Origin of the sequence: Citrobacter sp. RHB21-C05, assembly GCF_013889015.1 — a bacterium.
In the GTDB taxonomy this organism is placed as follows: domain Bacteria; phylum Pseudomonadota; class Gammaproteobacteria; order Enterobacterales; family Enterobacteriaceae; genus Citrobacter_A; species Citrobacter_A sedlakii.
Map to the genome: position 1 here is coordinate 4,248,764 of NZ_CP057611.1, position 230,686 is coordinate 4,479,449.

The following is a 230,686-nucleotide window of genomic DNA, read 5'->3' on the forward strand; positions in this document are numbered from 1 at the left end:
AAGCACCGTCGCCAGCGCGGCGTAAAGCTCGGCGTTCTCCCCGCGCAGTTGCAGCGCCTGACGATACGCCCGCTGCGCGTTAGCGTAGTCGTTACGCCAGAGGTAATACTCGCCGAGTAACGCCCACTTTTCGCTGTCCTGGGGATTCGCGCGAATCTGGTTCTGCAACGTTCGCAGTTGCGCTTGTGGGGTTTGCGCGTCGGTAAACGCATGCAGCGGATCTGCCAGACGCTGCTGTTCGCTGCGTACCGCCTGCCATTTCGGCGACAGCAGATAGCCGCTAAAGCAGATAATCACCATCAGCATGACGGCCGCCGCCAGACGTTTTACGGGCAGAGAACGGTGGGAGTCAGGCTGCATCATCGTTTGTCCTTTTGGGCTTTACCGCGCGCCACAGGATCCCCCCCACCACCAGCAGTAACAGACACGGCAGCGCCCAAAGCAGCAAAGTTTGTCCGTTCAGCGGTGGATTGTAGCGAACAAAGTCGCCGTAGCGTTCCGTCATCCAGACAGTAATTTCCGCTTCGCTTTTCCCCTCCGCCACCATTGTATAGACCTGATGGCGCATACTGACCGCCACCGGCGCGTTGGATTCCAGTAAGTTCTGGTTCTGGCACTGGGGACAACGCAACCGGCTGGCGACAGAAAGCGCTTTCTCCTGCTGCTGCGGGTTAGCGAAGGTCCAGGTATCGACGACCTGAGCGTGGACGATAAGCGTGAAAAAAAGTAGCGTAACCAGGATGAACAGCCTGTGAAATGGCGCCGTATTACGCATTTTCCCTCCTCCCGCACCAGCCGCTCAGTAGCGCGCCGACAATCATCAGCAGCCCACCGCCCCAGATCCAGCGCACGCCGCTTTGAACGTACAACCGCATGGCGTAACGTTCCGGACCGGTTTTCTCGCCCATTACCGCATACCAGTCGTGTATAAGGTTCCAGCGAATGTCCGGCTCCATCATCTGCTGGCGGCGCGCGGTATAAAACCGCCGCTCCGGTGTCAAATTGCCAATACGATTCTCCCCCTGCCACAGCGCAATCTGCGCTTTCTCGGTAGTGTAATTGCCCTTTGCTTCAAGCTCGAGCCGGTCGAAGCGGAAGGTGTATCCTGCCAGCGCCACCTGCTGCCCCGGACGTAAATTCAGGCTAATCTCCTGACGGCTGACGCTGGACACCACAATCCCCAGCGCCGCGATCAGCACGCCTGTATGGGCAATCAGCGCCGGAAGCTGTCGTCGCCAGGCAGATTTACGGTTTCTTATCGTCGCCACAACGATGACGACCAGCATCAGCAGGCCGAACGGCAGCGTAGCGCGATTGAAATAAGGTGCGCCTACGGAAAGACGTCCCCAGCCAAGCAGACCGTAAATCATCGGGTAAAGCGTCCCCACCAGCACGATCAGCAGTACCGCGCAAAAAAGCAGTAGCGTCGCGAGTATCAACGTTTCGCGCGACCCGATCCCCACACGCGCTGTCGGTTGACCATCACGCGCCCGCCAGGCGTACAGCGCAAGCGAAGCGAGACTCAGCACGGCGAACAGCGCAAACAGCGGCGCCGCGCGCACGTTATCCAGCGCAAAAGCATGCACAGAGACCAGAATGCCGGAGCGCACAATCAGCGTGCCCAGCAGTGAAAGAATCAGGGTGACGATCGCCAGCAGCAGTGACCAGTGGCGAAAAATCCCCTGTCTGCGCGAAAGCGACAGACTGTGCAGCAGCGCGCTGGCGGACAGCCAGGGCAACAGAGAGGCGTTTTCCACCGGGTCCCAGAACCACCATCCGCCCCACCCCAACTCGCAGTACGCCCACCAGGAGCCGAGGATGATGCCGAGGGTCAGCGCGCACCAGCCGGGCAGCGCCCAGCGCCAGCACACCCGGGCGGCCGCGGCAGTAAAATCGCCGTGAAGCAGCGAGGCGAGCGCCACGCCCGTAGCCACCATCAACCCGCCATAGCCCAGATACAGTAGCGGCGGATGCAGGATCAACCCCAGATGTTGCAGCATCGGGTTGAGATCGCGCCCTTCTATCGCGGGAGGGAAAATGCGTGCAAACGGATCAGACCACACCACCACAAACAGCAGCAGCAACGCGGTGATCAGAGAAAGAAGGCTGAGCGTCAGCGGAAACAGCGCATCCGATTGTTGACGGTAGCGCCAGGCAAACAGCGCGCTCCAGGCAGAAAGAAACAGCACCCATAGCAGTAAGGAACCTTCATGTCCGCCCCATACCGCCGCCAGCTTTAGCCCCCACGACAGCAAGCTGTGGCTGTGCTGCGCCACGTAGATGACCGAAAAGTCGCTGCTCAGAAAGGCGTTTATCAACAGCGTAAACGCCGCCAGCAAAAGCGCGAACTGCGTCCAGACGCCGACGCTCGCCAGGCGCATAACGCCCAGCCAGCGCCGCTGAATCCCGGTCAGCACGGCAAGCGGGGTCAACACGTTGACCCCAAGGCTTAACAACAGCGCCAGAAAACCGGCTTCAGGTAGGAACACGTCCAGGTTATGCAACCGTCAGTTGCCCCGCATACAGAATAAAGAAACGTAACAGCAGAACGCCGGTCAGGCTGGCGCCGCAGGCCGCCAGCACACCGTGGAAGGTGGATCCACGATTCGCCCACGGCTTCAACAGCATCGGCACAATCAGCCCCAGCCCCGCGACGCCGATCCAGAACCACCAGGTCCAGAATCCACCGCCTAACGCGGCGGAAAGCGCGCGCATTTTGCCGTCATCGCCCAACGCCAGGCCAATAAAAAAGGCCGCCAGCAGGAAGATTTCCAGCCACACCACTGGTGTTTCCATTCGGTGAACAAAGTGCGCTTCCGTACTGTGTGGGTTGCTGCGCTGGCGCAAGGCCATTGCAATGAGCGCCACCGCCGCGCCGGAAGAGATCCCCGAGAACAGGAACAACACCGGCAGGACCGGGTTATTCAGGAACGGGTAGGACTTGAGCGCGGAAAGCAAAAATCCGGTGTAGGCGCCAAGCAGTACCGCCAACACCAGCATCAGCGTTTCAAGCGGGCGATGAAACGGCGTGATGAGCGACAGCGCTTTTGGCAGCACGCTCAGACGCGGCAGCCAACGCTGTTGCAGAGCAATCAGCTCTTTTTCAAAGATTTTCGCCAGCCACAGTACCAGCACCACCATGTACAACTGGAACAGCATGACCCCCATCGACATCACTGACGTAAAACTGTAGTGAAACATCAGTTTCCAGAAGGTCCACGGACGCGTCAGATGGAAGATCAGAATCAGCAGGCCGAGAATTATCGCCCCCGGCCCGACCACCAGCGTTGTACGCAGCAGCGTACTGTCAGCGCCGCCCGCCTCCGGATGGAAACGACGCAGCAGAATCGCCAGCGTGACCAGCCCGGCGGAGATACCGATCAAAAACAGATAGATGGCGATGGGCCAGTCCCACACCAGCGATTCAAAGTGGAAAGCAGATGCGTTTGTCATTGGCTCACCTCCCCAAATTTAAAGGGAACGCGGTAGACCTTCGGTTTCGTGCCCAGCGCCAGCTTGTAACGGTAGGTGGGTTTCTGCTGTAACAGCCGCGAAATATCGCTGTTGGGATCGTCAAGATTACCAAAGGTCAGCGCCTTCGTCGGGCAGGCCTCAACGCAGGCTGGCAGCTTGCCCGCTTTCAGGTTGGTCTTACGGCAGAAATCGCACTTATCCGCCGTTTTCGTCACCGGATGAATAAAGCGCACCCGGTATGGACAAGCGGCGATACAGTACTGGCAACCGACACAGAGATCCGGGTTGACGTCCACAATACCGTTGGCGGCATCGCGATAGGACGCGCCGGTCGGACAGACGTCCACGCACGGCGCATGATCGCAATGCTGGCATGAATGGCGGAAAAAGCGGTACTTCACGTCCGGAAACGTCCCCTGCGGTTCGCTGCGAATAATCGTCAGCCGCGAGACGCCTTCCGGCACGTTGTTCACTTCCCGACAGGCATCCATACAGGCGGTACAGCCGATACATAACGATTCATCATGCACCATGCCGTAACGCACGCCGTTGATATTCAACGTTTTCGCTACCACGCGTCCTGCTGTGCCGCTAACCGCCACCAGCGCGCCGACGCGGGTGATAAACTGGCGACGGGAGCAGCTCATGGATGCTCCTTAAGCAAGGGAACCGACGCCGGATTAAAGTTCGGATTGTTGCGCTGATCGCTGTGGCAATCGACGCAGATTTTAATCCGCCCTTTATCGCTTAACGTCTGCATTGCGTCTTGCTTCGGATGCAGTGAGTGACAGCTGGCGCAGGCCACTTTCGTGACGTGAACATCGTGCGGCCAGAAAGCTTTTTGCAGTTGCTCGGGCAGGTGACAGGACATACAGACGCTGTTTTGCTGCTCGACGTTGTACATCGGCTCGTTAAAGCGCATCACATCCTTCACCCCTTCACGGTGCTGCGGCGACGGCTGGCCGTGGCAGTTAGTACAGGTGACCGGCAGTTTATTATTCGGATTGGTGGCGGACGCATGCTTGCCGTGCATCCCGTCGGTGTCCGGCTTATGACAGTCCAGGCAGGCGGCGTCCGGGCTACGCTGTGGCGTGACCTCCCAGCGATCAGACTCCTGCGGCGTTGGCGTGGCGGTTGCCCCACTCAGGCTCCATAACAGACCTGACGCCAGCACCCCAGCAGTTAATAACGAACGTAATACGCTCATATTCACTCCGTTGAGTAATCCGCCCCTGTGTGTGGGGCGGAAGGGGTTATTGGCTTAACAGACCGTTTTTACGCGCCTGGTCTTCCCACTGCGGAATCACCGTTTTGATGAAGTCCTGTTTTTCAGCGTTAATCTGCTGCATGTTCAGTCCAATCGCCGCCTGGGCTTTCTCTTTGGTGGAGATATCCGGCAGGGCGATCTCGTGGGTGATGCCTTTGGTCGCCAGCAGACGCGCCAGTTTGGTACGGGCATCAGCGGCTTTATCCATCGCGCCGCCCAGCATCCGCAGCCCTTCTTCCGGCGCATGCATATGAATGCCGTGAGAGGCGATCGACAGATCCCAGCGCCATTGCGCATGGCGAATGTTTTCCAGAATCGGCTTCATTTCCGCTTCCGTCGCGCCGGCATCCCAGGCCGCCTTCGCTTCGAAGTGGGCATGAACCAGTTGATCCTCGACGTTGATTTTCAGCTCGTTGATCGACTTTTTACGCTCGGCGACCACGTTTTGCAGCGCAGCCTTGTCCTGGGTATGGCAGTTCGCGCAGGTCTGGGCGAAGTTGTCGAATGGATTGCCAATCTTGTGGTCGGTGTAGAGTTTACCTTCCGCGTTCTGCACTTTTGGCATGTGACAGTCAATACAGGTCACGTTGTTTTTACCGTGAATACCCGCGCTCCAGGTCTCATATTCCGGGTGCTGCGCTTTTAACATGGGCGTTTTCGACAGCGAGTTGGTCCAGTCAGAGAACGCGATGGCGTCGTAGTATTTCTCCATGTTCTCGACCTTCATTCCCTCATCCCACGGGAACTTAACGGCTTTGTTTTTACCGTCGAAATAGTACTCCACATGGCACTGACCGCAGACCATTGACTGCTGGTCAAAGCGGCTGGCCTTATCGAACGGCTTGCCGATGGTTTCCATTGCGCGTTCCGCATAGGGGCGCGACAGGGTCAGTTCCGGCTTGCCTTTCGCGAAATCGGCGGATGCGGTGTTATGGCAGTCGGCGCAGCCTAAGTTATTGACGATCTCCGGTCCCCCACGCGCCCATTTGCCGTGGAAGTAGCCATCTTCCCCCTCTTTTTGGATCAAACGCGCCACGTCCGGGCTTTTGCAGCTCCAGCAGGCCATCGGCAGCGGACCGTCTTCGGCGTTTTTCGGCGCGCCCGTACGCAGGGTTTCCCGCACGTCGGTTACCGCATACGCGTGCCCGCGCGGTTTGTTGTAGTCACGAGAGAAGGGATAACCTGCCCACAGGATCACCAGCCGCGGATCTTCCGCCAGCGCGTCTTCCCGCGTGGACTGTTCCGACGTGGCTTTCCAGGAGAGGTATTGATCGGGATGTTGAGGCGCGAAGACGTCATTTTTCGCTTCAACGGTAACGGTTTTTGCGGGTGCGGCAGTTTGCTCAGCGTAAACAGCAGAAATGAAAAAAAGCGGTACTATCAGGCTGAAAAAACGGCGTGCACGATGTGTAATCCTTGTCATAGAGGTCTCATCCAGATTGCGCCATTGCTCTTAATGACGGTTCTTTTTTATTCTTTCCATGACGATAACCGCACATAACCGTCATGACATTGCCCTAATCTAGATGTAACAAAAAACCACACGGAAAATGTTGTCTTTAATCAATTGTAAGTGTATGTAAAATACCACTTTAGAGTTAGTCACCCCGTTTTATCGCTACTCCCTTTGTGCTTTTCCTCGTCGAAACACCTTCATAAAAAATTAACATAACCGTCTGTTGCGAAAAGAATTCCCCAACTTTTTTTGGCCTTCTTCAAAAAACGTATTGCCGATTATTTGCACAGTTCCGTTATTGCGTGATCTGCCGCGCAAATACTAAACAAAACTGACTAAACCCCTACATTTAACGTTTATGAGACATATTATTAACATCTTACAAGGAGAACAAAAGCCATGAGCCAAATACATAAACACGCCATTCCCGCCAATATTGCGGACCGTTGCCTGATAAACCCGGAGCAGTATGAGGCAAAATATCAACAATCAATTAACGAGCCGGATACCTTTTGGGGCGAGCAGGGCAAAATTCTCGACTGGATCAAACCGTATACACGCGTAAAGAACACCTCTTTCGCGCCGGGCAACGTCTCGATTAAATGGTACGAAGACGGCACGCTCAACCTGGCGGCGAACTGCCTTGACCGCCATCTGGCGGAAAATGGCGATCGCACCGCCATCATCTGGGAAGGCGACGACGCGTCGCAGAGTAAACACATTAGCTACCGCGAACTGCATCGTGACGTCTGCCGCTTTGCCAATGCCCTGCAGGCGTTAGGCATTAAGAAAGGCGACGTGGTGGCGATTTATATGCCGATGGTGCCGGAAGCCGCCGTCGCGATGCTGGCTTGCGCACGCATCGGCGCGGTGCATTCGGTGATCTTCGGCGGTTTTTCGCCGGAGGCGGTCGCCGGACGCATTATCGACTCCAGCTCGAAGCTGGTGATCACCGCCGATGAAGGGGTGCGCGCCGGGCGCAGCATTCCGTTGAAGAAAAACGTCGACGACGCGCTGAAAAATCCGAACGTAACAAGCATCGAACATGTGATTGTGCTCAAGCGCACCGGCGGCACTATCGACTGGACGGAAAACCGCGATTTGTGGTGGAGCGACGTCATTGAAAATGCCAGTGCTGAGCATCAGCCTGTTGAAATGAATGCGGAAGATCCGCTGTTTATTCTTTATACCTCCGGCTCTACCGGCAAGCCGAAAGGCGTGCTGCATACCACCGGCGGGTATCTGGTGTATGCCGCGAGCACCTTTAAATATGTGTTCGACTACCATCCGGACGACATCTACTGGTGCACCGCCGACGTGGGTTGGGTCACCGGACACAGCTACCTGCTGTACGGCCCGCTGGCCTGCGGCGCCACGACGCTGATGTTCGAAGGGGTGCCCAACTGGCCGACGCCAGCGCGTATGGCGCAGGTGGTCGATAAGCATCAGGTCACGATTTTGTATACTGCACCGACCGCGATCCGTGCGCTGATGGCGGAAGGCGACAAAGCGATCGAGGGCACCGACCGTTCCTCCCTGCGCATTCTCGGCTCCGTTGGCGAGCCGATCAACCCGGAAGCGTGGGAGTGGTACTGGAAAAAGATCGGCAATGAGAAATGCCCGGTGGTCGATACCTGGTGGCAGACCGAAACCGGCGGTTTCATGATCACCCCGCTGCCGGGGGCGACAGAGCTGAAAGCCGGTTCCGCCACCCGTCCGTTCTTTGGCGTGCAGCCTGCGCTGGTGGATAACGAAGGCAATCCGCAGGAAGGGGCGACCGAGGGCAACCTGGTGATCACCGACTCCTGGCCGGGTCAGGCGCGCACGCTGTTCGGCGATCATGAGCGTTTCGAGCAGACCTACTTTTCGACCTTTAAAAATATGTACTTCAGCGGCGACGGCGCGCGTCGTGACGAAGATGGCTATTACTGGATCACCGGTCGCGTGGACGACGTGCTGAACGTGTCCGGTCACCGTCTGGGCACCGCGGAGATTGAGTCCGCGCTGGTGGCGCATCCCAAAATCGCCGAAGCGGCGGTGGTGGGTATTCCGCACAGCATTAAAGGCCAGGCGATTTATGCCTACGTGACCCTGAACCACGGCGAAGAGCCTTCTCCGGAACTGTACGCGGAAGTGCGCAACTGGGTACGAAAAGAGATTGGTCCGCTGGCGACGCCGGACGTGCTGCACTGGACCGATTCCCTGCCGAAGACCCGTTCCGGCAAAATTATGCGCCGTATTTTGCGCAAGATCGCGGCAGGCGATACCAGCAATCTGGGCGATACCTCGACCCTTGCCGATCCTGGCGTGGTAGAGAAACTGCTCGAAGAGAAGCAGGCTATCGCGATGCCTTCATAATGAGAACAGGCCGGATGGCGCTGCGAAGCGTTTTATCCGGCCGACATTTCTGACCTTACCCCTCTCTTCATCGGGAGGGAAAATATAAAACCCCCCAAAGGATTTCGTGTTGCAGGAAGGCGGCAAACGAACACATCCCCAGTCGCAGAGTGAACCAGGCGACTGGGGTGGGTAAGTGCGGCCAACGCACCTGTGGCGCGAAAGACGCAGGGGCCTCTGGAGAGCTCTGTGATGAATGACACTATTTATCAGCGGATAGAAGACAGTGCGCGTTTCAGGGAGTTAGTCGAAAAAAGGCAACGGTTTGCCACCCTTCTGTCGGTCATCATGTTGGTGATTTATATCGGCTTTATTTTACTGATTGCTTTCGCGCCTGGCTGGCTGGGTACGCCGCTCCACGCGGGAACCAGCGTCACCCGGGGTATCCCCATTGGCGTCGGGGTCATTCTGATCTCCTTTATTCTGACCGGCATTTATATCTGGCGGGCGAACGGCGAATTCGACCGTCTTAATAATGCAGTACTGCACGAGGTTAACGCATCATGAAGAGAGTCCTGACGGCGCTTGCCGCCACACTACCCTTCGCGGCCAACGCGGCGGATGCCCTTAGCGGTACAGTAGAGCGCCAGCCAACCAACTGGCAGGCCATTATTATGTTTTTGATTTTTGTCGTATTTACGCTCGGAATTACCTACTGGGCCTCTAAACGCGTGCGTTCGCGCAACGACTACTACACGGCGGGCGGCAATATTACTGGTTTTCAGAACGGACTGGCGATTGCGGGCGACTACATGTCTGCCGCCTCTTTTCTGGGCATCTCCGCGCTGGTGTTCACTTCCGGCTACGACGGCCTGATTTACTCGCTGGGCTTCCTGGTGGGCTGGCCGATCATTCTGTTTCTGATCGCCGAGCGCCTGCGTAATCTGGGACGTTATACCTTTGCCGATGTAGCCTCCTACCGTCTCAAGCAAGGCCCGATCCGCATTCTTTCCGCCTGCGGTTCGCTGGTGGTGGTGGCGCTGTATCTGATCGCCCAGATGGTCGGCGCGGGCAAACTCATCGAACTGTTATTTGGTCTGAATTACCACATTGCGGTGGTGCTGGTCGGCGTGCTGATGATGATGTACGTGCTATTCGGCGGTATGCTGGCGACGACGTGGGTGCAGATCATCAAAGCGGTGCTGCTACTGTTCGGCGCCAGCTTCATGGCCTTTATGGTGATGAAGCACGTCGGTTTCAGCTTCAATAACCTGTTTACCGAAGCAATGGCGGTTCATCCGAAAGGCACCGCCATCATGAGCCCTGGGGGGCTGGTGAAAGATCCGATCTCCGCGCTGTCGCTGGGCCTTGGTCTGATGTTCGGGACCGCCGGTCTGCCGCATATCCTGATGCGCTTCTTCACGGTGTCAGACGCACGCGAAGCGCGTAAAAGCGTGTTCTACGCCACCGGCTTTATGGGTTACTTCTACATTCTGACCTTTATTATCGGCTTTGGCGCGATCATGCTGGTCGGGGCAAATCCGGCGTACAAAGACGCGGCGGGCGCACTGATTGGCGGCAACAATATGGCGGCGGTGCATCTGGCTAACGCGGTCGGCGGCAATCTGTTCCTCGGCTTTATCTCCGCGGTCGCTTTCGCCACTATTCTCGCGGTGGTGGCCGGACTGACGCTGGCGGGCGCGTCGGCGGTTTCACACGATCTCTACGCCAACGTGTTTCGTAAAGGCGCCACCGAGCGCGAAGAACTGCGGGTGTCGAAAATCACCGTACTGGTGCTGGGCGTCATCGCCATTATTCTTGGCGTACTGTTTGAAAACCAGAACATTGCCTTCATGGTCGGCCTGGCGTTTGCCATCGCGGCAAGCTGTAACTTCCCGATCATCCTGCTTTCCATGTACTGGTCGAAGCTGACCACCCGTGGCGCGATGATGGGCGGCTGGTTAGGGTTACTGACGGCAGTGGTGTTGATGGTGCTTGGCCCGACGATTTGGGTACAGATCCTCGGTCACGAAAAGGCGATCTTCCCCTACGAATACCCGGCGCTGTTCTCCATTACCGTGGCGTTCCTCGGTATCTGGTTCTTCTCGGCCACCGATAACTCAGCGGAAGGAAACCGCGAACGCGAGCAGTTCCGCGCCCAGTTTATCCGTTCCCAGACCGGATACGGCGTCGAACAAGGCCGCGCCCATTAATCACTCTCCCACTCCCCGGTCTTTATGGCCGGGGATCACATTTTTCTTCCTGCGTTCTACCCATCTCCCGCGATAGCGCTACAGTACCCAAACAAGAGTGAAACGCTGTTTTTATTACATCAACACGTTAATTCATTTTAAGAGAAGGGAATGCGATGAAGAAATATGCCCTGGTGGGAACCGGCGGTCGCGCTGGACTGTATATTTCGGCAATTGGCGGGCAATGGAAAGAGAACGCCCGGCTGGTTGCCTTCTGCGATACCAACCAGACCCGGATGAACTACGCCAACACATTACTGGAAAAAGAGGGCGCTGCGCCGGTATCGACCTGGAAAGCGCAGCAGTTTGAGGAGATGATCCGTGAAACGCGCCCGGACATTATCATCGTTACCACCATGGACCGCACCCACGATGATTACATCGTCCGGGCGCTGCATGCGGGCTGCGACGTGATCACCGAAAAACCGATGACTATCGACGAAAAGCGCGCCCTGCGCATTCTGGATGCCATTGAAGAAACAGGCCGCCAGGTGCGCGTCGCCTTCAACTATCGCTATGCCCCGCACCACAGCAAAGTGCGCGAACTGCTGATGAACGGCACGATCGGCGAGGTTTACTCCGTCCACTTCGAATGGCTGCTGAACACCGAGCATGGCGCAGACTATTTTCGTCGCTGGCACCGCGAAAAGCGCAATAGCGGCGGTCTGCTGGTGCATAAATCGACCCACCATTTCGACCTGATGAACTTCTGGTTGGCCAGCACGCCAGCGCGCGTTTACGCTGAAGGCGGCCTGCGTTTTTATGGCAGAGAGAACGCCGAACGACGCGGCGTCACGCAGTTTTATCCCCGCGCCCACGGCTACCCGCAGGCGAAAGACGACCCGTTTGCCCTGCAAATGGCAGAGAATCCGCAGTTGAAAGCGCTCTATCTGGATGCGGAACATGAGGATAGCTACTTCCGCGACCAGAGCGTGTTCAGCGACGGCATTACCATTGAAGATACGATGTCGGTGCTGGTGAAATATCAGAATGACGTACAGCTGACGTATTCACTGAACACTTATCTGCCCTGGGAAGGGCTGAACGTGGTCTTTAACGGCAGCAAAGGCCGTCTGGAGATGAAGATCGTCGAGAAATCGTACGTTAACGCTGGCGGCGAACGCGCCAACGAAGGCAGCCTCGAGACCTGCGATATCACCGTCTTCCCAATGTTTGCCGCGCCGTGGAAAGCTGACTTCACGCTGGGCGAAGGCGGACACGGCGGCGGCGACAACGCGATGCTCGCCGATCTGTTTGGCGAGGTGAAACACGACCCGCTTCAGCGCGCCGCCGACCACCGCGCCGGGGCGATGTCGATCCTCACCGGCATCGCCGGAAACCTCTCCATGCAGCAGCAGCGTCCGGTCCACTTTAACGAATTTGCGCTGGCGTCGCGTCTGACATAACCCAACCGCCGCTGGTCAGAACATCAGCTTCGCGACCAGCGGCGCAATGAGCACCATCACGACGCCGGAGAGCATCATCACCAGGCTGGCGACGACGCCCTCCTGCTGCCCCAGTTCGTAGGAGCGCGCCGTTCCTGCGCCGTGAGACGCCGCGCCGAATCCGGCGCCTTTCGCCATACCTTCGCGTATCGACAGCCGCAGAAACAGCGCATCGCCAACCGCCATGCCAAACACGCCGGTCACCACCACGAACAGCGCCACCAGATCCGGCTGTCCGCCGATAGGCTCCGCCGCCGCCAGCGCAAACGGGGTGGTCACCGAGCGAACGGCCAGGCTGCGCTGGATTTCATCGGAGAGCGTAAACAGCCGCGCCAGCCAGACCGAACTGGTGACCGCCACCACCGTTGCCGTCACCACGCCTGCGCTAAGGGACATCCAGTGACGTTTGATAATGGCAAAATTGTCGTAGACCGGCACGGCAAAGGCGATGGTCGCCGGACCAAGCAGCCACAATAACCAGTGCGACTCGCCAATATAGCTCTGCCAGGAGATATGCCCAAATACCAGCATCAACACCAGCAGCGCCGGGGTGAGCACCAGCGGCATCAGCGGCAGTCGGCGAAAGCGGCGATACAGGCGCTTGTTGAGAAAATAGATGACCAGTGTGATGACCAGACAGAGCGCGCTAAGCTGAAAATTACTCACGATTTAACCTGCGCAACTCATAGCGATACACCTTGTCCACCACCCACGCGGTCGCACCGAGTACCATCAGGGTGCTGAGCGCAATCACGGCAAAGATACGCCAGCCGTCGATCAACAGCAGCTGCGCATAGTTCACTACCGCCACCACCGCGGGCACAAAGAACAGCAGCATTTCCGCCAGCAGCCAGCGGGCCCCCGCCCGCACCCAGCGCAACGGCAGGATCCGACACACAATCAGCGCCAGCATTAGCACCATGCCCACCAGATTGGCCGGAAGCGGCAAATGCAGCCAGGAGACAAGGTTTTGCGCAACGATAAACAGACCAGCGTACAGCAGAACCTGAACCGGAACCTGAAGTCGCTGTACGACAACAGGCGTAATGCGGCGTATCGCCACAGCCATGAAGGGATGTCCTGAAAAATAATTCGGAGCGCCAGTATAGAGAGCGCCCGTCGATGAAAGAAATGAATTAAAATCATTGCGGGCATAGTCGTAAGGAATAGTCATGGACATCAGAACGCTGCGTTATTTTGTCGAGGTGGTGCGCCAGCAGAGTTTCACCCGCGCGGCGGAGAAGTTGTATGTCACGCAACCCACCATCAGCAAGATGTTAAAAAATCTTGAAGACGAGCTTAACTGCACGCTGCTGATCCGCGACGGGCGCAAGCTTTTGCTCACGGACACCGGACGGGTGGTGTTTGAGCGCGGGCTGGCGATTCTGGCGGAGTTTCGCCAACTGGAAGCGGAGCTGGGAGACATCAACCATCTCAACAAAGGCCTGCTACGGTTAGGCATTCCGCCCATGGTCGGCATGTTGATGGCGGGTCCTATCAGTCTGTTTCGCCAGCGCTATCCGGGCGTCGAGCTGAAGGTCGCGGAGTTTGGCGGCCTGACGGTGCAACAGGCGGTGATGAATGGCGAACTGGACGTGGCGATGACCGCGCTGCCGATAGAAGCAGAAAGCGGTCTGGCGACCCTGCCGCTGTTTAACCATCCGCTTTGCGTCCTGGCGCCCCGTGCCGGTCAGTGGACAACCTGTGAGTCCGTTTCCCCCGAAACGCTGGCGGAGCACCCGCTGCTGATTTACAACGAAGATTTCGCCCTGAGCCGTCAGTTGATGCAGCTTTTTAGCGAACGCAACGTCAAGCCGCGCATTGCGGTACGCAGCGGACAGTGGGATTTTCTTGCGGCGATGGTACAGGCAGGCGTCGGCATTGCTATTCTACCGGAGCCCATCTGTGAACGGCTGGATAAAAACACGCTGCGCTGGATCCCGCTGGAAAGCGAACTGCGCTGGCAGCTCGGGATGATTTGGCGCGAAGGGGTCTACCTTTCCCATAGCGCCAAAGCGTGGCTTTCATGTTGCGAAGGATTCTGGGCAGGGGCATCGCAAACCATCAACCCGGCAAAAAACTAAAGCGCCACAAGGGCGCTTTAGTTGTTTTCCGGTCTTTGTCTTTCTCTCTATCCCGCTGAGTTCACGGGAGGGTTTCCCCCGACGTCAACACCCCTCATTCGAGCACGTGGTGGAGGTTCCGGTTTGTGTTGATACTGTAAGTGTATGCCGAGGCCGCCTGTTTGCCAGCCGACGTGGTGATTTTTTAGCCGAATTTTTTTCGTCATCTTCCACAATTTTCTATAGTTAAGAAGATGAATTCACAGGAGCCTCACATGCTAACGGTACATCATTTAAACCAGTCTCGTTCCCAGCGCATTCTCTGGGCGCTGGAAGAACTATCGCTGCCCTACCAGATTGTCCGTTACCAGCGTGAAAAGACCCTGCTTGCCCCGCCGGCGTTGAAAAAAGTGCATCCGCTCGGCAAGTCGCCCGTGGTGGAGGATAACGGCGTCGTCATTGCGGAATCGGGTGCAATCCTTGAATATTTGCAGGAAACCTACGACAGCGAAGGCAAATTTAAACCCGCCGACGCGGAACAGAAGCGGCAGTACCGATTCTGGCTGCACTATGCGGAAGGTTCGCTCATGCCGTTACTGCTGATGAAACTGGTCTTTGTCAGTCTTGGCAAGCCGCCGGTTCCCTTTGGCTTGCGCACGCTGGGCGGTGCGCTGGGAAAAGGCGTGCAGAAAGCGTATCTCAATCCACAACTGGAAACCCACGCGCGTTTCATTGACGCTCACCTTGCCGAACATCTCTGGTTTGCCGGAGAACCGTTCAGCATGGCCGACATTCAGATGAGTTTCCCGCTGTTTGCTCTACTGGCGCGCGGCGGCATCGATAATCTCTCCCACATCGAGGCATGGAAAAAACGGGTGGAAATGCGTCCGGCCTGGCAGCGAGCGATTCAACAGGGCGGCCCCTTTGAGATCCCCGGCGGGTGAGGACGAAAATGTCTCCTGTGCCCCGCGCATGGGCGAAACGACACGGCAAATTATGTTGCCAGATTGCGCATCGACGGTAACGTTTGCGCATCAGTTGATGATTTCTTCGTCGTTAACGCAAGAAATGCATAAAAAGCGACAAAGTTCAGTTGAAAATCGCCATATGATCGCTGGATAATCGTTTGCTTTTTTTTACTACCCGTTTTTTTATGCGCGGAGCTAAACGTTTGCTTTTTGCGACTCCCCTTTTGTCGCGACAGAGCACAGGGAATTGACGTTTCGCTGGCAGTGGATTGTCCACCACGCATAAAGACGAAAAATAAACTCTCAGGGGATGTTTTCTATGTCTACGCCTTCAGCGCGTACCGGCGGTTCACTTGACGCCTGGTTTAAAATTTCACAACGTGGAAGCACTGTCCGTCAGGAAGTGGTTGCCGGGTTAACAACGTTTCTGGCGATGGTGTACTCGGTTATCGTGGTGCCGGGCATGCTGGGCAAAGCTGGCTTTCCGCCTGCTGCGGTATTTGTCGCGACCTGTCTGGTGGCGGGGTTAGGCTCCATCGTTATGGGGCTGTGGGCGAATCTGCCGCTGGCGATCGGTTGCGCCATTTCACTGACCGCATTTACCGCGTTCAGCCTGGTGCTCGGTCAGCAGATCAGCGTGCCGGTGGCGCTGGGTGCGGTATTCCTGATGGGGATTCTGTTTACCATTATCTCTGCGACCGGCATTCGTAGCTGGATTTTGCGCAATCTGCCGCAGGGCGTCGCGCATGGTACCGGTATTGGTATCGGCCTGTTTTTGCTGCTAATTGCGGCAAATGGCGTAGGCCTGGTAATCAAAAACCCACTGGATGGCCTGCCAGTGGCGCTGGGTGACTTCGCAACGTTCCCGGTGATCATGTCGCTGGTCGGACTGGCGGTAATCCTCGGCCTTGAAAAGCTGAAAGTGCCGGGCGGCATTTTGTTGACCATCATTGGTATTTCGATTGTCGGGCTGATCTGTGATCCGGCGGTGAAATTCTCCGGCATTTTCGCGATGCCATCGCTGAGCGATGAAAACGGCAAATCGCTGATTGGCAGCCTGGATATCATGGGCGCGCTGAATCCGGTGGTGCTGCCAAGCGTGCTGGCGCTGGTTATGACCGCAGTGTTTGACGCAACCGGCACCATCCGCGCCGTGGCGGGGCAGGCGAATCTGCTCGACAAAGACGGCCAGATCATCGACGGCGGCAAAGCGCTGACCACAGACTCCCTGAGCAGCGTGTTCTCCGGTCTGGTGGGCGCAGCGCCAGCAGCGGTGTATATCGAATCCGCGGCAGGGACGGCAGCGGGCGGTAAAACCGGCCTGACAGCGATCACCGTCGGCGTTCTGTTCCTGCTGATCCTGTTCCTCTCTCCGCTGTCCTATCTGGTGCCGGTATACGCGACGGCGCCTGCGCTAATGTACGTGGGCCTGTTAATGCTGAGCAACGTGGCGAAAATTGATTTCGCCGACTTCGTCGACGCGATGGCGGGTCTGGTCACAGCGGTGTTCATCGTGCTGACCTGTAATATCGTTACCGGCATCATGATAGGCTTTGCCACGCTGGTGATTGGTCGTCTGGTTTCCGGCGAATGGCGCAAGCTGAACGTGGGTACGGTGGTGATCGCCATCGCGCTGGTGACGTTCTACGCGGGCGGCTGGGCGATTTGATCGCGAAGTGATTCCGAAAACGGGTGGCTTTGGCCGCCCGTTTTTATTTTCACCGCACATTTCGTTGTCTTTTGCGATACTCTGAAAAAGGTAAAATCGAGGCACGAAGCCTCTCAGGCACATAAAAAACATCGCAAACAGGGAACGCATGGAAATTTTTTTCACAATACTCATCATGACCCTTGTGGTCTCGCTGTCCGGGGTATTTACGCGCGTATTGCCCTTCCAGCTCCCCTTACCCCTCATGCAGATTGCCATCGGCGCACTGCTGGCATGGCCCACATTTGGTCTGCATGTGGAATTTGATCCCGAACTGTTTTTAGTTCTGTTTATTCCGCCGCTGCTGTTCGCCGACGGCTGGAAGACGCCGACGCGCGAATTCCTTGAACACGGGCGAGAGATCTTCGGTCTGGCGCTGGCGCTGGTGATTGTCACCGTTGTCGGCATCGGTTTTCTGATTTACTGGCTGGTGCCGGGCATCCCGTTGATACCCGCTTTTGCGCTGGCGGCGGTGCTGTCGCCAACCGATGCGGTGGCGCTTTCCGGCATCGTCGGTGAAGGACGTATTCCGAAGAAGATCATGGGCATTTTACAAGGCGAAGCGTTAATGAATGACGCTTCTGGCCTGGTGTCGCTGAAGTTTGCCGTCGCGGTGGCGATGGGCACAATGATCTTTACCGTTGGCGGCGCAACCGTGGAATTTCTTAAGGTGGCGATTGGCGGTATCCTCGCGGGCTTTGTGGTCAGTTGGCTGTACGGGCGTTCGCTGCGTTTTCTTAGCCGCTGGGGCGGCGATGAACCCGCGACACAGATCGTGCTGCTGTTCCTGCTGCCGTTCGCCTCTTACCTGATTGCCGAACACATCGGCGTGTCGGGAATTCTGGCGGCAGTCGCCGCCGGGATGACCATCACCCGTTCTGGCGTCATGCGCCGCGCGCCGCTGGCCATGCGCCTGCGCGCCAACAGTACCTGGGCGATGCTGGAGTTTGTGTTTAACGGCATGGTCTTTTTACTGTTGGGCCTGCAACTGCCTGGTATTCTCGAGTCGTCGCTGGTGGCGGCGGAAGCCGATCCAAACGTCGAAATCTGGATGCTGTTTACCGACATCGTGCTGATTTACGTCGCGCTGATGCTGGTGCGCTTCGGCTGGCTGTGGACGATGAAAAAATTCAGCATGCGTTTTTTGAAAAAGAAACCGATGGAGTTTGGATCGTGGACCACGCGTGAAATTCTTATCGCCTCTTTCGCGGGGGTGCGCGGGGCGATCACGCTGGCGGGTGTGCTCTCCATTCCTCTGCTGCTGCCGGATGGCAACGTTTTCCCGGCGCGTTACGAACTGGTGTTCCTCGCCGCCTGGGTGATCCTGTTCTCGCTGTTCGTTGGCGTGATAATGCTGCCGATACTGCTGCAACATCTGGAAGTGGCTGACCATTCGCAGCAACTGAAAGAGGAACGCATCGCGCGCGCGGCAACGGCAGAAGTGGCGATAGTAGCGATTCAGAAAATGGAAGAGCGCCTGGCGGCGGATACCGAGGAGAACATCGACAACCAGCTGCTGACCGAAGTGAGTTCGCGGGTCATCGGTAACCTGCGTCGCCGCGCTGACGGACGCAACGATGTCGAAAGTTCGCTACAGGAAGAGAACCTCGAGCGTCGTTTCCGCCTTGCCGCGCTGCGTTCTGAACGCGCGGAGTTGTACCACCTGCGCGCCACGCGTGAGATCAGCAATGAGACCCTGCAAAAGCTGCTGCATGACCTTGATTTGCTGGAAGCGCTGTTGATTGAGAATCAGTAATCCTGTCGCCCGGATGCGCTTAGCGGTCCGGGCCGGCGAAAAACGTTAATCATCCTCCAGCAGCCGCGCGCCGGTACCCTGTTCACCAAGTCGGTCGCCAGGGTTCCGCAACGGGCAATCCTTACGCGATAAGCAGCCGCAGCCGATACAACCGTCCAGCTCATCGCGCAGCGCCACCAGCGTATGAATGCGACGGTCCAGTTCATCCCGCCATTGCGAAGAGAGCTGCTTCCACTCCTTCGCACTCAACGTATGGCCTTCCGGCAGTACCCCAAGCGCCTCGCTGATGGTCGCCAGCGGAATGCCGATCCGTTGGGCAATCTTAATGATCGCCACATAACGCAACACATCGCGCTTATACCGCCGCTGATTGCCGCTGTTACGAGTACTGCTAATCAACCCTTTACTTTCATAGAAGTGCAGCGCGGATACCGCCACACCGCTGCGTTTCGCCACTTCGCCCGGCGTCAGCAAGGCTTTTATGCGGGGTAATTTCTTTTCCATAAATCGCTTTACCTCAAGTTAACTTGAGGAATTATACTCGCCCGCAGACAAAAGACGAATCGAACCCTGAAAAAGAGGCAACGCTATGTCCCATCAGCAAATTATTCAGACCCTTGTTGAATGGATTGATGAACATATCGACCAACCACTGAACATTGATGTGGTCGCGAAAAAATCAGGCTATTCAAAATGGTATTTACAAAGGATGTTCCGCACCGTGATGCGCCAGACGCTCGGCGACTATATCCGCCAGCGCCGACTGCTGTTAGCCGCCGTGGAGTTGCGTAATACCGAGCGACCCATCTTCGATATCGCTATGGATTTAGGCTACGTATCACAACAGACCTTTTCCCGCGTTTTTCGCCGGGAGTTTGATCGTACCCCCAGCGACTACCGCCATCGTCTGTAAGTTTACTGCCCGCGCGACATCAGACGTGCGGGCGGCTGCTGTAGCCAGTCGATGAACGCCTGCGGCGGCAGCGCTTTTGCGAAGTGCCACCCCTGACAATACTGTACGCCGCGCTTAAGCAACCAGTTGACCTGATCCGCCGTTTCCACGCCTTCCGCGATGGTTTTCAGCCGCAGGCTTTGGGCCATCTCGATAATATGCTCCGCGATCAGGTGGCTGGTGCTGTTCGTGGTGAGTGTGTCGATAAACGATTTATCGATCTTCAGGATATCCACCTTCAGGGAATACAGGTTATGCAGGTTGGAATAGCCGGTGCCAAAGTCATCGATCGCCACTTCGTAGCCCGCCTGACGAAACGCCTGAATAACCGGCGTGGTTTTCGGCACGTCGATAAAGCCCCGCTCAGTGACTTCCACTTTGATCTGTTGCGCAAGCACGCCGTACTGACGCGCTTTGTTGGCGATCAGGGCAATCAGTCGGGAAGAATGGAAGTCTGACGCGGAGAGATTGATCGAAATATACAGCGACGGGTTTGCCGCCAGAAACGCCCCCATCTCCCGGAAAACGTTCTCCACCACATAATCGGTGATCTGCGCGATCATCCCCTCTTTTTCCGCCAGGGGGATAAATTCGGCGGGACTCATGACCTGTCCGTTGTATCCAGGCCAGCGCAGCAACGCTTCCGCGCCCACGCATTTCTCATTTTTGATGTCCATAATCGGCTGATAGTGTACGCACAGTTGGCGCTGTTTAAGCGCCCGCTGCAGCATCCGCGGCGGCGACCTGTATTGCCGACGCGCCCGCGACCAGAGCAGCAACAGCAGTATGCTGCAAAGCACGGCAAGCGGAAGGGTGAAAAGCAGTTGCTGGTACAGATTTTGATAAAATCGACCGGTCGTTGTCGAAACAATTACCGCGATGGGGCGTTTATCGGAATGAACGAGCGTGTAAAAACGGCCATCCTGCTGAAATACGGACTGACCGCGGCGCACCAGCGGCAGTAGCTCCGCAACCCACGCTTTTTCGCTGACGGAAAAGAACGTATCGGTAACCGTGTCGAAAACGCCCCAGGCAAGCGCCGGATCTTCTGTCATCACTTCGCTGAAGGATAAGGGATTGATCACTGCAACGTAATTGCCACGCTGCATATACGTCATTTTGTAGCCTGTAAAAAAGGGCGTGTCACGGAAGTAATAAACCGCGACATCAGGTTTTCGTTTATACTCAGCGTCCGGCATAATAAAGGGCGAGGTCGGCGCCATGACCGTTGAACATAAAAAGCGATTACCCTGAGCATAAATTAACTCATTGATATAAAAACGCCCACGAATAATATTTAACATTCTTTGCCGATGTGCAGGGTTACAGGCTTGTCCCTGATACTGTTCGGCGGCGTCGCGCGCTAAGTCAGCCTGTAAAATAACCAGTTCAGTTTTATCTAATGTCAGTTGTGCGAATATACGCAATTGATGACTGGTCTGGGATACGGCTCGCAATTGGGCAAACCATAGCGCTAACATCATGGGAAGCAACACCACCATGATTATCCCGAGAAACCTCAGCATCTTCCGTCGCGCCTGATGATTCATTTCAGCCCTATATCCCTGCATATTATACGCCTGTTATTATCGAGGCCGGATGCCATACCTGGATAATTGCCATTGCCGCCAACGCACGGGCACTCTGAAGCATGACAGGTATAAATCACACAGGGGTGTTACGTTGCATGAATCCTACAATATTAGCAACTGACTTTTATTAGTAAAAGTCTGATAATATCAGGGGTTATTAATATCATTTCGTGGATCATTCCTGGCAAGCCATCATTTCTATTAAGCAGTGGCGTTCAATTTCCCGGTATTATTTTGGACAAACCAAAAAAGGTCGACTTAATCGCGCGTTATTAACGGTCTATTCCGACAAGACGCCCCGATGCTTTTACTTCCGCTGAACACCTTTACCCACACGCAAAGCATGGTTAAAAAGCAAACAAAAAATCCTCGCCCTGGCTGGAAAATAAGCTCATTAACGTGATATAGTTCACAAAAATTATGAAACAGAAACAACGTTTCATTCGTGTTAATGTGAATGCCTGTCGATAGCCAGAGTGTTACACGCCCGTGAAAACGCCGCGCTGTCCGGGCACCTGCTTTTCAGAGGAAATGTTTCATGGCAACCCTAACCACTGGCGTGGTGCTTCTCCGCTGGCCACTGCTGAGCGCCGTGCTGATGTTTTTAGCCAGTACGCTGAATATCCGTTTTCGTAAATCCGACTATATTGGCCTGGCTGTTATCAGCAGCGGTCTGGGCGTTATCGCCGCCTGCTGGTTTGCCACCGGGCTGCTCGGCATCACCCTGATGGATATCTCCGCCATCTGGAAAAACATCGAATCCGTTATGGTCGAAGTGATGAGCCACACCCCGCCCGAATGGCCGATGGTATTGACCTGATTCCCGGCCCCGCGTTTGCAATCCCGACGGGGGCCTGGTCAGTCCATTACCGCCCCCGCATTCCGTATTCATGCCGCTGGCAAATGGGACACTGTGTGTCGTCTGCGACAAACGTGGCGAACACCCGGCGACAGTCCCGGCAGACCTTACGCGTAAACGGATAGTGCTGTGGCTGACTCTCGCCCACGCTGTGCCTGGTCGTAATCGCTTTTGTCGGGCAAACTACCGCGCAGTTATTGCACCCCGTACAACGTGACATCTCTGCGCGTAACGCCCGTTCGCCAATCTGAATCGCCTTCTCCTGACAAACCCGTTCACACGCTCCGCAGAGTACGCAACTGGCGATATCAAGCTGTAGCGCATAGTCCTGCATGTGCGACATACGGCTTCGGCGCAAACGCGGCGACGGGTTCACGCTCGCGGTCTGCACCTTCTCTTCGCTGACGTGCAGTAAATGACGTCGCGCCACGTTCACGCGCTTCGCGGACGGCGGAATCACTTGCCAGAGTGGTTCCCCCAGCGCCCTAAGGCGAATATTTAACGCCGCCACGGCAAGCGCCCACGTGGGATATGCATCGATGTCGATTTCCAGTCCGCGAATCTGATACTGAAGATGCCACATCAGCAGTTCTTCTACACTCGCCGCCTGGGCGGTAAACGGAGCCACCAGCGTTTGCTGACGGTAAGAACGCCGGGCGGTTGGCAGATCTTCCAGCGCATCGACAGGACAAACAAACGTACAATGACCGCATCGAATGCAGCGATCATTGTCCAGCGTAACCGTAGAGGCAGAAAACGAAATGGCCTGCGCCGGACAGGCTTGACGGCAGGCGTCACAGGTATGTTGAGGAAAACGCTTACGTACGCAGGAGGCGCCCACACCCGGCGGTGTGGGCGTTTTCATCAGGGTAAAAAGGGCCATTAAAGAATGCTGAAGAACATAAAGCGCAGCAGCGCCTCAGCCACAACCAGCCCCAACCCGCCCAGCAGCATCGCCGTGCGACACGAGCGCCATGCGCCAATGGCGAACAGCAAGGACCCCAGTACGGAAAGTCCCCAGGCAACGTTTCTTAGCCCTGTCAGTTGGTGAAACGCGACCAGCGGCTGATGCGGCAGCGTGACCACCTCGTTCAGGCTTGCGGATGCCAGAAAGTTGACATAGTCCGGCTGCACCAGCAGACGAATGGCGGTGATCGCCACCACCAGCACCGCGGCCATCCGCAGAAGCCGTGTGATACCCGGCAGCAGGCCGTTGCCGATCGCCGCACCCAGAATGCCCGCCGCGCCAAAGAACATGACCCAGGTATTGATATGCTGCCAGGTCACGACCGACGAATGGACATAAATTGCGCCCATGCAGTAGATATCCACCAGTCCGGCCAGGGTCGCTAGCGCCAGCAGGAGGCGCGAAGGCTGTTTTTTCAACATCACCAGCAGCGTTGCCAGGCCCAGAATCGCCAGATAGAGGCTGGCAAAGACGATCTCCCGGCTCAGCCATGAACTTTCCACATGGCGCAGCGCATTAAACGCATTCAGCGGGTAACCGAGGTGCAGCGTCGAGGCGATCAGCCCCAGTCCGCCCATCACGCAGGAAACCAGCATCGCCGGCAGCAGCGACCGCTTCTCGCCCGTCGCCAGGGCAATAAACAGCGTCAGCCCTACGGAGCCCTGCACCAGCAGGGTGAAAATCAGCAACGGTAACTCATGCATGGCGTTTACCTCCCTTCTCTGCGCCCTGGTGCGGTTTGATCACTAAATTCGGATGGGTAATGGAGGAGTCTGGCAGCCCCTGCACATCGCAAACATCGCCGTATTTAGCGCGCAGTTCGTCAATCGGACCGAACTTAATCGCCTCCAGAGGACAGGTCGCCACGCACACCGGCTGCTCGCCTTTTACCAGCAGGTCGATGCACATATCGCATTTCGACATCTGTCCGGCCTCGGTGTCCATCTGCGGCGCGCCGTAGGGACATGACCAGGCGCAATAGCCGCAGCCGACGCATTTATCGGTATTGACCCGCACAATGCCGTCGCCTGGACGTTTGTGCATCGCCGTGGTCGGGCAGTTCTTAGTGCAAATCGGGTCGGCACAGTGGTTGCACGAGATCGACATCGTGTACGCGTAAACGTTGTTCGCCACGCCGCCCTGTCCGGTGGCGATAAACCCTCCGCCATTGACTTCATACACCCGACGAAAACGGCGTCCCACTTCCAGATTATGGCGATCTTTGCATGCCACCTGACACGCCTTACAGCCGGAGCAGCGCGACGTATCGATAAAGAAACCAAGCTGTTTGTCGCTAACGGGCGGATACTCTTTAAATTGACTCATGCTTTAACGACCTCCACCAGCATGGTTTGATGTGAATTCCCTTTTGCAAGAGGCGTAATACGCGTTGAGCTCAGCACGTTCGGACAACCGCCATGATCGACGCCCTCTGCGTCAGGTTGCCACCACGCGCCGGCCTGCATCGCCACCACGCCGGGAATAATGCGCGGCGTGACCTCAGCGGGCACCTGGCAAATACCACGGTTGTTGTGGATGCGCACGGTGTCGCCGTGGGCAATGCCGCGTTTTTGTGCATCAACCGGGTTAATCCACAGCTTCTGTTCCTGCACTTCCTGCAGCCACGGGTTCGCGTACTGGGTAGAGTTCGCGCGGTTTTTGCCTTTCCAGGTGATCATCTGTAGAGGGAAGGATTTCGTTAGCGCGTCCTGTGGCCCCTCGTGTGCGGGCACGTAGTGCGAAAGCGCCGGAATTTCCGGATGCTGCATGTCGTAGAGACGCTTCGAGAAGATCTCAATTTTACCCGACGGCGTTGGGAACGGATGGTTTTGCGGATCGCGGATGTTGTCCTCGAAAGCCACATACGGCTTGCTCTTGAACAGATGGCGACGCTTCACCTGTAATTCAGCAAAGTCCGGCAACTGCTGTTCCGGCATTGACAGCCGCGTCTGTTCCCAGATGTGCTCAATCCACTCTTTCTCACTGCGCCCCTCGCTGAACGCGGGTTCCACGCCGAGCTTCGCCGCCACTTCGCGGATCCAGTCATAGTCGGAGCGACGCTCAAAGTCGGGTTCCACCAGTTTTTCCGACAGCACCAGGTAGTTTGCCGTTCCCCACGTTTCGCCAATGTTCCAGCGCTCCATAAAGCTGGTTTCCGGCAGCAGAACGTCGGCATATTTCGCGCTCGGCGTCATATACAAATCGCTGACCACGATGAACTCGATTTTCGACTCGTCGGCGAGGATCTTTGCCGCCTGATTAACGTCCGGGTTCTGGTTCACCAGATAGTTGCCCGCCAGCGAAAAGAGAATGCGGATGTTGCTCTTAAGCTGCTCTGCATCCTTCAGCCCTTGTTCCGGGGTCACCTTGCTGGCATCGTCCGCCGCCTGCACCCAGTTCATGATCGAGATTTTCTCTTTCACCGGGTTTTCCGGCATTTCCGGACCGGTGGTAAACAGGCGATTGCCGCAACCGCCGTAGCCCGCCGCCCAGCCACCTTTAACGCCAACGTTGCCGGTAATGGTCGCCAGCAGAGTGGAACCGCGCGCGGTACGTTCGCCGCAGATATGACGCTGTGGGCCCCAGCCCTGAATCAGCGCCGCCGGCTTGGTGGTGGCATAGTCGCGCGCCAACTGGCGGATGGTCTGCGCAGGCACATGGGTGATTTTTTCCGCCCACTCCGGCGTTTTAGGTACGCCGTCTTTATCGCCCATCAGGTAAGCGACCAGCGACTCGTTCGCCGGAACGCCTTCCGGCATGGACGCTTCATCAAAGCCGAGCGTATAGCGTTCAATAAACGCTTTATCATGCAGGTTTTCGCTGATGATGACGTACATCATCGCGTCCATCAGCGCGTTATCGGTGGTCGGAAGCAGGGGGACCCATTGATCGGCCAGCGATGAAACGGTGTCGGAATAACGCGGGTCCACGACAATAAAACGCGTGCCGTTCTGCTTCATCCGCTGGAAATAGTGGTTGGTATGACCAAAAATGGTTTCTGTCGGGTTATGCCCCCACAGTATCACCAGCGGTGTATTTTCCAGCGTATCCAGCGAGTTGCCGCTGGCGGCGACGCCGTAGGTATAGGGGGTGGCGGCAACCGTATTGCCAAGACTCACCGAATGGTAATATTCCAGATAGCCGCCGGTTTGATTTAACAAGCGACGAATCATTTTATCGCCGGAAAAAGTTCCGCCGCTGGTCGCGGTGTTATTATGAACAAAGCGAGAAGCCGGGCCATATTTTTCGGTAATACGTTGTAAATTATCCGCAATAAGTGTGACGGCTTCCGCCCAAGAAATACGTTCAAACTTTCCTTCACCGCGTTTTCCCACGCGTTTCATTGGGTATTTCAGACGGTCGGGATGATAAACAAATTTACGATAACCCCGTCCGCGCACGCAGGCGCGCATAATGGGCATATCCGGATCTAATTCATTATCGGGACGGGTGGTGATTTGCGTCACCACGCCATCGCTAACGTGGGCGCGGATATCGCACTTTCCGCCACAGTCGAAGGTGCTACAGGTAGGTACTACACGCTCTGTCGGGGTATCTACCGACGCGTCGGCGTGTCCGGTCTCTGCGGCTTTTGCCTGTTCCGACAAAATAAAAGGCAGCGTGACTAACGCTGCGCTCGCTTTTAACATGCCCCGCCGGGAGACATTCAGAGAGGGCGTATCCTCTCTTATTTCGTGATCTTGCATTTCATCCCCTCAAAAAGCGTATCATCAGGGGTAATTCATTTTGGGTATTTGATTTTTATCAACCGAAATAAATAGCCATGGTGTTTTTGAAGACTTTTTATAATAATAAGAAGCATTCCCAAATATTTTTACTTTCTCTTTAACTCATTATTCACGAAATAATTGCTTTCCCAACACTTACTCAAAAAAGGGAAAAAAAGCACAACCTCCCGGTGTGAAAAAAAATCGTCCACAAATTTGAAGTGAGAACTATTCTCATATTAATGGGCGCCAGGAAAAATTAACTGTCGAAACGATTGGCTAAGTCTACTCCTGTTCATTGCGCACCTTATGCGCCTGAGCACCACGACGGGTTAACGTCCGGGCGGGCGCGCAAAGTGCGGTTGGCCTTTGACACCAACGAGATGGCAGGTTACGTCGATTGTTCTGTGGGATGAACCCACAACCCGCCTCGACTCAATGAGCAGGTAGTATTGATGGACATTCAGGCAAGCGGGAAAAACGGTGGCGCAAGGAGACGCCGCCCACGTAATGCAACCTCGTGTTTTATAGCAAATATGTAATATTCATACTGAAATACCTCCTGAACCTGTTTTTGGAAAACCACTGTGTATTTTCCGTTAACGACACGTGGTCTGATTAATTACCAGACCGCGTATAGGATAATTATTAAAACTGCATAAGAATCTGCCTAATGTCATTATTATTCAGGTTTTAAAAGTTATGTAAGGAAGACTATTTTTATTCCTTTTAACCCAGATATTTTACGAAAGCATAGGTTGAAATACCGCTGACAACCGCAATTGCTATCGCAAAAATAATCAATACAATCAACCTCTTGCCATTATAAATATCAAAAATACACCCTCCTTTCTAAAATTTACAAAAGCCATTAAGACACTGAGCAACATGAATAATTCGCTAACAATGGCAACGATAAAATAATATTTAGCGAAACGCTATTGATTAATATCAAAAACCGGAACACATTATTCCAATAGCATGCTCTGGCTTTTTAAATATTATAATTTTTATACTTCGAGGAATTTTACATTGACCAGAATGCCGAACAGCAATCGTCTCCATTCTGCGCCATGCGCTGGAAAAAAACCGTACCAGCTTTCTGTGGATGAGGTCTTAAACAACCTGCAGAGCCAGTCAAGTGGACTGACTCAAAACGAAGCCAGCGCCCGTCTCGCCAGAGACGGCGCTAACGCCCTGCCGGAAAAAGCCGGTAAACCCGCCTGGCTGCGCTTTCTGACCCATTTTCATGATGTATTAATTTACGTGCTGATAGCCGCCGCGGCCCTGACGGCCATTATGGGTCATTGGGTCGATACCGCCGTCATTCTTGGCGTGGCGGTCATCAACGCCCTGATTGGGCACGTTCAGGAAAACAACGCCGAGAAATCGCTAAAAGGCATTCGCAATATGCTTTCCAGCGCCGCCGTGGTGATTCGCAACGGTCAGCATGAAACGGCGCCGACCACCGAACTGGTCGTCGGCGATATTGTGGTGTTACGCGCGGGGGATCGTATCCCCGCCGACCTGCGTGTCATGGAAGCGCATAATCTGCGGGTGGAAGAAGCCATCCTGACCGGTGAATCCACCGTGGTCGATAAGACGGCGGAAGCGCTGGAAGGGGAGCTGCCGCTCGGCGATCGTAAAAACCTGCTGTTTTCCGGCACCACCCTCAGCGCAGGCGCCGGACTTGGCGTGGTCATTGCCACCGGCGAAGCCACAGAGCTGGGCCACATCAATCAGATGATGACCGCCATCGAGAAGCATCGTACGCCGCTGCTGGTACAGATGGATAAGCTCGGCAAAGCGATCTTCTCTCTGATTCTTGCCATGATGGTTGGGCTGTTTATTTTCAGCCTGCTGCTGCGCGATATGCCAATGGGCGAACTGCTGCTGTCGCTCATTAGCCTTGCTGTCGCGGCGGTTCCGGAAGGCCTGCCCGCCATTATTTCTATCATCCTGTCGCTCGGCATCCAGACGATGGCCCGCAAACGCGCCATTATCCGTAAGCTGCCAACGGTCGAAACGCTGGGCGCCATGTCGGTGATTTGTTCCGATAAAACGGGCACCCTGACGATGAACGAGATGACGGTGAAAGCCATCATTACGGCAGATAAAAACTATCGCGTACAGGGTAACAGCTACGAACCCACGGGCGAGATCCTCGTTGAGAACGACGCCACGACGGCGGAAATGCGTCCGGGTAGTGTGCTGGAAACCTACCTGCGCACGATCGATCTGTGTAATGACAGCCAACTGATGCGGAACGAGCAGGGGCACTGGGGCATTACCGGCGGGCCAACCGAGGGCGCGCTAAAAGTGTTGGCCGCAAAAGCGAACCTGCCCGCCATCGATACAGAACTGCGCAGCAAGATTCCGTTCGACTCGCAGTACAAATATATGGCGACCCATTTCCGTATCGGCCAGGACGAGCGCGTGCTGGTGACCGGCGCGCCGGACGTTCTGTTTAAACTCTGTCAGCAGCAGCAAACCGCCACCGGAACAGAAGCTTTTACTCAGGCACACTGGGAAGCAGAAATCGCCCGCTATGCCAAAGAGGGGCTGCGCATGGTCGCCGCCGCCTGGAAACCCACGCGTGCCGATGCCGGTACGCTAACGCATGACTGCCTGAGCGATGGGCTGATCTTCCTCGGCATTGCCGGAATGATGGATCCACCGCGCCCGGAAGCGATTGATGCGATCGGCGCCTGCCAGCAGGCTGGGATCCGCGTCAAGATGATCACCGGCGATCATCCGCAAACGGCCATGAGCATTGGCGGTATGCTCGGGATTCATAACAGCGCCCACGCGGTGACTGGCTATGAGCTGGAGCAGATGGACGACACCGCGCTCGCTGAAGCCGCTGTGACGTACGATATTTTTGCCCGCACCAGTCCGGAACATAAGCTGCGCCTGGTGAAAGCGCTGCAAAATAAAGGCGAAATTGTTGGCATGACGGGCGATGGCGTGAACGATGCCCCAGCCCTTAAGCAGGCTGACGTTGGCATCGCGATGGGGATCAAAGGCACCGAAGTGACCAAAGAGGCCGCTGACATGGTGCTGACGGACGACAATTTCGCCACCATTGCCAGCGCGGTGCAGGAGGGGCGCCGCGTCTACGACAATCTGAAGAAAACGATCCTGTTTATTATGCCAACCAACCTCGCGCAGGGATTGTTGATTATTGTCGCGCTGCTGGCCGGAAACCTGATGCCCCTGACGCCGGTACTGATTCTGTGGATGAACATGGCGACGTCCGCTACGCTGTCGTTCGGCCTGGCGTTCGAAGCCGGAGAGCGCAATATTATGCGCCGCCCGCCACGCCGGCCCCACGAAAACGTGATGGATGGTTTTGCTATCTGGCGCGTCGGCTTTGTCGGCACGCTGATTGCCGCCAGCGCCTTTATGCTGGAAGCCTGGCTTCAGCCGCGCGGCCATAGCCCGGAGTTTATTCGAACCGTACTGCTGCAGACGCTGGTCACGGCGCAGTGGGTCTATATGCTGAACTGCCGCGTATCGGACGGTTTCTCGCTGGGGCGTGGGTTACTGATGAACAAAGGCATCTGGCTGGTGAGCGGCATTCTGCTTCTGCTACAGCTGGCTATTATCTATGTGCCTTTCCTGCAAATGATGTTTGGTACCGAAGCACTGCCGCTGCGCTACTGGGGTATCACGTTGGCCATTGGCGTCGCGCTGTTCCTGATTGTTGAAATCGAGAAACCGCTGACCCGCAAATTCCGCCGGACGGCGTAATCAGAATAACGTAAAGGCCTCCATTTTCGGAGGCCTTTACGCTGGAATGCCTGATGGCACGCTTAGAACGGAATGTCGTCGTCAAAGTCCATTGGCGGTTCGTTAGACGGTGCCGGTGCAGACTGCTGCTGCGGACGAGACTGTGCGCCGCCGCTGAACTGGTTGCCGCCCTGAGGCTGCTGCGGCTGACCCCAACCGCCCTGCTGCTGCTGACCGCCTGCCGGCGCGCCGCCGCCCTGACGGCCACCCAGCATTTGCATGGTGCCGCCCACGTTAACCACAACTTCCGTGGTGTATTTGTCCTGACCGGACTGATCGGTCCATTTACGGGTACGCAGTTGACCTTCGATGTATACCTGAGAGCCTTTACGCAGATATTCGCTGGCCACTTCCGCCAACTTACCGAACAGCACCACACGGTGCCATTCAGTCTGCTCTTTCATTTCACCGGTCTGTTTATCACGCCAGGATTCGGAAGTAGCCAGCGTAATGTTGGCAACTGCGCCACCATTCGGCATGTAGCGTACTTCCGGGTCCTGGCCCAGATTACCCACGAGAATAACCTTATTTACGCCTCTGCTGGCCATGATCGAGTCTCCTGAAAAACGTTTCTTAATAAGTGTAAACGCGCGATTGTAGCATTACCAATGGCGGTTTTACCACGTTGTGACGCTGATTCCGCGAAACAACCTTAGCCGGACATTGTTACACACTACACTGCGTTTTGCATTCCAATACTGTATATCCATTCAGGTTATATTGTGTCATAATTAACCGTTTGTGATCGCCGGTCGCACCATGCATGCAGCCGGGCAAAAAGCGTTTAATCCGGGAAAGGTGAATGGATAAGATCGAAGTTCGGGGCGCCCGCACCCATAATCTCAAAAACATCAACCTCGTTATCCCTCGCGACAAACTGATTGTCGTGACCGGGCTTTCGGGGTCTGGCAAATCCTCGCTTGCTTTCGACACGCTGTATGCCGAAGGGCAGCGTCGTTACGTAGAATCCCTTTCCGCCTATGCGCGTCAGTTTCTGTCGCTAATGGAAAAGCCGGATGTCGATCACATTGAGGGGCTGTCTCCGGCTATCTCAATTGAACAAAAATCGACGTCACATAACCCGCGTTCCACGGTCGGCACCATTACTGAGATCCACGACTACCTGCGTCTGCTGTTCGCCCGCGTCGGCGAACCGCGCTGTCCGGATCACGACGTGCCGCTGGCGGCGCAGACGGTGAGTCAGATGGTCGACAACGTGCTCTCACAGCCGGAAGGCAAGCGCCTGATGCTGCTGGCGCCGGTGATTAAAGAGCGTAAAGGCGAGCACACTAAAACGCTGGAAAACCTGGCAAGTCAGGGGTATATCCGTGCCCGTATCGACGGTGAAGTGTGCGATCTCTCCGATCCGCCGAAGCTGGAACTGCAAAAGAAACACACCATTGAGGTGGTGATTGATCGCTTCAAAGTGCGTGACGATCTCAGCACCCGTCTGGCGGAGTCGTTTGAAACCGCGCTGGAACTTTCCGGCGGTACGGCAGTGGTTGCCGATATGGACGACCCGAAAGCGGAAGAGCTGCTTTTCTCGGCGAACTTCGCCTGCCCGATCTGCGGCTACAGCATGCGCGAGCTGGAACCGCGCCTGTTTTCGTTCAACAACCCGGCGGGCGCGTGTCCGACCTGTGACGGCCTCGGCGTACAGCAATATTTCGACCCGGACCGCGTGATCCAGAATCCGGACCTGTCGCTGGCTGGCGGCGCAATCCGCGGCTGGGATCGCCGTAACTTCTACTACTTTCAGATGTTGAAATCGCTGGCGGAGCACTACAAGTTCGACGTAGACGCGCCGTGGGGAAGCCTCGACGCCAGCGTGCACAAAGTGGTGCTGTACGGTTCCGGCAAAGAGAACATTGAATTTAAATACATGAACGATCGCGGCGACACCTCGGTGCGTCGCCATCCGTTCGAAGGCGTGCTGCACAATATGGAGCGGCGTTATAAAGAGACGGAATCCAGCGCGGTACGCGAAGAGTTAGCCAAGTTTATCAGCAACCGTCCGTGCGCCAGCTGCGAAGGGACACGTCTGCGTCGCGAAGCGCGCCACGTCTTTGTTGAAAATACGCCGCTGCCGACCATTTCCGATATGAGCATCGGTCATGCGATGGACTTCTTTAATAATCTCAAACTGTCCGGCCAGCGAGCGAAAATCGCCGAGAAAGTACTGAAAGAGATTGGCGATCGCCTCAAATTCCTGGTGAACGTCGGTCTGAACTACCTCACGCTTTCCCGCTCAGCCGAAACGCTTTCCGGCGGCGAAGCGCAGCGCATTCGTCTGGCAAGCCAGATTGGCGCGGGGCTGGTCGGCGTCATGTATGTCCTTGATGAGCCGTCCATCGGTCTTCATCAGCGCGATAACGAGCGTCTGCTGGGCACACTGATTCATCTGCGTAATCTCGGGAATACGGTCATTGTGGTGGAGCACGACGAAGACGCGATTCGCGCCGCCGACCACGTGATCGACATCGGTCCGGGTGCGGGCGTCCATGGCGGTGAAGTAGTTGCCGAAGGTCCGCTGGAAGCGATTATGGCGGTGCCGGAATCGCTGACCGGGCAGTACATGAGCGGCAAACGGAAAATCGACGTGCCGAAACAGCGCGTTCCGGCGAATCCGGAAAAAGTGCTGAAGCTGACCGGCGCGCGCGGTAACAACCTGAAAGACGTGACGTTGACGTTGCCGGTGGGACTGTTCACCTGCATTACCGGGGTGTCCGGCTCCGGTAAGTCGACCCTGATCAACGATACCCTGTTCCCGATCGCCCAGCGTGCGCTGAACGGCGCGACGATCGCCGAACCTGCGCCCTTTCGCGACGTTCAGGGGCTGGAGCATTTTGACAAGGTTATCGACATCGACCAAAGCCCGATCGGGCGCACGCCGCGTTCTAACCCGGCGACCTATACTGGCGTGTTTACGCCGGTTCGCGAACTGTTTGCCGGTGTGCCGGAAGCGCGTTCTCGCGGCTATACGCCGGGACGTTTTAGCTTCAACGTTCGCGGCGGGCGCTGCGAAGCCTGTCAGGGCGACGGCGTCATTAAAGTTGAGATGCACTTTCTGCCGGATATTTATGTCCCGTGCGACCAGTGCAAAGGCAAGCGCTATAACCGCGAGACGCTGGAGATAAAGTACAAGGGCAAAACCATCCATGAAGTGTTGGACATGACCATTGAAGAAGCGCGCGAGTTCTTTGATGCCGTACCGGCGCTGGCGCGTAAGCTGCAAACCCTGATGGACGTGGGGTTGACCTACATCCGTCTCGGCCAGTCGGCGACCACCCTCTCCGGCGGCGAGGCCCAGCGCGTGAAGCTGGCGCGCGAACTGTCGAAGCGCGGCACCGGCCAGACGCTGTATATTCTGGATGAGCCGACCACCGGTCTGCACTTTGCCGATATCCAGCAACTGCTGGACGTACTGCACCAGTTACGCGATCAGGGCAACACCATCGTGGTGATTGAGCATAACCTCGACGTAATCAAAACCGCGGACTGGATTGTTGATCTCGGTCCTGAAGGCGGGAGCGGCGGCGGGGAAATCCTCGTCTCCGGTACGCCGGAAACGGTGGCGGAATGTCAAGCGTCCCACACCGCCCGCTTCCTCAAGCCGATGTTGTAAAACGAAAAACGCCGTTCATTGTCAGAAGAACGGCGTTTTTATTTATGACTGTACCAGCAGCTTACGTTTTTCTTCCGGCAGCGTGTTCACCGCCTGCTGATACGACGCATCCACCAGATAGTAAATCTGCGAGTCCGGCAGCGAACCGTCAAGGTATACGGTGCTCCAGTGCGCTTTGTTGAGATGCCGGCTCGGGCGCACATCGCTGTGCTGCTGGCGCAATAATTCCGCCAGTTCGGGGCTGGTTTTCAGAGATACTGCCGGGCGTTCTTCCACCTCTTTCACCATGGCAAACAGCACATCTTCAACTTTAATCTGGGTGGCTTTCCAGTCGCTGTGCACGCTCTGTTCTGCGCCAGGTTTTGCCATGCAGTATTGCAGTAACTCTGAGTTAGTCATCTTTATTCCCCTTGTAGTGTCGCGATTATCTGGCGCGAACCGCCGTGGATGCGATGCTCACCGAGCCAGATGCCCTGCCAGGTACCCAGCTTTATTCGCCCTTTATGAACCGGCAGCAGTAGCGATACGCCAAGCAGGGACGATTTGATATGCGCTGGCATATCGTCTGGCCCTTCGTAGTCATGTTCGTAGTTGCCATGATCGGGAACGGCTTGCAGAAAGAAGCGTTCCATATCGTGCCGAACGGTGGGATCACAATTCTCGTTAAGCGTCAGAGAAGCGGAGGTATGTTGCAGCAAAAGGTGCAGCAGCCCGGTCTCTACGCGCGGCATATCCGCCAGAAGCCCGAGGATCTCATCCGTGACGAGATGAAACCCGCGCGGCTTCGCGTGTAAAGTCAGGGTTTGCTGATACCACATAGGCTGCTCCTTGTTGAAACGTCTTTATTCAGTTTGCAGCAAGTCAGCGAAAGGTAAAAGCTACGCGCTCATTTTTGTTTAAAAAAACAGCGAATCGCCGGGCGTTTCTTAATATTCCGAATTGACGATCACCTCTTCGCCATACGCTCCTGCCTGCGGCAAGGGTTTATAGGTCGAGTTGGACGCGCGCAAAATGCGGATGCCGCGAATACCCATATCGCGCGCAGCGCTGATATCGTTATCCGAATCGCCGTAGAAGATGCGAATATTTTTCGCCTGTAGCCACTGGGTTTTGGTGTTCTGTCCCGGCTTATCGCCCGCGAAGATCACCGGATTCATATTTGCCGCCGGAATATGAAAGTCATCGGCCAGCGTTTTCGATACCGTTTCGGTTTTGGTCTGGCTTCGTCCGGTGACAAAGTAAATGTCGTCGCCACGACGCACATGCAAGGCGATCAGCTGGCGCGCCACCTCTTTGGGAATGCTGAACTCATCCCAGCCGTTATTCATCTTTTCCCAGAATGCCGGATTCGTCAGATACGCTTCGCTGTCCGGCGAGTACATTTTCTTTCCGCGCCAGAAGCCCGGGCTGGAAAATAATACGGTATCGTCGATATCAAACCCGACCGCCATCGGCGGACGCCCGGTGAGGCTGTTTTCGATCTGTGCGACCGACACCCAGTGGACCGGCGCTTGTTCAGCGAGTTTTGCAACGTTAGTGCCCGGGTTAAGCGGAGACGGCGGGGATGCCAGCGCGCTGGCGGAGTGATTTAACGTGAAAAGCAGACAGAGGGCGCTGAAGGCCAGTGTGATCTTACGCATATTTTTCCCTTCAAAGTCATTTAGTTATGATTTTTAGTGCGACTATTCAAAACGCTCTGACCTTAACCCCGACGACAAATGAAGGGAAGAAATTTCTACGGTTTTGTCATAGAAAAAGAGAATGATCACAGCTGAAGAAAGTAAGCCCATAAGCCGGATGAACAATGTGCCATCCGGCCTGCTGACGTAAAAATGTTACATAACGGCGGCAAAGGCTTTTGCCACGCGCTGAACGTTGCCGGTGTTTAGCCCGGCGACGCACATGCGTCCGCTGGCGATAAGGTAAACGCCGAACTCGTCGCGCAGGCGATCCACCTGGGCGGCGCTCAAGCCGGTATAGCTGAACATGCCGCGCTGTTTTAGCAGATAGTCAAAGTTTCGCCCAGGAATGGTCGCCGTCAGCACGTTCACCAGTTCCTGACGCATCGCCAGAATCCGGGTGCGCATCGTTTCCACTTCCGCCAGCCAGTTCGCTTTCAGCGTCTCATCGCCCAGCACTGTCGCAACCAGTTGCGCGCCAAAGTTTGGCGGGCTGGAGTAGTTACGCCGTACGGTGGCTTTAAGCTGTCCCAGTACGCGCCCGGCGGCTTCTGCATCGTCGCAGATCACGGAAAGACCGCCGACGCGCTCGCCGTAGAGAGAGAAAATTTTAGAAAAAGAGTTGCTGACCAGCGCGGGCAATCCGGCGCTGGCAATAGCGCGAATCGCCCAGGCGTCATCGTCCATCCCTGCGCCAAACCCCTGGTAGGCGATGTCGAGGAACGGGATCAGATCGCGCGCTTTCAGGATTTCGGTGACTTCGTCCCACTGGGCATGGCTTAAATCCGCCCCGGTGGGGTTATGACAGCAAGGATGCAACAGCACGATGCTACGTGCGGGCAGCGTTTTCAGGGTAGCCAACAGGTCGTCAAAACGCACGCCGTTAGTGGCGTCGTCATACCAGGGGTAAGTACTTACTTCGAATCCAGCCCCTTCAAATATGGCGATATGATTTTCCCAGGTCGGGTCGCTGACCCACACGCCGGAATCCGGGAAATAGCGCTTGAGAAAATCCGCGCCAACCTTCAGCGCCCCGGAGCCGCCCAGCGTCTGGATCGTGGCGACACGCTGCTGCTGGAGAACCGGATGATCGACGCCAAACAGCAGTGGCGCAATGGCGTGGCGATAGCTGTTCAGACCTTCCATTGGCAGATAAAGCGAGGCGCCATGCGGTTGCGCATTCAGGCGTGCTTCCGCTTCGGCTACCGCGTTGAGCTGTGGAATGATCCCGTCTTCGTTGTAATACAGGCCGATACTCAGGTTCACTTTGTCACTGCGCGGGTCGTCTTTAAACCGCTCCATGAGCGAAAGAATCGGGTCGCCAGCATAGGCGTCAACTTTTTGAAACACGCGATGGTTCTCCAGGTTTACAGGCAGGGGTTAAGACACAATAAACCGGATAACCGTGAAGATCGAGAGGATGTTGCAGAGAATATGCCGCGCTTTGCCGGATGGCGACAACGACTCCGGCCTGCAGTGAGATCAACCCAGGCCGGAGAGCCGTACGCTTAATCGATATACTTCATCGCCACCCGTGATGTCAGGCGCGTGATAAGTTCGTAAGCACTTACTTTCGTTATTTCAGCGATGCGTTCGACGGGCAGCCCTTCGCCCCAAAGAATCACCGGATCGCCTGCATTGTCCTGCGCCTGCGGGCCGAGATCTACGCAGATCATGTCCATCGCCACGCGTCCCACAATCGGCACTTCACGACCGTTCACCAGCACCGGGGTGCCGGTCGGCGCCGCGCGCGGATAGCCGTCGCCATAGCCCATCGCGACAACGCCAAGCCGCGTGTCTCGCTCGCTTCGCCACGTTCCTCCGTAGCCTACCGGTTCCCCGGCTTTGTGCTCACGCACAGCTATCAGGCTGGAGGTCAGGGACATCACCGGCTGGCAGCCGAAGTCCGCGCCGGTAGAGTGGTTTTCCAACGGCGAAACGCCATAAAGGATGATCCCCGGGCGCACCCAGTCAAAATGCGACTGTGGCCATAGCAGGATCCCGCCGGACGCGGCAATGGAGCGCTGCCCAGGCTTTCCCGCGCAGAAGGTGTTGAAAATCGCGAGCTGCTTTTCCGTCGCACCACATTCCGGTTCATCGGCACGGGCGAAATGGCTGACGATATTGACCGGCTGACGCACATTTTTGCATCGGGTCAGACTCTGATAAAACGCGTCTGCCTGCTCCGGCAGCACGCCCAGACGGTGCATACCGGTGTCGAGCTTCATCCACACGCTTACTGGCGCATCCAGTTCCGCCGCTTCCAGCGCAACCAGTTGTTCTTCGTTATGTACCGCCGTATGCAGATGCTGTACGGAGATAGTGGGTAGATCAGACGCCTCAAAAAAGCCTTCCAGCAGCAGGATAGGCTGGGTGATCCCTCCCGCGCGCAGGCGCAACGCCTCTTCGAGTCGCGCGACGCCAAAAGCGTCAGCATCGGGGAGCGTTCGCGCGGTCTCTAACAGACCGTGTCCGTAGGCGTTCGCTTTCACCACCGCAACCAGCTTGCTGGCAGGCGCCAGTTGACGCAGACGTTGCAGATTGTGTCGCAGAGCGCGGCGATTAATCATGACGGTTGCCGCTTGCATTTGAGTTCCTTAAATTATTTGTCTCAAATTTGGCGTTATTGTTGCAGCGAGTTTGGGTACGGCCAGCGCGCAGCCACCGGAGCGTACTGAAGTACGTGAGGATGGCGAGCACAGCCCAATCCCAAAATCGCAAATAAAATAGCCAAATTATTTATTCGTCGTCGTATTGTGGCCCGGCATAATTATCAAAGCGCGACCATTGCCCGTTGAATGTCAGACGCACCGTGCCGATGGGGCCGTTACGCTGCTTACCAATAATGATTTCCGCGATGCCTTTCAGGTCACTGTTCTCGTGATAAACCTCATCACGGTAGATAAACATAATCAGGTCGGCGTCCTGCTCGATAGAGCCGGACTCACGCAGGTCGGAGTTGACCGGACGCTTGTCGGCACGTTGTTCCAGGGAGCGGTTAAGCTGCGACAGCGCCACTACCGGCACATGCAGTTCTTTCGCCAGCGCTTTCAGCGAGCGGGAGATTTCGGCGATCTCCAGGGTACGGTTGTCGGAAAGCGACGGTACGCGCATCAGCTGAAGATAGTCGATCATAATAAGCCCGATGCCGCCATGTTCGCGGGCAATACGGCGCGCGCGGGAGCGCACTTCCGTCGGCGTCAGGCCGGATGAATCATCAATATAGATATTGCGTTTTTCCAGCAGAATGCCCATCGTACCGGAAATACGCGCCCAATCCTCGTCGTCGAGCTGACCGGTACGGATGCGGGTTTGATCGACGCGGGACAGCGACGCCAGAGAACGCATCATGATCTGTTCCGAGGGCATTTCCAGACTGAAGATAAGCACCGGCTTGTCCTGCAACATCGCCGCGTTTTCAACGAGGTTCATCGCAAAGGTCGTTTTCCCCATCGACGGACGCGCGGCGACGATAATTAGATCCGAGGGCTGTAAACCGGCGGTCTTTTTATTGAGGTCGTCATAGCCGGTGTTCACGCCGGTCACACCATCGTGCGGCTGCTGGAATAGCTGTTCGATACGCGCGACGGTAGCGTCGAGCACATCGGCAATATTTTTCGGACCTTCGTCTTTATTGGCGCGGCTTTCGGCGATTTTGAACACGCGGGATTCGGCGAGATCGAGCAGGTCTTCGCTGGTGCGCCCCTGCGGATCAAACCCGGCTTCGGCGATTTCATTTGCCACCGAAATCATTTCACGGACAACGGCCCGTTCGCGGACAATGTCGGCATAAGCGCTGATATTCGCCGCGCTTGGCGTATTTTTTGACAGTTCCGCCAGATAGGCGAATCCGCCAACGCTGTCCAGCTGTCCCTGGCGCTCCAGCGATTCCGCGAGCGTAATCAGGTCGATAGGGCTGCCGCCTTCCTGCAGGCGACCCATTTCAGTAAAGATGTGACGGTGCGGACGGGTGTAGAAATCATCCGCTACCACACGTTCGGCAACGTCGTCCCAGCGCTCGTTATCCAGCATTAAACCGCCCAACACCGACTGTTCCGCTTCAATCGAGTGCGGCGGCACTTTCAGCCCGGCAACCTGCGGGTCGCGCTCCCGGACATCAGTCTGTTGTTTGTTGAAGGGTTTATTTCCTGCCATAGTGAATGGAGTTACCGAAATAATGATTGGGTCGAAAGATTACCACATTTCTTTTGGAGGAAGCATGGCAACACGTATTGAATTTCACAAGCATGGTGGCCCTGAAGTGCTTCAGGCCGTGGCGTTCACCCCGGCAGATCCGGCGGAGAACGAAATCCAGGTCGAAAACAAAGCGATTGGCATTAACTACATCGATACCTACATCCGCAGCGGGCTTTATCCGCCGCCAGCGCTGCCCAGCGGGCTGGGTACCGAAGCAGCGGGCGTAGTGAGCAAAGTGGGCAGCGGCGTAACGCACATCAAAGCGGGCGATCGCGTCGTGTATGCGCAATCTGCGCTCGGCGCCTACAGTTCAGTGCATAACGTCGTGGCCGATAAGGCGGCGATTTTACCCGACGCGATCTCTTTCGAGCAGGCCGCTGCCTCGTTTTTGAAAGGGCTGACTGTCTTTTACCTGTTGCGTAAAACCTATGAAATCAAACCCGATGAACCGTTCCTGTTCCATGCGGCGGCAGGCGGCGTGGGTTTGATTGCCTGCCAGTGGGCGAAAGCGCTGGGCGCAAAACTTATCGGTACCGTGAGCAGCGCGCAAAAAGCGCAGCGGGCGCGGGATGCAGGCGCGTGGCAGGTGATTAACTATCGCGAAGAAAATCTCGTAGAGCGGGTCAAAGAGATCACCGGCGGGAAAAAGGTCTGCGTAGTGTACGACTCGGTGGGGAAAGACACCTGGGAGTCCTCGCTGGACTGTCTGCAGCGTCGCGGCCTGATGGTCAGCTTCGGTAACGCGTCCGGCCCGGTGACCGGCGTGAACCTGGGGATCCTGAATCAGAAGGGTTCCCTGTACGTCACGCGCCCTTCTCTGCAGGGCTACGTCACCAATCGCGATGAGCTGACTGAAGCCAGCAACGAACTGTTCTCGCTAATCGCCAGCGGCGTGATCAAAGTTGATGTGGCGGATAGCCAGAAGTTTGCCCTGCAGGATGCGCAACGCGCGCATGAAATGCTGGAAAGCAGGGCCACGCAAGGGTCCAGCTTGCTGATTCCTTAAGCCGGGATCTGCTGAAAGAATTAGGGCTTCCACCTGGGAAGCCCTTTCTTTTTTTAGTTCGGCTGTATGTAGGGTACAGCACGATGAATCCGTTAGACGCGCAATAGTGACAGATTTGATTATCAATTCCTATTTGGTTCTAAAGGCAAAATTGCAGGTTGTGACGAACCCCACAATACCCTAGTAACGCCAGCGGTTATTGCGACGATATTGCGGCACTTTCGGCGATTTGATCGCCTTGATAACCCATACCACAGCAACCGCCAACAGCAGCCATGGCAACAGTTTGATCATCAAAGCAAACATTCCGCCCAGGAACATCACCGCGGTTGCCACCACCAGCGCAGCCAGGATGCCCAACAGCGAAACGCCAGTGACCATCAGCATGATAAAAAAGCCAAGCACAAAAAGTAGTTCCAGCATGACGCTCTCCCATAATGAAATTCTGCTCAATGCTTTACAAAATGCGTGCCAACATTAATTCGTTGATATATAAACAAAACGCCCCGCGGCAATGCGCAGGGCGTGGTGAAATTGACTAACTAATGGTGAAATTTTAACGCTTATCAGCGACCAGTTTTAATGCATGCTCAAGCACGTTGATATCCGCACCGGCTTTATGGGCATTTTCGCTCAGGTAACGACGCCACTGACGCGCGCCCGGAATGCCCTGGAACAGGCCGAGCATATGGCGGGTGATATGGCCTAAATAGGTCCCCTGGCGCAGTTCCCGCTCAATATACGGATACATCGCCCGTACCACGGCCACCGGATCGGCATCCGCCGTGTCAACGCCGAAAATCTCCCGGTCAACCGAGGCCAGAATTCCCGGATTCTGGTACGCTTCGCGCCCGACCATAACGCCATCCATATGGGCAAGGTGCGCTTTCGCCTGTTCCAGTGACGTAATACCGCCGTTAATCGACAGGGTGAGATGCGGAAAATCCCGTTTGAGCTGATAAACCCGTGGGTAATCCAGCGGCGGAATTTCGCGGTTCTCTTTCGGGCTTAATCCGGAAAGCCAGGCTTTTCGGGCATGAATGATGAACATGTCGCATTCACCGTTGCCTGAAACGGTATTCATGAAGTCACAGAGAAATTCATAGCTGTCCTGGTCGTCAATACCGATGCGCGTTTTAACGGTCACCGGAATCGACACCGCATCACGCATCGCCTTCACGCAATCGGCTACCCGTTGCGCCTGTCCCATCAGGCATGCGCCAAACATACCGTTCTGCACGCGATCCGACGGGCAGCCAACGTTAAGGTTGATCTCGTCATAGCCGCGAGCCTCCGCAAGTTTTGCACACTGCGCAAGCTGAGCCGGATCGCTTCCCCCCAGTTGCAGTGCCACCGGATGCTCCTCATCGCTGTACGCCAGGTAATCGCCTTTGCCATGAATAATGGCGCCTGTTGTGACCATCTCGGTATAGAGCAGCGTCTGGCGAGACAGCAGCCGCAAGAAATAGCGGCAATGTCTGTCCGTCCAGTCGAGCATCGGTGCGATGGAGAAACGGTGTGCGGGAAAGGCAGCGTGTAATTCTGGTGACATGGCGATTTTTTGAGCGTCTGGTGAACAAGGGGCGCTACTATAGCACAAAGGTAAACCGGAGACGTAACGTCTCCGGTGCTGCCTCAGAACGTCATGCTGAGCTGCGCGCCTGCCCCCCAGGTTTCGTCTTCACCATACAGACCCATCAGATCCACATGAACGCGGTTGAACGGAGAAAACCCAACGCCGCCGGTAAAGACATTGCTGTCGTTCGCCTTCACATCAGCACGGTAGCCTGCCCGAACGGCCAGCCAGTTCAGCGGACGAACCTCTGCGCCGACGCCTACATACTGGGAATCATCTTCGCTCTTAAAACCTTTCGTTTCGGTTAGATCGCCATCCGCTGTCAGCGTCACTACGTCGTTATGCCAGGCGACACCCGCGGTGACCAGCGGGCGAATCTGATAGGTATCCTGATAATTACGCGTTTCGCCGGTCAGGCCGTTGGTGATGTAAATTGATTTGGTGTCGATATCGCGCGAGATAAGGTTTTGCCCGCTGACGCCCAGCGTCCAGTTTTCGCCAAAGTCCGCCGCAATCCCGGCATCGACGTTAAAGCCGGTGTCATCGTTGCGGTATCGGCTGCTGTTCCAGTCGCTGCTATCGTAGTTATAGATCGAGGTCGTGTAATTATAGAGCCAGGTTTTTTGCAGTTTCGGCGTGACGCCAATAGAAAGCGGCACGTCGCCTAAGGCAAACTGACGCGCCACCGCGATACCGTAATCGGAGACGATCGCCGCCCGGCCGGATGCCGTGGAGTTAAGGTGTTTGGTGATTTCATCAGAGCCCTGCAGCGCCGCCCTGCCCGCTTCAACTAACGCATAGGCATCGCTACCCTCGATTCTGCGAAGATAATCAATATCGCCTTGATCGATTGACGCGCTTACACGGCCATGCGCATAGCCTTTCGCCACAAACGCAACGGATAATACCTCGTTGGGAATACTGACCGCCAGTCCGGCCCCGGCGTTAGCATGCGCCGTCTTCCCTTTCAGGTACTCCAGCTCATCGGCAAGATCGCGCGCCGCCCCCTGAAACTGGTTTAACACGCCGCGAGGGTTCAGCAGAACCTCGGCTGGCGTCAGGTTATCGACGACGTCATCGTAGTAGTCGATTTTGTCGCTGATTTCATCAATCTCATCCTGCAAGTTATCCTCGTCGGTAATTTGCGCCCCAACCGCAGGAAGGATGACGGTAATGCTGTCCTCAGGTTTAGCCTTCGCCAGCAAAGCCGGGTTGATGAGAACCCCACTGCCATAATGTGCCGAAGCCACGCCCGTCCCGCCCATTGCATCGTTACGCGCTTCCGCCCAGGTATTTGCCGCGTTCGCCTGGTGTGATACCCAAAACGAAACCGCGATCGCCACCACCGAAAAGTTAAAATTTTTATTCACAGTAAACCCATTTTTATTAGCAGGTGAAATAACGCCTCTGCCAGTATCAACGCAGCAGAGGAGAACTATTGCTGTGAGAAAAGAATAAAAATGGTGCTATTCGCTTCATGCAGAATGGGGCTGAAGCGTTCTCTTTTTGTGATACGCCTCAATATGTATAGAAGACTTTATTAAGCGCGGAAAGATTCGCAGACGATATATCGTCACTGGCAGGATCTCGGCGTTTCCTGCAGAACATGATAAAGTGAGGGTTTATCACCCCACGCTAACCGAGGTGCCCAATGGAAAAGACCACAACGCAAGAGCTGCTGGCGCAAGCTGAAAAATTGTGCGCGCAACGCAATGTGCGACTGACCCCGCAGCGCCTCGAAGTGTTACGCCTGATGAGCCTGCAGGACGGGGCGATTAGCGCTTACGATCTGCTCGATCTGCTGCGGGAATCAGAGCCACAGGCCAAACCGCCGACGGTTTACCGGGCGCTGGATTTTCTGCTAGAGCAAGGGTTTGTGCATAAGGTGGAATCCACAAACAGCTACGTACTTTGTTATCTTTTCGATCAGCCGACGCATACCTCAGCCATGTTTATCTGCGATCGCTGCGGCGCGGTGAAGGAAGAGTGTGCGGAAGGGGTGGAAGATATTATGCATACGCTGGCGGCAAAAATGGGTTTTGCCCTGCGTCATAACGTGATTGAAGCGCATGGGTTATGTTCAGCGTGCGTGGAGGTTGAAGCCTGTCGTCATCCCGGCGATTGCCAACATGACCATTCTATTCAGGTCAAGAAAAAACCCCGTTAATGGCGCGAGCGGCAAGGCGCGCCGCTCACTGTAAGCAAATAAAGGGCAGTACGTCCTTGTACTTTTGGGCAGGAGGGTTTACCAGCGGTAGTCGTTGCGGGTTTCCCAGTCACCCACCTCTTTTTCCGCCTGATCTTTCTGGTAGCCATAACGTTCCTGGATTTTACCTACCAGCTGATCGCGCTTACCTTCGATAACCGTCATGTCATCGTCGGTTAATTTGCCCCATTGCTCTTTCACCTTACCTTTGAATTGTTTCCAGTTACCACCGGCTTCGTCTTTATTCATCATAAAGTCCTCTTCGTTAGGCTGTGAATAGCGAGTCTACGTCATCCAACGTTGCTACGTTTCTTGCTGGACGTGATATTAAGTGTAGTCAGGGATTCTGGGTTCGGTTGAGTATTCAGAATATTTAACCGTCACGTTACCGAAAACCAGGTACCGTTACGCCAGTGCCGCCGCCAAATCCATGCTAACGAAAGTCCGCGCAGCGCCAGGAAAACCGCCAGCGCCAACCACAAACCGTGATTCCCCAATGCCGGTAGCGCCAGCAGCGTTAACGCAAAACCCGTCGCCGCCACCGCCATACTGTTACGCATTTCCGCAGCGCGGGTCGCGCCAATAAACATGCCATCCAGCAAGTAGCACCAGACGCCGACCAACGGCAGGATCACCTGCCAGAACAGATAACGATCGGCTAACTGTTGCAACTGCGGCAGTGAGGTCAGCAGCGCGATTATCTGCTCCCCCACCAACAGGTAGGTCAAAGAAAACAGCAGTGCTACGATGCCTGACTGACGACACGCCGCCCGCCAGACCTCCAGCAATTGACTACCGTCCCGCGCGCCATACGCCTGGCCGGAATGTGCCTCAACAGCGTAGGCAAAGCCGTCCAACGCATAGGCGGTAAAGGTAAGCAGCGTCATGAGCACTGCGTTCACGGCAATGATGTCGCCGCCGAGCCTTGCGCCAAGAACAGTAATGGCGCCAAAGCAGAGCTGGAGCAGCAGCGAACGCAGCATAATGTCGCGATTAAGCGCCAGCAGGCGACGAATATTCCCGCGCCAGGCCTGCTTTAGCATCGCCATCGAAACGCCGCGCAGATGCAGCACCTTGCGCACCATCAGCATTCCCAGCAATAGCGTGGCGTATTCAGCTATCACCGTGGCCAGCGCAGCGCCCTGCACGTTCATATGCAGACCCATCACCAGCCACAGGTCGAGGATAATGTTGAGGATGTTACCGACAATCAGCAGAATCACCGGCGCCCGCGCATACTGCACACCGAGCAGCCAGCCCAGCAGGACCAGATTGGCCAGCGAGGCGGGCGCGCTAAGCCAGCGGATTTCCAGGAAGCGTCTTGCCTGCGCCAGCACCGCTTCGCTACCGCCGACGATATGCAGCGCCAGATCGATCAGCGGCGTTCGGCAGAGCGCAATGAGCAGGCCAGCGCCCAGCGCCAGCAACAATGGCTGTACTAACGCGCGCGCCAGCGCCTGTGGGTTCTTCGCTCCAAACGCCTGCGCCGTAAGCCCGGTAGTGCTCATTCGTAAAAAGAGCAGCAGCATGAACAGAAAACTGGTAGCCGTCGCCCCAACCGCCACCCCGCCGAGGTAAACAGGACTGTCAAGGTGGCCTATCACCGCGGTATCCACCAGCCCAAGCAGCGGCACAGTGATGTTGGAGAAAATCATGGGTAAGGCAAGACGCCAGAGCGCTTTATCAGCAGATGCAAAGAACGGCATGAGAAGAAGCCTGAGGAGCAGTGATCGTAGATTTAAAATTATACAGGCCTGATAAGCACAGCGCTGCCAGGCCTGGCGCCGGATAACGGCGCGTACGCTTTTATATCCGGCTAAATGAAATTACAGCCATTCACCGTTGCGGATGACGCCGACGGCCAGCCCTTCAATCGTGAAGCTTTGTTCACGCAGATCCACGACGATCGGTGTAAATTCGCTGTTTTCTGGCAGAAGCTCGACTTTGTTGCCCTGTTTTTTCAGGCGTTTTACCGTTACTTCGTCATCAATGCGCGCCACGACCACCTGACCGTTACGTACATCCTGCGTTTTGTGTACCGCCAGCAGATCGCCGTCCATAATGCCGATGTCTTTCATCGACATACCACTGACGCGCAGCAGGAAGTCGGCATTCGGTTTAAACAGTGACGGATCGACCTGGTAATGGCCTTCAATGTGCTGCTGCGCCAGCAGCGGCTCGCCTGCCGCAACGCGACCGACCAGCGGTAAGCCATCCTCTTCTTCCTGCAGCAGTCGAATGCCGCGGGACGCGCCGGAAACGATTTCAATCACCCCTTTGCGCGCCAGCGCTTTCAGGTGTTCTTCAGCGGCGTTTGGGGAACGGAACCCCAAACGCTGCGCGATTTCCGCACGCGTCGGCGGCATACCTGTCTGGCTGATGTGATCCCGAATAAGATCAAACACCTCTTGCTGCCTGGCCGTTAACGCTTTCATTCCGCCCCCTGGGTGTATATACAGTTATGCTGTGAGTATATACAGCTAAAGGTGATTTTGGAACCACAAACTGCACAATGATCCGCAGTTTTATGCGGTTATGGAACGGAGCGCGTATGTTGTTAGTGAAAATGGGCCCACAGCAGAATGCCCCAGGTGATCATCGCGACAATAATGGAAAGCAGCACTGCCGCCGATCCCATGTCCTTCGCCCGTCCTGACAGCTCGTGATATTCGGATCCAATACGGTCGACGACGGCTTCAATTGCGCTGTTTAAAATTTCAACAATCATGACCAACAGCACCGAGCCAATCAGCAGAACGCGGGTAATAGCATCGACATCCAGCCAACAGGCGATGGCCACGCCTGCCAACACCGCAATGCTTTCCTGACGGAACGCCGCCTCGTTGACCCATGCTGCGCGAAACCCCTTCCAGGAGTAACCGGCTGCTTTAATAATTCGGGTGAATCCAGTGGTATTGTTAGCCATTAAAAGAACCTTTTTGCATTATTGGCGTCAATGACAATGCTTTGTTAGCGCGTATAATCTGAGTGCGGGCAACGCGGCGCGAAGTATGACCGTATACAACAGAAATTCACATGACTTTCTGATATCCTTGCAGCGCATTTGCATTATTAACCAGAGGCTTTACATCGTTTATGTCCGGCTGGCCACGAATTTACTATAAATTACTGAATTTACCATTAAGCGTACTGGTAAAAAGCAAGTCTATTCCGGCGGATCCTGCCCCGGAACTGGGACTCGATACCTCTCGCCCAATTATGTACGTTTTGCCGTATAACTCCAAAGCGGACTTACTCACACTGCGTGCGCAGTGTCTGGCGCACGATCTTCCCGACCCGTTAGAGCCGCTGGAGATCGACGGCACGCTGCTGCCGCGCTATGTCTTTATTCATGGCGGACCGCGTGTCTTTACGTATTACACGCCGAAAGAAGAATCTATCAAGCTGTTCCATAACTATCTCGACCTGCATCGCAGTAATCCAGACCTGGATGTGCAAATGGTGCCGGTCTCGGTGATGTTTGGCCGCTCGCCTGGACGTGAAAAAGGCGAAGTGAATCCGCCGCTACGTATGCTTAACGGCATTCAGAAATTCTTTGCCGTCTCCTGGCTGGGGCGCGACAGCTTTGTGCGTTTCTCGCCGTCCGTGTCGCTGCGCCGCATGGCCGACGAACACGGCACCGACAAAACCATCGCACAGAAACTAGCGCGCGTGGCGCGTATGCACTTCGCCCGTCAGCGTCTGGCGGCGGTCGGTCCGCGTCTGCCGGCGCGACAGGATCTGTTTAACAAACTGTTGGCCTCGAAAGCCATTGCCCGGGCGGTAGAAGACGAGGCGCGTAGCAAGAAGATCTCCCACGAAAAAGCGCAGCAAAACGCCATTGCGCTGATGGAAGAGATCGCTGCGAACTTTTCTTACGAGATGATTCGCCTGACCGACCGCATTCTGGGCTTTACCTGGAACCGGCTGTATCAGGGGATTAACGTCCATAACGCCGAGCGCGTGCGCCAGTTGGCCCACGACGGGCACGAAATCGTCTATGTGCCGTGCCACCGCAGCCATATGGACTATCTGCTGCTCTCGTATGTTCTTTACCATCAGGGGCTGGTGCCGCCGCATATCGCTGCCGGTATCAACCTGAACTTCTGGCCTGCGGGACCGATTTTCCGTCGCCTGGGCGCGTTCTTTATCCGCCGCACTTTTAAAGGCAATAAGCTCTATTCGACGGTGTTCCGCGAGTATCTCGGCGAACTGTTCAGCCGCGGCTATTCCGTTGAATACTTTGTCGAAGGCGGGCGTTCCCGTACTGGCCGTTTACTGGATCCGAAAACCGGCACCCTGTCGATGACCATCCAGGCGATGCTGCGCGGCGGTACCCGTCCGATTACGTTAGTCCCGATTTACATCGGCTACGAGCACGTCATGGAAGTGGGCACTTACGCCAAAGAGCTGCGCGGGGCGACGAAAGAGAAAGAGAGCCTGCCGCAGATGCTGCGTGGCCTGAGCAAACTGCGTAATCTCGGTCAGGGCTACGTTAACTTCGGCGAACCGATGCCGCTGATGACGTACCTCAACCACCACGTTCCCGACTGGCGCGAGTCTATCGACCCTATTGAAGCGGTGCGTCCGGCCTGGCTGACGCCGACGGTTAACGGTATTGCTTCTGAACTGATGGTGCGCATTAACAACGCAGGGGCGGCGAACGCCATGAACCTGTGCTGCACCGCACTGTTGGCGTCACGTCAGCGTTCGCTCACCCGCGAGCAGTTGACCGAGCAGCTCAACTGTTATCTGGATCTGATGCGCAATGTGCCGTACTCCTCTGACTCAACGGTCCCGTCGGCCAGCGCCAGTGAACTGATCGATCACGCGTTGCAGATGAATAAGTTTGAAGTCGAAAAGGATACCATTGGCGATATCATCATTCTGCCGCGCGAGCAGGCGGTACTGATGACCTATTATCGCAACAACATTGCCCATATGCTGGTTCTGCCGTCGCTGATGGCGGCGATCATTACCCAGCACCGCCGAATCTCCCGCGACGCGTTGCTGCAGCACGTGGATGTCCTTTACCCAATGCTGAAAGCCGAGCTGTTCCTGCGCTGGGAGCGCGATGAGCTGGCTGGGGTCATTGACGCGCTGGCGACAGAAATGCAGCGTCAGGGGCTGATTACCGTACAAAACGACGAGCTGCATATTCATCCTGCGCGTTCCCGCACGCTGCAACTGCTGGCGGCAGGCGCACGCGAAACGTTGCAACGTTACGCCATTACCTTCTGGCTTCTGAGCGCGAACCCGTCAATCAACCGCGGTACGCTGGAAAAAGAGAGCCGGACCGTGGCGCAGCGTTTGTCGGTTCTGCACGGCATCAACGCGCCGGAGTTTTTCGACAAGGCAGTGTTCAGTTCGTTAGTGCTTACTTTACGTGACGAAGGCTATATCAGCGATACCGGCGATGCAGAACCTGGCGAAACCATGAAGGTGTACCAGATGCTGGCGGAGTTGATTACCTCGGATGTGCGCCTCACTATCGAGAGCGCGACGCAAAGCGAGTAACGTATAAAAAAACCGGTCGAATGACCGGTTTATTGTTTATAAATGCCAGTAGCTCATCGCCAGCCCGATAAACAGCACCAGTCCGACATAGTTATTGTTCATAAACGCTTTGAAGCAGGCTTCACGTTCGCGGTGAGCAATCAGCTTCTGCTGATACGCGAACAGCGCGCCAGCGACCACAATCGCCCCGTAAAATCCTATCCCCAGTCCGTTCAGCCAGCCAATCAGCGCCATCAATACCAGCACCGCGACCTGCAAAATACCGATGATCAGCTTGTCGTTTTTACCAAACAGAATAGCGGTCGACTTAATACCGATCTTCAGGTCATCGTCACGGTCAACCATCGCATACTGTGTGTCGTAGGCCACCGCCCAAAGTATGTTAGCCAGGAACATTAACCAGCAGCTCAGCGGCACCGATTCGCTCACTGCGGCAAAGGCCATCGGAATCGACCAGCCAAACGCCGCCCCCAACACCACCTGCGGCAAATGGGTGTAGCGCTTCATAAACGGGTACACCCAGGCAAGCGCCAGCGCGGCAACGGAAAGTAAAATAGTCATGGTGTTGAGCGTCAACACCAGCAGGAAGGCGAGCATCACCAGCACGACAAACAGCGTCCGGGCCTCTTTTTCAGTCACCGCGCCGCTGGGTAACGGACGGTTCGCCGTGCGCTTCACGTGGCCGTCAAATTTGCGATCGGCATAGTCGTTTACCACGCACCCGGCGGCGCGCATCAGCCAGACGCCCGCAACGAAGACTGCCAGAATCCACAATGGAGGCACGCCAGGGGTCGCGACCCATAACGCCCATAGCGTCGGCCAGAGCAGCAGTAAGGCGCCAATGGGCTTATCCGTCCGCATTAAGCGATGAAACGCCAGAAGCTTGTTCTGCGTCAGACTCCACTCCATTTTATTTTCCTCTTAGTACAACGGTGATGCCGGTAAAAACAGCTCGGTCAGCAACAGCGGCTTACCGCTCAGCCGCAGGCGCGAACGCCGCCCCCAAAGCCCGGCATCACAACCAATCTCAATAAAATCTCGGGTTAATGTCGATGATGTAAAAAGATAGCGCCCTAACGGGATTTTGCCCAATTTTTGTAGGGCTATTTCCGGGCCGCTGAGGGTGGATTCAGGCACCACTGTGCGTCCGGCAAGCCAGGGTTCGTCATCGGCGCATAACAGGATTTCACGCAGCCAGTAGCGGGACTCTTGCGGCAGCAACGCCAGTTCGTCCGCTACCTCTTGTTGCCCGACAAAGCCTTCTCTTATCAGCGTCACCGTGACCCGTTTTCCCTGCTGCTCAAAACGTTTTGTCATGGAATCTTCCAGTAACAGCCAGTCGAGCTGTTCTGCATCCAGCGCAGGGAGCGCTTCAAAATAGCGCAGCGCACGCAGTTGCGTTAACGCGGGGTGTGACATGCTGACTCTCCGTTTCATAACTGAAAGTCATTGTATCGCAGAAAAGCGATTACAGAAGGAAGAAACGCAGTTAAGTGATCTGTTACGCAACAGAAACGTAACAATTCGCATCGAATGCTAAAACGAGGGCGAAAAAAAGGTGCGCCACAAGACGCACCAGTTGTTGCAAATCAGCAATGTGGGGAGAACATTACCCCTTGCCTTTTACACTGCTGATAAAGGTGGAACGAGCAGATGTCGACCCCAGGCGTTCAGCTTCATCAAGCAGTTTCAGCGCTTTATCCACGTCACCTTTGGCGACGGCGTCTTTAATCGCCTTGTTAAAGTAGCTTTCAGTGTCGTTCAGCATCGGCTCGCTTTTCTTAACCGGCGCAGGTGTCGGCGCGGCAGCGGGTGCGGCATAGGCAGGCGCAGGCGCGGCGGTATTACCGACCGTCACCGGACCCGGGCCGGACGATCCAAACAGCGGCCCTACCAGCACGCTGGAGTTGCTGCTGGTTTTCACTTTCAGTGTCAGCAGGCCGTCGGTGGTGTGACGGGCCACGGGGTCCGGAATATCCGGTACGGCGTTACCGACACCTTTGGCATAGGCTTTGGCCGGATCAAGCAGCGTAGTGGTCTGCTGGAGATCTTTCTCGGTGGTAAAGACCAGCACGTAGAGCTTCTGCTGGCCCAGCGCTGGCGTCAGACGCATCACCCCTTCCAGACGATCCGCGCTCATTACGCCCGGCGCCTGGTAAGTGAAATAGCTGCTGGGGAAAAACGCGGATGGCGTCATGTTCTGATCAAGAATCAGCACGTTCGGCGCAAAGACGCTGGTTTGTTTATTCACTTCGCTGGAAAGCGTAATGTTCAGTTCGCCGATATTCGCCGGGACGCTCCAGGCCGCGACGGGGCCGGTAATGCCCGCCACGTCGAGGCGCTGGCCGCCGGTTGAAAGCTGGACAGATTGCGTTTTAGATTGATCGGCCGGCGTCCAGGTTAATTGCTGGAGCGCAGCGGTCGGAATAGTCGGCGCGGCGCTGGTGTTTTGCGGCACATAGTTGACCTCAGCCAGGCTGATGCCCGGCGCGCTGGCGAGTAACCCTGCGGATAAACAAAGGGCGACGAGACTTTTCTTCATTTTCATTGTTATCACCTCAGAAAGCATGGGTTCAGCGGTGGCCAGGCAATAGCGCGCTAAACCGCGAGAAAACAGAGGGGCTTACGCCCCTCGTTACGTCAGGTTAATGCCGGATTACCACCAGATTTCCATCTGGGCGCCGAAGGACCACTCATCGTTGTCGCCACGGCTGAAGGTACGGGCGCTGGTATCGCTATAGGCGATGCCGTTGTCATAACCCCATTTTTCATCCCACTTCGCGTAAGTTGCGAAGACACGGATAGCCGGACGAGACCAGATGCTGTCGCCCGCCTGCCACTGTTGCGCCAGGGTGATTTTGTACTGGTTGTTGGTGTCGTCGGTACGCTGAGATTTCACGTTGTCGTAACCCACTTCCATCAGGGTGCTCATGATCGGCGTCCATTTGAACATTGGGCGCACACCCACGGTCCACCAGCGCGTACCGTTTTTGTCGTCACGGTCGATATCCTGATACATACCGACGTACATCAGATCCCAGCGATCCCCCAGCGAGATGGCGCCGTGGTCAAGGATACGTACCAGCGAACCGTTGTTATTGATTTGGTTGTTAATGTAACCAATCTCATTATCGCCGTCGTAGTTATTGCCGGTGTAGGAGCCTTGCGGAACCCCTTTACCCTGCGTCGTCATTGCGTCGGTAGCGTACTGAACTACAAACTTGTTGTAGCCCTTCAGCATGCTCTGGGTGTGTTCAGCGGTGAACATCCAGCCGTCTTTGGTTGCGCCGTCGGCGTAACTGTAGCCGTCGGTTTTGTTAGCGCGACCATAGTCAACGCCCAGCTCCAGTACGCCGTCCGGGTTGGTTTCCAGCCCTGCTAAACGCACGTCGAACACATCGTTCGCTGTGTCTTTATAGTCACGATAGATATCGTTGCTTGAGAAAATATAAGAACCGCCCGCTTCCTGAGAACGGGTCGCGGCCAGAGACAGTTTACCGAAGCCCAGATCGATGTTTTCAATACCGGCGCCAGGACCGGAAATATCCCAGTAGTAGAAGTCGATCATGTGGACGTCATGACGCTGATAGAAGCGCTTACCGGCCCAGATAGTGGAGCCCGGCAGCCAGTCGATCAGGTTTTTACCCTGTACGTTGGCTTCACGGAACGCCGGATCGGTGGCTTCCCAGTCGTTCTGCTGCGCGACGGAGTAAGCGACGTTGGTATCGAAGTAAAAACTCTTATCGCCCTCTTTCCACACTTCCTGACCCAGTTTCAGTTCCGCGTAGGTTTCACATTCGTTACCGAGACGGTACTTACTTTGAGCGCCGGTTGCCTGGAAGCACTGTTGTTCGCCGCCACTGCCCGTCCAGCCAATACCGGAACGAGCATAACCATGGAAATCCACGGCCATTGCCTGAACAGACATCATGCCTGCTGCTACGGCAACCGCCAGGGGGAGTTTGCGCAGAGTAATCATCATTCTATCTCCTGAGATCATTGCTTTTCTTTAAACGCGTCACCGGTCGGGCTGCCGCTTTGTTGGCTTGATGCCGCCACGTCGGGTTTTACGTTTTGTTTTTTTAATGGGGAGCCTTAAACGCCCGGTTCCTTGTGCAACCGACGACATGCGGTGCCATCCTCACGGAACAGATGGCAACGCTCTGGCGGCAGGCCGATAGCGAATGTGGCGCCCTCTTCTACCAACACCACGTCGTTCTGGCGGTAAACCAGGTTCTGACGGATGGCGGGGATCTGGATATGAATTTGCGTTTCGTGACCGAGTTGTTCGACAACCTGCACTTCACCTTCCAGGGTGACGTCGGCGATGTCGCTCGGCAACAGGTGTTCAGGACGAATCCCTAAGGACATGTTTGCCCCCACCTGGACATTCGCGCTGTCGACAGGCAGCCAGACGTGCTGGCGGTTAGGCAGCTCAACCTGAACCTGGTCGATGGCGGTGGCGGTGACTTTCACCGGCAGGAAGTTCATCTTCGGCGAGCCGATAAAGCCCGCGACAAAGCGGTCAGCCGGATAGTGGTACAGCTCCAGCGGCTTGCCGACCTGCGCCACGCGTCCGGCGTCGAGCACCACAATTTTGTCCGCCAGCGTCATCGCTTCGACCTGATCGTGGGTGACGTAAATCATCGTGCGGCCCAGGCGTTTATGCAGGCGGGAGATTTCAATACGCATCTGGACACGCAGCGCGGCGTCAAGGTTGGACAACGGTTCATCGAGCAGGAACACGCGCGGTTCCGCCACCAGCGTACGGCCAATCGCCACGCGCTGGCGCTGACCGCCGGAAAGCGCCTTCGGCTTACGCTCCAGCAGGTGCGCCAGTTGGAGTACTTCCGCCACCTGATTGACGCGCTGGTTCATCACCTCTTTTTTGGCGCCCGCCAGCTTGAGGCCAAACGACATATTTTCCGCAACGGTTAAATGGGGATAGAGCGCATAAGACTGAAAGACCATGCCAACGCCGCGTTCTGCGGGCGGGATATCGTTCATTCGGGTGTCACCGATGAAAAGATCCCCGCTGGTGATGGTTTCCAGCCCGGCAATCATACGCAGCAGTGTGGATTTTCCGCAGCCTGACGGTCCGACAAACACCACGAATTCCCCTTCGTGAATGTCGAGGTTGATATCTTTCGATACCACCACGTCACCCCAGGCTTTCGTTACATTTCGCAGCTGTACGCTCGCCATGCCCTTCTCCCTTCGTTACAACCTGTCATCGACAGCAACATTCATGATGGCCTGACTATGCGTGATTCATTGATTGCGTAAATCCTCCACCCCCCGGCTTTTTTATGGGGGAGGAGTCGGGAGGATGAGAGAAGGAGCACTGAGACCGACGCCAGGCAGCAGCAGGGAATTTCGTGATGTCGCTTGCAAAAATGGGACTGTTTTTATGTGCGCCAGTACGCATTACTCACATTTATGTAACACAGATCACATAAAGCAGGGGTGGGGCGTAGGGGGAAGGATGATGGAAAGAGGATGTCAATTAAGGAGACTGGGGCACGTTGAACCACTGAAGTCGTACCACGAGCACATCACCAAAAGGATGGCAGATATGAAGATTAAGACTGGCGCACGCGTTTTCGCATTGTCCGCCCTCGCAGCAATGATGATTTCCGCACCTGCGCTCGCCAAAATTGAAGAAGGCAAGCTGGTTATCTGGATTAACGGCGACAAGGGCTATAACGGCCTGGCCGAAGTGGGCAAAAAATTCGAGAAAGACACCGGCATTAAAGTGACCGTTGAGCATCCGGACAAGCTGGAAGAAAAATTCCCGCAGGTCGCGGCCACCGGTGACGGCCCGGACATTATCTTCTGGGCGCATGACCGCTTTGGCGGCTACGCGCAGTCTGGCCTGCTGGCTGAGATCACCCCGGACAAGGCGTTCCAGGACAAACTGTATCCGTTTACCTGGGATGCAGTGCGTTATAACGGCAAGCTGATCGCCTACCCTATCGCGGTCGAAGCGCTGTCGCTGATTTATAACAAAGACCTGGTACCAAACCCACCGAAGACCTGGGAAGAAATTCCGGCGCTGGATAAAGAACTGAAAGCGAAAGGTAAGAGCGCGCTGATGTTCAACCTGCAGGAACCGTACTTCACCTGGCCGCTGATCGCCGCTGACGGCGGTTACGCGTTCAAGTTTGAAAACGGCAAGTACGACGTGAAAGATGTCGGCGTGGACAGCGCGGGCGCGAAAGCCGGTCTGACCTTCCTGGTTGACCTCATCAAGAACAAACACATGAACGCGGATACCGATTACTCCATCGCCGAAGCGGCCTTTAACAAAGGCGAAACGGCAATGACCATTAACGGTCCGTGGGCGTGGTCAAACATCGACAAGAGCAAAGTGAACTACGGCGTTACCCTGCTGCCGACCTTCAAAGGCAAGCCGTCAAAACCGTTCGTGGGCGTGCTGAGCGCCGGTATTAACGCCGCCAGCCCGAACAAAGAGCTGGCGAAAGAGTTCCTTGAAAACTACCTGCTGACCGACGAAGGCCTGGCGGATGTGAACAAGGACAAACCGTTGGGCGCCGTGGCGCTGAAATCCTATCAGGATCAGTTAGCCAAAGACCCACGTATTGCCGCCACCATGGATAACGCCCAGAAAGGCGAAATCATGCCGAACATTCCGCAAATGTCCGCCTTCTGGTATGCGGTACGCACAGCGGTAATCAACGCCGCCAGCGGTCGCCAGACTGTTGACGCCGCGCTGAAGGACGCGCAGGGCCGTATCACCAAGTAATGTACAGGTAAGGTGTCGGATGGCGGCATCCGCGCTTTATCCGGTCTGCATAACGCTGCAGGCCGGATAAGCGCAGCGCCATCAGACACACTGACCTGCAGGATTTCAATGTTGTTGAGGAAGATCCCCATGGATGTCATTAAAAAGAAACATTGGTGGCAAAGCGACGCGCTGAAGTGGTCGGCGATCGGTCTGCTTGGCCTGCTGGTGGGTTACCTTGTAGTTTTAATGTACGCACAAGGGGAGTATCTGTTCGCCATCATGACGCTGATTTTAAGCTCTGTTGGCCTGTACATTTTCGCTAACCGTAAAGCATACGCCTGGCGCTATGTTTATCCGGGTCTCGCCGGGATGGGGCTGTTCGTCCTGTTTCCGCTGATCTGCACTATCGCCATTGCGTTTACTAACTACAGCAGCACCAACCAACTGGCGCAAGAGCGCGCGCAACAGGTTCTGCTGGACCGCTCTTATCAGGCGGGTAAAGCCTATAACTTTGGATTATACCCGGCGGGCGACGACTGGCAGTTGGCGCTGACCGACGGGGAAACCGGTAAATATTACGTTTCTGACGCCTTCACATTTGGCGGCGAGCAGAAACTCGAGTTAAAAGCAGCGGACGCCCTGCCTTCCGGCGAGCGCGCCAACCTGCGCGTCATTACCCAGAATCGCCAGGCGCTGAACCAGATCACCGCCGTGCTGCCGGATGAAAGCAAAGTCATCATGAGCTCGCTGCGCCAGTTCTCCGGCACCAGACCGCTGTACACGCTGGCCGACGACGGCACGCTCACCAATAACCAGAACGGCGTACAGTACCGTCCGAACAACAACATCGGTTTTTATCAGTCCATCAACGCCGATGGCAACTGGGGCGATGAAAAACTGAGTCCGGGCTACACGGTCACTATCGGCTGGGATAACTTCACCCGCGTCTTCACCGACGAAGGCATTCAGAAGCCGTTCTTCGCCATCTTCGTCTGGACCGTCGTGTTCTCGGTGCTGACCGTCATCCTTACCGTCGCAGTCGGTATGGTGCTGGCCTGCCTCGTGCAGTGGGAGTCGCTGAAAGGCAAAGCGATTTATCGTGTACTGCTGATTCTGCCGTATGCCGTCCCGTCGTTTATCTCGATTCTGATTTTCAAAGGGCTGTTTAACCAGAGTTTTGGTGAAATCAACATGATGCTGAGCGCGCTGTTCGGTATCAAACCGGCCTGGTTCAGCGACCCGCTAACCGCCCGCTCGATGATTATCATCGTGAATACCTGGCTGGGTTATCCGTACATGATGATCCTGTGCATGGGGCTGCTGAAGGCCATCCCGGACGATCTGTACGAAGCGTCGGCGATGGACGGCGCAGGCCCGTTCCAGAACTTCTTCAAAATTACGCTGCCGCTGCTGATTAAACCGTTGACGCCGCTAATGATCGCCAGCTTCGCCTTTAACTTTAACAACTTCGTGCTGATTCAACTGCTGACCAACGGTGGCCCGGATCGTCTCGGCACCACCACGCCAGCCGGGTATACCGACCTGCTCGTCAGCTACACCTACCGCATCGCCTTTGAAGGCGGCGGCGGGCAGGACTTTGGTCTGGCGGCGGCAATCGCCACGCTGATCTTCCTGCTGGTGGGCGCGCTGGCTATCGTTAACCTGAAAGCCACACGAATGAAATTTGACTAAGGAGGGCATCGATCATGGCTATGGTTCAACCCAAATCTCAAAAGCTGCGCCTCCTCGTGACGCACTTAGGGCTGCTGATTTTTATCGCGGCGATCATGTTCCCCCTGCTGATGGTTATCGCGATCTCACTACGTGAAGGGAACTTTGCCACCGGCAGCCTGATCCCGGAAAAAATCTCCTGGGAGCACTGGCGGCTGGCGCTGGGCTTCAGCGTCGAGCATGCTGATGGCCGGGTCACGCCGCCACCCTTCCCGGTACTGTTGTGGCTGTGGAACTCGGTGAAGATTGCCGGGATCACCGCCATCGGTATCGTGGCGCTCTCGACCACTTGCGCTTACGCCTTTGCCCGCATGCGCTTTCCGGGTAAAGCCACGCTGCTTAAAGGGATGTTGATTTTCCAGATGTTCCCGGCGGTCCTGTCGCTGGTGGCATTGTATGCCTTGTTTGACCGTCTCGGTCAGTACATTCCGTTTATCGGCCTGAACACGCACGGCGGGGTGATCTTCGCCTATCTTGGCGGTATCGCGCTGCACGTCTGGACCATTAAAGGCTATTTCGAAACTATCGACGGCTCGCTGGAAGAAGCGGCAGCGCTGGATGGCGCCACGCCGTGGCAGGCTTTCCGCCTGGTGTTGTTGCCGCTGTCGGTACCGATTCTGGCGGTGGTGTTTATCCTGTCGTTTATCGCCGCCATCACTGAAGTGCCGGTTGCTTCTCTGTTACTGCGTGATGTCAACAGCTATACCCTGGCCGTGGGGATGCAGCAATATCTCAACCCACAAAACTATCTGTGGGGCGATTTTGCCGCGGCGGCTGTGCTTTCTGCTATTCCGATCACCCTGGTGTTCCTGCTGGCCCAGCGCTGGCTGGTTAACGGCCTGACGGCAGGCGGTGTGAAAGGATAAGTTTTATGCTGTACCCGCCCGGAAACGGGCAATGCCACTGCACCCTCAACGTGTATTTATCCAACTTGTGACTGTAATTCGGCGCTCCCCGGAGCGCCTTTTTTATGTTATTTGATAATGCCGTTATGATTATTATCTTTCGTGCTCACGGTCACTGCTTTTCTATTTTCCTTTTATCATCCGGCGCAACAAACAGAATTAAGATCACAGAAAAGACATTACGTAACCGCAATGTAAAAAATGATAATTGTTTTACCTGCCTGTTAAACCCACCATCTTCGACACTGATAAAAAGAACTGTATCCGCAAGGCAGGTCTGAATGAACACCCCATATAATTCCCGATATATTTTTTCGATTACCTTAGTCGCAACATTAGGAGGGTTATTATTTGGCTACGATACTGCGGTAATATCCGGTACCGTTGAGTCATTGAATACCGTCTTTGTTGCCCCACAACATCTCAGTGAATCCGCCGCCAACTCGTTGCTCGGCTTCTGTGTCGCCAGCGCCTTGATCGGCTGCATCATTGGCGGCGCGATCGGCGGCTATTGCAGCAACCGCTTCGGTCGTCGCGATTCGCTTAAAATTGCCGCACTGTTGTTCTTTATTTCCGGTGTCGGTTCCGCCTGGCCGGAATTAGGCTTTACCACCATCAATCCGGATAATACCGTCCCCGTTTATCTGGCCGGATACGTTCCTGAATTTGTTATTTATCGTATCATTGGCGGTATTGGCGTCGGGTTAGCGTCCATGCTGTCGCCAATGTATATCGCTGAAATGGCGCCTGCGCCAATCCGCGGGAAACTGGTTTCGTTTAACCAGTTCGCGATTATTTTCGGCCAACTCCTGGTGTACTGCGTCAACTATTTTATTGCCAAATCCGGTGACGCGACCTGGCTGAATATCAACGGTTGGCGTTATATGTTCGCCTCGGAATGTATTCCTGCCCTGCTCTTTTTACTGCTGCTGTATACCGTTCCGGAAAGCCCGCGCTGGCTGATGGCGCACGGCAAACAGGAACAGGCCGAAGGCATTCTGCGCAAAATTATGGGATCCTCGCTCGCCACGCAGGCCGTACAGGAGATTCATCAGTCGCTGGAGCACGGCCGCAAAACCGGCGGACGCCTGCTGATGTTTGGTGTGGGAGTCATTGTGATTGGCGTTATGCTCTCAGTGTTCCAACAGTTTGTCGGCATCAACGTGGTCCTTTATTACGCGCCGGAAGTGTTTAAGACGCTGGGCGCCAGCACCGACGTGGCGCTGTTACAAACCATTATCGTTGGCGTGATCAACCTGAGCTTTACCGTGCTGGCCATTATGACGGTAGATAAATTTGGCCGTAAGCCGCTGCAAATCATCGGCGCGCTCGGTATGGCTATCGGGATGTTTAGCCTCGGCACCGCGTTTTACACCCAGGCGCCGGGAATCGTCGCCCTGCTGTCGATGCTGTTCTACGTCGCCGCGTTTGCCATGTCGTGGGGTCCGGTATGCTGGGTTCTGCTGGCGGAAATCTTCCCGAACGCGATTCGTGGCAAAGCGCTGGCTATCGCCGTCGCCGCTCAGTGGCTGGCAAACTATTTTGTCTCCTGGACTTTCCCAATGATGGACAAAAATTCGTGGCTGGTCGCTCATTTCCACAACGGTTTCTCCTACTGGATTTACGGTTGTATGGGCGTGCTGGCAGCGCTGTTTATGTGGAAGTTCGTGCCGGAGACCAAAGGCAAGACGCTGGAAGAACTGGAAGAACTGTGGGCACCTGCGGAGAAAAAATCCCGCGAAGCCCCCGCACAGTGATTACTCTTACCTTCAACGGCGGCCTGCGGGCCGCCTTTTGCTGTTTAGCGCAACGCTAGACACGTACAAAGTCGGTTTCGAAATTAAAGGTATGCCAGAGATGACGCGCGCAGGAGTACTCGAAAAGGCGGCCATTGTCGAGAAAGGCGGTTTGTTCCACCTGAATCAGGATAGTCGGCTCGCTTAAGTCCAGCCACTGCCGCTCCTGGTCACTGGCGTTCCGCCCGGTTACCGTCATATGCGCACTGTGAATAATCTGCCCCAGTTCACGGGTAATGTAAGCGTAAATGGAGTGCTGAATATGACGGAGGTTGAGATGAGGGAAAAGCGCCACCGGCATCCAGGTGTACTCAACAATCGATGGGATCGCGTCAATAATACGCACCCGCTGGATCTCATGGACCAGCTCGCCTTCCGGGATTTGCAATTTTTGCGCAATGTCCTGCTTCGCAGGCACAGCGGCATACTGCTGGACGCGTGTCGACAACGTTTTACCGTAGCTGGCACACCGCTGCGCGGTGCCTATGAGATGAGAATTGCTGGCGGCAGAAACCTGACGCTTTACAAAAGACCCCAGCCCGCGTTTACGTAACACCAGACCTTCTCTGACCAGCAGATCCAGCGCCTTCGCCACCGTTAATTCGCTACAGGCAAATTCAGCCGCCAGTTTCGCGCCTTCGGGAAGTTTTTTATCCGGAGCATAAATGCCCGCCACAATGCGATGTCGCACCTTGTGGTATATGTCCATATATTTCGGCATAGTTCCTCCGCAAACGGCCCCTTACGGGGCCGGTTCTTGTTATCGGGATAGTGAGGCCGCCATCCGCACCCAGGTATGTCGTCGCCCACGAATCGCAATCGACAAGGCATTGAGCGCCTGCGGATCGGCCATACCCGCCACGCCGGCGTCGCCAAAATTATGCATGTCGCTGCCGCAACGCTTACTGGCAAGGCCAATTTCGCGCACCGTAGCACAATCCGCCCCTTCCTGACTACTGCTCAGGGTGGTGACGGCAAGACCGCCGCAGTCGTGCACCGCCTGCACAATTTCCGCTACACGGATTTCCGACGCGCCGCGACAGCCCGCGGGCGCCGGAAAGATTACGCCATGCGCGCCAGCCCGGATATAGCTGGCATACTCTTCCGGCTGCCCCAGCCCTGTCGTCAAGAATTTCGCGACCAGAATCAGTTTATCTGTTTGCGCACGGAGCTGGCTAATCGCCTGGCGCAGACGTTCAGGCGTGACGCCGGGTTTGTCATAGCCGGTGAGGCAGAAGAAATCTGCATGTGCCATCGTCTGGAAATGCGCGGGCGAAAAAGCATTGGGCGTTGAGGCATCACCTTCTCCGCTGATTTCAAAACTGACGCCAGTTAAGCGCCCGGTTAATCGTTTCACCTGGGTGACAGGATCGTTGCCAAACCGGCCGTCGCCGCCGTTGAGCTCAGGTTGCAGGCAGTTAACGCCCTTCAGCAACAGCAAATCTGCGCCGAAGGCGTTAATCAGTTCCGCGTTGGTCACTTCTGCAAACAACGGCGGTGACTGTACGGCGATCTCGGCCATAATGACTCGCCCTTCGCTGACCATAATGGCTTCGCGCAACTCATCGCCCATGACGGGGAGAGAAAAGTCGCTGGCCCGACAGTTGAGGATCCGTTTCATCATGCAACCTCCCCGCCGAGGGTGACAATGGCAGGAGACGGTTGGCGAAATGCCGTTTCAAGGATTTCGAGGTTGGTCAGCGCCTCGCTTTCACTGAGGTAATTCGCCTCTCCGCGGGTCAGGGTCGCATACAGCGAATCGTAAACGCGGCCATAATCACCCGGAACCGCCGCAAACGTCTCGCGGACGGTATCCCCGTCAGCATTCACATATTCCAGCACGGCCATTTCTTGATCCGCGCCAAATGCAGCATCTCCTGGCATAATACCGGCTTTCAGGCTGGTCTCTTGTTGATCGATACCATAGCGAATAAACGACCCCCGGGTGCCATGAACGATAAACCGCGGCCCGGCTATTTTGACCAGATGACTGGTTTTGACAATCGCGGTGATGGTGCCGTAATAGAGATGTACTTCAAAGGTATCGTCAGGATTATGCGGATTTCTCAGCTTGCGGAGATGGTATCCAACCTGCTGCGGACGACCCAATAGCGAGAGGATTTGATCAACGGTGTGCACGCCCAGGCCATAAAACGCGCCGGTGAAATCGCTGCCCGGACAGGTTTCTGCATCGGGGCGAAAATAGTCGAAGTGGCTTTCGATGTCGACAATATCGCCCAGTTTGCCGCTCTCAATAGCCTGTTTCATGGTCAGAAAGCAGCTATCGAACCGTCTGTTCTGAAAGGGCGTGACGGTAAGTCCTTTTTCGCGCGCCAGCGCAAACAGCGTTCTGGCTTCCTCCAGCGTGGTGGTAAACGGTTTCTCCACCAGCACGTTTTTACCTTTTTCAAGGCATAATTTTGCGTATTGGTAATGGCTGTCAGGGTGGGTACAGATCACCACCAGTTGGATTTCGCTGTCGTTCAGAATATCGTCAGGATTCGACGTGAAAGTAATGTGCTGATAGCGTTCGCTGGCTTCAATTTCCGGCTTACGCTGAATATCATAAATACGCTTAACGTTGAATTTATCTTTGCGATACAGAACATACGGCAAATGATAACGGGTGGCGCTTTTACCAAAACCGATATAAGCACAATTAATCATGATTATTCCTTAATAAAAAAAGATAAGGCCGCGTGAACCGCAGCGGGTCCGTCGAGTTTGCTAAAATGCTGAGGATCTATCGGGACAACAGGGCAGTGATGATTAATCTCCTGCGCGATCGTTTCCTGAAGATAAGCGAGCTGCGGCCCGAGCAAAATCAGCTGCGCCTTTTCATACTCTTGCGCCAGTTTTCCGGCGTTAACCGCATAAACAGTCAGCGTGCAACTCTGGCTCTCGGTATATTTACGCATTTTCGATGCCATCAATGAGGTGGACATGCCTTCATTGCAGGCCAGAATAATGGTTTTACCGTCCAGCAGATGAATACCTTCTGCGTCATCGCCATGGGTCTCAGCGTTTTGCTCCGCAACGATTTCGTCGATGACCTTTTCATTGCGGTTCTTGATCATTGCGCTTTCGTAGGCTTTCAAAAATGGCATATAGATAATCACCCCCAGCGCCAGCAAAACCGCCTGCAAAATCACATTACGGTAATCACCGCCGGAACCCAGCCATCCGGAAATAAATGGCGGAACAGACCACGGGACATACGCGACTATTTTCGACACCCATCCCCAGGACGTCGAAAAATAAGCGATAATAAAATTAATTTGTGGGTAAACGATGAATGGAATCATCATTAACGGATTATAAAGCACCGGAAAACCAAATATTACCGGTTCGTTGATATTGAAGAGGCCCGGCGCAATGACCGTTCGGGAAAATTTACGATGGCTGGATAATTTACTACGAATAAATACGGCCAGCAGCAGCGCCAGCGTGCTCCCTGTCCCGCCCATATGACCGTAAAGATCGCGAAACGGTAGCACGATGATATGCGGCGGAACTTGCCCGCTGGCAAAAGCCGCCATATTTTCCTGCATCGCCACCAGTAACGGCGGCTCCAGGACAGGATTGATAATACCGCCGGGATGAATCCCTAATGCAAACAGGATATTGGTAAGCGTCGTCAGCACCAGAAAGCCAGGAAGATTGGTGGTTAAATGCACTAATGGCGCCTGTATAAGCCGCTGTATCAGGGCCTGAACCTCTGTGTGCGCCAGCGTGCTTACCGCAAACGCCGCCAGCGCGAAACTGGCTATCGTCAGCATTATCGAAAACATGGCCTGAAAGGATTGCACCACCATTGGCGGGACGTCGTCACCAAGGCGAATTTGTAGCGCCTGACATTTTGACACCCACAAGAAGAGATTGGTTGAGAGTATCGCCGTGAGTATCGCCAGAAAGACGCCCCCGGCATTGGTACAAGCGTAAGGCACAATACCCAACAGTGTAATCTCCTGACCATCTGCCAGGGTTTGCGTTGTTTCGAGCGGCATTAATACATAGAATACCGCCAGCGCGACCATCGCGGGTATAACCGGCGTCGGGTGTTTTTTCTTACTGGCGACGTGATACGCCACTAATATTACCAGCATCAGCGATAATATATTCATCGTGCCATTAAGAATTCGCTCACCAATATTACGCAGACGTAATAAGGCTTCGGCAGATAAAAAGTTGCTCAATAGGCCATTGGTATCAAGAATGACATAATTAAGCATAATAAATAAACCCGCCAGCACGAGGAAGGGAACCGCAATAATAAAACTATCGCGTAAGCTCCGTAAATGAACCTCAGCGGCCATCTTCTGCGAGGCGTCAGTAATCCGCCCCAGTATTGAGGATTGAAACATACCGTATCCCTGTCGAAAAGAGGATTAACGCGGAGCGGGGAAATTCAGCGCGATCATTTCCTGAATAAGTTCCCGGGCGAGCATGGCCGTCATTAAATGGTCCTGTGCATGGACCATAATTAAATGAACCGGTACTTTCCCTTCTCCTTCATCATATTCAATTAGTCGGGTTTGTAAGGCGTGGGCTTCTTTCGCGGCTTGTTCAGACGCGGCCATTTGCTTCGCGGATTCAGAAAAATTGCCTTTTCGGGCCTCCTGTAACGCCTTAAATGCGCAGCTTTTACACTGCCCGGCATTAACAATCAGGCCCATCACGGTCTCTTCATAGCCTGTTTCGCTAAACATATGCACTCTCCATGAAATGTGAATGACGACATCCACCTCTGGTGAGATCCCTCACCGCCCTCAGGTTTCATGGAAAAGCATTTAAAACTATATACTTTTAAATTAAATCTATATAGATCACATTTTAAACACTGCCTGAAGCGTCACTCCCGCTTAAGCCGTTTCGAATTACATAACCATAGCGTGATCACCAACAACAGGATCGCCGCCGAGTAGATCAGCACATCCAGTGGAGAGGTATGATCGACGATGATCAGCCGCACTATCGCAGTGATCCCGATATACACAAAATAACGTAGCGGAAAGTGAAAGCCGGACTGAAAGTACTTAACAATCAGAGCGATAAATTCGAAATAGAGAAAATAGACCACCAGCCCTTCCACCAGCTCATATTTGCTGGTTTGCTCAGGCGCAAACAAGACATCCGCGAGATGCAGCGTCTCTTTTCCGAGGAAGACAACGAGGATCAGCCCCAGACTCAGCAGGCCCAGGTTCAGAACAGTCTGAAGCACGGTGGAGATAAACTCCGCGCGTGGACGAGATAATGACGTCATAACGGCACCTCTTTCTCAGTGGCGAGGTTCCTGTATAACGCAAAAATGTGACGGTGATCTATATTTTTTGTTTATGTTTGTTTATTCATCCGATGGCGCTGCGGTTAGCGGAGCGACAAAAACGTTAGCCGGGCAAGCGCTGTGCCGCCCGGCTAACAGCATTAACGGAAATTCACGCTCCGGTCGCTGGTCATGTTGTACAGCTGGAATTTACGTCCCAACTGCTGACCACCGTCACGCGTCAGCGGCGTCCAGCCAACCGCCGCCCGGCTGCGGGTCGGGCCGGCGGAGAAGAGATCCAGCGGAATCGAGACATATACCCCTTTGGTGAAGTCCCCTTCGCCGTATTCGTCCGGCGACACGTTTGTGATGGTGGCGTAACCGCCCACCACCACGCCGCTGTCGAAGCGTTTGGAAATATCCAGCGTGCCGCCCTTATCGCCCGCCAGATACTGACCGACACTCGCTTTCACCAGCACATCCTGCGCAAACGACGGCGTCCAGTAGGCGGTCAAATGCCCGGTTTTAACGCTGTAGTCGGTGAATTTCATCATCTCTTTCGCGCTGCGCCAGTCACGCTGTTTCACGTAATTCGCGTCGAGACCAAAGGCCCAGTTGCTGTCTACCGGACGGTAAAGAACCTCTGCCCCCGCGCCGCCGTACATGGTTTCCAGATAACCCCCGTAGACCTGTCCGTAGAAGCCGTTGCCGAAATACTGGAAGTAATTGGCCTGTAAGTTATTGACGTAAGCGTCGTTCTGCACATATTCACGCACCCGGGTACGCACACGCGGCAGCTTCGAGTCATTTGGCGGATTAGTGTAGTTAAACTTGTCATAGTTGTTGGCAAGGTTGCCAAACAGGCTACCGGTGGTCAACAGATGGTCGGTGACCCACAGATCGGCCGTCGCCATGACGCCCAACTGGTACATGTAGAAGTTTTCCGGCCCGCCCACGGACTGGTTCAGCACCGGATCGATGTGGAAAGCAAAGCGCGACTTGTCGATATACCAGCCCTGCTCGGTACTTTCGGGAACCACAGGCTCAAGGCGTTTTTGCGCCAGCGGCGTTTCGTGTCCCAGCGGTTCCCCTTCAAGATGACGTTTCAGGCTGGAGACGTCCGTCTCGGTGGTCACCTGCGGCAGGTTAAGCCGGTTTTCGGTTACGCGGATCGTGCGGATCCCCTCTGGCAGATCGTTCATCACGATCCGGTTCGCACGTTCGATCCCTTCACGCGAGTCGCGGTATTTCACCTGCTCGCCGGTGACATACAAGGTATCACCCTTCACCTGAATCTTTGGATCCGCCAGTCCGGCATTGTATTTCAGCAGCGTAAGCTGGTTCGCTACCACCGAGTGTTGCAGGATCGCGTCCTGGGGCTGCGGTTGGTATTTCGGTCGGGCGTTATCGCTGTAAGAGGGGCGCAAATCGTTGAAGTTTGTACGCAGCGTGACGCCAAACATAAAGGTGTTGCCGCGCTCATAGCTGAGGTTAACGTCGGCCCAATCGGTGACGCGATAAATGGCGCCGACGTTAAACTTGCTTTTCTGTTCCAGCTTGCCCGCGAAGTCCTGCTGGTAATTATTCCCTTCATATTCCAGCTTCAGACGTAGCGGCTGCCAGGGTGTCTGGTATTCAACGCCGCCAAACAGCGAAGCCGGGCCGTGGAACATCTGGCTACCGTCAATGGATCCCGCCTGCTTATAACTATTATCGCGGTAACAATATTTGTCGCTGTAGGAACACAGCGGGTTTGTGACGTTGCCGCTGGTCCCCAGATAACCCCAGCCGAGCCCAAGTGAAAAATCAAACGGACCCCAGGCCTTGCTCGCCACGATGTATTCGGCGTCAAACAGGCCGGTCCCCCCGATATCCCGCGCCCCCACCGCCACCTGCGGCATCCAGTAGCTTTCTTCCCAAAGTCGCAGCTTCAGATCGAAGGCTTTATCTTTATAGGTTTGATCGCCGGAGAAAGACTCTACGCTACTGTATTGGCGGGTTCGCACGTCGGTATAACGCAGTGTGGTTTCCAGCCAGGGGAAAAGCTGTACGGAAGCCGAGTAGTAACGGTACTGATCGTTATCACGATAGTTGAGACTCAGCTCACCCTCACGCGCCATGCGCGCGGTCGGGGTTTGTAATAATCCTACGCCGCCAAAGTCAGACTGAGAGGGGCCAATGGGCGCCGGGTACGTTTCGGCGTGGCAGGCCGCGCTGATGCCCAGCGCCAGTAAGCTGAGCAGATGTGTTTTTTTCATTATTCGGGTATCCGCTGCGTCAGGGTATGGAGAATGTCGGCGTTCAGCGCGTCCGGTTCGCTGCTCCAGACAGAATCGTCAAGCCCTACAAAAATGATACTGCCCGGCATCGGTTCAACGTGACGTTTATTCCAGTAAGCGACCGGCACTTTCTGACTGCGTCCATCAGGATAAACAACCCACGCGTAGCTGCGATCCGCGCCACTGAGCAAGTTTTGTCCGTCAAGATAATGGGTGACATCGCGTCCGGGCATAAACGGTTGTTTTCCGGGACGGCTCAGCAGGCCGAACAGAGTGACCTCCGTGGGCTGCGCGCCTACCCACAGCGTGTAGTTTCCCTGGAGCGGCGGATTACCGCGTTCGCTAACGCGCACCACGTCCGGGTCGAGCGTGATATGTTGCCTGCCGGTGATCTTCAGCGCCTGAATTTGCTGGCGCAGGGTGTTGATAGCGGCGGCATCGTCACCGCTCTCTTCCGCGCTCAGCGCCGCCAGTCGCGCGACCAGCGCCTGCTGTTGACGCAGTGCCGTGGCGGTAGCCTGTTCTTCGCTAATGACCGCCCCCGGCCACCAGCTATTCGCCAGCCTCGGCTGGCCGACCAGATCGATCAGGTGTTCCGCGCCGGTCAGCGTTTTGGCTTCCTCGCCCCCTGCCATAAAGACCTTGACGGTGCCCGCGGCAATAACCGATGACGCGCTCAGGCTTAAGAGCAGCGCGGTAAGCGTTCGTCTCATCATGATTTTGCCGCCTTGATCAGCGTGGTTTTCACCGGGAAGAAGTCCGCCCCCAAATACTGCTCTGACTGGCGAATCTGCCCTTCGCTGTCTACCCAGTAGCGGTTATGCCAGCGTGCCTGGTCGGTGGTCACCGCCTCGTCCAGCACACGTACCGGCGTTTCATCACTGCCTACCTTCACTGTATCGCTGCCGTCCCACGTAAAGACCGAGCGCGCGGTGGCGTAGCGAACCTGCCTGAATTCGGTCCAGCCCATCGTGCGGATCCAGGTGGCGCCGTCGACGATCTGGTTGGGCTTTCTTAGCGGGTCTTCAGCGAGGTTATTGACCTCTATAAGGTTGTCGCCGCCGAGAAGCGTTTTTACCAACCGACCATGCTGGGTCACGAGAGTCGCCTGATCCTGGGTCACCCATTTCTGCTGCCCGTTCTCCGCGAAGGCGAGCACCACGAACAGCTGCGGTCCGCCGTTAAGCTGCATATACTGACTGGCATAGGGCATATTCTGGATATCGTCGTCCGTCAGTTGGACGCCAGGCGTACCGAACATGCTGTCCCACAGTGAGTTGCCCAGTTCTTTGGTGGTGGCTGAGCATGCCTGTAACAGCAGGCAAATAAAGATGATTCCAGGTCGCTTCACGACTCTTCTCCGCATGGTTGCCAGGGGTGCGTAACCCTGGCCTTCAGGCCCACAGGCTTTCGGAAATCTAAAATAACCACACCGAAGTGTGGTTATGGTTAAACGTACCGGTGTTACTGGGTACTGGTGGTCGTGGTGGTGGTGGTCCCGGTATTGGAACCGTCACCGCCGCCGGTTGCCGCCAGAGCGACACCCACCGCTGAGCTTACGGTGCTGGCGCTGGTCGCGGAGGAACTGCCCGCTGACACCGACGTCGCCGCCGAACCTGCCGCTTCACCCACCTGAACGGGGGCTGCGTAGACAGAGCTCGCCGCAAGCGCAGATATGGCAAAAATGCCATACAGAACTTTTTTCATAACAATTTCCCTTCATTGAATGAATGGAGATTTACCCAAAAGCGTTTCGGGCGGGATCGAGTATACACAACTAAAGCATGCGGATTGCGGCGGGTCTAAATAGCGAAGTCGTTTTAGGATAATTGGACTTTTGGTGAGCAATTCATTTTAATGTAAATATCATTACGCTTTATAATCAATGCGTTGAAATTTCATGCGTATGCCTTTACCCTCCGTATTTTCCTAAAATAACTCAGGGTGATTTTAGGGGTATTCATTATTTTAGGATTAAGCTCAATATCATTATTTGCGCATCAGCACGGACAAACAGAATTATCTTATAAAAAAGCCGATATGAATATCGGCTTAAAATGAGTTCGATAAATTCATTGGAATGACAGCATGAACGCAGCCGCTACGGCTGCGTTTCAAAGCCGATTAGCGCCAGGCTTTATAGCGGTTGATTAACCCGTTGGTTGAACTGTCATGGCTGCTGATCTCTTTATCATCATTCAGCTCCGGCAGAATACGGTTAGCCAGCTGTTTGCCCAGCTCTACGCCCCACTGGTCAAAAGTGAAGATGTTAAGAATCACGCCCTGAGTGAAGATTTTATGCTCATACAGCGCGATCAGCGCGCCCAGGCTAAACGGCGTGATTTCGCGCAGCAGGATAGAGTTGGTCGGGCGGTTGCCTTCGAACACTTTGAACGGCACAACGTGCTCAAGCGTCGCCGGATCTTTACCCTGGTCGCGGTATTCCTGCTCAACCACCTCGCGGGATTTACCAAACGCCAGCGCTTCGGTCTGGGCGAAGAAGTTAGACAGCAGCTTCGGATGGTGGTCGGACAGCGGGTTGTGCGTAATCGCCGGGGCGATAAAATCGCAAGGCACCATCTTAGTCCCCTGGTGAATCAACTGGTAGAACGCGTGCTGGCCGTTAGTGCCCGGCTCGCCCCAGATGATGGGACCCGTCTGGTAATCCACCGGATTGCCGTTACGGTCAACGTATTTGCCGTTGGATTCCATGTTGCCCTGTTGGAAGTAGGCCGCAAAGCGGTGCATATACTGGTCGTACGGCAGAATCGCTTCGGTTTCTGCGCCAAAGAAGTTGTTGTACCAGATACCGATCAGCGCCAGCAGCACCGGCAGATTTTTCTCTGGCGCGGTGGTGGAGAAGTGCTTGTCCATTGCATGCGCGCCGGAGAGCAACTCAACAAAATTGTCGTAGCCCACAGAGAGGATAATCGACAGACCAATCGCTGACCACAGAGAGTAACGGCCGCCCACCCAGTCCCAGAATTCAAACATGTTGGCGGTATCAATACCGAACTCGCCGACCGCTTTCGCGTTGGTAGACAGCGCCGCGAAGTGCTTCGCCACGTGCTTTTCGTCACCGGCGGTATTCAGGAACCAGTCGCGCGCGCTGTGGGCGTTGGTCATGGTCTCCTGAGTGGTGAAGGTTTTGGAGGCGACCAGGAACAGAGTGGTTTCCGGATTCACTGTCTTCAGCACTTCAGCGATGTGGGTACCATCGACGTTGGAAACAAAGTGCATGTTCAGGTGATTTTTGTACGGACGCAACGCTTCGGTAACCATGAACGGACCAAGGTCGGAGCCGCCAATACCAATATTCACCACGTCGGTAATCGCTTTGCCGGTGTAACCCTTCCAGCGACCGGAAATGATCGCTTCAGAGAAGGTTTTCATCTTCTCGAGTACCGCGTTGACTTCCGGCATCACATCTTTGCCGTCAACGATAATGGGGGTATTGCTACGGTTACGCAGCGCCACGTGCAACACGGCGCGGTCTTCAGTACGGTTGATTTTCTCGCCGGAGAACATGGACTTGATGGCGCCCGCCAGATCGGTCTCTTTCGCCAGATCCTGCAGTTTGCTCAGCGTTTCTTCCGTGATGCGGTTTTTGGAGAAATCCACCAGCATCAGATCGTCAAACGTTGCGGAGAATTTGCTGAAGCGATCGCTATCCTTCGCGAACAGATCCGCGATGGTAACGTCCTTCATCTCGTTAAAGTGTTTCTGGAGTGCCTGCCAGGCAGAAGTCTGCGTCGGGTTGATGTTTTTCATGAGCAATACTCTTCTGATTTGAGAATTGTGACTGGGATCGATTGTAACGCCAGTCACCGAAAAGTGTGATTGTTTTAATGCCGTTGCCCTGGCCATGGTCAAACGAAATGAAAAGAAGCCAAAAGTATAGACGTTATTAGCACCTTTACTGAGCCTAAACGCAGCATAAAAAATCCGCATAATCCCGGCGTTGACAGTCCAGGCCACTCATTTTATTTATAAATACGCGAGTTAAATTTGCATTTGCGCCTGCACCGGTTTCTGTTTTGCCCTTGTGCCATGGTCGCTTTCTCATTCCCTGACACGAGGTTGTTATGACAGAGCTAGTCGTCTCCAAATTTGGCGGTACCAGCGTAGCCGATTTTGATGCCATGAACCGTAGCGCCGACGTGGTGCTTTCCGACACCAACGTGCGCGTGGTGGTGCTTTCCGCTTCGGCGGGTATCACCAATCTGTTGGTTGCGCTGGCGGAGGGACTGGAGCCGCCTGCGCGTTTTGAAAAACTCGACGCCATTCGGCAAATTCAGTTCGATATTCTTGAACGCCTGCGTTACCCGAACGTGATCCGTGAAGAGATCGAACGCCTGCTGGAAAATATCACCACGCTGGCGGAAGCCGCCTCATTAGCCACCTCGGCAGCGCTGACAGACGAGCTGGTCAGCCACGGCGAACTGATGTCGACCCTGCTGTTTGTTGAGATCCTGCGCGAACGCAACGTGCAGGCGCAGTGGTTCGACGTACGGAAAATCATGCGGACGAACGATCGCTTTGGTCGTGCCGAGCCGGACGTTGCCGCGCTGGCGGAACTGGCATCGCTGCAGCTGGCGCCGCGCCTGAGCGAAGGGCTGATCATCACCCAGGGCTTTATTGGCAGTGAAAGCAAAGGCCGCACCACGACGCTGGGTCGCGGCGGTAGTGACTACACGGCAGCGCTGCTGGCCGAAGCGCTGAACGCGACGCGAGTGGATATCTGGACGGACGTTCCGGGCATTTACACCACCGATCCCCGCGTCGTGCCGGCGGCAAAACGCATCGACGAAATCGCCTTCGAAGAAGCCGCGGAAATGGCCACCTTTGGCGCAAAAGTTCTCCATCCCGCGACTCTACTGCCGGCGGTACGCAGTGATATCCCGGTTTTTGTCGGATCGAGCAAAGACCCAAAAGCGGGCGGTACGCTGGTGTGCAACAAAACCCAAAACCCGCCACTGTTCCGCGCGTTGGCGCTGCGCCGCAAGCAGACGCTGCTCACCCTGCACAGCCTGAATATGCTGCATTCGCGTGGCTTCCTGGCCGAAGTGTTCGGTATTCTCGCGCGTCATAATATCTCGGTCGATCTGATTACCACGTCGGAAGTCAGCGTGGCGCTGACCCTCGACACTACCGGTTCAACCTCGACCGGCGATACGCTGCTGACGCAGTCACTGTTGATGGAACTGTCCGCGCTGTGTCGGGTGGAGGTCGAAGAAGGTCTGGCGCTGGTGGCCCTGATTGGCAACGATCTGTCGAAAGCCTGCGGCGTCGGCAAAGAGGTGTTTGGCGTGCTGGAACCGTTTAACATCCGTATGATCTGCTACGGGGCATCCAGCCATAACCTGTGCTTCCTGGTGCCGGGCGCAGAAGCTGAACAGGTTGTGCAGAAGCTGCACCATAATTTGTTTGAGTGATTGAATTTTTATGCCGGAAGGTCCGATGCGCGCAAGCGTCATCGGGCCTTTTTATTTCATTACCGTCCGCACAATGCTTCCGACAAACATAAATTGTTTGAATATTAAACGCTTCCGCGATAAACAATAAGCATGGCCAGGCTCGATCCCGGCCTGTTTATAACGACACAACACACTTATCGCAAGGAATGAAACATGCTGGCCACTCTCACGCGGCTGTTCCCATTATGGGCGCTGCTGCTCTCTGTTATTGCGTATTACACCCCCTCCACTTTTACGCCGGTCGGTCCGTGGATCGCCACCCTACTGATGCTGATTATGTTCGGCATGGGCGTTCACCTTAAGGTTGACGATTTCAAACGCGTGCTTTCCCGGCCTGCGCCGGTGGCTGCCGGGATTTTCCTGCATTATCTGCTGATGCCGCTCGCGGCCTGGGTGCTGGCGCTGGCGTTCAGGATGCCGCCGGAACTGTCCGCAGGTATGGTGCTGGTGGGCAGCGTCGCCAGCGGCACGGCCTCAAACGTGATGATTTATCTGGCGAAGGGTGATGTGGCGCTCTCCGTCACCATCTCGTCCGTCTCGACGTTGGTCGGGGTGGTGGCGACGCCGTTGCTGACGCGGCTGTACGTTGATGCGCACATTCAGGTGGATGTGATGGGCATGCTGCTCAGCATTTTGCAGATAGTGGTGATCCCGATCGCTCTGGGTCTGGTGGTGCACCATCTGTTTCCCCGCGTGGTAAAAGCGGTAGAGCCCTATTTACCCGCGTTTTCGATGGTCTGCATTCTGGCGATCATCAGCGCCGTGGTGGCCGGTTCCGCCTCGCATATTGCTTCGGTCGGCTTTGTGGTGATTATAGCGGTGATCCTGCATAACACCCTCGGTTTGCTCGGCGGCTACTGGGGCGGACGCCTGTTCGGGTTTGATGAATCCACCTGCCGGACGCTGGCGATTGAAGTGGGCATGCAAAACTCCGGCCTCGCCGCGGCGCTGGGGAAAATCTACTTTGGCCCGCTCGCCGCCCTGCCCGGCGCGCTGTTCTCGGTCTGGCACAACCTTTCCGGCTCACTGCTGGCCGGTTACTGGTCCGGTAAGCCTATTGGGAAAAACAAGCATCAATAATTAACGGAAACAAAGGCCTGATAAGCTACGCGCCATTGGGTTATACAGGCCAGTTGGCGGCTTCGCTTTATCTGGCCTACAAAGCATCGCCTCTTTGCCGTACACTGGTTGCACTATCCGATTGAGGACACCCGCATGGCACTCCCCCGCATTACCCAAAAAGAGATGACGGAACGCGAGCAGCGCGAGCTGAAAACGCTGCTGGATCGCGCGCGCATTGCACATGGCCGTCCGCTGACGAACAGCGAAACCAACAGCGTGAAGAAGGAGTACATCGATAAACTGATGGCCCTGCGCGAAGCAGAAGCTAAAAAAGCCCGCCAGTTGAAGAAAAAGCAGGCTTACAAACCGGATTCAGCGGCGTCGTTCTCCTGGTCGGCGAATACGCCAACGCGCGGCCGACGTTAACGACCTTTCTTTTTACGCCCCGGCGAGGTGAAACGCTTACCGTTTGCCGCCGGGCGCGCTTTCTCTTTTTCTTTCGGTTTTTCGATCTTCACCACCGGGCGCTTTATCCCCGCGGTTTTCGGCTTCGATTTTGCCTTCGGTTTCGCTTCAGACGATGAGTTTTCGATCAGCTTAAACAGCGTAATCAGTTCGTCATCCGTCAGGTCGCGCCATTCGCCGAGCGGCAGCCCGGCAAGGCCCACATTCATGATGCGCGTACGTTCAAGCTTCGTGACTTCGTAACCGAAGTATTCGCACATCCGGCGGATCTGGCGGTTCAGCCCCTGAATCAGGGTAATGCGGAACACAAATGGCGCTTCTTTTTTTACCTTACACTTTTTAGTGACCGTACCAAGGATCGGCACGCCCGCGCCCATACCACGAATAAACTCGTCGGTGATCGGCTTATCGACCGTCACCAGGTACTCTTTTTCATGATCGTTTCCGGCACGCAGGATTTTGTTCACCAGATCGCCGTGGTTGGTCAGGAAAATCAATCCCTGCGAGTCTTTATCCAGTCGGCCAATCGGGAACACGCGCTTACTGTGGTTAACGAAATCAACGATATTGTCACGCTCGCTGTCTTCAGTGGTGCTGACGATCCCCACCGGCTTGTTCAGGGCGATAAACACCAAATCTTCCGCTTCACGCGGCTCAATCAGCCGACCGTTGACCTTCACCACGTCGCCCGGCATCACCTGATCGCCGATGGTGGCGCGCTTGCCGTTAATGAAGACATTTCCTTGTTCGATAAAGCGGTCGGCTTCACGACGCGAGCAGATCCCGCTTTCGCTGATGTATTTATTGAGTCGGATGGATGAGTCGGGCAGCATAGTTTCTCCTGTAGACACTGCATTCTCCAGGGTGTTACTCCCTTGCCGCCTTGATACAGCCTGAATGCCGGTGTGTATTAAAAGCGAAATATACCTTACCTTTGGGGCGATAAAAAAGAACCACGTTGCTACGCCCCGCCATCACGCGCACCACTCACTCAGTTTACCGTCAGACGCAGGGCAAGATCCTGCGGGTAGGGATCAAAATAGTTTTGCGTCAGCAGGTAGCGATCCGGGTATTCGGCCAGATAGTGCTTCAGCAGCGTTAACGGGGCGAGGATCGGCAACACACCGGCGCGATAGTTAAGAATGACGTCGCGCAGCTCCCCACGCTGGCGGCTATTGAGTTGGTTACGGAAATACCCCTGGATATGCATCAGCACATTGGTGTGGTTTTTCCGCGAGGCCGGTTTTTTCAGGATCGTCATCAGCTTTTCGCGGTACACCACGAAAAACGCCTCCAGATCGTCCCATTCATGTAATGAGGCGACAAACGGCCCGATCTCGCGATACCCCGCCTGATGGTGCGCCAGCAACTGGAGTTTGTAGCGACTGTGGAAGTCCAGTAGCGCACGTCGCGTCAGGCCCGTTTCACGCAACGCGTTGAGTTCGTGCAGGGCAAATACCCGCTCAACGAAATTTTCCCGCAGCACCGGATCGTGCAGACGGCCATCTTCTTCAACGGGCAGCCAGGGATAGCTCGCCATTAAGGCGCCGGTGAACAGACCGACGCCCTCTTTACGCCCGCGATTGCCTTTTTCATCGTACAGCCGTACCCGCTCCATGCCGCAACTGGGTGATTTTGCACAGACGATAAAGCCGGCCAGATCGCCCAAACGCGAGAGATGGCTGTCGGTAAACGTCGCCATGTTGTCCGTCACATCCTCATGCGGCGCATGGCTAAAGCGCATCCGGATGTCCCCTGCCGCCGTCTGCACCAGGCGCAGCGCCGGACGCGGAACGGGCAGGCCAATCGCCATCTCCGGGCATATCGGTTTGAACGTGACCCACTGCGCCAGTTCATCCATGACAAAGCCCATACGTTTGTGGCCGCCGTCAAAACGAACGTTCGATCCGGTTAAACAGCCGCTGATACCAATAACGGGTTGCACGTTCATGCTCTTCTCCTGACTGTGAATCATAAGGCGTAATGATATTTTAGCTGCTGGGCATACTCTTATGTAACAGGCGCATAACAGTGGATAAAGATTACTCTCAATCTTCTGCCAATCACGCCGGTTTGAATGAAGCGCGAACCGTTTGCACTACACTTTACTTCCAACTGCGTAGATGAAAGGAGTTCTCATGAAGCTATGGCCTGTCGTAACCGGTGTCGCGATTGCGTTGACGCTGGTTGCCTGTAAATCCCCCACGCCGCCGAAAGGCGTTCAGCCCATTACGAATTTTGACGCCAGTCGCTATCTGGGCAAATGGTACGAAGTCGCCCGCCTGGAAAACCGCTTTGAGCGGGGGCTTGAGCAGGTGACCGCCACCTACGGCAAGCGCAGCGACGGCGGTATTAGCGTGCTTAACCGCGGTTACGACCCGGTGAAAAATACGTGGGATGAGAGCGAAGGGAAAGCCTATTTCACGGGTGAGCCAACCACGGCCGCGCTGAAAGTCTCGTTCTTCGGGCCGTTCTACGGCGGCTATAACGTGATTAAACTGGATGATAATTACCAGCACGCGCTGGTCAGCGGCCCGGACCGCAGCTATCTGTGGATCCTGTCGCGCACGCCCACTATCCCGGACGCGGTGAAGCAGGATTATCTCGCCACCGCGCGCAGTCTGGGCTTCCGGGTCGATCAACTTGTGTGGGTGAAGCAGACGCCATAAAGACTCATGCCGCCCTTCGGGACGGCATGAAAGGTATTACCGAACCAGATGCAAAAAGTGGAGATGTTTTTCATACTGGTCAAGAATGTCGTTGATGATTTGTTCCTGATTCCAGCCCATCACGTCGTAGTTTTGTCCGCCCTCTTTCAGATAAATTTCAGCACGATAATATTTATGCTGTTCATTCTGCTGCTCGTCATTTTCCAGTGCGGACAGGGCAAAGGTTGGAGAATTATACCCCCGCAACCTGACTTCATAGATGAAGTTCAGCTCGTTTCCCAGATCAACTTCCAGCCGGAGGCGATCCTCCGACGCATCGCTGATGTGGCTAAGCGTACCCTGTTTATTCAACTCTTCCTGGACCAGTACCATAGCAGGCTGGATCACATCATCCATAAAACGTTTAACCAGCGAGCGCTTCGGCAAATAGGCGATATTACGCAGCCTGCGCTGCCACGGTATCGGGTTTCTGGCGGCGGTTGGCGCAATCGTCGCCATGCTCTGGCTTTCGCGTTTGGTCAGATCCCGGCGCAACGCTTTGAGCAAACCGTAAATCGAAATCAACAATATCGCTGAGAACGGCAGCGCACTGGCTATTGTCACCGTCTGCAACGCGCTTAGCCCACCCGCCAGCAGAAGGGCAATTGCGACAATGCCCATCAACGAGGCCCAGAAAATGCGCTGCCAGACAGGCGTATTGCTGGACCCGCCAGAGGCCAGCGTATCGACCACCATGGCGCCCGAATCGGCAGAGGTCACAAAGAAAACGATCACCATCGCCATAGCGATAAACGAAAGCGCCCCGGAAAACGGGAAATGTTCGAGGAAATTAAACAGCGCCAGGGCCACATCCTGCTGAACGGTTGTAGCCAGATCGTTGGCGCCCTGGAACATAATTAGGTAGATAGCGCTGTTGCCAAACACGGTCATCCACATCAGCGTGAAACCGGCCGGTACAAACAGCACGCCCGTGACAAACTCCCTGATCGTTCTGCCCCGGGAAACTCGGGCGATAAACATGCCGACAAACGGAGACCAGGACAGCCACCATCCCCAGTACAGCAGCGTCCAGCCGCCCAACCAGTTACTGGACTTCGGTTCATAGGCGTACAGGTTGAATGTTTTACTCACCAGTTCCGATAAATAGCCACCGGTGTTTTCTACAAAGGACTTCAGTAAAAGCACCGTCGGCCCCAGCAGCAGAACCAACGCCAGTAGCAAAACGGCGAGACCGAGGTTCAATTCCGACAAAATACGAATACCTTTATCCAGCCCGGAAACCACTGAAATTGTCGCCAGCCCGGTAATTACCACGATCAGAATGACCTGAACCGTTTCATTTATCGGCACGTCAAAAAGATGATTAAGCCCGGCATTGACTTGCAATACGCCATAACCCAGTGACGTGGCCACCCCAAAAACGGTACCAATGACGGCAAAAATATCAACGGCATGCCCGATAGGGCCATATATGCGATCGCCAATAATGGGATAAAGCGCGGAGCGAAGCGTTAGCGGCAAGCCGTGACGATAGCTGAAAAAAGCAAGGATCAGCGCCACTATCGCGTAGATTGCCCAGGCGTGAAGCCCCCAGTGGAAAAATGTCAGACGCATCGCCTCTTTTGCCGCGGTGACGGTTTCAGGCGTACCCACAGGCGGCGAAAGGTAGTGCATGACGGGTTCAGCGACGCCAAAGAACATCAGGCCAATCCCCATCCCCGCGGAAAAGAGCATGGCGAACCACGAGTGATAGCTGAAATCCGGCTGTGCGTGGTCCGGGCCGAGCTTAATATCGCCGTAACGGGAAAGGCCAAGAAATGTCACGCTCAACAGGATCAACGCAACCGCCAGAATGTAAAACCAGCTGGCGTTGGTGAAAATGCTCTGCTGTAGCAGCTTGAAATTTTTGTCAGCGATTTCAGGAAAGATCGCTGCGAAGGCGACCAAAAGGAAAATTAACAAAGCAGACGTAAAAAATACTGCTTTGTTAATCTGGCTTTTTGATTTCAGGGGTGTCGTTTCTGTTTCACTCATAGAATATCCATTGCGTTGGAGGCTAATTTCGCATTAGCAAAAGACCTAATTGCTGACATCCTAACAAAATTAATTCTAATTCTCAGGTCGTATATCCCGCAGGGTGGTCCTGAGATAAACGAATATTGAGGGTGAATCACACCGCTGAAGGTACTCACATCAGATAAATAACCACCAGGAAAATCGACGTTCACTCACTGGCCCGGCCAGCGCCACCGGGCTCGCTTTTCTCTCTCTTTACTGTCACTGATACTCGTCACGCTCGTCATCTTCATCCGGCTGCTCAAGCACGCTGTAGGCAACGGAGCAGAACAGCGAGTTCAGACGCTGCATGTCACCTAGCAGCCCCAAATGCAGAGAACTGGTTTCGATGCTTTGCACGTTCTGCTGATGCAGACGGTCGACGTGCGCGTGGGAATAGCGGCGGTTCAGTATACGAAAACGGTGCTTGCTGCGGCGCAGTCGTCGGGCGCTGGTGACATCGCCAGAGAAGAATACCGACATCGCCAGCTGTAGGTTACTGAGCAGTTGATCGTGCAGCGCATCCAGCTCTTTTAACCCTTCGACAGAAAATGCGCGACGTGCCGCCAGCGATTTATCGGCAATTTCACTGCCCATGCGCTCGACGATATCCGATGCCTGCTCAAGGTTAAGCGACATTTCGATGATCTCCGCCCAGCGCGTAGACTCCTCTTCCGCCAGCTCTTCTTTCGGCATCCGCGCCAGATAGAGCTTGATAGCGGTATACAACACGTTGATGTCATCCGCTATTTTGCGCAGCTCTTTCTCTTCACGCGGCTCGCCGTGCATCACCTTTTTCAGTCCAACCATCATCTGTTCCATCGCGTCGCCGATCCGCAACGCTTCCCGAGCGGCATTGGCCAGCGCCAGCGTCGGGGTATCCAGCGCGCTGACGTCCAGATGCTTCGGTTTCAGGTGCGCCTCCAGCTCCGGCTGGTCACGGATCAATCGCTGGCAAAGCCGCGCCATCGGTTCAGCGAACGGGATCATCGCCAGACAACGCACCAGGTTGTAAAAGACGTGGAAGTAGATCACCAGTTCGGACTTCGGCAGCGGCAATTCATCCATCAGGTCCGCCAGCGGATGCACGAACGGCAGAATAATCAGGCTGCCCACCAGCTTGAACAACAGGCTACCCAGCGCCACGCGACGGGCAGCGGCATTAGCGGCGCTGTTGTTGAGCATCGCCAGCAGACCGGAGCCGAGGTTAGCGCCAATCACCAGACACAGCGCCACCGGGAACGAGATAATGCCCGCCGCCGTCAAGGTCGCGGTCAGCAGCACCGCCGCGAGGCTGGAGTAACTGATGATGGCAAACATCGCGCCGATCAGCGCATCAAGCATGATGTCGCCGGTCAGCGAGGCGAAAATCACCTGCACGCCGTTAGCCTGGGTGATCGGCGTGACCGCCTGGACAATCAGCTCCAGCGCCAACAGAATCAGTCCCAGACCAATACCAACACGTCCCAGTTGCCCGGCGCGGGACTGTTTGCGCCCGAGGAAGAAGATCACGCCGATAAAAATCAGCAGTGGCGACAACCACGATAAATCGAAGGTCAGAATACGCGCCATTAGCGCGGTCCCCACATCCGCGCCGAGCACAATCACCAGCGCAGGCGTCAGGGCGACCAGATCCTGAGCGACAAATGAGGTGACCAGCATCGTCGTGGCATTACTGCTTTGCACCAGCGCAGTGACGCCAATCCCCGCACAGAAGGCGAGTGGTTTCTTTTCTACACTACGGCTGAGGACGGTACGCAAGCGCGCGCCAAATACGCGCATCACGCCGGTACGCACAATATGGGTGCCCCACACCAGCAGGGCGACAGCAGAAAGCAGGTGTAACAGCGTTAACACGGAATCAGGTACTCCTTATATTTATATGTTTTCCTGAGGCTCATTAGCGATAAATTTTGCGCAGCGCCTGCCTTGAGTATAAGGGTTTAATTGTAAGAAAGAGACAGGGCGCTCAATGAGCGCCCCGGGAGTTGTAAGGAAACGTGACTTCAGTCTGACGGGTCAGTCCGCATCATAGCCCAGATTAGGCGCCAGCCAGCGCTCCACTTCCGTTACGCTCATTCCTTTGCGGAACGCGTAATCTTCCACCTGATCGCGCTGAATCTGCGCCACCGCGAAGTACTTGCTGTCCGGATGGCTGAAGTACCAGCCTGATACCGACGCGCCAGGCCACATGGCAAAGGACTCGGTGAGCTTCATGCCGGTATGCTGTTCAACGTCCAGCAACTGCCAGATGGTGCCCTTCTCGGTATGTTCCGGGCAGGCAGGATACCCCGGCGCCGGACGGATCCCCTGGTAATTTTCGCGGATGAGATCCTCATTGCTGAGGTTTTCATTTGCCGCATAGCCCCAGTGCACCTTGCGCACACGTTCATGCAGGTACTCGGCGAACGCTTCCGCCAGGCGGTCGGCAATCGCTTTTACCATGATTTTGTTGTAGTCATCGTACCGGGCCTCGAACGCGTCCGCCAGCGCGTCCTCTTCAAGCCCGCCGGTCACCGCGAAGGCGCCAATATAGTCGGCTTTGCCGGACAGCTTCGGCGCGACGAAATCAGCCAGGCAGTAGTTGGCAAAACCCACTTTTTCGGTTTGCTGTCGCAGATGATGGCTGACCGCAAGCACATGGGTGCGGGTTTCATCGCGGTAGATCTCGATATCGTCACCGATACGGTTCGCCGGGAACAGGCCGACCACACCGCGCGGGTTGAGCGTTTTCTCAGCGCTGAGTTTATCCAGCATGTCGTTGGCGTCTTTAAACAGGCGTTTTGCCTCCTCGCCCACCACTTTATCTTCAAGAATGCGCGGATATTTCCCGGCCAGCGACCAGGTCATGAAGAATGGCGTCCAGTCGATGTAATTACGCAGCGTTTCGATGCTCGCCTCTACTTCCTGTACGCCCAGACGGTGCGCCACCGGCGGCGTGTAGCTGGCCCAGTCGAAAGCCAGATCGTTATCCCGCGCGGCAGCCAGCGAGACAGGCGGCGTGCGCGGTTTTTTACGCCCGTGCTGAATACGTACGGTTTCGTACTCTTTACGGGTACGGGCGACAAACTCATCGCGTTGAGTGTCCGACAGGAGCGCCGCCACCACGCCCACCGTGCGCGAGGCATTCTGCACGTAAACCGTCGGGCCGCTGTAGTTCTGCTCGATCTTCACCGCCGTGTGCGCTTTTGAGGTGGTCGCGCCGCCAATCAGCAGCGGAATGGTAAAGCCCTGACGCTCCATCTCTTTCGCCACATTCACCATTTCATCCAGCGACGGGGTGATCAGGCCGGAAAGGCCGATCAGATCGGCATTCACCTCTTTCGCGGTTTTGAGGATTTTCTCCGCCGGAACCATCACGCCGAGATCGACAATTTCGTAGTTATTACACTGTAAAACGACGCCGACAATGTTTTTGCCAATGTCATGAACGTCGCCTTTCACCGTGGCGATGACCATCTTGCCGTTGCTCGAGCCCTGCTCTTTACTGGCTTCAATAAACGGCTCCAGATACGCCACCGCCTGCTTCATCACGCGGGCGGATTTGACCACCTGCGGCAGAAACATCTTCCCTTCGCCAAACAGATCGCCGACCACGTTCATGCCGTCCATCAGCGGTCCTTCAATCACTTCAATCGGGCGGGCAGCCTGCTGACGGGCTTCTTCGGTATCCTGTTCGATAAATTCGGTGATGCCTTTCACCAGCGAGTATTCGAGGCGCTTTTTCACATCCCAGCTTCGCCACTCCGCCTGCTGGGCGTTGGCGGAATCATCAGTCTTGCTGCCGCGATATTTTTCCGCCAGTTCCAGCAGTCGTTCAGTGCCATCATCGCGACGGTTGAGGATCACATCCTCTACCGCATCGCGCAGTTCCGTCGGCAAATCGTCGTAAATCGCCAGTTGTCCGGCGTTGACGATCCCCATATCCATACCGTTGCGAATGGCGTAGTAGAGGAATACCGCATGAATCGCCTCGCGTACCGGGTCGTTGCCGCGAAACGAGAACGAGACGTTAGAAACGCCGCCGGAGATCAGCGCGTGCGGCAATTCGCGTTTAATGTCTTCACACGCGCCAATAAAATCCTGCGCGTAGTTGTTGTGCTCCTCGATTCCGGTGGCGACAGCGAAAATGTTCGGGTCGAAGATAATGTCTTCCGGCGGGAAGCCCACCTCTTCGGTCAAAATTTTGTACGCGCGGCGACAAATCTCGATTTTACGCGCGCGGGTATCCGCCTGGCCCTGCTCATCAAACGCCATGACTACCACCGCCGCACCGTAGCGGCGCAGCAGCTTCGCATGATGGATGAAGGTTTCAACCCCCTCTTTCATCGAGATGGAGTTGACGATGCCTTTACCCTGAATGCACTTCAGCCCTTTTTCGATCACCTCCCATTTAGAGGAGTCAATCATGATCGGCACGCGGGCGATGTCTGGCTCGCCGGCGATCAGATTGAGAAAACGTAACATCGCCGCTTCGGCGTCGAGCATCCCCTCGTCCATGTTGATATCGATGATCTGCGCGCCGCTCTCCACCTGCTGACGGGCGACATCCAGCGCCTCGCTGTATTTTTCTTCTTTGATCAGGCGCTTGAACTTCGCTGAACCCGTAACGTTGGTGCGCTCGCCGACGTTCACAAACAGACTGTCGTCGCCAATATTAAGCGGTTCAAGCCCCGACAGCCGGCAGGCGATAGCAATGTCCGGCAGTTTACGCGGCGGTAAGCCTTCTACCGCGCGGCTCATGGCGGCAATATGTTCCGGCGTGGTACCACAGCAGCCGCCGACGATATTCAGGAAGCCCGCTTGCGCCCATTCGCGGATTTGCTTCGCCATGGTATCGGCATCAAGATCGTACTCGCCGAAGGCGTTAGGCAGTCCGGCGTTCGGGTGGGCAGTGACGTAGCATTCGGCAATACGCGACAGTTCCTGCACGTACTGGCGCAGCTCATCCGGTCCCAGTGCGCAGTTCAGGCCAAAAGTGAGCGCTTCGGCGTGGCGCAACGAGTTGTAGAACGCTTCGGTTGTCTGGCCGGAAAGCGTGCGTCCGGAGGCGTCGGTGATAGTGCCGGAAATCATAATCGGCAATTCCACGCCCAGCGCCTCAAATTCTTCTTTCACGGCGAATATCGCCGCTTTCGCATTCAGCGTATCGAAAACCGTTTCGATCAGAATGAGGTCTGCACCGCCTTCCACCAGCGCCCGCGTGGATTCACGGTAGGCCGCCACCAGTTGATCGAAAGAGATATTACGGAACGCCGGGTCGTTCACATCGGGCGAGATGGAGGCCGTGCGGTTAGTGGGGCCGAGGACGCCTGCCACATAGCGCGGTTTTTCCGGCGTGCGCGCCGTCCACTCATCGGCGCAGGCTCGCGCCAGCTTCGCGGCAGCAAAGTTAATTTCCGCCGACAGCGACTCCATCTGATAATCCGCCATCGCGATGGTCGTGGAGTTAAACGTGTTGGTTTCGATGATATCCGCGCCCGCGTCAAAATAAGCGTCATGGATAGCGCGGATAACGTCCGGTTTGCTGAGCACCAGCAGGTCGTTATTCCCTTTCAGGTCGCAAGGCCAGTTGGCAAAACGGTCACCGCGAAAATCGGCTTCGCTCAGACGGTAGCTCTGGATCATCGTGCCCATACCGCCGTCCAGCACCAGAATACGTTCATTTAACTGCGCACGCAGTTGTTCAACTTTGCTGCTCACACTTGCTCCCGACAACGCTCAACCAGACCAAAAAAATCTCAACAGGTCATACTGGCACAAACGGAAGAGGTGGAAAAGAGAACAACAGACAACATGAGACATGTTCAGCTTCACTCATCCGATCAGTTTAAGTCTGCTTGCATTATAATTGAATAAAACGAAAATGATTTCCACGATACAGAAAAAGGAGTCAGCCATGGTTGCCACCGTTCCCGCGAAACGCGGTAGAAAACCCGCCGCGACGACAGCCCCCGCCGCCGGACAGGTTCAGTCGCTCACCCGTGGCCTGAAGCTGCTGGAATGGATCGCGGAGTCCAACGGCAGCGTGGCATTGACCGAGCTGGCGCAGCAGGCAGGTTTACCCAATTCCACGACCCACCGCCTGCTGACCACCATGCAGCAGCAGGGTTTCGTCCGTCAGGTTGGCGATCTCGGTCACTGGGCGGTCGGCGCGCATGCGTTCATTGTCGGCAGCAGCTTTCTGCAAAGCCGCAATCTGCTGGCGATTGTCCACCCAATCCTGCGACGTCTGATGGAAGATTCCGGCGAGACGGTGAATCTGGCGGTGCTGGATCAAAGCGACCATCAGGCGATTATTATCGACCAGGTGCAGTGTACTCAACTGATGCGCATGTCAGCGCCTATCGGCGGCAAGCTGCCGATGCACGCCTCCGGCGCGGGCAAAGCGTTCCTTTCCCAACTCAGCGAGGAGCAGGTCACCAGTCTGCTGCACCGTAAAGGACTGCATGCCTATACCCATGCTACGCTGGTGTCGCCTGTCCATCTGAAGGACGATCTCGCCCAGACCCGTAAGCGCGGCTATTCGTTTGATGATGAAGAACACGCGCTGGGCCTGCGCTGCGTGGCATCGTGCATTTATGATGAGCATCGCGAGCCGTTCGCCGCCATTTCGATTTCCGGCCCGATTTCGCGCATCACCGATGACCGCGTGACTGAGTTTGGCGCGATGGTGATCAAGGCGGCGAAGGAAGTGACGCTGGCATACGGTGGAATTCGTTAAGCCCGGTTTACCGGGTGGCGACGCGCCCTGTCCGGCCTACGCCGGCTCCGCAGAACCGGCGTACCGCACGCAAAACCGCTGCTTACGCCGGTAAGCATAGACATCCTCTACATGCCCTTCCCGTATACGCGTCTGTAACGCTCGCCAGTAGTCGGCGCGAAACAGGTCGGCATGCATCTCTTCAAACAACGGACCGATGCGCGGATCGGCGCACAGCCAGTGGCGAAATTCTTCCGGAAACACATCGCCCGGCGATACGCTGTACCAGGGTTCGGCGCTCAACTCATCTTCCGGATACCGCGCTTGCGGGATATCGCGGAAATTGACCTCTGTCATGTAGCAAATCTCATCGTAGTCGTAAAACACCACGCGGCCATGACGGGTAACGCCAAAGTTTTTAAACAGCATGTCGCCGGGAAAAATATTGGCGGCGGCAAGCTGGCGAATGGCGTTGCCGTACTCCTCAATGGCGTCACGCAACTGCTGGCCATCAACCTGCTCAAGCCAGATATTCAGCGGTACCATTCGCCGTTCAATATACAAATGACGAATGATAATGTGATCGCCAAGGTCGGTGATTTTCTCCGGCGCTTCTTCACGCAATAGCGACAATAACGCCGGGTCGATTTGCCGTTTCTCCAGCACGAAGTTTTCAAACTCCTGGGTATCTGCCATACGCCCGACGCGATCGTGCTCTTTCACCAGTTGATAGCAGGCGCGAACATGGGCGGCAGACATCTCTTTTTGCGGGGCAAATTTATCTTTGATGATTTTGAAGACCCGGTCGAATCCCGGCAGGGTAAACACCAGCATCACCATCCCACGGATGCCCGGCGCTTCAATAAACTGTTCGTCGCAACTGCGCAAGTACAGTAAATACTCGCGATAACTTTCGGTCTTGGCGTGCTTCTGGCAGCCGATCGCCATATACAGTTCGGCGGTGGTTTTCCCCGGTAGGATCTCGCGTAACCACTCCACCAGCGCGGCGGGCAGCGGCGCGTACACCATGAAATAGGAGCGGGCGAAGCCAAACACGATGCTGGCTTCCGCCGTAGTGGTCAGGCAGGCGTCGACAAACAGTTCGCCTTCATCAGTGCGATGAATCGGCAGCAGGAACGGCAAAGTGCCCTCGGGCATGACCAGCTTACCCACCAGCCAGGCCGCCTTGTTGCGATAAAACAGTTCGTTCGCCACCTGCAAATGGCTACGGGATAACACATCCGCGCCAAAGGTTTCCGTCAGATGCAGGGTGATATAGCGAATATCACGACTTTTATTTTGCCACGGCAGACGCAGAGGGAGATCGCTGAGCACGCGCGTTAATAGCGGTTCCCAGCCGCGATCGGGAAAGAAATCTTTCGCCAGCGGGCGAGGAATGGTACGAAAGCGCCGCTCCGGCTGGGAGCTGAAGATAAACAGCCGCTCGGGGGTCAGCGAACGGTGATCGAATAACCGGCAGTAGACGGAGTTAAAAAAGCTCTCCGCTATCTCGAAGCGTGGATAGTCTGGTAACAGCCGGGTGTAGTGTTCTTTTACCCGCAGCAAAAAATCCGCATCGGTACTTTTGCCGTCGGTGATGCAGCGCAACTGTTCCACTACCAGACCAACATGGTGATCGTAAAGATGGATACGCTGTTTCATGGCCTGCTGAACCGCGTGCCAGTCAGCCTGTTCGAAGCGCTGCTGCGCCCCGGAAGTCACTTCCAGAAACCGACCATACTGGGCGTCAAAGCCTTGCAGAATGGTTTGTGCAATCAGTAATTCCAGGCCACGCGTCATCGCTTCTCCCCATCCTGCACATGATCATGCCAGATGGCGCATTCGCTTATCCGGCCTACAGGTTATCGTAGACCCGGTAAGCGCGCGCCACCGGACATCAGGTCATCAGAACTGCGACTCTTCTGTCGACCCGGTTAATGCGGTAACCGATGACGCGCCGCCCTGAATAATGGTGGTGACTTTATCGAAATAACCGGTACCCACTTCCTGCTGATGAGAAACAAAGGTATAGCCCTCTTTACCGGCGGCGAATTCCGGCTGCTGCACTTTCTCAACGTAGTGCTTCATGCCTTCGCCCTGCGCATAAGCATGTGCCAGATCGAACATGTTGAACCACATGCTGTGGATCCCGGCTAATGTGATGAACTGATATTTGTAGCCCATATCCGACAGTTGCTGCTGGAAGCTGGCGATGGTCGTATCATCCAGATTCTTCTGCCAGTTAAATGACGGCGAGCAGTTGTAGGCCAGCAGTTTGCCTGGATATTTGGCGTGGATGGCCTCGGCAAAGCGTTTCGCCAGCGCCAGATCCGGCGTGGAGGTTTCACACCACACCAGATCGGCATACGGGGCGTAGGCCAGACCACGACTGATTGCCTGCTCGATCCCTGCGCGGGTGCGGAAAAACCCTTCGCTGGTGCGCTCGCCGGTAATAAATTCGCTATCGTACGGATCGCAGTCGGAGGTAATCAAATCCGCCGCGTCGGCGTCAGTACGGGCAATCAGCAGCGTAGGCACGCCCATCACATCCGCCGCCAGACGCGCGGCAACCAGTTTCTGGATCGCTTCCTGCGTCGGCACCAGCACCTTGCCGCCCATGTGACCGCATTTCTTGACGGAAGCCAGCTGATCTTCAAAGTGAACGGCCGCTGCACCGGCTTCAATCATCGATTTCATCAGCTCAAACGCGTTTAACACGCCGCCAAAACCGGCTTCCGCATCCGCCACGATCGGCAGGAAGTAGTCCACATAGCGCGGATCGTTTGGTTCAATCCCGCTGGACCACTGGATCTGATCCGCACGACGAAACGTATTGTTGATCCGATCCACCACCGCCGGTACCGAGTTCGCCGGATACAGCGATTGATCCGGGTACATGCTGGAGGCCAGGTTAGCATCCGCCGCCACCTGCCAGCCTGACAGATAGACCGCCTCAATACCGGCTTTCGCCTGCTGCAGCGCCTGCCCACCGGTCAGCGCGCCGAGGCTGTTGATGTAACCTTTTTTCGCCTCACCATGCAGCAAGCGCCACATTTTCGCCGCGCCAAGCTGTGCCAGCGTGCATTCCGGATTGACCGAGCCGCGTAATTTCACCACTTCCTCCGCGCTATAAGGGCGACGAATGCCTTCCCAGCGCGGTTGTGTCCATTCTTTTTGTAATTCTTCAATTTGTTGGGTACGGGTTTTCATGTGCAGATGCTCCATATTGTTATGTGGTGAATTACGCCAGGAAGCGGTATCCCGGCAGGGTCAGGAAGTCGATTAACTCATCTGATGTGGTGATTTGCTCCATCAGGCGCGCAGCGTCATCGAAACGCCCGCTGCTGTAACGGTGCTCGCCCAGCTCGTCCTGGATCACCCGCATCTCTTCGGCCAGCATCTGGCGGAACAGCGCTTTGGTTACCGGCTTGCCGTTGCTGAGGGTTTTTTCGTGGTGGATCCACTGCCAGATGGAGGTGCGGGAAATTTCCGCCGTCGCCGCATCTTCCATCAGGCCGTAAATCGGTACGCAGCCGTTACCGGAGATCCATGCCTCGATGTACTGCACTGCCACGCGAATGTTGGCGCGCATCCCTTCTTCAGTACGCTCTCCTTCACACGGCGCCAGAAGCTGTTCGGCAGTGATTGGCGCATCCTCCTCACGGGTGACGAAAAGCTGGTTTTTGTTTTCACCCAGCACCTCGTTAAACACTGCCATTGCGGTATCCGCCAGCCCCGGATGTGCAATCCAGGTGCCGTCGTGGCCGTTTTTCGCCTCCAGCGCTTTATCCGCTTTTACCTTTTCGAGCACCTGATTATTACGCTCGGCATCTTTGCTCGGAATAAACGCCGCCATGCCGCCCATCGCGAACGCGCCGCGCTTGTGGCAAGTTTTTATCAGCAGGCGTGAGTAGGCGCTGAGGAAGGGTTTATCCATTGTCACCACCTGGCGGTCCGGCAGGACGCGATCCGGATGATTTTTCAACGTTTTGATATAGCTGAAGATATAATCCCAGCGGCCACAATTCAGACCAACAATGTGGTCACGCAGCGCGTGGAGGATTTCATCCATTTGAAAAACAGCAGGCAGCGTTTCTATGAGCAGAGTCGCTTTAATGGTGCCGCGTGGCAGATTGAAGCGATCTTCTGCGTAGCTAAAGACTTCACTCCACCATGCCGCTTCTTGCCAGGCCTGCGTTTTCGGCAAATAGAAGTAGGGGCCGCTGCCTTTGGCCAGCAACGCCTGATAGTTGTGGAAGAAATAGAGCGCAAAGTCGAACAGGCTGCCTGGGATCGCCTCGCCGCGCCAGGTGACGTGTTTTTCCGGCAAATGCAGACCGCGAACGCGGCAGATGAGTAACGCCGGATCGGGCTTGAGTTGGTAAATTTTACCGGCTTCGTTGGTGTAGCTGATGGTGCCATTGACCGCGTCGCGCAGGTTAATATGTCCGTCGATCACTTTGCTCCATTCCGGCGCCAGTGAATCCTCAAAATCGGCCATAAACACCTTCACGTTGGCATTCAGGGCATTAATAACCATCTTGCGCTCAACCGGTCCGGTGATCTCAACGCGTCGATCCTGTAAATCCGCCGGGATGCCGCGAATCGTCCAGTCACCCTCACGAATGGAAGTAGTTTCCGAAATAAAATCTGGCAGATTACCGTTGTCAATATCCTGCTGTTGCTGGATGCGCGCCGCGAGCAGCTTGTTGCGTTTGGGCGTGAAACGCGTCACCAGTTCAGTCAGAAAAGCCACTGCTTCTTCGGTGAGGATTTGCTTCTCCGGCTCGCCATACGGCCTGGTGAAGGTCAATTCATCGGTGGTCGTCGCCTGTTGATTCATTCTTAAGCTCCTCGTCATGGATCACATTACATTCCCAATGCGAACGAAGGATCGTTGTGCGCTTTTCGTTCAGCACAACTAAGACTACTCAATTAAATTTCAAAATCAAAAACAATTTCCATTTTTAATTTAATTATAAAGTAACTTATTGATAACATTAATAATAAAGTTTAATTACAAGATGAAGTGAATTTCGGAAATAAAAAAGGCACCCGAAGGTGCCTGATGCAAGCTGCTGAAACGCTTTAGGATCGTCAGCGGCAGAAGATTAATCCAGTGTTGGATTCATGTGACGCAGATCGTACGGGGTAATCTGATAGACGTAATAGTTGAGCCAGTTGGTAAACAGTAAATTTCCATGGCTTCGCCAGGTGGCGCGCGGTTTGTTTTGCGGATCGTTTTTAGGGAAGTAATTATACGGTACGTCCGGATTCAGCCCGGCTTCAACATCACGAAAATATTCGCTGGCAAGCGTGTGCGCATCGTATTCCGGATGGCCGGTCACAAAGGCAATGCGTTTATCTTTGCTGGCAAAAAGATAGGCGTCTCCATCCTCTGTTTCTGCGAGGATCTCGAGATCGGTATAGTCACGAATCAGCGCCGCCGGAAAGTCAGCATAGCGCGAGTGCGGCGCAAGGAAGGAATCATCAAAACCGCGCGTCAGCAAGGCATGGGGATGCAAGATGTGATGTTCATAGACGCCAGACAGTTTATCGGCGCGAGTTTGCTTGGGAATACCGTAAAGGATGTTAAGCGCAGCCTGTACCGCCCAACAGACAAACAGTGTCGAGGTCACATGATCTTTCGCCCATTCCAGAACCTGTTTGATCTGCGGCCAGTAAGCGACATCGTTAAACTCAACCAGCCCCAGCGGTGCGCCAGTGACAATCAGTCCATCGAAGTTGTGATCGCAGATATCTTCAAAGTTGCAATAAAAGTTATTCAGATGCTCTGCTGGCGTGTTGCGCGACTCACGCGCGTCGATCCTGAGCAACTGGATATCCACCTGCAGCGGCGAATTGGAAAGCAGGCGCAGGAACTGATTTTCAGTTTCGATTTTCTTCGGCATCAGGTTGAGGATAAGTACCTTCAGCGGACGAATTTCCTGACCTGACGCGCGGGAAGACGTCATCACAAAGACGTTTTCCTCACGCAAGAAATTGACGGCGGGTAGCTCGTCCTGCACGCGAATCGGCATAACCTGATAACCTCACAACATACGTTTATACGTTTAGACATCCAGATAGCCGAAGATACCGAGAAATCGGCAAAATGTCGAGCCTGCATGTTGAAGGTGAGAAAGTTTCACGTCGGTAAGTGCGTTAGACTATAAGCATGAAGAAAAGGAGAAAGTATGGTTATTAACATTCGCCGATCGCGACATGATGATGGGGATAAGTTGGTCAAAATCTGGTGTCGTTCAGTCGATGCCACGCATGATTTTCTGTCAAAAGCGTATCGAGCCGAGCTTGAGGAACTGGTGAAATCATTTCTGCCAGAAGCGCCGTTATGGGTGGCCGTCGATGAAAAGGATGTCCCTGTGGCCTTTATGCTGCTGACCGGTGAACATATGGATGCGCTGTTTGTGGATCCAGACGTTCGCGGATGTGGAATTGGAAAATTATTGATTGAACAAGCACTTACACTGGCCCCGGAGCTCACAACCAATGTTAACGAACAGAATGCGCAGGCAGTGGGATTCTATAAAAAAATGGGGTTTACAGTAACGGGCCGTTCAGAAGTGGACGATCTGGGAAAACCGTACCCGTTATTGAATTTAGTGTATCGATAGGTCAGATCGCGTTGGATGGTGTAGACCAGCGCCAGAAACGCAAAAAGCCCATCCGTCAGGATGGGCTTTCACTTGTTTGATGCCTGGCAGTTCCCTACTCTCGCATGGGGAGACCCCACACTACCATCGGCGCTACGGCGTTTCACTTCTGAGTTCGGCATGGGGTCAGGTGGGACCACCGCGCTACGGCCGCCAGGCAAATTCTTTGTGCTCTGTACGCAATACTTTATCGCATCAGCAGCGCTGGCTGCGCAAACTATTGCGTACTTAACTCTGAATCAATGCTGAAAATCTCTCAATTCCGCCAAAACATCTTCGGCGTTGTAAGGTTAAGCCTCACGGTTCATTAGTACCGGTTAGCTCAACGCATCGCTGCGCTTACACACCCGGCCTATCAACGTCGTCGTCTTCAACGTTCCTTCAGGAGACTTATAGTCTCAGGGAGAACTCATCTCGGGGCAAGTTTCGTGCTTAGATGCTTTCAGCACTTATCTCTTCCGCATTTAGCTACCGGGCAGTGCCATTGGCATGACAACCCGAACACCAGTGATGCGTCCACTCCGGTCCTCTCGTACTAGGAGCAGCCCCCCTCAGTTCTCCAGCGCCCACGGCAGATAGGGACCGAACTGTCTCACGACGTTCTAAACCCAGCTCGCGTACCACTTTAAATGGCGAACAGCCATACCCTTGGGACCTACTTCAGCCCCAGGATGTGATGAGCCGACATCGAGGTGCCAAACACCGCCGTCGATATGAACTCTTGGGCGGTATCAGCCTGTTATCCCCGGAGTACCTTTTATCCGTTGAGCGATGGCCCTTCCATTCAGAACCACCGGATCACTATGACCTGCTTTCGCACCTGCTCGCGCCGTCACGCTCGCAGTCAAGCTGGCTTATGCCATTGCACTAACCTCCTGATGTCCGACCAGGATTAGCCAACCTTCGTGCTCCTCCGTTACTCTTTAGGAGGAGACCGCCCCAGTCAAACTACCCACCAGACACTGTCCGCAACCCGGATTACGGGCCCACGTTAGAACACCAGCCATTAAAGGGTGGTATTTCAAGGGCGGCTCCACGCAGACTGGCGTCCACGCTTCAAAGCCTCCCACCTATCCTACACATCAAGGACCAGTGTTCAGTGTCAAGCTATAGTAAAGGTTCACGGGGTCTTTCCGTCTTGCCGCGGGTACACTGCATCTTCACAGCGAGTTCAATTTCACTGAGTCTCGGGTGGAGACAGCCTGGCCATCATTACGCCATTCGTGCAGGTCGGAACTTACCCGACAAGGAATTTCGCTACCTTAGGACCGTTATAGTTACGGCCGCCGTTTACCGGGGCTTCGATCAAGAGCTTCTCCTTACGGATAACCCCATCAATTAACCTTCCGGCACCGGGCAGGCGTCACACCGTATACGTCCACTTTCGTGTTTGCACAGTGCTGTGTTTTTAATAAACAGTTGCAGCCAGCTGGTATCTTCGACTGATTTCAGCTCCATGAGTAAATCACTTCACCTACATATCAGCGTGCCTTCTCCCGAAGTTACGGCACCATTTTGCCTAGTTCCTTCACCCGAGTTCTCTCAAGCGCCTTGGTATTCTCTACCTGACCACCTGTGTCGGTTTGGGGTACGATTTCGTGTTACCTGATGCTTAGAGGCTTTTCCTGGAAGCAGGGCATTTGTCACTTCAGCACCGTAGTGCCTCGTCATCACGCCTCAGTGTTAAAGTGAACCGGATTTACCTGGAACACACACCTACACGCTTAAACCGGGACAACCGTCGCCCGGCCGACATAGCCTTCTCCGTCCCCCCTTCGCAGTAACACCAAGTACAGGAATATTAACCTGTTTCCCATCGACTACGCCTTTCGGCCTCGCCTTAGGGGTCGACTCACCCTGCCCCGATTAACGTTGGACAGGAACCCTTGGTCTTCCGGCGAGCGGGCTTTTCACCCGCTTTATCGTTACTTATGTCAGCATTCGCACTTCTGATACCTCCAGCATGCCTCACGACACACCTTCAACGGCTTACAGAACGCTCCCCTACCCAACAACACATAGTGTCGCTGCCGCAGCTTCGGTGCATGGTTTAGCCCCGTTACATCTTCCGCGCAGGCCGACTCGACCAGTGAGCTATTACGCTTTCTTTAAATGATGGCTGCTTCTAAGCCAACATCCTGGCTGTCTGAGCCTTCCCACATCGTTTCCCACTTAACCATGACTTTGGGACCTTAGCTGGCGGTCTGGGTTGTTTCCCTCTTCACGACGGACGTTAGCACCCGCCGTGTGTCTCCCGTGATAACATTCTCCGGTATTCGCAGTTTGCATCGGGTTGGTAAGCCGGGATGGCCCCCTAGCCGAAACAGTGCTCTACCCCCGGAGATGAGTTCACGAGGCGCTACCTAAATAGCTTTCGGGGAGAACCAGCTATCTCCCGGTTTGATTGGCCTTTCACCCCCAGCCACAGGTCATCCGCTAATTTTTCAACATTAGTCGGTTCGGTCCTCCAGTTAGTGTTACCCAACCTTCAACCTGCCCATGGCTAGATCACCGGGTTTCGGGTCTATACCCTGCAACTTAACGCCCAGTTAAGACTCGGTTTCCCTGCGGCTCCCCTATTCGGTTAACCTTGCTACAGAATATAAGTCGCTGACCCATTATACAAAAGGTACGCAGTCACCCCATAAAGAGGCTCCCACTGCTTGTACGTACACGGTTTCAGGTTCTTTTTCACTCCCCTCGCCGGGGTTCTTTTCGCCTTTCCCTCACGGTACTGGTTCACTATCGGTCAGTCAGGAGTATTTAGCCTTGGAGGATGGTCCCCCCATATTCAGACAGGATACCACGTGTCCCGCCCTACTCATCGAGCTCACAACCGGTGTGGTTTTGTGTACGGGGCTGTCACCCTGTATCGCGTGCCTTTCCAGACACTTCCACTACCACACTGGCTGATTCAGGCTCTGGGCTGCTCCCCGTTCGCTCGCCGCTACTGGGGGAATCTCGGTTGATTTCTTTTCCTCGGGGTACTTAGATGTTTCAGTTCCCCCGGTTCGCCTCGTTAACCTATGTATTCAGTTAACGATAGTGTGACGAATCACACTGGGTTTCCCCATTCGGACATCGCCGGGTCAAAGGTTCATATCACCTCGCCGACGCTTTTCGCAGATTAGCACGTCCTTCATCGCCTCTGACTGCCAGGGCATCCACCGTGTACGCTTGGTCGCTTAACCTCACAACCCGAAGATGTTTCACTTCTGATTGCGATAATTGAGAGACTCACGAACAACTTTCGTTGTTCTGTGTTTCAATTTTCAGCTTGATCCAGATTTTTAAAGAGCAAATATCTCAAACATGACTCGTAAGTCAGTTTTGAGATATAACGGCCGGCGACTTTCACTCACACAAACCAGCAAGTGGCGTCCCCTAGGGGATTCGAACCCCTGTTACCGCCGTGAAAGGGCGGTGTCCTGGGCCTCTAGACGAAGGGGACACAAAGTCTCAATCGCAAGACGCCTTGCTTCTCTACATCTATCAGACAATCTGTGTGGACACTACAAAGGCAGGTTCTTTAAGGTAAGGAGGTGATCCAACCGCAGGTTCCCCTACGGTTACCTTGTTACGACTTCACCCCAGTCATGAATCACAAAGTGGTAAGCGCCCTCCCGAAGGTTAAGCTACCTACTTCTTTTGCAACCCACTCCCATGGTGTGACGGGCGGTGTGTACAAGGCCCGGGAACGTATTCACCGTGGCATTCTGATCCACGATTACTAGCGATTCCGACTTCATGGAGTCGAGTTGCAGACTCCAATCCGGACTACGACATACTTTATGAGGTCCGCTTGCTCTCGCGAGGTCGCTTCTCTTTGTATATGCCATTGTAGCACGTGTGTAGCCCTGGTCGTAAGGGCCATGATGACTTGACGTCATCCCCACCTTCCTCCAGTTTATCACTGGCAGTCTCCTTTGAGTTCCCGGCCGGACCGCTGGCAACAAAGGATAAGGGTTGCGCTCGTTGCGGGACTTAACCCAACATTTCACAACACGAGCTGACGACAGCCATGCAGCACCTGTCTCACGGTTCCCGAAGGCACAACCGCATCTCTGCAGTCTTCCGTGGATGTCAAGACCAGGTAAGGTTCTTCGCGTTGCATCGAATTAAACCACATGCTCCACCGCTTGTGCGGGCCCCCGTCAATTCATTTGAGTTTTAACCTTGCGGCCGTACTCCCCAGGCGGTCTACTTAACGCGTTAGCTCCGGAAGCCACGCCTCAAGGGCACAGCCTCCAAGTAGACATCGTTTACGGCGTGGACTACCAGGGTATCTAATCCTGTTTGCTCCCCACGCTTTCGCACCTGAGCGTCAGTCTTCGTCCAGGGGGCCGCCTTCGCCACCGGTATTCCTCCAGATCTCTACGCATTTCACCGCTACACCTGGAATTCTACCCCCCTCTACGAGACTCAAGCCTGCCAGTTTCGAATGCAGTTCCCAGGTTGAGCCCGGGGATTTCACATCCGACTTGACAGACCGCCTGCGTGCGCTTTACGCCCAGTAATTCCGATTAACGCTTGCACCCTCCGTATTACCGCGGCTGCTGGCACGGAGTTAGCCGGTGCTTCTTCTGCGGGTAACGTCAATGACTGCGGTTATTAACCACAATCCCTTCCTCCCCGCTGAAAGTACTTTACAACCCGAAGGCCTTCTTCATACACGCGGCATGGCTGCATCAGGCTTGCGCCCATTGTGCAATATTCCCCACTGCTGCCTCCCGTAGGAGTCTGGACCGTGTCTCAGTTCCAGTGTGGCTGGTCATCCTCTCAGACCAGCTAGGGATCGTCGCCTTGGTGAGCCGTTACCTCACCAACAAGCTAATCCCATCTGGGCACATCCGGTGGCAAGAGGCCCGAAGGTCCCCCTCTTTGGTCTTGCGACGTTATGCGGTATTAGCTACCGTTTCCAGTAGTTATCCCCCTCCACCGGGCAGTTTCCCAGACATTACTCACCCGTCCGCCACTCGTCAGCAAAGCAGCAAGCTGCTTCCTGTTACCGTTCGACTTGCATGTGTTAGGCCTGCCGCCAGCGTTCAATCTGAGCCATGATCAAACTCTTCAATTTAAGTTTGATGCTCGTGAATTAAACTTCGTAATGAATTACGTGTTCACTCTTCGAGACTTGGTATTCATTTTTCGTCTTGCGACGTTAAGAATCCATGTCACTTTGAGTGCCCACACAGATTGTCTGATAAATTGTTAAAGAGCAGTTGCGACGCGCTTCAGCGCTCTGTCGCGAGGTGGCGTATATTACGCTTTCCTCTTTCAGAGTCAACCCTGAATTTCAGGATTTTTCTCTTCAACCGGACCGGCTGTTTGTGTGAAGTGATTCACATCCGCCGTGTCGATGGAGGCGCATTATAGGGAGTTCCCGAGCATCCGCAACAGAAAAATTGCAGAAAAATGTCTGACTGCTGCATTCCCCAGCAAAACCCCGCCTTATACCCTTTTACACACAGACTTATCCACAAAGATGGCGATCTTTGCGTAGATCGTTCCTGCAATAAAGGATCTTCAACAATGGGAAAAGCGATGTCGAAATCGAAAAAGAAAAATTCGCGAGCGTTGCGCAAACGTTTTCGTTACAATGCCCCCGCAAAACAAGGATGCCCCATAAGGGGCGTTAGCTAAGTTTTTCGAGAAAGATTCAGCTAACGCTCTCTGTAATAGTCAAATCCAGGGGATTTACCATGCAACAACGTCGTCCAGTCCGCCGCGCTCTGCTCAGTGTTTCTGACAAGGCCGGTATCATCGAATTCGCCCAGGCACTTTCCGCACGTGGTGTGGAGCTGCTGTCGACAGGGGGCACTGCCCGTCTGTTAGCAGATAAAGGTCTGCCGGTGACCGAAGTTTCCGATTACACCGGTTTCCCGGAAATGATGGATGGACGCGTGAAGACCCTGCATCCTAAAGTCCACGGCGGCATTCTTGGCCGTCGCGGTCAGGATGATGGCATTATGGAACAACACGGTATCGCGCCTATTGATATGGTTGTGGTGAACCTGTATCCGTTCGCCCAGACCGTAGCCCGTGAAGGCTGCTCACTGGAAGACGCGGTTGAAAACATTGATATTGGCGGTCCGACCATGGTGCGCTCCGCCGCCAAGAATCATAAAGATGTCGCCATTGTGGTAAAGAGTAGCGACTACAACGCCATCATTAACGAAATGGATGCCAACGAAGGGTCACTGACCCTGAAGACGCGTTTCGACCTCGCCATCAAAGCCTTCGAACACACCGCCGCGTACGACAGTATGATTGCCAACTACTTTGGCAGTATGGTTCCGGCCTACCACGGCGAAAGTAAAGACGCCGCCGGTCGTTTCCCGCGTACCCTGAACCTGAACTTTATTAAAAAACAGGATATGCGTTACGGTGAGAACAGCCACCAGCAGGCCGCCTTCTATATAGAAGAAGAGATAAAAGAAGCGTCGGTCGCCACCGCTCAGCAGGTTCAGGGCAAAGCGCTTTCTTATAACAATATTGCCGACACCGACGCTGCGCTGGAATGTGTGAAAGAATTCAGCGAGCCGGCCTGCGTTATCGTCAAGCACGCCAACCCATGCGGCGTTGCCGTAAGCTCCTCTATTCTGGACGCTTACGATCGCGCCTATAAAACCGATCCGACCTCCGCGTTCGGCGGTATTATCGCCTTCAACCGCGAGCTGGATGCCGAAACTGCTCAGGCCATCATCTCCCGCCAGTTTGTTGAAGTGATCATCGCGCCATCGGCCTCTGAAGAAGCGCTGAAAATCACTTCTGCCAAACAGAACGTGCGCGTGCTGGTTTGCGGCCAGTGGGCAGAACGCGTGCCGGGTCTGGACTTCAAACGCGTAAACGGCGGTCTGCTGGTTCAGGATCGCGATCTGGGCATGGTGACGGAAGCCGACCTGCGCGTGGTGACCAGACGTCAGCCGAGTGAGCAGGAACTGCGTGACGCGCTGTTCTGCTGGAAAGTGGCGAAATTCGTGAAGTCTAACGCCATTGTTTATGCGAAAGAGAATATGACTATCGGCATTGGCGCAGGCCAGATGAGCCGCGTTTATTCCGCGAAAATCGCCGGGATTAAAGCAGGCGATGAAGGTCTGGAAGTCAAAGGTTCTGCAATGGCTTCTGACGCCTTCTTCCCGTTCCGCGATGGTATTGACGCCGCTGCCGCCGTGGGCGTGAGCTGCGTGATCCAGCCTGGCGGTTCTATCCGCGATGATGAAGTGATTGCCGCCGCCGACGAGCACGGTATCGCGATGATCTTCACCGACATGCGCCACTTCCGCCATTAATGGAGCAACAGATGAAAGTATTAGTGATTGGCAACGGCGGGCGCGAGCACGCGCTGGCGTGGAAAGCCGCTCAGTCGCCAAAAGTCGAAACCGTCTATGTTGCGCCGGGTAACGCCGGTACCGCGCTGGAACCCACGCTGCAGAATGTGGCAATCAGCGCTACCGATATTCCGGCGCTGCTGAATTTCGCCCAAAGCGAGAAGATCGATCTCACCATCGTCGGGCCGGAAGCGCCGTTAGTGATGGGGGTGGTGGATAGCTTCCGCGCCGCGGGTCTGAAAATCTTCGGGCCAACCGAAGGCGCCGCGCAGCTCGAAGGCTCCAAAGCCTTCACCAAAGATTTTCTCGCTCGTCATCACATCCCGACGGCGGAATACCAGAACTTCACCGACGTGGAGCCTGCTCTGGCTTACTTACGTGAAAAAGGCGCGCCAATTGTCATCAAGGCCGACGGTCTGGCCGCCGGGAAAGGCGTGATTGTCGCGATGACGCTCGAAGAGGCGGAAGCCGCGGTTCAGGATATGCTGGCAGGCAACGCTTTTGGCGACGCGGGTCACCGCATAGTGATCGAGGAATTTCTCGACGGGGAAGAAGCCAGCTTTATCGTGATGGTGGACGGCGAGCATGTACTGCCGATGGCAACCAGTCAGGATCATAAGCGCGTGGGCGATGGCGATACCGGCCTGAACACTGGCGGAATGGGTGCCTACTCGCCCGCGCCAGTGGTTACCGACGACGTTCATCAGCGCACCATGGAACGCATTATCTGGCCAACCGTAAAAGGGATGGCGGCGGAAGGCAATACGTATACCGGTTTCTTGTATGCGGGGCTGATGATCGACAAGCAGGGTAACCCGAAGGTCATTGAATTCAACTGCCGCTTTGGCGATCCGGAAACCCAGCCTATCATGCTGCGCATGAAGTCCGATCTGGTTGAACTGTGTCTGGCGGCCTGCGAAGGCAAACTGGACGCACAAAAATCCGAATGGGATAAGCGCGCTTCACTGGGCGTGGTGATGGCCGCGGGCGGATACCCGGGTGACTACCGCAACGGCGATGTGATCCACGGCCTGCCGCTGGAAGACGTGGCGGACGGTAAAGTCTTCCACGCCGGTACAAAACTGGCTGATGACGAGCAGGTCGTCACCAGCGGTGGTCGCGTTCTGTGCGTCACCGCACTCGGTGACACTGTTGCCGAAGCCCAGAAACGGGCGTATGCCTTAATGACCGACATCCGCTGGGACGACTGCTTCTGCCGTCACGACATCGGCTGGCGCGCCATTGAACGCGAGCAAAACTAACGCGACAGTTTTGCAAGCAGCGTTTTACGCGTAATCCCTAACTGACGGGCGGCTTCCGTTTTGTTGCCGCCCGTTTTTTCAAGCGCCGCCAGAATCACCTCTTTTTCAACCTCCACCAGCGGCTGAATGGTTTGCTCCTGCACAAGCGGGATCGGCTGTCCCGCAATTGTCAGCGGCAATTCACGTTCTGAAATGTACTCTCCCGTCAGCAACACCACGGCACGCTCAATGGCGTTTTCCAGTTCGCGGATATTCCCCGGCCAGGCGTAATGAATCAGCAGATCCATCGCCTGTGGCGTAAAGCCTTTCACCGCTTTGCGGTTACGTGCCGCAAAACGCTGAAGAAAATGTTCGGCTAACAGCGGAATGTCTTCCCGACGCTGACGCAGGGACGGCATTTCGATGGTTACCACGTTCAGCCGGTAGTAGAGATCCTGACGAAAGCGCCCGGCGCTGACTTCCTGCGCCAGATCCCGATGGGTGGCGGCGATCAGACGTACGTCAACCGTGAGCGTCTGGTTGCTGCCTACCCGCTGCACTTCACGCTCCTGGATTGCCCGCAGCAGACGCACCTGCATCATGGGCGAGATATCGCCGATCTCATCCAGAAACAGCGTACCGCCGTCGGCTTCGACAAAGCGGCCCTCGCGACGCTTGTCGGCGCCGGTAAACGCCCCCTTCTCATGCCCGAACAGTTCGGATTCCAGCAGGGACTCATTGAGCGCCGCACAGTTCAGCGTGACCAGCGGCTTGTCGCTGCGCGCGCTGCTGGCATGGAGCGCGCGCGCGACCAGCTCTTTGCCGGTACCGGAGTCACCATGAATCAGCACCGTCGCGTCGGATGGGGCAACCATTGCGATTTCGCTCAACAGCTGCTGCATTGCCGGGCTTTTTCCCACCATACCGAACTGGCTGGCGGAAACGGACGGCAGATCGCCCGGCGCCTCCTGCGCATGGGCCAGCGATTTCTCCAACGTCTCCTGTAGGCGGTCAAAATCCAGCGGTTTGATCAGGTAATCCAGCGCCCCGGTTTTTAACGCTTCCACCGCCGTCTCGACGCTGGAAAACGCCGTCATGATCAGTACCGGAATTGCCGGGTTAAGCGCTTTAATCTCTTTGAGCGTCTCAATACCATCCAGTTCCGCCATGCGCACATCGCACAATACCAGGTCAAAGACATGCTCGCGTATCTTCTCCAGCGCCGCCCGCCCGCTGTATGCCAGCGCGACGTTATAGCCCCAGCCGCGAAGCAGCGCCTGTAATATCGTGCAGTGGCTGACATCATCATCTACCACCAGAATGTCGATCGTTTCGCCCGTCATCCTTGTACTTCCTTCTGTTTTGCTTTTACCGGCAGCCAGAGGGTAAAGATAGCGCCTTTGCCCGCCGGGCTTTCTGCCTTGATCGTCCCACCATGCTGTTCAATGATGTTTTGCACTACCGCCAGGCCCAGCCCGGTGCCTTCGGCTTTTGTGGTGTAGTAAGGGGTAAAAATCGTCTCCAGCTGTTCCGGCGCAATCCCCTTCCCGCTGTCTGCAACGACAATCTTAACGCGATCGGCACCGCTCATGCTTATATCGACGTTAATCGTACCTTGCCTGTCGATGGCGTGTATCGCGTTCAGGTAAAGGTTTAACAACACCTGCGTCAACCTGTCCGGATCGGCCTGGATAAGCGGCAGGGCCGCATTGGGCGTAAACCGCAATTCAATCGCCCGACTCTGCGCGTCCTGGCTCACCAACTGCAGCGAATGGGTAATGACCGTATTGAGATCTACCGGCTGGAGCGTCAAATGAGCGGGCTTCACCAGCTCAAGTAGCTCGCTGACGACCCGGTTTAACCGGTCGGCCTCTTTCGCCATCACCTGCGCCAGCGCGTGCGCTTCACCGCCCGCCGGGGCGCGCTCGGCGAAATACCGCGCCAGCCCTTTAATGGATGACAGCGGATTGCGGATTTCATGCGCCACCCCCGCCGCCAGATGCCCAAGCGCCAGCAGTTTTTCCTGCCGGTTCATTTCGTCCTGAAGCAGTTGTCGCGAACGGAGATATCGCCGGTACCAGAAAAAGGCCAATAACGTCGCCAACAGCACTGTCGTTAAGGCGAAAAGCATGATCAGCATATTGCGCCACTCACGCGCCTGGGTGGTGGCTAACTCACTGGCGTCAAAGGCGATGAAAATCGTCTGCGGCGTGGAAGATATTCCGGCATTGCGCCCCTCGCAACGCGGCATGGCGCCCATGCCGTGTCGACCCGGCGAATGTAGTGGCTGGAACTGGCGGTAAATCTCCAGTGCGGGAACGGTTTCCCCCTGTTCATCCACGGCGTCAACAGAACGCCAGCGCGCGTCCTCACCGGGTTGCAAACGCTGTATCTCATCTGCCGCGTAAAGGGTTCCGCCCACCCGCGCAGGATCGCTGTGCATCAGGATATTTCCCTGCGCGTCCGTGACCGCAAACCAAAGCACGCCAGGCTGCCCCGCCATCTCTTCCAACAGGGTCTGCTGCTGGGCGTGATGCATGCGCATCCCCATCCCGACGCGCGTGCCCGACTCCAGCGCGCGAATCAGCACGCCGCCTTTTTCCAGTAGCGTCTGACGTGCAGAGTCACTTTCCCGGCCATAATCACGGATCACCGCGGCGGCGAATAGCCCGACCAGAATCAGAATGGCGACGGGCAGTATGCCGCTGAGCCATTTCGTAACCGTATCCTTGTGGTGTCGCATAATCCCCTTCGCTTTCACCCGTTATTAATCTCTCCCGATTCAGCAGAAATCATGCCACTTTTTACCGCGCATATCCCTGTTCAGGCACTCAACCCCGGCCCGAAACGAGTAAAAATGACGCGCGGGGTTATTCCGGCGGGTCATTTTTACTCGCTTTTTCGTGAGCGCGCTGACTCAGGCCGCCATTTCCGGGGCTCAGTCAGCTGGCACGGAAGATGCAATAAGGTGAGTGAGATGACCAACAGGAGGATAAATGATGAAACGGAATAACAAAGCAGGCCTGGCGATGATTGCGCTTTCGCTGATGGTTTTGGGCGCCAGCCCGGCGCTGGCACGGCATCACTGGGGTTATGGCGACGGAATGTGGCAGCAAAACGCCGCTCCGCTCACTGCGGAACAGCAAGCCGCCGCACAAAAAATCCATAATACGTACTACAACCAGGCCAACACACTGCGCCAGCAGCTTATGTCTAAACGTTATGAGTACAACGCGCTGCTCTCCACCAATCCCCCGGACAGCGCAAAGATCAACGCCGTCGCGAAAGAGATGACGTCGTTACGCCAGTCGCTGGACGATCTGCGGGTGAAACGCGATGTGGAGATGGCGGAAGCAGGCGTACCGCAGGGCGCGGGTATGGGCTACGGCGGCTGCGGAGGACGTGGCGGTCATATGGGGATGGGGCACTGGTAAAGCGTACAAGGCCGGATGGCGGCATTGACTTATCCGGCTCTGAAAGCGCACGCCGACTTGCGTCAGAACGTCTTCTCGGTCGGCTGCCAGCGACAGAAGTCAGAGTTTGCCACCAGCAACAGCTGTGACCCTTCGGGCGCTTCCAGCCACGCCACGCTTACGTCCATTGACGAGTGGCGCTGGCGGCGCTCGATATGATTCATTGCCCATGGCTCCAGATCGGGTTTCAGTGTTTCGCCTTCACAGGTGGTCACCGTACGCTCAGCGGCATGCCAGCGTCCCTGTCGCAACACCACACGCCCCAGGCGCAGTGCGTCGCTGGTCAGGCGAATCTGCCCCGCGCGATAGCGGTATAAGGCGATTTGATCGTTAGAAAGCTGCTGCTTATGTCCGTCGACTTCACGCTGCATAAAGCTCAGCTCACCGCGATCGTCAAACCGCACGCGGATATGCTCCGGCGGTTTGCTGTAAATATTGAGTTCAATCAGAGAGAGGGTTTCTCCCTGCCAGCGGTACTCGCTGGTGGTAGTACTGCCGTTACGCCACGGGCTAAACACCGAAAGCAGATGCACGCCGTCCGCTTCATCTTTACGCCAGATACGCACGGCCCCCTGATCGTCAGCGAATCCGCTGGCGGTAAAGGGCGGTGGAGAAGCGTTATGACTGCAGGCCGTCAGCAACAGCACGCCCGCCAGCGCCAGCGTACGACGCCAGACAGACAAAAGGGGCGACACCGCCCCTTCGTTAAAACTGTTCACAGCCACGCGGTCTTACTTAACAGCGTCTTTCAGTGCCTTACCAGAAACAAATGCCGGTACGTTAGCAGCGGCGATTTTGATTTCTTTACCGGTCTGCGGGTTGCGGCCAGTGCGCTCAGCACGGTGGTTCACTTTGAAGGTACCGAAACCAACCAGTTGTACAGCATCGCCTTCTTTCAGAGACTCAGTAATGGCAGCCAGAGTAGATTCCAGAGCAGCTTTAGCCTGGGTTTTGGACAGTTCTGCTTTGTCTGCAATTACATCAATCAGTTGAGTCTTGTTCATAAGTTATCCTTACAATGTGTTTATCGCTTGCTAAGCATCGAGTGCGACGGAAATGCCAGAAAAGCACTCTCCTGCATACACGCACCGATAGCCACTTTTTTTCGCCCTCCAAATGTAGACCAGACGGGGGGCGGAAGGGAAGCCTTCAGGCACGACAATTCAGACGTTAAATCACGTTTTCGTGTCTTATTGCTGAAAATTTATACCGATATTGCTCTCGCCAGCCTCACGCAGGTCTGCTCTGAGCCCTTTTATCAGTTCAATGTCGCGTTCTTCGCAGTCGGCTAAAAGTCGGAATATTTCCCACTGAATATCCCATTCCTGCTCAACCGCAGGGTTCTCTTTCAGCTCCTCATCGGTCATTTCGCGACCCGCCTGAGTCATTTCCAGCATCGCTACCGTGGTAATGGATGTCTTACTGACTTCAATGGCATGCTCAAGCGTTTCTCCGCTCAAACGAGAATGTACCAGTTCGCTCAACGCCACACAGGCGTCTATCGCCGGATAAACGCCATACAGGTCATAGTCGTCCGCGACCGGAATCGCCTCTTCGAATTTCTCCAGTTGGCTGTCGAAATTCACTTTCGCGTCTTTCACCGTCAGCGTTTCCCAGATGAGGTCGAGGATACGGCGATACACCTGACCGTCGCCAAAGTCCGTCTGTTTGCAGAACATGGCGTAGTTCGGATACATGCGCTCGCACAGGCAGGCCATAAACGTAACGTGCTGCCAGCTTTCCAGGCGTTCCAGACGCAGATGAATCGGGTTTTGTAACATGATGAATTCTCAAAACGGAAATTAGCCGCAGTGTACATTAATCAGGGCTGAATTTCCTGCCATCGCGTGAAGGCCGGACGCCCTGACGCAACGGCATCCGCCCAGCGAGTCGGCTCCGGCAGACGATAGCCTTTCATGCAGCGTTGCACCCACGCCAGCGCGCTGTCCAGCCCGACGCGATGCCCTGTCGCGATAAACAGCGGATTACACCGCGCCTTGCTGCGCCACACCCAGGCCAGCTGCTCGCCTTTGTCCATCAGCGGCGCCAGTGCGCCAGGCTCCGCGGAGAGCGGTTCAAACTTGCCGCACAGGCGTTTTTTCGCCACGCCAATAGTGGGCACGTCCACCAGCAGCCCAAAATGGCTGGCGACGCCGAGACGGCGCGGGTGTGAAACACCGTGACCGTCGACAAACAGCAGGTCGGGTTTTTGCGACAGTTGTTCCCACGCCGCGAGCAGCGCGGGGTATTCACGAAACGAGAGGAAGCCGGGGATATAAGGCATGGTGGTGGCGATACGCGCCACCTTGTATTCGACCAGCTCAAGAGAAGGGTATTTCAGCAAAACCATTGCTGCTCGCGTCACCTCTCCCCCCTGCTCAAACCCGACGTCTGCCCCGGCGATCAGATCCGGCGGATCGTTATCGAGCCGATCCTCGCGGATCACGGATGAAGCAAGGTCAAGTTGTTGAGCGCGTAGCGACGCGAGATCCATGGTTTCTCCTTAGCGGTGGTATTGCGCGGACAGTCGGTGTACGGCCTCCACAAATGCGCCAGCGTGTTCCGGCGGCACATCCTGATGGATGCCGTGGCCGAGGTTAAAGACGTGGCCTTCGCCCTGGCCGAAACCAGAAAGTATAGACGCCACTTCCTCTTCGATGCGGGCAGGCGGCGCATAAAGCATCGACGGGTCCATGTTGCCTTGCAGGGCGACCTTATGCCCGACGCGGCGACGCGCGTCGGCAATATCGGTGGTCCAGTCCAGTCCCAGCGCGTCACAGCCGGTTTCCGCCATCGCTTCCAGCCACTGTCCGCCGCCTTTGGTGAATAGTGTGACCGGCACGCGGCGACCGTCATTTTCGCGCAGCAGGCCATCGACAATTTTGTGCATGTAGTACAGTGAGAACTGCTGATAGTCGCGTCCGGTCAGCACGCCGCCCCAGGTATCGAAAATCATCACCGACTGGGCGCCCGCTTTGATTTGCGCGTTGAGATACAGCGTGACGCTTTTCGCCAGCTTATCGAGCAGCGCGTGCAGGGTATGCGGGTCGGCGTACATCATCTTCTTGATCACGGTGAAAGCCTTGCTGCTGCCGCCTTCCACCATGTAGGTCGCCAGCGTCCACGGGCTACCGGAGAAGCCGATGAGCGGGACCTCGCCTTTCAGTTCACGGCGAATCGTACGCACGGCGTTCATCACGTAGCCCAGCTCGTCTTCCGGATCGGGAATGGGGAGTTTGTCGACGTCAGCCTTACAGGCGACCGGCGAAGTAAAACGTGGGCCTTCTCCGGCTTCAAAGTAAAGGCCCAGCCCCATCGCATCCGGAATGGTCAGAATGTCCGAAAAGAGGATCGCCGCATCCAGCGGATAACGGCGCAGCGGCTGGAGCGTGACTTCGCAGGCCAGCTCGGCGTTTTTGCACAGGGACATAAAATCGCCTGCCTGGGCGCGGGTCGCTTTATACTCCGGTAAATAACGGCCAGCCTGGCGCATCATCCATACCGGGGTGACATCAACGGGCTGGCGCAGCAGCGCACGCAGATAACGATCGTTTTTCAGTTCGGTCATTTTGCAGTTCCTTATTGCGTCAGTCCGTCAGTTTACCATGTCATTCATATTCAGCCCGACATATTGCCACCGTATCTTCGATCAGACGCCGCGCGACGGTGCCTGGCGGCGGCAAAAGCGGTAAATCGTCGTAGCGATACCAGTCCGCTTCCAGCAACTCTTTTGGATCGATGACAATCTCGCCGCTGTCGTATTCCGCCATAAACGCGGTCATCAACGACATCGGGAACGGCCACGGCTGCGAGGTCACGTAGCGCAGATTTTTCACGGTAATCCCGCTCTCTTCCATCACTTCGCGCGCGACAGCCTGTTCCAGCGTTTCGCCCACCTCCACGAACCCGGCGAGCACGGTATGAATGCCATTGCGATGGCGGGTATGTTGGGCGAGCAGAAGGGTGTCATCACGACGAATGGCGACAATAATACAGGGGGCGATTTGTGGATAGTAGCGTTCACGGCAGTGGCGACACAGCATTGCCCATTCGGTTTTACTCGGGTGCATAGGGTGACCGCAGTAGCCGCAGAATTTGTGCGAGCGGAAGAACTCCGCCAGCTGCACGCCCCGCCCCGCCAGTTGAAACAAGCCGACATCCTGATCGATAACCTGGCGGACTGACCCCATATCGTGACGACGCTGCTGCTGTATCAACCAGACAGGCTCACCTTCCCATTCGCCAATGTGTAATGCGCGCTGTCCCACAAGATCGAAATTTGCCGCGTCGCCGTGTGGCAATTCCCCATGGGGCAACCATAATTTTTGTTCATGACTGACGATCCACCAGCCGTGATCCCATTTTTCAATAATACGATCCATAGCTCTTGCACTACCTTTGCGTCACTGGCATGTTGATAACATTATTTTTACATTTCTGGGTAAGCAGTTTTAACTCTACACTTGCGGAGTCAATCATGTTAAACCAGCTGGAAAACCTGACGGAACGCGTCGGTGGAAGTAATAAACTGGTTGATCGCTGGCTACATGTACGTAAGCATCTGCTCGTGGCTTACTACAATCTGGTTGGCATTAAGCCTGGCAAAGAATCGTACATGCGGTTGAATGAAAAAGCGCTGGATGATTTTTGTCAGAGCCTGGTCGATTACCTTTCCGCCGGACACTTCAGTATTTATGAACGTATTCTGCATAAATTGGAAGGGAACGGTCAGCTTTTAAACGCGACCAAAATCTGGCCACAGCTGGAAGCCAATACCCAGCAGATCATGAACTACTATGATTCCACTCTCGAGACCGCCATCGATCATGACAATTGCTATGAATTTCAACAGGCGCTGTCGGATATCGGCGAAGCGCTGGAAGCACGCTTTGTTCTCGAAGATAAGCTGATTATGCTGGTATTTGACGCCATGCATGACCACGCCAGAATTAAACGACCTGCTTGAGTTCTGCGCAATTAACGAGTAGGTTAAAAACGTCCCCCTCTCCGGAGGGGATGTCATCTTGTCGGAGTGCCTGATTTCCACAACGTATCCGCGATGCCAGAAGGTAACGCAAAGAATGAAGTGGAAAAGGCTGAGACCGTTAATTCGGGATCCGCGGAACCTGATCAGGTTAAGACCTGCGAAGGGAACAAGAGTAATTCTGCATCATGCACCTGCCCGCAAGGGCGGCGCACATCCATTACTCCATCCGTCGTCTGACAAGCCACGTCCTTAATTTTTTTATGGAATGAGCTATGTCTACCACTCAGTTAACCCGTCGCGAACAGCGCGCCCAGGCCCAGCATTTTATTGATACGCTGGAAGGCACCGCTTTCCCCAATTCGAAGCGGATCTACATTACCGGTTCACAGCCGGATATCCGCGTCCCGATGCGGGAGATCCAGCTTAGCCCGACGCTTATCGGCGGCAGCAAAGAGGCTCCTCAGTTCGAAGCTAATGAAGCCGTACCGGTGTACGATACCTCCGGCCCCTATGGCGACCCGGAAATTGCCATCAACGTGCAGCAGGGTCTGACGAAACTGCGCCAACCGTGGATTGACGCGCGTGACGACAGTGAAGCGCTCAGCGATCGCAGCTCTGCCTATACCAAAGCTCGCCTGGCCGACGACGGTCTGGATGCGCTGCGCTTTACCGACCTGCTGACGCCAAAACGCGCCAAAGCGGGTCGCCGTGTCACACAGCTACATTACGCCCGCCAGGGGATCGTCACGCCAGAGATGGAATTTATCGCCATTCGTGAAAACATGGGTCGCGAGCGCATCCGCAGCGAAGTCCTGCGCCATCAGCATCCGGGCGAGGGCTTTGGCGCACGCCTGCCGGAGAACATCACGCCGGAGTTTGTGCGTGACGAAGTGGCTGCGGGCCGCGCGATTATTCCCGCCAACATCAACCACCCGGAATCCGAGCCAATGATCATTGGCCGTAATTTCCTGGTGAAGGTCAACGCTAACATCGGCAACTCGGCGGTTACTTCCTCCATCGAAGAAGAGGTGGAAAAGCTGGTATGGTCAACCCGCTGGGGCGCAGACACGGTCATGGACCTCTCCACCGGCCGCTATATTCACGAAACCCGCGAATGGATCCTGCGTAACAGCCCGGTGCCGATCGGCACTGTCCCGATCTATCAGGCGCTGGAGAAAGTTAATGGGATCGCTGAAGATCTCACCTGGGAAGCCTTTCGCGACACATTGCTGGAACAGGCGGAACAGGGCGTGGACTACTTCACTATTCACGCCGGCGTGTTGCTGCGTTACGTGCCAATGACGGCGAAACGCCTGACCGGCATCGTCTCGCGCGGTGGGTCGATCATGGCGAAGTGGTGTTTGTCCCATCATCAGGAAAACTTCCTCTATACGCATTTCCGCGAGATCTGCGAAATCTGCGCCGCTTACGACGTTTCGCTCTCGCTGGGAGACGGCCTGCGCCCCGGTTCCATTCAGGATGCCAACGACGAAGCGCAATTCGCTGAACTGCACACCCTGGGCGAGCTGACAAAAATCGCCTGGAAATACGACGTACAGGTGATGATCGAGGGGCCTGGACATGTGCCGATGCAGATGATCCGCCGCAACATGACCGAGGAGCTGGAACACTGCCACGAAGCGCCGTTCTACACCCTGGGGCCGTTAACTACGGATATTGCACCGGGATATGACCACTTTACCTCCGGCATTGGCGCGGCGATGATCGGCTGGTTTGGCTGCGCCATGCTCTGCTATGTGACGCCGAAAGAACACCTCGGTTTGCCAAACAAAGAGGACGTGAAACAGGGGCTGATCACCTACAAAATTGCCGCCCACGCCGCGGATCTGGCGAAAGGCCACCCAGGCGCGCAGATCCGCGACAACGCGATGTCGAAAGCGCGCTTTGAATTCCGCTGGGAAGACCAGTTCAACCTGGCGCTGGACCCGTTTACCGCTCGCGCCTATCACGACGAAACCCTGCCGCAGGAATCAGGAAAAGTAGCCCACTTCTGCTCCATGTGCGGGCCCAAATTCTGCTCGATGAAAATCAGCCAGGAAGTGCGTGACTACGCCGCCGCGCAGACCATTGAAGTGGGGATGGCGGATATGTCGGAGAATTTCCGCGCCAGGGGCGGCGAAATTTATCTGCGTAAGGAGGAAGCGTGATGTATCAGCCCGATTTTCCTTCCGTCCCTTTTCGTCTGGGGCTGTATCCGGTTGTCGACAGCGTCGCGTGGATCGAACGCCTGCTGGAGGCGGGCGTACGTACCCTCCAGCTACGCATCAAGGATAAACGCGATGAAGAGGTAGAGGCTGACGTGGCCGCCGCCATTGCGCTCGGGCGTCGCTACGATGCCCGCCTGTTTATCAACGACTACTGGCGGCTGGCGATCAAGCACAATGCCTACGGCGTACATCTGGGCCAGGAAGATCTGGAAACCACCGATTTGCATGCCATCCGCGAAGCCGGCTTGCGACTTGGCGTTTCCACTCATGACGATATGGAGATCGACGTGGCGCTCGCCGCTCGCCCCTCCTATATCGCCCTCGGCCACGTTTTCCCGACGCAAACCAAACAGATGCCTTCGGCGCCGCAGGGGTTGACGCAGTTGACGGCGCACATTAAGCGCCTTGCCGATTATCCCACCGTCGCCATCGGCGGGATCAGCCTTGAACGCGCCCCTGCCGTGCTGGAAACCGGTGTCGGTAGCATTGCGGTGGTCAGTGCGATCACTCAGGCCGAAGACTGGCGCGTCGCTACCGCGCAGTTACTCGAATTAGCAGGAGTGGGTGATGAACGATCGTGATTTTATGCGCTACAGCCGTCAAATTCTGCTTGGCGAGATTGCCGTAGAAGGACAGCAAAGGCTACTCGACAGCCATGTGCTGATTGTCGGCCTGGGCGGTTTAGGTTCGCCTGCCGCGCTTTATCTGGCTGGCGCAGGCATCGGCACGCTGGTGCTGGCCGACGACGACGAGGTGCACATCAGCAACCTGCAACGTCAAATACTGTTCACTGCTGATGATATCGCGCACCCCAAATCGCAGATCGCGCGGCAGCGTCTGGCGCGTCTCAATCCGGATATCGAGTTGATCGCGTTACCGCAACGCCTGTCCGGTGACGCCCTCAGGCAGGCGGTGGCGCAGGCGGATGTGGTGCTCGACTGCACCGATAATATGGCGACGCGTCAGGCGATTAACGCTGCCTGCGTGGTGCTTGATACGCCGCTGATTACCGCCAGCGCCGTTGGGTTCGGCGGACAGCTCATGGTACTGACGCCGCCCTGGACGCAGGGCTGTTACCGCTGCCTGTGGCCGGACGACGATGAGCCAGAGCGTAACTGTCGTACCGCAGGCGTGGTTGGCCCGGTGGTCGGGGTGATGGGCGCATTACAGGCGCTGGAGGCGATCAAATGGCTTAGCGGTGTGGAAGCGCCCACCGGCGAAATGCGCCTGTTTGACGGCAAAACCAGCCAGTGGCGCAGCCTGGCGTTACGGCGCGCCAGCAACTGTCCGGTCTGCGGAGGGCAACATGCAAATCGTGTTTAATGATGAGCCAATACAGTGTGCGAGTGAGCTGTCGGTGTCAGACCTGCTGACGCAGCTCAATCAGCTTAAGCCCGGCACCGCGCTGGCGCTCAATCAACAGATCCTGCCGCGCGAGCAGTGGGAACGCCAAATCGTGCAGCAAGGCGACCAGATCCTGCTTTTTCAGGTTATCGCAGGGGGTTGAGATGTTACGTATCGCAGATAAAACCTTTGATTCACATCTGTTTACCGGCACGGGGAAATTTGCCTCGCCGCAGTTGATGATTGACGCCATCCGCGCCTCAGGCAGTCAGTTGGTAACGCTGGCGATGAAGCGGGTAGATTTGCATAAGCCAAATGACGCGATACTCGCGCCGCTGATCGAGGCAGGTATGACGCTGTTACCTAACACCTCCGGCGCGAAAACGGCTGAAGAAGCCATTTTTGCCGCACAGCTGGCGCGCGAAGCGCTCGGGACAAACTGGCTGAAGCTCGAAATCCATCCTGATGCTCGCTGGCTGCTGCCGGACCCCATCGAAACAGTGAAAGCCGCCGACGCGCTGGTGAAACAGGGATTCGTAGTATTGCCCTACTGCGGCGCTGACCCGGTGTTGTGCAAACGGCTGGAAGAAGCAGGCTGCGCGGCGGTGATGCCATTAGGCGCGCCAATTGGCTCTAATCAGGGGCTGGAAACGCGCGCGATGCTGGAGATCATCATCCAACAGGCGACTGTTCCGGTGGTGGTGGACGCTGGCATTGGCATCCCCAGCCACGCGGCGCAGGCCCTGGAAATGGGGGCGGATGCCGTGCTGGTTAATACGGCCATCGCGGTGGCTGACGATCCGGTCACCATGGCGAGCGCCTTCCGCCTGGCGGTCGAAGCCGGGTTACTGGCACGCCATGCGGTGCCCGGCTCTCGTCGCGCCAGCGCCAGCGCCACCAGCCCGCTGACGGGCTTTCTGGAGGCGTCAGTATGAAAACGTTCACTGAGCGCTGGCGACAGCTGGACTGGGATGATATTCGCCTGCGCATCAACAGCAAAACGTCCGCTGACGTGGAACGGGCGCTTAACGCTCACGTACTCAGCCGTGACGATATGATGGCGTTGCTGTCACCTGCGGCCAGCGCGTATCTGGAACCGCTGGCGCAGCGGGCGCAGAAGCTTACCCGCCAGCGCTTCGGCAACACGGTAAGCTTTTACGTTCCGCTGTATCTCTCTAATTTGTGTGCAAACGACTGTACTTACTGTGGTTTTTCAATGAGCAACCGCATCAAGCGCAAGACGCTGGATGAGGCAGAGATTGCGCGGGAGTGCGACGCCATTCGCGAACTGGGGTTTGAGCATCTGCTGCTGGTGACCGGTGAACATCAGGCTAAGGTGGGAATGGACTATTTTCGACGCCACCTTCCCGCTATTCGTCGTCGGTTTTCATCGTTGCAGATGGAGGTGCAGCCATTATCGGAAGCGGAGTACGCCGAACTAAAAACGCTGGGACTTGACGGCGTGATGGTGTATCAGGAAACCTGGCATGAGGCGCAGTATGCGCAACACCATCTCCGGGGCAAGAAGCAGGACTTTATCTGGCGGCTCGAAACGCCGGATCGTCTGGGGCGCGCCGGGATCGATAAAATTGGCCTTGGCGCGCTGATTGGCCTTTCGGACAGTTGGCGGGTCGATTGCTACATGATGGCTGAACATCTGCTCTGGTTGCAGCAACACTACTGGCAGAGCCGGTATTCTGTCTCTTTCCCGCGCCTGCGTCCGTGCACGGGGGGTATAGCGCCAGCATCGCTCATGGATGAACGTCAACTGGTGCAGACCATTTGCGCCTTTCGTCTGTTCGCGCCGGAGATTGAGCTGTCGCTGTCCACGCGGGAGTCGCCGTGGTTTCGGGACCACGTTATTCCGCTGGCCATCAATAACGTCAGCGCCTTCTCGAAAACGCAGCCAGGCGGCTATGCCGACAACCATCCTGAACTGGAGCAGTTCGTCCCCCATGATAACCGGCGTCCTGCCGCTGTCGCCGACGCGCTTAGCGCCCGGGGGTTACAGCCGGTGTGGAAGGACTGGGACCCATACCTTGGGCGCGTCTCGCAAAGATCATGAACGATAATGTAAACCGGTAATTATTCTCCGTGCCGCTACGGAGAACAGAAAACGGGCGGTTGCTGTCAGCCTCCCGCTTTTTTAAGGTACGTCCGTCAGCAGTGCTGTCCAGGGCGAAAAGCTTCTTCCTCGTTTCGCCCTGCCCTCACTGCTATCGGCGAGGTTAAATCCCAGTTTCAGCGAAAAGTGGCAACAAGACGGCGTAATATTTAAGATAAATCACCGCGAGTCATATTGTCGGGATTATAATTACAGGCATCCTTTCCTGATATGCAAAGCCACTTTGCGCGTTTCACGGCGCACTTATCTTCAGGATTTTTACCTTCTGGAACAAGTAACAGTAATGGCACGTCATAACAGAAAACTCTCTTTTACCACACCCATACTGGTGAGCTTTACGGGGATCTTGCTGAGCTTTGTGCTGATCGCCATCTTTATTACGTTTACTCAACGGAATGATTTCCTTGAGGATTACCATAACATCAACCGTAACTTTACCCATAACCTCGCGGTGAACTATACCGAATCGCTGTTGCGGGAAAATGATTATATTCTGGGCCGCGCGGCGACCTTTTTTTCCCGCAATGATCATTTGAATGAAACGGTGAACCTCGACCCGGACAACGGCCTGAAGACGCTGATGCAGTTACAAACGCTGATGCCTTCCGTCTCTTCCGTCTCGCTGGCTGATATTGAGGGTCATTATCTGCGCGCGCCGCAGGTGCTGAACAACGAACGCAGTCGGTCTTTTGACGCCAAAACGCGCCCGTGGTTTATGGATCAAGCCGAGGCCAGCACCTTTAGTCGCTACACCTCACCCTACCTTGACCACTTCACCCGCAATCCGACGGTGACGATCTACAAACCCATCATCTCGCCGGAGGGCAAACTGAAAGGCAGTATCGCATTTCACCTCGATCTGACCTCGATGGGGTATACCCTGCGTCAGATGGTTGCCCCTGTACAGGGAGAATTTTTCGTGGTCGATCGAGACGGACAGGTGGTGCTTCATCCGGATACGGGCGCGTTATTCAAGCAGTACGTCAGTAAAGACATCATGAATAAGATGACCAGCGGCGAAGGGAACCTGTACGATCCGGACAGCCAAACCTGGTATTACTACTATTCATTTACCAATCCGGACTGGTTTGTGATTTATCGGGTGTCGAATCCCACGCTGTTGGATCTGACGCGCCATGAGACCAATATTGTCGCCTGGGGCTTTGCCCTCGCCGCCATCATGATTGCATTGTTCGGCCTTTATTTGCGTCACGCTTCGCGTACGGTACTGATGAACATTATCAATGCGATCAAAACCGGCGACGTTAACCGCGCGCCGCGTCTTGAAGCGATGCTCAGTAAAGCCATTGAATCCAACAAAGAACGCGAGTTGATTTACGTGCGTCAGGCGACGATTGACGCCCTGACCGGCTGTAAAAACCGGCGCGCGTTTGATAACGACATTGCCGCGCTGATGAACGATCACCAACCGTTTGCCCTGGCGCTGGTAGATATTGATAACTTTAAATCCATCAATGACACATGGGGCCACCTGAACGGAGACATTGTTTTACGCAACGTCGCGCGTGAAGGCATTCAGATCCTGCAACCCGAGGCGGTGTCCTTGTACCGCTATGGCGGTGAAGAATTTGCCGTACTGTTTTCGGGTGAGCAGTTAAACAATGCGCTTCCGTTACTGGAACGCTGGCGTGAACAGATCGCCCGGCGAACCTGGCGCGAGGAAGGGTTACATGTCACCTTCAGCGCCGGACTGGGTGAATGGAATCTGGAAAGCCAGGAACAGTTGGTGATGCGGGTAGATGAAGCCCTGTATAAAGCGAAACAGGAAGGCAAGAATCGCATCATCACCACCAACGGCTGATTTCGGCCCCACCCTGCAAAGCCCGTCACGACGGGCTTTTTTTCGAATTAAGAAAAACCGTAACCGGTTTCATTTTTTGTGCGGTTTCTTTGTGATGCTTTACACACATTCAACGTGAGCCGGTTGTTCTCTACCTGCAGCGGGACTAAAGATGAAGTATCAACGGAACCGTGAGAGCCAACTATGAAGAACATCGTTTTATGCTGTGCCGCCGGGATGTCCACCAGCATGCTGGTACAACGAATGAAAGATGCCGCTCAGAAGAAAGGCGTTGAAGTCACTATCAAGGCAGTGCCCGTCGCCGAATTCAAGGAAAATATCGCCACGGCGGATATTGTTCTGCTGGGCCCGCAGGTGAAATACGAGCAGGCAAAACTGCAGGCGCAGGCCGATCCGCTGGGCAAGAAGGTCGCGGTGATCGACATGATGGATTACGGCATGATGAAAGGCGATGCCGTACTGGAAAAAGCGCTCAAACTGCTGGAGTCATAATGGAAGACTTAGAAACGACAATCATGGAACTGCTGGTCAACGCGGGTGCGGCGCGCAGTGCTGCCCTGACAGCGTTGCAGATGGCTCGCAAAGGTGATTTTGACGAAGCCGAAAAAGCGATGGAAGAGTCGCGCGAGTATGTGAAGCATGCGCACACCATCCAGACGCAGCTTATTGGGCTCGATGAAGGTACAGGAAAGCTGCCGGTTAACCTGATTACCGTCCACTCGCAGGATCACCTGATGAACGCGATGGTCATCCAGGATCTGGCGGGCGATATGATTGAGCTTTATCGTCGGCTACCGCTTTCGAACGAATAAAAACGCGGTGGCGAGACGCTTACCGGGCTGAAAAAAAGTATAAAAAAACCCGCCGAAGCGGGTTTTTTGTTAAAGGCATCAACGATTATTCGTTGTCGGAACCGCCCAGACCTGCGTTCAGCAGTTCTGCAAGGCTCGCGGATGCATCTTCGGCAGTCACCTGCGGTGCAGCTGGCAGTTCGCCCGCTGCGCGACGACGCATACGATCCTGGTGGTACGCGTAACCGGTACCTGCCGGGATCAGACGACCCACGATAACGTTCTCTTTCAGGCCACGCAGTTCGTCGCGTTTACCCGCAACGGCTGCTTCGGTCAGGACACGCGTGGTTTCCTGGAACGATGCGGCAGAAATGAACGATTCGGTAGCCAGAGACGCTTTGGTGATACCCAGCAGATCGCGGGAGTACGTTGCGCCCACTTTGCCGTTCGCTTCCAGTTCGCGGTTCGCGATCTTGACGCGGGAGTATTCAACCTGCTCGCCTTCCAGGAAGTCGGAGCTGCCCGCGTTTTCGATGGTGGCTTTACGCAGCATCTGACGAACGATAACTTCGATGTGCTTATCGTTAATCTTAACGCCCTGCAGACGGTATACGTCCTGGACTTCGTTAACAATGTAACGGGTCACAGCATGCACACCACGCAGACGCAGGATGTCGTGCGGCGCTTCCGGACCGTCGGAAACCACGTCACCACGTTCTACGCGTTCACCTTCGAACACGTTGAGCTGACGCCATTTCGGAATCATCTCTTCGTATGGCTCGCTACCGTCTACCGGGGTGATAACCAGACGACGTTTCCCTTTGGTCTCTTTACCGAAGGAAATAATACCGCTGATTTCAGCCAGGATTGCCGGCTCTTTCGGACGACGGGCTTCGAACAGGTCCGCAACGCGCGGCAGACCACCGGTGATATCCTTGGTACCGCCGGATTCCTGCGGAATACGCGCCAGGGTGTCACCAGAGCTGATCTGTACGCCATCTTCCAGCTGTACAATCGCTTTACCCGGCAGGAAGTACTGCGCAGGCATATCGGTACCCGGGATCAGCACGTCGTTACCCTGAGCATCAACGATTTTCAGTGCAGGACGCAGATCTTTACCGCCGGTAGTACGTTCAGCAGAATCCAGAACCACCAGAGAAGACAGACCGGTCAGTTCGTCGGTTTGACGCGTAATGGTCTGGCCGTCAATCATGTCAGTAAAGCGGATGAAACCACTTACTTCGGTGATAACCGGCATGGTGTGCGGATCCCAGTTTGCAACGGTTTCACCGCCGGCAACCTGCTCGCCATCACCTTTCGCCATAACCGCGCCGTAAGGCACTTTATAGCTCTCTTTGGTACGACCGAATTCGTCGATCAGCTTCAGCTCGGTGTTACGGGAGGTGATAACCAGTTTACCGCTGGAGTTCACAACCGACTTCGCGTTGCTGAGCTTGATGCTACCTTTGTTTTTCACCTGGATGCTGGATTCCGCAGCCGCACGAGATGCCGCACCACCGATGTGGAACGTACGCATCGTCAGCTGTGTACCCGGTTCACCGATGGACTGTGCCGCGATAACGCCGATAGCCTCACCTTTGTTGATGATGTGGCCACGCGCCAGGTCACGACCGTAGCAGTGCGCACAGACACCAAAGTCGGTGTCGCAGGATACGACGGAACGCACTTTCACGGCATCGACAGAGTTCTCTTCCAGCAGGTCACACCACTGTTCGTGCAGCAGCGTGTTGCGCGGAACCAGAATGTCGGCAGTACCCGGCTTCAGTACGTCTTCAGCGGTAACACGACCCAGTACGCGATCGCGCAGCGGTTCTTTAACGTCGCCACCCTCGATAACCGGCGTCATCAGGATACCTTCGTGCGTACCACAGTCGTCTTCGGTTACCACCAGATCCTGCGCCACGTCAACCAGACGACGGGTCAGATAACCGGAGTTCGCCGTTTTCAGCGCGGTATCCGCCAGACCTTTACGCGCACCGTGCGTGGAGATGAAGTACTGGAGTACGTTCAGACCTTCACGGAAGTTCGCGGTGATTGGCGTTTCGATGATGGAGCCATCCGGCTTCGCCATCAGACCACGCATACCCGCCAACTGACGAATCTGAGCAGCAGAACCACGCGCACCGGAGTCGGCCATCATGTAGATGCTGTTGAAGGAAACCTGCTGTTCTTCCTGACCGTCACGGTTAATCACGGTTTCGGTTTGCAGGTTATCCATCATCGCTTTGGATACACGATCGTTCGCCGCAGCCCAGATATCGATCACTTTGTTATAGCGTTCGCCCGCGGTCACCAGACCAGACTGGAACTGTTCCTGAATCTCAGCAACTTCGGCTTCCGCCTCAGAGATGATTTCGTATTTTTTGTCCGGGATGACCATGTCATCGATACCAACGGATGCACCTGAACGCGCTGCATACGCAAAGCCGGTATACATCGTCTGGTCCGCAAAAATTACGGTCGGTTTCAGGCCCAGAATACGGTAGCAGGTGTTCAGCATTTTGGAGATCGCTTTCTTACCCAGCGCCTGGTTGACGATGGAGAAAGGCAGACCTTTCGGTACGATCATCCACAGAATGGCACGGCCAATGGTCGTGTCTTTCAGGCTGGTTTTCGCAACGAATTCGCCGTTAGCATCTTTTTCGTATTCAGTGATACGCACTTTGACGCGCGCATGCAGAGAGGCCAGGCCGGCGCGATAAATACGCTCAGCTTCTTTCGGGCCAGTCAGCACCATGCCTTCGCCTTTGGCGTTAACACTGTCACGGGTCATGTAGTACAGACCCAGTACAACGTCCTGAGACGGAACGATGATAGGTTCGCCGTTCGCCGGAGACAGGATGTTGTTGGTAGACATCATCAGCGCACGCGCTTCGAGCTGGGCTTCCAGCGTCAGCGGTACGTGAACAGCCATCTGGTCACCATCGAAGTCGGCGTTATACGCCGCACAAACCAGCGGGTGCAGCTGGATAGCTTTACCTTCGATCAGTACCGGTTCGAATGCCTGGATACCCAGACGGTGCAGGGTCGGCGCACGGTTCAACAGTACCGGGTGTTCGCGGATCACTTCGTCCAGGATATCCCAAACGACAGCTTCTTCGCGCTCAACCATTTTCTTCGCGGCTTTGATGGTGGTGGCGAGGCCACGCAGTTCCAGCTTGCCGTAAATGAATGGTTTGAACAGCTCCAGCGCCATTTTCTTCGGCAGGCCGCACTGATGCAGACGCAGGTATGGACCGACGGTGATAACAGAACGACCGGAGTAGTCAACACGCTTACCGAGCAGGTTCTGACGGAAACGACCCTGCTTACCTTTGATCATGTCGGCCAAAGATTTCAGAGGACGCTTGTTAGAACCGGTGATCGCACGACCGCGACGACCGTTATCCAGCAGGGCGTCAACCGCTTCCTGCAGCATACGTTTTTCGTTGCGTACGATGATGTCCGGCGCAGCCAGATCCAGCAGACGTTTCAGACGGTTGTTACGGTTGATCACGCGGCGGTACAGATCGTTCAGATCCGACGTTGCGAAACGACCGCCATCCAGCGGAACCAGCGGACGCAGATCTGGCGGCAGAACCGGCAGAACGGTCAGGATCATCCACTCCGGCTTGTTGCCGGACTGTACGAACGCTTCCAGCAGTTTGATACGCTTGGTCAGCTTCTTACGCTTGGTTTCGGAGTTGGTTTCGTTCAGCTCTTCGCGCAGCGTTTCACATTCTTGCTCCAGATCCATGCTCTTCAGCAGGGCCTGGATCGCTTCGGCGCCCATTTTCGCGTCGAATTCGTCACCGAACTCTTCCAGCGCATCCAGATACTGTTCTTCAGTCAGGATCTGCTGGCGTTCCAGGTTGGTCATACCGCCTTCGATAACCACATAGGATTCGAAGTACAGCACGCGTTCGATATCGCGCAACGGCATATCGAGCAGCAGGCCGATACGGGACGGCAGCGATTTCAGGAACCAGATGTGAGCAGTCGGAGAGGCCAGCTCGATGTGGCCCATACGCTCACGGCGCACTTTGGTCTGGGTCACTTCTACGCCGCACTTCTCACAGATCACACCGCGGTGTTTCAGGCGCTTGTACTTACCGCACAGGCACTCGTAATCTTTTACCGGCCCAAAGATACGGGCGCAGAAAAGGCCGTCACGCTCAGGTTTGAACGTACGGTAGTTGATGGTTTCCGGCTTCTTAACTTCACCGAAAGACCATGAACGGATCATGTCTGGCGAAGCCAGAGCAATTTTGATCGCATCAAACTCTTCGGTTTTAGTTTGCGCTTTCAGAAACTTTAATAAGTCTTTCACGGATTTGCTCCCGTCGGAGTTAGCACATTCCGCTGCCGGGTGTTACACCGACAGCAGTGACCTGTTTGAGCGAGAATTACTCGTCTTCCAGTTCGATGTTGATACCCAGCGAACGAATCTCTTTCAACAGTACGTTGAAGGATTCCGGCATGCCCGGTTCCATCTGATGGTTGCCGTCCACGATGTTCTTATACATCTTAGTACGACCATTCACGTCATCAGACTTAACGGTGAGCATTTCCTGCAGGGTGTATGCCGCGCCGTATGCTTCCAGCGCCCACACTTCCATCTCCCCGAAGCGCTGACCACCGAACTGCGCCTTACCACCCAGCGGCTGCTGAGTAACCAGGCTGTAGGAACCGGTGGAACGAGCATGCATCTTGTCGTCGACCAGGTGGTTCAGTTTCAGCATGTACATGTAACCTACGGTTACCGGACGCTCGAACTGTTCACCCGTACGGCCGTCGAACAGCGTGATCTGACCGGAAGTCGGCAGGTCACCCAGTTTCAGCAGCTCTTTAATTTCCGCTTCTTTCGCACCGTCGAACACCGGCGTTGCGATTGGCATACCTTTGCGCAGGTTTTCAGCCAGACGCAGAACTTCTTCATCGCTGAAGGTATTCAGGTCAACTTTCTGACGAACGTCAGCGCCCAGATCGTACGCACGCTGGATGAATTCGCGCAGTTTCGCGACTTCCTGCTGCTGTTTCAGCATGGCGTTAATCTTGTCGCCGATACCTTTCGCAGCCATACCCAGGTGGGTTTCCAGGATCTGACCGATGTTCATACGAGACGGTACGCCCAGCGGGTTCAGTACGATGTCTACCGGCGTACCGTTTTCATCGTAAGGCATATCTTCGATCGGGTTGATCTTAGAAATTACACCCTTGTTACCGTGACGACCTGCCATCTTATCACCAGGCTGGATCCGACGTTTAACCGCCAGATAGACCTTAACGATCTTCAGCACGCCCGGTGCCAGATCGTCGCCTTGAGTGATTTTACGGCGTTTCGCTTCGAGTTTTTTCTCGAACTCGTGTTTCAGTTCGTCATACTGCTCAGCCAGCTGTTCCAGCTGATTTTGTTTCTCTTCGTCGGTCAGGCCCAGCTCCAGCCAGCGGTCACGCGGCAGTTTGTCGAGCTTCTCAGCTTCAACGCCACCGGAAACCAGCACTGCGTGGATACGGCTAAACAGGCCCGCTTCGAGGATCTGCAGTTCTTCAGACAGGTCTTTCTTCGCCTGCTTGAGCTGCATTTCTTCGATTTCCAGCGCGCGCTTGTCTTTTTCTACACCATCGCGGGTAAAGACTTGAACGTCGATAACCGTACCGGAAACACCGTTTGGTACGCGCAGAGAAGAGTCTTTCACATCAGACGCTTTCTCACCGAAGATCGCGCGCAGCAGTTTCTCTTCTGGCGTCAGTTGGGTTTCACCTTTCGGCGTGACCTTACCTACCAGAATGTCGCCGCCGGTCACTTCCGCACCGATATAAACGATACCGGATTCATCCAGTTTGGAGAGCGCAGCTTCACCCACGTTCGGGATGTCAGCGGTGATCTCTTCCGGCCCCAGCTTGGTGTCACGGGACACACACGCCAGTTCCTGAATGTGGATGGTGGTGAAACGGTCTTCCTGGACAACACGCTCGGACACGAGGATGGAGTCTTCGAAGTTGTAGCCGTTCCACGGCATGAACGCTACGCGCATGTTCTGACCGAGCGCCAGTTCACCGAGGTCGGTGGACGGACCGTCTGCCAGCACGTCGCCGCGCTCAACCGGCTCACCCAGGGAAACACACGGCATCTGGTTGATACAGGTGTTCTGGTTAGAGCGGGTGTATTTGGTCAAGTTGTAGATGTCGATACCCGCTTCGCCCGGATACATCTCGTCTTCGTTAACTTTGATAACGATACGGGAGGCATCCACGTACTGAACGGTACCGCCACGCTTAGCAACGGCAGTCACACCGGAGTCAACGGCAACAGCACGTTCCATACCGGTACCAACCAGCGGCTTATCTGCACGCAGAGTCGGAACGGCCTGACGTTGCATGTTCGCACCCATCAATGCACGGTTGGCGTCATCGTGTTCCAGGAACGGGATCAGGGACGCACCGACGGATACCACCTGCTGGGTGGATACGTCCATGTAGTCAACCTGGTCGCGGCTGAACAAGCTGGATTCGCCTTTGCTACGGCAGGTCACCAGATCTTCTACGAAGTGGCCGTCTTCATCCAGGTTGGAGTTCGCCTGAGCGATAACGAAGTTGCCTTCTTCAATAGCAGACAGGTAATGAATTTCATCGGTTACCACGCCATCAACCACGCGACGATACGGCGTCTCAAGGAAGCCATACTCGTTCGTCTGCGCGTACACGGACAGGGAGTTGATCAGACCGATGTTTGGACCTTCAGGCGTTTCGATTGGACATACGCGACCGTAGTGGGTCGGGTGTACGTCTCGAACTTCGAAGCCTGCGCGTTCACGGGTCAGACCACCCGGGCCGAGTGCGGAGATACGGCGCTTGTGCGTGATCTCAGACAGCGGGTTGTTCTGGTCCATAAACTGAGACAGCTGGCTGGAGCCGAAGAACTCTTTCACTGCCGCAGAAATCGGTTTGGCGTTGATCATATCCTGAGGCATCAGGGTATCGAGATCGCCCAGAGACAGACGCTCTTTCACCGCACGCTCTACACGTACAAGGCCAACGCGGAACTGGTTTTCCGCCATTTCGCCTACGGAACGGATACGGCGGTTGCCGAGGTGGTCGATATCATCGACTTCGCCTTTACCGTTACGGATATCGATGAGCTTCTTCATCACTTCGATGATGTCGTCTTTGCTCAGGATACCGGAACCTTCGATTTCATCACGCAGCAGAGAACGGTTGAACTTCATGCGACCGACCGCAGACAGATCATAACGGTCTTCGGAGAAGAACAGGTTCTCGAACAGGCTTTCCGCTGCTTCACGTGTCGGCGGCTCACCCGGGCGCATCATGCGGTAGATTTCTACCAGCGCGCTCAGACGATCGTTGGTCGGGTCGACGCGTACCGTTTCAGAAATGTACGGGCCGTGATCCAGATCGTTGGTAAACAGCGTTTCGATACGTTTGTGGCCAGACTGGCTCAGCTTAGCCAGCAGATCCAGGCTCAGCTCCATGTTCGCCGGGCAGATCAGCTCGCCAGTAGATTCATCAACGTAATCTTTCGAGGCTACTTTTCCTGCAATATATTCAACCGGAACTTCGATATGTTTGATATCGTCTTTTTCCAGCTGACGAATATGACGTGCAGTAATGCGGCGGCCTTTTTCAACGTAGATTTTACCGTTCGCTTCGATATCGAAGGAGGCGGTTTCACCACGCAGGCGTTCCGGTACAAGCTCCATCTGCAGCTTGTTGTCGCGGATCTCAAAGACGACTTTTTCGAAGAACAGGTCCAGGATCTGCTCTGTGGTGTAGTTCAACGCACGCAGAATGATAGTCGCAGGCAGTTTACGGCGACGGTCGATACGGACGAACAGGTTGTCCTTCGGATCGAATTCGAAATCCAGCCAGGAACCACGGTAAGGAATGATACGCGCGTTATACAGTACTTTACCGGAAGAGTGTGTTTTACCTTTATCGCTGTCGAAGAAGACGCCCGGGCTACGATGCAGCTGGGAAACGATAACACGCTCAGTACCGTTGATAACGAAAGTACCGTTGTCTGTCATGAGTGGAATTTCACCCATGTAGACTTCTTGTTCTTTAATGTCTTTTACGGTGCCTTCCGGCGCTTCGCGCTCGTAGATCACCAGACGCAGTTTTACGCGCAGCGGTGCGGAATAGGTCACGCCACGGATCTGACATTCCTGAACGTCAAACACCGGTTCGCCAAGGCGGTAGCTGACGTATTGCAGCTCGGAATTACCGCTGTAGCTCTGAATCGGGAACACGGAACGGAATGCAGCTTCCAGACCATACTGCCCTTCAGGATCTTGCTCGATAAACTTCTGAAACGAGTCAAGCTGGATAGAAAGGAGATAAGGCACATCCAGAACTTGTGGACGTTTACCAAAATCCTTACGAATACGTTTTTTCTCGGTATAGGAGTAAACCATAGGGTTCCTCAGCTCGCTGACAAGTCGACCCATCTGTCCTGCACAGGGACAGTTTGTGCAACACTATTTTGTTGACCGGAAAATGGATACTTTCCGCAATGCCTGTTGCTATCACGCTTAAACCATTTCATTGCGATTTACACAGAACGGGCGTTCTGTCGCAGTATATTAAGTCGTCGATAGAAACAAGCATTGAAAGGCACAGCAGTAGTCAAACAGTGTGAAACGCTACTGGCGCCTTACAGCGCAAAAAGGCTGGTGACCAAAAAGTCACCAGCCATCAGCCTAATCGCTTAGGCTGCAACCGGAAGGGTTGGCTTATTTAACTTCAACTTCAGCGCCAGCTTCTTCCAGAGATTTTTTCAGTGCTTCAGCGTCATCTTTGCTCACGCCTTCTTTCAGAGCGGCCGGAGCAGATTCTACCAGGTCTTTAGCTTCTTTCAGACCCAGGCCAGTTGCGCCACGTACTGCTTTGATAACAGCAACTTTGTTAGCGCCAGCAGCTTTCAGAATTACGTCGAATTCAGTTTTTTCTTCAGCAGCTTCAACCGGGCCAGCAGCTACAGCTACAGCAGCAGCAGCGGAAACACCGAATTTTTCTTCCATTGCAGAGATCAGTTCTACAACGTCCATTACGGACATAGCGGATACTGCTTCAATGATTTCATCTTTAGTGATAGACATTTAAATTGTTCCTGAATATCAGAATAAGTTTATACGTAAGCGGATGCTTTATAAAGATAACGGCGATTAAGCCGCTTCTTTCGCATCGCGTACAGCAGCCAGAGTACGAACCAGTTTGCCAGCCGAAGCTTCTTTCATGGTTGCCATCAGGCGTGCAATTGCTTCTTCGTAGGTCGGCAGAGTTGCCAGGCGGTCGATCTGAGACGCCGGGATCAGCTCACCTTCAAAGGCAGCGGCTTTGACCTCAAATTTTGCATTCGCTTTCGCGAACTCTTTGAACAGACGAGCAGCAGCGCCCGGGTGTTCCATAGAGTATGCAATCAGGGTCGGACCAACAAACGTGTCTTTCAGGCACTCGAACGGAGAACCTTCAACAGCACGGCGCAGCAGGGTGTTACGAACAACACGCATGTAAACGCCAGCTTCACGACCTGCTTTACGCAGTTCAGTCATTTTATCTACAGTTACGCCACGGGAATCCGCAACTACTGCAGACAGCGCGCCTTTGGCTACTTCGCTGACTTCAGCAACAATCGCTTGTTTGTCTTGAAGATTTAAAGCCATTAGCTTTGCTCCTGGATGTTTGCCGGAACTCATGTTCCGGAACTCACTTCACTCTTCCCAACGGAGAGAGCGTCTTAATACGGTGAGCAGAAACAAGCCAGAATATCCAAAAATAATCTTAGCGTTCTGTCACCGTCTACGCAGGGCATTAAGTTTCTTACGAAACACCTGCGGTCTTCGACGGAGGCCTGGATAGGCCAGGCTCCAACGAACAAATTCTTTCTATTCTTCGCTATTCAGCCTGTGGCGGCGTTAGCTTCCTTCGCTCACACCAGTCACAGAGTTCGCTATGGTTGCTGCCTTGCCACAAACTGAATATCTCGAATATAAATCTGCTATTTGCAGAATCGTGGGGGTAGAATTGTAGACAAAACCACCGCCCACGTAAAGCTAATCTTAGTTCGCAGATGCGCTCAGACCAGCCTGATCAACGGCAACGCCAGCACCCATGGTGGTGGAGATGCTAACTTTCTTGATGTACACGCCTTTCGCCTGAGACGGTTTTGCTTTTTTCAGCGCAACCAGCAGAGCTTCCAGATTTTCTTTCAGTTTGTCAGCGTCAAAATCCACTTTACCGATGGTGGTGTGGATGATGCCGTTTTTGTCGTTACGGTAACGAACCTGACCCGCTTTCGCGTTTTTAACCGCTTCAGCAACGTTCGGGGTTACAGTACCCACTTTCGGGTTTGGCATCAGGCCACGCGGACCCAGTACCTGGCCCAGCTGGCCAACAACGCGCATTGCATCCGGAGAAGCAATAACAACGTCAAAGTTCATTTCGCCTTTCTTGATCTGTTCAGCCAGATCTTCCATACCTACCAGTTCAGCGCCAGCAGCTTTAGCAGCTTCAGCGTTTGCGCCCTGGGTAAATACGGCTACGCGAACGGAACGGCCAGTACCGTGCGGCAGTACAGTCGCGCCACGTACGTTCTGGTCAGATTTACGCGCATCGATACCGAGGTTAACGGCAACGTCTACGCTTTCTACGAACTTAGCGGTAGCCAGTTCTTTCAGCAGAGAGATAGCTTCGTTGATGTCGTACTGTTTGGTCGCATCAACTTTCTCACGGATCACACGCATGCGCTTGGTCAGTTTAGCCATTTCTTAGTCCTCCACTACCAGGCCCATGGAACGTGCAGTACCTTCGATGGAGCGAGTCATCGCTTCAATGTCGGCACCAGTCATGTCGGCAGCTTTGGTCTGCGCGATTTCCTGCAGCTGAGCGCGGGAAATTTTACCCACTTTGTCTTTGTTCGGCTTACCAGAACCAGACTTAATGCCAGCCGCTTTCTTCAGCAGAACGGCTGCCGGCGGAGTCTTGGTAATGAAAGTGAAAGAACGGTCAGCGTAAACGGTGATAACAACCGGAATCGGCAGACCTTTTTCGATGGAATCTGTTTTTGCGTTGAACGCTTTGCAGAATTCCATGATGTTAACGCCCTGCTGACCCAGTGCTGGACCAACCGGCGGACTCGGGTTTGCCATACCAGCTGCAACCTGCAGCTTGACATAGGCTTGTACTTTCTTAGCCATTCTAAATTCCTCGAATTGGGTGATAGCGCCTCAGGAAGGCTCCCCGTGAATAAAATCGTTTTACGGGCCAGGCCCATAAAAACAAAAGGCGCGAAATTGTATTCCAATCTCGCGCCTTGTGCAACGATTAAATCGTCGCTTTTTTGATCGCTGCTTAGGCTTTTTCTACCTGGGCAAAGTCCAGCTCTACCGGGGTCGCACGACCGAAGATAGAAACAGAGACTTTCAGGCGGGACTTCTCGTAATCCACTTCTTCAACCACGCCGTTAAAGTCAGCGAACGGACCATCGTTAACACGAACCATTTCACCCGGCTCAAACAGCGTTTTCGGACGCGGCTTATCCCCCACCTGCTGCAGACGGTTCATGATCGCATCAACTTCTTTATCGCTGATTGGCGCAGGACGGTCGGAAGTACCACCGATAAAGCCCATCACACGCGGTACGCTACGTACTAAGTGCCAGCTCGCGTCATTCATGACCATCTGTACCAGTACGTAACCCGGGAAGAATTTGCGCTCGCTCTTACGACGCTGACCGCCACGGATTTCGACCACTTCTTCGGTCGGCACCATGACTTCGCCAAACAACTCTTCCATATTGTGTAATTTGATATGCTCGCGCAGCGACGTTGCTACGCGGCCTTCAAAACCGGAAAACGCCTGAACGACGTACCAGCGCTTTTTAGGAGCTTCAGACATCTCAGAACCTCAGGCCAGTGATAAAGGAAACCAGGCGAACCAGAATACCATCCAGTCCCCACAGGATCAGTGACATTACCGCGGTAACCGCAGCCACAATCAGCGTGGTGTGCAATGTTTCCTGGCGAGTCGGCCAAATGACCTTACGTACTTCCGTACGCGCTTCGCGGGCAAAAGCAACCGTTGCTTTACCTTTTGTCGTCAACAGCGCGACACCACCCGCTGCAGCAATCAGAATTACTACGGCCAGCGCACGCAGCGGCAACATCATGTCACGATAAAGATAGTTGCCGACAATTGCCACGAGCAGCAACGCCACGACGACGATCCACTTCATCGCTTCCAGGCCGCGCCCGCTCCCTTGAGCTTCGGTATTCGCACTCATAAACCAACCTGTCAGAAGAATTCTACAAATAATTTCACCCCGCGAATGCGAGGCTAACCTATCAACCTTGTACCGAAATACGCGTTAGCACTTCGGTTTAACGCCCTCTACAGAGCCTGTCTCAGCAATGATTATGACAAATAAAATCACTGATGAGCCAGGTTCTGGTTCGAAAGCGTGCAAAAAGGGCATCAAATGATGCCCTTTTATTGCGCATTGCGTCAAATGTTATCAGCAATTAGCCGAGAACTTTAGCAACCACGCCCGCACCTACAGTACGGCCGCCTTCACGGATTGCGAAACGCAGACCGTCGTCCATCGCGATCGGGTGGATCAGGGTAACAACCATTTTGATGTTGTCGCCCGGCATTACCATCTCTACGCCTTCCGGCAGTTCGATGGTGCCAGTCACGTCAGTTGTACGGAAGTAGAACTGCGGACGGTATCCTTTGAAGAACGGAGTATGACGGCCGCCTTCGTCTTTGGACAGAATATACACTTCAGATTCGAACTTGGTGTGCGGCTTGATGGTGCCCGGCTTCGCCAGTACCTGACCACGTTCGATTTCTTCACGTTTGATACCACGCAGCAGAACACCTACGTTCTCACCCGCACGGCCTTCGTCCAGCAGTTTGCGGAACATTTCAACGCCAGTACAGGTAGACTTCGCAGTCTCTTTGATACCAACGATTTCAACTTCTTCGCCCACTTTGATGATACCGCGCTCTACACGACCGGTAACAACGGTACCACGACCGGAGATGGAGAATACGTCTTCGATCGGCAGCAGGAACGGCTTGTCAATCGCACGCTCTGGTTCCGGAATGTAAGAATCCAGGAAGCCTGCCAGTTCGATGATTTTCGCTTCCCACTCCGCGTCGCCTTCCAGCGCTTTCAGAGCTGAACCACGAACGATCGGCGTGTCGTCGCCCGGGAAATCGTACTGAGACAGCAGTTCACGAACTTCCATCTCTACCAGTTCCAGCAGCTCTTCGTCATCAACCATGTCGCATTTGTTCAGGAACACGATGATGTACGGAACGCCTACCTGACGACCCAGCAGGATGTGCTCACGGGTCTGCGGCATCGGGCCGTCAGTCGCGGCAACAACCAGGATCGCGCCGTCCATCTGCGCAGCACCGGTGATCATGTTTTTAACATAGTCGGCGTGGCCCGGGCAGTCTACGTGCGCGTAGTGACGGGTCGGGGTATCGTATTCAACGTGAGAGGTGTTGATGGTGATACCACGCGCTTTTTCTTCCGGCGCGTTATCGATCTGGTCGAATGCGCGAGCAGCACCGCCGTAGGTTTTAGCCAGTACGGTAGTGATTGCAGCGGTCAGCGTTGTTTTACCATGGTCAACGTGGCCGATAGTACCGACGTTAACGTGCGGTTTTGTACGTTCAAACTTTTCTTTAGACATCGATTGTCCCTCTAAGACACGGATAAATCGGTGATATCACCACATCAACCAGGCGATATGCCTGACTGTTGAATCATTGAGTCGTTACAGAGAAAACACGGGAAGGAGAAGTGAAGTGGTGCTGATACCCAGAGTCGAACTGGGGACCTCACCCTTACCAAGGGTGCGCTCTACCAACTGAGCCATATCAGCACGTCTGGAGCGGGCAGCGGGAATCGAACCCGCATCATCAGCTTGGAAGGCTGAGGTAATAGCCATTATACGATGCCCGCATCCTGAAACTCGGCTACCCAGTTCTTTCTGTAACAAAAAAAGAGACGAGTCTCTTTTCTCATTCGAGCCGATTATTTTCTTAACCAGCTCAGACAGCATTCGCTGCCAGAAAGTGGTGGTGGGGGAAGGATTCGAACCTTCGAAGTCTATGACGGCAGATTTACAGTCTGCTCCCTTTGGCCGCTCGGGAACCCCACCGGACTTGATGGTGCCGACTACCGGAATCGAACTGGTGACCTACTGATTACAAGTCAGTTGCTCTACCTACTGAGCTAAGTCGGCATCAAGTAGCGCGCATTCTATGGAGACCTGCGAGCGCATGCAACTAAAAAATTGCATAAAATGTTCTATCGCTCACATTTTGCGCTATACGACCAATAAATGACGTATTTTCAGACAGCTTAGCATAAAATTTCGACATTACGGACAAGGCAAGTTTCGCTTTGCTGTCGGCAGTGGGCCGCTTACTGGCTAAAATTATCATCTTCACATCTGGAATATGCGTCACATTGCTTTTCAGCGAATGAAGTAAGGGAAACATTTTTTCTTATTATTCCTTTCCATCTGGTGTTACCCTCCTGCCCATTGTCCAGATTAACTGAAATGTGACGTGCCATTGCATGCCGGGGCTGACGCGCTTTTTCATCACGGCCCTGATGAAGTAATGACAGCCAGAAACATGCTTATGAGTATAAAAGAGCAAACGTTAATGACGCCTTACCTACAGTTTAACCGCAACCAGTGGGCTGCACTTCGTGATTCCGTGCCAATGACTCTGACTGAAGATGAGATCGCACGGTTAAAAGGTATAAATGAAGATCTGTCGCTGGAAGAAGTCGCGGAGATTTATTTGCCTCTGTCGCGTTTGCTTAACTTCTATATCAGCTCAAACCTTCGTCGTCAGGCGGTTCTCGAGCAGTTCCTTGGCACGAATGGCGAGCGTATCCCTTATATCATCAGTATTGCCGGCAGCGTGGCTGTAGGAAAAAGTACCACCGCGCGCGTGTTGCAAGCGCTGCTGAGCCGTTGGCCGGAGCATCGTCGCGTTGAGTTGATTACCACTGATGGTTTTCTTCACCCTAACCAGGTGCTGAAAGATCGCGGTCTGATGAAGAAGAAAGGGTTTCCTGAGTCCTATGATATGCACCGCCTGGTTAAGTTTGTTTCTGATCTTAAATCAGGCGTGCCAAATGTGACGGCTCCGGTTTACTCGCACCTGATATATGACGTGATTCCTGATGGCGATAAAACGGTGGCGCAGCCGGATATATTAATTCTCGAAGGGCTTAACGTGTTGCAAAGCGGAATGGACTATCCGCACGACCCTCATCATGTATTTGTTTCTGATTTCGTCGACTTTTCTATTTATGTTGATGCACCGGAAGATTTACTGCAAACGTGGTATATCAACCGCTTCCTCAAATTCCGTGAAGGGGCGTTTACTGACCCCGATTCTTATTTCCATAACTACGCGAAACTGTCAAAGGATGAGGCAATCAATACCGCTACGGCGTTATGGAAAGAGATTAACTGGCTGAATTTGAAGCAAAACATCTTACCCACACGTGAACGCGCAAGCCTCATTATGACAAAAAGCGCAAATCATGCGGTCGAGCAGGTTCGCCTGCGTAAATAAATAAAAAGGGAGCAATCGCTCCCCTTTTTATTGCGCGCTTCTCAGGGATATTTCCCCTCCCACCCAGGGTTTTACTATCCCGTCCTGCTCAAGCAGCAATGCGCCCTGCGTATCAATCCCCCGAGAGATGCCGTATATTTCTTTTTCACCGATAATCAGTTTGACCGGGCGATTGATAAAGTTATCCAGTTTTTCCCAACGCGAAAGATAGGGAGCCAGGCCTTCCTGCTCAAATAACTCCAGCGCGGTACGTAATTCACGAATGAGTCTTGCAGCCAGCGTATTGCGATCGAGCGTGATACCGGCTTCCTGTAACGTAATCCATCCCTGATTTACGATGCCCTCTTCAACACGACGCATCGCCATGTTTATTCCTGCGCCGATCACGATCTGTGCAGCGTCGCCTGTTTTCCCCGTCAGTTCAACCAGGATCCCTGCCAGTTTGCGATCCAACAGATACAGATCGTTTGGCCACTTTACGCGAACCTTATCTGCTCCCAAATCGCGTAAGACTTCCGCCATCACGATGCCAATCACCAGGCTTAAACCGATCGCCGCAGCGGGTCCCTGTTCCAGACGCCAGTATATCGACAGATATAAGTTGGCGCCGAATGGCGAAAACCATTTACGTCCACGGCGACCGCGCCCGGCCTGCTGATATTCAGCGACACATGCGTCACCTGACTGCAGTTCTCCGATTCGCTCCAGGAGATACTGATTGGTTGAATCGATCACAGGGAGCACAGCAACCGTGCCGCGATCCAGTTGGCTATGAATACGATTCGCGTCCAGCAGTTGGATCGGCTCGGGCAGACTATAGCCTTTGCCAGGCACGGTGAAAACATCAACGCCCCAATCTCGTAGTGTCTGGATATGCTTGTTAATGGCGGCGCGGCTCATCCCCAGCGTATCACCTAGCTGTTCGCCAGAATGAAACTCGCCGTCGGCTAGCAGAGAGATCAGCGTCAGGGGAACGGTATTATCCTTCATGCGATGATCTCCACGGCATTGACCTCACCCATTTGTCCAATGAACCGCACTTCCGGTTCCAGCCAGACGTTAAATTTTTCTCCAACTTTCTCACGAACCAGATGCGCCAACTGGACAACATCTTCACTTGTCGCATTATCCGCGTTAATGAGTACCAAAGCCTGCTGGCGATGTACGGCAGCGCCGCCAATCCCAATGCCTTTAAGCTGGCACTGGTCAATTAGCCAGCCAGCCGCCAGTTTTACTGAGCCATCCGCCTGGGGATAATGTGGCGCGTGGGGGAATGCAGATAACAGTGCCTGTGCAACGTCAACTGTCACGACAGGATTTTTAAAAAAGCTGCCTGCGTTACCGTTTACTTTCGGGTCTGGCAGTTTAGTCATTCGCATATGGCAGACGGAGTCAAACACCTGCTGAGGCGTAACGGTCGCCGGGTCGAGTCGCGTGAGATCGCCATAGGTCAATACTGGCTGCCATTGCTTAGACAGGCGCAGGCCAACGGCGACAATTGCAAAGCGATCCTGATACTCATGTTTGAAAATGCTGTCACGGTATCCAAAACGGCACTCTTTAGCGCTAAGACGGTGAGGCGTCCCCGTCGCTAATTCGATGCAGTCAACGTAATCACAGACCCGTTGAAGCTCAACGCCGTAAGCACCTATATTCTGAATGGGAGAAGAACCGACGCAGCCAGGGATCAGCGCCAGGTTTTCCAGTCCAGGCATACCAAGCTGCAACGTATGCTGAACCAGCTGATGCCAGTTTTCGCCAGCGCCAACATGCAAATGCCACGCATCTGGTTGTTCTGTCACCTCAATTCCTTTAATACGATTGATGATGACAGTCCCATGGAAAGCATTAAGGAACAGTACATTACTCCCCTCACCCAGAATCAATACCGGTTGTTGCTTTGCATTGGCGGTTTGCCAGGCATTTAAGAGTTGTTGTTCATTCTCAGCACAAACAATTTCATTTGCAGACTGATCGATACCAAAGGTATTCCAGGATTTAAGGGAGTGATTCATAGACGCTTTCCAGATGCATAATCGCGTTATTTTAACGCATATGCTGCGGTAAGGCTTGTTTTATGGCGGAATGGGTTTGATTACTACAGACTGATTCAGTAGACCAGCGCCAGAAACGCAAAAAGCCCATCCGTCAGGATGGGCTTTCACTTGTTTGATGCCTGGCAGTTCCCTACTCTCGCATGGGGAGACCCCACACTACCATCGGCGCTACGGCGTTTCACTTCTGAGTTCGGCATGGGGTCAGGTGGGACCACCGCGCTACGGCCGCCAGGCAAATTCTTTGTGCTCTGTACGCAATACTTTATCGCATCAGCGGCGCTGGCTGCGTAAACTATTGCGTACTTAACTCTGAATCTAAGCTGAAAATCTCTCAATCCGCCAAAACATCTTCGGCGTTGTAAGGTTAAGCCTCACGGTTCATTAGTACCGGTTAGCTCAACGCATCGCTGCGCTTACACACCCGGCCTATCAACGTCGTCGTCTTCAACGTTCCTTCAGGACTCTCAAGGAGTCAGGGAGAACTCATCTCGGGGCAAGTTTCGTGCTTAGATGCTTTCAGCACTTATCTCTTCCGCATTTAGCTACCGGGCAGTGCCATTGGCATGACAACCCGAACACCAGTGATGCGTCCACTCCGGTCCTCTCGTACTAGGAGCAGCCCCCCTCAGTTCTCCAGCGCCCACGGCAGATAGGGACCGAACTGTCTCACGACGTTCTAAACCCAGCTCGCGTACCACTTTAAATGGCGAACAGCCATACCCTTGGGACCTACTTCAGCCCCAGGATGTGATGAGCCGACATCGAGGTGCCAAACACCGCCGTCGATATGAACTCTTGGGCGGTATCAGCCTGTTATCCCCGGAGTACCTTTTATCCGTTGAGCGATGGCCCTTCCATTCAGAACCACCGGATCACTATGACCTGCTTTCGCACCTGCTCGCGCCGTCACGCTCGCAGTCAAGCTGGCTTATGCCATTGCACTAACCTCCTGATGTCCGACCAGGATTAGCCAACCTTCGTGCTCCTCCGTTACTCTTTAGGAGGAGACCGCCCCAGTCAAACTACCCACCAGACACTGTCCGCAACCCGGATTACGGGCCCACGTTAGAACACCAGCCATTAAAGGGTGGTATTTCAAGGGCGGCTCCACGCAGACTGGCGTCCACGCTTCAAAGCCTCCCACCTATCCTACACATCAAGGACCAGTGTTCAGTGTCAAGCTATAGTAAAGGTTCACGGGGTCTTTCCGTCTTGCCGCGGGTACACTGCATCTTCACAGCGAGTTCAATTTCACTGAGTCTCGGGTGGAGACAGCCTGGCCATCATTACGCCATTCGTGCAGGTCGGAACTTACCCGACAAGGAATTTCGCTACCTTAGGACCGTTATAGTTACGGCCGCCGTTTACCGGGGCTTCGATCAAGAGCTTCTCCTTACGGATAACCCCATCAATTAACCTTCCGGCACCGGGCAGGCGTCACACCGTATACGTCCACTTTCGTGTTTGCACAGTGCTGTGTTTTTAATAAACAGTTGCAGCCAGCTGGTATCTTCGACTGATTTCAGCTCCATGAGTAAATCACTTCACCTACATATCAGCGTGCCTTCTCCCGAAGTTACGGCACCATTTTGCCTAGTTCCTTCACCCGAGTTCTCTCAAGCGCCTTGGTATTCTCTACCTGACCACCTGTGTCGGTTTGGGGTACGATTTCGTGTTACCTGATGCTTAGAGGCTTTTCCTGGAAGCAGGGCATTTGTCACTTCAGCACCGTAGTGCCTCGTCATCACGCCTCAGTGTTAAAGTGAACCGGATTTACCTGGAACACACACCTACACGCTTAAACCGGGACAACCGTCGCCCGGCCGACATAGCCTTCTCCGTCCCCCCTTCGCAGTAACACCAAGTACAGGAATATTAACCTGTTTCCCATCGACTACGCCTTTCGGCCTCGCCTTAGGGGTCGACTCACCCTGCCCCGATTAACGTTGGACAGGAACCCTTGGTCTTCCGGCGAGCGGGCTTTTCACCCGCTTTATCGTTACTTATGTCAGCATTCGCACTTCTGATACCTCCAGCATGCCTCACGACACACCTTCAACGGCTTACAGAACGCTCCCCTACCCAACAACACATAGTGTCGCTGCCGCAGCTTCGGTGCATGGTTTAGCCCCGTTACATCTTCCGCGCAGGCCGACTCGACCAGTGAGCTATTACGCTTTCTTTAAATGATGGCTGCTTCTAAGCCAACATCCTGGCTGTCTGAGCCTTCCCACATCGTTTCCCACTTAACCATGACTTTGGGACCTTAGCTGGCGGTCTGGGTTGTTTCCCTCTTCACGACGGACGTTAGCACCCGCCGTGTGTCTCCCGTGATAACATTCTCCGGTATTCGCAGTTTGCATCGGGTTGGTAAGCCGGGATGGCCCCCTAGCCGAAACAGTGCTCTACCCCCGGAGATGAGTTCACGAGGCGCTACCTAAATAGCTTTCGGGGAGAACCAGCTATCTCCCGGTTTGATTGGCCTTTCACCCCCAGCCACAGGTCATCCGCTAATTTTTCAACATTAGTCGGTTCGGTCCTCCAGTTAGTGTTACCCAACCTTCAACCTGCCCATGGCTAGATCACCGGGTTTCGGGTCTATACCCTGCAACTTAACGCCCAGTTAAGACTCGGTTTCCCTGCGGCTCCCCTATTCGGTTAACCTTGCTACAGAATATAAGTCGCTGACCCATTATACAAAAGGTACGCAGTCACCCCATAAAGAGGCTCCCACTGCTTGTACGTACACGGTTTCAGGTTCTTTTTCACTCCCCTCGCCGGGGTTCTTTTCGCCTTTCCCTCACGGTACTGGTTCACTATCGGTCAGTCAGGAGTATTTAGCCTTGGAGGATGGTCCCCCCATATTCAGACAGGATACCACGTGTCCCGCCCTACTCATCGAGCTCACAACCGGTGCGGTTTTGTGTACGGGGCTGTCACCCTGTATCGCGTGCCTTTCCAGACACTTCCACTACCACACTGGCTGATTCAGGCTCTGGGCTGCTCCCCGTTCGCTCGCCGCTACTGGGGGAATCTCGGTTGATTTCTTTTCCTCGGGGTACTTAGATGTTTCAGTTCCCCCGGTTCGCCTCGTTAACCTATGTATTCAGTTAACGATAGTGTGACGAATCACACTGGGTTTCCCCATTCGGACATCGCCGGGTCAAAGGTTCATATCACCTCGCCGACGCTTTTCGCAGATTAGCACGTCCTTCATCGCCTCTGACTGCCAGGGCATCCACCGTGTACGCTTGGTCGCTTAACCTCACAACCCGAAGAGGTCTTGTTCTGTCCGGTTCGTTGCGCGTCGTGAATACTGCGTTGTTCCGTACTCGCGATGCTCATGGACGGTAAGTCCACTGCGCTCGCTGCGTGCGGTACGCCTTGTCTTCACTTCGCTCACGTCACCTGTGACAGGATCCTTCATGGTTGCGATAATTGAGAGACTCACGAACAACTTTCGTTGTTCTGTGTTTCAATTTTCAGCTTGATCCAGATTTTTAAAGAGCAAAACTTCGCAGTGAACCTTTTCAGGTACACTCTGAAGTTTTCTTACATAAACGTTCTACAGAATGGTGGAGCTATGCGGGATCGAACCGCAGACCTCCTGCGTGCAAAGCAGGCGCTCTCCCAGCTGAGCTATAGCCCCATCGTGTAGTCAGAACCTCTTTACCGATAATTCGTTTCCGGGCGCGGCGTGGTGAAGCGAAGCATACATCAGTATGCGAGCTTTGCCACAACAAAGCACGGGAGCGAATTTGGTAGGCCTGAGTGGACTTGAACCACCGACCTCACCCTTATCAGGGGTGCGCTCTAACCACCTGAGCTACAAGCCTGTAGAGGTTTTACTGTTCGTTTTTCATCAGACAATCTGTGTGGACACTACAAAGGCAGGTTCTTTAAGGTAAGGAGGTGATCCAACCGCAGGTTCCCCTACGGTTACCTTGTTACGACTTCACCCCAGTCATGAATCACAAAGTGGTAAGCGCCCTCCCGAAGGTTAAGCTACCTACTTCTTTTGCAACCCACTCCCATGGTGTGACGGGCGGTGTGTACAAGGCCCGGGAACGTATTCACCGTGGCATTCTGATCCACGATTACTAGCGATTCCGACTTCATGGAGTCGAGTTGCAGACTCCAATCCGGACTACGACATACTTTATGAGGTCCGCTTGCTCTCGCGAGGTCGCTTCTCTTTGTATATGCCATTGTAGCACGTGTGTAGCCCTGGTCGTAAGGGCCATGATGACTTGACGTCATCCCCACCTTCCTCCAGTTTATCACTGGCAGTCTCCTTTGAGTTCCCGGCCGGACCGCTGGCAACAAAGGATAAGGGTTGCGCTCGTTGCGGGACTTAACCCAACATTTCACAACACGAGCTGACGACAGCCATGCAGCACCTGTCTCACGGTTCCCGAAGGCACAACCGCATCTCTGCAGTCTTCCGTGGATGTCAAGACCAGGTAAGGTTCTTCGCGTTGCATCGAATTAAACCACATGCTCCACCGCTTGTGCGGGCCCCCGTCAATTCATTTGAGTTTTAACCTTGCGGCCGTACTCCCCAGGCGGTCTACTTAACGCGTTAGCTCCGGAAGCCACGCCTCAAGGGCACAGCCTCCAAGTAGACATCGTTTACGGCGTGGACTACCAGGGTATCTAATCCTGTTTGCTCCCCACGCTTTCGCACCTGAGCGTCAGTCTTCGTCCAGGGGGCCGCCTTCGCCACCGGTATTCCTCCAGATCTCTACGCATTTCACCGCTACACCTGGAATTCTACCCCCCTCTACGAGACTCAAGCCTGCCAGTTTCGAATGCAGTTCCCAGGTTGAGCCCGGGGATTTCACATCCGACTTGACAGACCGCCTGCGTGCGCTTTACGCCCAGTAATTCCGATTAACGCTTGCACCCTCCGTATTACCGCGGCTGCTGGCACGGAGTTAGCCGGTGCTTCTTCTGCGGGTAACGTCAATGACTGCGGTTATTAACCACAATCCCTTCCTCCCCGCTGAAAGTACTTTACAACCCGAAGGCCTTCTTCATACACGCGGCATGGCTGCATCAGGCTTGCGCCCATTGTGCAATATTCCCCACTGCTGCCTCCCGTAGGAGTCTGGACCGTGTCTCAGTTCCAGTGTGGCTGGTCATCCTCTCAGACCAGCTAGGGATCGTCGCCTTGGTGAGCCGTTACCTCACCAACAAGCTAATCCCATCTGGGCACATCCGGTGGCAAGAGGCCCGAAGGTCCCCCTCTTTGGTCTTGCGACGTTATGCGGTATTAGCTACCGTTTCCAGTAGTTATCCCCCTCCACCGGGCAGTTTCCCAGACATTACTCACCCGTCCGCCACTCGTCAGCAAAGCAGCAAGCTGCTTCCTGTTACCGTTCGACTTGCATGTGTTAGGCCTGCCGCCAGCGTTCAATCTGAGCCATGATCAAACTCTTCAATTTAAGTTTGATGCTCGTGAATTAAACTTCGTAATGAATTACGTGTTCACTCAGAGACTTGGTATTCATTTTTCGTCTTGCGACGTTAAGAATCCATGTCACTTTGAGTGCCCACACAGATTGTCTGATAAATTGTTAAAGAGCAGTTGCGACGCGCTTCAGCGCTCTGTCGCGAGGTCACGTATATTACGTTTTCCTCATTCAGAGTCAAGCGATTATTTTCGCTTTTCTCTGCCGGCGTTCATCTCTGAACCCCGCTGACCCGGCGGCTTGCGTGCCGTTGTTCCGTGTCAGTGGTGGCGCATTATAGGGAGTTATTTCGGGCTGACAAGAGGAAATTTAAAATAATTTTTCGACTGCCTGATATTTACCCAAATTGGCGTTAAACCGACAGTTTTTCAAGCGACTCAAAGCCATAACGCTGTAAAACGGGTAAAAGTTGTTCAGTCTCTACTGTCAGCGCCATGCAATAAGCAACATTCGCGTCCGTCGATTTCGCATCCGGCGCTTCATGCTCCAGTAGCCAGGCAGTGCGCCGTGCAATCGCCGCACCGGAGTCCACCAGCCGCGTCCCTTCCGGCAAAACGCGCAGGAGTTCTTCTTTTAGTAATGGGAAGTGCGTACAGCCGAGCACTACCGTGTCGGGAGGCTCTGGCATACGCAGCCAGGGACGCAGGATCCGCTGCAGTTCCTCCAGCGGAACAGGCTCACCGTGCAGTTTCGCTTCAGCCAGTTCCACCAGCTCAGCAGAACCCAGCATCGCGATCTGGCATTCATTAGCAAAACGCGCGATCAGCTCATGGGTATAGGGCCGTTTTACGGTACCGCGCGTCGCCAGCAGCCCCACAATGCCATTGGCCGTTAAGCGCGCCGCCGGTTTAATGGCCGGAACGACCCCCACCACGGGAAAAGCAAATTTCTCACGCAGCGCGGGAAGCGAGACGGTACTGGCCGTATTGCAGGCAATCACCGCCAGAGAAAGGGGATAGCGCTGCTGAACGGCGGTCACTATCTCGACGACGCGCTCAACAATAAATTCTTCGCTTTTCTCTCCATAAGGAAAAGCGACGTTATCGAAAGCGTATATATAGTGGAGATCCGGCAGGAGGCGCCGAATCTCGTCATAGACCGACAACCCACCGACACCGGAATCAAATACCAGCACGGTGGGGCGTGGATCAGAAGGTGTAGCTGCCAGACAAGGTGTATTCCCGTCCTGCAGTTTGGTAGCCATAAACTGTCTCGTAATCTTTATCGAACAGGTTGGCTATTTTACCACGAACTGTGAGGTGTGAGGTGACAGGATATGAAAGTCCGATATCCCACACGCTCAGCCCGCCCATTTTTATCTTACGGGAATTATCGTAATCGTAATCATAGCGCTCGCCGATGTATTGGTACGTCACATCCCATCCCAGGTCATACACCTCGCCGCTCAGCTCATACTTCACCTGCTGTTTTGCACGCCGGTAGAGCCGCTGATCGGTTTCATCATCGCGCGGGTCAACATATTGTAACGTTACGCGATGATCGACCGGCCCCGTCGTGATATTGCCTGTCCACTCCAGGCCTTTAATGGTCGCGGACTTCACGTTGAAGTAGGTGTTATTGTTGTAATCGATCAGGTTCTGGATTTTGTAATGATAGGTCGACAAACGCCAGTCCAGCGGTCCGGTCACCCCCTCTAATCCGGCTTCCCACTGTTTAGACTCTTCCGGTTTCAGATTCGGGTTGGACGCGATGCCAAAGCGCTCAGCGCCAAACTGCTGACCAAGCGAAGGCGCGAGGAAACCCGTACCGTAGGAAAGCGTCACTTTATAGTTGTCGACAAACTGCCAGCCGGCTGCCGTTTGCCAGGTGCCGTGCCAGCCAAACTGATCGTCATGATCTTCACGACCCGAGGCTTCCAGGGTCACGCTGTCGATCTGCTGCTGCCCGGTCAGGTAAAGCCCGGTGTTATCGCGCTTGTAGTTGTCGGTTCCGGAAGCGCCAAAGGACATCAGTTTTTCCTGCTTCCAGTCAACCCCCGCGCTGACCGCGCCATGACCGACGATCACGTTATTTCCCCACTGGATATAGCGCTGTTCCATATCATCCAGGGTGTATCCCGTAGCGTAGCGCCCGGTCTGACTGCTGTAGTTGTAGTCCTTAATGCGCTGGTAGTTGGCCACCAGTTGTGACGAGTAGATCCCGGAATTGAAACGCAGCCCGGTATCCCATGACTGGGTGTAATTCTGATGCTCATCGTTTCCGCCGTCGTATCCCCAGTTGCCCTGGTCATAATCGGCATTGCTGGCATAGCCGTAGCCGCGGAAGTAGCCATCAAAATTATCGTTAAATTTATGTTCGACGCCGCCCCAGAACAGTTTGTTACGGTAACCGTCGCGATCGCCGTCGCCGCTATAGCTGGAGCGCGGCTGCACGTCGAAGCCTTTGGTGGACTGGTAAGCACCCGCTGCCGTCAACACCGTATCACCGAAACGCTGACGCCATGTGCCGTCATACTGTTGGTAACTGTTCGAACCGACGCCCGCGTTAATTTGCGCGCGCTCATCACCCGCCATGGTGATGATATTTACCACACCGCCAATCGCCCCTGAGCCATATATCGCCGAGCGCGGTCCCCGAATATATTCAATGCGCTGAACCAGCGAGACCGGAATTTGATCGATATCGGAGTTATTGGTAATTCCCGGACGCGCCACCGGAATGCCGTCCACCAATACCAGCACATGTTTCGCTTCAGTGCCGCGTACAAACAGGGAGGAACTCTGTCCCATACCGCCGTTCTGCGCGACGTCCACGCCCGGCAGACGGCGCATAACATCCAGAACAGTGCGGGACTGCCAGCGGTCGATATCTTCACGAGTGACGATATCCGTAGGGGCCAGGACAGTGTTGACGGGTTGTTGAAAACGATTTGCCGTGACGACAAACGTGTCAGGCGTGGCATCCTGTGCCCAACCAGAAAAGGCCGTGACGGAGAGCGCCGTCAGCAGCGATATGTTTTTAATCATTATAAAGCATCCATAAATAGAAGAAGGATGCCGCAGGTCCCACCGATAGTACGCGATGATGAAGACCAGTTGCGACGTCAGCCGGCAGGTCTTCGGGCTTGGAAGGTAATCCTTTATCCGGATAACAGAAATGAAGACTTCCCACCCACAGGCAGTGTCTGCTTACGCTCTCATTTCACCTTTCCTTACCGCTGCGCGTCAGCTCCAGATTCACACTGGATTCCCTTTTAACTCACAGGACCGGCACACGGATGCTACAGTCTGTAACAACATACTGTCCAGACCGATTGTTAAATATGAGAAGTCATCAATGTCTGGACATCTGTTGAGCAATCCCTACAATCCCCGCGTACTTTTATTTTTCAGGATGCATCATGACCCCCGAACACCTTCCGACAGAACAGTATGACGCGCAGCTCGCCGAAAAAGTGGTGCGCTTGCAGAGTATGATGGCGCCTTTTTCTGGCCTGGTTCCGGAAGTGTTCCGCTCCCCGGTCAGTCACTATCGTATGCGTGCTGAATTCCGCATCTGGCACGATGGCGATGATTTGTATCACATCATTTTCGATCAACAGACCAAAAGCCGGATTCGCGTGGACAGCTTTCCGGCGGCAAGCGAACTGATCAACCAGTTGATGACCGCGATGATCGACGGCGTGCGCACGAATCCTACCCTGCGCCATAAGCTGTTCCAGATTGACTATCTCACCACCATGAGCAATCAGGCAGTGGTATCGCTGCTGTACCATAAAAAGCTGGACGATGCGTGGCGACAGGAAGCGGAAGCGCTACGTGACGCCCTGCGCGCGCAAAATCTGAACGTGCATCTGATTGGCCGGGCGACCAAAACCAAAATCGCGCTGGATCAGGATTACATTGACGAGCGTCTGCCGGTGGCGGGCAAAGAGATGATCTACCGTCAGGTTGAAAACAGTTTCACCCAGCCAAACGCAGCGATGAATATTCAGATGCTGGAATGGGCGCTGGATGTCACGACAGGTTCGAAAGGCGATTTGCTGGAACTGTACTGCGGCAACGGTAACTTTTCCTTAGCGCTGGCGCGTAACTTTGAGCGCGTACTGGCGACCGAGATCGCCAAACCGTCCGTCGCCGCGGCGCAATTCAACATTGCGGCGAACCAGATCGAGAATGTGCAGATTATCCGCATGGCGGCAGAAGAATTTACCCAGGCGATGAACGGCGTTCGCGAGTTTACTCGTTTGAAGGGTATCGACCTGAAGAGCTATCAGTGCGAAACCATCTTTGTCGATCCACCGCGCAGCGGGCTGGACAGCGAAACCGAAAAAATGGTGCAGGCGTATCCGCGTATTTTATACATCTCCTGTAACCCGGAGACGCTGTGCAAAAATCTGGAAACGTTAAGCCAGACGCACAAAGTTGAACGTCTGGCGTTGTTCGACCAGTTCCCCTATACGCACCATATGGAGTGCGGCGTGTTACTCACCGCCAGGTAAAACAGACGCCGGATAAAGCAATAATGCCCCCATCCGGCCTGTCTTACTCTTCCGCGATGTCCTGCTTGCGGTTACGCATTTTCACGCCAATCCAGAATACCAGAATCACCGACAGCACCGCCGGGAAGAAATTGGAGCCGATATCCGGATACTCCGCGCGCACGACAGTACTGTACAGCAGCACGCCAAGAATAAAACAGGCCGCAGCCAGACCCGGCAACCCCACAGGCATGGTGCGATTTTGATAGCGCTGGTGCAGGCAATACACCGTCAGCACCAGAGAAATAATCGGGAAAACAGAAAACGGCACGATGGCGCTAAACAGCGCCGCGAACGTGCCATTGATCGACAAACCGGCGATCAGCGCCAGCAGCAGCGTACCTTTATCCTGAACTGACTGTTTCATTACTCTTCCTTCACGTTACCCGGAATGAGGGTCATCTTCTCTTGTTCACGGCGATACCAGTAATACGCTCCTTTCGCAATCATGCGCAGTTGCAATACCAGCCGCTCTTCTAATTGTCGGCGTTGTTCAGCGCCCACATCCAGCGCCTCGGCGCCCGCACTGAAGACGATTGTCACCATGGCTTCGGCTTGCGCTTCAGTAAACGCGCGAGGCATATGGTTTTCGAGTTCCAGATAGTCCGCAAGTTCCGCGATAAAATGCTGAATTTCTCGCGCAACGGCGGCACGAAATGCGGCGGAAGTGCCGGAGCGTTCACGCAATAATAAACGGAAGGCGTTAGGGTTGTTACCGATGAACTCCATAAATGTGGAGACCGAGGTGCGGATCACACTCCCGCCCTTGGCGATGCGCTGACGCGCCTGCCGCATGAGCTGTCGCAGCATCAGCCCGCTTTCATCGACCATGGTCAGCCCAAGTTCATCCACATCACGGAAATGGCGATAAAACGATGTGGGCGCGATACCTGCTTCACGCGCAACCTCGCGCAAGCTGAGGCTGGCGAAGCTACGCTCCGCGCTCAATTGACTGAATGCGGCCTCTACCAGCGAACGCCGGGTTTTTTCTTTTTGTTGCGCTCTAACGCCCATCACGATGTCTGAATCCTTCCATATGCCTTGTCTGGCACTATACCAGAGTTCAAAGTTAATCTGTTTGTTCAGCTTTGTGAATGATTGTTTACGCGCGGTTTGTGCTCCGGCTTCGCAAAAGAGCACAACGATAATTGGGTTATCAACGCAATGATGTTACTATTCTGTTGCTTTTATGTATAAGAACAGGTAAGCCACACCATGCCACATTCCTACGATTACGATGCCATAGTAATAGGTTCAGGCCCCGGCGGCGAAGGCGCTGCAATGGGACTGGTTAAGCAAGGAGCCCGCGTCGCGGTTATCGAACGTTATCATAACGTTGGCGGCGGTTGCACCCACTGGGGCACCATCCCGTCGAAAGCCCTCCGCCACGCCGTCAGCCGTATCATTGAATTCAATCAGAACCCCTTATATAGCGATCACTCCCGCCTGCTTCGTTCCTCTTTCGCCGACATTCTCAACCATGCCGATAACGTGATTAATCAACAAACGCGTATGCGGCAGGGGTTTTACGAGCGTAACCACTGTGAAATATTGCAGGGCAACGCGCATTTTGTGGATGAACACACCCTGGCGCTGGAGTGTCATGACGGCACGGTTGAAACCCTGACCGCAGAGAAATTCATTATCGCCTGCGGTTCTCGTCCGTATCATCCAACAGACGTCGACTTCTCCCATCCGCGCATTTATGACAGCGACTCCATTCTCAATCTGCACCATGAACCTCGCCATGTGATTATTTATGGCGCGGGGGTGATTGGCTGCGAATATGCGTCGATCTTCCGCGGTATGGACGTCAAAGTTGATCTGATCAACACCCGGGATCGCCTGCTGGCGTTTCTCGATCAGGAGATGTCAGACTCCCTCTCTTACCATTTCTGGAACAGCGGCGTTGTGATTCGTCACAATGAAGAATACGAGAAGATCGAAGGCTGCGATGACGGGGTGATTATGCACCTCAAGTCCGGCAAGAAGCTGAAAGCCGACTGCCTGTTGTACGCCAATGGCCGTACCGGCAACACTGACTCTCTGGCGCTACAGAATATTGGCCTCGAAACAGACAGCCGGGGACAACTTAAGGTCAACAGCATGTACCAGACCGCGCTGCCGCACGTCTATGCGGTAGGCGATGTGATTGGTTATCCAAGTCTGGCCTCCGCGGCTTACGATCAGGGACGCATCGCCGCCCAGGCGCTGGTGAAGGGGGAAGCGACCGCGCATCTGATCGAAGATATCCCCACCGGCATTTACACCATTCCCGAAATCAGCTCCGTAGGGAAAACCGAGCAGCAGTTGACGTCGATGAAGGTACCTTACGAGGTGGGTCGCGCCCAGTTTAAACATCTGGCGCGCGCGCAAATCGTCGGCATGAACGTCGGCACGCTGAAGATTCTGTTTCATCGGGAAACAAAAGAAATTCTGGGGATCCACTGCTTTGGCGAGCGCGCGGCCGAGATTATTCACATCGGCCAGGCGATTATGGAGCAAAAAGGTGGCGGTAACACGATTGAATACTTCGTTAACACCACCTTTAACTACCCGACAATGGCGGAAGCCTATCGGGTAGCGGCGTTAAATGGCTTAAACCGCCTTTTTTAACGCGTTGTCAAAATGGCCATCCATCGCGCCGCGGATGGCCTCTGCCAGTTGCTCATAGCGACTGCGCAGCGGGGATCCCGGGCGGTACACCAGTCCCACCGTACGACGCGGCTCCGGCTTAATACACGGCAAATAGACAACGCCGTCGCGCTTGCGCTCTTGCGGTACCGCCAGTGCAGGCAATAAGGTAATTCCGCTGCCTGCCGCCACCATATTACGCAACGTTTCCAGGCTGGTCGCGCGGAAATGGGTATCTTCGTCGGCGCCCGCTTCAAAGCAGAAGCCCATCGCCTGATCGCGCAGACAGTGGCCATCTTCCAGCATCAGCAGTTTCTCACCCGCCAGATCTGACATCGGTACGCAGTCACGGTTCGCCCACGGGTGATCTTCGTAAATGGCCAGCAGCATCGGCTCGTCGAACAGCGGCACTTCAATAAACGCTTCACTCTCTTTCACCAGCGCCAGGATCACGCAGTCCAGCTTGCCGCTGTCCAGTTGCGCCAGCAGTTGATGGGTTTGCGCTTCATGCAGATACATTTCCAGCTTCGGGAACGTCTGGTGCAGCATCGGAATAATATGCGGCAACAGGTAAGGACCCACGGTTGGGATCAAACCAATGTGCAGGGGGCCAGACATGGTTTCACCCTGCTGGCTTGCCATCTCCTTGAGCACTTTGACCTCACGCAGCACGGTGCGCGCCTGGTCCACCAGTAGCAAACCTGCCTGCGTAAACAGCACTTTACGACTCGTCCGCTCCAGCAGCATCACGCCCAGCTCATCTTCCAGCTTGCGGATCTGCCCGCTCAGCGTTGGCTGACTGACATGACAGGAATCAGCCGCCCGCCGGAAGTGGCGGTGTTCGGCTAATGCCACCAGATATTCAAGATCGCGAATATTCATTATTCATCCTCCATCGCCACGATAGTTCATGGCGATAGGTAGCATAGCAACGAACGATTATCCCTATCAAGCTTTCTGATTAATAATACATCACAGAAACGGAGCGGTATCGTTTAACCCTTGAAGCCACTGCCCGTTCTGAGAGTTTCTCTCAACCCGAATAACTAAAGCCAACGTGAACTTTTGCGGACCCCGTGGTCCGCATTTTTTTTTGCGTAAAAAAGCCCGGCGCAAGGCCAGGCTTAAACGTGTTGCCGGATAAATCCGGCATATGATCCCCTACGCCAGACGCGCCTTCGCGTAGCTAATGGCCTGCGCCACCTGCTGCGGAGAAACGCCGCCCTTCGCCGCACGTTTATCCAGGCATGACTGTAACGACAGGACAGGATAGACATCGTCGCCAATCGCGCTGCTGAATTTCTGCAGCTCCGCCAACGGCAGATCCTCCAGCGGTTTCCCCTGACGAATCGCCTCAACCACTGTTTCACCCACGATATGGTGCGCTTCACGGAACGGAACGCCTTTCGCCACCAGGTAATCCGCCAGCTCAGTGGCGTTAGCATACCCCTGCTGCGCCGCGTCCTGGCAGCGCGGACGTTTCACCTGAATGCCATCCAGCACCAGCGCCGCCATATGCAGGCAGTCCAGCCAGGTGTCGAGCGCGTCAAACAGGCCCTCTTTGTCTTCCTGCATGTCTTTGTTATACGCCAGCGGCAGGCCTTTCAGCGTCATCATCATGCCCGTCAGCGCCCCCTGCACGCGGCCGCATTTACCGCGGATCAGCTCCAGCGCGTCCGGGTTTTTCTTCTGCGGCATCAGGGAAGAGCCGGACGTCACGCGATCGGACAACTCAACGAAGCCCGCCTCGCCGGTGTTAAAGAAAATCAGGTCCTCCGCGAACCGTGAAAGATGCACCATACCGATGGAGGCGTTGGACAGCAGCTCCAGCACGTGGTCACGGTCGGACACGCTGTCCAGGCTGTTACGCGTCGCCGAGGCAAAGCCCAGCCAGCCTGCCAACTGTTCCCGATCGATCTCATAGGCTGTCCCGGCCAGCGCGCCGCAGCCCAGCGGGCTGACGTCCAGACGTTTCAGGGCATCCTGCAGACGGCTTTCGTCCCGCGCCAACATCTCGACATACGCCAGGCACCAGTGAGCAAACGTCACCGGCTGCGCGCGCTGCAGGTGGGTGTAACCCGGCATAACGGCATCCTGATTATGGTCTGCCGTCTCCACCAACGCGCGCTGCAGCTGGCGGTTGGCAGTGAGCAGTTCGCTCACGGTGTCTTTACACCACAATTTCAAATCCGTGGCGACCTGATCGTTACGGCTGCGTCCGGTGTGCAGCTTTTTACCTAACTGCCCCACTTTGTCGATCAGTTTACCTTCTACCCAACTGTGGATATCTTCCGCGTCGCTTTCCAGGATCTGCTGCGGGTTCGCGCGAACGTCTTCCAGCAAAATGGTCAGCGCGTCTTCAAGCTGACGCTGCTCGTCAGCGGTTAACACGCCGACGGTGACCAGCGCTTTGGACCAGGCGACAGAACCCACAATATCCTGCTCCGCCAGGCGGTAGTCGAAGCGCAACGAGTCGTTGAACTGTTTAAACCGCTGATCTGCTGCCTGAGTAAAACGCCCACCCCAAAGTGCCATACCATGCTTCCTTAATATCTTTGAATGTCATTGCCCGGCGACGCTGCGCTTACCGGGCCTACAAAACCGTAAATCGATTACGCCAGAATACGTGTTCCAATCGGCGTACCGTTAAACAGCGCCGGGAGTTGCTCCGCATGACGCCAAGAGGCGATATCCACCGGGCGGCCGAGCGTACGGGCCGCATCCAGCGCGGCGTTCACTTTAACGATCATGCCGTCGGTGATAATGCCCTGATCTATCAGTTGTTCCGCTTTCGCGGCGGTCATTTCGGCAATACGCTGGCCTTTACCATCCAGAATACCGCTCACATCGGAGAGCAGGATCAGATCCGCTCCCAGCGTTGCCGCCAGCGCGGTCGCTGCCTGGTCGGCGTTAACGTTCATCAGTCGTCCGTCTTCCGTCACGCCAATCGAACTCACTACCGGCAGAAAACCGCCCGCCAACAGGGTGTTGATCAACGCCGGCGATCCCGGCTGCGCCAGGCCAACATGACCTAATTCTTCATCCAGTTGAGTGACGTTGACGCTGTCGCCATCACCCAGATAAAGCCCGACAGCAGCGATATGATGCTTCTTCGCCCACGCCAGCAGGGTTTTGTTCGCCGTACCCGCCAGCGCGCCGGTAATGATGTCAATCTGGTCGGCAGGCGTCACGCGCAGGCCGTTTTTCTTTTTGACCGGCAGGTTCAGTCCTTTCATCAGTTCGTCGACCACACAGCCGCCGCCGTGAACAATCACCAGCGGGCGTTGATGTGATTCGCGATAGTTAACCAGCGCGGTAAACAGACGCTCCAGCGCCTCTTCGCTATCCAGTAATACGCCGCCCAGCTTGATAATTAATGGATTCATCATTGCACCCTTAAATAAGAGACTGCGCTTCAGCGAAGCCGAAACGAATATTGGCACACTGCACTGCCTGTGCAGCCGCACCTTTCAACAAGTTATCTTCGGTGGCCACCAGGATCAAATGCTCGTCCTGTACGGCAAAACCGATATCACAGAATGGTAAACCAACCACATTCTTCAGCGCCGGGACGCCTTTGTCATACAGGCGCACCAGGGGCTTATCGCGATACGCCTGCTGCAAGGTCTGGGCAACGTGCGCCTGCGTCACGCCCGGCTTCAGGCGGCAGGTGATGGTTTCAAGGATCCCGCGAGGGAAATTGCCCAGATGCGGCGTGAAGATCACGTCTGCCCCCAAATGGGTGGCGATTTCCGGCTGGTGACGATGGGTAAACACCCCGTACGGCTGTAAGCTCACTTCGCAGAAACTGTTAGAAAGGGCCGCTTTACGCCCTGCGCCGCTCACGCCGCTGGTGGCATTGATCACCGGCCATTGGGTCAGATCCAGCAGTTCGCCATCGATCAACGGCTTCAACGACAGTTGCGCCGCCGTCGGGTAGCAGCCCGGCACGGCAATCAGGTTCGCTTCTTTTAACGCTTCCGCGTTCCATTCCGCCAGACCATAAACCGCGGTTGCCAGCAGCTCAGGGTATTGATGGGTAAAGCCATAATATTTTTCATAGAACCCGGCGTCATTCACCCGAAACGCGCCGGAAAGATCGAAGACCACGCAACCGGCGGCAAGAAACTGCGGCGCCAGGTCATGACTGACTTCGTGGGCGGTGGCTAAAAACACCACGTCCACGCCGTCGGTAAACGCGCTGATGTCGGACATCGGCTGCAAAGGCAGATCGACAATGCCTTTAAGCCACGGATGCAAATCGGAAATTAACTTTCCTGCATCATTGCTTTGCGCTGAGACGGTCAAAGCGGTTATGGTCATATGAGGGTGGCGATTTACGTAGCTTACAAGCTCTGCGCCCGCATAACCGCTAGCGCCTACAATCAGCGTATTCAACATCGGGTTCCTTTATGCTCAACGTTAATGTATTTTTATTCACATTTATTGCATGAATATTGATACTATCACGACCTAAGGTGTGTCAACAATGAAAATGAACTTACCGCCATTTATCGAGATTTACCGCGCCCTGATTGCCACGCCGTCCATCAGCGCCACCGAAGAAGCGCTGGACCAGAGCAACGCGACTTTAATCAATCTGCTGGCGGGGTGGTTCAGCGATCTTGGCTTTAAGGTGGAGGTTCAACCGGTTCCGGGAACCCGAAACAAATTCAATCTGCTCGCCAGCTCCGGACAGGGCGCGGGCGGTCTGCTGCTAACGGGCCACACCGACACCGTGCCGTTTGACGACGGGCGCTGGACGCGCGACCCCTTCACGCTCACCGAGCATGACAACAAGCTCTACGGTCTGGGAACCGCGGACATGAAGGGCTTCTTCGCGTTTATTCTCGACGCCCTGCGTGACGTCGACGTGACGACGCTGAAAAAACCGCTGTACATTCTGGCGACCGCCGATGAAGAAACCAGCATGGCGGGCGCGCGCTATTTTTCTGAAAATACATCGATTCGCCCGGACTGCGCCATCATCGGCGAGCCAACGTCACTGCAACCGATTCGTGCCCATAAGGGCCATATCTCCACGGCGGTGCGGGTGCTCGGTCAGTCCGGTCACTCCAGCGATCCGGCGCGCGGCGTGAACGCCATTGAGCTGATGCATGACGCGATAGGCCGCATCATACAACTGCGCGACTCGCTAAAAGAACGCTACCACTATGACGCGTTCACCGTACCGTATCCGACACTGAACCTTGGCAGCCTGCACGGCGGCGACGCCTCGAACCGCATCTGCGCCTGCTGTGAGCTGCACATGGATATCCGTCCCTTGCCGGGCATGACGCTGAGCGATCTTGACGGCCTACTGAACGAAGCGCTGGCTCCGGTGAGTGAACGTTGGCCGGGTCGCCTGACGGTGGCGGAACTGCATCCGCCTATTCCGGGCTACGAATGTCCCCCGGATCACCAGTTGGTTGAAGTGGTGGAAAAACTGCTCGGCGAAAAAACCGACGTGGTGAACTACTGCACCGAAGCGCCATTTATTCAAACGCTGTGTCCGACGCTGGTCCTCGGTCCGGGTTCTATTAATCAGGCCCATCAGCCAGATGAATATCTGGAGACGCGTTTTATTAAACCGACCCGGGAATTAATCACTCAGGTCGTGCATCACTTTTGCTGGCATTAAATGTTCATCGCCGCGTTAACACTTTTGAGTTAATCGCGGCGTTTATTTTACATTTTCATAAGTAATGCTTATTTGATCCACGAGGAATTAACTTTCGTAAATTGGCCGCGATTTATCGGTTTGCTGAACCGATTTCGCAGCAATTGACGACAGGGGTTTTACGTGGCTTTATAAAAGACGACGAAGAACAATGTCCAACATATTTCGTGGTGTAGCAAGGCGGCAAACAAGCACATCCAGGGGACTGACATAAGCCGGTAACCTCGGGTGTCGAGCGCCGCTACGACGCGAAAAGCGCAGGACAATTACAACAGAGATGGGGTGTCTGGGTTAATATGAACGAACAATATTCCGCGTTGCGTAGTAATGTCAGTATGCTCGGCAAAGTGCTGGGAGAAACCATCAAGGATGCGCTGGGAGAGAACATTCTTGATCGCGTAGAAACAATCCGTAAGCTGTCTAAATCTTCACGCGCTGGCAATGAAGCAAACCGCCAGGAGTTGCTCACCACGTTACAGAATTTGTCGAACGATGAGCTGCTGCCCGTTGCCCGCGCGTTCAGCCAGTTCCTCAATCTGGCCAATACCGCCGAGCAATACCACAGCATTTCGCCGAAAGGCGAAGCCGCCAGCAACCCGGAAGTGATTGCCCGCACCCTGCGTAAACTCAAAAATCAGCCGGATCTTAACGAAGCGACCATCAAAAAAGCGGTGGAATCCCTGTCGCTTGAACTGGTGCTAACCGCCCACCCGACGGAAATTACCCGCCGCACGCTGATCCACAAAATGGTGGAAGTTAACGCCTGCTTAAAACAGCTCGACAACAAGGACATCGTCGATTACGAACGTCACCAGCTGATGCGCCGTCTACGCCAGCTGATCGCCCAGTCCTGGCATACCGATGAAATTCGTAAGCTGCGTCCCAGCCCGGTAGACGAAGCAAAATGGGGCTTCGCGGTGGTGGAGAACAGTCTCTGGCAGGGTGTACCTAACTACCTGCGCGAGCTAAACGAACAGCTTGAAGAGAATCTGGGCTACCAGTTACCGGTTGATTTCGTGCCCGTGCGATTCACTTCGTGGATGGGCGGCGACCGTGACGGTAACCCGAATGTTACCGCCGACATTACCCGCCATGTCCTGCTACTGAGCCGCTGGAAGGCCACTGACCTGTTCCTGAAAGATATTCAGGTTCTGGTCTCAGAATTGTCGATGGTTGACGCCACGCCGGAACTGTTAGCGATGGTGGGTGAAGAAGGCGCCTCGGAGCCTTATCGCTATCTGATGAAAAATCTGCGCGCCCGCCTGATGGCAACACAGGCCTGGCTGGAGGCACGCCTGAAAGGCGAAAAGCTACCGAAACCGGCGGGTTTGCTGACGCAAAACGAACAGCTTTGGGAACCGCTTTACGCCTGCTATCAGTCCTTACAGGCTTGCGGTATGGGGATTATCGCCAACGGCGAACTGCTCGATACCCTGCGCCGCGTAAAATGTTTCGGCGTACCGCTGGTGCGTATTGATATCCGTCAGGAAAGCACTCGCCACACCGAAGCGCTGGGCGAACTAACCCGCTATCTCGGCATCGGCGACTATGAAAGCTGGTCAGAAGCGGACAAACAGGCGTTCCTGATCCGCGAACTGAATTCCAAGCGTCCATTGCTGCCGCATCACTGGGAGCCAAGCAACGACACCCGTGAAGTGCTCGACACCTGTAAAGTCATCGCTGAAGCGCCGAAAGGGTCTATTGCCGCCTACGTGATTTCCATGGCGAAAACGCCGTCTGACGTGCTGGCGGTACACCTGCTGCTGAAAGAAGCGGGCATTGGTTTCGCCATGCCGGTTGCCCCGCTGTTTGAAACCCTCGACGACCTGAACAACGCCGACGATGTCATGACCCAACTGCTGAACATCGACTGGTATCGCGGTTTGATCCAGGGCAAGCAGATGGTGATGATCGGCTATTCCGACTCGGCGAAAGACGCCGGAGTCATGGCGGCGTCCTGGGCACAGTATCAGGCACAGGATGCGCTCATCAAAACCTGCGAGAAAGCGGGTATCGAACTGACGCTGTTCCACGGTCGCGGCGGCTCGATTGGTCGCGGCGGCGCGCCAGCTCACGCCGCATTGCTGTCGCAGCCGCCAGGCAGCCTGAAAGGCGGTCTGCGCGTGACCGAACAGGGCGAAATGATCCGCTTTAAATACGGTTTGCCGGAAGTGACCGTCAGCAGCCTGTCGCTGTATACCAGCGCCATCCTGGAAGCGAATCTGCTGCCGCCGCCGGAACCGAAAGACGGCTGGCGTCATATCATGGACGAGCTGTCGGTGATCTCCTGCGATCTGTACCGGGGCTATGTGCGTGAAAACAAAGACTTCGTGCCTTACTTCCGCTCTGCAACGCCGGAACAGGAACTGGGCAAACTGCCGCTCGGTTCACGTCCGGCGAAACGCCGTCCGACCGGCGGCGTGGAATCACTGCGCGCCATTCCGTGGATCTTCGCCTGGACACAAAACCGTCTGATGCTGCCCGCCTGGCTGGGCGCCGGTACCGCGCTGCAAAAAGTGGTTGAAGATGGTAAGCAAAGCGAACTGGAAGCCATGTGCCGCGACTGGCCGTTCTTCTCCACCCGTCTCGGCATGCTGGAAATGGTGTTCGCAAAAGCGGATTTGTGGCTGGCGGAATATTACGATCAGCGTCTGGTGTCGAAAGAACTGTGGCCGCTGGGTAAAGAGCTGCGTGACCTGCTGCAAGAAGACATCAAGGTGGTGCTGGATATCGCGAACGATTCACATCTGATGGCCGATCTGCCGTGGATTGCCGAATCTATCCAGTTGCGTAATATCTACACCGACCCGCTAAACGTCCTGCAGGCAGAGTTACTGCACCGCTCGCGTCTGACGGAAGAACAGGGTAAAGAGCCGGATCCGCGCGTTGAGCAGGCGCTGATGGTGACCATCGCTGGGGTGGCGGCTGGTATGCGTAACACCGGCTAACGTTCCTTCTCTCGTCACCCTCGTGCGATGGCGCGAGGGTGATCTGAAATATAACTGTCATAAATACTTCGTTTTAAATATATTCCTGTCTGTTTTTTCCACCGTAAGAATTTTCAGGCGCTCCCTTCCCCCTTCGGGCGGGGAGCGCTTCAGAATTTCTTAAGGTTTTGTCGTTACGTTTTGCATCACGTTTAAAGACAGGCTATTCACATGCATTCCACAAAACTCCCGTCTCCCTCTGCGTTTAGCGGAAAAGCGCTGGGCTGGGCGCTTCTCTATTTTTGGTTTTTTTCAACTTTACTTCAGGCAACCATTTTTATCAGCGGCTACAGCGGCACCAACGGGCTGCGGGACTCTCTGCTGTTCAGTTCCCTGTGGCTGATTCCGGTGATCCTGTTTCCGAACCGCATCCGCGTCATTGCGGCGGTCATCGGCATTATCCTGTGGGCAACGTCACTGGCCGCGCTCAGTTATTACGTCATTTACGGCCAGGAGTTCTCGCAAAGCGTCCTGTTCGTCATGTTTGAAAGCAACGCCAATGAAGCCAGCGAGTATCTGGCACAGTATTTCAGTCTGAAACTTGTGCTTATCGCACTGGCCTATACGGCGGTCGCGATCTTCCTGTGGACGCGTCTGCGCCCGGTTTATATTCCTTCGCCGTGGCGCTATCTGGTGTCATTTGCCCTGCTTTACGGGCTGATCCTGCATCCGATGGCGGTGAATACGTTTATCAAGCACAAGCCGTTTGAGAAGACGCTGGACAGCCTGGCGTCACGCATGGAGCCCGCCGCGCCGTGGCAGTTTATCTCGGGCTATTATCAGTATCAGCGCCAGCTTTCTTCGCTGAATAACCTTCTCAGTGAAAACCACGCTCTGCCGCCGCTGGCGAATTTCAAAGACAGCAGCGGCGACGCGCCGCGCACGCTGGTACTGGTCATTGGCGAATCCACTCAACGTGGTCACATGAGCCTGTACGGCTATCCGCGAGAAACCACGCCGCAACTGGACGCGCTTCGTAAGACTGACCCGAATCTGACCGTCTTCAATAACGTGGTGACCTCGCGCCCCTACACGATTGAGATTCTTCAGCAGGCGCTGACCTTCGCTAATGAGAAGCATCCGGACCTGTATCTGACCAAACCGTCGCTGATGAACATGATGAAACAGGCGGGATATAAGACCTTCTGGATCACTAATCAGCAGACGATGACCGCGCGTAATACTATGCTGACGGTGTTCTCTAAACAGACTGATAAGCAGTTCTATATGAACCAGCAGCGCACGCAGAGCGCGCGTGAATATGACACCAATGTGCTTGCGCCGTTTAAAGAAGTCATGGCCGACCCGGCGCCGAAAAAATTCATCATCGTCCATTTGCTGGGAACACACATTAAGTACAAATTCCGCTATCCCGAAAACGAGGGGAAATTTGATGGAAATACCGACCACGTCCCGCCAGGTCTGAGCGAAGAGGAGCTGGAGTCGTACAACGATTACGACAACGCCAACCTGTACAACGACAAGGTGGTGGCGAGTCTGATCCGCGATTATAAAGCGACCGACCCGAACGGCTTCCTGCTCTATTTTTCCGATCACGGTGAGGAAGTGTACGACACGCCGCCGCACAAAACGCAGGGACGCAACGAAGACAATCCGACGCGCCATATGTATACCGTACCGTTCCTGCTGTGGACGTCGGAAAAGTGGCAGGCGGCGCATCCGCGCGACTTCTCGCAGGACGTAGACAGGAAGTACAGCAGTTCTGAACTGATCCACACCTGGTCGGACTTAGCGGGCTTAAGCTACGACGGTTTCGATCCTACTCGCTCTGTCGTCAACCCGCAGTTTAAAGAGATCACACGCTGGATTGGCAATCCGTACAAGAAAAAAGCGTTGATTGATTACGACACCCTGCCGTATGGCGATCGCCCCGGCAATCAGTAACCCACGGCAGTGCCGAATGGCGGCGGCCCCCTTACCCGGTCTACAAATGTAGGCCGGGCAAACGACGCGCATCCGGCAATAATCACTTGAGACCATCGGTTTTCAACGATACTGTTTCCCTGTCTGCGCTCTGCAAGGGATCAACATGTTTCAAGACGTCAGCCATCTTCTTTCCCGCCTGATTAATGGCCCCGCTCCGCTGCGCCAGATTTACTTTGCTGGTACCAGCGCGCCTTCACCGGAACTGGCCTATCAGGTGGATTTTCCTCGGCTGGAGATCGTACTGGAAGGCGAACTGACCGACGCCAGCGTTGGCGATACGCTGACAGACTGCGACGCGCTCTACGTTCCGGCGGGCGGCTGGAACCTCCCACGCTGGCAGGCGCCGACAACGACGCTCAGTATTCTGTTTGGCAAACAGCAGCTAGGCTTCAGCGTTGTGCAATGGGACGGAACAACCTTTCAGAACCTGACGAAGCAGCACGTTGCGCGACGCGGCCCACGCATCGGCTCTTTCCTGCTACAAACGCTTAATGAAATGCAGATGCAGCCGCAGGAGCAGCAAACCGCGCGGTTAATTGTCGCCAGCCTGCTTAGCCACTGCCGCGACCTGCTCGGCAGCCAGATTCAGACCTCATCCCGGAGCCAGGCGCTGTTTGAAGCCATTCGCGATTATATCGACGAGCATTACGCCTCGCCGCTCACCCGTGAGTCAGTGGCCCAGGCGTTTTATATTTCGCCTAACTATCTCTCGCACCTGTTTCAAAAAACAGGCGCTGTCGGCTTTAACGAATACCTTAATCACACACGACTGGAACACGCGAAAACGTTACTGAAGGGCTACGATCTGAAAGTAAAAGAGGTGGCTCACACCTGTGGATTTGTGGACAGCAATTACTTTTGCCGCCTGTTTCGTAAAAATACGGAACGCTCGCCGTCTGAGTACCGTCGCCAGTACCACAGTCAATTGACGGAAAAGCAGGCTAGTTCAGAATAAAATGGGTTTGCTGCGGGGCGGAAAGCAGTTTACGTACCACGCTGATTACCCGCTGCGGTTCGCGCAAAAACGCGCTGATCCCCGACTGCACGTAGCGGCTATGAATAAAACGCTCCCCGCCAGCCAGCTCGATGTCGGTAATCAACAGAACGGCGTCGGCCCGGCTGATATCCTCTTCCGTTAACCGGTTTTCTATCCCCAGCGCGCCCTGCGTTTCAATTTTAATGCTCCACTTTTCCTGCTGACAGAGCTTCTCCAGACGTTCTGCCGCCATGTAAGTATGCGCCACGCCGCTGACGCACGCGGTCACCGCAACCAGATAGCGTCCCGTTGAGCTGGACATATTAACCTCCTGTGGTCACCTCAAAACCAGCTCTCTCGGCCATGGCGCGGTAAATCGCCACGGTTTCTGCCGTCGGGGCCGGAATATCCTTCATCGCCCACGCCTGCCCGAGCAGGCGATATTTCGGTTCACCATATAAATGAAACGGTAACAGGTGAACGTGTTTTATACCAAGCGATAACAGCAGGCTCAGCGCGTGCTGCATATTCCCGGGCGTGAGGGTATAACCCGGGATCAGCGGCAGACGCGGAATGACATGAACACCTTCCGCCACCAGCAGTCGCAGATTCGCCAGCACCCGCGGCTGGTTCATGTTTACGATATCGCGCGCCTGCTCCGACGACATGATTTTTAAATCAAAGAGCACCTCATCGCAGGCTTTCGCCAGCGGCAGAAGACGACTGGCAGGCGCATCACCCGCGGTTTCAATCGCGCAGCGCACGCCCCAGCGCCGCAGGCGGTGCAGGAAGCGGGTTGCGAAGGGAGCCTGCATCAAGACCTCGCCGCCGGAGAGGGTCACGCCGCCACCGGACGTGCGAAAGAAAATGTCGTCTTTCATGACTTCACCCTCCAGCTCCCCCAGCGTGATATCACGCCCAATTCGCTCAAACGCCCCGGAAGGACACTCGTCAGCATCCCGCAGACACGGCGCGCAATGCAGGCATTTGCTTTCCCGCCGCACGGTTTCGATACCCGGCGAAATAGATTCAGGATTGGCGCACCACGGACAGGTATGTGGGCAGCCTTTAAAAAAGACTACCGTGCGTATCCCCTGTCCGTCATTCAGCGAGTAACGCTGAATATTGAAGATGCGCGCAACGTCTTCGCGACGCGGATCCAGCACCTCACAACTGATGCGCGGTGCGCCGAATGATGTCATCCTGGATCTCCTTCGACAGCTCAACAAAGAAGGCGCTGTAGCCCGCCACGCGAACCACCAGACCAGCAAAATCCTGAGGACGTTGTTGCGCTTCGCGCAGCGTTTCGGCGTTCACGACGTTAAACTGGATATGCTGCAGCTTCAATTGGGTAAATGCACGCAGGAAATCGGCCAGCTTGCGCAGGCCCGCTTCGCCTTCGAGGGTCGCTGGCGTAAACTTCACGTTCAGCAGCGTGCCGTTAGAGAGCAGCGTGTTGTCGAGTTTACTGACTGATTTCAGCACCGCCGTCGGCCCTTGCATATCCTGCCCAAGCATGGGCGACAGCCCCCCGTCCGCCAATTGTTCACCGGCGAAGCGACCGTCTGGCGTCGCTCCAACTACCGCGCCCAGCGGCACATGCGCGGAAACGGTATAAGAGCCAGGCGTAAACTGGCCGCCGCGCGGGTTCTGATATTTTTCGACTTCTTTGCAGTAATGACGCAACAGTTCAGCACTAATGTTATCGACATCATCAATGTCGTTACCGTATTTTTCGAAGCGGTTGATCAGCCGGGCGCGGATTTTTTCCCCTTCCGGCGTCGCAAAATTGGCTTTCAGCACTGCGAGCAGTTCATCGAAACTCAGGCGCTGCTGCTCAAACACCAGCCCGTTCAGGGCATGCAAAGAGTCGCTCAGGTTGGCGATGCCAATTCCCTGAACGCCCGAGAAGTTATAGCGCGCACCGCCGTCGGTAATATCGCGGCCCTTCTCCAGGCAGTCGCTAATAAACGATGAAAGCAGCGGCACCGGCGCCCAGTCGCGATGGCCGATATCGCAAATATTGCTGCCTTCCACCATCAGAGTGATGTAGTGGCTGATTTTAGCGCGCATATGCGCCAGCAGGCTTTCATAGCTGAGTTCGTTATTGCCTTCGTTTTCAAACAGGCTGATTTCCATAACTTTCAGCAGGTTAAACATGGCGATGTCATGCAGACCATAGGTTCGTCCCGGTATCGACAGCTCCACGCAGCCTACCACGGCATAATCTCGCGCATCTTCCAGCGACACGCCGCGATTCAGAAAAGCCGGTACCACCACTTCATCATTGAAAATTTGTGGAATACCGGTGCCGAGACGAATGGTCTCCGCCGTTTTCATCAGGAATGGCGTATCGATTAACGCATTGGTGCGCACGCCGAGGTTTGGCTGCGGCAATTGAACGCTCTGGTAGGCATCAAGACACAGGAAAGAGAGGATGTTTACCGCGCTGCGTCCGTTTTCGGTTAATCCGCCAAGCAACGCAGTGTAACCCGTTGGGAAACCGGCGAAATAGCGGGCGCTGCTGGTCGAGCGCAATAACACGATGTCGTTGCACTTTACCCACAGGGACTCGAGCAACTCTTTCAGAAACGCAGGATCGTCTCCCTGCGTCAGCGATGCCTGATAAAACGGCAGCATATACTGGTCGAAACGCCCGAGCGACAGCGAACTTGCGTTAGACTCATATTGCAAAATGATGTTCATGTACCAGAACAACTGACACGCCTGCCAGAAGGTCTGTGGCTTATGCGCGGCGTTATGCCGCGAATTTGCCGCGATGGTGAGTAATTCCTGGCGACGCGTCTCGTCTGCGCAACCTTCTGCCATCTCCTCCGCCAGCGCGGCATAGCGCAGAATATGACGCTGCGACGCCTCCAGCAGCAACAGCGCGGCCTGATAAAAGTGATTATCCGGCGCCCGCTGACAGTGCGCGCGCATTTGCGCCACCAGTTCACCCAGCCCGTTATTCAGCAAGCGCGGATAATCAATGATAATGTGTCCCTGCCCTTTATCCGTCTGGTTGACGCTAAAAATCTGCGTGCTGACGGCGGCTTTGACCTCATCAGTCATCTGACCGTTGATGAAGTCCTTCATCGAACGCTTCTCCCAGTACGGGTACAGCGTTTCGCGATAAAGGCGTTTGTCCTCATCGCTGATATCAAAACGGTCCTGCGGTCGCGTCGGAAACTGATCGAGTTCCTTAAGCAACCAGTACGGATCCATTTCCGGAGACATAATGCCTGCGCGCGGTTTAACGGTACGGTTTCCGGCAATCAATTCTTCATCACGAATCGAAATGGCAACATGTTCAAGAATATACGCTGTCGCTTTAGCACGGCGCAGAATAACCGGCTCGCCTTCGGTTTGCTGGTGGCTGGCGGTGTAAAGCAGCGCACGTTCCAGCGAGATTTCCCGGTTGTTCTGGAACAGCGCGCTTTTCAGGCGTTGGATACGGTCTGTCATAAGGAACTCCCTGAAGCCTGACCATCAGGCTCTTAAATCCAAAACGGTTACGCGGTTTGCGCCAGATGCGCGTCAATCTTATTCATGATGGCGTCGGCACGTTTAACCGCATCGCTGATGTTGACGCGCACGATGGTCTTCCCGGCAAAACGCTCTTCAAACTTAATGCCGATATCTTTGGTCAGAATCACCATATCCGCGCTCGCCACGTCGTCTGGCGTCAGTTCATTTTCCAGGCCAATCGAACCCTGGGTCTCCACTTTCACTTCCCAACCCTTGGCTTTCGCCGCGCTTTCCAGCGCTTCGGCTGCCATATAGGTATGCGCAACGCCAGAAGGGCATGCGGTCACGGCAATAATTTTCGTCATGGTTTATTCCTCACTTAATTCATTTCAAAATCTAAATCGAGATCGTCTTCTTTTTCATCGGCCTGAGAGACATTCTTCCGCGCCAGGCTTTTCAGTACGTTCACGCAGAGCGCAGTAACGAGCGCGCCAACCACAACCGCAGCGATATACCCCAGTTTTCCTTCTACCACCGGCAACACGATTAACCCGCCCCAACCGGCGTAGCACTGCGCGCCGAACAGCGCGGCGGTAACCGCGCCACAGGCAGAACCGAGCATGATGGAGGGGATCACGCGCAGCGGGTCAGCGGCGGCAAACGGTATCGCCCCTTCGGTGACGCCCACACAGCCCATCACCAGCGCCGCTTTTCCGGCTTCGCGTTCTTCAGAAGAGAAGTTTTTACGCCCCAGCAGCGTCGCCAGCCCTAAGCCCAGCGGCGGTACGCAGATTGCGACGGCGGCAATCGCCACGACGGTATAGACCCCCTGCGCCACGCAGATGAGCATGAAGGCATAGGCCACTTTGTTCACCGGACCGCCCATATCAAAGGCCAGCATCAGCCCCATAATGACCGCTAACATGACGACGCTGCCTTGCTGCATCCCTTGTAACCATTGCGTCAGGCTGCTGGTCAGCGCGCCCACCGGCTCACCCAGCCCCCACATCATGATACCCGCGGTGATAAAGGTGCCGACGATAGGGATAACGAAGATCGGCATGACCGAACGCAGCACCTTATGCACCGGGATTTTTTTCAGGTAATGCACCACGATACCGCCGATAATCCCGGCAATCAGCGCACCAAAAAACCCGGCGCCAAAGCTGTTGCCCACCCAGGCGCCAATCGCGCAGGGCGCCAGCGCGGAACGTTCAGCTATGGAATAACCTATATACGCGGCGAGGAAAGGCACCATCAGGGTCAGCCCGGCGACGCCGATGTCGAACAGTTTCTTCAGATTCGGGTCAGTTGCGGCATCCGGCACCGCACCTTTGCCATACAGCATGACGGAGACCGCCAGCAAGATGCCGCCCGCGACAACAAAGGGGATCATATGCGACACCCCCGTCATCAGATGCTGACGGGTATTTTTCAGGATCTGCACCAACTCTTTCATACGTCGCTCCCGGGCCAGTGAAAGCCCATATCCATAACGTTGTTGTGGCAAACAATAGGCAATCCGCAGCGACGCAGACAGTGGATAAAAAGGCCATTTACTGGATTTTTGTAATATCAGTACAAAAATGCGATCCGCCTCATAACTTCTACTCGCCGACAGATGACAGCTAACTTGTCGAGTTGTGAGGCGACTCGCACTTTTCACCTTACATTACATTTATCCAGTTTTTGGCAGATTTGTCACATGGCAGAGCTCAACCAAGCCCTTTTATCCTGTAAGCAGAAATCCGTTATGGGAGAGAGGCAATGGCCCTGATTGTGGAATTTACCTGTGAACTGCCCAATGGCGTCCATGCGCGCCCGGCAAGCCACGTGGAAACGCTGTGCAATACCTTTACGTCTCAGATTGAATGGCACAATCTGCGCACTGGCCGAAAAGGTAACGCCAAAAGCGCGCTGTCGCTGATCGGCACCGACACGCTGGCAGGCGACCGTTGCCAGTTGCTGATTACCGGCGCAGATGAAGCCAATGCCCACCAGCGACTGAATCAGTGGCTACGCGATGAATTTCCGCATTGCGATGCGCCGCTCGCAGAGGTTAATAACCGTGAATTAGACGCGCTTCCGGCCTCGCTGACTCACCTTAACCCGCAGTTATTCCGCGCCCGCCCCGTCTGCAACGGTAGCGCGGGTGGCGTGCTGACTCCTCTCTCTTCGCTGGATCTTAACGCGCTCGGCGAACTTCCAGCAGCGAAAGACGTGGAGCAGGAACAGTCAGCGCTGGATCGCGGTCTGACGTTGTTAACGAAAAACATTGCGTTCCGTTTGCTGGACAGTGACGGTCCTACCAGCGCGATTCTGGAAGCCCACCGTTCACTGGCAAGCGACGCATCCCTGCGTCAGCATCTGCTGGCTGGCGTTTCGCGCGGCTTAAGCTGCGCGCAGGCGATTATCGAAAGTGCGAACCATTTCTGCGACGAATTCGCCCGCTCCAGCAGCAGTTATCTGCAGGAACGCGCGCTGGATGTCCGTGACGTCTGCTTCCAGCTGTTACAGCATATTTACGGCGAAACACGTTTTCCGCCGCCGGGCCAACTGACCCAGCCAGCCGTGTGTATGGCGGACGAACTGACGCCAAGCCAGTTTCTGGAGCTGGATAAAACGTACCTGAAAGGGTTGTTGTTAAAAAGCGGCGGCACCACGTCGCACACGGTCATTCTCGCCCGCTCGTTCAATATCCCGACGCTGGTGGGCGTAGAGACAGAGGCCTTAACACCGTGGCGGCATCAGAAAGTGTATATCGACGGAAACGCAGGCGCGGTAGTGGTGTCGCCGAGCGAAGCCATCGAGCGCTATTATCAACAAGAAGCCCGGGTACAGGAGACGCTGCGTGAACAGCAGCGCATCTGGCTGACGCAGGAAGCGCGCACCGCTGACGGCATCCGGATGGAAGTCGCCGCTAACATCGCCCACGCCGTTGAAGCCCAGGCGGCATTCAGTAACGGTGCGGAAGCGGTCGGTCTGTTCCGCACGGAAATGCTGTATATGGATCGCGCCAGCGCGCCGGACGAAAACGAGTTATACAATATTTTTTGCCAGGCGCTGGAGTCCGCGCGGGGACGCAGCATTATCGTGCGCACAATGGACATCGGCGGCGATAAGCCGGTGGACTACCTGAACATTCCTGCCGAAGCCAACCCGTTCCTCGGCTATCGCGCTGTACGCATCTACGAAGAATACGCCGCGCTGTTTACCACCCAACTGCGATCGATTCTGCGCGCATCCGCCCACGGCAGTCTGAAGATCATGATTCCGATGATCTCCTCCATGGAGGAGATCCTGTGGGTCAAAGAGAAACTGGCGGAAGCCAAACAGCAGTTACGCAATGAACACATTCCGTTCGATGAGAAAATCCCTCTTGGCATTATGCTGGAAGTGCCGTCGGTAATGTTCATTATCGACCAGTGCTGCGAAGAAATTGATTTCTTCAGCATCGGCAGCAACGACCTGACGCAATATCTGCTGGCCGTCGATCGCGATAACGCCAAAGTCACCCGCCACTACAACAGCCTGAATCCGGCCTTTTTACGCGCGCTGGACTACGCGGTGCAGGCGGTGCATCGCCAGGGAAAATGGATTGGCCTGTGTGGCGAACTGGGCGCCAAAGGCTCCGTACTGCCGCTGCTCGTGGGGTTAGGTCTGGATGAAATCAGCATGAGCGCACCGTCAATCCCCGCCGCTAAAGCGCGGATGGCGCAACTGGACAGCCGTGCCTGTCGCCAGTTGCTGAATCAGGCGATGGCCTGCCGTACGTCGCTGGAAGTGGAACATTTGCTGGCGCAGTTCCGCATGAGCCAGCAGGACGCCCCGCTGGTCACCGCCGAGTGCATCCGGCTTGACAGCGACTGGCGCAGTAAAGAGGAGGTGATCAAAGGAATGACCGACAACTTACTGCTGGCGGGCCGTTGCCGCTATCCACGCAAACTGGAAGCCGATCTCTGGGCACGCGAAGCAGTATTCTCCACCGGTTTGGGCTTTAGCTTCGCCATTCCACACAGCAAGTCTGAACACATTGAGCAATCGACCATCAGCGTGGCGCGCCTCAACGCGCCGGTGCGTTGGGGAGACGACGATGCGCAGTTCATCATCATGCTCACACTCAACAAACACGCCGCTGGCGATCAGCATATGCGCATTTTCTCGCGCCTGGCCCGCCGGATTATGCATGAAGAATTTCGTAACGCGCTGGTGAACGCCGCGTCCGCCGACGCCATCGCCAGTCTGCTGCAACATGAACTTGAACTCTGAGAGGAAGGAAAATGGAGCTGTATTTAGATACCGCCAATGTGCGGGAAGTCGAACGTCTGGCACGCATCTTCCCGATTGCGGGCGTGACCACCAACCCGAGCATTGTGGCGGCAAGTAAAGAGTCTGTTTGGGATGTGCTGCCTCGCTTACAAAACGCCATTGGCGAAACCGGCATTCTGTTTGCCCAGACCATGAGCCGCGACGCGCAGGGCATGGTGAGCGAAGCGAAGCGACTGAACAACGCCATACCGGGCATTGTGGTGAAAATCCCGGTGACGTCCGAAGGACTGGCCGCAATCAAGCAGTTGAAAACCGAAGGGATTACCACGCTCGGCACCGCCGTCTACAGCGCATCGCAGGGGCTACTGGCCGCGCTGGCAGGCGCAAAATACGTCGCGCCCTACGTCAACCGCGTCGACGCGCAGGGCGGAGACGGCATCCGTACGGTGCAGGAACTGCAAACGCTGCTGGAACTGCACGCCCCGGACAGCAAAGTGCTGGCGGCCAGTTTCAAAACCCCCCGCCAGGCGCTGGACTGTTTGCTGGCAGGTTGCGAAGCGATCACCCTTCCTTTAGATGTAGCGCAACAAATGCTTGATACCCCTGCGGTACAGTCGGCTATTGAGAAGTTTGAGCAAGACTGGAAAAACGCTTTCGGAAACATCAACCTGTAAAGGGGATAACGTATGGATCGCATTATTCAATCACCTGGTAAATACATCCAGGGAGCAGATGTCATCACACGTCTTGGCGACTACCTCAAGCCGCTGGCGGAACGCTGGCTGGTTGTCGGCGACAAATTTGTTCTGGGTTTCGCCCAGAGCGCGCTGGAAAAAAGCATCCAGGACGCCGGACTGGCGCTGGAAATCGCACCGTTTGGCGGCGAATGTTCCCAGAACGAGATTGACCGACTGCGCGACGTGGCTGAAAAAGCGCAATGTGCGGCTGTGCTCGGCATCGGCGGGGGTAAAACGCTTGATACCGCAAAAGCGCTTGCACACTTTATGAACGTACCGGTCGCTATCGCGCCGACGATTGCCTCCACCGATGCGCCATGCAGCGCCCTTTCCGTTATCTACACCGACGCCGGAGAATTCGACCGTTATCTGATGCTGCCGCATAACCCGCACATGGTGATCGTCGACACCAAAATTGTCGCTGGCGCCCCGGCGCGTTTGTTAGCCGCAGGTATTGGCGATGCGCTGGCAACCTGGTTTGAAGCGCGCGCTTGTTCACGTAGCGGCGCGGTTACCATGGCGGGAGGGAAATGCACCCAGGCCGCGCTGGCGCTGGCTGAGCTGTGCTACAACACGCTGCTGGAAGAAGGCGAAAAAGCGATGCTGGCCGCCGAGCAGCACGTTGTGACGCCCGCTCTTGAGCGCGTAATCGAAGCGAACACCTACCTGAGCGGCGTCGGTTTTGAAAGTGGAGGCTTGGCGGCAGCCCACGCGATTCATAACGGCCTGACGGCGATTCCTGATGCGCATCACTACTATCATGGTGAAAAAGTGGCGTTTGGTACGTTGACGCAGTTGGTGCTGGAAAATGCCCCGGTAGAAGAAATTGAAACTGTCGCCGCGCTGTGTCACTCCGTCGGTCTACCAATCACACTGGCGCAACTGGATATTAAACAGGATATTCCGGCGAAAATGCGCACTGTGGCAGAAGCCGCCTGTGCGGAAGGAGAAACGATCCATAACATGCCTGGCGGTGCGACGCCGGACGAAGTGTATGCCGCCCTGCTGGTGGCCGATCAATACGGTCAGCGCTACCTGCAAGAGTGGGAATAAGTTGAGTTTGCCGGATGGCGCTAACGCCATCCGGCATCCAGGCTTACATTTACAGCAGGTCGAAACGGTCGAGATTCATCACTTTCACCCATGCCGCGACAAAGTCCTTCACGAACTTCTCGCGAGCGTCATTGCAGGCATACACTTCAGCCAGCGCACGCAGCACGGAGTTAGAACCAAACACCAGGTCAGCGCGGGTTGCGGTATACTTCACTTCGCCGCTCAGGCGATCGCGCCCTTCAAACAGTTCGCCAGACTCATCGGTCGCTTTCCATTCGTAGCGCATATCCAGCAGATTCACGAAGAAATCGTTGCTGAGTACGCCGACACGGTCAGTGAAGACGCCGTTCTGGCTGCCGTCGAAGTTTGTGCCGAGCACGCGCATCCCGCCGACCAGGGCCGTCATCTCCGGCGCGGTCAGGGTAAGCTGTTGTGCTTTATCAATCAGCAGTGACTCGGTGGTGGAGACATCCAGACGCGCACGGTAGTTACGGAAACCGTCAGCAATCGGCTCAAGCAGTTCAAAGGTCTCGATATCCGTCTGATCCTGACGGGCATCCACCCGGCCTGGCGTAAACGGTACGCCAATGCTCACGCCAGCATCACTCGCCGCCTTCTCAATGCCCACCACCCCGGCCAGCACGATGATATCGGCCAGAGAGGCTTTACCCGTCGACTTTTGAATCTCTTCCAGCACCGGCAATACGCGCGCCGCCGTGGCGTTAACATCCCAGTCGCGCTGCGGCGCTAAAGCCAGACGCGCACCGTTGGCGCCGCCGCGTTTGTCACCGCCGCGGAAGGTGGACGCCGACGCCCAGGCAACAGAAACCAGTTCGCTGACGGACAGCCCGGAAGATGCAATCGCCGCCTTCAGGTTAATGATGTCTTCTTCGGTTGGATGATAAACCGGCTGTGGCAGCGGATCCTGCCAGATCAGATCTTCTTTCGGTACTTCCGGACCGATATAGCGCGCTTTCGGCCCCATATCCCTGTGCGTTAATTTGAACCACGCGCGGGCGAAGGCTTCGTTAAAGGCCTGCGGATCGTTGAGGAAGCGACGGGAAATCTTTTCGAATTCCGGATCAAAACGCAGCGTCAGATCGGTCACCAGCATCGTCGGCTTACGTTTCTTCGACGGATCAAACGGATCCGGAATGATTTCCGGAGCATCCACCGCTTCAAACTGGATCGCCCCTGCCGGGCTGCGCGTTTGCACCCACTCGTATTTAAACAGGTTCTCGAAGAAGTAATTGCTCCACTGGGTTGGGGTTTGCGTCCACACAACTTCCAGACCGGAGGTAATCGCATCCGCGCCTGAACCGCTGCCAAAAGAGCTTGCCCAACCTAAGCCCTGGGCTTCAATCGGCGCCGCTTCCGGATCCGGCCCAACGTGAGAGGCAGCTGCCGCGCCGTGGGTTTTCCCAAGCGTATGTCCGCCGCCGATCAGCGCGACGGTTTCTTCGTCATTCATCCCCATGTTGCCAAAGGTGGCGCGAATAGCCGCCGCCGCAGACAATGGTTCACCGCTGTGATCCGGACCTTCCGGGTTCACGTAGATCAGCCCCATCTCAGTAGCGCCCAGCGGCGCTTTCGCCAGCGCTTCCGGGTGGCGGTGAGTCAACCAGGCTTTCTCATCGCCCCAGTTCACATCAAGATCCGGTTCCCAGACGTCTTCACGTCCTGCGCCGAAGCCAAAGGTGCGGAAGCCCGAGTTTTCCAGCGCCACGTTGCCCGCCAGAATAAACAGATCCGCCCAGGAAATTTTTTGCCCGTATTTTTGTTTGATTGGCCACAGCAGACGACGTGCTTTGTCGAGGCTGACGTTGTCAGGCCAGGAGTTCAGCGGGGCGAAGCGCTGTTGACCGCGACCTGCGCCGCCTCGTCCGTCAATCGAACGGTAAGTGCCCGCGCCATGCCAGGCCATACGAATAAACAGACCGGCATAGCTGCCCCAGTCGGCAGGCCACCACGGTTGCGATTCGGTCAGCAACGCTTTGAGATCGCCTTTAAGGGCGGAGTAATCTAATTTGCTGAATTCTTTGCGGTAGTCAAAGTCCTCACCCAGCGGGTTGGAACGATTGGAATGTTGATTCAGAAGGTCCACGCGAAGTTGGTTAGGCCACCAGTCGCGGCTGGTGGTTCCTGCGCCAGCGCTCTGGTCGTGACCGCCCTTATGGAACGGGCATTTTCCGGTGGATAAGGTGTTATGGGTATCGTCAGACGTGCTCATATCTCAGCTCCCTTTTCAATGTTACCGTTACGATATACACCACAGGAGCTTAGATATAGTCGATATAATCCACAGATTCGATAGTCGATACCTTTTATATTTTACGTTAACAAGATGTGGATCAAAACGAGGCGTAAAAAAGCCCTCCAGGGAGGGCCGGGGTATTTACAGGGCAGGTCTGACGCCCAGTGTGTGGCAGATTGCGTAACTCATCTCCGCGCGGTTAAGTGTATAGAAATGAAAATCTTTTACCCCTTCACGGCTGAGAATCTTAACCATATCCATAGCAATATTGGCGCCGACCAGTTTCCGTGTTTCCGCATCGTCATCAAGACCGTTAAACATTTGTGACATCCATGCCGGAATACGCACATTGGTCATATCCGCGAACTTCTTCGCCTGTTTAAAGTTAGAGACCGGCAGGATGCCAGGGATAATTTCCACATCAATGCCTGCCGAAACGCAGCGATCGCGAAAACGCAGGTAGCTTTCGACGTCAAAGAAGAACTGGGTAATCGCGCGGTTGGCGCCAGCATCCACTTTACGCTTCAGGTTCAACAGATCTGCCTGAGCGCTTTTCGCTTCCGGATGCACTTCCGGATAGGCCGCCACGGAGATATCAAAATCCGCCACTTCTTTCAGCAGGCTGACCAGGTCAGTTGCGTACATATCCGGCTTGCCGCTGCCCGGAGGCAGGTCGCCGCGCAGGGCAACGATATGGCGAATGCCGTTATTCCAGTAGTCACGGGCGATGGTACGCAGTTCATCGCGGGTCGCGTCGATGCAGGTCAGATGCGGCGCGGCTTCCAGCCCGGTACGATCTTTAATGCCTTTAATGATGCTGTGCGTACGGTCGCGTTCACCGGAATTGGCTCCGTACGTTACCGACACAAACTTCGGCTTCAGGCTGCTCAGGCGATCGATAGAATTCCACAGGGTTTGCTCCATTTCACTGGTGCGCGGCGGGAAAAACTCGAACGAAACGTTAATCTGACCCTGGACTTCCGCCAGGCTCTGATTCAGGGCTTCCCGCTGGTTGGCGTGAAAAAAGCTCATACCTTACCTCATCAATCGCGTGTCATTATATGTTGTGTTGTGAACATCTATCCGTTTAGACGTCCAGATGTAAAAATGACGGAAAAGTGCGATGCCGTCAACCTAAAAATCAGCGTAAAAGGTGAGGAAAACTCAGGGAAGATGAAAATAATTCATGACGCCAGGGATACCCCGGTATCAGAACCGGACTGACGCTAGCCACTGCCACCGCGCAACGTCCTCTGGCAGCGTCGCCAGGCCAGCCTGAAGCGTCAGTTCACCGTTGCATAGCGGGCGGAAAACTACGCCCCGGCGCTGAATAGCGGCGAACGACGCGGGAAGTAAGCTCAGACCGTCGCCGTGGGCGATGCGGGCGAGCAGCACATCGTGCTCCAGCGGTTCTTCTATACAGGTGGGGAAATAGCCAGCGCGATGAAAAATTTTCCGCGTGTAGTCAAAGAACGCCGGATTGCGCTCACGCTTAAACCAGAATAACGGTCGGTGGTTCAGCCCCTTCAGGGAAAGTGAGGCGGTTTCCGCTTCCGGCCAGCTGGCGGGCAGTGCGGCTATCAGCGGCTCCTGCCAGTCTACTGGCGTAACAGCGAGCCCGGCGGTCTCCAGCGGTAGCGCCACCAGCGCGGCATCCAGCTTGCCCCGACGCACCAGGCGCGCAAGTTCTGGCGATCCGTGGCGTACGATATGCAGTCGCTGCACGCGTGCGCGCAACTGCGTTTCCAGCGGTGCAAACACGCCTTGTTCGAATGCGGTGCTTAATCCCAGTCGTAGCGCGCGATCACCGCGTTGTGCGACCCGTTGCAGCATCGCGTAGGTTTTTTCCTGCATCTCCAGCAGAGGACCGACGATTTCAAGCACCCGCCGCCCTTCTTCTGTCAACGTTAACCCTTTGGTATGACGAACAAAAAGCGTTACCCCCAGCCGTTCTTCAAGCTGGCGAATATGGCGACTCAGTGGGGGCTGCGACATAAACAATCGCTGCGCCGCACGGCTCATGTTGTTCTCTTCTGCTACCACGGCAAAGTAGCGCAGCAGACGGATATCCAGAGCATGTATCAGCGGTGGTGTCATACCAAAAAGGTATCACGAAAACGGTATTATCGATATTTTTTCGGACATCCTATCCTCACGCCACATACTGTGCACCAGGAGAAAAGGACCATGTATTCCGAGCGTTTTATAAAGGGCCGGCAGATGCTGCAACAGGTAGACGGTAAAGGCGGCGATGCGGTTATCGACAGTTTGCGGGATATCGCGCCGGACTTCGCCCTCTATCTGATTGAATTTCCGTTTGGCGATATTTATTCCCGCTCAGAGCTGGATTTACGCAGTCGGGAAATCGCCACGGTCGCGGCATTAACCGCCATGGGCAACGCCGCGCCGCAGCTAAAAGTGCATATCGAAGCCGCCTTACATGTCGGACTCACGCAGGCGGAAATCATTGAAGTCATGATGCAGATGGCGGTCTACGCCGGATTTCCGGCTGCGCTAAACGGGCTGTTCGCCGCAAAAGAGGTTTTTGCCCGACAATAAAATAGCGTCGACCACAGGCAAATTACATGAATCGCCAGCCGGTATCGCGCCCGATGACAACGCTGATGCAGCCGGATAAGGCGAAACCGCCCTCCGGCCTGCAACACAGATTATAACAGTTGCGCCAGGCGGTTGATGTCCGACTGAATCGCCCCGGCGGTCACGTCGCGTCCCGCGCCCGGCCCGCGGATCACCAGCGGGTTGTCGCGATACCAGCGGCTTTCGATGGCAAACACGTTATCACACGGCAGCAGCGCCGCCAGCGGATGCTCCGGGCGCACGGCTTCGACGCCAACGCGCGCTTTACCGTTAGCGTCAAAACGCGCCACGTAGCGCAGCACCAGTCCCATCTCGCGGGCGGCCTCCAGACGCTGAACCATCTGCTCGTTCAGCTCATCGCCGTTTTCAAAGAAATGGTCGATGGAGCCCTCTTCGCAATGCGCGGGTACCAACGACTCGACGCGCACCTGATCCGGCTCGATATCGTAACCTGCTTCACGTGCCAGAATCACCAGCTTACGCATCACGTCTTTACCGGACAGATCCACACGCGGGTCCGGCTCGGTCAGTCCCTGCTGCCAGGCCTGATCCACCAGTTCGGTGAACGGCACGGTGCCGTCAAACTGCAGGAACAGCCACGAGAGCGTACCGGAGAAGATCCCACTGATCGACAAAATGGTATCGCCACTGTCGATGAGATCGCGCACGGTATGGTTGATCGGCAATCCGGCCCCCACGGTGGCGTTATACAGCCAGTGGCGACCCGTTTTATCAAACGCGTCGTGAATTTGCCGGTACTTGTCACTGTTGCTCGCCCCGGCCAGTTTATTGGCGCTGATAACGTGAAAACCATGGCTGGCAAAGTCGAGATATTGATCCGCCAGTTGCTCGCTCGCCGTCACGTCCAGCACCACCAGATCATCGTAGGGGTGTGCGCGCATCCATAAAAACAGCGACTCTTCATCCTGTTCAACGGCTTCGTCGCCAAAGAACGCCAGCGCACGGCTGGCATCCAGTCCTTCGTAGTTCAGCAGGCTGCTGCGACTGTCCACCACGCCCGCCAGCACAAATTCAAACCCGGTACGCGCCGACAACGTGCTCTGCTCGCGGGCAAACAGTTCCAGCCAACGAGAGCCAATATTGCCCTTACCAAACAGCACCAGACCGATACGCTTTTCGGCGCGGAAAAGAGACTGATGTAAGCCCTGAATCAGGCTTTCGGTCGGGCCTGTACGTAACACCGCGACCAGGCTGATGCCCTCTTCCGATTGCCAGGTGAACTCGACCGGCTGACCTTTTAGTTGCTGCCAAAAACGGTGGCAGTGCAGCGGGTTGCGGGTGACCCCCGCACCGACCATTGCCACCAGCGCAAGCCCCTGCCGCAGGCGCAGTTCTCCCGGTAAGCCCGCCTCGTCAAGGATCCTCAGCGCGCTGTCGGCGACTTCAGAGGTGTAACAGAACTGAAGCAGTTGACGATCGTGATGGACGCCCACCGCCAGCGGACGCACCTGCGCGCGTTTCAGGATCTGGTCGATATCCTTATACGCCAGCTTAAAGTCCTGGCTCGCGGGCACCTGAAACTCAATCAGGCACACATCATCATGACTGGTAACGATACGCGCGCCTGTCCCGGAGGCCAGCACACGTTCAATGCGCGTGGATCCCTGATCCGGCGTGTAGCTACAGCGTAATTGCAGATCGATATCGCTGCCGGAAACGGGCTGCAGCGTGCGCGCGTGCAGCACCGGCGCGGCCAGACGCGCCAGCTCGCTGGCTTCATCCAGACGCAACAGGGGCAGCAGGCAGGCATCTTTCACCTTGCGCGGATCGGCGCTGTAAACCCCGGCGACGTCGCTCCAGATGGTGACCCGGGAAACGCCCGCCAGCGCGCCTATCTGTGTCGCCGAGTAGTCAGAACCGTTGCGCCCCAGCAGTACCGTTTCACCCGCATTGCTGCGGCTGATAAAACCCGTGACCACCAGACGTTTGCCCGGATGCTGCACCAGCAACTGTTGCAACAACGGATAAGATAAACCTTCGTCGACCTGCGGCTGCGCGGCGCGCTCGGCGCGGAGAAATTCGCGCGCGTCCAGCCAGGCGGATTCCATTCCCTGCTGATTGAGCACCGCAGACATCAGTCGCGCGGACCAGACTTCGCCGTGGCCGACCACTTCCGCGTAGACCGCATCGGTGACGCCGCTGTCCAGCAGCGCCGCCAGACGTTCCAGGTCGCTGATGAACAGACTGATCAAACTGTCCGCCACATCGGCAGGCAGCAGACCGCTGATCAGATCGCACTGATAGCGACGAAGGGTTTGTTGCACCTGATGCGCAGAGAGGCGATCGGTCTGACTGAGTTTCAGCCAGCTAATCAACTGGTTGGTGGTGCTGCCTGCGGCGGAAACCACCATCATATCGTCAGGCTGTGAGTATTCCGCCATAATGCCCGCCACGCGCAGATAACACTTCACGTCAGCCAGACTACTGCCACCAAATTTATGCAGTTGGCGACCCTTCGCCCCTGCCTGCGCAATCACACTCATGTTTACCCCTTGTTTGCAGCCCGGAAGCCATTTTCCAGGTCGGCAATTAAATCTTCGCCATCTTCAATACCGGTGGAGATACGCAGCAGCGTCTCGGAGATCCCGGCGGCAGCGCGCGCCTCGGGCGCCATGCCTGCATGGGTCATCGTCGCGGCGTGAGAGATCAAACTTTCCACTCCCCCTAAGGATTCCGCCAGCGTAAACAACGACAGCCCGCCGAGGAAACGACGCAGCGTCTGCTCATCGCCATCCAGTTCAAAACTCAACATCGCGCCAAAGCCTTTTTGCTGGCGCGCGGCAATTTCATGGCCCTGATTTTCCGGCAGTGATGGATGATACAGTTTTTTCACCAGCGGCTGGGTTTGCAGGTAATCGACAATCGCCTGCGCGTTACGCTGCGCCACTTCCATGCGCGGCGACAGCGTGCGCAGCCCGCGCAGCAGCAAATAGCTGTCAAAGGCGCTACCGGTGACGCCGATATTATTCGCCCACCATGCCAGTTCAGTAACGGTATCCGGATCTTTCGCAATCACCACGCCCGCCACCACGTCAGAGTGACCATTCAGATATTTCGTGCATGAATGCAACACCAGATCGGCGCCCAATGCCAGCGGATTTTGCAACGCCGGGCTTAAAAACGTGTTATCGACGACGCTCACCGCCCCGGTGTCCCGCGCCAACTGGCAGATCTTCGCAATATCCACCACGCGTAACAGCGGATTACTCGGACTTTCTACCAGTACCAGCTTCGGTTTTTCCGCCAGCGCGGCCCGTAGCGCTTGCTCATTGCCCTGGTCGACAAACAGGACGCGATAGCACCCACGCTTCGCCAGACTGTCAAACAGGCGATAGCTGCCGCCATAGCAGTCGTGCGGCGCCACCAGCAGGTCGCCAGGCTTCAGGAATACCGTCGTCACCAGATGGATCGCCGACATGCCGGTATTGGTCAACACCGCGCCCGCACCGCCTTCCAGTTCCGCCAGCGCACGCTGAACCACATCGCGCGTCGGGTTGCCGCGGCGAGAATAGTCATGAGCGCGAGGTTCATTAAAACCGGTGAAATTGTAGGTGCTGGAAAGATGAATCGGCGGGACGACACAACCGTACTGTTCGTCGTCATTTAACCCGCTACGCACTGCGATGGTGGCCTGTTTACGCGTCATGTTAGGGTGTTCCTGAGCTGAGTCGGTGAAAAGTCAGGCTTCAGAGTAAACATTGTGACAATAGACGTCAATACATCTGGACATCTAAACTTCTTTGCGTATAGATTGAGCAAACTGCAAATAGCCGTTAAAATTATATGCATTAGCGCACAACTACAGGCGCTTTACCCGTGTCATGGGATCGCCTGTACGGTAAACTATGCGGAATTCCGGCTGATAGCCACACCGCGTGTGGTCTGGCCCCATATTAATGACAAAGAGGATTAAGGTATCTCATGGCTGAATGGAGCGGCGAATATATCAGCCCATACGCTGAGCACGGTAAGAAGAGTGAACAAGTTAAGAAAATTACGGTTTCCATTCCTCTGAAGGTGTTAAAAATCCTCACCGATGAACGTACGCGTCGTCAGGTGAACAACCTGCGTCACGCCACCAACAGCGAGCTGCTGTGCGAAGCGTTTTTGCACGCCTTTACCGGGCAACCTCTTCCGAACGATGAAGATTTGCGAAAAGAGCGCAGCGACGAGATCCCGGAAGCGGCAAAAGAAATCATGCGTGAACTGGGTATCGATCCGGAGACGTGGGAATACTGATTTACAGAGACAAAAAAAGCGCCTTTCGGCGCTTTTTTCTTTGACAGCAGAATCTTATTTGCTGCCCGGGATGCTGAAACGCTTGTTGAAGCGGTCAACACGGCCACCGGTTGCAACGTCACGCTGTTTGCCCGTGTAGAACGGGTGGCATTTACCGCACACGTCCAGGTTCAGATCGTGACCAACGGTAGAGCGGATTTTCATGACGTTACCGCAAGAACAGGTAGCAGTAATTTCTTCGTATTTCGGGTGAATATCTTTTTTCATGGGGAAACCTCAGTTTAAGGCCGCGTCGCTCTTCCAGCCCTAACGCCAGACACCACGCGATGTTAATTATTTCCCGTCGCCTTCCACTCTACACCAGCAGCGCGAAATTCTCGGGTAATGGTCAATTTTTGACGCGATCAATTTGCATCAAAGGCGGCGAATCATACAGAAATTAGCCAGCTCATGCAAACTGATTCACTTGTCCACCGCAACTAATGTGTATACTAACCCGCCAGATTTCAAGTCAGGATGATGTCATGCCCGTTGCGCACGTTGCCTTACCCGTTCCGCTTCCCCGCACCTTTGACTACCTTCTGCCGGAAGGGATGAACGTCAAAGCCGGGTGTCGCGTGCGCGTTCCGTTTGGCAAGCAGCAGGAGCGTGTCGGGATCGTCGTGTCGGTCAGCGACAAGAGCGAACTGCCGCTGAATGAGCTCAAAGCGGTGGTTGAGGTGCTGGACGGCGAACCGGTTTTCTCGCCGTCCGTCTGGCGGCTGCTGATATGGGCGGCGGATTACTATCATCATCCTATCGGCGATGTGCTGTTTCATGCCCTACCCATTCTGCTGCGCCAGGGGAAACCGGCAACCAATGCGCCAATGTGGTACTGGTTCGCCACCGAAGACGGTCAGGCGGTCGACCTCAACAGCTTAAAGCGTTCACCCAAACAGCAACAGGCGCTGGCGGCGCTGCGGCAGGGTAAAATCTGGCGCGACCAGGTGGCGGACCTCGAATTTAACGACACCGCGCTACAGGCGCTACGTAAAAAAGGTCTGTGCGAACTGGCAAGCGAAACACCGGGCTTTAGCGACTGGCGCGCCGGTTACACGGTTTGCGGCGATCGTTTGCGTCTGAACACAGAACAGGCCACCGCCGTAGGCGCAATTCATAGCGCCTCGGACAGTTTCTCCGCCTGGCTGCTGGCAGGCGTCACCGGCTCCGGTAAAACAGAAGTCTACCTGAGCGTGCTGGAAAACGTCCTCGCCCAGGGAAAGCAGGCGCTGGTGATGGTGCCGGAAATTGGCCTGACGCCGCAGACCATCGCCCGCTTTCGCGAACGCTTCAACGCGCCGGTGGAAGTGCTGCATTCCGGTCTTAACGACAGTGAACGCCTTTCCGCCTGGCTGAAAGCGAAAAACGGCGAGGCGGCGATTGTAATCGGTACGCGCTCTTCTTTATTTACGCCGTTCAAAAACCTGGGCGTCATCGTGATTGATGAGGAACACGACAGTTCCTATAAACAGCAAGAAGGCTGGCGCTATCATGCGCGCGATCTGGCCGTCTATCGCGCCCATAGCGAACACATTCCGATTATCCTCGGTTCCGCTACGCCCGCGCTGGAAACGCTGTGTAACGTTCGACAGAAAAAATACCGTCTGCTGCGTCTGACGCGGCGTGCGGGAAATGCCCGCCCCGCCACGCAGCATGTGCTGGATTTAAAGGGCCAGCAGATACAGGCCGGGTTAGCGCCAGCGCTGATCGCCCGGATGCGCCAGCATTTGCAGGCAGACAACCAGGTGATCCTGTTCCTCAATCGTCGGGGTTTCGCACCCGCGCTGCTATGTCATGACTGCGGCTGGATTGCCGAATGCCCGCGCTGCGATCACTACTACACCCTCCATCAGGCCCAGCATCACCTGCGCTGCCATCACTGCGACAGCCAGCGCCCTGTGCCGCGCCAGTGCCCAACCTGCGGCTCTACACACATGGTGCCGGTCGGTTTAGGCACCGAGCAGCTTGAACAGGCGTTGGCGCCCTTCTTCCCCGGGGTGCCGATTTCCCGTATCGACCGCGACACAACCAGTCGCAAAGGCGCGCTGGAGCAACATCTGGCGGAAGTGCATCGCGGCGGCGCGCGGATCCTGATTGGCACGCAAATGCTGGCAAAAGGCCATCACTTCCCGGACGTCACGCTGGTCGCCTTGCTCGACGTGGACGGCGCGCTGTTTTCCGCAGACTTCCGATCCGCTGAACGGTTTGCCCAACTGTATACCCAGGTGTCCGGACGCGCAGGGCGCGCAGGCAAACAGGGTGAAGTGGTGTTGCAAACCCATCATCCGGAACATCCGCTGCTCCAGACGCTGCTGCATAAGGGCTATGACGCGTTTGCCGAGCAAGCGTTGGCGGAACGTCAGACGATGCACTTGCCGCCGTGGACCAGCCACGTCATCGTGCGGGTGGAAGACCATAACAATCAGTTGGCCCCGCTGTTTTTACAGCAGTTGCGCAATTTGATTCAGGCCAGCCCCCTGGCAGACGAGAAACTGTGGGTGCTAGGCCCGGTGCCTGCGCTGGCGCCAAAGCGCGGCGGACGCTATCGCTGGCAGATTTTATTGCAGCATCCTTCACGGGTTCGCCTGCAGCATATTGTCAGCGGCACCCTTGCGCTCATCAACACGCTGCCGGACGCGCGCAAGGTGAAATGGGTGCTGGATGTCGATCCGATCGAGGGATAACGCCTTCACGATGCGAGGCGGATCGTAAAATTCAACACCCATCACACTTTTTATGAAAATTCTGTAACCGTTTCCATTCGCTATCTGATAAAAATGTTTTCGATGTGATTTCAACAGGGATAGTGCTGCGCCGGATTACCCTGGCGAGGAGAAAGAGTGAAACCGAAGAAGCAGGTTGTTGCCGCTACAATGAAAGATGTTGCCGAGAAGGCGAAAGTCTCAACGGCAACCGTGTCCCGCGCGCTGATGAACCCGGAAAAAGTCTCCCAGTCCACCCGAAACCGGGTCGAACAGGCCGCAATGGAAGTGGGCTATTTACCGCAGGCGGCGGGACGCAACGTTAAACGAAATGAATCACGGACGATCCTGGTGATTGTGCCGGATATTTGCGATCCCTTCTTTAGCGAGATCATCCGGGGCATTGAGATCACCGCCGCAAGTCATGGCTATCTGGTGCTCATTGGCGACTGCGCGCATCAGAACCAGCAGGAAAAAACGTTCGTTAACCTCATCATCACCAAGCAAATCGACGGGATGCTGCTGCTCGGTTCGCGCCTGCCGTTTGACGCCAGTATTGAAGAACAGCGCAATCTGCCGCCGATGGTGATGGCAAACGAATTTGCCCCAGAGCTGGAGCTTCCTACGGTACATATCGATAACCTGACCGCCGCCTTTGATGCCGTGAATTATTTACATGAGCTGGGGCATCAGCGCATCGGGTGCATTGCCGGGCCGGAAGAGATGCCGCTGTGCCATTATCGCCTGCAGGGTTATGTGCAGGCGTTGCGCCGCTGCGGCATTACCGTCGACCCGCACTATATCGCCCGTGGCGACTTCACTTACGAAGCGGGGGGCAATGCGTTAAAACAGCTGATGGCGCTGCCGCAGCCGCCGACGGCGGTATTCTGCCATAGCGATGTGATGGCGTTAGGCGCGCTCTCCTGGGCCAAACGCCAGGGAATGAAAGTGCCAAACGATCTGTCGATCATTGGCTTCGACAATATCGCCCTGTCAGAATTTTGCGATCCGCCGCTGACGACGGTCGCACAGCCGCGTTTCCAAATCGGCTGCGAAGCAATGCTGCTGTTGCTCGATCAGATGCAGGGGCAAAATGTGAGCAGCGGCTCGCGTTTAATGGACTGCGAACTGATCCTCAGGGGCTCCACTCGCGCCTTAACGTAAACCTTTCAGACACCCGCGTCTGGTCAAAGGCCCGCCGCTTAAGTAACATGGCGGGCTGACGAACGAATAAATACAGCGAAACGATAGTGGCACAACGAGATTATGTACGTCGCGGCCAACCGGCACCTTCGCGGCGCAAAAAGAGCACCTCACGGAAAAAGCAACGCAACACGTCCGCGGTTTCGCCCGCAATGGTCGCCATTGCCGCCGCCGTCCTTGTGGCCTTTATCGGTGGTCTGTACTTCATCACGCATCACAAAAAAGAAGAATCAGAAACGTTGCAGAGCCAGAAAGTGACGGGCAACGGGCTGCCGCCGAAACCGGAGGAGCGCTGGCGCTACATCAAGGAGCTGGAAAGCCGCCAGCCTGGCGTACGTGCGCCAACGGAACCGTCCGCAGGCGGTGAAGTGATGAAACCGGATCAACTGACCAACGAACAGCGACAGTTGCTGGCGCAGATGCAGGCAGATATGCGCCAGCAGCCTACGCAGCTCAACGAAGTACCGTGGAACGAGCAGACGCCGGAACAGCGTCAGCAAACGCTGCAACGTCAGGCTCAACAGCGTCAGGTTGAGCAGCAGTACACGCAGCCGGTACAGCAACCGCGAACCCAGACACAGCCGCAAACGCGTACGGCTCAGTCAGCGCCGGTACAACAGCCGCCGAAGCAGACCTCGCAGCCGAAGCAAACGGCGTCCCAGCAGCCGTATCAGGATCTGTTGCAGACACCGGCGCATACCGCCGCTTCGCAGCCTAAAACGCAGCAGGCCGCGCCGATTTCCCGTGCGCCAGATGCGCCTAAGCCTGCCGCTGAGAAAAAAGACGAGCGTCGCTGGATGGTGCAATGCGGTTCCTTTAAAGGCGCTGAACAGGCGGAAACCGTGCGCGCCCAGTTGGCTTTCGAAGGCTTTGACTCCAAAATCACCACCAACAACGGCTGGAATCGCGTGGTTATCGGGCCGGTGAAAGGCAAAGAAAATGCCGACAGCACCCTGAGCCGTCTGAAGATGGCTGGCCACACAAACTGCATTCGACTCGCCGCCGGGGGTTGAAACCCCCAAAATCCCCCCCATCTATAGTTGCATTATGCCCCGTACACCGTGCGGGGCTTGTATTCTGCATTTGTAACCAAGGGGTCTGCTCGTGACAACAATAGTAAGCGTACGCCGTAACGGCCATGTAGTTATCGCCGGCGATGGCCAGGCCACGCTGGGTAATACCGTAATGAAAGGCAACGTGAAGAAAGTGCGCCGCCTGTACAATGACAAAGTCATTGCGGGCTTTGCGGGCGGCACCGCGGACGCATTCACGCTGTTCGAACTGTTTGAGCGCAAGCTGGAAATGCATCAGGGTCACCTGGTCAAAGCCGCCGTTGAGCTGGCGAAAGACTGGCGTACCGATCGCATGCTGCGCAAGCTCGAAGCGCTGCTGGCGGTTGCCGATGAAACCGCGTCGCTCATCATCACCGGTAATGGCGACGTCGTGCAGCCTGAAAACGATCTGATTGCCATCGGCTCCGGCGGTCCCTACGCCCAGGCCGCGGCGCGCGCTCTGCTGGAAAACACCGAGCTCGGCGCTCGCGACATTGCTGAAAAAGCGTTGGATATTGCAGGCGATATCTGCATTTATACCAACCACTTCCACACCATCGAAGAATTGACCTCTAAAGCGTAAGGATCTCCCATGTCTGAAATGACCCCACGCGAAATCGTCAGCGAACTGAACAAGCACATCATCGGCCAGGATAACGCCAAGCGCTCCGTGGCGATTGCGCTGCGTAACCGCTGGCGCCGTATGCAGCTCGACGAAGAGCTGCGCCATGAAGTGACGCCTAAAAATATCCTGATGATTGGCCCGACCGGCGTCGGTAAAACCGAGATCGCCCGTCGTCTGGCGAAACTGGCCAACGCGCCGTTCATCAAAGTTGAAGCGACCAAATTCACCGAAGTCGGCTACGTTGGTAAAGAAGTCGACTCCATTATTCGCGATCTCACCGACGCCGCCGTCAAAATGGTGCGCGTACAGGCGATCGAAAAAAACCGCTACCGCGCGGAAGAGATGGCGGAAGAGCGCATTCTCGACGTGCTGATCCCGCCGGCAAAAAACAACTGGGGCCAGGCGGAACAGCAGGCCGAGCCGTCTGCGGCGCGCCAGGCATTCCGTAAAAAACTGCGTGAAGGCCAACTCGACGATAAAGAAATCGAGATCGACCTTGCCGCAGCGCCAATGGGCGTTGAAATCATGGCGCCGCCGGGAATGGAAGAGATGACCAGCCAGTTGCAGTCAATGTTCCAGAACCTCGGCGGACAGAAACAGAAACCGCGTAAGCTGAAAATCAAAGACGCGATGAAGCTGTTGATCGAAGAAGAAGCGGCCAAGCTGGTGAATCCGGAAGAGCTTAAGCAGGATGCCATCGACGCCGTGGAGCAGCACGGGATCGTGTTTATCGACGAGATCGACAAAATCTGTAAGCGCGGCGAATCGTCTGGTCCGGACGTCTCCCGTGAAGGCGTACAGCGTGACCTGCTGCCGCTGGTGGAAGGCTGCACCGTCTCCACCAAACACGGTATGGTTAAAACCGATCACATTCTGTTTATCGCGTCTGGCGCATTCCAGGTGGCGAAACCGTCTGACCTGATCCCGGAACTGCAGGGTCGTCTGCCGATTCGCGTTGAGCTTCAGGCGCTGACCACCAGCGACTTCGAACGCATTCTGACCGAACCGAACGCTTCCGTTACCGTTCAGTACAAAGCGCTGATGGCGACCGAAGGCGTGAACATTGAGTTTACCGATTCCGGTATCAAGCGCATTGCCGAAGCCGCATGGCAGGTGAACGAAACCACTGAGAACATCGGCGCCCGTCGTTTGCACACCGTTCTGGAGCGTCTGATGGAAGATATTTCCTACGATGCGAGCGATTTGAATGGCCAAAGCATAACAATTGATGCGGATTATGTGAGCAAACATCTGGATGCGCTGGTCGCAGATGAAGATCTGAGCCGTTTTATCTTATAATCGCGTTCAATGCATTTTCATCACTGTTGATGGGGCTGAAAGGCCCCATTTTTATTGGCGCTAACTATGACTGAACAACACATTAGCCGCACTCAGGCCTGGCTGGAAAGTTTACGACCCAAAACCCTGCCGCTGGCCTTCGCGGCCATTATCGTCGGCACCACGCTGGCGTGGTGGCAGGGATATTTCGATCCGCTGGTGGCCTTGCTGGCGTTAATTACCGCCGGGCTGCTGCAAATCCTGTCGAATCTTGCCAATGACTATGGCGACGCGGTAAAAGGCAGCGACAAGCCGGACCGCATCGGGCCGCTGCGCGGAATGCAAAAAGGGGTGATTACCCAGCAGGAGATGAAACGCGCGCTGATTATCACCGTGGCGCTCATTTGCCTGTCAGGGCTGGCGTTGGTGGCTGTGGCTTGCCATACCCTGACTGATTTTGTCGGTTTCCTCGTGCTCGGCGGGCTGTCGATTATCGCCGCCATCACTTACACCGTAGGTAATCGTCCGTATGGTTATATTGGTCTGGGTGATATTTCCGTGCTGGTTTTCTTCGGCTGGCTCAGCGTGATGGGAAGCTGGTACCTGCAGGCGCACACCTTGATCCCGGCGTTGATTTTGCCAGCGACCGCCTGCGGCCTGCTGGCAACGGCGGTATTGAACATCAATAACCTGCGTGATATCAACAGCGACCGCGAGAACGGCAAAAACACGCTGGTGGTCCGCTTAGGCGCGGTAAACGCCCGCCGTTATCACGCCTGTCTGTTGATGGGAACGCTGGTCTGCCTGGCGCTGTTCAATCTGCTTTCCCTGCAAAGTCCGTGGGGCTGGCTGTTCCTGCTGGCCGCGCCGCTGCTGGTAAAACAGTCGCGTTACGTCATGCGCCAGATGGACCCGGCGGCCATGCGTCCCATGCTGGAACGCACCGTAAAAGCGGCATTGCTGACTAACCTGCTGTTTATTGTAGGGATTATCTTAAGTCAGTGGGGCAGATAACTGACAAATATCAATTAACAATTGATGATTTTGCCAACAGTGCACTTAGCGCGATATACTAAAAATTCTCGCAGCAACTGAACGTTAAGCCTATGAAATACGATACTTCCGAGCTTTGTGACATCTATCAAGAAGATGTCAACGTCGTGGAACCGCTGTTCTCTAACTTTGGAGGACGGTCGTCGTTTGGCGGACAAATCGTCACGGTGAAATGTTTCGAGGACAACGGGTTGCTGTACGATCTGCTCGAACAAAATGGCCGTGGTCGCGTTCTGCTGGTCGACGGCGGCGGTTCTGTCCGTCGTGCGCTGGTCGACGCCGAACTGGCGCGCCTGGCGGCACAGAATGAATGGGAAGGTCTGGTGATCTACGGCGCGGTGCGTCAGGTAGACGACCTGGAAGAACTGGATATCGGTATCCAGGCGATTGCCGCGATTCCGGTCGGCGCGGCAGGAGAAGGGATTGGCGAAAGTGATGTCCGCGTCAACTTCGGCGGCGTGACGTTCTTCTCCGGTGACCACCTCTACGCCGACAATACCGGCATCATCCTTTCCGAAGACCCGCTGGACATTGAGTAAAGAAAAAGGCCATCTTCATTTCGGATGGCCTTTCTTTTATTTCTCGTCATCTAAATCGTAATGGATGATACGAAGTTCGAACATCCCATTTCTCTCTTCAACAGCGATGCTCATCGTTTCATGTCGATGCGGATAATGATCGATGTAAGTCTGTAACTTTTCACTCAGGCTCTGCATTTCACTACGCTGAATGCCAGTGAAATTGAGCGTACTGATCTGCAAACCACTCCCTTCAACGGTTTGATTCGTAAAGTACCAACTCGATGCGACCCTGGGGGCTTCCATAAGTGGTTTCGGCGTAAGCAGGTAATATTTAATAAAATTGCTTTGATCATACTCATCGTCAGTAAAAGGACTCGTGGCAATCAGGCAGACGATCAGCGCAACAGAAATAAGTAAAGTTGTGATGATGGGGGTTCTGTATTTATTCAAATGCGAATCTCCCTGACACAGAAGGGATCTGCGACAGGCTCAATTGCACTCATAAATACCGGTAGGTGCCCTAATACCGGTTGGTGTTTCGCCTTTTGGTCTACGGGGTCAGGAAACAGTAACGGAAGCACGCTCTTGTTTTTAAACTGACCAACTGGGCCATAGTGATCCCAAATACGATACGCTTTCTCTTTACTACATATATCCAGAAAGGGCGTGTAATCGGCATAATCAACGGCCTGGCAAAATCCGAAAAGATTAGAGACTAAATCTTCTGCACTGTATCCACTGTCCGTGATGAGAACGTAGGGCCAAAAATCTTGTAGCGATTCAAACTGGTGGGATGTGTACATAAAAATGGATAAAGCCACACCTTTTAACATCCGATCGCTTAAACCCCTTCGAACCTAGTAATGACTGTATATTCCTGTAGTGGTTTGTAATCCAGTGATTTTTTTCGACATGCTCTGGTGATAATGAACATCAAACCAATCACTATCGCCCCCGCCTGGCATTATCATTTGCTGCCACAAACGCTCAGCGCCAGCAGGGTTTGCGTGCCCTAAATCAATCCATCCCAAATTTTCTGTATAGATAAGGCCGTAGCGAGAATTACGAGTTATGTATCTATCAGAATTATCGATAATATCGCTTCGTTTTGTCATCTCACATTCCTTGAGAACACTATGTTGAGCGGTCATATTCTCCCATAACAAAAAAGCATCCATTAAGGATGCCTTTTGTACGAATTCGGAATTAAACCTCTTCCATGCGCCCCAGCAGGGCCTGCAACCGATCCTGCCAGCCGTTCTGCTGCTCTTTCAGAGAATGGTTCTCGCGCTCCAGCTCTTCACGGCTGTGCTGTGCAGACTGCACTTCCTGCGCCAGCGAGTTATTCTTTTCTTTCAGCTCTTCGATTTCCATCTGCAGCAAAGTGATGGTATCAATCGCCTGCTGTACTTTTGCTTCCAGTTTCTCAAACACTTCTAAAGACATGGTCATACTCTCCTGAATTGCAAGGCGACGCTTCACGCATACGCGCACAATATCGCATAATCTATAGTGCCCGATTGTATGAAGCCCCGCCGCCCCTGTCCAGCAGCATCCCGCGCAGATTGCGGTTTGCCACACTTTTCATCCTTCTCCTGGTGACATTCGCCCTATAACTCCAAAGTGTTAACACATTGGTTAAAGAAATGATTCAGCTCACAGTTCTTATGTATTGCAAAACGCGCTTTATGGCGCGATAACGCTCATTTTATTGACGGAGCACACACATTTTAATTTCGATATTTCTCGTTTTTGCTCGTTAACGATAAATTAACAGTATGCCTACAGGGCATCGCGGACGTCAGTGACCTCCTCGCTTACAATAAACACTAATCTCTTCAGGATCCGATTATGAGTCAAACATCAACCTTAAAAGGCCAGTGCATTGCTGAATTCCTCGGTACCGGGTTGTTGATTTTCTTCGGTGTGGGGTGTGTCGCTGCGCTAAAAGTCGCCGGAGCGTCTTTTGGACAGTGGGAAATCAGCGTCATCTGGGGGCTGGGGGTAGCGATGGCTATCTACCTGACCGCAGGCGTGTCTGGCGCGCACCTGAATCCGGCAGTCACCATTGCGTTATGGCTGTTTGCTTGTTTCGACAAGCGTAAAGTTGTTCCTTTTATTATTTCTCAGTTTGCCGGCGCGTTTTGCGCAGCGGCGTTAGTTTACGGGCTTTATTACAATCTTTTCGCGGACTATGAGCTGACGCACCACATCGTACGCGGCAGCGTTGAAAGTGTTGATCTGGCTGGCACTTTCTCGACATATCCCAATCCACATATCAATTTTGTGCAGGCCTTCGCGGTTGAAATGGTGATTACCGCTATTCTGATGGGGCTTATCCTGGCGCTGACCGACGACGGTAACGGTGTTCCTCGCGGCCCGCTGGCGCCGCTGCTGATTGGCTTGCTGATTGCGGTTATCGGCGCATCAATGGGGCCACTGACCGGCTTTGCAATGAACCCGGCGCGTGACATCGGTCCGAAAGCGTTCGCCTGGCTGGCCGGTTGGGGTAACGTGGCCTTCACCGGCGGCAAAGATATTCCTTACTTCCTGGTGCCGCTGTTCGGCCCCATCGTCGGCGCTATTCTGGGCGCGTTTGCCTATCGCAAGCTGATTGGCCGCCATTTGCCGTGCGATACCTGTGTCGTGGAAGAGAAGGAAACCACGGCCGCTACACAACAAAAAGCTTCGCTGTAATGTGACTACGGGACAAAAATTATGACTGACAAAAAGTATATCGTTGCGCTCGACCAGGGCACCACCAGCTCCCGCGCCGTTGTGATGGATCACGATGCGAATATCGTGAGCGTTTCCCAACGCGAATTTGAGCAGATCTACCCGAAAGCAGGCTGGGTAGAGCACGACCCGATGGAAATCTGGGCGACGCAAAGCTCTACGCTGGTGGAAGTCCTGGCGAAAGCAGACATCAGTTCCGATCAAATTGCAGCGATCGGTATCACCAACCAGCGTGAGACCACCATTGTCTGGGAACGTGAGACCGGCAAGCCGATCTATAACGCCATCGTCTGGCAGTGTCGTCGTACCGCCGACATTTGCGAGCACTTAAAACGCGACGGCATGGAAGAGTATGTCCGTAGCACCACCGGTCTGGTGATTGACCCTTACTTCTCCGGCACCAAAGTGAAGTGGATCCTCGACCACGTTGAAGGCTCACGCGAGCGCGCGCGTCGGGGCGAATTGTTGTTCGGTACAGTGGACACCTGGCTTATCTGGAAAATGACCCAGGGACGCGTACACGTGACGGATTACACCAACGCCTCGCGCACCATGCTGTTCAACATCCACACCCTGGACTGGGACGACAAGATGCTGGATGCGCTGGATATTCCGCGCGCGATGCTGCCGGAAGTGCGCCGTTCTTCTGAAGTGTACGGCCAGACCAATATTGGCGGTAAAGGCGGCACGCGCATTCCTATCGCCGGTATCGCCGGTGACCAGCAGGCGGCACTGTTCGGCCAACTGTGCGTTAAAGAAGGGATGGCGAAGAATACCTACGGCACCGGCTGCTTTATGCTGATGAACACCGGCGAGAAAGCAGTTAAGTCCGAAAACGGGCTTTTGACCACCATCGCCTGTGGCCCGACCGGCGAAGTGAACTACGCGCTGGAAGGTGCGGTGTTTATGGCCGGTGCGTCTATCCAGTGGCTGCGTGATGAAATGAAGCTGATCAGCGACGCTTTCGACTCTGAATATTTTGCCACCAAAGTGAAGGACACTAACGGCGTGTATGTGGTGCCGGCGTTTACTGGCCTCGGCGCACCCTACTGGGACCCGTATGCCCGTGGCGCGATCTTCGGCCTGACCCGTGGGGTGAATGCCAACCACATCATCCGCGCGACGCTGGAATCGATCGCTTATCAGACCCGTGATGTGCTGGAGGCAATGCAGGCAGACTCCGGTATTCGCCTACACGCTCTGCGTGTTGACGGCGGCGCGGTCGCTAATAACTTCCTGATGCAGTTCCAGTCGGACATTCTCGGTACGCGCGTCGAGCGCCCGGAAGTGCGCGAAGTCACCGCGCTGGGGGCGGCGTACCTTGCGGGTCTGGCGGTTGGCTACTGGCAGAACCTTGATGAGCTACAGGAAAAAGCGGTCATTGAGCGTGAATTCCGCCCTGGCATTGAAACTACCGAGCGTAACTACCGTTACAGCGGCTGGAAAAAAGCGGTGAAACGCGCGCTGGCCTGGGAAGAACACGACGAGTGATTGTGGAATGCCGGATCGAGGCTTCGCCTTATCCGGCCTACCACGACAAGCAGGATCCCGGCTGGATGGGACACGTTAGCGTCGCCATCCGGAAAAATCTTTATGCGGGGGCAACCCCGCACACACATCAATAATCAGGCCCCTTCCCCTGTGCTACACTGCGCGCCATTCCTTTCTGCTACGAGTTTGCTATGAGACGAGAACTTGCCATCGAATTTTCCCGCGTAACCGAAGCGGCGGCGCTGGCTGGCTACAAATGGTTGGGACGCGGTGACAAAAACACCGCAGACGGCGCGGCGGTAAACGCGATGCGCATTATGCTTAATCAGGTCAATATTGACGGCACCATCGTGATTGGTGAAGGCGAGATCGATGAAGCGCCAATGCTCTACATCGGCGAAAACGTAGGAACCGGTCACGGCGATGCGGTGGATATCGCTGTCGACCCAATCGAAGGCACGCGGATGACGGCGATGGGCCAGGCCAACGCGCTGGCAGTGCTGGCAGTCGGCGATAAGGGGAGCTTCCTGAACGCGCCGGATATGTATATGGAAAAGCTCATCGTCGGACCGGGCGCGAAAGGCGCTATCGACCTGAATCTGCCGCTGGCGGACAACCTGCGCAACATCGCCGCCGCGCTTGGCAAGCCGCTGTGTGATTTAACGGTGACCATTCTGGCGAAGCCGCGTCACGATAATGTGATTGCGCAGATGCAAACCCTCGGCGTGCGCGTATTCGCCATTCCTGACGGCGACGTAGCAGCCTCCATTCTGACCTGTATGCCTGACAGCGAAGTCGACGTGCTGTACGGCATTGGCGGCGCGCCGGAAGGCGTGGTCTCCGCGGCGGTGATCCGTGCGCTGGATGGCGACATGCAGGGCCGTCTGCTGGCGCGTCATGACGTCAAAGGCGACAGCGAAGATAACCGCCGCATTGGCGAACAAGAGCTGGCACGCTGTAAAGCGATGGGGATCGACGCGGGAAAAGTGCTGCGTCTGGACGAAATGGCGCGTAGCGACAACGTGATTTTCTCCGCCACCGGCATCACCAAAGGCGATCTGCTGGAAGGGATTAGCCGCAAAGGCAACATCGCCACCACCGAAACGCTGTTGATTCGCGGAAAGTCCCGCACCATCCGCCGTATCCAGTCCATTCACTATCTGGATCGCAAAGACCCGGACGTGCAGGCGCATATCCTGTAACTGATTTGTTCGTTCGAGCCTTCCAGCCCATCCGGGCTGGAAATCTTGCGGCCAAGGAACGAAGATAAAGGGACGAGATCAGAACAGGAGAAAACCATGGCAGATTGGGTAACAGGCAAAGTCACGAAGGTACAGAACTGGACCGATGCCCTGTTTAGTCTGACCGTCCACGCCCCCGTTCATCCTTTTACTGCCGGTCAGTTTACCAAGCTTGGGCTGGAGATTGACGGCGAGCGCGTCCAGCGCGCTTACTCCTACGTGAATGCCCCCGATAACCCGGATCTGGAGTTTTACCTCGTCACCGTTCCCGACGGCAAGCTAAGCCCGCGTCTGGCGGCGCTGAAGCCCGGCGATGAAGTCCTGGTGGTGAGTGAAGCCGCTGGTTTCTTTGTGCTGGAAGAGATCCCCAACTGCGACACGCTGTGGATGCTGGCGACCGGCACCGCCATTGGCCCGTATCTGTCGATTCTGCAGTGGGGAAAAGATCTGGACCGCTTTAAAAATTTGGTGCTGGTCCATGCCGCGCGCTACGCCGCCGATTTAAGCTATTTACCGCTCATGCAGGAACTGCAAAAACGGTATGAAGGCAAGCTGCGGATCCAGACGGTGGTCAGTCGGGAAACCGTCGCCGGTTCGTTAACCGGTCGCGTTCCGGCGCTCATTGAAAGCGGCGAGCTGGAAAAAGCCATCGGGCTACCGATAGATAAAGAGACCAGCCATGTGATGCTCTGCGGTAACCCGCAGATGGTGCGCGATACCCAGCAGTTGTTGAAAGAAACCCGGCAGATGAGCAAACACTTGCGTCGTCGCCCAGGTCATATGACCGCAGAGCACTACTGGTGAATATTTTGCCGGAGGGCGACATCGCCGGATCCGGCCTGCTGTTTACCGTTCCGCTTTATATTTAACGTCCTGGGTGTCTTTGCCGAACTTATTTTCCCCCTGGGTGCCGATAAACGCGCCCAGATCGATAATCATCATGATAAGAATCAGCGTCGGTACAAAGCGCCCCACCGCCCATTGCCACATACCTGGCAGGATTGCCCAGTTTCCAGCCAACAACATCCACGCCAGAATCATCAAGAGCGCCCACAGACCGGAACGCCCCCGATCGTGAAGGCGTTTTACTGTCACCGCCGCCGTCGGCCAGAGCAGGCAGACCAGGCAAAACGCCGCGGTTTGGATATCGAGCAACGACTGGCTCGCCAGCGAAAACAGGACCACCATGCCGACAAGCCACAGAACCATCCAGATCCAGAAATCACGGCGGCCAATACGCCCTTTAAATGAGAATAACCACTGCTGTATGGTCATGAAAGTTCCTTTAAAATAGAAAACGCCGACAGTTTACCCTTTTGACAAGCCAGACGGTTATCGTTTTAATCGTGAGCAGTCATAACGAAAGGTAAGATTGATGAAGCCAGGATGTTCACTGTTTTTAATGTTATTTTCAGCGATGACGTTCAGCGTGACCGCGCTGTCGGCGGAGCCTCTGGTCGCCCCCACAGCGCCATACTTGCTTGCCGGAGCGCCAACATTTGATCTCTCTATCAGCCAGTTTCGCGAAAACTTTAACCAACAGAACCCAAAGCTTCCGTTAAACGAATTCCGTTCTATCGACAGCAGTCGCGATAAAGCCAATCTCACCCGCGCAGCCAGCAAAATTAACGAGAATCTGTACGCTTCTACCGCCCTTGAGCGGGGAACGTTGAAGATCAAGAGTATGCAGATCACCTGGCTGCCGATCCAGGGGCCGGAACAAAAAGCGGCGAAAGCGAAAGCGCTGGAGTACATGACGGCCGTGATCCGCACCGTCGCACCACTGCTGACCAAAGAACAAAGCCAGAAAAAGCTGCAAAAACTGCTCGCCGCAGGAAAAAATAAACGCTACTACGCCGAAACCGAAGGCGCAATTCGCTATGTTGTGGCAGATAACGGCGAAAAGGGGCTGACCTTCGCGGTTGAACCGATTAAGCTGGCGTTATCTGAGGATCTTGAGGGGCTTAATTAGTGATAAAAAGCAAAGCCTCTCAGGGGAAAATCTCTATACTGTTTCACAGACCATGCTGCTCGAAAGAGTGGCCATCTTCCTTAATTCGCTGACAAAGCGTGGAGAATTACAATGCGACATCCTTTAGTGATGGGTAACTGGAAACTGAACGGCAGCCGCCATATGGTAAACGAGCTGGTGGCTAACCTGCGTAAAGAGCTGGCTGGCGTTGCTGGCTGTGCGGTTGCGATCGCTCCGCCGGAAATGTATATCGATCTGGCGAAGCAGGCCGCGGCCGGTAGCCACATCATTCTGGGCGCGCAGAACGTTGACCTGAATCTGTCTGGCGCATTCACCGGTGAAACTTCCGCTGAAATGCTGAAAGACATCGGCGCGCAGTACATCATTATCGGCCACTCTGAGCGTCGTACTTACCATAAAGAGTCTGACGAGCTGATTGCGAAAAAATTCGCCGTACTGAAAGAACAGGGCCTGACGCCAGTTCTGTGCATCGGTGAAACCGAAGCCGAAAACGAAGCAGGCAAAACCGAAGAAGTGTGCGCACGTCAGATTGACGCCGTGCTGAAAACCCAGGGCGCAGCAGCGTTCGAAGGCGCGGTCATCGCGTACGAGCCGGTATGGGCTATCGGTACCGGTAAATCAGCGACGCCTGCGCAGGCACAGGCGGTGCATAAGTTTATCCGTGACCACATTGCCAAAGCGGACGCGAAAATCGCTGAACAGGTCATCATCCAGTACGGCGGTTCCGTAAACGCGTCCAACGCGGCGGAACTGTTCGCTCAGCCGGACATCGACGGCGCGCTGGTTGGCGGTGCTTCTCTGAAAGCGGATGCCTTCGCTGTCATCGTAAAAGCGGCGGAAGCAGCTAAACAGGCGTAAGTTGTCGGGACGGGAGGAGCTCTCCTCCCGTCACTATCGCTTTACCAGTAACCCAGCCAGCGCCACCAGAAGGCGCCGGTCACTCCCCAGATGGTCAGATTGACCACACTCATGACCAGCCCCGTTTTCCACCATTCCGCCAGCGTGACATAGCCTGATCCAAAGATGATAGGCGCAGTGCCCGTACCATAGTGCGTGAGCGACATCATCAGAGAGGATGAAAAACCGAGCATCAGCCCAAGCAGTGCGGGTGGCGCGCCAAGGCCTAATCCCGCGGCGAAAAACGCAGCAAACATCGCCGTAATATGCGCAGTGGTGCTGGCAAAAAAGTAGTGCGAGTAGACGTAAAGCAGAATCAGCAAAAGCGTCGCGATGCTCCAGTGAACGCCGAGATGGTCAATGGCGCTTCCGACGCTGGTCGCCAGCCAGCCCACCAGACCCAGCTTACTGAGAAAATCCGCCATCATCACCAGTGCGGCAAACCAGACGATAGTATCCCATGCCCCACGGCACTTAAGCATATCGTCCCAGCTTAATACGCCGGTCAGCAACAAAATCGATAAGCCAATTAACGCGGCACTGGTGGGATTAACAGTCCAGCCGCTGCCCATGAGCATCGCAGGGACACCCGCCCACAGGCAGAGCAACAAAATGAAAACCGCCAGGGTGATTTTTTCCGCCAGCGAAAGCGGGCCAAGCGCATCCAGTTTTTCCCGCGCGAACTGCGGCGCATTTGGCGTGCGCGTAATCGCGGGCGGATAGAGCCACCAGATAACAATGGGCATCACGACCAGTGATACGACCGCAGGAAGCAGCGCGGCAATAGCCCACATCCCCCAGGTCATATTCAGTACCCCATCCGTCCCCTTCAGCAGAAAGCTGACAATTAGCGGGTTAGGCGCGGTTGCGGTGATAAACATCGCAGAACTGATCGGGTTAATGTTGTAGTTCACCAGCGCGAGATAGCGTCCCGTGGAGCCATTTTCACTGTTTCCCGGCTGCGAGCCGAGGCTTTCCGCAATGGCCCGCATCACCGGATGAATAATGCCGCCGCCGCGCGCGGTATTGCTCGGCGTGACTGGCGCAATCAGCGTTTCAGCGAGGGTGAGCGCCCAGGCGATACCCAGCGTTCTTTTACCAAACAGCGCAATAAATCCGTAGCCAATGCGCGCGCCCAGCCCGGTTTTCAACAGACTTTGCGACAGCATGATCGACAGGCCAATTAACCAGATCAGCTGGTTTGAAAAGCCGCTTAACGCATCATTAAGCGCTGCCGAAGGTTTACCCGGATTGGTAACACCGGTCATTGCCACCAACATAATCGCCACAACTGCGATAGCGCCAATCGGCATTGCTTTACCGATAATTGCCGCAATCGTGCCGATAAACAACGCCAACAGGTGCCACGCCTCTGGGGTGACCTCAGGTGGGCAAGGGATAACAAACCAGATTGTCAGCGTAATCACAAGCGAGATAATGGCAGGCCAACAGCGGATGGGGGTTAATCTGTCCATGAATCTGTCCTTGAGTTTCCAGTGCGCAAATCAGCGCTTCGCTATTAACCGCCATCGCTCCATATAAAACAATTCACCATCTCACAAAACAAAAAATTAACACCGTATTGAAACTATAATTTCCCCAGCACGCTGAACCAGGCGTAATCCAATGGGAGCAGCACAAAATAAGTTGCCAGCGCCAGTGCGATACACAGCAACATGCCTGCCCTTGCCGGTACTTTCCCTAACGCCATCGCCACCACTATCGGTGACGCCTGATACGGCAACAGCGGAGTGGAATAACCCAGCACCTGAATCATAATCACCGACAGAAGCGGAAAACCGGTGGCCTCAGAGAAACTCTGCGCCAGTGTGGTGTAAAGCGCCGGGACACCATTAGCGGTCATAATGAAGTTGAGCGCGGTGGTAATGCCGGTCAATGCGAGGAAGCTGGTAAACGGCGCCTGCGGATCGAGCGGCATGACGTGCAGGAGCGCCTCACCCACCGCATCGCCAATTCCCGTTTGCGTGACGGTCATCGCCAGCCCAAGTATGCCTGCAACGTACAGGCAGGTACGGAAGTTCACGCCCGAGGCAAACTCGTCTCCGCTGATAAAACCGATACGCGGCAGCAAAGTTATCACCGCCGCCGCCAGCCCGGTCCATGCAGGACCAATACCGTGCCAGCTCTCACTAACCCACATCACCAGCACCACCGCTAACATCCAGGCCAACCGTTTTTCGGCGCGACTCATCGGCTCAGGCGGCGTTAATTCGCGCGGCGCCTGAGGCTTGCCTGGAAATAACCCGCAGATCAGTACAATGAGCAAAGCGCCTTTCAACCAGCCCAATACCGGCGTGTGCAGAAGCAGATAGGGGAGATAATTGAGATGGATGCCGTATGCGCCTTCCGCCGCGCCGCTCATCACCAGATTCGGCACGTTAGCCGGTAGTATCGTGGCAGAAAGCTGGAAAGTGCCGAAACCGACAGCAAGCGCCAGGCCGTACCATGCGCGGGTTCCGTCCTTAATTCCGGCACGCTTCGCCATCGCCGCGACGACAGGCATCAACAGTGCGATGCGCCCCATGTTAGACGGCATCACAAAGGCCAGCGCGTAGCTCAGTAGCACCACGCTCGCCACCATTAGCGGCCAGGAGTCGGTCAATCTTGAAGACAGTGCCCTCGCCGCCCGGTCTGCCAGTCCCGTTTTCCGGATCGCCACGCCAAGTACAAAACCGCTGAACACCAGCCAGAACGCCGACGAAGCAAAACCACCGAAGATGACGTCCGGCGGCGCGATCTTTGCCATCATCGCCACGGTAAAGAACAGCAGTGCGGTGATGAACTCCGGCAACAGAGAGGTTGCCCAGAGCAGAATGGTGATGCCAATCACCAGCGAAGGAAGAAAAAGGGGATGCGAAAGCCAGAGCGACATGCCTGTCTCCTGTCGTTTTTTTCATCAAGAATACGGGGACAGGCAGGTCGAGTAAATGACAGATTAGCAGGGGCTAGCGGAGAATATCACACTGATGATCCTGAATTTCCTCTGCCGAGGCACGGTTCAGCGTGAGCAGATTGCGTTGCGTCGCCAGTAAAACAAACGCGTTATCGCTCTGGCGAGCCATCGCCAACGCATAGCTTCCCATATGGTCACGCGCGTCCGGCACTTCTTCCGCCAGCATCATAAACGGACTACGCTGCGCCAGTTCGCTTTCGGTCACACGACGCGCCAGATACACATGTCCGCGCAATCCGCCTGGCAGGGGGAGCCAGCGGGAACTGACATTCGCGAGATTTGCGTCCAACTGCGCGCGAACATCGGGACGCAGGCAGGAGATATGGATGTGGAAATGGTTCTGTGTCCGCCCGGTACGTGAGTTTATCGTCAAGGAAACGGCGCTGTCCGGTATCTCCTTACCGTACTTCTGGCTCATAAAGCTGCGCGCCTGCCAGGCCAGCCAGAAAAAATTGGGCGTGTACGGCTCGGTCAGTAACGGACTTTCTGTACCGTTGATGCGATACGTTGGCATCAGGAGATATTGCAGCGGACCGTTGCGGTCTTTGAACACCACGTAACCGGCATCGGGTTTTACTTCGGCACACGGCGCCGGATTTTGCCGCTGCAGTTGGTTTGGCAGACATTGCTCAAAAACGATGTCGCGTAATGCGTCAGGATTACGCATAAATTTCCAGTAACCCACACCCGCAGCGGCAACAAACACCAGCAGTGCCAGCAATCCATAAACGATTTTTTTCATGACGCGTTCCCTGTATCTAAACGACCTGCAAGAGTAACGCAAAATGATGACAAATAAAAAAGCCCGGCGGCAATTGCCCCGGGCCGATGCTCAACACACAGATTAACGTTTACTGATCTGATCGAACGTGCCGCCATTCGAGAAATGGTCTTTCTGCGCTTTCGTCCAGCCGCCGAAGACGTCATCAATGGTAAACAGCTTTAGCTTCGGAAAGACATTTTCATATTTCTTCGCCACCTCCGCATCGCGCGGACGGTAGTAGTTTTTCGCGGCGATCGCCTGGCCTTCCGGCGAGTACAGGTATTTCAGGTAAGCTTCCGCGACCGTCTGTGTTCCCTTTTTATCCACCACTTTGTCGACGATGGAGACGGTCGGTTCGGCGAGGATCGATTCGCCAGGCGTCACAATTTCGAATTTATCTTTGCCCAGTTCGTTGGCAGCCAGCAACGCTTCGTTCTCCCAGGCGATCAGTACGTCGCCAATGCCGCGCTCAACGAAGGTGTTAGTTGAACCGCGTGCGCCGGAATCCAGCACTTCCACGTTTTTATACAGCGCTTTCACGAACGCCTGGGCTTTGGCCTGGTCGTTATTGTTGTGATGCAGCGCGTAGCCCCAGGCCGCCAGATAGTTCCAGCGCGCCCCGCCAGAGCTTTTTGGATTTGGGGTAATCACCGAAACGCCCGGCTTGACCAGATCGTTCCAGTCACGGATTTGTTTGGGGTTGCCTTTACGGACAAGGAAAACAATGGTGGAGGTATACGGTGCAGAGTTGTCCGGCAGGCGTTTGATCCAGTTTTTATCAATGCGGCCCCGTTCGGCAATAGCATCAACGTCATAGGCCAGCGCCAGCGTCACCACATCGGCTTCGATACCGTTTATCACCGACGTGGCCTGTTTGCCGGAACCACCGTGAGACTGGCGGATCACCACATTATCGCCCGTCTCCTGCTTCCAGTGCGCGCTAAACGCTTTATTGTACTGCTCGTACAGCTCACGGGTTGGATCATAAGACACGTTAAGTAACTGAATATCCTTTGCCAGAACGCTGGTCGATGCCAGCAATAATGTTAACCCCACGCCCCATTTGTTCATCGCCCAACTCTCTTATGTTGTGTTGTGATGAAGAAAGCGTGCCAGAAAGGTATTCAAACATTAAAGAATAAAAAAAGATTGGCTATAACCTGGGGGAATATGAAAAACGGGGAATTTGTCTGATCAACGCAGACTGCCAGCCGGCAGTCTGCGGTACACGCGTTAGTACAGTTTCTTCGCGCAGTCCAGCCAGTCACCTTTAAACGGACGCTTCATGTTCTCAATTGCGTCGATGATGTCATGGTGCACCAGTTTTTCGTTCTGAATGCCAACGCAACGACCGCCAAAGCCTTCCAGCAGCAGCTCAATGGCGTACGCGCCCATGCGGGAAGCCAGGATCCGGTCATAAGGCACCGGCGATCCCCCACGCTGAATGTGGCCCAGAACGGTTGCACGGGTTTCACGGCCAGTCTCTTTCTCGATGTAATGCGCCAGTTCATCGACATCACACATATGCTCAGTGATCGCGACGATGGCGTGTTTTTTACCTTTCGCGATACCGGCTTTGATCTCAGCAACCAGATCGTCACGGCTGAATTCCACTTCCGGCACCACCACAAATTCGCAGCCACCGGCAATAGCCGCTGCCAGCGTCAGGTCGCCGCAGTAACGGCCCATCACTTCAACGATGGAGATACGCTGGTGGGAAGACGAGGTGTCGCGCAGACGGTCAATGGCTTCTACCACGGTACCCAGAGCGGTGAAATAACCAATGGTATAGTCGGTGCCTTTGATATCGTTATCGATAGTGCCCGGCAGACCGATGCATGGGAAACCCATTTCAGTCAGGCGCTTCGCACCCATGTAGGAACCGTCGCCGCCGATAACCACCAGCGCGTCGATACCCCGTTTTTTCAGGTTTTCGATAGCCACGGCGCGGATGTTTTCGTCACGGAATTCCGGGAAGCGCGCGGAGCCCAGGAAAGTACCGCCACGGTTGATCATGTCGGACACGCTGTAACGGTCAAGCTGCACCATGCGGTCTTCATACAGACCCAGGTAGCCATCATAAATGCCCATGACTTCCAGTCCTTCCGTCAGTGCTGCGCGCACCACACCACGGATTGCTGCGTTCATGCCCGGCGCATCACCGCCGCTTGTCAACACACCGATTTTCTTAATCATGACTACCTCTGAACTTTGGAATGCAAATTGAAATCTGTTGCCGGAAGTCGATTCTGCACATCGAGACGATCCAACGAATATGCAAATAGTATAACAATCGCTCCCTGCTGAATTGATTCAGGTCAGGCCAAATGGCGGTAATTTATACACAAAATGCGGGCCTGGCTCTCTTTTTTTACCAACACTTACGAAAGCTCAAACCGTTTGCCTTCCCTGGGGACGACAGAACAGGGATCCTGATGAATAATCACATCCGACCCTGGAAAACGCCGCAAAATCGCCTGCTCTACCTGTTCAGCCACCAAATGCGCCTGAACGAGCGGGAGATTATCTTCCATTTCCAAATGAATCTGAATAAAGCGGGTCGGCCCTGACTGCCGCGTTCGTAGATCGTGAGCACCGCTGACGCCCGGCCAGGAGGTCACGATTTCAATAATTTCCTGACGTTCATCATCGGGTAAGGCGCGATCCAGCAACGACTGCACTGCATCATAGCCCATACGTAAGGCGCTATATAAAATATAGATGCCAATCCCTAATGCAAACAACGCATCCGCACGATGCCAACCGTACCAGGCAAGCCCGAGCGCCACGAGAATAGCGCCGTTCATCATAACATCAGACTGATAATGAAGCATATCCGCCCGCACCGCCTGGCTTTGCGTCCGTTTCACCACCCAGCGCTGAAACGTGACCAGCATAATCGTCGATATCAGGGCGATAATCGTCACGATTACCCCTACGCCGGGCTCATTCATTGGCGTAGGCGTGATCAGATGCTGAATGCCGGTCAAAAACAGAAACAGCGCCGAACCGGAAATAAACATGCTTTGCGCCAGCGCGGCCAGCGATTCCGCTTTTCCGTGTCCAAATGTGTGTTCATCGTCCGCCGGTTGCAGCGAATAGCGCACCACTAACAGGTTGGTGAGCGACGCGGCGATATCCACCAGCGAATCGACAAGCGCAGCCAGAATACTTACTGACCCGGTGTACCACCACGCAAAAATTTTGATCAAAAGTAACAGCGATGCCATCACCGTCGCGGCGATCGCGGCCCGGCTGACTAACCGCCCATAAGATTGATTCATAAACACTCCTGCCTTTACATGCCGGTAGTATAACGGAAGGCGATAAACAGTAATGGAATATGACGATGACAATTTTCAGGCAAAAAAAACCCCCACATCATGTGGGGGAAGACAGGGATGGTGTCTATGGCAAGGAAAACAGGGTTTGTTACTGGGAACGTGAGTTGCTACTACTCAATAACTTCAACGATGAACTTTTTTGCCATTGCGTCACGTCGCGCAACTGCTCCATTCGTTGTTGATGTTTCTCGTTTAAAACCGCTTGTTGCTCGGGCGTAAGCAGGCGATACATCTGGTTGCGGACTTTAGCCATTTCGACCTGTCGGGCAACCTGGGCCTGCGCCATTTTTTCTGCCTGAGCGCGTACAGCGTTTTCATCAAATTTTTCTGCGGTGACAAGGCGATGCATTGTCTCCATTTCGCTAACATTAACAGGAGGCTGTTCGTGCCGGGCCTGTTGCATCAGATCTCGCATCTGTTGACGTTGATGTTCGGTTAAACTTATGCCGTCAAACATATGGCTTTGTACAGTGCGCGGCGCCGAAGGTTCGCCCGGGTGCCAGTTATCGCCTGTAACGACTTCAGCAGCATGGCTCAATGTACTGAGTGCCAGCGTTGAGGCCATGACGGCAGCGGTAACTTTGCGCATCACTTGCTCCCAAAATCTTTTCTGTCGCGATTCAACGAGAGACAGTCTACGATTCGGGCTGCAAACATGCGTCAGGGGGTGTAAAACAACGTAAAGTCATGGATTAGCGGCGCTTGATGTCGTAATTTCTGCCTCGGAGGTACGTAAACAATGAATAAAATCCTGTTAGTTGATGATGACCGAGAGTTGACATCCCTTTTAAAGGAACTGCTCGAAATGGAAGGCTTCACGGTGCTGGTTGCCCATGATGGGGAACAGGCGCTGGAGCTTCTGGACGACAGCATCGATTTACTTTTGCTTGATGTGATGATGCCGAAGAAAAACGGTATCGATACGCTGAAAGCGCTTCGTCAGACACACCAGACCCCCGTAATTATGCTGACCGCCCGCGGCAGCGAACTGGATCGCGTTCTCGGCCTTGAGCTGGGCGCAGATGATTATTTACCCAAACCGTTTAACGACCGCGAACTGGTTGCGCGTATCCGCGCGATTCTGCGCCGTTCACACTGGAGCGAACAGCAGCAGAGCAGCGATAACGGCTCGCCGACGCTGGAAGTCGACGCGCTGAGCCTGAATCCGGGCCGCCAGGAGGCCAGCTTTGACGGCCAGACCCTGGAGCTCACCGGCACCGAGTTCACCCTGCTTTACCTGTTGGCGCAGCATCTTGGGCAGGTGGTCTCGCGTGAACATTTAAGCCAGGAAGTGCTGGGTAAACGCCTGACGCCATTCGACCGCGCTATTGATATGCATATCTCGAACCTGCGCCGCAAGCTGCCGGAACGTAAAGACGGGCATCCGTGGTTTAAAACCCTGCGTGGTCGCGGCTATCTGATGGTCTCCGCTTCATGATAGGGAGCTTAACCGCGCGCATCTTTGCCATCTTCTGGTTGACGCTGGCGCTGGTGTTGATGCTGGTACTGATGTTGCCCAAGCTCGATTCGCGTCAAATGACCGAGCTGCTGGACAGCGAACAGCGCCAGGGGTTGATGATAGAGCAACACGTAGAAGCTGAACTTGCGAACGATCCACCCAATGATTTGATGTGGTGGCGTCGCTTGTTCCGCGCGATAGACAAGTGGGCGCCGCCGGGACAGCGGTTATTGCTTGTGACCACCGAAGGACGGGTGATCGGCGCAGAACGCAGTGAAATGCAGATCATTCGTAACTTCATTGGTCAGGCGGATAACGCCGATCATCCGCAGAAGAAAAAGTATGGTCGCGTAGAGATGGTAGGGCCGTTCTCGGTGAGAGACGGCGAAGATAACTACCAGCTTTACCTGATTCGGCCGGCCAGCAATTCCCAATCCGATTTTATTAACCTGCTGTTTGACCGCCCGTTGTTGTTGTTGATTGTCACCATGCTGGTGAGTTCGCCACTGCTGCTGTGGCTGGCCTGGAGCCTGGCGAAACCAGCCCGCAAGCTGAAAAACGCGGCGGATGAGGTGGCCCAGGGTAACCTGCGTCAGCATCCGGAGCTGGAAGCTGGCCCGCAGGAATTCCTTGCAGCAGGGGCCAGTTTCAACCAGATGGTGACCGCGCTAGAACGCATGATGACCACCCAACAGCGTCTGCTGTCGGATATCTCGCATGAACTGAGAACGCCGCTCACTCGCCTGCAGTTGGGCACCGCGCTGTTGCGCCGCCGCAGCGGCGAAAGCAAAGAGCTTGAGCGCATCGAGACCGAAGCACAGCGTCTGGATAGCATGATCAACGACCTGTTAGTGATGTCGCGCAATCAGCAGAAAAACGCGCTGGTCAGCGAAACGATGAAAGCAAATCAGCTGTGGGGTGAGGTGTTGGATAACGCCGCCTTTGAAGCTGAGCAGATGGGTAAATCGTTCACGGTGAACTTCCCGCCGGGACCCTGGCCGCTGTATGGCAACCCGAACGCGCTGGAAAGCGCGCTGGAAAATATTGTTCGTAACGCGCTGCGCTATTCCCATACGAAGATCGAAGTTGGCTTCGCGGTGGATAAAGACGGCATTACGATCACTGTGGATGACGACGGGCCGGGCGTTAGCCCAGAAGACCGGGAACAAATCTTCCGGCCGTTTTACCGGACAGACGAAGCGCGCGATCGCGAATCTGGCGGAACAGGACTGGGGCTGGCGATTGTTGAAACTGCAATTCAACAGCACCGTGGCTGGGTGAAAGCCGAAGACAGCCCGCTCGGCGGGCTACGGCTGGTGATCTGGCTGCCGCTGTATAAGCGTTCGTAACTCACGTTGTCGTGCCGGACGGCGACGAAAACGTCTTGTCCGGCCTGCACATCCTTGTATGCCCGTAGGTCTTGTTAAGCAACGCCATCAGGCACGTTTCGTTGCCGGATGGCGATAAAGGTTTCAGCCGCGCAGACGCCGCGACTGATCTTCTATCTTGCCGCTCAGGCGGCGTTTCTGCATTGTTCTGGTCCAGCTTTTCGACAGCCCTGCCGCCGACAGCAAACGATGATACTGCTCATCATCGAACGGCATATGCCATGCAATCGCGATGGCTTCCTGCACCGACACGTCGCTAATACGGGAGACCAGCTCCAGCGGCGCGTCCGTCGACACGTTCCCGGCGGCAATCACGCTGCACAGCCAGCCGGTTTTACCGCTGTTTTGCATCTGGCTTGCCATATCGCTGATGCCGAAATGGAAGTTAAGCTTATGACACGGCGAACGAGGCTGCGTAACCTGGATCAGCGCCTCGCCCCAGCGAAAAATATCGCCAATAAAGACGTTCTCTTCGGTGAGTCCTTCGGTTGAGAGATTTTCACCAAATGCCGGCGCCACGAACCGCTCCGCCTGCATAGGGAATTCACGCGCCCACCAGCCGTAATGCTCGCGGGGGTAATGACACAGCGCGCGATCCGGCCCGCCGTGGATTTTCTTTTCCGCCTGCTGGTCGCCTTCCAGACCGAGTTCGGTGAGCTTAAGTTCGCCATCTACCTGAATTTTGGCGATCGCACTGGGGCGGTTTCCCGCGTAGTCCTGAATCTTGCCGGTAAATACCTCTACTGGATAGCGCATCTGGTCCCTCTCCCCGATAAATTTGCTCTATTTAACCACAATTATTTTACCTCGGGTGCGCAAAATGAGAGCACGGTTCACATGATGCAGTAAGAGACATGTTATCAATGAACGGTCTTTTGAAACGCCATTTCAGAATAAGGAGTCAACAACGTGACAGGTCAAACGCAGTTTGCTGGCGTCTGGTGCCCCTCCATTACGCCAATGGATAATGACGGCAAGATCGATCTCAACGGGCTTAAGCAACACCTGAGCCGCCTGACAGAGGCCAGAATCGACGTCATTTTACTGATGGGCAGTATCGGGGAATTCGCCTCCTTCTCGTTAGAAGAGCGTCTGTTATTGATTCGTGAGGCGCGCGCCATGAGCACGCTAAAAATGGTTGCTAACGTCTCCTCAACCTGTACGCAGGACGTGCTGCTGATGGCGAAGGAAGCGTATCTCACAGGCTATGACGCGGTGATGGTTTTGCCGCCGTATTACTACGGCCAGACGCCAACCCAGCTATTGCGCTATTTTCGCCAGCTTGGGCAACAGCTCAGCGGCAAATGGTTCGCCTATAACTTTCCGGCGCGTACCGGCTGCGATTTAACGCCGGAGCTGGTCGCAACCCTCGCCGGCGAATTCCCGAACTTCGCCGGTATTAAAGATACCGTCGACTGTCAGTCGCATACCCGCAGCATGATCCAGGCGACGCGCGCGGTACGCGATGATTTCGCGGTACTGTCCGGTTATGACGAATATTACATTCCTAACCTGCTGGCAGGCGGTGCGGGGATTATTTCCGGGCTGAACAACGTAATGCCGGAGTTGTTTGTCAGCGCGCGCGAGGCATTCAGGGCGGGCGACCTCGCCACCCTGCGCGATATCCAGCAGAAGATCGGCGTTTATATGTCGATTTACGCCATCGGCGAGGATTTTGTCACCACCATTAAAACAGTGGTATCGCGCAAGTTTGGCTATTGCACCGGCGTGTCGCGCAACGCGGGTGGAGAACTGAATGCGCAACAATGCCAGACGATCGATACCGTTTTTGGCAGATAAAAAAACAGGCCCGGCGGCGCTCTCGCTCACCGGGCCTGCTGATGCGTACCGGATGGCGTCACCGCGCCATCCGACAGACAAATTATTTTTTAGCCGCGAAACGCGCCGCAGCTTCGTCCCAGTTCACCACGTTCCAGAACTCTTTGATGTAGTCCGGACGGCGGTTCTGGAATTTCAGGTAGTAAGCGTGCTCCCACACGTCCAGACCCAGGATCGGGAAGCCGGATGCGCCAGAAATCGCTTCACCCATCAGCGGGGAGTCCTGGTTGGCGGTAGAAACAACAGCCAGTTTATCGCCTTGCAGCACCAGCCACGCCCAGCCGGAGCCGAAACGGGTGGCAGCGGCTTTCTCGAATTCCGCTTTGAAGTTATCAACGGAACCGAAGTCGCGCTCGATAGCGGCTTTCAGGTCGCCCTGCAGGGTGGTGCCTTTTTTCAGGCCTTTCCAGAACAGGCTGTGGTTAGCATGGCCGCCCGCGTTGTTACGCAGAACCGTTTTCTTGTCCGCAGGCACCTGATCCAGCTTCGTAATCAGTTCTTCAACCGGCAGCGCGGCCAGTTCCGGCAGGCTTTCCAGCGCTGCGTTAGCGTTGTTAACGTAAGTCTGGTGGTGTTTGGTATGGTGGATTTCCATCGTCTGCTTATCGAAGTGCGGTTCCAGTGCATCGTAAGCGTACGGCAGGGATGGCAGTGTATAACTCATAATCATCTCCATTATTGTCGAGCGGCTGGGTGTTAATGCCGCGTAAGCAGTTGGTTCATTATAGTTAATTAAATGATATTGAAAATGATTATCAATGCCGTAGTTTTTGTAGGGATATCTTTTTTTCTTACTTTACCTGATATGTGAGCCAAATCACTCAGTTAACGTCCTGATTGCCATCAACGCCGTGACTGCGGCAACCGTTAAAAGGTTATGTATCTGCGCACTTTTTAAACTCATGACGTCGGATGGGTAAAACCGACGATAAAAACAATGAGGATGACGTGATGAGTAACGCGATTACGATGGGTATCTTTTGGCATTTGATAGGTGCGGCCAGTGCAGCCTGTTTCTATGCCCCGTTCAAACAAGTTAAACAGTGGTCATGGGAAACCATGTGGTCGGTGGGAGGCATAGTCTCCTGGCTGATCCTGCCCTGGACCATCAGCGCCATGTTGTTGCCTGACTTCTGGGCCTATTTCAGCTCCTTCAATCTTTCTACTCTGCTGCCCGTGTTCCTGTTCGGCGCCATGTGGGGTATCGGCAACATCAACTATGGCCTGACAATGCGCTATCTCGGCATGTCGATGGGCATTGGTATCGCGATTGGCATCACGCTGATTGTCGGTACGCTGATGACGCCTATCATCAACGGCAATTTTGATGTGCTGATCAACACCGAAGGCGGGCGGATGACGCTGCTGGGCGTGTTGGTGGCCCTGATTGGCGTCGCGATCGTCACCCGCGCCGGTCAGCTTAAAGAGCGTAAAATGGGCATCAAGGCCGAGGATTTCAATCTGAAAAAAGGCCTGTTGCTGGCAGTGATGTGCGGCATCTTCTCTGCCGGGATGTCCTTTGCGATGAACGCTGCAAAACCGATGCACGAAGCGGCTGCCGCGCTGGGTGTCGACCCGCTGTATGTCGCTCTGCCAAGCTATGTGGTGATTATGGGCGGCGGCGCGCTGGTTAACCTTGGCTTCTGCTTTATTCGTCTGGCAAAAGTAAAAGATCTGTCGATAAAAGCCGACTTCTCGCTGGCAAAACCGCTGATCGTCTCCAACATACTGCTCTCCGCGCTGGGCGGTCTGATGTGGTACTTACAGTTCTTCTTTTACGCCTGGGGCCACGCGCGCATTCCGGCGCAGTACGACTACATTAGCTGGATGCTGCACATGAGCTTCTATGTGCTCTGCGGCGGGATCGTCGGACTGGTACTGAAAGAGTGGAACAACGCCGGACGTCGTCCTGTCGGCGTCCTGAGTCTGGGTTGTGTGGTCATCATTATTGCCGCCAATATCGTTGGTCTGGGAATGGCCAGTTAATCGGTTTGAGTACTGAGATGACGCCACTGACTGGGCGTCATCCCGGTTTCCCGGGTGAACACCACCGAAAAATAGTTACTGTCCTCAAACCCGCACTGCATCGAAATTTCACTGATCATCAGGCGGCTGTGCTGAAGCAAATATTGCGCATGGCAGACGCGCACCTGGCGCTGATACTGGTTGATGGTCATACCGGTCTGATTGCGGAACTGCTGGCGCAGCACGCGCTCGCTACACCCTTCCCGATCGCAAAATGCATCCAGCGCGAACGGTCGCTCAAGGCTTCCCGCCAGCGCGGTGATCAGTTTATCAAGCAAGGTTTCGCTGGAAGTGGCTGGCAGGTTGTCGGTAGCGTAGCGGTGACGCTTCAACGTCATCACCAGTTGCCCGAACAACAGTTCCGCCATGTCATTAACCAGCGGATCGTGCTGATGACTTTCATGCTCAAGCTGGTTAATCACCTGGCGCGCCTGGGTCATTCCGGCGCTGCCCAATCGCCAGTGCGGCTGTCTTGGCGTACCGTTGAAACCGGGAATGGCGCTTTCCCAGGCAAGGTTCAGCTTAAGCCGCTCCGGGCAATAGATAATATTCTGCAGCACGAGGTCATTAACCGAGGTGTAGGAGTGCTTGTCTTCCGCGCGAATGTAAAACAGATCGCCACGCGTAATCCGGTACGGACGATCATTGAGCACGTGCAGCCCGTTACCACGCCACACCATTACCAGTTCACAGAATTCATGGGTATGTTCAGCAAACACGCTCTGCGGATAGCGATCGGCGACGGCGACAGCCTGTTCATCACCGGCAAAAAAGTCTTTTTTTAACAGGACTAACTGATTCGCCACCAAAGTCTTCCCTGCCGGATGACGGTTACCGCCTTACCCGGCCTACAAAAAGCGTGACACGCAGGCCGGATAGAACGCTAACGCGTCGCTATCCGGCCTCATCATTGCATCATTACTAACAAATCTCGCAGCAAAAAACGGTGACTGCATTCGCGTTACTGAAGTAACGCATCGCGCCCCTGACGGATATCGCGTGGCGACCAGTTAAACTCGCGACGAAATAGCGTCGAAAAGTGGTTACTGTCGCCGAAACCGCAGTGATAGGCGATGTCCGTTACGCTTTCATCACTGTGTCGCAGGAGGTGGCGGGCTTTGATAAGACGCAGACGATTAAGATAGCGCTGGGGCGTCAGTCCGGTGTGCTGCTTAAGCTGACGATGCAGAGTACGCAGCGACAGCGAGAACCGGTCAGCCAGCGCCTCCCAGCATACTTCTTCGGCGAAATGGTCTTCCAGCCACGCCATCAGTTGATTCAGTCGCGCGTCGTTATTTTCCGCCCCTTCCATCAGACTGCTTCTGCGCAGTAATACCAGCAGTTGCATAAACACAATTTCGCGGTTCGCCAGCGCGGGGAGATCCATTTCTTCATCGCGTTGTTCCATCTGCGCCACCAGGTGGCGCACCTGTTGAAGCACGCTTTGGTTCACCCGCCAGTGCGAAGGGTACGCCCCATCCTGTTCCTGGGGCAGCAGTTGATCCAGCCCGGACAAAAACTGGAACGCATCGGGCGAACGGTAGAGCACATTGGTCAGGCAAAGGTTATCGGTGTGTTCATATAAGTGCCGATCGTGATCGCGAACAAAACAGACGGTGCCGCCGCTAATGGTATACGGCTGTCCGTTAAACACATGGATGCCTGTGCCATGTTCCACAATCACAATTTCATGAAAATCATGGTGATGCTCCGGAAAGGCAGACTGTGGCAGCCGGGGCTCAATGGCGACAGGCGCTTTACCTGATGGGAAAAAATCCACGCTGTGCAGTACGGTCATGATGATCCCTTCCGGATGAAATGAACATGGCAAAATAGTAATTAAGGGTTATCAACCTCACCTTAAATTTTCGACACGAAACTGAGCAAACAGCGTCAATTTTTCAAGAAAAGGCGGGAAAGATCCGGAAATGCGGTCGACATCACATCAGGAAAACGGGGCGGTATAACAGGAAACTGTGAACGCTATCACGTTCATCTTTGCTTTCTTGCCAGCGGCTAATTATGGCTGTCAGTAACAAGAAGGTGAGCCATGACGAGGTTTTTTAGACTGAGCGCAATGAAACTCAGAAGGACCTCGCTATGACTTTTCGCCATTGTGTCGCTGTCGATCTCGGCGCATCCAGCGGACGCGTAATGCTGGCGCGCTATGACAGTGAACATCGCACCCTGACGCTGCGTGAAATCCACCGCTTCGTAAACTGTCTGCAAAAACAGGACGGTTTTGATACGTGGGACGTCGACAGTCTTGAAGACGCCATTCGCCTCGGGCTGGAGAAAGTTTGCGATGAAGGCATCCGCATTGACAGCATCGGCATCGACACCTGGGGTGTAGACTATGTCCTGCTGGATAAGCAGGGCCAGCGGGTCGGGCTACCGGTCTCCTACCGCGACAGCCGCACCACCGGCATTATGCCGCTGGCGCAGGCGCAGATCGGTAAAGGCGATATTTATCAGCGTAGCGGGATCCAGTTTCTGCCGTTCAATACGCTTTACCAACTGCGCGCGCTGGTCGAACAGCAGCCAGAACTGGTGTCGCAAGTGGCTCACGCGCTGCTGATCCCTGACTACTTCAGCTATCGTCTTACCGGCGAAATGAACTGGGAATACACCAACGCCACCACCACCCAACTGGTCAATATCAACAGCGACGACTGGGATGAGACCCTGCTGGCCTGGACCGGCGCGGATAAAGCCTGGTTTGGCCGCCCTACGCATCCCGGCAATGTCATTGGCTACTGGATTTGTCCGCAGAAGAACGCAATTCCGGTGGTTGCCGTCGCCAGTCATGACACCGCCAGCGCGGTGATCGCCTCTCCGCTGGCCGATACCCATAGCGCCTACCTCTCGTCGGGAACCTGGTCGTTAATGGGCTTTGAAAGCCGTACGCCGTACACCAACGACGCGGCGTTGGCGGCCAATATCACCAACGAAGGCGGCGCGGAAGGCCGTTACCGGGTGCTGAAAAATATCATGGGGCTGTGGCTGCTCCAGCGCGTGCTGAAAGAACGCCAGGTCGGCGATCTCCCTGCACTGATCGCCGAAACGCAGACGTTAAAAGCCTGCCGCTTCCTGATCAACCCTAACGACGATCGCTTTATCAACCCGGACGACATGTGCGCGGAAATACAAGCGGCCTGCCGCGAATCCGGACAACCGGTACCGGTCAGCGACGCGGAACTGGCGCGCTGCATTTTCGACAGCCTGGCGCTGCTGTACGCCGATGTGCTTGAAGAACTGGCGGCCCTGCGCGGCGAGGCCTTCACCCAGTTACACATCGTCGGCGGCGGCTGCCAGAACGCCCTGCTTAACCAACTCTGCGCCGACGCCTGCGGCATCCGCGTGATGGCCGGTCCGATCGAAGCCTCTACGCTCGGTAATATCGGCATTCAACTGATGACCTTAGATGAACTGAGCAACGTCGATGACTTCCGCCAGGTGGTCACCGCCAACTATAACCTGACGACTTTTACCCCTCATCCTGACAGTGAAATTGCCCGCTATGTCGCGCAATTTCACGCAAAACGACAGACAAAGGAGCTTTGCGCATGACCACTCAACTGGAACAAGCCTGGGAACTGGCGAAACAACGCTTCGCCGATGTAGGTATTGATGTCGAGGAGGCGCTGCGCCAGCTCGATCGTCTGCCGGTATCCATGCACTGCTGGCAGGGCGATGACGTAGCCGGTTTTGAAAATCCGGAAGGATCGCTTACCGGCGGCATTCAGGCCACCGGCAACTACCCGGGTAAAGCACGTAACGCCACGGAGCTTCGCGCCGACCTTGAGCAAGCGCTGAGCCTGATCCCAGGGCCGAAGCGCCTGAACCTGCACGCCATTTATCTGGAGTCGGAGACCCCGGTTTCCCGCGACCAGATAAAACCGGAACACTTTAAAAACTGGGTGGAATGGGCAAAAGCGAACCAGCTCGGGCTGGACTTTAACCCGTCCTGCTTCTCGCATCCGTTGAGCGCGGACGGCTTCACCCTTTCCCATGCCGACGACAAAACCCGTCAGTTCTGGATCGATCACTGCAAGGCCAGCCGCCGCGTTTCCGCTTACTTTGGCGAACAACTGGGCACGCCGTCGGTGATGAATATCTGGATCCCGGACGGCATGAAAGACATTACCGTTGACCGCTTAGCGCCGCGCCAGCGTCTGCTGGACGCACTGGACGAGGTGATCAGCGAGAAACTCGATCCGGCGCATCACATCGACGCCGTGGAAAGCAAACTGTTTGGCATCGGCGCGGAAAGCTACACCGTCGGCTCCAACGAATTTTATATGGGCTATGCCACCAGCCGCCAGACCGCGCTGTGCCTGGACGCAGGCCACTTCCATCCAACTGAAGTGATTTCCGACAAGATCTCTGCCGCAATGCTTTACGTGCCGCGCCTGCTGCTGCACGTCAGCCGCCCGGTCCGCTGGGACAGCGACCACGTGGTGCTGCTGGACGACGAGACCCAGGCGATCGCCAGCGAGATCGTACGCCACAATTTGTTCGACCGCGTCCATATCGGTCTCGATTTCTTCGACGCCTCCATCAACCGCATCGCGGCATGGGTTATTGGCACCCGCAACATGAAAAAAGCACTGCTGCGCGCGTTGCTGGAGCCAACAGAACAACTGCGTCAGCTGGAAGCCAGCGGCGATTACACCGCGCGTCTGGCGCTGCTGGAAGAACAAAAATCACTGCCGTGGCAGGCGGTTTGGGAAATGTACTGCCAGCGTCACGATACGCCAGCCGGCAGCCAGTGGCTGGAAAACGTACGCGCATACGAGAAAGCGATCCTCAGTCAACGTCGTTAAGACAAATCGTAGGCCCGATCGGCCCAGCGCCATCGGGCAAATAATGAGACAGGTACACTATATTATGCAAAACATTACCGATTCCTGGTTTGTTCAGGGGATGATCAAAGCCACCTCCGATGCCTGGCTGAAAGGCTGGGACGAGCGCAACGGCGGCAACCTGACGCTGCGTCTCGACGAGGCGGATATTGCGCCGTTCAGCGCAGACTTCCACGCCGCGCCACGTTACATCGCCCTGAGCCAGCCAATGCCGCTGTTGGCGAACACGCCGTTTATCGTGACCGGTTCCGGTAAATTTTTCCGCAATGTGCAGCTCGCCCCGGCAGCCAATTTAGGCGTGGTGAAAGTCGATAGCGACGGCGCGGGCTATCACATTTTATGGGGACTGACCCACGAGGCGGTGCCGACCTCTGAACTGCCGGCGCACTTCCTCTCCCACTGCGAGCGCATCAACGCGACCCATGGCAAAGATCGTGTGATCATGCACTGCCACGCGACCAACCTGATCGCCCTGACCTACGTGCTGGAAAACAGCACCGATCTCATCACCCGCAAGCTGTGGGAAGGCAGTACCGAGTGTCTGGTGGTGTTCCCGGACGGCGTCGGCATTCTGCCGTGGATGGTGCCGGGCACCGACGACATCGGCCAGGCCACCGCACAGGAAATGCAAAAACATTCGCTGGTCCTGTGGCCGTTCCACGGCGTGTTTGGCAGCGGCCCGACGCTGGATGAAGCGTTCGGCCTGATCGACACCGCAGAGAAGTCCGCCGAAGTGTTAGTCAAAGTGTTGTCGATGGGCGGCATGAAGCAAACCATCAGCCGTGAAGAACTGATCGCGCTGGGTAAACGTTTCGGCGTCACCCCGCTCGCCAGCGCATTAGAACTGTATTAATCGCAACATCGCGCCCCGCTCACCGTTGCCGCGCTGAAACCTAACCAGAGCGGCAATATGTGGATCTCCCGTTTCGCTGTTGCATATGTCGATGTGGCTAACGGTTTTGAGTGGCAGGCCGTGGCAGCCTGTGGGGTACTGAGCGGCATCCCTATCCCTGGCGGTTCCGGCGCCATGCAAGCGCAGCGCCGCCGGACATAATTTCATCGTAATTAAGGAGAATAACATGAGCTTTATGCTGGCACTTCCCAAAATCAGCCTGCACGGCGCAGGGGCGATTGGCGATATGGTGAATCTGGTTGCGAACAAGCAGTGGGGAAAAGCGCTGATCGTCACCGACGGTCAATTGGTGAAGCTTGGGCTACTCGATAGCCTGTTCACCGCGCTGGATGCGCACCAGATGTCGTATCACCTGTTTGACGAGGTGTTCCCGAATCCAACCGAAGCGCTGGTGCAAAAGGGTTACGCGGCGTATCAGGAGGCGAACTGCGACTACATCATCGCATTTGGCGGCGGCAGCCCAATCGATACCGCCAAAGCGGTGAAAATCCTTACCGCTAACCCGGCGCCATCCACGTCCTATTCCGGCGTGGGCAAAGTGAAGAACCCGGGCGTACCGCTGGTCGCGATCAACACCACCGCCGGGACAGCGGCTGAGATGACCAGCAACGCGGTGATTATTGACGCCGAACGTCAGGTAAAAGAAGTGATCATCGACCCGAATATCATTCCGGATATTGCGGTAGACGATGCCAGCGTGATGCTGGATATTCCGGCGTCCGTCACCGCGGCGACCGGTATGGATGCCCTGACCCACGCGGTGGAAGCCTACGTTTCCGTTGGCGCGCACCCGCTAACCGACGCTAACGCGCTGGAAGCTATCCGTCTGATCAACCAGTGGCTGCCGAAAGCCGTGGATGATGGCCACAACATGGAAGCCCGTGAGCAGATGGCGTTCGGTCAGTATCTGGCGGGGATGGCATTCAACAGCGCCGGCCTGGGGCTGGTTCATGCGCTGGCGCATCAGCCGGGCGCGACTCACAACCTGCCGCACGGCGTTTGCAACGCCATCCTGCTGCCGATCATTGAAAACTTTAACCGCCCGAACGCCGTCGCACGTTTTGCCCGCATCGCCGGAGCGATGGGGGTGGATACCCGCAGCATGAGCGATGAAGCGGCAAGTATGGAAGCGATTAATGCGATCCGCGCCCTGAGCAAACGCGTGGGTATTCCGGAAGGGTTCAGCGCACTCGGCGTAACCAAAGAGGACATCGAAGGCTGGCTGGATAAAGCGCTGGCTGACCCATGCGCGCCATGCAACCCGCGCACTGCCAGCCGCGATGAAGTCCGCGAGCTATACCTGGAGGCGTTATGATCCGCAAAGCATTCGTGATGCAGGTTAACGGCGACGCGCACGAAGAGTATCAGCGCCGCCATAACCCCATCTGGCCGGAGCTGGAAGCGGTGCTAAAAGCGCACGGCGCGCATCACTATGCGATCTATCTCGACGAAGCGCGCAACCTGCTGTTCGCCACCGTGGAGATTGAGTCCGAAGAGCGCTGGAACGCGGTCGCGAATACTGACGTGTGTCAGCGCTGGTGGAAACATATGCGCGACGTGATGCCCGCAAACCCGGACAACAGCCCGGTCAGCGCGGAATTGAAGGAAGTGTTTTATCTGGCGTAAGCGCCAGTGAGTCCAGGCCCGGTGAATACCGGGCCTTTTTTTGCATCAGAAGTAATATTTGAAGCGAACGCGGGCGCCGTAGCGGTCGTCGGAATCGTCGCCGTGAACGTCATCGCCGTCGCTGTTCATGATGGAATAATAGGTACCGAGGTAGATATTGAAGTTCTCCATATCCATCACGTTGGCGAACTGATAGGACGCATGAATAGTATGAATGTCATAGGTGCCTTCATCGTTAATCCAGCAATCATCGTCGCAGACGACACCTGAATATTCATCAATCTTGTTATGCGCGTAAATATACCCCAGCTCAAAGCGCTTCCACAGGGCGTTCACCCCGGCGGTAAAGTCTTTTTCACTGCTGGCATCCAGATACGCGGTGTTGACGTTAAGCACCACACCGTTGTCCGGATCGGTCTTTAAGCCGTCCCAGGTCATGGTTAAGCCATAGCCGGTGCGGTCGGACTGATCGACAAAGTCGCCCTGTGCGTCGGTGTAGCCGTAGGCGTTATTGACCACGTTCGATTCCATCGCCGCGGCCACCGAGAACTCATCTTTTGACCACGCGATAACCGGGCGCAGATAGGCAACGTTTTTCTGTTGATCCATCTCACGACCATGGTAGTCACCCTCATTAAACAGCGCGGTACCGTCTTCCAGCAGGGTGTTGAGTTCGAAATACCAGTTATCGATTTGCTTGCTGACAAGGAAGTTACCGCCCGCGTCGGAACGTCCGCGCCCTTCTTTCATCATGTAGATATAGCCGCTGCCGTCGTCGTACAGATCGTTAGCGGTATTGCCGGAATGTTCGACAAACGTATCCTGATTCAGCGGGAACATATCGTAGGCTTCGAAACGCCCGACTTTCACCTTCCAGTCGTTTTCCTTGCCGAAGAAGAAGACCGCGTCATCAATGTCCACCGTGCCGGACATGTCCCCTAACGGCTGCGCCGAGAAGCCAGCGAAATAGCCGTTATCCAGCTTCCGCATCCCGTCAAAACCCAGCAGGATACGGCCATTCAGATCCCATTGTTCATTCGTTGTGTCAGGATCCATATTGGCATTGGTCATCGCCAGCAGGCCATGTTTGCTTTCGGCATCCATGTTGAATTCCACATCGCCGTAGATTTTCAAATCGCCGTAGCCGGAGAGCTGCAGATTTGGCGTCGCGGCGTTTTTCTGCGTTTCTTCCGTCGGTGTCTGTCCGTTAACCGGAGTGTTGCCCTGAGCGGCTTTGATTTCGCGGATCTCCGCAGCCTGCTGGACCTGTAATTGTTGTACCTGGCTTTCCGCCTGGGCCGCCCGGTTTTCCGCCGCCGCCAGTCGGGCCTCTAATTGCTCAAGCCGTTGTTCCAGAGTCAATTGCGCTGTTTTAGCAAAACCGGTATTTGCCACTAATAATAATCCGATTGCTAAAGATAACGTCGATTTCTTCATTTATTCGCTTTCCTTGAAATAAAGAATGATCAGCGTTTTCCTGTAGGAATACGCGTGGTGAATAATGAGATAAGAACAATTTTATTTTTATATATATTGACACCAGCAATTGAACCCATGAATGATTAAACAGCGATTGCGGGTGCTTTCACAGGCTAATAATTATTAGCATTCTGATTTATTGGTGTAAATGCAGCAAATACACAGTTCGTGAGGAATCTAACAAAAGCGGGGAAATAAACGAAATATCGTAAAAAGTTATAAATATAGATTTAATGAAAATATAATTTTAATTAATCATTGAGCGTGACGTTATTACACCACGCTCGAATTAATCGAAATAATCTTAATTTTGTTCGGCGACCAGAATTGCCTGCGTATCCGGTGCCAGCGCCTTAAATATATGTTCCCGATCGGCGGGGTAACAAATATAGTCACCCACACCTAATTCTTCCGGCGCGTCGGTCAGACCAACCAGCGCTTTTCCCTGCGTCACGATGATATGCTCTATCGACCCGGGCGGATGGGGCTGTGAAACGCGGTCGGCTCCCGGCTGGGTCAGCAGTAAATAGATATCGCGACGTGCGCCAGGGGGGCACGCAGCCAGCAAAATGGCCTGATAGTGCGCCTGCTCCGCCACCACTTTTGTCCCTTCGCCCCGCCGAATCACCTGCGTTTTTTGCACCTGCGGTTCCAGCAGCCGCGCAAAGGGGATATCCAGCGCCACACAGAGCGACCAGAGCGTTTCCAGGCTAGGATTACCGTTTCCCGCTTCCAGCTGTGAAAGTGTGGATTTGGCGATGCCTGCCCGGCGGGCGATTTCCGCCAGCGACAGTCCTGTCCGCTGACGTTCGCGTACCAGACTTTTAGCAATCACGCTGATGGGCTGTGTCATTCACGTCTCCGCGTTTTTTATAACGAACGATTCGTTCGTCTTGTAAATCGATCATGTTCCGTTCATTATAATGGAAACTCGTTCGATATGGCTAAAATGGATGAAACACCTCTTTTCCAGTCTGAAAGCAGACACGATAAAAGCGATATTTCTGGTATGCCTGGCCGTCGGCGTAGTGGGCATGTCCTACGGCTCGCTGGCGATGGCCTACGGTTTCCCGGTCTGGGTACCGTTTGTGCTCTCGATTTTTGTACTGGCCGGCGCGTCAGAATTCATGTTCATCGGCATTGTCGCCAGCGGCGGAAACCCGTTAGCGGCAGCGGCAGCCGGTTTACTGGTTAACGCCCGCCACGTACCTTTCGGCGTGACGGTGCGCGATCTGGTCGGCACCCGCGCCGCCAGCTTTTTGGGCTGCCACATTATGAACGATGAGAGCGTGGTGTTTGGCCTGTCGCAGAAAACGCCGGAGCAGCGTAAAGCCGCTTACTGGCTTTGCGGTCTGGGCGTTGCCATTCTCTGGCCGGTAGGTACCCTGCTGGGTACGGTGGTGGGACAGTTGCTGCCCGCGCCGGAAACCATCGGTCTCGACGCCGTGTTCCCGGCGATCCTGCTCGCGCTTGTGGTACCTGCTTTCAAAAACCGTACTACTTTAATTCGCAGCCTGAGCGGCGCCGCCGTGTCGCTTGCTGCCGTGCCTTTTGCGCCGGTCGGGCTGCCGGTGCTGCTTTCCCTGCTTGGCTTACTGACGAGGAAAAAATAATGGGCAACATGACGCTGTTTATCCTCGGCATCGCAATTTTATCGGCGGGTACTTACCTGATGCGCCTCGGCGGCGCAAAGCTGGGGAGTCGTCTGGCGCTTTCCGAGCGCTCGCAGGCGCTGCTTTCCGATGCCGCGACGGTATTGCTGTTTTCCGTTGCGCTGGCGACCACCTTCTACGAAGGCGAACACTTTGCGGGTATGGCGCGCGTGTTGGGCGTGGCTTTCGCGGTATTTCTCGCCTGGCGGAAAATGCCGCTGATTGTGGTGATTATCGCTGCGGCGGTGGTGACGGCGCTCTTGAGAATGGCGGGAGTGCACTAATTACCGGATGGCGCAGTTGAACTGCGCCGCCGTCCGGCAAGGCTTATTTCAGCAATTCAGCAGTCATGTGCACACGGTTACCGGTATAAGCCTGGGTAATTTTGTAGGCGCTGGCGCCAGCTTGTTCAGCCTGAGCGGCGATTTTCGCTTCCGCGCTTTCCAGCGTCGAGCCGGTTGCGGTCACGGACTGCGCGGCGAAAGTACCGAAGGACGTAGCGAGAGCTATTACTGCGACAAAAGTTTTGATGCTTTTCATGATATAAACCCTTTCACTTGGTTGTTTGAGTAAGGCACTGTGCCTTGATGTGATAAATAATAGGCCGTTACTCAGACAACTGAAAGCGGAAGGATTTGCCAATCTAATTCAAATAAACTGAATGTGTTATCCGGCAATTAACCGCTGCGGGTGCGTATAAACGGTCGCCCTGCCCGGCTTACAAAAGCCCACCAGCGTCAGGTTGCAGCGCTCGGCTACTTCCACCGCTAATGTAGTGGCGGCTGAGAGCGCAAATAAGATTTCAACGCCGCACATCGCCGATTTCTGCACCATCTCATAGCTGGCGCGACTGGATACCAGCGCCGCCCCCTGTTCCCAGGCTTTTCCTTCCCCGGCACGGCGCCCGAGCAGTTTATCCAGCGCCACATGACGTCCCACATCTTCATGACCCCCCGCCAGTTCGCCACAAGGCATAACCCAGGCTGCGGCATGGGTGCATCCGGTCAGTTTTCCGATGGGCTGAAAGTCCTTCAGATGCTGTAAAGCCGGGTCGAGACTGGCGAGATGAAACGTCTGGGTGAATGGCAGCGGCTGCACCGGTTTACCAATGTCGTTAAGCTGTTCCACGCCGCAGACGCCACAGCCAGTCCGTCCAGCCAGCGCGCGGCGACGTTCTTTCAACCCCATAAAGCGGCGGCTGGAAAGCTCAATCCGCACCTCAAGCCCGTTACAGGACGGCACGACATCCATACCAAAAATATCCTGCGGGCTGGCGATGATTCCCTCAGAAAGGGAAAAGCCAACGGCGAAATGCGTAAGATCTTTCGGCGACGCCATCATCACAACGTGCGAAATGCCGTTATAGACCAGCGCAACCGGGACTTCTTCCGCGACCTCATCCCGCTGAGGATGTTGCAAATCCTCGCGCGTCCAGAGGCTAACCTCGCGATAACCCGTGACATTTGTCACATATTCGACTTCTTCTGGATGTATCTTATTCACTTTCTTTTAACCGTATAAGAACAGACGTACCAACATTGTGGTATTCTGTCACAAACCCCACCGGGACAAGGGGAAATTGACCCAATTCTGGACCTTTGCGGTCCTCTCCGCAAAGAAAAATAACAACCACTCCCTGAGCATTCAGACTGAATGTGAATGAGAAGTGACAATGTCGAAACAAGGAGCAAACCATGCAGGTCAGCAGAAGGCAGTTCTTTAAGATCTGCGCTGGCGGTATGGCAGGCACCACGGCGGCGGCACTGGGCTTCGCGCCCGGCGTAGCGCTAGCGGAAACACGGCAATACAAACTGCTGCGCACCCGCGAAACCCGTAATACCTGCACTTACTGTTCCGTTGGCTGCGGGCTGTTAATGTACAGCCTCGGCGACGGGGCGAAAAACGCCAAAGCATCTATCTTCCATATTGAAGGCGATCCGGACCATCCGGTAAACCGCGGCGCACTCTGCCCGAAAGGGGCCGGTCTTGTGGACTTCATCCACTCCGAAAGCCGCCTGAAGTACCCGGAATACCGCGCGCCAGGCTCCGATAAATGGCAGAAGATCAGTTGGGACGAGGCGTTTGACCGCATCGCGAAGCTGATGAAAGAAGACCGCGACGCCAACTACGTTGCGCAGAACGCTGAAGGCGTGACCGTCAACCGCTGGCTGTCGACCGGCATGCTGTGTGCTTCAGCCTCCAGTAACGAAACCGGCTATTTAACGCAAAAATTCTCCCGCGCGCTGGGTATGCTCGCGGTCGACAACCAGGCGCGTGTCTGACACGGACCAACGGTAGCAAGTCTTGCTCCAACATTTGGTCGCGGTGCGATGACCAACCACTGGGTCGACATTAAGAACGCCAACCTCGTCGTGGTAATGGGCGGTAACGCCGCTGAAGCGCACCCGGTCGGGTTCCGCTGGGCGATGGAAGCGAAAATTCGCAACGGCGCGAAGCTGATTGTGATCGATCCGCGTTTTACGCGTACCGCGTCGGTGGCCGACTTCTATGCGCCGATTCGTTCCGGTACTGACATTGCTTTCCTGTCAGGCGTGATGCTGTACCTGCTGACAAACGAAAAATACAACCGCGAATACACCGAAGCTTACACCAACGCCAGCCTGATCGTGCGTGAAGACTTTGGCTTCGACGATGGCCTGTTCACCGGCTACGACGCGGAGCAACGCAAATACGACAAAACCAGCTGGAACTACGAGCTGGACGAAAACGGCTTTGCGAAACGCGACACCACCCTGCAGCACCCGCGCTGCGTCTGGAACCTGCTGAAACAGCACGTTTCCCGCTATACGCCGGACGTTGTCGAAAATATCTGCGGCACACCGAAAGCCGACTTCCTGAAGGTGTGTGAGTACATCGCGGAAACCAGTGCGAAAGACAAAACCGCGTCGTTCCTGTATGCCCTCGGCTGGACGCAGCATTCCATCGGCGCGCAAAACATCCGCACCATGGCGATGATCCAACTGCTGCTCGGCAACATGGGGATGGCGGGCGGCGGCGTTAACGCCCTGCGCGGTCACTCTAACATTCAGGGGCTGACCGACCTGGGCCTGCTGTCGCAAAGCCTGCCGGGTTACCTGACCCTGCCGAACGAGAAGCAGACCGACCTGCAAACCTACCTTACCGCCAATACGCCGAAGCCGTTGCTGGAAGGCCAGGTCAACTACTGGGGCAATTATCCGAAATTCTTTGTCTCGCTGATGAAGTCCTTCTTTGGCGACAAAGCAACGGCGGAAAACAGCTGGGGCTTTGACTGGCTGCCGAAGTGGGACAAAGGGTACGACGTGCTGCAGTACTTCGAGATGATGAACGAGGGCAAGGTCAATGGCTATATCTGCCAGGGCTTTAACCCGGTGGCGTCATTCCCGAACAAAAACAAAGTGATCGCGTCCCTGTCGAAACTGAAGTTCCTGGTGACCATTGATCCGCTCAACACCGAGACCTCAACCTTCTGGCAGAACCACGGCGAGTCGAACGATGTCGATCCGTCGACAATTCAGACCGAAGTGTTCCGCTTGCCGTCCACCTGCTTTGCGGAGGAAAACGGGTCTATCGTTAACTCCGGTCGCTGGTTGCAGTGGCACTGGAAAGGTGCCGACGCACCGGGAATAGCCCGTACCGACGGTGAAATTCTGGCGGGTATTTTCTTGCGTATGCGCAAGATGTACGCCGAACAGGGCGGCGCCAACCCGGAACAGGTGCTGAACATGACCTGGAACTACACCAAACCGGATGAGCCAGATTCGGAAGAAGTGGCGCAGGAAAGTAACGGTAAAGCGCTGGCGGATATCGTCGACCCGGCAACGGGCGCGGTGATCGTCAAGAAAGGCCAGCAGCTCAGTTCGTTCGCCCAGTTACGTGACGATGGTACCACCGCCAGCGGCTGTTGGATTTTTGCCGGTAGCTGGACACCGGAAGGTAACATGATGGCGCGTCGCGATAACGCCGATCCGTCAGGCCTCGGCAATACGCTGGGCTGGGCGTGGGCATGGCCGCTTAACCGTCGTATTTTGTATAACCGCGCCTCCGCTGATCCACAGGGCAACCCGTGGGATCCGAAACGTCAAATCCTGAAATGGGATGGGACGAAATGGAGCGGGATGGACATTCCGGACTACAGCGCCGCCGCACCGGGTAGCGATGTCGGGCCGTTTATCATGCAGCCGGAAGGGATGGGGCGCCTGTTTGCTGTCGATAAGATGGCGGAAGGTCCGTTCCCGGAACACTATGAGCCGTTTGAAACACCGCTGGGCACCAACCCGCTGCACCCGAACGTGATCTCTAACCCTGCCGCCCGCATCTTTAAGAGCGACGCCGAAGCGCTGGGTAAAGCCGATAAGTTCCCGTATGTCGGCACCACTTACCGTCTGACCGAGCACTTCCACTACTGGACCAAGCACGCGTTGCTTAACGCTATCGCCCAGCCGGAACAGTTTGTGGAAATTGGCGAGAAGCTGGCGAACAAGCTGGGCATTGCCCACGGCGATACGGTGAAAGTCTCCTCTAACCGCGGTTACATTAAGGCTAAGGCGGTAGTGACCAAGCGTATCCGCACGTTGAAAGCTGACGGCAAGGATATCGATACCATCGGTATTCCGATTCACTGGGGCTACGAGGGCGTGGCGAAAAAAGGGTTTATCGCCAATACGTTAACGCCATTCGTTGGTGATGCGAACACGCAGACGCCGGAGTTTAAGTCCTTCCTGGTGAATGTGGAAAAGGTATAACGGAGACGACTTATGGCTTATCAATCGCAAGACATCATTCGTCGTTCCGCGACTAACGGTTTCACCCCCGCGCCCCAGGCGCGGGATCACCAGCAAGAAGTGGCGAAGCTTATCGACGTAACCACCTGTATCGGCTGTAAAGCCTGCCAGGTGGCCTGTTCGGAGTGGAATGACATTCGTGATGAAATCGGCAGCAACGTCGGGGTTTACGATAACCCGGCGGATTTGACCGCCAAATCATGGACGGTGATGCGCTTCTCGGAAGTGGAACAGAACGACAAACTGGAATGGCTGATCCGCAAGGACGGCTGCATGCACTGTGCCGATCCGGGCTGCCTGAAGGCGTGCCCGGCGGAAGGGGCGATCATTCAGTATGCTAACGGCATTGTCGACTTCCAGTCTGAACAGTGCATCGGATGCGGCTACTGCATCGCCGGATGCCCGTTCGACGTGCCGCGTCTGAATCCGGAAGACAACCGCGTGTATAAATGTACGCTGTGCGTCGACCGCGTCAACGTCGGCCAGGAACCAGCCTGCGTGAAAACCTGCCCAACCGGCGCTATCCACTTTGGCTCAAAAGAGGATATGAAAACGCTGGCGGGCGAGCGCGTCGCCGAGCTGAAAACTCGCGGTTACGACAACGCAGGCCTGTACGATCCGGCAGGCGTCGGCGGTACGCACGTGATGTACGTTCTGCACCATGCCGACAAGCCGAATCTGTACCACGGCCTGCCGGAAAACCCGGAAATCAGCGCCACCGTGAAGTTCTGGAAAGGGATCTGGAAACCTCTTGCAGCGGTCGGCTTTGCAGCGACCTTTGCGGCCAGCGTCTTCCACTACGTCGGGGTCGGTCCGAACCGTGCGGAGGAAGAAGATGACAACCTGCATGAAGAGAAAGACGAGGTGCGCAAATGAAACGTCGTGACACCATCGTGCGCTACACCGCGCCGGAACGCATCAACCACTGGGTCACCGCCTTCTGCTTCGTGCTGGCGGCGGTGAGTGGACTGGGCTTTTTCTTCCCGTCCTTCAACTGGCTGATGCAGATTCTCGGCACGCCGCAGCTGGCGCGCATTCTGCACCCGTTCGTGGGCGTGATCATGTTCGCCTCGTTCATCATCATGTTCTTCCGTTACTGGCATCACAACCTGATCAATCGGGACGATATTTTCTGGGCGAAGAACATCCGCAAGATTATCGTCAACGACGAGGTTGGCGACACCGGACGGTATAACTTCGGCCAGAAATGCGTGTTCTGGGCGGCGATTATCTTCCTGGTGCTGCTGCTGGTGAGCGGCGTGATCATCTGGCGTCCGTACTTTGCCCCGGCGTTTTCCATTCCGGTGATCCGCTTTGCGCTGATGTTGCACTCCTTTGCCGCCGTCGCGCTGATCGTGGTGATTATGGTGCATATTTACGCTGCGCTGTGGGTGAAAGGCACGATTACGGCTATGGTTGAAGGCTGGGTTACCCGCTCGTGGGCGAAGAAACATCACCCACGCTGGTACCGCGAAGTGCGTGAAAAGCAGGACAAATCATCGTCCTGACCCGCTGATTATCCATCCCAATGACTCTGGCGCCGGGAACATTGTTTCCGGCGCTATTTCGTGTCAGGCTCCGCCAGCTAATCCGAACGGTGAATAGTCTGCTCCGTTAAGATCGGGTATCGTACCGCACACATTGCGATGTCACCGGTATATCCCGCAGACCGATTGCGGTTATCATTACTGATATTCACCAGAGCGGGCGCGTGGCAGGCGCCAAATCAAGAGCGGATGACAGACCACCGATCCGCCCAACCAGGAAGCACTCAATGAGCATTCGTATCATCCCGCAAGATGAGCTGGAAAAAAGCGAGAAGCGCGCGACGGATATGATCCCACCGTTATTATTTCCCCGGCTCAAAAATTTATATAACCGTCGCGCCGAACGCCTGCGCGAACTGGCAGAGAACAACCCGCTGGGCGATTACCTGCGCTTTGCTGCGCTGATCGCCCACGCGCAGGAAGTGGTGCTGTACGATCACCCGCTTCAGATAGACCTGACCGCACGCATTAAAGACGCGAACGAACAGGGCAAACCACCGCTGGATATTCACGTTCTGCCGCGCGATAAACACTGGCAAACGCTGCTGCATTCGCTGATTGCGGAGCTGAAGCCCGAAATGAGCGGCCCGGCGCTGGCGGTGATCGAAAACCTGGAAAAAGCCTCCGAACAAGAGCTGGAACAGATGGCGAGCGCGCTGTTCGCTGCGGATTTTGCCTCTGTAAGCAGCGACAAAGCGCCGTTTATCTGGGCTGCGTTGTCGCTTTACTGGGCACAGATGGCTAACCTGATCCCGGGCAAAGCCCGCGCCGAATACGGCGAACAGCGCCAGTATTGCCCGGTGTGCGGCTCAATGCCGGTCTCCAGCATTGTGCAAATTGGCACCACGCAGGGGCTGCGCTATCTGCACTGCAACCTGTGTGAAACCGAATGGCACGTGGTGCGCGTGAAATGCAGCAACTGCGAGCAGAGCCGCGATTTGCACTACTGGTCGCTGGAAAATGAGCAGGCGGCAATCAAAGCCGAAAGCTGCGGCGACTGCGGAACCTACCTGAAGATTCTCTATCAGGAAAAAGACCCGAAAGTCGAAGCGGTGGCTGACGATCTTGCCTCGTTGATTCTGGACGCCAAAATGGAGCAGGAGGGCTTTGCCCGTAGTTCTATCAACCCGTTCCTGTTCCCGGGTGAAGGGGAGTAAAGCTTACCTGGACCGGATGGCCCCGTCATCCGGTCTACAAGTGATATGGCGTGATCACCCGGTGTCCCGGCAAAGTCTTTTGTATTACGCGTCACAAGCTGACAGCGATGGATTTGGGCGGTTGCCAGGATGATCGCATTCGGCAGTTTCATACCATACTCCTGCCTCAGGCTGACGCTGCGTTCTGCGATATCCTGTGTAACGCCAATCACATTGAAGACGCTTAAAGCTATACGCGTGCGGTTTTCCTGATGATATTTCTTCGCACCGATTATTACTTCCATCCATGTGATAAGGCTAATCGCATTTTGTGGGGGATACGTTTCAAGCGCCTGTTTCGCCTCACGACGACCGCTAAACAAATCGATCTATGGGTATCAAATAATACAGACCCTTGCGGCATCACCATTCCTCGCGCAATTTCCTTTCGTATTCGATACCGTCTTCTTCGCAGCCCTGCCACAGTCCTGACGCGTTAGAAAGGGTATTTTCTGCCAGACCTTGTCTTTCAAGGTATTGTTCTACTGCTTCGCGTAATAGCTCAGCACGCGGTAGGTTGCGCTGCTTTTTGAGATCATCAAGACGCTTGATCACATCGTCTGGCAGGTCGAGTAAAACCCTGCCCATAACCATTCCAACCATCATACTCATATATCTCTCCGGCATATCGTTTGCAGCTATTTTTCGCACAACATACACCCGTGGCGGCAGAGAAAAAAGCGCTTTCAGACGTGACTTTCACTTTTGCGAGGCGCTTTCCAGAATCGCTATCACGGTAAAATTCGTCATTTTATTTCGCCCCTATCCAGGCTATAACACTGTGTATTCATACAGATAAAGGGTGAGGAATATGGCGCTGGAAAAGGGCATTGCAAAGTTGGTTGGAGACTTTATCGCCGCGGGACGCCCCTCTGTTCGCGGTCAGCGTATTGATGACAGGAGGGCGGGCTATGTCGCCAGTACGGTGCTCGCCGGCGACACGGAAAGTCGTGTCGAAGTGGAAGTGTGTGTACTCGAAGAAATAACGTTTCGGGTGGTTTCTCCCCGTCACGCATCAGGCGCGCTGCCCTGTGTGATCTATTATCACGGCGGCTGTTTTGTCAGCGGAGGATTTGCCACCCACGATAAGCAACTACGCCAGTTGGCTTACCGCAGCAACTGCCGGGTAATCGCCGTCCAGTACCGTCTCGCGCCAGAGCATACTTTCCCGGCGGCGCATGACGATGCTGAAAAAGGGGCAAATCTTGTCTGGACCTACCACGAGCGATTTGGCATCGACCGACAGCGCATTACGCTTGCCGGAGACAGCGCGGGTGGGCAGTTGGCGCTGGTAACCGCGATGCGCCTGAAAGCGGCGAAACGCTGGCTGCCTGCGCAGTTGTTACTCATTTACCCTATGCTCGACGCCACGGCGCATTTTGAAAGCTATACCCGCAATGGGCTGGATTACCTCATCACGCGTGACACATTACTTACCGGCTATGAGATGTATTTATCACACACCGACCGCCAGCACCCCGAAGCCAGCCCTTTGTGGAGAGAGGATTTCAATGGCCTGCCGCCCACTCACATTATTAGCGCAGAGTACGATCCACTGTGCGATGAAGACGAAGCGCTGTATGACCGCCTTACGGCACAGGGCGTAGATTGCACCTGCCAGCGTTACCTAGGCGTTATTCATGGATTCTTCCAGCTTGGCGGAGTAAGCCAGGCCGCGCGCAGCGCAATGCAGGATATCGCCTGGCGCATTGGACAGCAGAAGGCAGCCTACTCCTCCTCGTTCCCACCTTCTTCATAGGGACCGAAGGGCTTTGCGGGCAGGACGATATAAATGCCTTCAAATATCGCGCCGGTTGTTTCATCGCCCAACAGTTCGACCTGCAGCTGGACGCGCGCTTTTTTACCTCGCGCCAGTCGGTCG

191 protein-coding genes, 7 tRNA genes, 6 rRNA genes, 4 pseudogenes and 2 riboswitches (2 of these 210 cut by a window edge) are annotated in these 230,686 nt (G+C 55.2%); of the genes and pseudogenes, 81 read left to right on the top strand and 127 right to left on the bottom strand.

From position 1 onward, the window contains the following. From nrfG to nrfA, 6 genes and pseudogenes are all read right to left on the bottom strand, one after another. Positions 1–363: the 5' portion of a heme lyase NrfEFG subunit NrfG gene (gene nrfG / locus HVX72_RS20245; RefSeq protein WP_042291123.1), read on the bottom strand. Its footprint begins 246 nt before the window's first position; the window shows 363 of its 609 coding nt (coding positions 1–363); its start codon is at positions 361–363; its stop codon lies beyond the left edge, outside the window. Next, positions 350–2,504 (bottom strand): annotated as a pseudogene (gene nrfF / locus HVX72_RS20255) (heme lyase NrfEFG subunit NrfF). The gene nrfG and the pseudogene nrfF overlap by 14 nt, the downstream one beginning before the upstream one ends. Next, positions 2,497–3,453 carry a cytochrome c nitrite reductase subunit NrfD gene (gene nrfD, locus HVX72_RS20260; RefSeq protein ID WP_181822174.1) on the bottom strand — a complete coding sequence of 319 codons (957 nt, stop codon included), beginning with the start codon at positions 3,451–3,453 and terminating at the stop codon, positions 2,497–2,499. The pseudogene nrfF and the gene nrfD overlap by 8 nt, the downstream one beginning before the upstream one ends. Next, positions 3,450–4,121, bottom strand: a complete 672-nt coding sequence (nrfC, locus tag HVX72_RS20265; protein ID WP_042291135.1) for a cytochrome c nitrite reductase Fe-S protein — start codon at positions 4,119–4,121, stop codon at positions 3,450–3,452. Before nrfC ends, nrfD begins: the two co-directional genes overlap by 4 nt. After that, the gene (nrfB, locus tag HVX72_RS20270; protein WP_042291137.1) at positions 4,118–4,681 is read right to left on the bottom strand and encodes a cytochrome c nitrite reductase pentaheme subunit; all 564 of its coding nucleotides are present in this window, start codon (positions 4,679–4,681) and stop codon (positions 4,118–4,120) included. The genes nrfC and nrfB overlap by 4 nt, the downstream gene beginning before the upstream one ends. A gap of 46 nt (positions 4,682–4,727) precedes the next feature. Beyond that, positions 4,728–6,164: an ammonia-forming nitrite reductase cytochrome c552 subunit gene (gene nrfA / locus HVX72_RS20275; RefSeq protein WP_181822175.1), complete on the bottom strand. Its 1,437-nt coding sequence runs from the start codon at positions 6,162–6,164 to the stop codon at positions 4,728–4,730. 432 nt (positions 6,165–6,596) lie between these two features. On the opposite strand from nrfA, the gene acs reads away from it, so the two are divergent. The 4 genes from acs (at position 6,597) to HVX72_RS20295 (ending at position 12,192) form a co-directional block, all read left to right on the top strand. Beyond that, on the top strand, positions 6,597–8,555 hold the full coding sequence (gene acs / locus HVX72_RS20280; RefSeq protein ID WP_181822176.1) for an acetate--CoA ligase: 1,959 nt from the start codon (positions 6,597–6,599) through the stop codon (positions 8,553–8,555). 231 nt (positions 8,556–8,786) lie between these two features. Next, on the top strand, positions 8,787–9,101 hold the full coding sequence (locus HVX72_RS20285) for a DUF485 domain-containing protein (RefSeq protein ID WP_042291143.1): 315 nt from the start codon (positions 8,787–8,789) through the stop codon (positions 9,099–9,101). Then, positions 9,098–10,747, top strand: a complete 1,650-nt coding sequence (gene actP / locus HVX72_RS20290; RefSeq protein ID WP_042291146.1) for a cation/acetate symporter ActP — start codon at positions 9,098–9,100, stop codon at positions 10,745–10,747. Before HVX72_RS20285 ends, actP begins: the two co-directional genes overlap by 4 nt. Positions 10,748–10,902: 155 nt before the next feature. Further along, entirely contained in the window at positions 10,903–12,192 is a 1,290-nt protein-coding gene (locus HVX72_RS20295) for a Gfo/Idh/MocA family oxidoreductase (RefSeq protein WP_181822177.1), read from the top strand. Positions 12,193–12,207: 15 nt separating this feature from the next. Here HVX72_RS20295 and HVX72_RS20300 read toward each other — a convergent pair whose 3' ends face one another. Both HVX72_RS20300 and HVX72_RS20305 read right to left on the bottom strand, forming a co-directional pair. Next, positions 12,208–12,897, bottom strand: coding sequence for an LrgB family protein (locus HVX72_RS20300; RefSeq protein ID WP_042291151.1), 690 nt, complete (start codon positions 12,895–12,897; stop codon positions 12,208–12,210). Then, positions 12,890–13,300 (bottom strand): CidA/LrgA family protein, encoded by a 411-nt coding sequence (locus HVX72_RS20305; RefSeq protein WP_060570393.1) that lies wholly within the window; start codon positions 13,298–13,300, stop codon positions 12,890–12,892. The genes HVX72_RS20300 and HVX72_RS20305 overlap by 8 nt, the downstream gene beginning before the upstream one ends. A 103-nt stretch (positions 13,301–13,403) precedes the next feature. Here HVX72_RS20305 and HVX72_RS20310 point away from each other — a divergent pair, with 103 nt between their 5' ends. The 4 genes from HVX72_RS20310 (at position 13,404) to HVX72_RS20325 (ending at position 18,726) form a co-directional block, all read left to right on the top strand. Next, complete coding sequence (locus HVX72_RS20310; protein WP_042291157.1) at positions 13,404–14,315, top strand: LysR family transcriptional regulator; 912 nt, start codon at positions 13,404–13,406, stop codon at positions 14,313–14,315. Between the two features lie 254 nt (positions 14,316–14,569). Next, positions 14,570–15,238, top strand: coding sequence for a glutathione S-transferase (locus HVX72_RS20315; protein ID WP_060570394.1), 669 nt, complete (start codon positions 14,570–14,572; stop codon positions 15,236–15,238). A 343-nt stretch (positions 15,239–15,581) separates the two neighbouring features. Next, on the top strand, positions 15,582–16,931 hold the full coding sequence (gene ghxP / locus HVX72_RS20320) for a guanine/hypoxanthine transporter GhxP (RefSeq protein WP_042291165.1): 1,350 nt from the start codon (positions 15,582–15,584) through the stop codon (positions 16,929–16,931). Between the two features lie 148 nt (positions 16,932–17,079). Then, positions 17,080–18,726 (top strand): Na+/H+ antiporter, encoded by a 1,647-nt coding sequence (locus HVX72_RS20325; RefSeq protein ID WP_181822178.1) that lies wholly within the window; start codon positions 17,080–17,082, stop codon positions 18,724–18,726. A 45-nt stretch (positions 18,727–18,771) separates the two neighbouring features. Here the strand turns inward: HVX72_RS20325 and soxR are convergent, their stop codons facing one another. Then, positions 18,772–19,230, bottom strand: coding sequence for a redox-sensitive transcriptional activator SoxR (soxR, locus tag HVX72_RS20330; RefSeq protein WP_042291170.1), 459 nt, complete (start codon positions 19,228–19,230; stop codon positions 18,772–18,774). Between the two features lie 85 nt (positions 19,231–19,315). Between soxR and soxS the strand changes: the two genes are divergently transcribed. Further along, complete coding sequence (soxS, locus tag HVX72_RS20335) at positions 19,316–19,639, top strand: superoxide response transcriptional regulator SoxS (RefSeq protein ID WP_042291172.1); 324 nt, start codon at positions 19,316–19,318, stop codon at positions 19,637–19,639. Positions 19,640–19,641: 2 nt separating this feature from the next. On the opposite strand, the gene HVX72_RS20340 is transcribed toward soxS, so the two are convergent. Further along, a complete protein-coding gene (locus tag HVX72_RS20340) occupies positions 19,642–21,228 on the bottom strand; it encodes an EAL domain-containing protein (protein ID WP_181823304.1) in 1,587 nt (528 codons plus the stop codon). Positions 21,229–21,808: 580 nt separating this feature from the next. Here HVX72_RS20340 and HVX72_RS20345 point away from each other — a divergent pair. Continuing rightward, a complete protein-coding gene (locus tag HVX72_RS20345; RefSeq protein WP_042291177.1) occupies positions 21,809–22,090 on the top strand; it encodes a YjcB family protein in 282 nt (93 codons plus the stop codon). Between the two features lie 46 nt (positions 22,091–22,136). On the opposite strand, the gene HVX72_RS20350 is transcribed toward HVX72_RS20345, so the two are convergent. Genes HVX72_RS20350 through HVX72_RS20365 form a run of 4 tightly spaced genes read right to left on the bottom strand, consistent with a single transcriptional unit; the run spans position 22,137 to position 26,803 of the window. Next, on the bottom strand, positions 22,137–23,012 hold the full coding sequence (locus tag HVX72_RS20350; protein ID WP_181822179.1) for a 4Fe-4S binding protein: 876 nt from the start codon (positions 23,010–23,012) through the stop codon (positions 22,137–22,139). Beyond that, entirely contained in the window at positions 23,012–23,800 is a 789-nt protein-coding gene (locus HVX72_RS20355; RefSeq protein ID WP_060570397.1) for a DmsC/YnfH family molybdoenzyme membrane anchor subunit, read from the bottom strand. Before HVX72_RS20355 ends, HVX72_RS20350 begins: the two co-directional genes overlap by 1 nt. After that, a complete protein-coding gene (locus HVX72_RS20360) occupies positions 23,793–24,422 on the bottom strand; it encodes a DMSO/selenate family reductase complex B subunit (RefSeq protein WP_060570398.1) in 630 nt (209 codons plus the stop codon). Before HVX72_RS20360 ends, HVX72_RS20355 begins: the two co-directional genes overlap by 8 nt. Then, the gene (locus HVX72_RS20365) at positions 24,419–26,803 is read right to left on the bottom strand and encodes a DMSO/selenate family reductase complex A subunit (RefSeq protein ID WP_181822180.1); all 2,385 of its coding nucleotides are present in this window, start codon (positions 26,801–26,803) and stop codon (positions 24,419–24,421) included. Before HVX72_RS20365 ends, HVX72_RS20360 begins: the two co-directional genes overlap by 4 nt. A gap of 1,062 nt (positions 26,804–27,865) precedes the next feature. Here HVX72_RS20365 and HVX72_RS20370 point away from each other — a divergent pair. Beyond that, positions 27,866–30,577 (top strand): cation-transporting P-type ATPase, encoded by a 2,712-nt coding sequence (locus HVX72_RS20370; protein WP_181823305.1) that lies wholly within the window; start codon positions 27,866–27,868, stop codon positions 30,575–30,577. A 62-nt stretch (positions 30,578–30,639) separates the two neighbouring features. Here the strand turns inward: HVX72_RS20370 and ssb1 are convergent, their stop codons facing one another. Further along, positions 30,640–31,164, bottom strand: a complete 525-nt coding sequence (ssb1, locus tag HVX72_RS20375; RefSeq protein ID WP_042291190.1) for a single-stranded DNA-binding protein SSB1 — start codon at positions 31,162–31,164, stop codon at positions 30,640–30,642. A 254-nt stretch (positions 31,165–31,418) separates the two neighbouring features. Here ssb1 and uvrA point away from each other — a divergent pair, with 254 nt between their 5' ends. Beyond that, positions 31,419–34,241: an excinuclease ABC subunit UvrA gene (uvrA, locus tag HVX72_RS20380; RefSeq protein WP_181822181.1), complete on the top strand. Its 2,823-nt coding sequence runs from the start codon at positions 31,419–31,421 to the stop codon at positions 34,239–34,241. A gap of 42 nt (positions 34,242–34,283) precedes the next feature. Here uvrA and HVX72_RS20385 read toward each other — a convergent pair whose 3' ends face one another. The 6 genes from HVX72_RS20385 to dnaB all read right to left on the bottom strand — a co-directional run bounded on the left by HVX72_RS20385 (position 34,284) and on the right by dnaB (position 40,075). Continuing rightward, complete coding sequence (locus tag HVX72_RS20385; protein WP_042291198.1) at positions 34,284–34,640, bottom strand: MmcQ/YjbR family DNA-binding protein; 357 nt, start codon at positions 34,638–34,640, stop codon at positions 34,284–34,286. A 2-nt stretch (positions 34,641–34,642) separates the two neighbouring features. Beyond that, on the bottom strand, positions 34,643–35,059 hold the full coding sequence (locus HVX72_RS20390) for a secondary thiamine-phosphate synthase enzyme YjbQ (RefSeq protein ID WP_060570401.1): 417 nt from the start codon (positions 35,057–35,059) through the stop codon (positions 34,643–34,645). A gap of 108 nt (positions 35,060–35,167) precedes the next feature. After that, positions 35,168–35,881: an acid phosphatase AphA gene (aphA, locus tag HVX72_RS20395; RefSeq protein WP_060570402.1), complete on the bottom strand. Its 714-nt coding sequence runs from the start codon at positions 35,879–35,881 to the stop codon at positions 35,168–35,170. Between the two features lie 195 nt (positions 35,882–36,076). Beyond that, entirely contained in the window at positions 36,077–37,270 is a 1,194-nt protein-coding gene (tyrB, locus tag HVX72_RS20400; RefSeq protein WP_042291207.1) for an aromatic amino acid transaminase, read from the bottom strand. Positions 37,271–37,428: 158 nt separating this feature from the next. Then, positions 37,429–38,508 carry an alanine racemase gene (gene alr, locus HVX72_RS20405; protein ID WP_181822182.1) on the bottom strand — a complete coding sequence of 360 codons (1,080 nt, stop codon included), beginning with the start codon at positions 38,506–38,508 and terminating at the stop codon, positions 37,429–37,431. Positions 38,509–38,659: 151 nt separating this feature from the next. Next, positions 38,660–40,075 (bottom strand): replicative DNA helicase, encoded by a 1,416-nt coding sequence (dnaB, locus tag HVX72_RS20410; protein WP_042291212.1) that lies wholly within the window; start codon positions 40,073–40,075, stop codon positions 38,660–38,662. 64 nt (positions 40,076–40,139) lie between these two features. Between dnaB and HVX72_RS20415 the strand changes: the two genes are divergently transcribed. Beyond that, positions 40,140–41,123 (top strand): quinone oxidoreductase, encoded by a 984-nt coding sequence (locus HVX72_RS20415; RefSeq protein ID WP_060570451.1) that lies wholly within the window; start codon positions 40,140–40,142, stop codon positions 41,121–41,123. 180 nt (positions 41,124–41,303) lie between these two features. Here HVX72_RS20415 and pspG read toward each other — a convergent pair whose 3' ends face one another. From pspG to HVX72_RS20430, 3 genes are all read right to left on the bottom strand, one after another. After that, a complete protein-coding gene (gene pspG / locus HVX72_RS20420; protein WP_042291214.1) occupies positions 41,304–41,546 on the bottom strand; it encodes an envelope stress response protein PspG in 243 nt (80 codons plus the stop codon). A gap of 133 nt (positions 41,547–41,679) precedes the next feature. Continuing rightward, positions 41,680–42,675, bottom strand: a complete 996-nt coding sequence (dusA, locus tag HVX72_RS20425) for a tRNA dihydrouridine(20/20a) synthase DusA (RefSeq protein WP_181822183.1) — start codon at positions 42,673–42,675, stop codon at positions 41,680–41,682. Positions 42,676–42,758: 83 nt separating this feature from the next. Next, positions 42,759–44,069 (bottom strand): conjugal transfer protein TraF, encoded by a 1,311-nt coding sequence (locus HVX72_RS20430; protein WP_042291219.1) that lies wholly within the window; start codon positions 44,067–44,069, stop codon positions 42,759–42,761. 281 nt (positions 44,070–44,350) lie between these two features. Here HVX72_RS20430 and zur point away from each other — a divergent pair, with 281 nt between their 5' ends. Beyond that, entirely contained in the window at positions 44,351–44,866 is a 516-nt protein-coding gene (gene zur, locus HVX72_RS20435) for a zinc uptake transcriptional repressor Zur (RefSeq protein WP_042291221.1), read from the top strand. 78 nt (positions 44,867–44,944) lie between these two features. Here zur and HVX72_RS20440 read toward each other — a convergent pair whose 3' ends face one another. The 4 genes from HVX72_RS20440 to HVX72_RS20455 form a co-directional block, all read right to left on the bottom strand. Next, positions 44,945–45,154 (bottom strand): CsbD family protein, encoded by a 210-nt coding sequence (locus HVX72_RS20440; protein ID WP_042291340.1) that lies wholly within the window; start codon positions 45,152–45,154, stop codon positions 44,945–44,947. 131 nt (positions 45,155–45,285) lie between these two features. After that, complete coding sequence (gene dinF / locus HVX72_RS20445) at positions 45,286–46,611, bottom strand: MATE family efflux transporter DinF (RefSeq protein ID WP_181822184.1); 1,326 nt, start codon at positions 46,609–46,611, stop codon at positions 45,286–45,288. A 120-nt stretch (positions 46,612–46,731) separates the two neighbouring features. Continuing rightward, on the bottom strand, positions 46,732–47,340 hold the full coding sequence (gene lexA / locus HVX72_RS20450) for a transcriptional repressor LexA (protein ID WP_042291226.1): 609 nt from the start codon (positions 47,338–47,340) through the stop codon (positions 46,732–46,734). A 122-nt stretch (positions 47,341–47,462) separates the two neighbouring features. Next, the gene (locus HVX72_RS20455) at positions 47,463–47,831 is read right to left on the bottom strand and encodes a diacylglycerol kinase (RefSeq protein ID WP_181822185.1); all 369 of its coding nucleotides are present in this window, start codon (positions 47,829–47,831) and stop codon (positions 47,463–47,465) included. A 170-nt stretch (positions 47,832–48,001) separates the two neighbouring features. Here HVX72_RS20455 and plsB point away from each other — a divergent pair, with 170 nt between their 5' ends. Next, positions 48,002–50,422 (top strand): glycerol-3-phosphate 1-O-acyltransferase PlsB, encoded by a 2,421-nt coding sequence (gene plsB, locus HVX72_RS20460; RefSeq protein ID WP_042291230.1) that lies wholly within the window; start codon positions 48,002–48,004, stop codon positions 50,420–50,422. A gap of 36 nt (positions 50,423–50,458) precedes the next feature. Here plsB and ubiA read toward each other — a convergent pair whose 3' ends face one another. The 5 genes from ubiA to malK all read right to left on the bottom strand — a co-directional run bounded on the left by ubiA (position 50,459) and on the right by malK (position 55,627). Further along, on the bottom strand, positions 50,459–51,331 hold the full coding sequence (gene ubiA / locus HVX72_RS20465; RefSeq protein ID WP_181822186.1) for a 4-hydroxybenzoate octaprenyltransferase: 873 nt from the start codon (positions 51,329–51,331) through the stop codon (positions 50,459–50,461). Between the two features lie 12 nt (positions 51,332–51,343). Continuing rightward, a complete protein-coding gene (gene ubiC, locus HVX72_RS20470; RefSeq protein ID WP_181822187.1) occupies positions 51,344–51,841 on the bottom strand; it encodes a chorismate lyase in 498 nt (165 codons plus the stop codon). 190 nt (positions 51,842–52,031) lie between these two features. Further along, on the bottom strand, positions 52,032–52,970 hold the full coding sequence (gene malM, locus HVX72_RS20475; protein WP_181822188.1) for a maltose operon protein MalM: 939 nt from the start codon (positions 52,968–52,970) through the stop codon (positions 52,032–52,034). A gap of 108 nt (positions 52,971–53,078) precedes the next feature. Further along, entirely contained in the window at positions 53,079–54,404 is a 1,326-nt protein-coding gene (locus HVX72_RS20480; RefSeq protein WP_042291240.1) for a maltoporin, read from the bottom strand. A gap of 113 nt (positions 54,405–54,517) precedes the next feature. Then, positions 54,518–55,627, bottom strand: coding sequence for a maltose/maltodextrin ABC transporter ATP-binding protein MalK (gene malK / locus HVX72_RS20485; protein WP_042291242.1), 1,110 nt, complete (start codon positions 55,625–55,627; stop codon positions 54,518–54,520). A gap of 370 nt (positions 55,628–55,997) precedes the next feature. On the opposite strand from malK, the gene malE reads away from it, so the two are divergent. The 4 genes from malE to xylE all read left to right on the top strand — a co-directional run bounded on the left by malE (position 55,998) and on the right by xylE (position 61,563). After that, on the top strand, positions 55,998–57,188 hold the full coding sequence (gene malE, locus HVX72_RS20490) for a maltose/maltodextrin ABC transporter substrate-binding protein MalE (protein WP_042291245.1): 1,191 nt from the start codon (positions 55,998–56,000) through the stop codon (positions 57,186–57,188). A 129-nt stretch (positions 57,189–57,317) separates the two neighbouring features. Beyond that, positions 57,318–58,862 carry a maltose ABC transporter permease MalF gene (gene malF / locus HVX72_RS20495; protein WP_042291248.1) on the top strand — a complete coding sequence of 515 codons (1,545 nt, stop codon included), beginning with the start codon at positions 57,318–57,320 and terminating at the stop codon, positions 58,860–58,862. Positions 58,863–58,876: 14 nt separating this feature from the next. After that, positions 58,877–59,767, top strand: a complete 891-nt coding sequence (gene malG / locus HVX72_RS20500) for a maltose ABC transporter permease MalG (RefSeq protein WP_042291250.1) — start codon at positions 58,877–58,879, stop codon at positions 59,765–59,767. A 320-nt stretch (positions 59,768–60,087) separates the two neighbouring features. After that, positions 60,088–61,563 carry a D-xylose transporter XylE gene (gene xylE, locus HVX72_RS20505; protein ID WP_042291255.1) on the top strand — a complete coding sequence of 492 codons (1,476 nt, stop codon included), beginning with the start codon at positions 60,088–60,090 and terminating at the stop codon, positions 61,561–61,563. Positions 61,564–61,618: 55 nt separating this feature from the next. Here xylE and HVX72_RS20510 read toward each other — a convergent pair whose 3' ends face one another. The 11 genes from HVX72_RS20510 to pgi all read right to left on the bottom strand — a co-directional run bounded on the left by HVX72_RS20510 (position 61,619) and on the right by pgi (position 72,915). Next, complete coding sequence (locus tag HVX72_RS20510) at positions 61,619–62,323, bottom strand: GntR family transcriptional regulator (protein WP_042291256.1); 705 nt, start codon at positions 62,321–62,323, stop codon at positions 61,619–61,621. Between the two features lie 39 nt (positions 62,324–62,362). Beyond that, positions 62,363–63,226, bottom strand: coding sequence for a hypothetical protein (locus HVX72_RS20515; protein WP_181822189.1), 864 nt, complete (start codon positions 63,224–63,226; stop codon positions 62,363–62,365). Then, positions 63,223–64,272, bottom strand: a complete 1,050-nt coding sequence (locus tag HVX72_RS20520; protein ID WP_181823306.1) for an oxidoreductase — start codon at positions 64,270–64,272, stop codon at positions 63,223–63,225. Before HVX72_RS20520 ends, HVX72_RS20515 begins: the two co-directional genes overlap by 4 nt. Next, on the bottom strand, positions 64,272–65,966 hold the full coding sequence (locus tag HVX72_RS20525; RefSeq protein WP_181822190.1) for a PTS transporter subunit EIIC: 1,695 nt from the start codon (positions 65,964–65,966) through the stop codon (positions 64,272–64,274). Before HVX72_RS20525 ends, HVX72_RS20520 begins: the two co-directional genes overlap by 1 nt. Positions 65,967–65,990: 24 nt before the next feature. Further along, on the bottom strand, positions 65,991–66,311 hold the full coding sequence (locus HVX72_RS20530) for a PTS lactose/cellobiose transporter subunit IIA (protein ID WP_060570427.1): 321 nt from the start codon (positions 66,309–66,311) through the stop codon (positions 65,991–65,993). A gap of 143 nt (positions 66,312–66,454) precedes the next feature. After that, a complete protein-coding gene (gene psiE, locus HVX72_RS20535) occupies positions 66,455–66,865 on the bottom strand; it encodes a phosphate-starvation-inducible protein PsiE (protein WP_042291264.1) in 411 nt (136 codons plus the stop codon). 161 nt (positions 66,866–67,026) lie between these two features. Further along, a complete protein-coding gene (locus HVX72_RS20540; RefSeq protein WP_042291266.1) occupies positions 67,027–69,123 on the bottom strand; it encodes a YjbH domain-containing protein in 2,097 nt (698 codons plus the stop codon). Further along, positions 69,123–69,860: a capsule biosynthesis GfcC family protein gene (locus HVX72_RS20545; RefSeq protein WP_042291268.1), complete on the bottom strand. Its 738-nt coding sequence runs from the start codon at positions 69,858–69,860 to the stop codon at positions 69,123–69,125. Before HVX72_RS20545 ends, HVX72_RS20540 begins: the two co-directional genes overlap by 1 nt. Next, the gene (locus HVX72_RS20550) at positions 69,857–70,495 is read right to left on the bottom strand and encodes a YjbF family lipoprotein (RefSeq protein WP_042291275.1); all 639 of its coding nucleotides are present in this window, start codon (positions 70,493–70,495) and stop codon (positions 69,857–69,859) included. The genes HVX72_RS20545 and HVX72_RS20550 overlap by 4 nt, the downstream gene beginning before the upstream one ends. 113 nt (positions 70,496–70,608) lie before the next feature. Next, positions 70,609–70,851, bottom strand: a complete 243-nt coding sequence (gene yjbE / locus HVX72_RS20555) for an exopolysaccharide production protein YjbE (RefSeq protein ID WP_042291277.1) — start codon at positions 70,849–70,851, stop codon at positions 70,609–70,611. Between the two features lie 417 nt (positions 70,852–71,268). Then, positions 71,269–72,915, bottom strand: coding sequence for a glucose-6-phosphate isomerase (gene pgi / locus HVX72_RS20560; RefSeq protein WP_181822191.1), 1,647 nt, complete (start codon positions 72,913–72,915; stop codon positions 71,269–71,271). 314 nt (positions 72,916–73,229) lie between these two features. Between pgi and lysC the strand changes: the two genes are divergently transcribed. The 3 genes from lysC (at position 73,230) to HVX72_RS20575 (ending at position 76,109) form a co-directional block, all read left to right on the top strand. Next, positions 73,230–74,579, top strand: coding sequence for a lysine-sensitive aspartokinase 3 (gene lysC / locus HVX72_RS20565; protein ID WP_042291284.1), 1,350 nt, complete (start codon positions 73,230–73,232; stop codon positions 74,577–74,579). Between the two features lie 195 nt (positions 74,580–74,774). Then, on the top strand, positions 74,775–75,701 hold the full coding sequence (panS, locus tag HVX72_RS20570; protein ID WP_042291287.1) for a ketopantoate/pantoate/pantothenate transporter PanS: 927 nt from the start codon (positions 74,775–74,777) through the stop codon (positions 75,699–75,701). A 135-nt stretch (positions 75,702–75,836) separates the two neighbouring features. Beyond that, a complete protein-coding gene (locus tag HVX72_RS20575; RefSeq protein WP_042291290.1) occupies positions 75,837–76,109 on the top strand; it encodes a DUF3811 domain-containing protein in 273 nt (90 codons plus the stop codon). Here the strand turns inward: HVX72_RS20575 and rluF are convergent. Together rluF and HVX72_RS20585 are read right to left on the bottom strand one after the other, a co-directional pair. Continuing rightward, the gene (gene rluF, locus HVX72_RS20580) at positions 76,106–76,981 is read right to left on the bottom strand and encodes a 23S rRNA pseudouridine(2604) synthase RluF (protein WP_042291291.1); all 876 of its coding nucleotides are present in this window, start codon (positions 76,979–76,981) and stop codon (positions 76,106–76,108) included. The genes HVX72_RS20575 and rluF overlap by 4 nt on opposite strands. A 158-nt stretch (positions 76,982–77,139) precedes the next feature. Beyond that, a complete protein-coding gene (locus HVX72_RS20585; protein WP_042291296.1) occupies positions 77,140–78,099 on the bottom strand; it encodes a DUF523 and DUF1722 domain-containing protein in 960 nt (319 codons plus the stop codon). A gap of 187 nt (positions 78,100–78,286) precedes the next feature. Between HVX72_RS20585 and HVX72_RS20590 the strand changes: the two genes are divergently transcribed. After that, a complete protein-coding gene (locus HVX72_RS20590; RefSeq protein WP_181822192.1) occupies positions 78,287–78,817 on the top strand; it encodes a lipocalin family protein in 531 nt (176 codons plus the stop codon). Positions 78,818–78,853: 36 nt separating this feature from the next. On the opposite strand, the gene betT is transcribed toward HVX72_RS20590, so the two are convergent. From betT to metH, 3 genes are all read right to left on the bottom strand, one after another. Next, positions 78,854–80,851, bottom strand: a complete 1,998-nt coding sequence (gene betT / locus HVX72_RS20595; RefSeq protein ID WP_042291302.1) for a choline BCCT transporter BetT — start codon at positions 80,849–80,851, stop codon at positions 78,854–78,856. A 243-nt stretch (positions 80,852–81,094) separates the two neighbouring features. Further along, complete coding sequence (locus HVX72_RS20600; protein WP_042291306.1) at positions 81,095–82,729, bottom strand: Na/Pi cotransporter family protein; 1,635 nt, start codon at positions 82,727–82,729, stop codon at positions 81,095–81,097. A gap of 162 nt (positions 82,730–82,891) precedes the next feature. Next, positions 82,892–86,575 carry a methionine synthase gene (gene metH / locus HVX72_RS20605; protein ID WP_181822193.1) on the bottom strand — a complete coding sequence of 1,228 codons (3,684 nt, stop codon included), beginning with the start codon at positions 86,573–86,575 and terminating at the stop codon, positions 82,892–82,894. 196 nt (positions 86,576–86,771) lie between these two features. On the opposite strand from metH, the gene iclR reads away from it, so the two are divergent. Further along, a complete protein-coding gene (iclR, locus tag HVX72_RS20610) occupies positions 86,772–87,596 on the top strand; it encodes a glyoxylate bypass operon transcriptional repressor IclR (protein WP_042291309.1) in 825 nt (274 codons plus the stop codon). Positions 87,597–87,632: 36 nt separating this feature from the next. Here the strand turns inward: iclR and aceK are convergent, their stop codons facing one another. The 4 genes from aceK to metA all read right to left on the bottom strand — a co-directional run bounded on the left by aceK (position 87,633) and on the right by metA (position 93,616). Then, positions 87,633–89,375, bottom strand: coding sequence for a bifunctional isocitrate dehydrogenase kinase/phosphatase (aceK, locus tag HVX72_RS20615; RefSeq protein ID WP_060570438.1), 1,743 nt, complete (start codon positions 89,373–89,375; stop codon positions 87,633–87,635). 105 nt (positions 89,376–89,480) lie between these two features. Further along, positions 89,481–90,785: an isocitrate lyase gene (gene aceA, locus HVX72_RS20620; protein ID WP_060570439.1), complete on the bottom strand. Its 1,305-nt coding sequence runs from the start codon at positions 90,783–90,785 to the stop codon at positions 89,481–89,483. 31 nt (positions 90,786–90,816) lie between these two features. After that, entirely contained in the window at positions 90,817–92,418 is a 1,602-nt protein-coding gene (gene aceB / locus HVX72_RS20625; RefSeq protein WP_181822194.1) for a malate synthase A, read from the bottom strand. A gap of 268 nt (positions 92,419–92,686) precedes the next feature. Beyond that, complete coding sequence (gene metA, locus HVX72_RS20630) at positions 92,687–93,616, bottom strand: homoserine O-succinyltransferase (protein ID WP_042291319.1); 930 nt, start codon at positions 93,614–93,616, stop codon at positions 92,687–92,689. Positions 93,617–93,772: 156 nt separating this feature from the next. On the opposite strand from metA, the gene HVX72_RS20635 reads away from it, so the two are divergent. After that, positions 93,773–94,210, top strand: coding sequence for an acetyltransferase (locus HVX72_RS20635; RefSeq protein ID WP_181822195.1), 438 nt, complete (start codon positions 93,773–93,775; stop codon positions 94,208–94,210). 81 nt (positions 94,211–94,291) lie between these two features. Here the strand turns inward: HVX72_RS20635 and rrf (HVX72_RS20640) are convergent. From rrf (HVX72_RS20640) to HVX72_RS20655, 4 genes are all read right to left on the bottom strand, one after another. Next, positions 94,292–94,407 (bottom strand): 5S ribosomal RNA (rrf, locus tag HVX72_RS20640). 128 nt (positions 94,408–94,535) lie between these two features. Continuing rightward, a 23S ribosomal RNA gene (locus HVX72_RS20645) occupies positions 94,536–97,440 on the bottom strand. A 184-nt stretch (positions 97,441–97,624) separates the two neighbouring features. Continuing rightward, positions 97,625–97,700, bottom strand: a tRNA-Glu gene (locus HVX72_RS20650). A gap of 84 nt (positions 97,701–97,784) precedes the next feature. Beyond that, positions 97,785–99,326: ribosomal RNA gene (locus tag HVX72_RS20655) — 16S ribosomal RNA — on the bottom strand. The 16S, 23S and 5S rRNA genes sit together here with 1 tRNA gene alongside, the layout of an rRNA operon. A gap of 625 nt (positions 99,327–99,951) precedes the next feature. Between HVX72_RS20655 and purH the strand changes: the two genes are divergently transcribed. Next, positions 99,952–101,541, top strand: coding sequence for a bifunctional phosphoribosylaminoimidazolecarboxamide formyltransferase/IMP cyclohydrolase (gene purH / locus HVX72_RS20660; protein ID WP_181822196.1), 1,590 nt, complete (start codon positions 99,952–99,954; stop codon positions 101,539–101,541). 11 nt (positions 101,542–101,552) lie between these two features. Continuing rightward, positions 101,553–102,842 (top strand): phosphoribosylamine--glycine ligase, encoded by a 1,290-nt coding sequence (gene purD, locus HVX72_RS20665; protein ID WP_181822197.1) that lies wholly within the window; start codon positions 101,553–101,555, stop codon positions 102,840–102,842. Here the strand turns inward: purD and zraR are convergent. After that, complete coding sequence (gene zraR / locus HVX72_RS20670; RefSeq protein ID WP_042292990.1) at positions 102,839–104,164, bottom strand: sigma-54-dependent response regulator transcription factor ZraR; 1,326 nt, start codon at positions 104,162–104,164, stop codon at positions 102,839–102,841. The genes purD and zraR overlap by 4 nt on opposite strands. Next, the gene (zraS, locus tag HVX72_RS20675; RefSeq protein WP_181822198.1) at positions 104,161–105,564 is read right to left on the bottom strand and encodes a two-component system sensor histidine kinase ZraS; all 1,404 of its coding nucleotides are present in this window, start codon (positions 105,562–105,564) and stop codon (positions 104,161–104,163) included. The genes zraR and zraS overlap by 4 nt, the downstream gene beginning before the upstream one ends. A 256-nt stretch (positions 105,565–105,820) precedes the next feature. On the opposite strand from zraS, the gene zraP reads away from it, so the two are divergent. Continuing rightward, positions 105,821–106,255: a zinc resistance sensor/chaperone ZraP gene (gene zraP / locus HVX72_RS20680; RefSeq protein ID WP_060569365.1), complete on the top strand. Its 435-nt coding sequence runs from the start codon at positions 105,821–105,823 to the stop codon at positions 106,253–106,255. A 62-nt stretch (positions 106,256–106,317) separates the two neighbouring features. Here zraP and HVX72_RS20685 read toward each other — a convergent pair whose 3' ends face one another. The 6 genes from HVX72_RS20685 to nudC form a co-directional block, all read right to left on the bottom strand. Next, positions 106,318–107,013, bottom strand: coding sequence for a DUF1481 domain-containing protein (locus HVX72_RS20685; RefSeq protein ID WP_181823307.1), 696 nt, complete (start codon positions 107,011–107,013; stop codon positions 106,318–106,320). 12 nt (positions 107,014–107,025) lie between these two features. Beyond that, positions 107,026–107,298 (bottom strand): nucleoid-associated protein HU-alpha, encoded by a 273-nt coding sequence (gene hupA / locus HVX72_RS20690; protein WP_001044509.1) that lies wholly within the window; start codon positions 107,296–107,298, stop codon positions 107,026–107,028. A gap of 186 nt (positions 107,299–107,484) precedes the next feature. Beyond that, complete coding sequence (locus tag HVX72_RS20695; protein WP_042292998.1) at positions 107,485–108,075, bottom strand: YjaG family protein; 591 nt, start codon at positions 108,073–108,075, stop codon at positions 107,485–107,487. A gap of 41 nt (positions 108,076–108,116) precedes the next feature. Then, positions 108,117–108,788, bottom strand: coding sequence for a deoxyribonuclease V (gene nfi / locus HVX72_RS20700; protein WP_042293000.1), 672 nt, complete (start codon positions 108,786–108,788; stop codon positions 108,117–108,119). 9 nt (positions 108,789–108,797) lie between these two features. Next, positions 108,798–109,862 (bottom strand): uroporphyrinogen decarboxylase, encoded by a 1,065-nt coding sequence (gene hemE / locus HVX72_RS20705; RefSeq protein WP_042293003.1) that lies wholly within the window; start codon positions 109,860–109,862, stop codon positions 108,798–108,800. Positions 109,863–109,902: 40 nt separating this feature from the next. Next, complete coding sequence (gene nudC, locus HVX72_RS20710) at positions 109,903–110,676, bottom strand: NAD(+) diphosphatase (protein ID WP_060569358.1); 774 nt, start codon at positions 110,674–110,676, stop codon at positions 109,903–109,905. Positions 110,677–110,771: 95 nt separating this feature from the next. Between nudC and HVX72_RS20715 the strand changes: the two genes are divergently transcribed. The 10 genes from HVX72_RS20715 to HVX72_RS20760 all read left to right on the top strand — a co-directional run bounded on the left by HVX72_RS20715 (position 110,772) and on the right by HVX72_RS20760 (position 119,612). Further along, positions 110,772–111,260 (top strand): Rsd/AlgQ family anti-sigma factor, encoded by a 489-nt coding sequence (locus tag HVX72_RS20715; protein WP_042293006.1) that lies wholly within the window; start codon positions 110,772–110,774, stop codon positions 111,258–111,260. Positions 111,261–111,312: 52 nt separating this feature from the next. Next, a riboswitch (TPP riboswitch) is annotated at positions 111,313–111,464 on the top strand. A gap of 89 nt (positions 111,465–111,553) precedes the next feature. Further along, a complete protein-coding gene (thiC, locus tag HVX72_RS20720; RefSeq protein ID WP_181822199.1) occupies positions 111,554–113,449 on the top strand; it encodes a phosphomethylpyrimidine synthase ThiC in 1,896 nt (631 codons plus the stop codon). After that, the gene (gene thiE, locus HVX72_RS20725; protein WP_042293012.1) at positions 113,449–114,090 is read left to right on the top strand and encodes a thiamine phosphate synthase; all 642 of its coding nucleotides are present in this window, start codon (positions 113,449–113,451) and stop codon (positions 114,088–114,090) included. Before thiC ends, thiE begins: the two co-directional genes overlap by 1 nt. After that, positions 114,077–114,832, top strand: coding sequence for a HesA/MoeB/ThiF family protein (locus HVX72_RS20730; protein ID WP_181822200.1), 756 nt, complete (start codon positions 114,077–114,079; stop codon positions 114,830–114,832). Before thiE ends, HVX72_RS20730 begins: the two co-directional genes overlap by 14 nt. Further along, positions 114,816–115,016: a sulfur carrier protein ThiS gene (thiS, locus tag HVX72_RS20735; protein ID WP_181822201.1), complete on the top strand. Its 201-nt coding sequence runs from the start codon at positions 114,816–114,818 to the stop codon at positions 115,014–115,016. Before HVX72_RS20730 ends, thiS begins: the two co-directional genes overlap by 17 nt. Before the next feature lies 1 nt (position 115,017). Continuing rightward, on the top strand, positions 115,018–115,788 hold the full coding sequence (thiG, locus tag HVX72_RS20740) for a thiazole synthase (protein WP_181822202.1): 771 nt from the start codon (positions 115,018–115,020) through the stop codon (positions 115,786–115,788). After that, complete coding sequence (gene thiH / locus HVX72_RS20745; protein ID WP_181822203.1) at positions 115,785–116,918, top strand: 2-iminoacetate synthase ThiH; 1,134 nt, start codon at positions 115,785–115,787, stop codon at positions 116,916–116,918. Before thiG ends, thiH begins: the two co-directional genes overlap by 4 nt. A gap of 343 nt (positions 116,919–117,261) precedes the next feature. Continuing rightward, positions 117,262–118,800 carry a sensor domain-containing diguanylate cyclase gene (locus HVX72_RS20750; RefSeq protein ID WP_060569354.1) on the top strand — a complete coding sequence of 513 codons (1,539 nt, stop codon included), beginning with the start codon at positions 117,262–117,264 and terminating at the stop codon, positions 118,798–118,800. Positions 118,801–118,983: 183 nt separating this feature from the next. Further along, on the top strand, positions 118,984–119,292 hold the full coding sequence (locus tag HVX72_RS20755) for a PTS sugar transporter subunit IIB (protein ID WP_060569353.1): 309 nt from the start codon (positions 118,984–118,986) through the stop codon (positions 119,290–119,292). Beyond that, positions 119,292–119,612 (top strand): PTS lactose/cellobiose transporter subunit IIA, encoded by a 321-nt coding sequence (locus HVX72_RS20760; protein WP_181822204.1) that lies wholly within the window; start codon positions 119,292–119,294, stop codon positions 119,610–119,612. The genes HVX72_RS20755 and HVX72_RS20760 overlap by 1 nt, the downstream gene beginning before the upstream one ends. An 85-nt stretch (positions 119,613–119,697) precedes the next feature. Here HVX72_RS20760 and rpoC read toward each other — a convergent pair whose 3' ends face one another. The 13 genes from rpoC to HVX72_RS20825 form a co-directional block, all read right to left on the bottom strand. Beyond that, positions 119,698–123,921, bottom strand: coding sequence for a DNA-directed RNA polymerase subunit beta' (rpoC, locus tag HVX72_RS20765; protein WP_042293032.1), 4,224 nt, complete (start codon positions 123,919–123,921; stop codon positions 119,698–119,700). Between the two features lie 76 nt (positions 123,922–123,997). Then, positions 123,998–128,026 (bottom strand): DNA-directed RNA polymerase subunit beta, encoded by a 4,029-nt coding sequence (gene rpoB / locus HVX72_RS20770; protein ID WP_042293034.1) that lies wholly within the window; start codon positions 128,024–128,026, stop codon positions 123,998–124,000. A gap of 318 nt (positions 128,027–128,344) precedes the next feature. After that, positions 128,345–128,710, bottom strand: coding sequence for a 50S ribosomal protein L7/L12 (gene rplL, locus HVX72_RS20775; RefSeq protein ID WP_181822205.1), 366 nt, complete (start codon positions 128,708–128,710; stop codon positions 128,345–128,347). 66 nt (positions 128,711–128,776) lie between these two features. Further along, positions 128,777–129,274, bottom strand: coding sequence for a 50S ribosomal protein L10 (gene rplJ, locus HVX72_RS20780; protein WP_042293041.1), 498 nt, complete (start codon positions 129,272–129,274; stop codon positions 128,777–128,779). A gap of 396 nt (positions 129,275–129,670) precedes the next feature. Beyond that, positions 129,671–130,375, bottom strand: coding sequence for a 50S ribosomal protein L1 (gene rplA, locus HVX72_RS20785; protein WP_001096690.1), 705 nt, complete (start codon positions 130,373–130,375; stop codon positions 129,671–129,673). 3 nt (positions 130,376–130,378) lie between these two features. After that, complete coding sequence (gene rplK / locus HVX72_RS20790) at positions 130,379–130,807, bottom strand: 50S ribosomal protein L11 (protein WP_012133815.1); 429 nt, start codon at positions 130,805–130,807, stop codon at positions 130,379–130,381. A 154-nt stretch (positions 130,808–130,961) separates the two neighbouring features. Beyond that, entirely contained in the window at positions 130,962–131,507 is a 546-nt protein-coding gene (nusG, locus tag HVX72_RS20795; RefSeq protein ID WP_003862341.1) for a transcription termination/antitermination protein NusG, read from the bottom strand. A 1-nt stretch (position 131,508) separates the two neighbouring features. Then, a complete protein-coding gene (gene secE / locus HVX72_RS20800) occupies positions 131,509–131,892 on the bottom strand; it encodes a preprotein translocase subunit SecE (RefSeq protein ID WP_042293049.1) in 384 nt (127 codons plus the stop codon). A gap of 238 nt (positions 131,893–132,130) precedes the next feature. Next, positions 132,131–133,315 carry an elongation factor Tu gene (tuf, locus tag HVX72_RS20805; protein WP_181822206.1) on the bottom strand — a complete coding sequence of 395 codons (1,185 nt, stop codon included), beginning with the start codon at positions 133,313–133,315 and terminating at the stop codon, positions 132,131–132,133. 116 nt (positions 133,316–133,431) lie between these two features. Continuing rightward, positions 133,432–133,507: transfer RNA gene (locus HVX72_RS20810), tRNA-Thr, on the bottom strand. Positions 133,508–133,512: 5 nt separating this feature from the next. Further along, positions 133,513–133,587 (bottom strand) — tRNA-Gly (locus tag HVX72_RS20815). Between the two features lie 114 nt (positions 133,588–133,701). Further along, positions 133,702–133,786 (bottom strand) — tRNA-Tyr (locus HVX72_RS20820). A gap of 8 nt (positions 133,787–133,794) precedes the next feature. After that, positions 133,795–133,870: transfer RNA gene (locus HVX72_RS20825), tRNA-Thr, on the bottom strand. A 19-nt stretch (positions 133,871–133,889) separates the two neighbouring features. Here HVX72_RS20825 and HVX72_RS22285 point away from each other — a divergent pair. Both HVX72_RS22285 and coaA read left to right on the top strand, forming a co-directional pair. Beyond that, positions 133,890–133,970, top strand: a pseudogene (locus HVX72_RS22285) (hypothetical protein); the annotation flags it as partial. 303 nt (positions 133,971–134,273) lie between these two features. Continuing rightward, the gene (gene coaA / locus HVX72_RS20830; RefSeq protein ID WP_181823308.1) at positions 134,274–135,224 is read left to right on the top strand and encodes a type I pantothenate kinase; all 951 of its coding nucleotides are present in this window, start codon (positions 134,274–134,276) and stop codon (positions 135,222–135,224) included. A gap of 27 nt (positions 135,225–135,251) precedes the next feature. Here coaA and birA read toward each other — a convergent pair whose 3' ends face one another. From birA to btuB, 9 genes are all read right to left on the bottom strand, one after another. Next, the gene (birA, locus tag HVX72_RS20835; RefSeq protein ID WP_181822207.1) at positions 135,252–136,214 is read right to left on the bottom strand and encodes a bifunctional biotin--[acetyl-CoA-carboxylase] ligase/biotin operon repressor BirA; all 963 of its coding nucleotides are present in this window, start codon (positions 136,212–136,214) and stop codon (positions 135,252–135,254) included. Next, a complete protein-coding gene (gene murB, locus HVX72_RS20840; RefSeq protein WP_181822208.1) occupies positions 136,211–137,239 on the bottom strand; it encodes a UDP-N-acetylmuramate dehydrogenase in 1,029 nt (342 codons plus the stop codon). Before murB ends, birA begins: the two co-directional genes overlap by 4 nt. Before the next feature lie 159 nt (positions 137,240–137,398). Further along, positions 137,399–137,514: ribosomal RNA gene (gene rrf / locus HVX72_RS20845) — 5S ribosomal RNA — on the bottom strand. Between the two features lie 127 nt (positions 137,515–137,641). Beyond that, positions 137,642–140,546, bottom strand: a 23S ribosomal RNA gene (locus HVX72_RS20850). 308 nt (positions 140,547–140,854) lie between these two features. Continuing rightward, positions 140,855–140,930: transfer RNA gene (locus HVX72_RS20855), tRNA-Ala, on the bottom strand. Positions 140,931–141,040: 110 nt separating this feature from the next. Next, a tRNA-Ile gene (locus tag HVX72_RS20860) sits at positions 141,041–141,117 on the bottom strand. A gap of 69 nt (positions 141,118–141,186) precedes the next feature. Beyond that, a 16S ribosomal RNA gene (locus HVX72_RS20865) occupies positions 141,187–142,728 on the bottom strand. Positions 142,729–143,107: 379 nt separating this feature from the next. Continuing rightward, complete coding sequence (murI, locus tag HVX72_RS20870; RefSeq protein ID WP_181822209.1) at positions 143,108–143,959, bottom strand: glutamate racemase; 852 nt, start codon at positions 143,957–143,959, stop codon at positions 143,108–143,110. Further along, positions 143,904–145,742, bottom strand: a complete 1,839-nt coding sequence (btuB, locus tag HVX72_RS20875) for a TonB-dependent vitamin B12 receptor BtuB (RefSeq protein WP_181822210.1) — start codon at positions 145,740–145,742, stop codon at positions 143,904–143,906. Before btuB ends, murI begins: the two co-directional genes overlap by 56 nt. Positions 145,743–145,807: 65 nt before the next feature. Continuing rightward, a riboswitch (cobalamin riboswitch) is annotated at positions 145,808–146,002 on the bottom strand. Between the two features lie 114 nt (positions 146,003–146,116). Between btuB and trmA the strand changes: the two genes are divergently transcribed. Continuing rightward, positions 146,117–147,217 (top strand): tRNA (uridine(54)-C5)-methyltransferase TrmA, encoded by a 1,101-nt coding sequence (gene trmA / locus HVX72_RS20880; RefSeq protein WP_042292668.1) that lies wholly within the window; start codon positions 146,117–146,119, stop codon positions 147,215–147,217. 43 nt (positions 147,218–147,260) lie between these two features. On the opposite strand, the gene HVX72_RS20885 is transcribed toward trmA, so the two are convergent. After that, entirely contained in the window at positions 147,261–147,623 is a 363-nt protein-coding gene (locus tag HVX72_RS20885; protein WP_060571021.1) for a YijD family membrane protein, read from the bottom strand. Beyond that, positions 147,623–148,273, bottom strand: a complete 651-nt coding sequence (gene fabR / locus HVX72_RS20890) for an HTH-type transcriptional repressor FabR (RefSeq protein WP_060571020.1) — start codon at positions 148,271–148,273, stop codon at positions 147,623–147,625. The genes HVX72_RS20885 and fabR overlap by 1 nt, the downstream gene beginning before the upstream one ends. Positions 148,274–148,471: 198 nt before the next feature. Between fabR and sthA the strand changes: the two genes are divergently transcribed. Beyond that, positions 148,472–149,872, top strand: coding sequence for a Si-specific NAD(P)(+) transhydrogenase (gene sthA, locus HVX72_RS20895; protein ID WP_042292659.1), 1,401 nt, complete (start codon positions 148,472–148,474; stop codon positions 149,870–149,872). On the opposite strand, the gene oxyR is transcribed toward sthA, so the two are convergent. The 4 genes from oxyR to argC all read right to left on the bottom strand — a co-directional run bounded on the left by oxyR (position 149,855) and on the right by argC (position 154,291). Next, a complete protein-coding gene (oxyR, locus tag HVX72_RS20900; RefSeq protein WP_042292657.1) occupies positions 149,855–150,772 on the bottom strand; it encodes a DNA-binding transcriptional regulator OxyR in 918 nt (305 codons plus the stop codon). The two genes, sthA and oxyR, sit on opposite strands and share 18 nt — an antisense overlap. A gap of 279 nt (positions 150,773–151,051) precedes the next feature. After that, entirely contained in the window at positions 151,052–152,425 is a 1,374-nt protein-coding gene (gene argH, locus HVX72_RS20905; RefSeq protein WP_060571019.1) for an argininosuccinate lyase, read from the bottom strand. 77 nt (positions 152,426–152,502) lie between these two features. After that, the gene (argB, locus tag HVX72_RS20910; protein WP_181822211.1) at positions 152,503–153,279 is read right to left on the bottom strand and encodes an acetylglutamate kinase; all 777 of its coding nucleotides are present in this window, start codon (positions 153,277–153,279) and stop codon (positions 152,503–152,505) included. 7 nt (positions 153,280–153,286) lie between these two features. After that, positions 153,287–154,291, bottom strand: a complete 1,005-nt coding sequence (gene argC / locus HVX72_RS20915) for an N-acetyl-gamma-glutamyl-phosphate reductase (protein WP_060571018.1) — start codon at positions 154,289–154,291, stop codon at positions 153,287–153,289. 88 nt (positions 154,292–154,379) lie between these two features. Between argC and argE the strand changes: the two genes are divergently transcribed. The 4 genes from argE to HVX72_RS20935 all read left to right on the top strand — a co-directional run bounded on the left by argE (position 154,380) and on the right by HVX72_RS20935 (position 161,459). Then, the gene (argE, locus tag HVX72_RS20920; RefSeq protein ID WP_060571017.1) at positions 154,380–155,531 is read left to right on the top strand and encodes an acetylornithine deacetylase; all 1,152 of its coding nucleotides are present in this window, start codon (positions 154,380–154,382) and stop codon (positions 155,529–155,531) included. Between the two features lie 335 nt (positions 155,532–155,866). Beyond that, complete coding sequence (gene ppc, locus HVX72_RS20925; protein ID WP_042292644.1) at positions 155,867–158,518, top strand: phosphoenolpyruvate carboxylase; 2,652 nt, start codon at positions 155,867–155,869, stop codon at positions 158,516–158,518. Positions 158,519–158,728: 210 nt separating this feature from the next. Then, entirely contained in the window at positions 158,729–160,462 is a 1,734-nt protein-coding gene (locus HVX72_RS20930) for a phosphoethanolamine transferase CptA (protein ID WP_181822212.1), read from the top strand. A 145-nt stretch (positions 160,463–160,607) separates the two neighbouring features. Further along, the gene (locus HVX72_RS20935; RefSeq protein ID WP_181822213.1) at positions 160,608–161,459 is read left to right on the top strand and encodes an AraC family transcriptional regulator; all 852 of its coding nucleotides are present in this window, start codon (positions 160,608–160,610) and stop codon (positions 161,457–161,459) included. Here the strand turns inward: HVX72_RS20935 and HVX72_RS20940 are convergent. From HVX72_RS20940 to HVX72_RS20960, 5 genes are read right to left on the bottom strand one after another with little or no spacing between them, the layout of a single operon-like run. Continuing rightward, positions 161,446–161,802 (bottom strand): PTS fructose-like transporter subunit IIB, encoded by a 357-nt coding sequence (locus tag HVX72_RS20940; protein WP_181822214.1) that lies wholly within the window; start codon positions 161,800–161,802, stop codon positions 161,446–161,448. The genes HVX72_RS20935 and HVX72_RS20940 overlap by 14 nt on opposite strands. 1 nt (position 161,803) lies before the next feature. Beyond that, positions 161,804–162,682, bottom strand: a complete 879-nt coding sequence (locus HVX72_RS20945; protein WP_181822215.1) for a [formate-C-acetyltransferase]-activating enzyme — start codon at positions 162,680–162,682, stop codon at positions 161,804–161,806. Then, entirely contained in the window at positions 162,648–164,945 is a 2,298-nt protein-coding gene (locus HVX72_RS20950; protein WP_181822216.1) for a formate C-acetyltransferase, read from the bottom strand. The genes HVX72_RS20945 and HVX72_RS20950 overlap by 35 nt, the downstream gene beginning before the upstream one ends. 47 nt (positions 164,946–164,992) lie before the next feature. After that, on the bottom strand, positions 164,993–165,313 hold the full coding sequence (locus HVX72_RS20955; protein WP_012907781.1) for a PTS fructose-like transporter subunit IIB: 321 nt from the start codon (positions 165,311–165,313) through the stop codon (positions 164,993–164,995). 14 nt (positions 165,314–165,327) lie between these two features. Next, a complete protein-coding gene (locus tag HVX72_RS20960; protein ID WP_181822217.1) occupies positions 165,328–166,407 on the bottom strand; it encodes a PTS fructose transporter subunit EIIC in 1,080 nt (359 codons plus the stop codon). A 308-nt stretch (positions 166,408–166,715) separates the two neighbouring features. Here HVX72_RS20960 and ptsP point away from each other — a divergent pair, with 308 nt between their 5' ends. From ptsP to HVX72_RS20975, 3 genes are read left to right on the top strand one after another with little or no spacing between them, the layout of a single operon-like run. Continuing rightward, positions 166,716–169,217, top strand: a complete 2,502-nt coding sequence (gene ptsP, locus HVX72_RS20965; RefSeq protein WP_181822218.1) for a phosphoenolpyruvate--protein phosphotransferase — start codon at positions 166,716–166,718, stop codon at positions 169,215–169,217. Between the two features lie 11 nt (positions 169,218–169,228). Next, positions 169,229–169,891 (top strand): fructose-6-phosphate aldolase, encoded by a 663-nt coding sequence (fsa, locus tag HVX72_RS20970; RefSeq protein WP_042292623.1) that lies wholly within the window; start codon positions 169,229–169,231, stop codon positions 169,889–169,891. A 12-nt stretch (positions 169,892–169,903) separates the two neighbouring features. Then, the gene (locus HVX72_RS20975; RefSeq protein ID WP_181822219.1) at positions 169,904–171,007 is read left to right on the top strand and encodes a glycerol dehydrogenase; all 1,104 of its coding nucleotides are present in this window, start codon (positions 169,904–169,906) and stop codon (positions 171,005–171,007) included. 49 nt (positions 171,008–171,056) lie between these two features. Here the strand turns inward: HVX72_RS20975 and katG are convergent, their stop codons facing one another. The 3 genes from katG to HVX72_RS20990 all read right to left on the bottom strand — a co-directional run bounded on the left by katG (position 171,057) and on the right by HVX72_RS20990 (position 175,358). Beyond that, positions 171,057–173,237 (bottom strand): catalase/peroxidase HPI, encoded by a 2,181-nt coding sequence (gene katG, locus HVX72_RS20980; protein WP_042292618.1) that lies wholly within the window; start codon positions 173,235–173,237, stop codon positions 171,057–171,059. A gap of 165 nt (positions 173,238–173,402) precedes the next feature. Then, positions 173,403–174,293: a methylenetetrahydrofolate reductase gene (metF, locus tag HVX72_RS20985; RefSeq protein WP_042292615.1), complete on the bottom strand. Its 891-nt coding sequence runs from the start codon at positions 174,291–174,293 to the stop codon at positions 173,403–173,405. A 177-nt stretch (positions 174,294–174,470) separates the two neighbouring features. After that, positions 174,471–175,358: a LysR family transcriptional regulator gene (locus tag HVX72_RS20990; protein WP_181822220.1), complete on the bottom strand. Its 888-nt coding sequence runs from the start codon at positions 175,356–175,358 to the stop codon at positions 174,471–174,473. Between the two features lie 90 nt (positions 175,359–175,448). On the opposite strand from HVX72_RS20990, the gene HVX72_RS20995 reads away from it, so the two are divergent. Next, positions 175,449–175,820, top strand: coding sequence for a carboxymuconolactone decarboxylase family protein (locus HVX72_RS20995; protein ID WP_181822221.1), 372 nt, complete (start codon positions 175,449–175,451; stop codon positions 175,818–175,820). 110 nt (positions 175,821–175,930) lie between these two features. Here the strand turns inward: HVX72_RS20995 and metL are convergent, their stop codons facing one another. Both metL and metB read right to left on the bottom strand, forming a co-directional pair. Then, a complete protein-coding gene (metL, locus tag HVX72_RS21000) occupies positions 175,931–178,363 on the bottom strand; it encodes a bifunctional aspartate kinase/homoserine dehydrogenase II (protein ID WP_181822222.1) in 2,433 nt (810 codons plus the stop codon). A 2-nt stretch (positions 178,364–178,365) separates the two neighbouring features. Then, on the bottom strand, positions 178,366–179,526 hold the full coding sequence (metB, locus tag HVX72_RS21005; RefSeq protein WP_181822223.1) for a cystathionine gamma-synthase: 1,161 nt from the start codon (positions 179,524–179,526) through the stop codon (positions 178,366–178,368). 275 nt (positions 179,527–179,801) lie between these two features. Here metB and metJ point away from each other — a divergent pair, with 275 nt between their 5' ends. Then, entirely contained in the window at positions 179,802–180,119 is a 318-nt protein-coding gene (gene metJ / locus HVX72_RS21010; RefSeq protein WP_012907792.1) for a met regulon transcriptional regulator MetJ, read from the top strand. Positions 180,120–180,173: 54 nt separating this feature from the next. On the opposite strand, the gene rpmE is transcribed toward metJ, so the two are convergent. Then, positions 180,174–180,386, bottom strand: coding sequence for a 50S ribosomal protein L31 (gene rpmE / locus HVX72_RS21015; RefSeq protein ID WP_012907796.1), 213 nt, complete (start codon positions 180,384–180,386; stop codon positions 180,174–180,176). 257 nt (positions 180,387–180,643) lie between these two features. On the opposite strand from rpmE, the gene priA reads away from it, so the two are divergent. From priA to rraA, 7 genes are all read left to right on the top strand, one after another. Next, positions 180,644–182,842 carry a primosomal protein N' gene (gene priA / locus HVX72_RS21020; protein ID WP_181822224.1) on the top strand — a complete coding sequence of 733 codons (2,199 nt, stop codon included), beginning with the start codon at positions 180,644–180,646 and terminating at the stop codon, positions 182,840–182,842. 156 nt (positions 182,843–182,998) lie between these two features. Beyond that, positions 182,999–184,024 carry a DNA-binding transcriptional regulator CytR gene (gene cytR, locus HVX72_RS21025; protein ID WP_060571005.1) on the top strand — a complete coding sequence of 342 codons (1,026 nt, stop codon included), beginning with the start codon at positions 182,999–183,001 and terminating at the stop codon, positions 184,022–184,024. Between the two features lie 86 nt (positions 184,025–184,110). Beyond that, positions 184,111–185,076 (top strand): cell division protein FtsN, encoded by a 966-nt coding sequence (gene ftsN / locus HVX72_RS21030; RefSeq protein ID WP_060571004.1) that lies wholly within the window; start codon positions 184,111–184,113, stop codon positions 185,074–185,076. A gap of 91 nt (positions 185,077–185,167) precedes the next feature. Beyond that, positions 185,168–185,698, top strand: a complete 531-nt coding sequence (hslV, locus tag HVX72_RS21035) for an ATP-dependent protease subunit HslV (RefSeq protein WP_042292596.1) — start codon at positions 185,168–185,170, stop codon at positions 185,696–185,698. Between the two features lie 9 nt (positions 185,699–185,707). Then, a complete protein-coding gene (hslU, locus tag HVX72_RS21040) occupies positions 185,708–187,039 on the top strand; it encodes an HslU--HslV peptidase ATPase subunit (RefSeq protein ID WP_042292592.1) in 1,332 nt (443 codons plus the stop codon). Between the two features lie 66 nt (positions 187,040–187,105). Then, positions 187,106–188,032, top strand: coding sequence for a 1,4-dihydroxy-2-naphthoate polyprenyltransferase (gene menA, locus HVX72_RS21045; protein ID WP_042292589.1), 927 nt, complete (start codon positions 187,106–187,108; stop codon positions 188,030–188,032). A gap of 92 nt (positions 188,033–188,124) precedes the next feature. Then, positions 188,125–188,610, top strand: coding sequence for a ribonuclease E activity regulator RraA (rraA, locus tag HVX72_RS21050; protein WP_181822225.1), 486 nt, complete (start codon positions 188,125–188,127; stop codon positions 188,608–188,610). 36 nt (positions 188,611–188,646) lie between these two features. On the opposite strand, the gene HVX72_RS21055 is transcribed toward rraA, so the two are convergent. The 4 genes from HVX72_RS21055 to zapB all read right to left on the bottom strand — a co-directional run bounded on the left by HVX72_RS21055 (position 188,647) and on the right by zapB (position 190,044). Further along, a complete protein-coding gene (locus tag HVX72_RS21055) occupies positions 188,647–189,042 on the bottom strand; it encodes a hypothetical protein (protein ID WP_181822226.1) in 396 nt (131 codons plus the stop codon). Further along, positions 189,039–189,425: a hypothetical protein gene (locus HVX72_RS22290; RefSeq protein ID WP_233459377.1), complete on the bottom strand. Its 387-nt coding sequence runs from the start codon at positions 189,423–189,425 to the stop codon at positions 189,039–189,041. The genes HVX72_RS21055 and HVX72_RS22290 overlap by 4 nt, the downstream gene beginning before the upstream one ends. Before the next feature lie 24 nt (positions 189,426–189,449). Continuing rightward, the gene (locus HVX72_RS22295) at positions 189,450–189,707 is read right to left on the bottom strand and encodes a hypothetical protein (protein ID WP_233459378.1); all 258 of its coding nucleotides are present in this window, start codon (positions 189,705–189,707) and stop codon (positions 189,450–189,452) included. Positions 189,708–189,798: 91 nt separating this feature from the next. Beyond that, positions 189,799–190,044, bottom strand: coding sequence for a septal ring assembly protein ZapB (gene zapB / locus HVX72_RS21065; RefSeq protein ID WP_120714923.1), 246 nt, complete (start codon positions 190,042–190,044; stop codon positions 189,799–189,801). A gap of 399 nt (positions 190,045–190,443) precedes the next feature. Here zapB and glpF point away from each other — a divergent pair, with 399 nt between their 5' ends. The 4 genes from glpF to fpr all read left to right on the top strand — a co-directional run bounded on the left by glpF (position 190,444) and on the right by fpr (position 194,864). Continuing rightward, positions 190,444–191,289, top strand: a complete 846-nt coding sequence (gene glpF, locus HVX72_RS21070; RefSeq protein ID WP_042292580.1) for a glycerol uptake facilitator protein GlpF — start codon at positions 190,444–190,446, stop codon at positions 191,287–191,289. Between the two features lie 21 nt (positions 191,290–191,310). After that, entirely contained in the window at positions 191,311–192,819 is a 1,509-nt protein-coding gene (gene glpK, locus HVX72_RS21075) for a glycerol kinase GlpK (protein ID WP_181822227.1), read from the top strand. Between the two features lie 191 nt (positions 192,820–193,010). Then, the gene (gene glpX, locus HVX72_RS21080) at positions 193,011–194,021 is read left to right on the top strand and encodes a class II fructose-bisphosphatase (protein WP_042292574.1); all 1,011 of its coding nucleotides are present in this window, start codon (positions 193,011–193,013) and stop codon (positions 194,019–194,021) included. A 96-nt stretch (positions 194,022–194,117) separates the two neighbouring features. Next, positions 194,118–194,864 (top strand): ferredoxin--NADP(+) reductase, encoded by a 747-nt coding sequence (fpr, locus tag HVX72_RS21085; protein ID WP_181822228.1) that lies wholly within the window; start codon positions 194,118–194,120, stop codon positions 194,862–194,864. Between the two features lie 42 nt (positions 194,865–194,906). On the opposite strand, the gene HVX72_RS21090 is transcribed toward fpr, so the two are convergent. Further along, entirely contained in the window at positions 194,907–195,335 is a 429-nt protein-coding gene (locus tag HVX72_RS21090; RefSeq protein WP_181822229.1) for a DUF805 domain-containing protein, read from the bottom strand. Between the two features lie 100 nt (positions 195,336–195,435). Here HVX72_RS21090 and HVX72_RS21095 point away from each other — a divergent pair, with 100 nt between their 5' ends. Next, a complete protein-coding gene (locus HVX72_RS21095; protein ID WP_042292561.1) occupies positions 195,436–196,032 on the top strand; it encodes a YiiQ family protein in 597 nt (198 codons plus the stop codon). Positions 196,033–196,143: 111 nt separating this feature from the next. Further along, positions 196,144–196,911: a triose-phosphate isomerase gene (gene tpiA, locus HVX72_RS21100; protein WP_060571000.1), complete on the top strand. Its 768-nt coding sequence runs from the start codon at positions 196,144–196,146 to the stop codon at positions 196,909–196,911. A gap of 41 nt (positions 196,912–196,952) precedes the next feature. Here the strand turns inward: tpiA and HVX72_RS21105 are convergent, their stop codons facing one another. The 7 genes from HVX72_RS21105 to cpxP all read right to left on the bottom strand — a co-directional run bounded on the left by HVX72_RS21105 (position 196,953) and on the right by cpxP (position 204,620). Continuing rightward, positions 196,953–198,425 (bottom strand): DASS family sodium-coupled anion symporter, encoded by a 1,473-nt coding sequence (locus HVX72_RS21105; RefSeq protein WP_042292556.1) that lies wholly within the window; start codon positions 198,423–198,425, stop codon positions 196,953–196,955. Positions 198,426–198,538: 113 nt separating this feature from the next. Then, positions 198,539–199,843: an SLC13 family permease gene (locus HVX72_RS21110; protein WP_042292554.1), complete on the bottom strand. Its 1,305-nt coding sequence runs from the start codon at positions 199,841–199,843 to the stop codon at positions 198,539–198,541. A gap of 73 nt (positions 199,844–199,916) precedes the next feature. After that, entirely contained in the window at positions 199,917–200,666 is a 750-nt protein-coding gene (locus HVX72_RS21115; RefSeq protein ID WP_042292552.1) for a CDP-diacylglycerol diphosphatase, read from the bottom strand. Between the two features lie 102 nt (positions 200,667–200,768). Beyond that, complete coding sequence (locus HVX72_RS21120) at positions 200,769–201,758, bottom strand: sulfate ABC transporter substrate-binding protein (RefSeq protein ID WP_181822230.1); 990 nt, start codon at positions 201,756–201,758, stop codon at positions 200,769–200,771. Between the two features lie 162 nt (positions 201,759–201,920). After that, a complete protein-coding gene (gene pfkA, locus HVX72_RS21125; protein WP_042292548.1) occupies positions 201,921–202,883 on the bottom strand; it encodes a 6-phosphofructokinase in 963 nt (320 codons plus the stop codon). A 185-nt stretch (positions 202,884–203,068) separates the two neighbouring features. Then, positions 203,069–203,971, bottom strand: a complete 903-nt coding sequence (fieF, locus tag HVX72_RS21130; RefSeq protein ID WP_042292546.1) for a CDF family cation-efflux transporter FieF — start codon at positions 203,969–203,971, stop codon at positions 203,069–203,071. A gap of 148 nt (positions 203,972–204,119) precedes the next feature. Next, on the bottom strand, positions 204,120–204,620 hold the full coding sequence (cpxP, locus tag HVX72_RS21135) for a cell-envelope stress modulator CpxP (protein ID WP_042292543.1): 501 nt from the start codon (positions 204,618–204,620) through the stop codon (positions 204,120–204,122). A 150-nt stretch (positions 204,621–204,770) separates the two neighbouring features. On the opposite strand from cpxP, the gene cpxR reads away from it, so the two are divergent. Then, entirely contained in the window at positions 204,771–205,469 is a 699-nt protein-coding gene (gene cpxR / locus HVX72_RS21140; RefSeq protein WP_042292540.1) for an envelope stress response regulator transcription factor CpxR, read from the top strand. Then, entirely contained in the window at positions 205,466–206,839 is a 1,374-nt protein-coding gene (gene cpxA, locus HVX72_RS21145) for an envelope stress sensor histidine kinase CpxA (RefSeq protein WP_042292539.1), read from the top strand. The genes cpxR and cpxA overlap by 4 nt, the downstream gene beginning before the upstream one ends. 123 nt (positions 206,840–206,962) lie before the next feature. Here cpxA and yiiM read toward each other — a convergent pair whose 3' ends face one another. Continuing rightward, positions 206,963–207,634 carry a 6-hydroxyaminopurine reductase gene (gene yiiM, locus HVX72_RS21150; RefSeq protein ID WP_060570996.1) on the bottom strand — a complete coding sequence of 224 codons (672 nt, stop codon included), beginning with the start codon at positions 207,632–207,634 and terminating at the stop codon, positions 206,963–206,965. A gap of 153 nt (positions 207,635–207,787) precedes the next feature. On the opposite strand from yiiM, the gene HVX72_RS21155 reads away from it, so the two are divergent. Further along, the gene (locus HVX72_RS21155; RefSeq protein ID WP_042292532.1) at positions 207,788–208,678 is read left to right on the top strand and encodes a dihydrodipicolinate synthase family protein; all 891 of its coding nucleotides are present in this window, start codon (positions 207,788–207,790) and stop codon (positions 208,676–208,678) included. 82 nt (positions 208,679–208,760) lie between these two features. Here the strand turns inward: HVX72_RS21155 and sodA are convergent, their stop codons facing one another. Continuing rightward, positions 208,761–209,381, bottom strand: a complete 621-nt coding sequence (gene sodA, locus HVX72_RS21160) for a superoxide dismutase [Mn] (protein WP_042292530.1) — start codon at positions 209,379–209,381, stop codon at positions 208,761–208,763. 287 nt (positions 209,382–209,668) lie between these two features. Here sodA and rhaT point away from each other — a divergent pair, with 287 nt between their 5' ends. After that, a complete protein-coding gene (gene rhaT / locus HVX72_RS21165; protein ID WP_181822231.1) occupies positions 209,669–210,703 on the top strand; it encodes an L-rhamnose/proton symporter RhaT in 1,035 nt (344 codons plus the stop codon). On the opposite strand, the gene rhaR is transcribed toward rhaT, so the two are convergent. After that, positions 210,700–211,548 carry an HTH-type transcriptional activator RhaR gene (gene rhaR / locus HVX72_RS21170; protein WP_042292682.1) on the bottom strand — a complete coding sequence of 283 codons (849 nt, stop codon included), beginning with the start codon at positions 211,546–211,548 and terminating at the stop codon, positions 210,700–210,702. The genes rhaT and rhaR overlap by 4 nt on opposite strands. Positions 211,549–211,703: 155 nt before the next feature. Beyond that, positions 211,704–212,540 (bottom strand): HTH-type transcriptional activator RhaS, encoded by an 837-nt coding sequence (gene rhaS, locus HVX72_RS21175; RefSeq protein WP_042292528.1) that lies wholly within the window; start codon positions 212,538–212,540, stop codon positions 211,704–211,706. A 302-nt stretch (positions 212,541–212,842) separates the two neighbouring features. On the opposite strand from rhaS, the gene rhaB reads away from it, so the two are divergent. From rhaB to rhaM, 6 genes and pseudogenes are all read left to right on the top strand, one after another. Beyond that, complete coding sequence (rhaB, locus tag HVX72_RS21180; protein ID WP_181822232.1) at positions 212,843–214,312, top strand: rhamnulokinase; 1,470 nt, start codon at positions 212,843–212,845, stop codon at positions 214,310–214,312. Further along, positions 214,309–215,568, top strand: coding sequence for an L-rhamnose isomerase (gene rhaA / locus HVX72_RS21185; protein ID WP_181822233.1), 1,260 nt, complete (start codon positions 214,309–214,311; stop codon positions 215,566–215,568). Before rhaB ends, rhaA begins: the two co-directional genes overlap by 4 nt. A gap of 64 nt (positions 215,569–215,632) precedes the next feature. Then, entirely contained in the window at positions 215,633–216,460 is an 828-nt protein-coding gene (rhaD, locus tag HVX72_RS21190) for a rhamnulose-1-phosphate aldolase (RefSeq protein WP_181822234.1), read from the top strand. 51 nt (positions 216,461–216,511) lie between these two features. Then, a pseudogene (locus tag HVX72_RS21195) lies at positions 216,512–216,637 on the top strand (ABC transporter permease); the annotation flags it as partial. Positions 216,638–216,686: 49 nt separating this feature from the next. After that, entirely contained in the window at positions 216,687–217,835 is a 1,149-nt protein-coding gene (fucO, locus tag HVX72_RS21200; protein WP_181822235.1) for a lactaldehyde reductase, read from the top strand. Then, positions 217,832–218,146, top strand: coding sequence for an L-rhamnose mutarotase (gene rhaM / locus HVX72_RS21205; RefSeq protein ID WP_042292513.1), 315 nt, complete (start codon positions 217,832–217,834; stop codon positions 218,144–218,146). Before fucO ends, rhaM begins: the two co-directional genes overlap by 4 nt. 45 nt (positions 218,147–218,191) lie before the next feature. On the opposite strand, the gene HVX72_RS21210 is transcribed toward rhaM, so the two are convergent. Both HVX72_RS21210 and HVX72_RS21215 read right to left on the bottom strand, forming a co-directional pair. After that, positions 218,192–219,583, bottom strand: coding sequence for a carbohydrate porin (locus HVX72_RS21210; RefSeq protein WP_060570988.1), 1,392 nt, complete (start codon positions 219,581–219,583; stop codon positions 218,192–218,194). Positions 219,584–219,929: 346 nt separating this feature from the next. Beyond that, positions 219,930–220,478 (bottom strand): XRE family transcriptional regulator, encoded by a 549-nt coding sequence (locus HVX72_RS21215; protein WP_042292509.1) that lies wholly within the window; start codon positions 220,476–220,478, stop codon positions 219,930–219,932. Positions 220,479–220,578: 100 nt separating this feature from the next. Between HVX72_RS21215 and HVX72_RS21220 the strand changes: the two genes are divergently transcribed. Together HVX72_RS21220 and HVX72_RS21225 are read left to right on the top strand one after the other, a co-directional pair. Next, a complete protein-coding gene (locus HVX72_RS21220) occupies positions 220,579–221,238 on the top strand; it encodes an AzlC family ABC transporter permease (RefSeq protein ID WP_060570987.1) in 660 nt (219 codons plus the stop codon). After that, positions 221,238–221,561 carry an AzlD domain-containing protein gene (locus HVX72_RS21225; RefSeq protein WP_042292504.1) on the top strand — a complete coding sequence of 108 codons (324 nt, stop codon included), beginning with the start codon at positions 221,238–221,240 and terminating at the stop codon, positions 221,559–221,561. Before HVX72_RS21220 ends, HVX72_RS21225 begins: the two co-directional genes overlap by 1 nt. Positions 221,562–221,604: 43 nt before the next feature. Here HVX72_RS21225 and HVX72_RS21230 read toward each other — a convergent pair whose 3' ends face one another. Together HVX72_RS21230 and fdhD are read right to left on the bottom strand one after the other, a co-directional pair. Then, positions 221,605–221,817 carry a DUF1471 domain-containing protein gene (locus HVX72_RS21230; RefSeq protein ID WP_042292481.1) on the bottom strand — a complete coding sequence of 71 codons (213 nt, stop codon included), beginning with the start codon at positions 221,815–221,817 and terminating at the stop codon, positions 221,605–221,607. A 126-nt stretch (positions 221,818–221,943) separates the two neighbouring features. Continuing rightward, positions 221,944–222,780, bottom strand: coding sequence for a formate dehydrogenase accessory sulfurtransferase FdhD (fdhD, locus tag HVX72_RS21235; RefSeq protein ID WP_181822236.1), 837 nt, complete (start codon positions 222,778–222,780; stop codon positions 221,944–221,946). Positions 222,781–222,971: 191 nt separating this feature from the next. Between fdhD and fdnG the strand changes: the two genes are divergently transcribed. The 4 genes from fdnG (at position 222,972) to fdhE (ending at position 228,765) form a co-directional block, all read left to right on the top strand. Then, entirely contained in the window at positions 222,972–226,022 is a 3,051-nt protein-coding gene (gene fdnG, locus HVX72_RS21240; RefSeq protein ID WP_082636871.1) for a formate dehydrogenase-N subunit alpha, read from the top strand. Positions 226,023–226,034: 12 nt separating this feature from the next. Continuing rightward, positions 226,035–226,937 (top strand): formate dehydrogenase subunit beta, encoded by a 903-nt coding sequence (fdxH, locus tag HVX72_RS21245; RefSeq protein WP_060570983.1) that lies wholly within the window; start codon positions 226,035–226,037, stop codon positions 226,935–226,937. Further along, positions 226,934–227,569, top strand: coding sequence for a formate dehydrogenase cytochrome b556 subunit (gene fdoI / locus HVX72_RS21250; protein WP_042292467.1), 636 nt, complete (start codon positions 226,934–226,936; stop codon positions 227,567–227,569). Before fdxH ends, fdoI begins: the two co-directional genes overlap by 4 nt. Positions 227,570–227,835: 266 nt before the next feature. Further along, positions 227,836–228,765 carry a formate dehydrogenase accessory protein FdhE gene (gene fdhE, locus HVX72_RS21255; protein ID WP_042292465.1) on the top strand — a complete coding sequence of 310 codons (930 nt, stop codon included), beginning with the start codon at positions 227,836–227,838 and terminating at the stop codon, positions 228,763–228,765. A gap of 34 nt (positions 228,766–228,799) precedes the next feature. Here fdhE and HVX72_RS21260 read toward each other — a convergent pair. Then, positions 228,800–229,168: pseudogene (locus HVX72_RS21260) on the bottom strand (type II toxin-antitoxin system VapC family toxin). Then, the gene (locus HVX72_RS21265; protein WP_060570982.1) at positions 229,168–229,416 is read right to left on the bottom strand and encodes a CopG family transcriptional regulator; all 249 of its coding nucleotides are present in this window, start codon (positions 229,414–229,416) and stop codon (positions 229,168–229,170) included. Before HVX72_RS21265 ends, HVX72_RS21260 begins: the two are co-directional and overlap by 1 nt. Positions 229,417–229,615: 199 nt before the next feature. Between HVX72_RS21265 and HVX72_RS21270 the strand changes: the two genes are divergently transcribed. Then, the gene (locus tag HVX72_RS21270) at positions 229,616–230,563 is read left to right on the top strand and encodes an alpha/beta hydrolase (protein ID WP_060570981.1); all 948 of its coding nucleotides are present in this window, start codon (positions 229,616–229,618) and stop codon (positions 230,561–230,563) included. Here the strand turns inward: HVX72_RS21270 and fabY are convergent. Further along, positions 230,533–230,686 carry the final stretch of a fatty acid biosynthesis protein FabY gene (gene fabY, locus HVX72_RS21275; RefSeq protein ID WP_042292459.1) on the bottom strand. Its footprint extends 788 nt past the window's final position, so the window shows 154 of its 942 coding nt (coding positions 789–942); its start codon lies off the right edge, out of view; it ends in the stop codon at positions 230,533–230,535. The genes HVX72_RS21270 and fabY overlap by 31 nt on opposite strands.

What these genes read in the sequence shown, in the direction of transcription:
- fsa (WP_042292623.1), top strand. Translation starts at nt 169,229, where the DNA reads ATGGAGCTGTATTTAGATACCGCCAATGTGCGGGAAGTCGAACGTCTG.
- purH (WP_181822196.1), top strand. Translation starts at nt 99,952, where the DNA reads ATGCAACAACGTCGTCCAGTCCGCCGCGCTCTGCTCAGTGTTTCTGAC.
- yiiM (WP_060570996.1), bottom strand. Translation starts at nt 207,634, where the DNA reads ATGCGCTATCCAGTAGAGGTATTTACCGGCAAGATTCAGGACTACGCG.
- HVX72_RS20340 (WP_181823304.1), bottom strand. Translation starts at nt 21,228, where the DNA reads ATGAATCATCAGGCGCGACGGAAGATGCTGAGGTTTCTCGGGATAATC.
- HVX72_RS21225 (WP_042292504.1), top strand. Translation starts at nt 221,238, where the DNA reads ATGGGCAACATGACGCTGTTTATCCTCGGCATCGCAATTTTATCGGCG.
- HVX72_RS20990 (WP_181822220.1), bottom strand. Translation starts at nt 175,358, where the DNA reads ATGACACCACCGCTGATACATGCTCTGGATATCCGTCTGCTGCGCTAC.
- HVX72_RS20385 (WP_042291198.1), bottom strand. Translation starts at nt 34,640, where the DNA reads ATGACTAACTCAGAGTTACTGCAATACTGCATGGCAAAACCTGGCGCA.
- hslU (WP_042292592.1), top strand. Translation starts at nt 185,708, where the DNA reads ATGTCTGAAATGACCCCACGCGAAATCGTCAGCGAACTGAACAAGCAC.
- HVX72_RS20760 (WP_181822204.1), top strand. Translation starts at nt 119,292, where the DNA reads ATGGAAGACTTAGAAACGACAATCATGGAACTGCTGGTCAACGCGGGT.
- HVX72_RS20315 (WP_060570394.1), top strand. Translation starts at nt 14,570, where the DNA reads ATGCTAACGGTACATCATTTAAACCAGTCTCGTTCCCAGCGCATTCTC.
- metL (WP_181822222.1), bottom strand. Translation starts at nt 178,363, where the DNA reads ATGAGTGTGATTGCGCAGGCAGGGGCGAAGGGTCGCCAACTGCATAAA.
- katG (WP_042292618.1), bottom strand. Translation starts at nt 173,237, where the DNA reads ATGAGCACGTCTGACGATACCCATAACACCTTATCCACCGGAAAATGC.
- HVX72_RS20930 (WP_181822212.1), top strand. Translation starts at nt 158,729, where the DNA reads ATGCATTCCACAAAACTCCCGTCTCCCTCTGCGTTTAGCGGAAAAGCG.
- HVX72_RS20590 (WP_181822192.1), top strand. Translation starts at nt 78,287, where the DNA reads ATGAAGCTATGGCCTGTCGTAACCGGTGTCGCGATTGCGTTGACGCTG.
- malM (WP_181822188.1), bottom strand. Translation starts at nt 52,970, where the DNA reads ATGAAAATGAAGAAAAGTCTCGTCGCCCTTTGTTTATCCGCAGGGTTA.
- soxS (WP_042291172.1), top strand. Translation starts at nt 19,316, where the DNA reads ATGTCCCATCAGCAAATTATTCAGACCCTTGTTGAATGGATTGATGAA.
- iclR (WP_042291309.1), top strand. Translation starts at nt 86,772, where the DNA reads ATGGTTGCCACCGTTCCCGCGAAACGCGGTAGAAAACCCGCCGCGACG.
- hupA (WP_001044509.1), bottom strand. Translation starts at nt 107,298, where the DNA reads ATGAACAAGACTCAACTGATTGATGTAATTGCAGACAAAGCAGAACTG.
- pfkA (WP_042292548.1), bottom strand. Translation starts at nt 202,883, where the DNA reads ATGATTAAGAAAATCGGTGTGTTGACAAGCGGCGGTGATGCGCCGGGC.
- ubiC (WP_181822187.1), bottom strand. Translation starts at nt 51,841, where the DNA reads ATGTCACACCCCGCGTTAACGCAACTGCGTGCGCTGCGCTATTTTGAA.
- HVX72_RS20480 (WP_042291240.1), bottom strand. Translation starts at nt 54,404, where the DNA reads ATGATGATTACTCTGCGCAAACTCCCCCTGGCGGTTGCCGTAGCAGCA.
- nfi (WP_042293000.1), bottom strand. Translation starts at nt 108,788, where the DNA reads ATGGATCTCGCGTCGCTACGCGCTCAACAACTTGACCTTGCTTCATCC.
- metJ (WP_012907792.1), top strand. Translation starts at nt 179,802, where the DNA reads ATGGCTGAATGGAGCGGCGAATATATCAGCCCATACGCTGAGCACGGT.
- HVX72_RS21105 (WP_042292556.1), bottom strand. Translation starts at nt 198,425, where the DNA reads ATGGACAGATTAACCCCCATCCGCTGTTGGCCTGCCATTATCTCGCTT.
- HVX72_RS20355 (WP_060570397.1), bottom strand. Translation starts at nt 23,800, where the DNA reads ATGCATGAGTTACCGTTGCTGATTTTCACCCTGCTGGTGCAGGGCTCC.
- fieF (WP_042292546.1), bottom strand. Translation starts at nt 203,971, where the DNA reads ATGAATCAATCTTATGGGCGGTTAGTCAGCCGGGCCGCGATCGCCGCG.
- rpmE (WP_012907796.1), bottom strand. Translation starts at nt 180,386, where the DNA reads ATGAAAAAAGATATTCACCCGAAATACGAAGAAATTACTGCTACCTGT.
- HVX72_RS20975 (WP_181822219.1), top strand. Translation starts at nt 169,904, where the DNA reads ATGGATCGCATTATTCAATCACCTGGTAAATACATCCAGGGAGCAGAT.
- menA (WP_042292589.1), top strand. Translation starts at nt 187,106, where the DNA reads ATGACTGAACAACACATTAGCCGCACTCAGGCCTGGCTGGAAAGTTTA.
- actP (WP_042291146.1), top strand. Translation starts at nt 9,098, where the DNA reads ATGAAGAGAGTCCTGACGGCGCTTGCCGCCACACTACCCTTCGCGGCC.
- fdoI (WP_042292467.1), top strand. Translation starts at nt 226,934, where the DNA reads ATGAAACGTCGTGACACCATCGTGCGCTACACCGCGCCGGAACGCATC.
- trmA (WP_042292668.1), top strand. Translation starts at nt 146,117, where the DNA reads ATGACCCCCGAACACCTTCCGACAGAACAGTATGACGCGCAGCTCGCC.
- tpiA (WP_060571000.1), top strand. Translation starts at nt 196,144, where the DNA reads ATGCGACATCCTTTAGTGATGGGTAACTGGAAACTGAACGGCAGCCGC.
- HVX72_RS20945 (WP_181822215.1), bottom strand. Translation starts at nt 162,682, where the DNA reads ATGACATCATTCGGCGCACCGCGCATCAGTTGTGAGGTGCTGGATCCG.
- HVX72_RS22295 (WP_233459378.1), bottom strand. Translation starts at nt 189,707, where the DNA reads ATGACAAAACGAAGCGATATTATCGATAATTCTGATAGATACATAACT.
- HVX72_RS21215 (WP_042292509.1), bottom strand. Translation starts at nt 220,478, where the DNA reads ATGACACAGCCCATCAGCGTGATTGCTAAAAGTCTGGTACGCGAACGT.
- lysC (WP_042291284.1), top strand. Translation starts at nt 73,230, where the DNA reads ATGACAGAGCTAGTCGTCTCCAAATTTGGCGGTACCAGCGTAGCCGAT.
- HVX72_RS21115 (WP_042292552.1), bottom strand. Translation starts at nt 200,666, where the DNA reads ATGAAAAAAATCGTTTATGGATTGCTGGCACTGCTGGTGTTTGTTGCC.
- HVX72_RS21220 (WP_060570987.1), top strand. Translation starts at nt 220,579, where the DNA reads ATGAAACACCTCTTTTCCAGTCTGAAAGCAGACACGATAAAAGCGATA.
- aphA (WP_060570402.1), bottom strand. Translation starts at nt 35,881, where the DNA reads ATGCGTAAGATCACACTGGCCTTCAGCGCCCTCTGTCTGCTTTTCACG.
- HVX72_RS20345 (WP_042291177.1), top strand. Translation starts at nt 21,809, where the DNA reads ATGGCAACCCTAACCACTGGCGTGGTGCTTCTCCGCTGGCCACTGCTG.
- dnaB (WP_042291212.1), bottom strand. Translation starts at nt 40,075, where the DNA reads ATGGCAGGAAATAAACCCTTCAACAAACAACAGACTGATGTCCGGGAG.
- HVX72_RS21265 (WP_060570982.1), bottom strand. Translation starts at nt 229,416, where the DNA reads ATGAGTATGATGGTTGGAATGGTTATGGGCAGGGTTTTACTCGACCTG.
- HVX72_RS21120 (WP_181822230.1), bottom strand. Translation starts at nt 201,758, where the DNA reads ATGAACAAATGGGGCGTGGGGTTAACATTATTGCTGGCATCGACCAGC.
- psiE (WP_042291264.1), bottom strand. Translation starts at nt 66,865, where the DNA reads ATGACGTCATTATCTCGTCCACGCGCGGAGTTTATCTCCACCGTGCTT.
- ghxP (WP_042291165.1), top strand. Translation starts at nt 15,582, where the DNA reads ATGTCTACGCCTTCAGCGCGTACCGGCGGTTCACTTGACGCCTGGTTT.
- murI (WP_181822209.1), bottom strand. Translation starts at nt 143,959, where the DNA reads ATGGCTACCAAACTGCAGGACGGGAATACACCTTGTCTGGCAGCTACA.
- rplJ (WP_042293041.1), bottom strand. Translation starts at nt 129,274, where the DNA reads ATGGCTTTAAATCTTCAAGACAAACAAGCGATTGTTGCTGAAGTCAGC.
- zapB (WP_120714923.1), bottom strand. Translation starts at nt 190,044, where the DNA reads ATGACCATGTCTTTAGAAGTGTTTGAGAAACTGGAAGCAAAAGTACAG.
- aceK (WP_060570438.1), bottom strand. Translation starts at nt 89,375, where the DNA reads ATGACGCGTGGCCTGGAATTACTGATTGCACAAACCATTCTGCAAGGC.
- thiC (WP_181822199.1), top strand. Translation starts at nt 111,554, where the DNA reads ATGTCTACCACTCAGTTAACCCGTCGCGAACAGCGCGCCCAGGCCCAG.
- HVX72_RS20635 (WP_181822195.1), top strand. Translation starts at nt 93,773, where the DNA reads ATGGTTATTAACATTCGCCGATCGCGACATGATGATGGGGATAAGTTG.
- rluF (WP_042291291.1), bottom strand. Translation starts at nt 76,981, where the DNA reads ATGCTGCCCGACTCATCCATCCGACTCAATAAATACATCAGCGAAAGC.
- acs (WP_181822176.1), top strand. Translation starts at nt 6,597, where the DNA reads ATGAGCCAAATACATAAACACGCCATTCCCGCCAATATTGCGGACCGT.
- dusA (WP_181822183.1), bottom strand. Translation starts at nt 42,675, where the DNA reads ATGTCACCAGAATTACACGCTGCCTTTCCCGCACACCGTTTCTCCATC.
- rplA (WP_001096690.1), bottom strand. Translation starts at nt 130,375, where the DNA reads ATGGCTAAACTGACCAAGCGCATGCGTGTGATCCGTGAGAAAGTTGAT.
- cpxA (WP_042292539.1), top strand. Translation starts at nt 205,466, where the DNA reads ATGATAGGGAGCTTAACCGCGCGCATCTTTGCCATCTTCTGGTTGACG.
- tuf (WP_181822206.1), bottom strand. Translation starts at nt 133,315, where the DNA reads ATGTCTAAAGAAAAGTTTGAACGTACAAAACCGCACGTTAACGTCGGT.
- birA (WP_181822207.1), bottom strand. Translation starts at nt 136,214, where the DNA reads ATGAAGGATAATACCGTTCCCCTGACGCTGATCTCTCTGCTAGCCGAC.
- HVX72_RS20295 (WP_181822177.1), top strand. Translation starts at nt 10,903, where the DNA reads ATGAAGAAATATGCCCTGGTGGGAACCGGCGGTCGCGCTGGACTGTAT.
- metA (WP_042291319.1), bottom strand. Translation starts at nt 93,616, where the DNA reads ATGCCGATTCGCGTGCAGGACGAGCTACCCGCCGTCAATTTCTTGCGT.
- soxR (WP_042291170.1), bottom strand. Translation starts at nt 19,230, where the DNA reads ATGGAAAAGAAATTACCCCGCATAAAAGCCTTGCTGACGCCGGGCGAA.
- HVX72_RS21210 (WP_060570988.1), bottom strand. Translation starts at nt 219,583, where the DNA reads ATGAAGAAATCGACGTTATCTTTAGCAATCGGATTATTATTAGTGGCA.
- malK (WP_042291242.1), bottom strand. Translation starts at nt 55,627, where the DNA reads ATGGCGAGCGTACAGCTGCGAAATGTAACGAAAGCCTGGGGTGACGTG.
- HVX72_RS20950 (WP_181822216.1), bottom strand. Translation starts at nt 164,945, where the DNA reads ATGACAGACCGTATCCAACGCCTGAAAAGCGCGCTGTTCCAGAACAAC.
- fpr (WP_181822228.1), top strand. Translation starts at nt 194,118, where the DNA reads ATGGCAGATTGGGTAACAGGCAAAGTCACGAAGGTACAGAACTGGACC.
- HVX72_RS20305 (WP_060570393.1), bottom strand. Translation starts at nt 13,300, where the DNA reads ATGGCTGTGGCGATACGCCGCATTACGCCTGTTGTCGTACAGCGACTT.
- rplL (WP_181822205.1), bottom strand. Translation starts at nt 128,710, where the DNA reads ATGTCTATCACTAAAGATGAAATCATTGAAGCAGTATCCGCTATGTCC.
- HVX72_RS20285 (WP_042291143.1), top strand. Translation starts at nt 8,787, where the DNA reads ATGAATGACACTATTTATCAGCGGATAGAAGACAGTGCGCGTTTCAGG.
- HVX72_RS21230 (WP_042292481.1), bottom strand. Translation starts at nt 221,817, where the DNA reads ATGAAAAGCATCAAAACTTTTGTCGCAGTAATAGCTCTCGCTACGTCC.
- priA (WP_181822224.1), top strand. Translation starts at nt 180,644, where the DNA reads ATGCCCGTTGCGCACGTTGCCTTACCCGTTCCGCTTCCCCGCACCTTT.
- glpK (WP_181822227.1), top strand. Translation starts at nt 191,311, where the DNA reads ATGACTGACAAAAAGTATATCGTTGCGCTCGACCAGGGCACCACCAGC.
- HVX72_RS20325 (WP_181822178.1), top strand. Translation starts at nt 17,080, where the DNA reads ATGGAAATTTTTTTCACAATACTCATCATGACCCTTGTGGTCTCGCTG.
- malE (WP_042291245.1), top strand. Translation starts at nt 55,998, where the DNA reads ATGAAGATTAAGACTGGCGCACGCGTTTTCGCATTGTCCGCCCTCGCA.
- HVX72_RS20750 (WP_060569354.1), top strand. Translation starts at nt 117,262, where the DNA reads ATGGCACGTCATAACAGAAAACTCTCTTTTACCACACCCATACTGGTG.
- murB (WP_181822208.1), bottom strand. Translation starts at nt 137,239, where the DNA reads ATGAATCACTCCCTTAAATCCTGGAATACCTTTGGTATCGATCAGTCT.
- aceB (WP_181822194.1), bottom strand. Translation starts at nt 92,418, where the DNA reads ATGAATCAACAGGCGACGACCACCGATGAATTGACCTTCACCAGGCCG.
- ppc (WP_042292644.1), top strand. Translation starts at nt 155,867, where the DNA reads ATGAACGAACAATATTCCGCGTTGCGTAGTAATGTCAGTATGCTCGGC.
- rpoB (WP_042293034.1), bottom strand. Translation starts at nt 128,026, where the DNA reads ATGGTTTACTCCTATACCGAGAAAAAACGTATTCGTAAGGATTTTGGT.
- cpxR (WP_042292540.1), top strand. Translation starts at nt 204,771, where the DNA reads ATGAATAAAATCCTGTTAGTTGATGATGACCGAGAGTTGACATCCCTT.
- HVX72_RS20530 (WP_060570427.1), bottom strand. Translation starts at nt 66,311, where the DNA reads ATGTTTAGCGAAACAGGCTATGAAGAGACCGTGATGGGCCTGATTGTT.
- yjbE (WP_042291277.1), bottom strand. Translation starts at nt 70,851, where the DNA reads ATGAAAAAAGTTCTGTATGGCATTTTTGCCATATCTGCGCTTGCGGCG.
- glpF (WP_042292580.1), top strand. Translation starts at nt 190,444, where the DNA reads ATGAGTCAAACATCAACCTTAAAAGGCCAGTGCATTGCTGAATTCCTC.
- argB (WP_181822211.1), bottom strand. Translation starts at nt 153,279, where the DNA reads ATGATGAATCCATTAATTATCAAGCTGGGCGGCGTATTACTGGATAGC.
- nrfC (WP_042291135.1), bottom strand. Translation starts at nt 4,121, where the DNA reads ATGAGCTGCTCCCGTCGCCAGTTTATCACCCGCGTCGGCGCGCTGGTG.
- HVX72_RS20415 (WP_060570451.1), top strand. Translation starts at nt 40,140, where the DNA reads ATGGCAACACGTATTGAATTTCACAAGCATGGTGGCCCTGAAGTGCTT.
- coaA (WP_181823308.1), top strand. Translation starts at nt 134,274, where the DNA reads ATGAGTATAAAAGAGCAAACGTTAATGACGCCTTACCTACAGTTTAAC.
- HVX72_RS20585 (WP_042291296.1), bottom strand. Translation starts at nt 78,099, where the DNA reads ATGAACGTGCAACCCGTTATTGGTATCAGCGGCTGTTTAACCGGATCG.
- HVX72_RS20995 (WP_181822221.1), top strand. Translation starts at nt 175,449, where the DNA reads ATGTATTCCGAGCGTTTTATAAAGGGCCGGCAGATGCTGCAACAGGTA.
- argE (WP_060571017.1), top strand. Translation starts at nt 154,380, where the DNA reads ATGAAAATGAACTTACCGCCATTTATCGAGATTTACCGCGCCCTGATT.
- HVX72_RS20310 (WP_042291157.1), top strand. Translation starts at nt 13,404, where the DNA reads ATGGACATCAGAACGCTGCGTTATTTTGTCGAGGTGGTGCGCCAGCAG.
- HVX72_RS20960 (WP_181822217.1), bottom strand. Translation starts at nt 166,407, where the DNA reads ATGAAAGAGTTGGTGCAGATCCTGAAAAATACCCGTCAGCATCTGATG.
- ptsP (WP_181822218.1), top strand. Translation starts at nt 166,716, where the DNA reads ATGGCCCTGATTGTGGAATTTACCTGTGAACTGCCCAATGGCGTCCAT.
- malF (WP_042291248.1), top strand. Translation starts at nt 57,318, where the DNA reads ATGGATGTCATTAAAAAGAAACATTGGTGGCAAAGCGACGCGCTGAAG.
- nrfA (WP_181822175.1), bottom strand. Translation starts at nt 6,164, where the DNA reads ATGACAAGGATTACACATCGTGCACGCCGTTTTTTCAGCCTGATAGTA.
- aceA (WP_060570439.1), bottom strand. Translation starts at nt 90,785, where the DNA reads ATGAAAACCCGTACCCAACAAATTGAAGAATTACAAAAAGAATGGACA.
- HVX72_RS20440 (WP_042291340.1), bottom strand. Translation starts at nt 45,154, where the DNA reads ATGAATAAAGACGAAGCCGGTGGTAACTGGAAACAATTCAAAGGTAAG.
- secE (WP_042293049.1), bottom strand. Translation starts at nt 131,892, where the DNA reads ATGAGTGCGAATACCGAAGCTCAAGGGAGCGGGCGCGGCCTGGAAGCG.
- HVX72_RS20730 (WP_181822200.1), top strand. Translation starts at nt 114,077, where the DNA reads ATGAACGATCGTGATTTTATGCGCTACAGCCGTCAAATTCTGCTTGGC.
- HVX72_RS22290 (WP_233459377.1), bottom strand. Translation starts at nt 189,425, where the DNA reads ATGTTAAAAGGTGTGGCTTTATCCATTTTTATGTACACATCCCACCAG.
- rhaM (WP_042292513.1), top strand. Translation starts at nt 217,832, where the DNA reads ATGATCCGCAAAGCATTCGTGATGCAGGTTAACGGCGACGCGCACGAA.
- HVX72_RS20885 (WP_060571021.1), bottom strand. Translation starts at nt 147,623, where the DNA reads ATGAAACAGTCAGTTCAGGATAAAGGTACGCTGCTGCTGGCGCTGATC.
- pgi (WP_181822191.1), bottom strand. Translation starts at nt 72,915, where the DNA reads ATGAAAAACATCAACCCGACGCAGACTTCTGCCTGGCAGGCACTCCAG.
- alr (WP_181822182.1), bottom strand. Translation starts at nt 38,508, where the DNA reads ATGCAAGCGGCAACCGTCATGATTAATCGCCGCGCTCTGCGACACAAT.
- zraS (WP_181822198.1), bottom strand. Translation starts at nt 105,564, where the DNA reads ATGCGACACCACAAGGATACGGTTACGAAATGGCTCAGCGGCATACTG.
- ubiA (WP_181822186.1), bottom strand. Translation starts at nt 51,331, where the DNA reads ATGGAGTGGAGTCTGACGCAGAACAAGCTTCTGGCGTTTCATCGCTTA.
- zraP (WP_060569365.1), top strand. Translation starts at nt 105,821, where the DNA reads ATGAAACGGAATAACAAAGCAGGCCTGGCGATGATTGCGCTTTCGCTG.
- betT (WP_042291302.1), bottom strand. Translation starts at nt 80,851, where the DNA reads ATGAGTGAAACAGAAACGACACCCCTGAAATCAAAAAGCCAGATTAAC.
- HVX72_RS20755 (WP_060569353.1), top strand. Translation starts at nt 118,984, where the DNA reads ATGAAGAACATCGTTTTATGCTGTGCCGCCGGGATGTCCACCAGCATG.
- nusG (WP_003862341.1), bottom strand. Translation starts at nt 131,507, where the DNA reads ATGTCTGAAGCTCCTAAAAAGCGCTGGTACGTCGTTCAGGCGTTTTCC.
- thiE (WP_042293012.1), top strand. Translation starts at nt 113,449, where the DNA reads ATGTATCAGCCCGATTTTCCTTCCGTCCCTTTTCGTCTGGGGCTGTAT.
- cpxP (WP_042292543.1), bottom strand. Translation starts at nt 204,620, where the DNA reads ATGCGCAAAGTTACCGCTGCCGTCATGGCCTCAACGCTGGCACTCAGT.
- HVX72_RS20540 (WP_042291266.1), bottom strand. Translation starts at nt 69,123, where the DNA reads ATGAAAAAAACACATCTGCTCAGCTTACTGGCGCTGGGCATCAGCGCG.
- thiH (WP_181822203.1), top strand. Translation starts at nt 115,785, where the DNA reads ATGAAAACGTTCACTGAGCGCTGGCGACAGCTGGACTGGGATGATATT.
- metB (WP_181822223.1), bottom strand. Translation starts at nt 179,526, where the DNA reads ATGACGCGTAAACAGGCCACCATCGCAGTGCGTAGCGGGTTAAATGAC.
- oxyR (WP_042292657.1), bottom strand. Translation starts at nt 150,772, where the DNA reads ATGAATATTCGCGATCTTGAATATCTGGTGGCATTAGCCGAACACCGC.
- rhaD (WP_181822234.1), top strand. Translation starts at nt 215,633, where the DNA reads ATGCAAAACATTACCGATTCCTGGTTTGTTCAGGGGATGATCAAAGCC.
- HVX72_RS20365 (WP_181822180.1), bottom strand. Translation starts at nt 26,803, where the DNA reads ATGCAAGATCACGAAATAAGAGAGGATACGCCCTCTCTGAATGTCTCC.
- plsB (WP_042291230.1), top strand. Translation starts at nt 48,002, where the DNA reads ATGTCCGGCTGGCCACGAATTTACTATAAATTACTGAATTTACCATTA.
- HVX72_RS20455 (WP_181822185.1), bottom strand. Translation starts at nt 47,831, where the DNA reads ATGGCTAACAATACCACTGGATTCACCCGAATTATTAAAGCAGCCGGT.
- HVX72_RS20390 (WP_060570401.1), bottom strand. Translation starts at nt 35,059, where the DNA reads ATGTGGTATCAGCAAACCCTGACTTTACACGCGAAGCCGCGCGGGTTT.
- nudC (WP_060569358.1), bottom strand. Translation starts at nt 110,676, where the DNA reads ATGGATCGTATTATTGAAAAATGGGATCACGGCTGGTGGATCGTCAGT.
- HVX72_RS20510 (WP_042291256.1), bottom strand. Translation starts at nt 62,323, where the DNA reads ATGCCGAAATATATGGACATATACCACAAGGTGCGACATCGCATTGTG.
- ssb1 (WP_042291190.1), bottom strand. Translation starts at nt 31,164, where the DNA reads ATGGCCAGCAGAGGCGTAAATAAGGTTATTCTCGTGGGTAATCTGGGC.
- rhaB (WP_181822232.1), top strand. Translation starts at nt 212,843, where the DNA reads ATGACTTTTCGCCATTGTGTCGCTGTCGATCTCGGCGCATCCAGCGGA.
- HVX72_RS20545 (WP_042291268.1), bottom strand. Translation starts at nt 69,860, where the DNA reads ATGATGAGACGAACGCTTACCGCGCTGCTCTTAAGCCTGAGCGCGTCA.
- HVX72_RS21095 (WP_042292561.1), top strand. Translation starts at nt 195,436, where the DNA reads ATGAAGCCAGGATGTTCACTGTTTTTAATGTTATTTTCAGCGATGACG.
- argC (WP_060571018.1), bottom strand. Translation starts at nt 154,291, where the DNA reads ATGTTGAATACGCTGATTGTAGGCGCTAGCGGTTATGCGGGCGCAGAG.
- xylE (WP_042291255.1), top strand. Translation starts at nt 60,088, where the DNA reads ATGAACACCCCATATAATTCCCGATATATTTTTTCGATTACCTTAGTC.
- thiS (WP_181822201.1), top strand. Translation starts at nt 114,816, where the DNA reads ATGCAAATCGTGTTTAATGATGAGCCAATACAGTGTGCGAGTGAGCTG.
- zur (WP_042291221.1), top strand. Translation starts at nt 44,351, where the DNA reads ATGGAAAAGACCACAACGCAAGAGCTGCTGGCGCAAGCTGAAAAATTG.
- nrfB (WP_042291137.1), bottom strand. Translation starts at nt 4,681, where the DNA reads ATGAGCGTATTACGTTCGTTATTAACTGCTGGGGTGCTGGCGTCAGGT.
- hemE (WP_042293003.1), bottom strand. Translation starts at nt 109,862, where the DNA reads ATGACCGAACTGAAAAACGATCGTTATCTGCGTGCGCTGCTGCGCCAG.
- rhaA (WP_181822233.1), top strand. Translation starts at nt 214,309, where the DNA reads ATGACCACTCAACTGGAACAAGCCTGGGAACTGGCGAAACAACGCTTC.
- rplK (WP_012133815.1), bottom strand. Translation starts at nt 130,807, where the DNA reads ATGGCTAAGAAAGTACAAGCCTATGTCAAGCTGCAGGTTGCAGCTGGT.
- metF (WP_042292615.1), bottom strand. Translation starts at nt 174,293, where the DNA reads ATGAGCTTTTTTCACGCCAACCAGCGGGAAGCCCTGAATCAGAGCCTG.
- malG (WP_042291250.1), top strand. Translation starts at nt 58,877, where the DNA reads ATGGCTATGGTTCAACCCAAATCTCAAAAGCTGCGCCTCCTCGTGACG.
- purD (WP_181822197.1), top strand. Translation starts at nt 101,553, where the DNA reads ATGAAAGTATTAGTGATTGGCAACGGCGGGCGCGAGCACGCGCTGGCG.
- sodA (WP_042292530.1), bottom strand. Translation starts at nt 209,381, where the DNA reads ATGAGTTATACACTGCCATCCCTGCCGTACGCTTACGATGCACTGGAA.
- HVX72_RS20955 (WP_012907781.1), bottom strand. Translation starts at nt 165,313, where the DNA reads ATGACGAAAATTATTGCCGTGACCGCATGCCCTTCTGGCGTTGCGCAT.
- zraR (WP_042292990.1), bottom strand. Translation starts at nt 104,164, where the DNA reads ATGACGGGCGAAACGATCGACATTCTGGTGGTAGATGATGATGTCAGC.
- HVX72_RS20935 (WP_181822213.1), top strand. Translation starts at nt 160,608, where the DNA reads ATGTTTCAAGACGTCAGCCATCTTCTTTCCCGCCTGATTAATGGCCCC.
- lexA (WP_042291226.1), bottom strand. Translation starts at nt 47,340, where the DNA reads ATGAAAGCGTTAACGGCCAGGCAGCAAGAGGTGTTTGATCTTATTCGG.
- btuB (WP_181822210.1), bottom strand. Translation starts at nt 145,742, where the DNA reads ATGATTAAAAACATATCGCTGCTGACGGCGCTCTCCGTCACGGCCTTT.
- HVX72_RS20695 (WP_042292998.1), bottom strand. Translation starts at nt 108,075, where the DNA reads ATGTTACAAAACCCGATTCATCTGCGTCTGGAACGCCTGGAAAGCTGG.
- rhaT (WP_181822231.1), top strand. Translation starts at nt 209,669, where the DNA reads ATGAGTAACGCGATTACGATGGGTATCTTTTGGCATTTGATAGGTGCG.
- HVX72_RS20940 (WP_181822214.1), bottom strand. Translation starts at nt 161,802, where the DNA reads ATGTCCAGCTCAACGGGACGCTATCTGGTTGCGGTGACCGCGTGCGTC.
- thiG (WP_181822202.1), top strand. Translation starts at nt 115,018, where the DNA reads ATGTTACGTATCGCAGATAAAACCTTTGATTCACATCTGTTTACCGGC.
- nrfD (WP_181822174.1), bottom strand. Translation starts at nt 3,453, where the DNA reads ATGACAAACGCATCTGCTTTCCACTTTGAATCGCTGGTGTGGGACTGG.
- HVX72_RS20370 (WP_181823305.1), top strand. Translation starts at nt 27,866, where the DNA reads ATGCCGAACAGCAATCGTCTCCATTCTGCGCCATGCGCTGGAAAAAAA.
- HVX72_RS20515 (WP_181822189.1), bottom strand. Translation starts at nt 63,226, where the DNA reads ATGATGAAACGGATCCTCAACTGTCGGGCCAGCGACTTTTCTCTCCCC.
- rhaS (WP_042292528.1), bottom strand. Translation starts at nt 212,540, where the DNA reads ATGACCGTACTGCACAGCGTGGATTTTTTCCCATCAGGTAAAGCGCCT.
- HVX72_RS21270 (WP_060570981.1), top strand. Translation starts at nt 229,616, where the DNA reads ATGGCGCTGGAAAAGGGCATTGCAAAGTTGGTTGGAGACTTTATCGCC.
- sthA (WP_042292659.1), top strand. Translation starts at nt 148,472, where the DNA reads ATGCCACATTCCTACGATTACGATGCCATAGTAATAGGTTCAGGCCCC.
- HVX72_RS20715 (WP_042293006.1), top strand. Translation starts at nt 110,772, where the DNA reads ATGTTAAACCAGCTGGAAAACCTGACGGAACGCGTCGGTGGAAGTAAT.
- pspG (WP_042291214.1), bottom strand. Translation starts at nt 41,546, where the DNA reads ATGCTGGAACTACTTTTTGTGCTTGGCTTTTTTATCATGCTGATGGTC.
- fdhE (WP_042292465.1), top strand. Translation starts at nt 227,836, where the DNA reads ATGAGCATTCGTATCATCCCGCAAGATGAGCTGGAAAAAAGCGAGAAG.
- dinF (WP_181822184.1), bottom strand. Translation starts at nt 46,611, where the DNA reads ATGCCGTTCTTTGCATCTGCTGATAAAGCGCTCTGGCGTCTTGCCTTA.
- argH (WP_060571019.1), bottom strand. Translation starts at nt 152,425, where the DNA reads ATGGCACTTTGGGGTGGGCGTTTTACTCAGGCAGCAGATCAGCGGTTT.
- HVX72_RS20525 (WP_181822190.1), bottom strand. Translation starts at nt 65,966, where the DNA reads ATGTTTCAATCCTCAATACTGGGGCGGATTACTGACGCCTCGCAGAAG.
- glpX (WP_042292574.1), top strand. Translation starts at nt 193,011, where the DNA reads ATGAGACGAGAACTTGCCATCGAATTTTCCCGCGTAACCGAAGCGGCG.
- HVX72_RS20575 (WP_042291290.1), top strand. Translation starts at nt 75,837, where the DNA reads ATGGCACTCCCCCGCATTACCCAAAAAGAGATGACGGAACGCGAGCAG.
- HVX72_RS21090 (WP_181822229.1), bottom strand. Translation starts at nt 195,335, where the DNA reads ATGACCATACAGCAGTGGTTATTCTCATTTAAAGGGCGTATTGGCCGC.
- rraA (WP_181822225.1), top strand. Translation starts at nt 188,125, where the DNA reads ATGAAATACGATACTTCCGAGCTTTGTGACATCTATCAAGAAGATGTC.
- HVX72_RS20350 (WP_181822179.1), bottom strand. Translation starts at nt 23,012, where the DNA reads ATGGCCCTTTTTACCCTGATGAAAACGCCCACACCGCCGGGTGTGGGC.
- panS (WP_042291287.1), top strand. Translation starts at nt 74,775, where the DNA reads ATGCTGGCCACTCTCACGCGGCTGTTCCCATTATGGGCGCTGCTGCTC.
- fucO (WP_181822235.1), top strand. Translation starts at nt 216,687, where the DNA reads ATGAGCTTTATGCTGGCACTTCCCAAAATCAGCCTGCACGGCGCAGGG.
- HVX72_RS21110 (WP_042292554.1), bottom strand. Translation starts at nt 199,843, where the DNA reads ATGTCGCTCTGGCTTTCGCATCCCCTTTTTCTTCCTTCGCTGGTGATT.
- fdxH (WP_060570983.1), top strand. Translation starts at nt 226,035, where the DNA reads ATGGCTTATCAATCGCAAGACATCATTCGTCGTTCCGCGACTAACGGT.
- uvrA (WP_181822181.1), top strand. Translation starts at nt 31,419, where the DNA reads ATGGATAAGATCGAAGTTCGGGGCGCCCGCACCCATAATCTCAAAAAC.
- HVX72_RS20360 (WP_060570398.1), bottom strand. Translation starts at nt 24,422, where the DNA reads ATGAGTCAATTTAAAGAGTATCCGCCCGTTAGCGACAAACAGCTTGGT.